The following is a 230,686-nucleotide window of genomic DNA, read 5'->3' as shown; positions in this document are numbered from 1 at the left end:
GCGAATGCCGTCATCAGGATGGGGCGCAAGCGAAGATGGCTGGCTTCGATGGCCGCTTCCACCGCCGACTTGCCCTCGTCTTCGGCCTGCCTGGCGAACTCGACGATCAGAATGGCGTTCTTGGCCGCAAGGCCGATCAGGACGATCAGACCGATCTGTGTCAGGACGTTGTTGTCCATTCCCCTCAACGAGACCCCGATCAGCGCGGCGAGCACAGCAAGGGGGACGATGAGAATGATCGCCAAGGGCAGAACCCAGCTTTCATATTGTGCAGCCAGCGCCAGGAAGACGAAGATGACGGACAGGGCGAAGATGTAGATCGCCGTGTTGCCGGTATGAGTTTCCTGATAGGCGAGTTCCGTCCATTCGAAGGTCGTTCCTTGCGGCAGGATCTTCGCCGCCAAGGCTTCCATCTTCTTGATGGCGTCGCCTGTCGACGTGCCTGGCGTCGGATTGCCTTGGAGCGGTACCGAGACATACATGTTGTAGCGTTGGACAAGCGCCGGCCCGCTGGAATCCTGGATGTCCATCAGGGTTCCAAGCGGAACCAGTGCGCCAGTCGCCGATCGGACCTTCAGGGCGAGGATGTCGTCCCGGTCCATGCGGTATTGCCGGTCTGCCTGGGCGCGAACCTGGTAGACGCGGCCGAATGCATTGAAATCGTTCACATAGGCGACGCCGAGATTAATCGAAAGCGCGTTGAAGATGTTGGGGATCGGCACGTTCAGGAAGCGTGCCTTGTCACGGTCGATCTCCAGGAAGTATTGCGGGCTTGCATCGGAGAATGTGGTGAAGACGCCGGTCAGCCCCTCGGTCGTGGCGGCCGCACCCATCATCTGGCGGGCCAGACCGAGCACACGCGTCATATCCGCGTTTTCAAGATCGGATATCTGCATTTTGAAGCCGCCGGAGTTGCCGACGCCGCGCACGGAGGGCGGCGGAATGGCGATAATGAAAGCTTCCTGGATACTTTGCAGCTTGCCGTAAAGCTCGCCGATGATCTTGTTGGCGTTCTCTCCGCCTTGTTCCCGTTCGGCAAAGGATTTGAACGGAACGAAGACGACGCCGGAATTCGAGGCATTGGTGAATGTCGCCCCGCTGAAGCCGGCGAATTGTACGGCATTGCCGACACCGGGCACGGTGCGGGCGATATCGCCCACCTGCTTGACGACGGCGTCGGTACGGGCAAGCGAGGCGCCGTCCGGAAGCTGGATGACGATGATCGCGTAACCCTGGTCCATGGTCGGGATGAAACCCGCGGGCACTCTGGTGCCGATGTACCAGGTTGCTCCAAGCAGGCAGACGAAGGCGACCATCGCGGCTGTTAATCCGACCCAGTTGCTGACGAGATGCCGGATGATCCACGAATAGCCGGAACTCAGCCGATCGAATCCGCGATTGAAGCCGTTTGCAAGGCCGCTTCCCAGGCGCGAGGCGACATTCTTGCGCCTGGTTTCGTGGTCATGGGTTTTCAGCAATATACCAGCAAGTGCAGGTGAAAGCGTCAGCGAATTCAATGCCGAGATCGCTGTCGTGACGGAGATCGTCACCGCAAACTGCCTGTAGAACTGGCCCGATATCCCCGGGATGAAGGCCGTCGGCACGAACACCGCGATCAGCACCAGCGAGATGGCGACGACCGCGGTCCCCACTTCGTCCATCGTGACATGGGAGGCCTGCTTCGGCGACATGCCGCGCGCCAGATTGCGCTCGACGTTTTCCACCACGACGATCGCGTCGTCGACGACGATACCGATCGCCAGTACCAGGCCGAACAAAGTGAGCATGTTGAGCGAGAAGCCGAAGGCCAGCAGGACGGCGAAGGTGCCGATCAGCGATACCGGGATGGCGACGATCGGGATGATCGCGGTTCGCCAGGACTGCAGGAAGACGAGAACGACGATCGCCACAAGGATGGCCGCCTCGGCGATGGTTCTATAGACTTCCGAGATCGAATCCGAGATGAATTCGGTGGTGTCGTAGACGATGCGATATTCCAGCCCCTCCGGGAAATTCTGCGAGAGGTCCTTCATGATCGACTGGACCTGATGGGCGGTGTCCAGGGCGTTGGTTCCCGGCCGGGCGAAGATGCCGAGAGCAACGGCCGGGTCATTGTTGAGATAGCTGTTTGTGACGTAATCCTGTGCGCCGAGTTCGATACGGGCGACATCCTGCAACTGCACCAGCCGGCCCGATGTCGTCGATTTCACGATGACGTATCGGAACTCGCGCACGTCGGAGAAGCGTCCGTCCGTTCGCACCGTATATTCGAAGGCGTTCTTGCCGGTCACCGGCGGCGCGCCGATCTTGCCGCCCGACACTTGAACGTTCTGGTCTCTCAAGGCGGAAACGACGTCATCGGATGTCATGCCGTAGGCGGAGAGCTTTTCCGGATCCAACCAGATTCGCATCGAATACTGGCGTTCGCCGAAGAGCTGCACGTCGCCGACACCGTCGAGACGCACGAGAACGTCGCGGATCCGGTTGCGGGCAAAATTCGAGACGTAAAGCTGGTCGTAGCGGTGCGACGGCGACAGCAGGTGCACCACCATCATCAGATCAGGCGAACTCTTGTCAGTGGTCACACCGAGCCGCTGGACTTCCTCGGGAAGGCGGGGGAGCGCGATCGAAACGCGGTTCTGGACCAGCACCTGGACCTTGTCGAGATCGGTGCCGAGCTTGAAGGTGATCGTCAGCGACATGGCGCCGTCGGCGCTAGAATAAGACGACATGTAAAGCATGTCTTCGACGCCGTTGATCTGCTGTTCGAGCGGGGTCGAAACGGTGTCCGCGATGGTCTGCGGATCGGCGCCGGGATAGGAGGTGCGCACGACGATGGTCGGCGGCGCGATCTCCGGATACTGAGAGACCGGCAATTGCGTATAGGCAATGCCGCCGACGACGAGGAAGAGGATCGAGATGACCGCCGCAAAGATCGGCCGGTCGACGAAGAAATGAGCAAATCTCATTGTCCGTTCTCCGCGCCGGCGGTCTCAGGCGGAGCGTCCTGCCGTTCCTGCGGCAGTTCGGTCATCTGAGGCGTGATCTTCGAGCCGGGCCGGGCGCGTATCACGCCGTTGACGATGATCGTCTCGGTGCCGTCGAGACCTTCGCGTATGACGCGATAGCCGTAGAGCCGCGGTCCGGGCCTCACGGGTTTGGTCGTAACCTTGCCGTCTGCGTCGACGACATAAACGACGCGTTCATTCTGGTCCGAGCCGATCGCCTCATCGGGCACGAGAATGGCCCTATATGTGTTGGAGGCTGCAACCTGTATGCGACCGAAGAGGCCGGGTTGAAGGACGAAATCAGGATTGGGGAAGCGGGCACGGATGCGGATGGTGCCGCTCTCATTGTCGATCCGGTTCTCGGCGAAATCGAGCTTTCCCTTGAAGGGTTTGGCGGTGGCATCCGAGATGGTGACGGATACATCGACGCCGCCGCCGCCCTGCTGCAGAACCTGGCCCTGTTTGCGCGCCGTGTCGGCGAAATTCAGCAGGCGGCGTTCATCGACGTCAAAATAAAAATCGATCGGGTCGAGCGAAACGATCGTCGTGAGCACCGTCTGGTCGGTCTGCACGAGGTTGCCGGCCGAGATCAGGCGGCGGTCGATGCGGCCGCTGAGCGGGGCCTTGATCTCGGTATATTCCATGTCGAGGGAAGCGCGATCGGCTGCGGCCTGCGCGCCGCGGACATTGGCCTCGGCCGAATCGAATTCGCGGCGGCGATCGTCCAGCGTCTGCGCCGACTGGCTGCCGCTCGATGCGAGCGACTGGGCACGCTTATACTGCGCATCAGCAAAGACCAGGGCGGATTGTGACGCTTCGAGCGTCGCCTTTGCCTGGTTGAGCGCGGTGATGAACGGCCGCTGGTCGATGACGAAGAGAAGGTCGCCCTTCTTCACCAGGGCCCCGTCCTCGAAATGGATTTCCTGCAGATAGCCGCCGACACGCGAGCGGACGGAGACTTCATCGACCGGTTCGAAACGGCCGATGAACTCGTCATTGTCGACCACATCGCGCACCACCGGTTTTGCGACGGTGACAGGAGGAGGAGCAGCCGGTGCACCCTGCGCCATCGCGGCCAGAGGCATGAACGTGGCGATGCAGCCAAGCACCAACATCTGTCGAAGCACGTAAGTCATACCGGTCCTCCAATCTCGACGGCCGATCGACTGCCGACGAACCTAAGATGAAGTGATGCTATTCAGGTCTTTGATTTGAACGAAGGCCTTGGCCCCCGTGATCTCTCCCGGCGTTCAATCCTTGGTAAGGAAGGCCGGCACGCAATGCACATCGGAAAAATCGTGACGCTATGGAAGTGGATATAAACGGCAGCGGCAAAAAATAGCAAATGCCAATTGGCTGCAGTTCCGGAATCCATCAAACTTCATGGACGGCGTCAACTCTCGACGATCTCGTCGCGGCCGGGCGGCAGGACGGCGAGTTCGGCCCAATCGAGCTCCTGTTCCAGCATGTGGAAAACATCGTCGTCGATCTCGTCGGCACGACGCATCGCTGCCAGCCTGCGGCGTTTCGCGGCGATGACGCCGCGGCGCTGCTTGTCGAGCCTGCTGACTTCGCGCGGGTGTTTCCCGTCGGCGGCGATCTCGCGCTCGGAGGTATAGACGTCGCGCAGGATGCGGGTGGATTTCTCCTCGCCGCCGGCGAGTTCGGCAAGGGCTGCATCGATCAACGTGACACGAGCTCTGGCGAGGTCGCGGTCCAGGGAGGTGTCGGGGTCGAATTTCAGGAAACGGATCAGCGGCCCGAGCGTCAGGCCCTGGACAATGAGCGTGCCGAGAACGACAGCGAGCGCGCAGAGCAGGATGATGTCGCGATCGGGGAAGTCGATTGGCAGAGCGAGCGCGGTCGCCAGCGTGACGAGGCCGCGCATGCCGCACCAGCCGGCAAGCAAGCTGGTCGCGAAGGTGGGAACGGCTTGCTTGGTATAGCCGCGCTCGGCAAGGAAGGTGATGACGCGGTTATAGAGGAGCACCCAGGCCAGGCGGGTGACGATGACGGTGATGAAGACCGCGGCCGCCAAAGTGATTGCGAAATTCAGCCGGCCGGGATCGAGGCCGAGGACGATCTGCCGGGCCTGCAGGCCCATCAGCAGGAAGGCGAGCACGTTGAGCAGGAAGACCGCGGCTTCCCAGACCGAATAGGAATGAATGCGGTGGCGGGCGGTCTGCCGCTCGGGCATGTAGCGGGCGATGACCATGGCATAGACGACGATCGCCAGAATGGCCGAGAGGTGCAGGTGCTCGGCGATGATCCACGTGCCGAAGGTGGCGACGAATTCGAGCAGGGTGCCGCCGAGCGTGCCGGCGAGCCTGAGGCCGACGACCATGTAGAGGCGGCCCATGAGATAACCGAGGATGAGGCCGCCGGGCACGGCGAGCGCCAGTTCCGCCAGGGCGCCGGCGAAGAAGGCGGGGCTTGCGGCGGCTGTCACGGCGGCACTGAAGATTAGGAGTGCCACGGCATCGTTCAGGAGGCTTTCGCCCTTCAGGATCACGTAGGTCTGACGCGGCAGGGTGAAGCGGTCGAGCATGGCGGTTGCTGCCGCCGCATCCGGCGGCGCGACGATGGCGCCGAGCGCCACGGCTGCGGCAATCGGCAGGCCTGCCATCGTCACGCCGACGATGGCAACTGCTGCGGCCGTCAGGATCACGGCGATGGCGGCGAGCGAGAACAGCGGCAGCCAGTTGCGTCGCAATGTCCTCGGCGGCAGATCATAGGCGGCGTCGAAGAGCACAGGCGCGATCAGCAGCGCCAGTGCAAGTTCGGGATCGATCGCGACCTCGGGCGCCCAGGGCACGGCGGCGACGATGACGCCGGCGATCGCCAGCATTGTCGGATAAGGGATGCGGAACTTCCTGGAAAATTGCAGAAAGACGATCGCCACCAGCAGCAGCGTCAGCATGCTTTCGAAGAACGCCATCGATCTCCCCAATGCGGCACCTCCGGCGGAGGCGACGACTACAGGCAGAGTTAGGGCGGAGGCTGGCCACGGCTACTGTCCGGAGTCTCGAAATGGTTGCAGGAGGGAGCCGCGGGATGGCTCTAGCGGCCTGCGGCATTTTCGCGGCGGCGGGCGAATCTGCCGCTCATGCCCTTGTGCATTGCACAAGCTCAATATATCTACCGACATTATAAGTAAGCTTATAAATAATGATCGCAGGTTTTCATGAGCGCCACTCCGACCCTTGGTTTCCTTCTCCACGACGTCGCACGGCTGCTGCGCAAGCGGTTCGAGCAGCGTGCGAAGTGCCTGGGGCTGACCCGGTCGCAATGGCAGACGCTGGCCTATCTCTCGAATAATGAAGGCATCCATCAAGGCGGTCTTGCGGAAATCCTCGAAATCGAGCCGATCACGCTGGTGCGCATTCTCGACAAACTCGCCGAACGCGGGCTGATTGAGCGGCGTCAGCACCCGACCGACCGGCGCATCTGGCTGCTCTATATGCGCGAGGAGGCGCACCCGCTGCTCGCCGAAATGCGCGAACTCGGGGATGTAACCCGCGGCGAGGCGCTGGAAGGCATCTCCGTCGAGCAGCGCGAACAGCTTTACCAAATCCTCTCCGTAATGAAGACGAACCTGGTGCAGGCTTGCCGAACACCGGTCGAAGAGAATGAGACGAACGATGGCTGATCAACCCTCCCTCCGCGTCGTTGCCGACGCTAGTGCCAAGACATCTGTCGAAGAAAACCAAGCCAAACAGCAGGAAACGGTAGCCGAAGCGCCTTCATCCAATTCAGCGCCGGCTGCCGCCGTGGCTGCGCCTGGCGGCAACAAGGTCCGCCGCCGGCGCAGTCTCACGCGGCCGATCCTGTTTGCCCTGCTGCCGGTGGCGCTCGTCGTCGGCGGTTATTATTACGTGAATGGCGGCCAGGTGATGTCGACCGACAACGCCTATATCCAGGCCGATATGGTCGGGCTCACCACCGATGTCTCGGGGATCGTCGAACGGATCGATGTGCATGAGAACGAGGCGGTCAAGGCGGGGCAGGTGCTCTTCAGCCTGCGCTCGGATTCTTTCAAGATTGCGCTCGATGGCGCCAAGGCGCAGCTCGGAGCGCAGCGCAACCAGATCATGAACCTCAAGGCGAGCTACCAGCAGTCGCTCGCCGAGATCACGCAGGCGCAAGCCGACATTCCCTATTACCAGGATCAGTTCGACCGGCAGCAGAACCTCGTCAACAATGGCAGCGCGACGCAGTCGGCCTATGACGAGGCCAAGCACAATCTGGACGCGGCTCGGCAGAAGGTTGCCGTTGCCAAGGCGGAAGCCGCAACGACGCTCGCCCAGCTCGGCGGCGCTGCCGACCAGCCGGTCGAGGAAAACCCGCTCTACCTGCAGGCCAAATCGCAGGTCGACAATGCCCAGCGCGAACTCGACCACAGCATCGTCAAGGCACCGTTCGACGGCATCGTCACCAATGTCAATGCGCTGCAGGTCGGCTCCTATCTGCAGGCGTCGCAGCAGGCCTTCTCGCTTGTCGCCACCGATCATCTGTGGATCGCCGCCAGCCCGAAGGAAACCGAGCTGACCTACGTCAAACCCGGCCAGACGGCCGAGATCTACGTCGACACCTATCCGGGCGTGACATGGAAGGGCAAGGTCGAGAGCATCAGCCCCGCCTCCGGCTCCAGCTTCTCGCTGCTGCCGGCGCAGAATACCACGGGCAACTGGGTGAAGGTCGTCCAGCGCATTCCGATGCGCGTCAGCATCGAAGATACCGAAGGCAAGCCGCCGCTCCGTGTCGGCATGAGCACGGTGGTCGATGTCGAAACTGGCCATGCCCGCGGCCTCCCCGATTCCCTCAATAAGCTTCTGGGCCGGCCTCAGGGCAAGGACCATGAGTAACGCTTCCGCATCTGCAGCGACGCCCGTTGCCAATCGAGGCGCAATCACGGCCTGCGTCATTCTCGCCGTCATTATGCAGGCGCTGGACACGACGATCGCCAACGTGGCGCTGCCCTATATCCAGGGCAGCGTGTCGGCTTCGGCCGATCAGATCAACTGGGTCCTGACCTCCTATATCGTCGCGGCGGCGATCATGACGCCGCCATCCGGCTTCCTCGCCGCCAAGTTCGGCCGCAAGCGCGTGCTGCTCGTTGCCATCGCCGGTTTCGTCGTTGCCTCCGTGCTCTGCGGCCTGGCGCAATCGTTGAACCAGATCGTCGCCTTCCGCCTGCTGCAGGGCCTGTTCGGCGCATCGCTGGTGCCACTGTCCCAAGGCATCCTTCTCGATATTTATACCGTGGAGGAGCGTGGTTCGGCCATGGCGCTTTTCGGCGTCTCGGTCATGGTCGGGCCGGTCCTCGGCCCGGTCATCGGCGGTTGGCTGACCGACAATATCAGCTGGCGCTGGGTGTTCTACATCAACGTGCCGATTGGCGCGCTGGCTTTCGCCGGTATCGTCATCTTCGTTTCGGAAACGAAGAGGGATGCGCTCGCCAAGCTCGACTGGTTCGGCTTCGGGATGATGAGTCTGTTTATCGCCGCGCTGCAGCTCTTCCTCGACCGCGGTGAGCAGCTCGACTGGTTCTCCTCGGGCGAGATCATGCTTGAAGCGATTATCTCAGCCGCCGCATTCTATCTCCTTCTCGTGCACACGCTGACGGCGGAGAAATCCTTCGTCAATCCGAAGCTGTTCCTCGACCAGAACTTCACGATCAGCATGATCTTCATCTTCGTGGTTGGCGTCACCTATCTCGCCTCGCTGGCGCTGATGACCCCCTATCTGCAGACGCTGATGGGTTATCCCGTCATCACCGCCGGCATCGTCATGGGGCCGCGTGGGCTCGGCACCATGCTCTGCATGTTTATTGTCGGGCGGCTGATCGGCAAGGTCGACACGCGCTTGCTGCTGGTGCTCGGCCTCGGCCTGACCGCCTGGGCGATGTACGACATGACCGGCTGGACGCCCGATGTTTCGCAATGGACGATCGTCTCGGTCGGCTTCATCCAGGGCGCCGGTCTCGGCTTTCTCTTCGTGCCGCTGACGACAATCGCTTTCGCCACGCTGCCCGCCCATATGCGCGGCGACGGCACCGGCCTCTACAATCTGTCACGCAACATCGGTTCGGCGGTCGGCATCTCGATCGTCTCGGCACTGATCGTCGAGAACACCCAGAGCAATCATGAATCGATCGCGGCTTATGTGACGCCGTTCAACCATGCCTTCAACGCGGTGGCGGCACAGGGGCTCAGTCCGCTGACCGCCGCCGGACGGGCCTCGCTCAACGAGGTCATCACGCTGCAATCGACGATCATCGCCTATATGGATGATTTCAAGCTGCTGATGCTGATGTCGCTTGCGGTCATCCCGCTGGTGCTCCTGCTGCGCAAGCCGAAAGCGGCGCCCGCCGTGGACCACAGTGCGGCCATGGAGTGAAGTCTGGGCGTTGACGAAATTCCCGGCAAAAGCGCTCGCGCTTTGCCTGGAATTGCTTCAGCGAAACGGCTTGCTGAGATAACGCGATCCCTGAATGCCGAAGCGCCAGGGAGCTTCGGCATTTTTCGTGATGCCGATGCGTTTTCCCGAGACGACAGGCACCGGCGCCGACGGCGCGATCGCATAGGGCGGGCAATCGAGCAGCCTGTCGTTGATCCCGATATCGATGCCGAGCGCCTGGCAGAGTTTGCCCGGACCGCTGCAGAGCGAGGTTAGTGTATCGCTGCCGCGCCGCTCCATCATGAGAGAGATTCCCGTTTCCGGCTCCAAGGCGCGGATGAGGGCAGCTGAGCCCGGATGGCAGACGAAATTCAGGCACCAGTACATGCCGTAGATGCGGTAGATGTAGACGTTGCCGGGCTTGCCGTACATGGCGCCGTTGCGCTTGGTCGGGCCGCGGAAGCTGTGCGAGGCCTCGTCGTCGGGGAAATAGGCTTCGGTCTCGGTGATGCGGCCACCGACACCATCGACGCTCAGGTGGCAGCCGAGCAGTTCGCGAGAGACGGTGATCGCATCGCGGTCGAAAAACGCCCTGAGGCTTTCGCCGGTGAGCGTGCCGGCGCCGATCGCACCCGTTGTCGTTCCACCATCGGTCATGACCGAGGCAGATAACATCCGATGCATCCGCCGTCATCCCAAAACCGCTTGACGCTTTTGGCGACGGGCGTCAGCGGCCGGCATTCGGATCGCGCATCGGGATCGAGGGTGATGTGACCGAGACCGGGTCGCTTGCTGGGAAGGAATCTTCCAGGCCCTCCTCCAGCTCTTCTTCGAGCAAGGCGGGATCCTTGCTGCGCGCGCCGTTGCTATGGGTCGGTTCGATTGCCGCCGCAAGCAGGGCCTTGGCCCGCAAGACGGCGTTTTCCGCCGTCAGCTCAGGCGTGCTCCGCAGCGTCACGGCAATGCTGTCTTCGCCTTCGCCGCCGAATTCGACGACGAAGCCGTCTTCCGTCTGGTAGACGGTGATATCGCTGAGTGCCACGGCTGTTCCCCCTAAGCGCATATTAGGAAAGCGCGTTGTAATGAAGCGCGTTTTCGGAATCTTGTCGAGCGAAGACCTTCACCAGCCAATCGATGAAGACGCGCACGCGCGGCGACAGCTGGCGGTTGCGGGGGTAGAGCAGGGAAACCGGTGTCGGGGTCAGCGGGAAATCCTTAAGCACATGGATCAGTGTCCCTTCGGCAAGGTCCTTTTCGGCGTGATAGCGCGGGATCTGGATGATGCCGAGGCCCATCCTCGCCGCTGAAATATAGCTTTCGGCGGCGTTGACGGCAACGGTGGCGGGAATGGTGATGTCATGCACGGTGCCGTCGACGATGAATTCGAGCGGCAGCAGGCTGCCGGTGCTGCTGGAGCGGAAGCCGACCATGCGATGGCCGGTAAGCCGATCCGGATGCTGCGGCAGGCCATGGGTGGCGATATAGGCGGGAGAGGCGAGTGTGATCTCATCGAGCATGGCGACACGCCGGGCCACCATGTCGCTATCCCCCAATGTGCCGACGCGCAGCACGCAATCGATGCCTTCGCGCACCAGATCGACCAGCCGGTCGCCTTCGCTCATGTAGAATTCGATCTCGGGATAAGTCTCCAGGAAGGATGGCAGGCTCGGCAGAACGAAATGGCGGGCAAGCGTGCCGTGCACATCGACGCGCAGCAGGCCCTTCGGTCTGGCGCCGGCAAAAGCGCCTTCGGCATCCTCGATATCTCCAAGGATCGACAGGCAGCGCTGGTAATAGGCTTCGCCGTCCAGCGTCGGGCTGACATGGCGTGTCGTGCGCTGGAGCAGGCGCACGCCGAGGCGGGCTTCGAGTTGCTTGATCGCATCGGTGACGGTCGAGCGCGGCAGGCCGGTATCCTCGGCAGCAAGGGTGAAGCTGCGGCGTTCCACGACACGGCAAAACACCCGCATGGCATCGAATCTGTCCATCTCTTTGTTCGCCATCCCCGGATAGTGATGCCGAAGAATGCCTGATTATCCGCTTTTGGAAAAGGCGCATCTTCTTCTCATCGAAAACGCGCTGCTGCGCAGACTGAAAGGAGAAAGACAATGACTTCCAACGAAAATGGCAAGGTCGCCCTCGTCACCGGCGCTTCCCGCGGCATCGGCGCGGCAGTCGCTCAACGCCTCGCCAGGGACGGTTTCACCGTCGTCATCAATTATTCCGGCAATGCGGCTCCGGCCGAGGAACTGGCGCGGGAGATCGAGCAGGCCGGCGGCAAGGCGCTGACGGCCAAGGCCGATGTCAGCGAGGCGCAAGCCGTCCGCCGCATGTTCGATGCGGCGGAAACCGCCTTCGGCGGCGTCGATGTGCTTGTCAACAATGCCGGCATCATGATGCTGTCCCCACTCGTCGAGGCTGACGATGCCAACTTCGACCGTCAGATCGACGTCAATCTCAAGGGCACTTTCAATACGCTGAGGGAGGCCGCCAAGCGCCTGCGCGACGGCGGCCGGGTCATCAACTTCTCGACCTCGGTCGTTGGGCTGAAGCTCGAAACCTACGGCGTTTACGCCGCCACCAAGGCTGCGGTGGAAACACTGACGGCGATCATGGCCAAGGAGATGCGCGGCCGCAACATCACCGTCAACGCCGTCGCGCCCGGCCCTGTGGCCACCGATCTTTTCCTCAACGGCAAGTCGGACGAACTCATCGCCCGCATGGCAAAGATGAACCCGCTGGAACGCCTCGGCACACCTGACGACATCGCATCTGCGGTTGCCTTTCTCGCCGGCCCGGACGGCGGCTGGGTCAACGGCCAGACGCTGCGCGCCAATGGCGGGATGATCTGACGAAGACCGGCGGCGGTTTCAGGCCGCCGTCATCGCAATTATGTGAACGCGATTGCGGAGTTTTCCCTTACAATCCTGCGGGGAGTGCGTATATCTGTCTTATCGCGAGAGAGTGGAATTCCCTGCCGCTCTCTCCCGGACCTCCAGAGCCTGCCGCGCCCATCTGCGGTGTGACAGGCTTGATGTTCAAAGTTGTAAATTGCGGCCCGTCGAAGGTTTCCCCTGCCTTCCGGGCCGTATTTGTCTTGGCGCTCAGCCGTCGTTCAGTCTTGCCTCTGCCAGAAGCTTCACCAGCCAGTCGACGAAGACACGGACCTTGTTGCTGAGGTGGCGGTTCGGGGGGTAGACGACGTAGAGCGGCAGCGGATCGCGGCGCCACTCCGGCAGCACGCGGACGAGTTCACCCCTTGCCATCGGCTCACGCGCCATGAAGATCGGCACCTGCGCGATGCCGAGACCCGTCAGCGCCGCGGTCAGATAGGTGCGGCTGTCGTTAACCGAGGCGATGTAACGCGGACTGCTCTCGATCACCTCGTCGTGCCGGCGAAATTCGAAGGGCAGCGTGCGGTTGTTCTGGGCGCGAAAATAGTTGACGGAGTAATGATCGGTCTCCAGATCCTCCGGCCGCTCGGGCATGCCGAATTTCTGGATGTAGCTCGGCGAAGCGCAGGTGATCATCTCGACTTCGGAGACGCGTCGGGCAATCAGCGACTGGTCGGCCGGCGTGCCCCCCCGCAGCGCGCAGTCGACATTTTCCGCGAGATAATCGACCGTGCGGTCGCCGACACCGAGGTCGATGCGGATATCGGGATAACGCAGATAGAAATCGCAGAGTGCGGGAACCACGATCCAATCGGCGAAAGCGCCGGCCATCTCGACGCGCAGCCGCCCGCTCGGCAGGCTCTGCGAATTGGAGAGGCTGCCGTCGAGTTCCTCCAGCTCCGAAATGATCTGGGCGGCGCGTTCGTAATAAAGCGCGCCGTCCGTGGTCACCATCACCCGGCGCGTGGTCCGATTCAAGAGCTTGGTGCGCAGATGCGCCTCCAGCCCCTGGATGAGATTGGTCACCGTCGCCTTGGGCGTGGCGAGCATGTCGGCGGCGCGAGTGAAATTGCCCGTCTCCACGACGCGAATGAAGACGCGCATTGCCGAGAGCTGATCCATCGGTTTGAAATCCGCAGTTTGCGTTGCAGCATTGTTCGAGATCTGGAACAGTGTTATCGCGATATAGCTTCTTATTCCTTGGTTGGAATAACAATATCTTTTTTATGCAAAATGCAAGCGGCAGACGTTGTCTGCCTGTGCTGACGCAGAAGAGACCGGAAGCATGACGGTGGAATGGAAAGATATGATGCTGGATAAGGTGGCCATCGGCCCCGTTTCCGCACGCATCTACCAGGGCGCCGACTACGGCAAGGGTCCGCCCATCGTGCTTTACCTGCATGGCGGCGCCTTTCTCGACAGCGACAAGAACGTCGACCGGCCGGTGGCAATCAGCCTCGCCAAAGCAGGGGCCATCGTTGTCGCTGCCGATTACAGCAGCCTTTCCGGCAATCTGTTTCCGCAGGCGTTGGAAGTCGCCTTCTCGGTTTTCAGCTATCTCGCCAACAAACGCGCCGGTCTCGGTGACCGCAAGTCGCTGCTCTTCGTCGCCGGCGAAGAAGCAGGCGGCAATGTTGCCGCCGGCGTGGCTCTGAAGGCGCGCGACCAGATGCCGGATGCGCTCGACGGCCAGGTGCTGATTTCGCCGCTGCTCGATCCGTTCATGGGCACGTCCTCGATCCGCAAGGCGGATGCCATCGGCATGCGCCGGCGCTGGACGGAGGGCTGGAGCCACTATCTGAGCGGCGGCGGTTGCCACCCTTATGCGGCGCCTTGCCTCTGTTCGCGTATCTCAGGCGTCGCGCCGGCGCTGATATTCACAGCGGAGGACGATCCGCTGCACGACGAAACAATTGGTTACGGTGCCCGCCTGAAACAGGCCGGTGTCGGTGTGCGTCAGCATGTTCTTCCCGCCGGGACGGGCTGGCCCTCGATTTATGGTGGGAAATCCGACGGAGCGCTCGACTGGCAGGAAAACGTCAGCCGCCATTTCGGAAGCTTCCTTCGGGACGTAAGCGTCCAACCGCAATTGCATTGAAGAAGACCTGATATTTCGGCGGCCTTGGGGGCCGCAAGGAGAGCACTGATGACGTCTAGAAGTAAGCGCTGGGCCCTGGTGGGCGCCGGCTTAGGCCTTGTTGCGTCCGTTTCCGGCGCCGCATTGTTTTTCGAATTGCCGATGAGCACGACCGCCACGGCCGCTTCGGCCCCCGCACAGGCTCCCGCTGTGCCGGTGACGGTTGCCGTCGTCGCGGCGCGCGACGTGACGGCCTGGGAAAATTTCTCCGGCCGTCTCGAAGCGGTCGACCGGGTGCAGGTGCGTTCGCGCGTCGCCGGCGCCATCCTGGCGGTGGCTTTCCGCGAAGGGGCGCTGGTGAAGCAGGGCGATCTGCTCTTCACCATCGATCCGGCTCCCTACCAGGCGAGCGTGGCGCAGGCGCAAGGCCAGGTCGCTTCGGCCGAGGCCAAGGTCAGCCTGGCGCAGACCGAACTCGATCGCGGCCGCCGGCTTTCCGACAACCGCACCATCTCCCAGAGCGATCTCGATCAGCGGCAGAGCACGCTGGCCGAGGCCCAGGCGGGGCTGCGTTCGGCGCAGGCCGCACTGCAGTCGGCCCAGCTCGATCTCGATTACACTGAGGTGCGGGCTCCAGTGTCCGGCCGTATCGGCAAGATCGAGGTGACCGCCGGCAACCTCGTGGCGGCCGGGTCGGCCTCGCCGGCGCTGACGACGCTCGTTTCCGTCGATCCGATCTATGCGAGCTTCAATGCCAGCGAAGAGATGGTGACGCGGGCGCTCGCCCAGCTTCCGCAGACGGACAGCGCCCTGCCTCCCGTCGAAGAGATCCCGGTCGAGGTCGGCACGCTGACCGACAGCGGCACGCCGATCAAGGGCAAGCTGCAATTGATCGACAACGAGGTCGATGCATCAAGCGGCACGATTGGCGTTCGCGCCGTCTTCGACAATCCGGGCGGGCGTCTCATCCCCGGCCAGTTCGTGCGGGTGCGCATGGGCCAGCCGAAGGCCGAGAACAAGATCGTCATCAGCGACCGCGCCGTTGGCACCGACCAGGACAAGAAATTCGTCTTCATCGTCGACGATGAGAACAAGGTGGCCTACCGGCAGGTCCAGCTCGGCACACTGGCCGACGGCCAGCGGGTGGTCGAAAGCGGCCTGAACGTCGGCGAGAAGATCGTCGTCAACGGTCTGCAGCGCATCCGTCCGGGTGCCGTCGTCGCACCTCAGATGGAAGAGAAGGTCGCGACCGCGCAGTAAAGACTTCGCCTTCCCCGCTCGGGGAGGGCCGATATCCGAAATGACATGACCCGCCGGCGGCTGCCAAACCGCCGGAGAGGGACGTTGCATCCATGTTCACCCCGGAGAGGGCTTTGATATGAACATCTCCAGATTCTTTGTCGACCGCCCGGTCTTTGCCGGCGTTCTTTCGGTCCTCATCCTGGTTGCCGGCCTGATCGGCCTGCGCGCGCTGCCGATCTCCGAATATCCGGAGGTCGTGCCGCCGTCGATCGTCGTGCGCGCTACCTATCCCGGCGCCAACCCAAGCGTCATCGCCGAAACGGTGGCGACGCCGCTCGAAGAGCAGATCAATGGCGTCGAAGGCATGCTCTATATGGCTAGCCAGGCGACATCGGACGGCGTGCTCAACGTCACCGTTACCTTCAAGCTCGGCACCGACCCCGACAAGGCGCAGCAGCTCGTGCAGAACCGCGTTTCGCAGGCCGAACCGCGCCTGCCGGCGGAAGTCCGTTCGCTCGGCATCACGACGGTCAAGAGCTCACCCAACTTCATCATGGTCGTCAACCTCGTCTCCGACGGGAACAGTCACGACATCACCTATCTTCGCAATTACGCGACCCTGAACGTCAAGGATCGACTCGCCCGCATCGCAGGCGTCGGTCAGGTGCAGGTGTTCGGCGCCGGCGACTATTCCATGCGTGTCTGGATCGACCCGCAAAAGGCCGCCGAGCACAATCTTGCCGCCAGCGACATCAGCAGCGCGATCAGTTCCCAGAACATCCAGGCCGCCGCCGGTATCATCGGCGCATCGCCGAGCCAGCCCGGTGTGGACCTGCAGCTCAACGTCAATGCCCAGGGCCGCCTGCGCACGCCCGAGGAGTTCGGCAACATCATCGTCAAGACGGGCGCCAATGGCGAGATCACCCGCCTTCGCGATGTCGCCCGCATCGAGCTCGGTGCTGCCGACTATACGTTGCGCTCGCTGCTCGACGGCAAGCCGGCCGTCGCCGTCGCCGTTCTTCAGGCGCCGGGTTCGAACGCGATCGAGATCGCGGACAATGTGAACGCGACTATGGATCAGCTGCAGCTCGCCATGCCTGAGGGCGTCAAATACGAGATCGTCTACGATACGACGAAATTCGTGCGGGCCTCGATCGAGAAGGTCATCGACACGCTGCTCGAAGCCATCGCGCTCGTCGTCCTCGTCGTCATCCTGTTCCTGCAGACGTGGCGTGCCTCGATCATCCCGCTGATCGCTGTTCCTGTCTCGATCATCGGCACTTTCGCGGTCATGTATGTCTTCGGCTTCTCGATCAACGCGCTCAGTCTGTTCGGCCTGGTGCTGGCGATCGGTATCGTCGTGGACGACGCGATCGTGGTGGTCGAAAACGTCGAGCGCAATATCGAACAAGGCCTGTCGCCGCGGGCTGCCACCTACAAGGCGATGAGGGAAGTCTCCGGTCCGATCGTCGCGATCGCGCTGGTTCTCGTCGCGGTGTTCGTGCCGCTCGCCTTCATCTCCGGCCTGTCGGGCCAGTTCTATCGCCAGTTCGCGCTGACGATCGCAATCTCGACCGTCATCTCGGCCTTCAACTCGCTCACCCTGTCTCCGGCGCTGGCGGCCCTTCTCTTGAAGGGCCATGATCAGCCGAAGGACTGGCTGACGCGGTTCATGGACGCCATCTTCGGCTGGTTCTTCCGCGGCTTCAACCGTGTCTTCGGCGCGGGCTCGAATGCCTACGGCAAGGGCGTGGGTGGGCTGTTGTCGCGCAAGAGCATCGTCATGGTGATCTATCTGGCGCTGGTCGGTGCGACCTACAGCCTGTTCAGCACGGTTCCCGGCGGCTTCGTGCCGTCGCAGGACAAGCAGTATCTGATCGGCTTCGCCCAGTTGCCGGATGCAGCTAGCCTCGACCGCACGGAAGACGTCATCAAGCGCATGACCGACATTGCGCTGGCGCAGCCGGGCGTTGCCAATGCGATCGCCTTCCCGGGCCTGTCGATCAACGGCTTCACCAACTCCTCCAATGCCGGCATCGTCTTCGTGACGCTGAAGGATTTCGAGGAGCGCAAGACGCCGGATCTTTCGGGCGGCGCGATCGCCATGGCGCTGAACCAGAAGTTTGGCGTCATCCAGGACGCCTTCATCGCCATGTTCCCGCCGCCGCCGGTCAATGGTCTCGGCACGACGGGCGGCTTCAAGCTGCAGATCGAGGATCGTGCCGGCCTCGGCAACCAGGCGCTCGACGAGGCGACCAAGGCCGTGCTTGCAAAAGCCTACCAGGCGCCTGAGCTCGCCGGGCTGTTCTCCAGCTTCCAGATCAACGTGCCGCAGCTCTATGCCGATCTCGACCGTGCCAAGGCCGAGCAGCTCGGGGTTTCCGTCACCGACGTCTTTCAGACGCTGCAGATCTATCTCGGTTCGCTCTATGTGAACGACTTCAACGCCTTCGGCCGCACCTACAGCGTCCGTGTGCAGGCCGATGCGAAATTCCGCGCCCAGCCGGAAGATATCGGCCAGTTGAAGGTCCGGTCGGCATCGGGTGAGATGATCCCGCTTTCGGCCCTCTTGAAGGTGGAGCCGAGCACCGGTCCGGAGCGTGCGAACCGCTACAACGGCTTCCTCGCTGCCGATATCAACGGCGGTCCGGCACCGGGCTTCTCGTCCGGCCAGGCGCAGGCGGCAATCGAGAAGATCCTGCACGAGACCTTGCCGGCGGGCATCGACTTCGAATGGACGGATCTGACCTATCAGCAGATCCTTGCCGGCAATTCGAGCATCGTCGTCTTCCCCTTGGCGCTGTTGCTGGTCTTCCTGGTGCTGGCCGCCCAGTATGAAAGCCTGACCTTGCCGCTCGCGATTATCATGATAGTGCCGATGGGTGTGCTGGCCGCGCTGACGGGCGTCTGGCTCACCGGTGGAGACAACAATATCTTCACCCAGATCGGTCTGGTGGTACTGGTCGGCCTATCCGCGAAGAACGCGATCCTGATCGTGGAATTCGCTCGCGAACTGGAGTTTGAGGGCAGGACGCCGCGGGAGGCCGCGATCGAGGCCAGCCGGCTGCGTCTTCGTCCGATCCTGATGACCTCGCTCGCCTTCATCATGGGCGTCGTGCCGCTCGTCGTCTCCACCGGCGCTGGCGCCGAGATGCGCGCGGCCATGGGGGTCGCGGTCTTCTCGGGCATGATCGGGGTGACTTTCTTCGGCATCTTCATGACGCCTGTCTTCTACGTGCTCTTGCGGCGGTTGACGGGCAACCGTCCGCTCGTCCAGCACAAGCCGGACGAACACAAGGAAGAAGAGGCGGAGGTCATCCGGCTGGCGGCGGAATAAACGGAATTCAACCTTCCTTTGTCGAGTAAATCGGGCGGGAACTTCGGTTCTCGCCCGTATCGTTTTCAGAGCATGATGCCGAAAAGTGCGCGCGGTTTTCGGACGACATCATGCTCTATCCAAGGACACACCACAAAAGTGCTTTGCGCCAGTCAAAACGGTTTGCAACCGGGGGCGAGGGGACTATCAAAGACGGACAACAGTTGGGAGGACTGAATGACAGGGAGTAGAGGTCATGACGGCAGGCGGATCGCCTTTCTCGGCACCGGCCTGATGGGCGCGCCGATGGCCCGCCGGCTGCTGGGCGCGGGCTTTGCCGTCACCGTCTGGAATCGCGATCGGAGCAAGGCCGAAGCACTGGCGGGAGACGGCGCGGTCCTAGCGGAAACGCCCATCGATGCCGCTGCGGGCGCCGACGTCGTCATCACCATGCTGACCAATGCCGAAGCGGTGAGGGACGTGCTGTTCGACCGTGGCGCGGCCAGTGCGATGGCGCCGGGCGCCACTGTCATCGACATGAGTTCGATTGCCCCGCATTTTGCCCGCGATCATGCAGCAGGGCTTGCCGAACGCGGTATCGCTCATGTCGATGCGCCGGTTTCCGGCGGCGTGGTCGGGGCGGAAGCCGGTACGCTGGCGATCATGGCGGGCGGCGACAAGGAGGTGATCGACGGGCTTGCTGATGTCTTTGCGCCGATGGGGCGCGTGACCCGCGTCGGTCCAAGCGGTGCGGGCCAGCTTGCCAAGCTTGCCAACCAGCAGATCGTCGCGGTGACGATCGGTGCCGTTGCCGAAGCGATGATGCTGATTGCGGCCGGCGGCGGCTCGCCGGCGGCCTTCCGCGACGCCATTCGCGGCGGCTTTGCCGAGAGCCGTATCCTGGAACTTCACGGTAAGCGCATGGTCGAGCGGCAGTTTACGCCGGGCGGTTCGTCCAGCAACCAGCTGAAGGATCTGAACGCCGCCATGGAGACGGCCGGCAGCCTGTCGCTGACGCTGCCGCTGACTGCGGTGGTGCATGCCGAATTCAGCGAATTCGTCGCCAACGGCAATGGCGAAAAGGATCACAGCGGCCTGCTTCTCCATCTCGAAGAGAAGAATGGCCGGCCGGGAGGAAAGCAGTGAACGACAGCCATTCGCCGCGCCTGCGTTCGCAGGACTGGTTCGACAATCCCGATCATATCGACATGGCCGCGCTCTATCTCGAGCGTTTCATGAATTACGGCATCACGCCGGAGGAACTGCGTTCCGGCAAGCCGATCATCGGAATTGCCCAGAGCGGCAGCGATCTCACGCCTTGCAACAGGGTGCATGTCGATTTGGCCAAACGCGTGCGCGACGGCATCCGCGATGCCGGCGGCATTCCGATCGAGTTTCCGACGCACCCGATCTTCGAGAACTGCAAACGCCCGACGGCCGCACTTGACCGCAATCTCGCCTATCTCGGCCTCGTTGAAATTCTCTATGGCTATCCGCTTGACGGTGTGGTGCTGACCACCGGCTGCGACAAGACTACGCCTTCGGCGATCATGGCTGCTTCGACGGTCGATATTCCGGCGATCGTGCTCTCCGGCGGCCCGATGCTCGACGGCTGGCACGAGGGGGAATTGGCGGGCTCCGGCACGGTGATCTGGCGGATGCGGCGGAAATATGCGGCTGGCGAGATCGACCGGGAGGAGTTTCTTCAGGCGGCGCTCGACTCGGCTCCTTCCGTCGGCCACTGCAATACAATGGGCACCGCTTCGACGATGAATGCGCTGGCCGAGGCGCTCGGCCTGTCGCTGACCGGCTGCGGCGCCATTCCCGCCGCTTACCGCGAGCGCGGCCAGATGGCCTACCGCACCGGCCGGCGCGCCGTCGAGATCGTGCTCGAGGATCTGAAGCCGTCGGATATCCTGACGCGTGAGGCCTTCCTCAATGCCATCCGCACCAATTCGGCGATCGGCGGCTCGACCAACGCCCAGCCGCATCTGGCGGCGATGGCCAAGCACGCCGGCGTCGAACTCCATCCCGACGACTGGCAGGTGCACGGCTTCGATATTCCGCTGCTGGCCAATGTCCAGCCGGCGGGCGCCTATCTCGGCGAGCGCTTCCATCGCGCCGGCGGTACGCCGGCGATCATGTGGGAACTGCTGCAGGCCGGAAAGCTCGACGGCGACTGTCGCACGGTGACGGGCCGGACGATGGCCGAGAACCTGGAGGGCAAGGAAGCGCGCGACCGGGAGGTCATCAAGCCGTTCGCCGAACCGCTGAAGGAGCGGGCGGGCTTTCTCGTTCTCAAGGGCAATCTCTTTGATTTCGCCATCATGAAAATGAGCGTGGTTTCGGAGGATTTCCGACGGCGCTATCTTCAGGAGCCCGGGCGTGAAGGCGTCTTCGAGGGCAGGGCGGTGGTCTTCGAAGGCTCCGAGGACTATCACAAGCGCATCAACGAACCCGACCTCGGCATCGACGAAAATACCATCCTCGTCATCCGCGGCGCCGGACCGATCGGCTGGCCGGGTTCGGCTGAGGTCGTCAACATGCAGCCGCCGGATCACCTGCTGAAACGCGGCATTCGCAGCTTGCCGACAATCGGCGACGGACGTCAGTCGGGCACGGCGGACAGCCCGTCGATCCTCAACGCGTCGCCGGAAAGTGCCGTCGGCGGCGGTCTTGCCTGGATTCGCACCGGCGATATTATCCGCATCGACTTCAACCATGGGCGCTGCGATATGCTGGTCGACGAGCCCGAGATCGAACGGCGCAAGGGCGAGGGTATTCCGCCGGTGCCGGCGGATGCGACGCCGTGGCAGCAGATCTACCGCCGCTCGGTCACGCAATTGTCGGACGGCGCGGTGTTGGAGGGGGCGACGGAATTCCGCCAGATCGCCAAAAACCCGCCACGACATAACCACTGATCTTGACGTGCCGGAGACTGCAAGTCCTTTGATCCAAAAGAGGAAGCCGTAACGAACAGTTCACCTAGTCACGAGTTCGATCATCAGAACAAGGCTTCTTTAATGCCGGCTTGAGACCATATTGCCGTTATGCAAAGCTTCTAAGGCTGAGACCGCGTTGCCAGAGAATAAAGCCACACGATCCGAACGAGAATTTCAGGATCTTCTGCGTCGGCTCGAACTCGCTCTCGATGCATCCCAGATCGGTGTCTGGGAGCACAGTATCGAGCAAGACGGGATCTTGTGGGATGCGCAGATGCATCGTCTTTACCAGACTGGGGAGACTTGCCGTCTGGTGCCGGCATTGCTTTGGTCGAACGCGATCCATCCCGACGATCGCGAGCGGGCCGCACGCGACTTCGATGAGGCGATTGCAACACGGGGCGCCTATAATTCGCAATTTCGAATCGTACTGCCGAGCGGCGAAATCCGCCATCTGCGCTCACGTGCGCATTTCTACGTGGATGCGGAGGGGCTGCCCTCCTTCATCGGCGCCGAATGGGATGTGACCGCCGACGTCCTGCTCAACGCGGAGCTGGCGCGGCAGAGAGTGGTGGCCGAGGCGAGGGCGCTGGCGCTCGAGGAAAGCAATGCGCGCATCGAGCATGTCGCCGATCACGATTATCTCACTGGCTTGCCCAACCGACGTCTTCTCGACAAGCGGCTCACCGAGCTGCCTTCAGACAAAAGCATCACGACGCTTGGCGTGCTGCATCTCGACCTCGACCAGTTCAAGCAGATCAACGACAGCCACGGTCATGCGGCAGGTGATGCCGTGCTCAGGGCCGCAGCCCTTCGCATCACCGCCGCCATTCCTGCCAATGGCATGGTCGCCCGCGTCGGCGGCGACGAATTCGTCATCGTGCTGGTCAATTTCAGCGATCTCACTGAGCTGAAGCTGATTACCGAGGATCTCCAGCGCCGGCTGCGCAAGAAGATCCGCTTCGGTCAGGAGATGCTGCAATCCGGTGCCTCGATCGGCGTTTCCTGGAGCGGCGATCGGCGGGCGCGCAACCTGCTGGCTGAATCCGATATGGCGCTCTACCAGGCCAAGAAGCTCGGGCGCAACCGCGTCGAATTCTTCACGCGGCAGCTGCAGGAGGATCTGCGCGCCAAGCGTCGCCTCGCCGAAGAGCTGAAGCTCGGGCTGGAGCGCGGCGAGATCGTTCCCTATTATCAGGTGCAGCTCGACGCCCGGACGCGGAAAGTCATCGGCTTCGAGGCGCTGGCGCGCTGGAAACATCCCGAGAAGGGTGTACTCGCCCCGGGGATATTCCTGAAGATCGCCGACGAGCACGGGCTTGCGGCGGAGATCGACGCGGCGATCCTCAAAAGCGTTCTGGAAGACCGGCTGTTCTGGTCGTTGCGCGGCCTTGCGGTCCCGCGCATCGCCGTCAATATCTCGGCATCGCGCCTCGCCGATCCGACGTTGCTCGGCAAGCTGAGGAAACTCGACATCCCGCCCGGCGAGATCGTCTTCGAACTGGTCGAGACGATTTTCCTCGACGACAGCGACGAAAAATTGCTCGATCATATCGGCGAGATCAAACAGATGGGCATCGACATCGAGATCGATGATTTCGGATCCGGTCACGCCTCGCTCATCGGTCTGGTCAAGCTGCGGCCGAAGCGGCTGAAGATCGACCGGCAGCTCATCGCCGAGGTCGTCAGCTCCGCCGAGCAGCGGCGCGTGGTGGGTTCGATCGTGGAAATCGCCAAGGCGCTCGACGTCGAGGTGATCGCCGAGGGCATCGAGACCGAGGCGCATGCCGTCGTACTGGCTGAGCTTGGCTGCGATGGCCTGCAGGGTTACGCGTTCGGTTATCCCGCACCGGCGGCCGAGACCGCTCTTCTTTTCTCACCGATGGCGAGCGGGATCGAAAAGCAGAAGTCCGCAATGAGCTGAACGGCCCGGTGATCCGTCAGCGGGCGCCCGCCGTCGCGCCCGGTTGCAACAGCGTTTTTCCGGCTTGCGGAAGTGATGTCGGCCGAAATGCTTTACCAGCCTTTCGGGCCGGGAAGGCGATACTTTTCCGGCGCGGCGGTTCATTCGCAGCGGCCGGAAGATAATTGGCGCGCAAGTAATTTTCTTGAGCTTGCATCGGCATTGTTTCATGGTAATGCGGAAACGAAGTTTTCTGCATTACATCGAAAAATGATTAGCTTGGACCTGACAATTGCTTTGCCGTTGCCGGCATGGATTTGCGGGACATTCAATCTGGGAAGGTCGCATGAATTCGGAATTTGCCGTTCGTTCGATGCGGCCCGGCGAACTGGAGCTCGTGCTCGAATGGGCGCGTCAGGAGGGCTGGAACCCGGGTCTCGACGATTCGCTTGCATTCCTCGAGGCCGATTCGTCCGGATTCTTCGTCGGCGCCATCGGTGAAGTCCCGGTCGGCTCGATCTCGGTCGTCAAATATGGCGATAGTTTCGCCTTCCTCGGCCTCTACATCGTCCATCCAGATTTCCGCGGCAAGGGTTACGGCAAGGCGATCTGGGAGGTGGGTATCGCCAGCGCGCTAGACCGCACGATCGGTCTCGACGGCGTCGCCGCTCAACAGGGCAATTACCGCAAGGCGGGCTTCGAACCCGCCTATTCCACCATTCGCTACGGCGGCGTCGCTACCTCCTTGCCTGTCTCGACGCTTGCCGCGCAGGCGGTGCTGGATTCACGCCTCGAAGGCTTGCAGCGGTATGATTCGGCGATCTTTCCGCAGCCCCGGGATGCCTTTCTCGCTGCCTGGTGCACCGGCCGCAAGGGCCGTCGTTCGGCGGTGGTGCGCAAGAGCCACAAGATCCGCGGTTACGGTACGATCCGCCGCTGCTACGAGGGCTACAAGATCGGCCCGCTTTTTGCCAACGATGCCGACAGCGCCGCAGCGCTGCTTGCCGAATTGATCCCCGAGGCGAAGGGGGCTGCGATCTTCATCGATATTCCCGCCGACAATCATGAGGCGGTCGCGCTTGCCGAAGGCCTCGGCCTTCAACCGGTGTTCGAGACGACGCGCATGTATCGCGGGCCGGCGCCGGCCATCCCGCTGAAGCACGTCTTCGGCGTGACGACGCTGGAGCTCGGTTAGTCTAATCCATCGGCGAGGCCGGCACGGTCGAAGCGGACGCTTTCGGCCGGCCCTTTTCGGCGATCGCGATGCCGCCGAGCGTCAGCGCCAGCGCGACTGCGTGAAAGGACTGAAGCGTCTCGCCGATCAGGGCGACGGAAAGCAGCGTGCCGAACACTGGCACCAGATTGATGAAGAGGCCCGCCCGATTGGCGCCGATTGCCTCGACGCCCTTGATATAGAAAATCTGCGCCAGCAGCGATGGGAATATTGCCGTGTAGAGGGTGATGCCCCAGCCGGCCTGATCCGGCCATTGCGCCGCCCCTCGGCCAAGTTCCCAAAGGAGCAGCGGCACCGACGTCAGCATGGCGGCGAAGGCCGGGAAGGCCATCAGCGTGCGCCAGTCGACCGGCGGCTTCCAGCGCAGGAAGATCGTGTAGAGCGAATAGGCAGCAATGGCGATCAGCATCAGCCCGTCTCCGCGATTGAGCTGCAGCTGCCACAGCGTGGTGAGGTCGCCATGGGCTGCCGTCAGCGCCACGCCGACCAGCGTCATGCCGAAGCCGAGGCATTGCGCCAGCGAGATGCCGGTGCGGAAAAGCACGAAATTCAGCAGGAAGATCAGCATCGGAATGCCGGCCTGCTCGATGGCGACATTGATGGCCGTCGTATATTGCACGGCCGAATAAAGCATGGCGTTGAAGAGGGTATAGCCGATGGCGCCGTAGCAAAGGAGCAGCGGCAGGTTCTTCCTCGCCACCGGCCAGTCCTTCTTCAGCTGGGGCACGGAGATCACGGCGATCAACGCGACGGCGAGGAACCAGCGCAGGAAGGTCAGCATCATCGGGCTGATATGCCCGATCGCGAGCTTTCCCGCGACGGAGTTGCCGCCCCAGCAGAGGGTGGCGATGACGAGGCAGATATAGGCCGTGGCTTGCAAGAGCGTTCTTCCCGTCTTTCCGCGATCGTCGTCCGGTGTTTTGTGACGGGCAATAGCCTGCCGCCTGCTGATTTGTCACGTAAAAAGCCCAATCTACTGTGACAACAGGGTCGCTTTCCCAAAAACAAAGCTTTATAGATGCGCGGGTTTGAGCAGGTGCGCGGTTCTGCGCCGGTAACAGGAAGAGTTGGATGACGAACGTAGTCGTGGTCGGTTCGCAATGGGGTGACGAAGGCAAGGGCAAGATTGTCGACTGGCTTTCGGAGCGTGCGGATATCGTTGTGCGCTATCAGGGCGGACACAATGCCGGCCATACGCTCGTCATCGACGGCACGAGCTACAAGCTCTCGCTCTTGCCCTCCGGCGTTGTGCGCCCGGGCAAGATGGCCGTCATCGGCAACGGTGTCGTCGTCGACCCGCATGCGCTGATCGCCGAGATCGGCCGGCTGGAGGCGCAGGGCGTGACGGTTACGCCTGACAATCTGCGCATCGCCGACAATGCGACGCTCATTCTTTCCCTGCACCGCGAGCTCGACGCGATGCGCGAGGATGCTGCGTCGAACAGCGGCACCAAGATCGGCACGACACGCCGCGGTATCGGTCCGGCCTATGAAGACAAGGTCGGCCGCCGTGCCATCCGCGTCATGGATCTTGCCGATCTCGACAGCCTTTCCGGCAAGGTCGACCGTATTCTGACCCATCACAATGCGCTTCGCCGCGGCCTCGGCGTTGCCGAAGTCAGCCACGAGGCGATCATGGAAGAGCTGACCTCGATCGCCGATCGGGTGCTGCCGTTCCGTGATACCGTCTGGCTCTTCCTCGACAAGGAGCGCCGCAAGGGGTCCCGCATCCTCTTCGAAGGTGCACAGGGCAGCCTGCTCGATATCGACCATGGCACCTATCCTTTCGTCACGTCGTCGAACACCGTGGCCGGTCAGGCCGCGGCCGGTTCCGGCATGGGGCCCGGCTCGCTCGGCTACATCCTCGGCATCACCAAGGCCTATACGACGCGCGTCGGCGAAGGCCCGTTCCCGACCGAGCTGAAGGACGCGATCGGTGAGTTCCTGGGCGAAAAAGGCCATGAGTTCGGCGTGGTGACCGGACGCAAGCGGCGCTGCGGTTGGTTCGACGCCGCACTCGTGCGCCAATCGATTGCCACCAATGGCATCACGGGCATCGCGCTCACCAAGCTCGACGTGCTCGACGGTCTCGAGGAATTGAAGATCTGCGTTGGCTATATGCTCGACGGCGAACAGATTGATCATCTTCCGGCAAGCCAGGGAGCGCAAGCTAGGGTCGAACCGATCTACATCACGCTGGAAGGCTGGAAGGAATCGACCGTCGGCGCCCGCAGTTGGGCGGATCTGCCGGCACAGGCGATCAAATATGTTCGCCAGGTCGAAGAGCTGATCGGGGCGCCTGTCGCGCTCCTGTCCACCAGCCCGGAGCGGGATGATACGATACTTGTGACCGATCCGTTTGAGGATTAAGCTCACGGGTCACTGTGGAGGATGGTTCGGTAGGGTACCGGACTTCTTGAGAAAGTACTGATGGCGGATTTTATTGCAGTCATTCGGCGGGCCGTTGACGGCTTGGCTGAGAATACCCCCGAGATGCGGGTGAAAGTCTACGAACGTGCCCGCGGCGCAGTGCAGCGGCAGCTCGAGAATATGAAGCCGCGTCCGCCGGAAGCCATGCTGCAACGCCAGCTCGAAAAGCTCGAGGCCGCCATCCGCGAAGTGGAAGGCGAACACTCCGAGGCACTGCCGCTCGATGAGCCGGTTGCCGCCGCGCTGGAATCCGCAGAAGAACAAGCGGTTCACGACGAAAGCGAACCGGCGCCTGCGCCGGAGACTGATGTCGAGGAGCCGGTTGACGCAGCTTATGCCGAGCCGCAGACGGCCGAGGCCGCCGACGAGCCCGATCACCTGGAAGCTGCCCCACCTGGGGACGCTGAGGAAGAGGTCGCTGCCGAAGAACCCCTTTCCGCGGAGACCCTTGTTCCCGCGGAAACTCCTGTTTCCGCCGAGACATACTGGCATCCCTCGCATGAGGAGGAAGCGCCGGCCGAGGAATGGCATGCCAGCGAGGCGCGCGGCGTCGCCGCCGAGGATGTGCCGGCCGAACATCATGGCTGGCAGCCGTCCGCCGGGGATCGCGACGCGCAAGCCGACGAATACCATGCTGAAGAGCAGCATCCCGTGGAAGCCGAGGAGGTTGCGGCTGAAGATGAGGTTGCGGCTGAACCGGTGCCCGTGGTAGATGATGAGCCGGAGGCCGAGGAGGCTTACCAACCCGTCGAGCCGCTTCAGCCGGTTACGCGCGGCATAGATCATGCATCGAACCGGCTGGTGGAGCCGGTCGCCAATTTCGATCGTCCGCAGGAATTTGTCGAGCACAGCCGCGAGGAGCCGCTGCAGGCTGACGCCGCGGCGCATTTCGATCCCGTCTGGGCCGAGCCCGCCGCCGAAACGCCGGCTCCGGCGCCAAAGGAAGCGGAGACCGAATGGGCGGAAGAGGAACTCCGGCAGTATTCGCAGACGGCGCCGATCACTCCGGATACCTCGGCGCGCGCCTTTGAGGAGGTGATATCGAGCCTCGAAAAGGCGGCACCTGCGGCCGTCATGCCGGCGGCCAAGGAAAGTTTCTCCTGGGAGACCGCAGCCTTCGACGATCTGCCGCCGATCGAGGCCGGCAGCAATAAGAAGACGCCAGTCGCCTCGCATTTCGACGATGTCGATATCTTCGCGGAAGTGCACAGCGGCAAGCCGGCGGCCGCAAGCGGCACGCCGAGCGAGGACTGGCGCGAAGCGAAGGCGCTGCGCGGCTACGACCGCCGCGGCTCGGTCGCCGCTGACGACGATGACGCCAATCCGGGAATGGATATCGATCAGATCGTCGCTTCCAAGCTGCAGGGCAAGAGTTTCCGGATGGAGCCGAAGCGCCGTCGCTTCGGCATCGGCACGGTGATCACCCTCATCTTCGCGCTCATCTTGATCGGTGGCGGCGCCTATGCCGGCTGGATGAACAGAGAGGCGCTGGTGGCGATGGTCGACGGGCTCGTCAGTTCGGCACCGTCGCAGGCGACTAGGAACGAGACGGCGACACCGCCGGCCGGCTCCGCGACGCCTGCCCAGCCGGGTGCGGTGGCTCCAGCCAAGCCGACGACACCAGGAGCGCAGAATACTCCCGCGGCGCCGGCGCAGCCGAACCCGAACCCGAACCCGCAGGTGGCGTCGGTGAACAATGACGGCGCCGTGGCCAATTCGAAATTCACCCAGCGGCTGCTGACGGATGGCACCGAGGTCGACAGCGGACCGGCGACGGTGCCGGGAACGCTGACCGCGGAAGGAAAATCGGTCGCCGAACAGAATGTCGCGGCCGCCGATACGCCGCCGCCTGCCAGCGCGCAGGGCGATGCGGCACCGGCCGAAACGCTGACACCGAACGGCCCGGCGGCATCGCCGCAGCAGACCGCTCCCGTCGGTTCGTCGCAAAAGATGTTCCTCTATGAGGAGCGCATCGGCCAAAGCTCGCCGACGGCGATCGAGGGATCGGTCGTCTGGAGCGTGCAGCACGAGACCGGCCAAGACGGACGGCAGGAGGCGACGGTGCAGGGCAACGTCACCGTGCCGGAGCGCAATCTCTCGGCTCTCGTCACCTTCAAACGCAATTCCGATCCGTCGCTGCCGGCAAGCCATCTCGTCGAGATCGTGTTCTCGGTGCCGCCGAATTTCGAAGGCGGCAGCATCGACAGCGTCCAGCGCATCTCGATGAAGCGCACCGAGCAGGACCGCGGTGACGCGCTGATCGCGGTTCCGGCCAAGATCACCGACGATTTCCACATGATCGCGCTCAACGACTATCCCGATGCGCGCAAGGCCAATCTCGACCTGATGTCGACCCGCAGCTGGATCGATATCCCGGTCACCTACCGCAACGGCCGCCGCGCGCTGCTGACCATGGAAAAGGGCGACACGGGAACCGAAGCCTTCAATACCGCGATCAAGGAATGGACTGCGCTCGGGGACGTGTCGACGAGCCAGTGATGGTTTTCCGCAATACCCAGCTTCCCTGACCCTAGGCGGGGCGTTGAGGCTGTGAAAAGTGGATGATACAGAAAAGGCGGGCCGCAAAGCCCGCCTTCTTCAATTCTGCCACCGCGGCAGGTTTATGCCGTGGCTTCGACGACGCGGACGGCCTTGGCGCGTTCCTGGGCTTCCTTGCGGACAGCGTCCTGCACCTTTTCGAAGGCGCGGACCTCGATCTGGCGGACGCGTTCGCGACTGATGTCGAATTCAGTCGAAAGGTCTTCCAGGGTCACTGGATCCTCGGCGAGGCGGCGAGCCTCGAAGATGCGGCGTTCGCGCTCGTTCAGGACGCTCATCGCTTTCGCCAGCATACGCCGGCGGGTGTCGAGTTCGTCCTGTTCAATCAGCACGTCTTCCTGGCTGTCATGGTCGTCCACCAGCCAGTCCTGCCACTGGCCGCTGTCACCTTCGGCCGCTTTGATCGGCGCGTTCAGCGAGGCGTCGCCGGAGAGGCGGCGGTTCATCGAAATGACCTCCTCCTCCGAGACTTTCAGCTTGGTGGCGATTTCCGAGACGTGCTCCGGCTTCAGGTCGCCGTCGTCGATCGCTTGGATGCGGCCTTTCAGCCGGCGCAGGTTGAAGAACAGGCGCTTCTGGTTGGCGGTCGTGCCCATCTTCACCAGCGACCATGAACGCAAGATATATTCCTGGATCGAGGCCTTGATCCACCACATGGCGTAGGTGGCAAGGCGGAAGCCGCGCTCGGCATCGAACTTCTTGACGGCTTGCATCAGGCCGACATTGCCTTCGGAGACGACTTCGCCGATCGGCAGGCCGTAGCCGCGATAACCCATCGCGATCTTTGCGACGAGACGAAGATGGCTGGTGACCAGCTTGTGAGCGGCGTCGCGATCTCCATGCTCGGCATAACGCTTGGCGAGCATATATTCCTGCTGCGGCTCGAGCATCGGAAACTTGCGGATTTCGTCGAGGTAACGATTGAGACCGGCTTCGCCGGCGGTAATGGACGGCAAGGTATTTCGGGCCATAGTGCACCCTCCTAAAGTGAATTCCGGTTCCCGATGGAAACGCGTTCTCGCGTTAAAAAAGGCAAACCGGGACGTGCGGCTCTACTGCGAGCCCGCACTAAATCCATATACAGATAAGTGTGGCGAAACGGCGGTTCAAGGGTGCCGCTCACGCAGGTGTGAGCTGGAGAGCAGTCTTTATCGCCGCAGTGCCTCGACCAGTTCCACCATGTCATCCGGCAGCGGTACTTCGAAATGCATGACTTCGCCGGTGCGGGGATGCTCGAACTGCAGCATGAAGGCATGCAGCGCCTGGCGGCCAAAACCGTTGACGACCTTGCGGATGTCTTCGGGCAGCAGATTGGCCTTGGTCTTGAAGCCGGCGCCGTAAACCGTATCGCCGAGCAGCGGATGGCCGATATGGGCCATATGAACACGGATCTGGTGGGTGCGGCCGGTTTCGAGGTGGCACTCGACCAGCGAGGCCAGCGCCGTCGCATCCGGTTTCTCCTGAAAGCGTTCGATCACCTCGTAATGGGTGATTGCCTCGTCGGCGTCATGACTGTCGGGGCGCTTGACGGCGCGGCGCGTGCGATCGCCGGTGGCGCGGCCGAGCGGCGCGTCGACCGTGCCTGTCAGAGTGCGAGGCCGGCCCCAGACGATGGCCTGGTAGGCCCGCTCGAGCGGCATGGTGCGGCCGTGGTCGGCAAATTGCAGCGACAGGTGGCGATGGGCAATGTCGTTCTTGGCGACGACCATGACCCCTGTCGTGTCTTTGTCGAGCCGGTGGACGATGCCGGGGCGGCGCACGCCGCCGATGCCGGAGAGCGTATCGCCGCAATGGTAGATCAGCGCGTTGACCAGCGTCCCCGTCCAGTTGCCGGGGCCGGGATGGACGACGAGACCTGAGGGCTTGGAGATGACGATGACGTCTTCGTCCTCATGGAGGATATCGAGCGGGATGTCCTCGCCCTGCGGCGTCGGGTCATCCGGTTCGGGCAGCGTGATCTCGAAACTATCGCCGGTGCGCACCTTGCGTTGCGGGTCGGTAACGGGTTGGCCGCGCAGAAAAACCTGGCCGTCCTTGATCAGCGCCTTGATGCGGCTGCGCGAAAATTCCTCGCCGAGCTGCGCCGTCAGCCAGGCATCAAGCCGGCCTTCGGCAGTTTCATCGGCGGTCAGGACTTTTCTATTGCCGGCTGCTTGTTTAAAGGGGTCGCTCAAGACGCTTCTTCTCCGACATATTTTTTTAGAACGGGACGCACAGATGACAGCAATCGAGCCAGACGACCAGGAAGAGAAGCCCCTTGATCCGGCGATGGAAAGTGTCCGGCGCAAGATGGTCCGCCTGCAGATCGTCTCCGGCGCCATCATGTTCGTGAGCCTTATGGCGGTCTTCGGCGCGGTTGTCTACAAGGCGATGCACAGCGAACCGAAGGAGACAGCGGCCACCGTTGCCGCCTCCGGCGTGCCCTCGGATGCGCCGCTTGCGGCGACCGTTTCCCTGCCGCTCGGCTTCAAGGTGCAGTCCACCTCGTTTTCGGCAGGGCAGATCCTGTTCTACGGCGAAACGGTCGAGGGCAAGAGCAAGGCGCTGGTCTTCGACCTCAGAACCGGTCGCACCGTTGCCGACGTCACCGTCGCGGGCAAGTAGGCCGGCATGGCCGCCGTTCCGATCACCATCGACAGCGCCGACGATCCGCGCGTCGCTGAATTCCGTGATATAAGAGAGCGTGACCTGACGGGCCGGGAGAACCGTTTCATCGCCGAGGGCACCGTCGTGCTGCGCATGCTCGCCGAAGCGCATGCGGGAGGCCGCGGCTTTTTTGCCGAGAAGATCCTGCTGCTGCGCAACCGCGTCGACGGCGTACTGCCGATCCTGGAGCGGTTGCCGGCCGATGTGCCGGTCTATGTCGCCGAGGCCGATGTCCTCAACGGCGTCGTCGGATTCCATCTGCATCGCGGCGTTCTCGCGCTCGGCCGGCGGGAGGATCGCGGCGAGGCGGTGCTTCTCGAAGCGCTGCCGGAACAGGCGCTGGTGCTCGTCGGCTGCGGCATTTCCAATCACGACAATGCCGGTTCGATGTTCCGCAATGCGGCGGCCTTCCGGGCGGATGCGGTGCTGCTCGACGAAACCTGCTGTGATCCGCTCTACCGCAAGGCGCTGCGTGTCTCGGTCGGTTCGGTGCTGAGCATTCCGCACCGGCGCGGCGGCAAGGCGTTGGATGTGCTGCTGGCGCTTGCCGAACGGGGTTTTGCCATCTGGACGCTTTCGCCGCATGGCAAGACCGATATCCGCGCCATTCCGGCTTCAGCGCGCATGGCGCTGGTCGTCGGCACGGAGGGGGAGGGGTTGCCGGAGGCGCTGCTTGCGCGCTTCCGGAGCGTGCGCATTCCACAGTCGGAGGAGCTCGACAGCCTCAATGCCGCGACGGCAACGGGGATCGCGCTGTTTTCCATGGCTTCCGCGATGGGGCGGATCTAACCGCGACAATCGGAACTGATTTTCCCGGGTTTATGAGCGCGCGCCGCGCATCTTTCAGATGCGCGGGGGATTGGCGATGATGGCGGCTGCCCTGTCGGCAAGGCTGACGCGCTCGTTGGGGTTCTTCTCCGCGCCTTCCGGGAGAAGCGTTCGGATCGGCGAGGAGGGACCCTCGTTGAGTGCGGTCAGCGCCACCATGCTGGCGGCGATCGAGGCGATTTCCTCGCGGATCGCGCCATCGCGGCCGGCAACGGCCTTCGCCTTTTGCAGGCGCTCGGCAAGGGCGGCGCTGCGCTTGCGGACATCCTCGCCGATCTCAGCCGTGACAACGGCGGTGTCGAGCGTGGATGTTGTCGTGTCTTCGGCCGTCAATTCTGCCGGCAGCTCCGCGGCCATCCCGGCATGGCCGGCGTCGCGCAGCACCCGGTTGACCCTGCGGATCTCGGCATTGGCGGCCTTCAACTGTTCCTTCAACTTGGCGACCTCCTGAAGGCGGCGGGCGACCAGGGCCTCCTTTTCGGCGGCGGAAGCGCTCTCGCGCGCTGCCTTGTCCTCGAGGCGGATCACCATATGCTGCTGCTGTGTCAGTTTCTGTTCGGCATCCCTTGCGCGGTTCTGCAAAAGGGTGACGTCTTGGCGCAGCGTATCTCGTTCATCGCGCAGCGCGTTGGCGCGGAATTTCAGGCTCTCCGCCTCGGTTTCGCGTGCCGCCAGGTCGATCCTCAGCCCATCGGTCTGTTCGCCGAGCTTGCTCAGCCGCGCCCTCATGGTCGCCAGTTCGCTCTCCTTGTTGGCAGCGGACTGTTCGGCAATATGCAGATTGGTCTTCAACTGGCTGATATAATTCTCGTCCTTGCGCAGATGCGAGCGCTGCTCGGCGGCTTCGACATGCATCTCGCCGATCTGGGCCCGCAATTCGCCGATTTCGGCGGCAAGCCTGCCGGCATCGATGGCAAGCGCGTCATGGCGGAGCTGGAGCGACAGGGATTTTTCGCGCTCACGCAGAAGGTCCTGGGCGGTCCGGGCATTTTCAGCGGCATAGAGCGCGCGCACCATATCCTTCTGGGCGCGAACCTCCTGCGGGCTCAGCGGCATGGTCGCCTTCAGGCGGTTCTCGGTATACCAGACAATGCGACGGTGCACGGCCGGCGAGACCAGAAAGACGAGGAAGGCCGCGGTCAGGAAGCCCAATCCGAACAAGAGAGCATATTCGATCACGGCGCGGCCATCGGTAAGAAGGTTGATACGGGTTAGCCGCGATGATTAAGCACGCAGGACACGCATGGCAAGGCCACCGATGCGGGCGGTGGCCGATTCCAGCGGTTTGCGGCCTCAGAAGGGGTTCCAGGTCGGTGCCTGGGTAATCTTGAGATAACCGACATTGACACCCAGGCGAGCGCCGACGCCGGTGCGGATGGGCACGACCAGTACGTCATTGTTCTTGAGCAGCGTCATGCCGAAGCCGGCGATCACATAAGCCGAGCCGCTGACGCCGCCGAAGCGGGCATAGATGCCGTTGACGGAGGGCAGGTCGTAGACCAGCATCATCACGCGCGAGCCCTGGCCGCCGTAGTCGAGGCCGAGCGAGGGGCCTTGCCAGTAAAGATTATGTTCGCCGGCGTTTTTGGTGTTCAGCTGGCCTTCGCCGTAGGTAAGACCGGCGATGAAGGCGCCGCCGCCTTCCTGTCCGAGGATGTAGCCATTCGGGAGGCCGTATTTCTGGAAGGCACTCTCGACGACTTTGGCAAGTCCGCCGCTGGCGGAGCCGAAGAAGGAATGGCCGGCATCGACGATTTCCTGCATCGTGTACTGGCCGTTATCCTGGGCGGAGGCGGGTCCGGCAACCATCAGCGAGGAAAAAACGAGGGCCGAAAGCAACCTGCAGAAGCCGATCAATCGGTGCGGAAATCGAGGGCGCATGGTGTCATCCGTTCGTCGTTTGGCTGGAGCGGGCAACCGCTCGCGGCGATTGGTGCATTTTGCGCCGATGATCTTAACAATCGGTTTACCAAATATGGTGTCATTATGGCACCGAATACGACCGCAAACTTCGCGCAATTTTGATGAAGCATATTCCCGGGCGCGATGAAATTGCCGCCCCTCAGGAGACGATGATGTCCAAGAACCCCAATCTCACCTTGTCCGGCCCGGATCTGGCGGCGCTTCTTTGCAGCCGCGTTTGCCACGATGTCATCTCACCGGTCGGTGCGATCAACAATGGGCTGGAACTCCTCGATGAGGGCGGTGCCGATGCCGATGCGATGGATCTGATCCGCACCAGCGCGCTCAACGCTTCCGTCCGCCTGAAATTCGCACGCCTCGCCTTCGGTGCTTCGGGTTCCGTCGGCGCTTCGATCGACACCGGCGAGGCCGAGCGTGCCGCCAAGGATTTCGCCGTCGCCGAGAAGAAGACCGAAGTGATCTGGAACGGGCCACGCGCCATCGTCGCCAAGAACCGCGTCAAGCTGCTGCTCAACCTCTTCCTCGTCGCCTATTCCGCGATTCCGCGCGGTGGCGTGCTCGAGGTGACGCTGGAAAATCCCGAGTTCGATGCCAGGTTCAAGCTCACGGCCAAAGGCAAACTGATGCGCTTGCCGCCGAAATTCGTCGAGATATCGACCGGCGCGATCGAGGAGGCGATCGACGCCCATTCGATCCAGCCCTATTATACCGTTCTTCTGGCGCAGGAGTGCGGAATGACGCTCGATCACAGCGCCAGCGCCGAAGAACTGGTGTTCACCGCGATGGCCGCGGCCGCCTGATTCCTGCGCGTAAAACGAGTATCGGTGTTCGCGCGGTAACGATTCCTTAGCCTGATCGACCTATGCTTGGCTGTTGTTTAGAGGCCCTTGCAAGGACAGATGCAGGGGTAAAGGAGTCGCCATGCAGAGATTCATGATCACCGATAATTCGGACATCGTCCGCAAGGTCGGCAAGCGCATTCTCTCCGAACTCGACTTTCTCGTCAGCGAGGCCTCCAACGCCGGCGAGGCGCTGCAACGCTGCCAGGCGGAGCTGCCGGAATATCTGATCGTCGATTCCGGCATGGAAGGCGCGCTCGACCTGATCGCCGCCATCCGCGCCATGGACGGCGGCAAAGAGGTCAAGATCTACTACTGTGTTGTCGAGGCGGATCTGAAGAAGCTGATGGCGGGCAAACGCGCCGGTGCCACCGACTTCCTGTTGAAGCCGTTCGATCGCAAGATCCTGACCGCCGTCTTCGGAAACCGCGCGATCGCTGCCTGACGGCAATCTCTTCCATGCGCCATGATGCCGAAAGTGCAAGCGCTTTCGGCCGCCGACAGCCTGTTTCGTTGATCGAGATCTCGAGAATTTTGTACTGGTCCAGTCTGAGATCGTCCGCATCGGGCTTGCTTCTCATTGCCAGGCCGAAACGAAAAATCCCGCCGGAAGGGCGGGATCTTCGTTGTCCGATAAGGGGATCGGAAAAATCAGGCGGTTTCGGCGTATTCGGCACCATCCGGCTCACGCAGAACGTAGCCACGGCCCCAGACGGTCTCGATGTAGTTGGCGCCGCCGGCGGCGTTGGCGAGCTTCTTGCGGAGCTTGCAGATGAAGACGTCGATGATCTTCAGTTCCGGCTCGTCCATGCCGCCGTAAAGGTGGTTGAGGAACATTTCCTTGGTGAGCGTGGTGCCCTTGCGGAGCGAAAGCAGCTCCAGCATCTGGTATTCTTTGCCTGTCAGGTGGACACGCTGGCCGCCGACTTCGACAGTCTTGGCGTCGAGGTTGACGATCAGCTCGCCGGTCATGATGACCGACTGGGCGTGGCCCTTGGAGCGGCGGACGATGGCGTGGATACGGGCGACGAGCTCATCCTTGTGGAAGGGCTTGGTCATGTAGTCGTCGGCGCCGAAACCGAGGCCGCGAACCTTGTCTTCGATGCCGGCCATGCCCGAGAGAATGAGGATCGGTGTCTTGACCTTGGACAGCCGGAGCGTGCGAAGCACTTCATATCCGGACATGTCGGGCAGGTTCAGATCGAGAAGGATGATATCATAATCATACAGCTTGCCCAGATCGACGCCTTCTTCACCGAGATCGGTGGTATAAACATTAAAACTCTCTGATTTCAGCATCAACTCGATGCTCTGCGCTGTAGCGCTATCATCCTCGATGAGAAGTACCCGCATAATTATCCCCTTTACCGCCGCCGAAAGGTGGTCTGGCCCCCACTCACGATACCGAACACGCTACGTGATTTGGAAGCTGCCACGAAATGGTTAACAAATTCTAATTCACTCTGGCAAGGAGTATCGAATTTATTAAATAATTTTTCCATTTCTCTGTTTTCCAATAGGAATCTCAAAAAGGCTCTCCTAAACTTTAACATTAGGAAAAGGCGCTAAGTGATTCATCCGACTCGCCAATGAAAAGGTTCGAACTTCATGCCGCGGCATTTACCGACCCTTAAATCATCGGGCCTATCATTAACGATGCCCGTAAACGAAAGGTTACCAGCGGTAGGTATTTGTTAATATCGCCGGAAATTTTTTAGCAAACCGTGTCAAAGCGGCGCGCAGGGCGGTTTCAAGTTGAGCCGGGGTCTCGCATCACGGGAGTAATGCGTATGAAGTCGCGAGAGAGTCTCGTTCGCCTGAAGGAATTTCAGGTGAACGAAAAACGACGTCAATTGCAGCAGTTGCAGATGATGATGTCCGAATTTGAACGGATGACGAAGGATCTGGAGAGCCAGATCGTCGTCGAGGAAAAGAAGTCCGGTATATCAGACCCGAATCACTTTGCTTATCCGACCTTCGCCAAGGCCGCGCGTCAGCGGGCCGACAACCTGCAGGTTTCGATCAAGGAACTGAAGATGCAGGAAGAGACGCTGGAATTGGCGCTCGAGGAAATGCAGGCGGAATATGCAAGGGCGACGGCGCTGGAAGAGCGTGACACCAGCGCCCGCGCCAGGGCGTAAGAGAAAACGGCGGGCGCCGGCTTCGGCGCCCCGGGGATCGCCTCAGAGAAGCCATGTATGACGGGCGCGCTGTCCTTCATACATGGCTTTTGGTGTTTGCATGTCGTTATCCCCGGCAGCGCAGTTGCGGGCGGCATGCGCTGGGCCGCGACAATCAGTTTACGACATCCTGCCATTCCGGATGGCGCTGCGCCTGCGCCTTGAAGAAGGGGCAGAGCGGGATGATCTTCCAGCCGCCGCCGCGTGCCGCCTCCACGGCGTGGAACGCCAATGCCTGGCCGACGCCCTTGCCGCGCAGCGCATCGGGAACGGCGGTGTGATCGATGATCACGAGCTTTGGCGATGTGCGTGAATAGGTCATCTCTGCCTCGTGTCCCTCGACCTCGGCCGTATAACGGCCGCCGGAGGCGCCGTCCTCGTTTCGAATGTCCATTGTCTTTCCTCGCGATCGGATATTGTCGCCGCAGACCGTGACATGACGGGGCAGTCATGCCAAGCCACAGCGGTGGTGCACGAAGGAGACGGTGTGTTCATGCGAAATGTCGGATCCATATGAGGTGCAGGGCGATGAGCAGGGTTTTGTTGATCCGCCCGATCTTGCTCGTGGCAGCGCCGTTCTTTCTGGCGCTCGGCCTCGTCTTGCCGCTGGTTCGTTTCGAGACGCTGTATTTTTTCGACAAGACGCCGTCGCTTATCGAAATCATCGTCTCGCTTTGGAAGGGCGGGGATGAACTGCTGGCGGCGATCGTCGCGCTGGTTTCGGTCGTGCTCCCGTTTCTGAAGATGATCGGCATCACCGTGGAGGCGATGGGGATCACCGCAGAAGCGACGGCTGCCGGCGGCGGGGCCGGCAGCCTGTTTTATCGTCGCGTCGTGCCGCATCTGTCCAAGTGGTCAATGATGGACGTGCTGCTGGTCGCGATCGTCATTGCGGCGGCAAAGACGACGGGGCTGGCGGATGCCTTCACGCAGCCCGGCCTCTGGTGCTACGCGGCCTCGTCAATGATTTCGGGCCTTCTTCATTCCCTGATGGGAGATGCGTCCGGCCCGAAATAAATTTCATCGATATTGGTGTGCGATCAGTGGCGATATTGCTGGATGCGCGTGGTGCGCAGGCCGGCAAGGCCATGGCTGTTGATCGACGACTGCCAGGAGAGGAATTCTTCGACCGTCAGCGTGTAACGCTCGCAGGCCTCTTCCAAGCTCAACAGGCCACCGCGAACCGCCGCGACAACCTCTGCCTTCCGGCGAATCACCCAGCGCCGCGTATTGGGCGGCGGCAGATCCGCGATCGTCAGGGGGCTGCCATCGGGGCCGATGACATATTTCACTCGAGGACGTATCATTTCGGTCATTGGACTCTCTACACAACGCAAGACCACGGACGTCACTCTAGCCTGCCACATTTAAAATTTGCCTAAACCCATCGTAAGACTTTGATAACAAATTTAGACGCCGTCCGGCCCGGATTGGGGGTAGTTGACGGCCGCCACGTGAATTTGTCGGAGTGAATAAGACCCGGTTTGCCGGGACAATTTTCTAAGCGCCGCAAAGTGAGAATGAGCGCAAAACGTCGTCTCTGTTCTTCCCACTGTATCGACCCAATCCAGTTCGTGCCTTTGACGCTTCGTGTCCTCGGGATGCGGGCAAAAGCCGTCTTTCCTGATGCTTCGACGCAAGCTTCTCGTTGCCGGCGGCGGGGCGGGGCCGAAGCCCAGGATGTGAGGCTAAGGATAAAAAGACGGGAGCGGGCAGCCGATGACTGCGCTGAGAATGCTGCATTTTCGCCGTCATAGACCGAGGACGCCGGGATTCGGCCGACGCCATGGCCCGGTTGGGCGAGATGGCGATGCTTGCGGGCTTCGATATCTTTCTACTCTCGGTTTTCCCGCGGTGCGCGACCGCGCGGCTTTCATCGAAACCTGTCGATCAGCAACCGGCCGCAGGATCTCGTCGAGTACGCCACCGCTGATCTCTTCTGTTGCGGCAGGCCGGTCACCGCGATGAAGCGGACGATCGTACCGATCTTCCGTGAGGAGGAGCCATTTGCGGTCAGCGCCGCCAATCAGGAAAGCCGCCGGGCTGAAGAATAGCTTCGCCTGCGTTGCACGACGCTGCCCTGAAACAATACATCTTCGCCTTCTCGGGCAACTGTCCCATGCAAGAAAAGGCGATGGCGCTGCTCCGAGGCTGAACCGACACGAAATCGGATGTCTGCGCTGATCTGAGGCCGGCAAGAGCAGCGACGAGACGCGATCATTCTCGATCTCTCGTCGCAAATGGTGGGTTATCTGAAGAGCGGGATGCGCAAGCTTGATTCGCTCGGCCGCATGCAGGCGGGTTATCCCGGAACCGCTGACACCTCCGGTGCATTCAAGCCCGTCACTGCGCGCTTCAGGCTCCGTTTAACGCATGTAGGCCAAAACCGATGCACGGTTTTGGCCTACATAAGTTAAGGCAGCCGGTCTTCTCGGAAAACTTAGAAGCCTTTTCCGCGGGTCAGCTCCGACACGACGGTGCCGGCAATGATGCGGATATCCATCAAGATCGAAAAATTGCCGACGTAATAGAGATCGCTGGCGATGCGGGCGCGCGCCTTGGCCGGACGATCGGTCGGGCCGCGCAGGCCGCGCATCTGGGCAAGACCCGTCATGCCGGGGCGCATGGCGTGGCGCTGATGATATTCCGGCACAAGCTCTTCGTAGAGCATGCCGCCAGCGCGCATGCCGATCGCATGGCAGCGCGGACCGACGACGGACATGTCGCCCATCAGCACGTTCAGCAGCTGCGGCAGCTCATCGACGTTCGTGCGGCGAAGTATGGCACCGATACGGGTGATACGCGGGTCGTTCTTCACCGTCTGGGCAACACCCGAGACATCGCAGAGATCGGTGCGCATGGAGCGGAACTTGTAGACCTTGATGGCCTTGCAGTTCTTGCCCCAGCGGGTCTGCTTGAAGAGCACCGGTCCCGGGCTGTCGAGCTTGATCAGCAGCGCGACGAAAAGAAGGAAGGGGGCAAGGACGAGGAGGGCGCTCAACGACGAAACGATGTCGAACGCCCGCTTCAGGGCGATGTCCATCAGCGGCGCCTGCGGCGCATCGCTATGGATGACAGGGGTCTGAATCTTCAGGCTCGGCTGCTGGCGGCGGCTCGGCCGGAAGGAGTCAGTCGAAATGCTGTTGTTTAGTTCCGTGATGCTCAAGGATCGTACTCTGTTGTCTTCGAGGGGCGCGGCGGCAATAGGCGATCAATGGTTAACCCTGTCACCAGGGGTGCACTCAGGTCTTGGTAACCCTACTAAAACGGAAAAATGCGACAATTGTGTAATGGTGTCCAGAGAAATATCGCATCGCAATAAATCTTTCGCATGTGCGTTAAGTTGAGGCAAGCTCATGATATTTTGTTAATAATTGGAATTTCGTCAAAGTTTTTAGGCCTTTGGCGAGGGCTTCCAGGGGTGGTCCGACGTGCGGTTTCGGCACGCGACGGTTACTCGTTAACCGATATTTTTAACCGGATACCAGGCAAAATTTTTTCGTGAAGATGCCCGGTCGGCATCGAAGTGTGTCAAAATATGACAAAATCAAGGCGGGGTCGGCAGCATCCGGCACGGAAGATTCGGCGAATCGGATTCGCGCCGGGAATCGCTTGCCCCATCCTGGCGTTGCAAATCACACTCTGCAGCTGTCCGCGTTCAAAGCTGTGCAGACAGCGGCCTTAAAGACGGGGGCGAACGGGAGCCACGTGCCGAGGCCGGCGACAGGCACGAGTATCGCGTGGTGCGAGGGATTTGCCCGGTGTCGGTCGTTGGTGCCTATTGCGGGAGACTACGCAGGTTCGAGGATGCGCTTCCTGCCGCCCCATGAGATGAAGTTCGGGTTGGCGAAGTCGAAATCGGCCGCGGTTCCGGTCTTGCCGTAGGTCAGCGGCGCTCCGTCGAGCGTCACCGTCGAACCGCCGGCGGCGCGCAGCACCGCATCTCCGGCCGCGGTGTCCCATTCCATCGTGCGGGTAAAACGCGGATAGACGTCGGCCTTGCCTTCGGCCAGCAGGCAGAACTTCAGCGAGGAGCCGATATTGGTGCATTTGAAGATCGCGTGATCGGCAAGGAAGCTCCCGGTCTCCGGGCTGTTGTGGCGAAGGCTTGCAAGCGCCAGCCTGTCGGCCGGCTGTTCGCGCACGGCGATTGCTGTGCGTGCGCCAACCGCGAAATCGTCGGTGACGACAAGCCTTTCGGCCCGTCCGCGTTCTCCGGAGAAGGCAAGCCCGAGCGCCGGCGCGTAGACGATGCCGGCTACCGGGGCGCCGCTTTCGATATAGGCGATGTTGACGGTGAATTCCTGCCGTCCGTCGACGAATTCGCGCGTGCCGTCGAGAGGATCGACGAGGAAGAAGCCTCGGCCGGCGATATCGGGCACTTTTCCGGCGGCGACCGATTCTTCCGCCACGACGGGTATTTCGGGATAATCTCTGGCGAGATGAGCGAGGATGATGCGTTCGGCCTCCTCGTCGGCGACCGTGACCGGACTTGCATCCGCTTTCATGGCGACTGGGAAGCCTTCGCGCAAGACCGTGATAATGGCCCTGCCGGCTTCGAGCGCCGCCCTTTCAAATGTCCTCAGCATTGTCCTTTTGCCGTTTCGCCACGCGGGCCGAGCACCCCACTGTCGCTCGTCCGCAACCATCCCTGTCACCACAGATACTTGATATGGTGTTTCCCGTCGCGCTCCGCATCCCCGATAACGCCGTTCAAGATGCTACCATAAGCTTTCAGCCTTGTCAGACGAAGATGGGGCATTTGCTGGTGAAATGGAATTCGTAAAAGCAGCCGGCTTGAGGTTTGAATTTGCGCCATCTTCCACTTCTATGGAATAGCTTGCGCAGCAAGCAGCGCAGGGAATCGCCGTAACATCTGCGGATGGTTAACTCAGTGGCAGTCTCTGACTGAAAATACGCCCTTCCTTGCTGATTTTCTGTGGATTTTGGTTCAAAATGCGCCACTTTGGCCTGTTCGGGCAAGAATTTGACGGAGTAAATCCTTTTTGTCTTCACATTTTCAACGAAACCGGTATGCATTCGGCCTATGAGGTTCTCTGAAACGGGGAACCAAAGAACCAAAAAGAGATGCAGCCTGTTCGGCTCGCATCCAGGGGAAAACGACATATGGAGTATTTCGTCCAGCAGCTCTTCAATGGGCTGACGCTTGGATCCATCTATGGCCTAGTGGCTATTGGCTATACGATGGTTTACGGCATTATCGGCATGATCAATTTCGCCCATGGCGACATCTTCATGCTCGGTGGTTTCGCCGCTCTTATCGTCTTTCTCGTCCTCACATCCATCTTCGCAGGTCTTCCGGTGGCGGTTCTGCTGCTGGCGATGCTTGTTGTCGCGATGCTGATGACGAGTTTATGGAATTGGACGATCGAGCGCGTCGCATATCGTCCGCTGCGCGGTTCTTTCCGCCTGGCGCCGCTAATCACCGCGATCGGCATGTCGATCACGCTCTCCAACTTCATCCAGGTGACGCAAGGTCCGCGCAACAAGCCGATCCCGCCGATGGTGAGTTCGGTTTACCAATTCGGCAACATCTCGGTGTCGCTGAAGCAGATCATCATCATCGTCATCACGGCGGTGCTGCTCACGATCTTCTGGTATATCGTCAATCGTACCGCACTCGGCCGTGCCCAGCGCGCCACGGAGCAGGACCGTAAAATGGCGGCACTGCTCGGCGTCAATGTCGACCAGACGATCTCGATCACCTTCGTCATGGGCGCGGCGCTGGCTGCCGTCGCCGGCACGATGTATCTGATGTATTATGGCGTTGCTTCGTTCGCCGATGGCTTCACGCCGGGTGTGAAGGCATTTACCGCGGCTGTTCTCGGCGGCATCGGCTCGTTGCCGGGCGCCGTTCTCGGCGGGTTGATGATCGGCCTCATCGAATCGCTGTGGTCGGCCTATTTCACCATCGCGTACAAGGATGTCGCGACCTTCGCCATCCTCGCTTTCGTGCTGATCTTCAAGCCGACAGGTATCCTTGGACGGCCGGAAGTCGAGAAGGTATAACGTCATGGCAAACATTACGAATTCTGCAGGCAAGCCCGATGCCGGACTTGTCCGCAAAGGCCTTACCGAAGCCCTTTTCGCCGCCGTCCTGTCGTTCGGCATGTTCGTTCTCTATGTCGGCCTCAAGACCGACCAGAACATCAACAATGAGTTGATCATCGTCCAGCGCTGGGGCCTGCTTGCGATCTTCGTCGCAATCGCCGCCATCGGGCGATTCGCCACGGTGGTTTTCCTGAGGCCGCATCTTGACAGCCGCAAGCTGGCAAAGGCGAGACAGGGCGAACTCGACATTTCGACCGAGAAGAGCTTCTTCCATCGGCATTTCCTGAAGATCGCACTGCTTGCGCTGGCGCTCTATCCTGTGGTGATCGTGGCGCTTGTCGGTGCTCAGGGCTCGCTGAAGTGGGTCGACAACTTCGGTATCCAGATCCTGATCTACGTGATGCTCGCCTGGGGGCTCAACATCGTCGTCGGCCTCGCCGGCCTGCTCGATCTCGGCTATGTCGCCTTCTATGCCGTCGGCGCCTATTCCTACGCGCTGCTGTCCAGCTATTTCGGCTTGTCCTTCTGGGTGCTGCTGCCGCTTTCGGGTATCTTCGCGGCACTCTGGGGCGTCATTCTCGGCTTCCCGGTGCTGCGCCTCCGCGGCGATTACCTCGCCATCGTGACGCTTGCCTTCGGTGAAATCATTCGCCTCGTCCTCATCAACTGGACTGACGTGACGAAGGGCACCTTCGGTATCTCGAGCATTCCGAAGGCAACGCTCTTCGGTATCCCCTTCGATGCAACGGCGGGCGGCTTTGCCAAGCTCTTCCACCTGCCGATGTCTTCTGCCTACTACAAGATCTTCCTCTTCTATCTCATTCTGCTGCTCTGCATGCTGACGGCCTATGTCACCATCCGGCTGCGTCGCATGCCGATCGGGCGTGCCTGGGAAGCGTTGCGTGAAGACGAGATTGCCTGCCGTTCACTCGGCATCAACACGGTGACGACCAAACTCACGGCATTTGCAACGGGTGCGATGTTCGGGGGCTTTGCAGGCTCGTTCTTCGCAGCGCGCCAGGGCTTCGTCTCGCCGGAATCCTTCGTCTTCCTGGAATCGGCCGTTGTTCTCGCCATCGTCGTTCTCGGCGGCATGGGCTCGCTGACCGGCATCGCGATCGCCGCGATCGTCATGGTCGGAGGCACCGAAGCGCTGCGCGAAATGGACTTCCTGAAAGCGATCTTCGGGCCTGACTTCACGCCGGAACTCTACCGCATGCTGCTCTTCGGTCTCGCCATGGTCGTCGTCATGCTGTTCAAACCGCGTGGTTTCGTCGGCTCACGTGAACCGACTGCCTTCCTCAAAGAGCGCAGGGCGATATCCGGAAGCTTCATCAAGGAGGGCCATGGTTGATGAGCCCGGTAGTAACGAACACGATGTCTGACGACACTCTTCTCAAGGTCGAACACCTGTCGATGAAGTTTGGCGGCCTGATGGCCATCAACGACTTCTCCTTCGAAGCCAAGCGCGGCGATATCACTGCGCTGATCGGGCCGAACGGCGCCGGCAAGACCACTGTCTTCAACTGCATCACCGGCTTCTACAAGCCGACGATGGGCATGATCACGCTCAACCAGAAGAGCGGCAAGCAATATCTGCTGGAGCGTCTGCCGGACTTTCGCATCACCAAGGAAGCGAAGGTGGCGCGCACCTTCCAGAACATCCGGCTGTTTTCCGGTCTGACTGTTCTCGAAAACCTGCTCGTTGCCCAGCACAACAAGCTGATGAAGGCGTCGGGTTATACCATCCTCGGCCTTATCGGCGTCGGTCCCTATAAGCGGGAGGCAGCCGGAGCGATCGAGCTTGCCCGCTTCTGGCTTGAGAAGGCCGACCTGATTGACCGCGCCGACGATCCCGCCGGCGATCTGCCCTACGGCGCCCAGCGGCGCCTCGAAATCGCCCGCGCCATGTGCACCGGTCCGGAACTGCTTTGCCTGGACGAACCGGCTGCGGGCCTGAACCCACGGGAATCGGCAACGCTTAACGCGCTGCTGCAGAATATCCGTGCCGAAACCGGAACGTCCATTCTGCTCATCGAGCATGACATGTCGGTGGTCATGGAAATTTCAGACCACGTCGTCGTTCTCGAATACGGCCAGAAGATTTCGGATGGCACGCCGGATCACGTGAAGAACGATCCGAGGGTCATCGCGGCCTATCTCGGTGTCGAGGATGAAGAAGTGGAAGAGGTGATCGCGACCGTCGAGCAGCTCGAAGGAGGCGCAAACTGATGGGCGATGAAGTAATGACGGGTCAACCGCTCCTTCAGGTGAATGGCGTCGAAACCTATTATGGCAATATCCGTGCGCTGGCCGGCATCGATGTCCAGGTCAACAAAGGCGAGATCGTCAGCCTGATCGGTGCCAACGGCGCCGGCAAGTCGACACTGATGATGACGATCTGCGGCAGTCCGCAGGCCCGCACGGGGTCGGTCCTCTTCGAGGGCCGCGACATCACCCGCATGCCGACGCATGAAATCGCTCGCCTGCGCATCGCGCAGTCACCTGAAGGCCGCCGCATCTTCCCGCGCATGACGGTTCTGGAAAACCTTCAGATGGGCGCCGGCCTCGACAATCTCAAATACTTCGCCGAAGACGTCGAGAAGATCTTCACGCTTTTCCCGCGTCTGAAGGAACGTCACGCCCAGCGTGGCGGAACACTGTCGGGCGGCGAGCAGCAGATGCTGTCGATCGGCCGCGCGCTGATGGCGCGCCCGAAACTGCTTCTTCTCGACGAACCCTCGCTCGGTCTTGCGCCGCTGATCGTCAAGGGCATCTTCGAGGCGATCAAGAAGCTCAACGAGGCGGAGGGGCTGACTGTTTTCCTGGTCGAGCAGAACGCGTTTGCCGCCCTCAGGCTTTCGCACCGCGCCTACGTGATGGTGAACGGCAAGGTGACGATGAGTGGCTCCGGCAAGGAACTTCTCGCCAATTCCGAGGTCCGCGCTGCCTATCTCGAAGGCGGAAGACATTAGGTCGAAAGGAGAGTTTGATATGCAGGGACTTTTCTTCGAAGGCGATGCCGGCCCCCTTGTGGCGATCCGCGTCATTGTCGTGCTCTTGGGCTTCTGGACGGCGTGGCGTGCCGGCAAAGCGGTCGCCGAGGGCTGGAACAACTATCCGCTGGCCGTCGTCTACACCTTCCTGCTGGCCTGGGCGATGCAGTTCCTGCACCATGCCCTGTTCAATGGGCCGATGCTCGACGCTTTCTACTACATCATCGATTTCGTGACGCTGCTGGTCTTTTCGACGGCCGGCTTCCGCTACCGCCGCACCAATCAGATGGTCAACAACTATTACTGGCTGTACGAAAAAACTTCCGCGTTCTCGTGGAAGGACAAACATTGACAGTCCGTTGAAACTAGGCATGAATTGCCTTCCGAGTGGAACAGCTTCCCTGGCGCAGTCAATGGTGGGTTAATGCGCCGGGTCTCGACCGAAACCCGCCCAAAAATTGGGAGTAACAATATGAAGAAGTCTCTTCTGTCGGCAGTGGCTCTGACGGCGATGGTCGCCTTCAGCGGCAACGCTTGGGCCGACGTCCTCATCGCTGTCGCTGGTCCGCTGACTGGCCCGAACGCCGCATTCGGCGCTCAGCTTCAGAAGGGTGCCGAGCAGGCGGCCGCCGATATCAACGCCGCCGGCGGCATCAACGGCGAGCAGATCAAGCTCGAGCTCGGCGACGACGTCTCCGACCCGAAGCAGGGCATTTCGGTCGCCAACAAGTTCGTTGCTGACGGTGTCAAGTTCGTCGTCGGCCACTTCAACTCGGGTGTTTCGATCCCGGCTTCGGAAGTCTATGCCGAAAACGGCATCCTCGAAATCACCCCCGCCGCAACGAACCCGAAGTTTACGGAACGGGGCCTCTGGAACACGTTCCGCACCTGCGGCCGTGACGACCAGCAGGGCGCCATCGCCGGCAAGTATCTTGCCGACCACTTCAAGGACGCCAAGATCGCCGTCGTTCACGACAAGACCCCCTATGGTCAGGGCCTCGCTGATGAAACCAAGAAGGCGATGAATGCCGCCGGCCTCACCGAAGTCATCTATGAAGGCATCAATGTCGGCGACAAGGACTTCTCCGCCCTCATCGCCAAGATGAAGGAAGCCGGCGTCTCGATCATCTATTGGGGTGGCCTGCACACTGAAGCCGGTCTCATCATCCGTCAGGCAGCCGACCAGGGCCTGAAGGCAACGCTGGTTTCGGGCGACGGTATCGTTTCGAACGAACTGGCCTCGATCGCTGGTGACGCTGTCGCCGGTACGCTGAACACCTTCGGTCCCGATCCGACGCTGAACCCGGCCAACAAGGAACTCGTCGAAAAGTTCAAGGCCGCTGGTTTCAACCCGGAAGCCTACACGCTCTATTCCTACGCTGCGATGCAGGCGATCGCCGGTGCCGCCAAGGCTGCCGGTTCGACGGATGCAGAAGCCGTTGCCACGGCCATGAAGGAAAAGGGTCCGTTCCCGACCGTTCTCGGCGACATCTCGTTCGACGAAAAGGGCGACCCGAAGATCCCCGGCTACATCATGTATGAGTGGAAGAAGGGTCCGGACGGCAAGTACAGCTACTTCCCGCAGTAAGCTTTCCCCATTCTGGGACATGACTATCGAAGCCCGGTTCCGACCGGGCTTCTTTTTTGGACGGTTGCATTCTATTCCGCCTGGGTTGCTGCCAAGTCTCGGCAGCGCCCGGGAAGAGACGCGGACTGCCAAGCCATGCGGACCTCCCGACGAATCATCGCGGGAGTGTCAGGCATGTCTCCGAACATCTGTCAGCTATGTATCAGGGGGCCGTACAACAGGTGGGGAGTTGGCCGGCAGGCCAGAGGGGAGTTTAATATTTTCTCACATCTCGTGCAGCACATGCGTCGCCTTCACGGCGGCTGACGCCCGGTTTTCGACGCCGAGCTTCACGTAGATCTGTTCGAGGTGCTTGTTCACCGTGCGCGCCGACAGTCCCAATATTTCGCCGATGTCACGGTTGGCTTTGCCCTTGGCGATCCAGAGCAGCACTTCGGATTCACGCTGGGTCAGCGAAAAGCGCTGGCGCAGCATCTCGTCGTCGCTGCGCTGATTGGCGGCGGTGAGGCGGAAGAGATATTCGTCGGGGCCGATCGCGCCGAGGAAGGCGAGCTGCAGTGCCGCCTGGCCGGCATGGGCGATCGAGATGACGCCGTCGCGCATCGCGGCGACGCGGTCGCGCATCCAGCCGGCGATATGGCGGACGACGATGTCCATGCCGTCGTCGCTGCCCATGGCGGCATTGACCAGCCGTGTTGCCTGCGGCGTCGACCAGTGGATGGCGCCGTCGCCTTTGACTGCCAGCAGATGACGGCCGGCTGCGTCGAGTGCCACGCGGGCGCTTTGGGCCGAGCGAGCGTTGCGCAGATGGACGCGGATGCGGGCGCGCAATTCGTCGATGTTGATCGGCTTGCTGAGATAATCGACACCGCCGGATTCCAGCGCGTGCACGACATGCTCGGTCTCGGTCAGGCCGGTCATGAAGATGACAGGCACCTGCGCTACAGCGGCATTCGCTTTCAGTCTGCGGCAGGTTTCGAAGCCATCCATCGCGGGCATGACGGCGTCGAGCAGGATGAGATCGGGTGTGATGCGCTCGACGATACCAAGTGCTGCCGTGCCTGACGTAGCGATCAGCACCGAGAAGCCGGATTGTTCTAGCGCGTCGGTCAGGAAGCCGAGCGCTTCGGGCGAGTCGTCGACGAGCAGAACGATGTCGCGGGGGAGGGCCGGCTCAGCCAATGGATTCCACCTTTTTGTCGAAGTCGTGCAGGAAGGTCATGAAGCCGGCGAGATCGAAGGCGGCGACATAGGCGTGGAGTTTCTCGGTGAATGGCTGATTTGCCTCCACCTTGGCAAGGTCCGAAAGCTTGGCTTCGATACCTCTGATATAGCCGATCTCGCCGAGCCGCAGCAATTCCTGCACATGCGCGGCACCGGGGCTCAGCATCGGCGCTTCCGTCTTGACGGAAATGGCAGGCGCGGCGTCGGCATAGATCCATTTCAGGCCAAGATGCAAAGCGAGCTTGTCCCGCAGCTGACGGATGTCGACCGGCTTGCCGATGGCATCATTGTGGCTGTCGTCACTGTCGCCGAGAACCGCCGCATCGCCGATATTGGCCGAAAGCATCAGCACCGGCGCCGTCTGACCGGCCTCGCGCAGACGTGAGACGAGCTGCCAGCCGTTCATGCCGGGCATTAGGATATCGACCAGGAAGAGGTCCGGTATAATTCCCTCGATCAGCGTCAGGCATTCGGCACCGCCAGCCGCCGTCAGCACGATGAAATCGAGCGGCGCCAGGATTTCGCGCATCATCTCGCGATGGTCTTCGTTATCGTCGACGACAACGATCGTGCGGCGCGGGCCTTCGTAACCGACGATGCGTTTTTCCTGCGGTGCGGCGGCCACGGCGCGCATGACGGCGGACAGCATCAGCCGGACGCGGAAGGTCGAACCCTCATCCTTGATGCTCGATACCGCAATCTCGCCGCCGAGCGTATTGGTCAGCAGCCGGGTGATGGTGAGGCCGAGGCCGAGGCCCGGCATCGGCCGCACGCTTTCGGCCTCGCCGCGCTGGAAGGGTTCATAGATGCGGGGCAAGTCCTTTTCAGTAATGCCGCGGCCCGTATCGGTGACGGTGAACGTCGCAACCTGGCTGCGATAGCCGACATCGAAAGTGACGCTGCCTTCATCGGTGAATTTGATGGCATTGGAGAGCAGGTTGACGAGGATCTGGCGCAAGCGCTTTTCGTCGGTACGGACGAATTGCGGTAAGGCCGGCGAGCGCTCATGGGTAAAGGCGAGCCCCTTTGCCTGCGCCTGCGGGCGGAACATGTCGACGATCTGATCGAGGAAATCCTGGATGTTGATCTCGTTGGAATAGACCTGCAGGCGTCCGGCTTCGATCTTGGAAATATCCAGCAGGCCGTCGATCAGTCCGGAGAGGTGTTCGGCGCTGCGACGGATGACCTTGATCGAGGATTGGCGCGGCACCGGGATCGTCTCGTCGCGCTCGAGGATCTGGGCATAACCGAGCACGGCATTCAACGGCGTGCGTAGCTCGTGGCTGAGGCCGACGACATAGCGGCTCTTGGCGCGGTTGGCGGCCTCGGCCGTCTCCTTGGCGTTCTGCAAGGCGGCGTCGGTCTTCTTGTGGGCGGCGATTTCCTTGAGCAGCAGCGTGTTCTGGCGCGAGGATTCCTCCTCGGCGACGACGCGGCTGTCATGAGCGAGCACATAGAACCAGCAGACGACGCCTGAGATCACCGAGAAGACGAAGAAGACGATCAGGATGGTCCGGTTGACGACCTCGGCTGTCTCCGGCGAGGCGGAAGCGACTTGATGGGCGATCATCGCGAGAATCGCGCCGATCGCGGTCAGCGCCAAAGCGACGGCGATGCCGTAGCGGCCGAGGCGCGTCGTCAGCTTGGCCAGAATGCTCTCCGGCAGCAGCGTCTTGGCGACGGTGCCGACCTGGGCGTTGAAACGGGCGGCCGGCTTGCACATGTCGTGACAACGGCTGTCGAGCGAGCAGCAGAGCGAGCAGATCGGTGCCGCATAGGCCGGGCACCAAGCCATGTCCTCCGGCTCGAAGGGGTGCTCGCAGACGGAGCAGGTGATGCTCGTCACGTTCTTCCAGCTCTGGCGCGGCTTGCGGGCGAGATAGAACTTGCCTTTCGTCGCCCAGGCGAGCGCCGGCGTGGCGACCAGCGCGATTGCGAGGGTGATGAAGGGGGCAAGCGAGGCGGCGGTCTCGCCGAAGGCGCCGAAATGGGCGATCAGCGACACCGTCGCCGACAATGTCATGGCGCCGAGGCCGACCGGGTTGATATCGTAGAGATGGGCGCGCTTGAACTCTATGCCTGGGGGAGCAAGGCCAAGTGGCTTGTTGATGAAGAGATCGGCGGAGATCGTGCAAAGCCAGGCCATGGCGATGATCGAGAAGATGCCGAGCGTTTCCTCGAGCAGCCTGTAGATCCCAAGCTCCATCAGGAGCAGGGCGATTGCGACGTTGAAGACCAGCCAGATGACGCGGCCGGGATGGCTGTGGGTCAGCCGCGAGAAAAAGTTCGACCAGGCGAGCGAGCCCGCATAGGCGTTCATCACGTTGATCTTCAGCTGCGAGACGACGACGAAGGCGGCCATCAACAGCAGCGCGGCATTGTGCCAGGGGACCATGTAACCGAAGGCGGTCAGGTACATCTGCGCCGGGTCGGCGGCGCGATCGAGCGGCACGCCTGACGTGAAGGTCAGCACGACGAGAAACGAACCGGCAAGCAGCTTCGGCGCGCCGATGATGACCCAGCCGGGACCGGCGAGGAAGATGGCGAGGCGATGGCGCCATTTGCGCTGCGGGTCGGGCGGCAGGAAGCGCAGGAAGTCCGCCTGTTCGCCGATCTGCGACATCAGCGCCAGGATGACGGCGGAGGCGGCGCCGAATTCGACGAGATTGAAATCCGCGACCGTGCCGGGCGGGCCGGAGGCGTGGCGGATGCCGGCAAAGGCGCGCCAGAGATCGAACTTTCCCCAGTCCATGAAGGCGATGAAGATGAAGGGCAGGATGTTCAGCACGATCCAGAAGGGCTGGGTCATCAGCTGGAACTTGCTGATCAGCCGCACGCCGTGCGTCACCAGCGGGATGACCATTACGGCGCTGATGATGTAACCGATCCAGAGTGGGATGCCGAGCGTCAGTTCCAGCGCGCCGGACATGATCGAAGCCTCGATCGCAAACAGCATGAAGGTAAAGCTAGCATAGATCAGCGAGGTGATGGTCGAGCCGATGTAGCCAAAGCCCGCGCCGCGGGTCAGAAGATCGATGTCGACGCCGTGGCGGATGGCATAACGGCTGATCGGCAGGCCGATCGCCAGCATGGCGATCGAAGCGACGATAATGGCATAGAAGGCATTGGTGGTGCCGTAGGACAGCGTGATCGCGCCGCCGATCGCCTCCAGCGCCAGGAAGGAGATCGCGCCGATTGCCGTCTGCGAGATGCGCTGCGATGAGAAATGGCGGGCGCTCTTTGCGGTAAAGCGCAGCGCATAATCTTCCAGCGTCTGGTTGGCGACCCAGCGATTGTATTCGCGTCTTACCGGAATGATGCGTTGGCGTGCTGCCATGTCTTCCTTCCGGCATTCCGGTTGGGCCCATCGTCTCTCAGGCACTCTTGGCGGGACGGGCGAGAAAGGCAAGAGGCGGGGCGCCGGCAGATTCACAGAACAGCAATATTTTTGAAACCGGTCTGTCACATAAGGGCTCTAACTCTCCCGCCGTTCGTTCAATCATTTCGGGTATCATCATGTCTGCTTTAAGCCTTTTCCGCCTGAGCACTGCCCTCGTCTGCCTCATTTCGATCGTGCCGTCGCTTGCCGCCGCCGAGCAGGCGACGGCGGCGAAAGCGCCTTATGCGGAGGCGGGAAACACGAACAAGCGTGGCGATGCTTGCTTCTCGACGGTGGATACCAATGCCGCCGTCCATCTTCTCTCTGGCTTCCTAGAAGTCTGGACGCCGCGCACGCCCTTCGTCGATGCCGGCGTTGAGGCACCGGCCAAGGACAATTGCCCTGCGGTGGCCAAGACGGATTGGGACGGCATTCCCTTCAGTAAGACCGATGGCCAGGTCCTCAACAAGCTCGTCCATGATGCGAATATCGCCTACGTCGTCAAAGCGACGAAGGCCCGGACGGCCGATCAGGCGGTCGCCGCCTATCTCGACGATCGGCGTGGCAAGAATGCCAGTATCGTCGACGGCCTTGGCCCGCTGACGGATGCCTGGAAGGCGGGCTCCAAGCAGACCACCACGATTACCGAAGTGGCCGCCGATGCGACGACCGTCAAATCCGACGACAAGGGCAACAATCGCGGCGCCGGCAGCAAGCCGGACACGGAAAACAAGACCGATGCCAACCCGGACATGGGCCTTGCCATCGATTTCATCAATGCCGCGAGTGGGGACGGCTCGACGGAGCCGGCCAAGCGCTATTTCAAATATGCCCGTCCCTATCGGTGGAGCCAGGATGTCTCGGTCGTCCCGACGCTCGAGCCCGCCAAGAACGGCAAGCCGGTTGAGGACGGCGGCTTCCCAAGCGGGCATACGGCAGAAGCCTGGCGCGATGCGCTCGCCATGGCCTATCTCGTGCCGCAGCGTTTTCAGGAAATGATCACGCGCGCCAGCGAAATGGGCGAAGACCGCATCCTTGCCGGCATGCATTCTCCACTCGACGTGATGGGCGGCCGCATGCTCGGCACCGCCACGGTCGTCTACAATCTGAACAAGGCCGACAATTCAGCGCTGAAGAGCGATGCTTACGCCCAAGCGCAGGCCTGGCTCATTGCCAAATCAGGCGTTACTGATGCCGGCGCGCTTGAAGTCGTCGCCCATGCAGCGCCGCTTGCCGCGGATCGTTTCGCCGATCATGACGCCAACCGCGCTTTCGTGCTGCAGCGCCTGAGCTATGGCCTGCCCACCATCCATGCGACCGATCAGCCGGCCCACGTGCCGCAGGGCGCAGAAGCGCTTCTCGAAACGCGTCTGCCCTATCTTGACGGCGAGCAGCGCCGCGACGTGCTGAGGACGACGGAGATCGCCTCGGGCTATCCGCTGCTCGACGATGCAGAAGGTTACGGCCGCCTCAACCTGTTTGCCGCGGCCGATGGTTACGGCGCCTTCGAACAGGATGTGACGGTGACGATGGACGCGGCAAAGGGCGGCTTCAATGCGATCGATAGCTGGCGGAACGATATTGGTGGCAAGGGCAAGCTGGTGAAGCGCGGCAGCGGCATTCTCGGCCTTTCCGGCACCAATAGCTATGCCGGCGGCACGGTGCTGGAAGAAGGCGTGCTGGTGGCAGGCTCGCCCTCGGCCTTTGGCACCGGCGGACTGACGGTAAACGGCGGCTCTCTCGTCCTGGCGGCCGATAAGCCCCTGACCGTCGGCGGTGATTACCAGCAGTTCGCCAATGCGGCGACGAAGCCGACGCTCGGTGCTGGCGGCGCAGGCATGTTGGTCATCGCTGGCAAGGCGGCGCTCTCCGGCGACCTCGCCGTGACGCTTGCCTCGGGCTACGCCCCGGCGCCCGGAACGAAGATCGAGATACTGAAGGCGGAAGCCGTTACCGGCATCTTCGACAGGTTCACCATCTCCGGCCACAGGGCAACCCTTTCCTATGGCCCTACATCGGTTACCCTGACGATCGGCGGATAATATCGAACCACAGGGCATCCCTTTCCGTGGGATGCCCTTCCTTGTTCTCGTTTGCCCGTTTGCCCCTTGCGCCTACGTCATTTGGCGTATGTGTTTTTGCGTTGCAGCACCCGATAGTCCCCACGGCAACAGTTAATTTCCGTTTCCGGCCTGTTGCGGAACAAGAAGAGGGGAGTTCAATCAGATGAATCTCAAATCCACTATTACGGGCGCAGCGCTCGGCGCGGTCATGGCCGCATCGGCCGCCTTCCACGGTGCGGTTGCTGCCGACGACACGATCAAGGTCGGCGTGCTGCATTCGCTTTCGGGCACGATGGCGATTTCCGAAACGACACTCAAAGACGCCATGCTGATGCTCATTGACGAGCAGAACAAGAAGGGCGGCCTTCTAGGCAAGAAGCTCGAAGCCGTCGTCGTCGATCCGGCTTCCGACTGGCCGCTGTTTGCCGAAAAGGCACGCGAGCTGATCCAGAAGGACAAGGTTGCCGCCGTCTTCGGTTGCTGGACGTCCTCGTCGCGCAAGTCCGTTCTGCCGGTTTTCGAAGAGCTGAATTCGCTGCTCTTCTATCCGGTCCAGTATGAAGGCGAAGAGTCTTCGCGCAACATCTTCTACACCGGTGCTGCTCCGAACCAGCAGGCCATTCCTGCTGTCGACTACCTGATGGAAAAAGAAGGCGTCAAGCGCTTCGTTCTCGAAGGTACGGACTACGTTTATCCGCGCACGACCAACAAGATTCTCGAGGCATACCTGATTTCGAAGGGTATTCCGAAAGAAGACATCATGACCAACTACACGCCGTTCGGCTTCTCCGACTGGCAGACCGAAGTTTCCAAGATCAAGGAATTCGGTTCGGCCGGCAAGAAGACCGCCGTCGTCTCGACGATCAACGGCGATGCCAACGTTCCCTTCTATAAGGAACTAGGTAACAAGGGCATCAAGGCAACCGACATTCCCGTCGTCGCTTTCTCGGTCGGCGAAGAAGAGCTTGCCGGTCTCGACACCAAGCCGCTCGTCGGCCATCTCGCCGCCTGGAACTACTTCGAATCGGTCGAAAGCCCGGCCAATAAGAAGTTCATCAAGGACTGGCACGCTTTCACCAAGAACGACAAGCGCGTGACCAACGACCCGATGGAAGCCGCCTATATCGGCTTCAACGCATGGGTTAAGGCCGTCCAGGCTGCCGGCACGACCGACACCGACAAGGTTCTCGACGCCATCATCGGCGTCAGCGTTCCGAACCTCTCCGGCGGCTATGCCACCGTCATGCCGAACCACCACATCACCAAGCCGGTGCTGATCGGTGAAATCCAGGCCAACGGCCAGTTCGAAATCGTCCAGCAGACACCCGCCGTCGTCGGTGACGAATGGTCCGACTACCTGCCTGACTCCAAGGACTTGATCTCCGATTGGCGCAAGCCGATGTCCTGCGGCAACTTCAACGTTGCGACGGGTAAGTGCGGTGGCAAGGGTTCCTGAGTACGACCCCGATCCGATGATTGCCTGAAGGCTTCCGTCCGGGTTTGATCCCGGGCGGACGCTCTGTCCCAGCGATCGCGCCGCGAGGCCAACACTATCAAGGGCGAGAAAGCCGATGAATCGCGCCGTAAAGATTTTCCTCATCACGGTTTTCCTGACATTCCCGGGTCTGACGTTTTCGGGCCTGACAATCTCGAGCGAAGTCCAGGCCCAGGACGATATCCACGTGCTCATCGACGCGCTCGGCGTCGGCGACTTTCCGGAACGCGAAGCGGCCATCAAAGCACTGGTCGCTTCCAAGGACCAGCATGTCAGCCAGATCCTGCAGCAGTTGAGCGACGGCCTTCTCTACGTCAATTCCGATGGCGGCCCGGTGCTCCTCCAGGGCGGTACGGATGACGAACCCACCTATTCCGATCCAATCACCGGCGAAGCCGCTGCCGATGTCGATCCGGATCTGATGACCAAGGTCAAGATCAACAACGCGCTTCGCGGCGTCATCAGCGCCGCCACCAGCCAGCTGACGCTGATGAGCCCGGACCGTTCCGCGCGGCTTGCCGCGGCGCAGGGTCTGCTGAAAGATGCTGATCCCGCCAATCTCGACCTGCTGAACTCGGCGCTTGCGGCCGAGAAGGACGCTGAGATCAAGAATACGATGGAAGCGGCGCGCGCAGTGCTGCTGCTCAAGACGGATGCGAGCGTCGAAGACAAGAAGGCTGCGATCGATACGATTGCGGCGCGCGGCAATCGCGATGCGCTGACCATCCTCACGACCACACTCGAAACCGCGCCTGAAGACCTGAAGCCAGCGATCCTGGCGGATATCAGCTCCATCAATCGCAGCCTGGCGCTGTGGGATATCGTCCAGAACATCTGGTACGGATTGTCTCTCGGCTCGGTACTGCTGCTTGCCGCGATCGGCCTTGCCATCACCTTCGGGGTCATGGGCGTCATCAACATGGCGCATGGCGAAATGGTGATGATCGGCGCCTATACGACCTATGTCGTGCAGGAATACATAACCTCCGCCTTTCCAGAGCTTGCCGATTATTCGCTGGCCTTTGCCGTGCCCGCGGCCTTCGTCTTTACCGGCTTCGTCGGCCTGGTGATCGAGCGCGCGGTCATCCGCTATCTCTACGGCCGGCCGCTCGAAACGCTGCTCGCCACCTGGGGCGTGTCGCTGATCCTGCAGCAGGCAGTGCGCAGCATCTTCGGCCCGACCAACCGCGAGGTCCGCAATCCGAGCTGGATGTCCGGCGTCTTCGATCTCGGCGGGCTCGCCATCACCTGGAACCGGCTGTGGATCATCGTCTTCTCGATGGTCGTGTTCCTGACGCTGCTGATGCTGCTCAAGCGCTCCGCCTTCGGCCTGCAGATGCGTGCCGTTACGCAGAACCGCCGAATGGCGTCGTCGATGGGCATCCGCACCGGCTGGGTCGATGCCTTCACCTTCGCGCTCGGCTCCGGCATTGCCGGCATCGCCGGCGTGGCGCTCTCGCAGATCGACAACGTCTCGCCGAACCTCGGTCAGAACTACATCATCGACAGCTTCATGGTCGTCGTCTTCGGCGGCGTCGGCAATCTCTGGGGCACGCTGGTGGGCGCGCTTTCGCTCGGTGTCGTCAACAAATTCCTCGAGCCCTTCGCCGGCGCCGTGCTCGGCAAGATCCTGGTGCTCGTCCTCATCATTCTCTTCATCCAGAAGCGTCCGCGCGGGCTCTTCGCACTCAAAGGAAGGGCGGTAGAAGCATGATAACGGCCTTCCTTCTCCGGTCGCTCGATCGCAGGATCTCCATCGCCGTCGCCCTGTTGCTGGCGATCGCCATTCTCGTGCCGGTGCTGAATCTCGCAACCGGCCCGGCCCATCCCCTGCACATTCCGACTTATATCATGGCGCTGTTCGGCAAGTATCTGACTTACGCGCTGCTGGCGCTGGCGCTCGATCTCGTTTGGGGCTTCTGCGGCATCCTCTCGCTCGGCCACGGCGCTTTCTTCGCGCTCGGCGGTTATGCGATGGGCATGTATCTGATGCGCCAGATCGGCTCGCGCGGCGTCTATGGCGATCCGATCCTTCCTGACTTCATGGTGTTCCTGAACTGGAAGGAGCTGCCATGGTTCTGGTACGGCTTCGAACATTTCTGGTTCGCGGCGCTGATGGTGCTCTTCGTGCCGGGCCTGCTCGCCTTCGTCTTCGGCTGGTTCGCCTTCCGCTCGCGCGTCAACGGCGTCTACCTCTCGATCATCACCCAGGCGATGACCTACGCGCTGCTGCTTGCCTTCTTCCGCAACGACATGGGGTTCGGCGGCAATAACGGCATGACCGATTTCAAGGATATCCTCGGCTTCAACATCCAGGCGGACGGCACGCGCGCAAGCCTCTTTGCCGCGACCGCAGTCTTCCTGGCGCTGTCGCTGCTGATCGCCTCGGCGATCGTGCGCTCGAAGTTCGGCAAGGTGCTGGTCGGCGTGCGTGATGCCGAAAGCCGCACGCGTTTCCTCGGCTACCGCGTCGAGCATTTCAAACTCTTCACCTTCGTCGTCTCGGCGATGATGGCGGGCATTGCCGGCGCGCTCTACGTGCCGCAGGTCGGCATCATCAACCCTGGCGAATTCGCACCTGCCAACTCGATCGAAGTCGTTATCTGGACGGCGGTCGGTGGGCGGGCGACGCTGATCGGGCCGATCATCGGCGCCATCCTCGTCAATGGCGGCAAGACGATCTTTACGGGCCTCTTCCCGGAGATCTGGCTGTTTGCGCTGGGCGGCCTCTTTGTCGCCGTCACGCTGTTCCTGCCGATGGGCGTCGTCGGCACGATCGCGCAATATCTCGGCAAACGGAAAGCCGTCTCCAATGCTGCGCCGCCGGCGGCGCAGGAAGACGACATCGAGCCGAAAATCCAGGCAGCGGAGTGAGCGCTATGATTCCCGACGTCAAACCCAACAGCGTGCTTTATCTCAACGGCGTTTCGGTTTCCTTCGACGGCTTCAAGGCGCTGAACTCGCTCTCGATCGTCATCGAACCCGGCGAACTCCGCGCCATCATCGGCCCGAACGGCGCCGGGAAGACGACGATGATGGACATCATCACCGGCAAGACCAGGCCCGACGAGGGCGAGGTCTTCTTCAACGGCACGATCGACCTCACCAAGAGGGACGAGGCCGATATCGCCCAGCTCGGCATCGGCCGCAAGTTCCAGAAGCCGACGGTCTTCGAAAGCCATACGGTCTGGGACAATCTGGAACTGGCGCTGAACCGCCGTCGCGGTGTGTTCTCGACGCTGTTCTATCGGCTTTCGGGTGAGGACAAGGCGCGCATCGAGGAAATCCTCGAAACGGTGCGGCTGACACACCGCCGTGACGAATTCGCCGCCAACCTCTCGCACGGGCAGAAGCAATGGCTTGAGATCGGCATGCTCTTGGCGCAGGAGCCGAAGCTGCTGCTGGTCGACGAACCGGTGGCCGGCATGACGGATGCGGAAACGGCGGAAACCGCGATCCTGCTTAGAGACATCGCCAAGACCCGCTCGGTGGTCGTCGTCGAGCACCACATGGGCTTCATCCGCGACCTCGGCGTCAAGGTGACGTGCCTTGCCGAAGGCTCGGTGCTGGCGGAAGGGTCGATCGATTTCGTCAGCTCGGATCCGAAGGTGATCGAGAATTATCTGGGGCGGTGATCAATGCAACTTACCCGCTTGAACCTGACAAAAGAAAACGCTCTAAAACGGGCGGGGTTTATTGTGGGGTTTGATCATGGCTCTTCTCGGTATTCTGGTCGCGGCGATCAGCGGCGCGGTTATCTGGTATTGGCGTCTTAAAATGGTACGTGAGGCAGGAAACGAGATCATCGATTCCGTCGAGCGGATGCGGGGCGCCTATAAGCGCAAAAAGTTTCGCAAGCAGGCGGAGGTCGCGCCGCTGGCCTCGATCGCCGATCCGGCGATTGCGGCGGTGGCCTTTTTCTTTTGCCTTGCCAAGGAAAAGCCGATGTATCTCGACGCTGCGAAGGATGTCGTTCGCAGCCGCATGAAAGGCATCATCCGGCCGGGCGACATGGAAGAGGTGCTGGTTTTCGGCGAATGGGCGTCCAAAAACGTCACCAGTCCCGAAGATCCGATCCGCCGGTTCCGGGATCTCTGGTTGAAGGCGCTCGACATGCAGGAGCGTCAGCAACTGATCGGCATTGCCGAGGAGGTGGCCGAGGCCGGTGGCGAGAGAACGAAGGAACAGGAGCACGCCCTGCAAATGCTGAGGCGCACGTTGATGAATTGATGGGGAATGGGTGAAACGGATGCTGACAGTCGAAAATGCAAACCTGCATTATGGCGCCGCTCAGGCGCTGCGCGGCATCTCCGTCAAAGCGGAGATGGGCAAGATCACCTGCGTGCTGGGTCGCAATGGCGTCGGCAAGAGTTCGCTCCTGCGCGCTATCACCGGCCAGCATCCGCTGTCGGCCGGCACTGTCACCTTCAACGATGCCAAGCTCAACGGCCTGCCGCCTTTTGCCCGCGCCAAGCAGGGCATCGGCTATGTGCCGCAGGGGCGCGAAATCTTCCCGCTGCTGACAGTCAAGGAAAATCTCGAAACCGGTTTTGCTCCGCTTGGCCGCCGCGACCGCAACATCCCTGACGACATCTTCAGTCTCTTCCCGGTGCTGAAGTCGATGTTGTCACGTCGCGGCGGCGATCTTTCCGGCGGGCAGCAGCAGCAGCTGGCAATCGGGCGCGCCATGGTGACGCGGCCGAAGATCCTTGTGCTCGACGAGCCGACCGAGGGCATCCAGCCCTCGATCATCAAGGATATCGGCCGGGCGATCCGCTATCTCCGTGATTCCACAGGCATGGCGATCCTGCTCGTCGAGCAGTATCTCGATTTCTGCCGCGAGCTTGCCGACTACGTCTACATCATGGACCGCGGCGAGATCGTGCATGAAGGGCTTGCCGAAACGCTGGATACGCCGGAAGCTCGTCGTCACCTGACCGTCTGATCGGCAGATGCCGCATTTTGCAGCAGAGGGTTCGGCGCCTGGCAAAACCTTCCGCCGCCGCCAAAGGTCTCATCCGCACGGCATGGGAATTGCTTGCTTTCCGTCATCCGCGCGATTGAATGAAAACCGGTAGCGTGACCGAAAGGGATGATATGACGATTGCGGCGACGAGCACGAGACCGCAAAGAGCGGAAGGACGCGGGCATCTGGCGGCAAAGCTGTTTGATGGCCGCACGCGTATCCGCGAACTCTATCAGGAGGGGGCGGCGAAGATCCGCCTGCCCGATACTTTCGATGCTTCGATGGAAGCCGTCATCATCAACACAGCCGGCGGTTTGACGGGCGGTGACCGCATGTCCTGGAGCGTCGTTGCCGGCGCCGGTACGCGCATCGACGTCACCACCCAGGCCTGCGAGAAGATCTACAAGGCTTCGGCCGGAACGGCGGAGGTTTCGACCAGCATCGAGGTCGGCGCGGGTGCCCGCGTTGACTGGCTGCCGCAGGAGACGATCCTTTTCGACCGCGCCTCGTTATCCCGTCGGCTGGATGTCGATCTCGACGAGGATGCCGAATTTCTCGCCGTTGAAGCCGTGCTGCTCGGGCGCAAGGCGATGGGCGAGATGATGGAGACGGGGCTTTTCCGCGACCGCTGGCGCATCCGCCGGTCCGGCCGCCTGATTCATGCCGAGGAACTCAGGCTATCCGACGGCGTGGCGGCCCTTGCCGCGCGTCAGGCCGTACTCGGGGGGCAGGTGGCCTTTGTAACGCTGCTTTATGCCGGGCCGCTGGCTGAGGCCTATCTCGGCAAAGTGCGGCCGCTCGTCGAGGGACCGATGGGCGGGGCGAGCGCCTGGAACGACAAGCTCATCGTCCGCCTTGCGGCGCCTGACGGCTTCTCGCTCAGAAAAATTCTGATCCCGGTCATTTCCGCCTTGCGCAATGGTGCGCCTGTGCCGAAAGTCTGGAATCTATGAACCCAGGCATGCAGCAGATGGACAAGCGATGAACCTCACTCCGAGAGAAAAAGACAAGCTGTTGATTTCAATGGCGGCGATCGTGGCGCGCCGGCGGTTGGAGCGCGGCGTCAAGCTGAACTATCCCGAAGCGATCGCGCTGATCAGCGATTTCGTTGTCGAAGGCGCTCGCGACGGCCGCCCGGTTGCCGAACTGATGGAGGCCGGCGCCCATGTGATCGACCGCAGTCAGGTGATGGAGGGCGTTGCCGAGATGATCCACGACGTGCAGGTGGAGGCGACGTTCCCCGATGGAACCAAGCTCGTCACCGTGCACGAACCGATCCGGTGAGGAGATCAAATGCTGGAGCTCAGGCCCAATTGCGAATGCTGCGACAAGGATTTGCCGTCTGATAGCGCTGAGGCGCGGATCTGCACCTATGAATGCACCTTCTGCGCCGATTGCGTGGACAATGTGCTGAAGGGCGCATGCCCGAATTGCGGCGGCAATCTCGTCGCCAGGCCTATTCGGCCGGTGGCGATGCTCGCCAAAAATCCGGCGTCGACGAAACGCGTGCTGAAGGCTGAGGGCTGCGCGCCCAAGGCGGCTTAAGGAGAACGAGATGATTCCGGGTGAGATCATTGCCGCAAGCGGCGACATCGAACTGAATGCCGGCGCGCCGACGGTGACGCTGGAGGTTTCCAACACCGGCGACCGGCCGGTGCAGGTCGGCAGCCACTACCATTTCGCCGAGACCAATGCCGGGCTTTCCTTCGACCGAGCGGCGGCGCATGGCAAGCGGCTTGATATCCCGTCGGGAACCGCCGTGCGCTTCGAGCCCGGGCAGACGCGCTCGGTGACGCTTATCCCGCTTTCCGGCAAGCGCGAAGTCTATGGCTTCCGCCAGCTGGTGATGGGCAAGCTCTAAGCAAGCGGGAGGGATGCATGCGTTTGAATATCTGCCTCGTCGGGGTGGCGATGCTGCTGATTTCAGGCGCGGCTTCTGCCCAGGATATCGATTGCAAGAACCCCCAGACGCAATCGGACATGACTTCCTGCGAGGCGGCGCGTCACGATGCGGCCGACAAGGCGCTGAACGCGCAATACAAGAAAACGCGCGCCGCGATGGTGGCGATAGACAAGGATCTGGACGGCGACATGAAGGGTGCTGAAAAAGCGCTGGTCAAGGCGCAGCGCGCCTGGATCGATTATCGCGATGCCGAATGCGATGCCGCTGGATTCCAGGCGCGCGGCGGCACGATGGAGCCGATGCTGGTTGCCGGGTGTCTCGCCGATATCACGGACAAACGCACGAAAGAGCTGAAAGAGCTCGAAGATTCGATGAGTAACTGAGGTGGCCAGGAAGATCATGATCGTTGGCAATGGTGAGATCGGGGAAGGAGCGGCTGGCGTCATCGATGCTGCCGATTTCGTCATCCGTTTCAACGATTGCCGCTCCTATGGCGCCGGCGGTCGCCGTACCGACGCCGTTGCCGTCTGCAACACCGGTAGGCCGGCCAAGGCGATGCTCGGCTCGGAGCAATGGCGCACTCATCCCGCTGTCGTCTCGGCCGCCGAAATCTGGAGCGTGCGCGATCCGGAAAAATTCGCGGCACTTCGCGCACCGCTTGCCGTCTCGCATCCGGAACTCGACGATTTCTGCGACGACTACACGAATGCGTTCGGCACCTTCTGCTCGGACACCGGCAAGACGTATGTCGTCATCGACAAGTCGGTTCACGAAGCCGTCGATGCGGCGCTTTCGGCCTTTGCTCCTTCGCCCTATGTCGTGCCGAGCAGCGGCATGATCGTGATCGGCGAGGTGATGGAGAAATCTGCCGATGCCGAGGTGACGCTCGCCGGCTTCGGCCATGTCGGCTGGGAATGGCATCCCTTCGCCGCCGAAAGACAGCTTGTCGATACCTATATTGCCGCGGGCCGCCTGAAGCGGCTTGGCGGAAAAACGTTTGCCTCTTCCTCCCAAGGAGCCTGATAGATGCCCTACAAGATCTCGCGCGCCGCTTATGCCGGTATGTTTGGACCGACCACCGGCGACAAGGTGCGCCTTGCCGATACGGAGCTTTTCATCGAGATCGAGAAGGATTTCACCACCTATGGCGAGGAGGTGAAGTTCGGCGGGGGCAAGGTGATCCGCGACGGCATGGGCCAGAGCCAGGTGACGCGCGCGGACGGTGCGGTCGATACCGTCATCACCAATGCCGTGATCGTCGATCATTCGGGCATCTACAAGGCCGATATCGGGCTCAAGAACGGCCGCATCGTCGCAATCGGCAAGGCCGGTAATCCCGACATGCAACCCGGCGTCAATATCATCGTCGGCCCGGGCACGGAGGCGATCGCCGCCGAAGGCAAGATCGTTACCGCTGGCGGCATGGACAGCCATATCCATTTCATCGCGCCGCAGCAGATCGAAGAGGCGCTGATGAGCGGCATGACCTGCATGCTCGGCGGCGGTACAGGCCCGGCGCATGGCACGCTCGCCACCACTTGCACGCCCGGTCCGTGGCATCTCCAGCGGATGATCGAGGCGGCCGACGCCTTCCCGATGAACCTTGCTTTTGCCGGCAAAGGTAATGCCTCGCTGCCGGGCGCACTTGTCGAAATGGTGCTTGCCGGCGCCACTTCGCTGAAGCTGCATGAGGATTGGGGCACGACACCAGGCGCCATCGACTGCTGCCTGTCGGTTGCCGACGAATACGACGTGCAGGTGATGATCCACACCGATACGCTGAACGAAAGCGGCTTCGTCGAGGATACGATCGGCGCCATCAAGGGCCGCACCATCCATGCCTTCCACACGGAAGGGGCGGGCGGCGGGCACGCGCCCGACATCATCAAGATCTGCGGTCAGCCGAACGTCATTCCGTCGTCGACCAATCCAACACGGCCCTATACGGTCAATACGATCGCCGAGCATCTCGACATGCTGATGGTCTGCCACCATCTGTCGCCGTCGATCCCCGAAGACATCGCTTTTGCCGAAAGCCGTATCCGCAAGGAGACGATCGCTGCCGAAGACATCCTGCACGATATCGGCGCCTTCTCGATCATTTCCTCCGACAGCCAGGCCATGGGCCGTGTCGGCGAGGTGGCGATCCGCACCTGGCAGACGGCCGACAAGATGAAGCGCCAGCGCGGACGGCTGAAGGAGGAAAAGGGCGACAACGACAATTTCCGCGTCCGCCGCTATATCGCCAAATACACGATCAATCCGGCGATCGCCCATGGCCTCAGCCGTGAGATCGGCTCGGTCGAAGTCGGCAAGCGCGCCGACCTCGTGCTGTGGAATCCGGCCTTCTTCGGGGTGAAGCCCGATATGGTGCTGCTCGGGGGCTCGATCGCGGCCGCGCCGATGGGCGATCCGAACGCCTCGATCCCGACGCCGCAGCCAGTTCACTACCGGCCGATGTTTGCCTCCTACGGCAAGAGCCTCACCAATTCCTCCGTCACCTTCGTCAGCCAGGCGTCGCTCGATGCCGGCCTGAAGGGCCGGCTCGGCGTCGCCAAGGAACTGGTGGCGGTGAAGAATACGCGCGGTGGCATCTCCAAGGCATCGATGATCCACAACGATCTGACACCCGAGATCGAGGTTGATCCGGAGACCTACGAGGTCAGGGCGAACGGCGAATTGCTGACCTGCGAGCCGGCGACGGTGCTGCCGATGGCGCAGCGCTATTTCCTGTTTTAGGCGCACGCCCGATGTGTGACCGGTGGTTCCGATGAGGACAGGCATCAACTGGTTGCTGCGGATCATATTCCTGTTCGTATTTTTGGCGGCCTGTGGGACCTTCATTCCGCGGCCGCTGATTGCCCCGGTCAAGGCATCATCCGCGGCGGCAAGCCACCGGATTCTCCTGCTGTCGGGACCGATCCACACCGATATTGCCATTCAGCTCGGCGAGGAGACGCGCGCCGCCTTTTCCTTCCTCGACAATCCCGATTTTCCGCTTGGCCATCCGAATGCGGAATGGCTCATCATTGGCTGGGGTGGCCGTGCCTTCTATCTGGAAACTCCGACCTGGACGGAGCTGAAGCCGCTGCCGGTGCTGCGGGCGCTGACGATCGATCGTTCGGTGCTGCATGTGGACCTTGCCGGTCACATCAGCGAGCCGCAGCCCGCCGTTGCGGCATTCGATATCGGCGACGATCAACTGGCGCGGCTGCGCAATTTTATCTCGGACAGCTTCGTTCGCGGCGCGGGTACGGTGAAGCCGATTCCGGATGCGGGTTACGGCGAGATCGACCGGTTCTTCGAGGCAAAGGGATATTTCAACGCTCTCTTCGGCTGCAACACCTGGACGGCGGCTGCGCTCCGCTCGGCCGGGCTTCGGACCGGCTTATGGAACCCGCTTCCACAATCATTGCGATTGTCTCTCGGTGTCTACAATTGAAGCAGCCGCTGGCCGGTCCGCTCGCCAACGAAATTGTGAACGACACTCTCCATTCGGTTGTAAAAATCCGCGTGAAAACCTGTGTTTTCCCGAGGTAAGCCATTCTGGAACAACTTAGCCGTGGAGCCCAGAAAAGACCTGTCATGTCAATGATATAGGCTGGTCCATGCCCTGTGCGATTCAGGGATCGGACGCTTGCATCTCCTGCTAGAAAAAATCTGTCCACCGAATCGTCCAAAATCGGTCGGATTTTAACGAGTCGATTAAGACACCCGCAGCAATTGGACTCTTATCAATGCCTTGCAACGCCGGACAGGAAGGTTGATTCTGATGAGAAACTGGATGTCGCTGCAGGCCGATTTCGGCAATTTTCAACATCGCAGGAACGTCTATCTCTTCGCTCTGAAGATGAGCTTTCTTGCCGTCATTCTCTCCGGCGTCATCATATCGCTGACGATACCGCCGCTCGGTTTTCTCGGGCTGCTGCCGGTGACGCTCTCGCATGCGATCGGCTTCGGCGCCATTTTTTCCTGGCTCGTTGGCGGGACGGTTTCCGGCATGCTGTCGCTGGCTGCCGGTTTTGCCCTGCATGAGCTGACGCTGTCGCGGGCGGAGTTCGAAAAGCTCAGCCGCACGGACACACTTTCCGGCCTCCTGAACCGGCGTGCCTTCACAGAGGCGCTCGAGAATACCGAGGGCAACAACGCCTCGCTCGTCATATTCGATGTCGACCGTTTCAAGGCGATCAACGATCGCTTCGGCCATGCCTGCGGCGATGCCGTCATTACCGCCGTCTCGGCCATGCTCAGATCCGCCTTCGATGAGATGTCCGTCGTCGCACGGCTGGGTGGGGAGGAATTCGGCGTCATCGTCTCCGGTGAGCCGCTGGAGGCGCGGATGGAGCGCATCGAAGGTGTCCGGGCCCGGATTGCAAGCGGCGCCATCGCGGCCGAGGGGCACGATATCCGCATCACCGTTTCCGGCGGTGTTGCCGATCTCGGCGTCGGGCGCAACAATCAGGCGGTCTATGCTTCGGCAGACCGAGCGCTCTATCTCGCCAAGGCGCTTGGGCGCAATCGCGTCGTACACGAGCGGGAAGGTCTGCATCACGCCTGGCACGGGCTCGTCGACAATAGCCTCGATGCCAAGGGTCGGGCAGCTGAGAGCGACAACGTGATGCAGGCTTACGGAATATAAAAGCCCCGTTCCGTGCAAAAGGCCATTGGTGCTTGCATCGGGAGAGGCTATTTTGCATGGTCGCCTCAGCAAAACGGACATATCATGCAGCGCGTTACATCTTATCTTCCCGCCGGAACCCCGTCCTCCCATCCGACCGCCCAGGTCAAGCTGCCGCACGATCTGCGCCATCTGCGCCGCAAACTGCTGCATCTGGAAAATGGCGAGATGGTCATGCTCGACCTCAAGGACCCGGTGCTTTTCGCCAATGGCGACCTGCTGGTGCGCGACGATGGCGAGTTGATCGAGATCCTCGCGGCCGATGAGAAGCTCTTCGAGGTTCGCGGCCGCGACCGCACACATCTGATCGAGCTTGCCTGGCATCTCGGCAACCGTCATCTTGCGGCCCAGATCGAGGAAGACCGCATCGTCATCCTGCGCGACCACGTCATCCGCGCCATGCTGCAGGGGCTCGGCGCCACCGTCCTCGACATCGACGAGCCCTTCCAGCCGGCGCGCGGAGCCTATCATTCCCATGGCGGGCATTCGCACGATCACGAACATGCGGCTCATGACCACGGGCATGACCACAAACATGATCATGGCCACGACCATGAGCATGGACCGGGATGTAATCATGACCACGACCACGGGCGGGATCATGATCATGATCATGACCACGGACATCACGGCCATAAGCACGACTGAGAGCCGATGACCAGGGATGACGAGTTGCAGGCATTGCTGCGCCTGACGGCATGGCTCTCGCCGGCCTTTCCGATCGGCAGCTTTGCCTATTCGGGCGGGCTGGAGCGGGCGGTGGCCGACGGACTCGTCACCGATGCGGCCTCGCTTGCGGCCTGGGTCGGCACGCTGATCGACCATGGGTCGGTTTGGAACGACGCGGTGCTTCTGGCCGAGAGCCACAGGGGCCAAGCAGAACCCGCACGCCTTGCCGAAGTCGCCGCACTCGCCGAGGCGCTTGCTGGATCGCGTGAGCGCCATCAGGAAACGATGCTGCTCGGAGACGCCTTCCTCGCGGCGGCGCGGGCCTGGCCGAACGAGGTTTTCGAAAGGCTGCCCGGCAAGGTCGCTTATCCCATTGCGGTCGGGGCGGTTGCGGGCGCACACGGCATAGGGCCTGAGACGGTGCTTGCGGTTTTTCTGCACGCCTATGCCTCGCAGGCGATGTCATCAGGCATCCGTCTCGGTGTCGCCGGGCAGAGGGATGGCGTTGCAGTGCTTGCCGGTCTCGAAGAGCGTATCGCAAAGGTTGCTCGGCGGGCGGCGGCCTCGACGCTCGATGATCTGGGCTCGGCGACGGTGCAGGCCGATATTGCCAGCTTGCGCCACGAAACGCAGGCGACGCGACTGTTCCGTTCGTGATCGCCCGGATTGCGTAAAAATAAAAACTTAGAGCGGTAAGCTGAACCGCTCTAAGTCATTTGACGGTGGCGCGCGCCGGCGACGTCGCTATCATCGGGCTTCGATTGGAGTAAAACAGATGAAATCAAGAAACGGACCTCTGCGCGTCGGCATCGGTGGGCCGGTCGGCTCGGGCAAGACGGCGCTGACCGAAAAGCTCTGCAAGGCGATGCGCGACGACTATTCCGTCGCCGTGGTCACCAACGACATCTACACGACCGAAGATGCCGAAGCATTGGTGCGCATGCAGGCACTGCCTTCGGACCGCATCGTCGGCGTCGAGACGGGCGGTTGCCCGCACACCGCCATTCGCGAGGATGCGACCATCAACCTTCAGGCGATCGCCGGTCTCAACCAGCGGATCCCCGATCTCGACGTCGTCTTCATCGAATCCGGCGGCGACAATCTGGCGGCGACTTTTTCGCCCGATCTTGCCGATATCACCATCTATGTCATCTCCGTCTGCCAGGGCGAGGAAATCCCGCGCAAGGGCGGGCCCGGCATCACCCGGTCGGATCTGCTGGTCATCAACAAGAAGGATCTGGCACCCTATGTCGGCGCCGATCTCGAGGTGATGGACCGGGATGCGGCGCGCATGCGCGCCACGCGTCCCTTCGTCTTCTCCGACATGAAACGCGGCGACGGTATCAACGCGATCGTCAGCTTCCTCAGGGAGCAGGGTGGACTCTGAGCAGCCAGACCTGCCGCAGCAGGTCGGCACTGACGGCGAGGAGAAATCCGCCCCGTCTGCCGCACCCATGAAGACAAAGCGGAACGGGCCGGGAGATCGCTCCCGCCCCGTTTTGATTTCCTGAGCCTTTGCTCACTCGGCCGCGAAGGGCGGCAGGCGGAGCACGTTGGTGTCGTTTGTCTTCTTGCGTTTGTCTTCAGGCTTTTCGATCGCGGTCAGGCGCTCGTCCAGCGAGTCGATATCGCTACGGTTTTCGCGGGTAACGCGGGTGAGATCCTCACGCGACAGCGGCAGGTCTTCCTGATCCTTCCTGCCGACCAGGCGGCCGAAAGCCCAGCCGAGCAGGCGGGAGAGATCGTCCATGATCAGGAAGAAGGAAGGCACGACGACGAGCGAGAGCACCGTCGAGACGATGATGCCGCCGATCACCGCGATCGCCATCGGCGCGCGAAACGAGCCGCCTTCGCCCACACCGAGCGCGGAAGGCAGCATGCCTGCCGACATGGCGATCGAGGTCATGATGATCGGCCGGGCGCGCTTGCGACCAGCTTCGACCATGGCCTCGACGCGGGCCATGCCCTGGTGGCGCATCTCGATCGCGAAATCCACGAGCAGGATGGCGTTCTTGGTGACGACACCCATCAGCATCAGGATGCCGATCATGACAGGCATGGACAGCGGATTGCTGGTGATGATCAGCGCCGCCGCGACACCGCCAATGGCAAGCGGCAGCGAGAACAGGATGGTGAAGGGCTGGATCACGTCCTTGAAGAGCAGGATCAGCACCGTCAGCACCAGCAGGAGGCCCATCAACATGGCGTTGACGAAACTCTGCTGCATCTCGGACTGCACCTTGGTGTCGCCACTTTCGGCAAGATGCACCGTGGCCGGGATATTGGCGGCCTTGACGATCTCGCGGAACCGGGCCGAGGCCGTATCGAGCGCCACGCCCTGCGGCAGGTCGGAGCCGATTGAGACGACGCGGTAACGGTTGTTGCGCTTGATCGAGCTTACGCCCTCCGAATAGTCGATATTGGCGACGCTCGCGAGCGGAACGGTGCCGCCGCTGGCGGTCTGGATTTTCAGTGCCCGGAGAGCCGCAAGGTCGCGGCGCATGTCGAGTGCCGCCTGGACGCGGATCGGGATCTGGCGATCGTCGAGCGAGATCTTGGCAAGGGCGGCATCGACATCGCCGATGGTGGCGACGCGGATCGTTTCGGAGATCTGCTGCGGCGTGATGCCGAGGCGGGCGGCCTCGTTCTTGCGCGGGTAGACCTGCAGTTCCGGACGGGGCAGGGCGCCGTCGGCGCTGACATTGGCGAGCAGCGGATCGGCGCGGAGCTTGGATTCCAGAATACCGACGGCGTCGTTCAGGTCCTTCTCGTTTTTGGAGAGGAAGTTGAAGGAGAGGTCGCGTTCGCCGCGGTCGTTGAGCTTGAGGATGTGGACGTCGGGAATGTCGCGCAGCTTGGCGAAGACTTCCTTTTCGATATCCCATTGCGGACGTTCGCGGCCGTGGACCTCCACCTTCGGCAGCATCGGCCCGATGACCGGGATATGGCCGAGCCCGTCATTGACCATCTTCTTGATCAACGACTGGTCGAGCTTGCGAAGTGCCAGCGTGATGGTTGCGCGGCGCAGTTCGAGATCGCCCTTCGGCGATGCGCCGCCGAGGACGAAGACGCTTTCGACGCCGTTGATATCCTTGACCCGGTCATAGATCGCATCCGTCGTCTTCTCGGTGTCGTCAAGCCGTGCATTGGGTGGCAGCTCGACGGAGAGAACGATGCGTGAAGCGTCTTCGGGCGGCAGGAAGCTGCCCGGAACCTTCATGAGCAACAAGACGGAGCCCACCAGGAAACCGAAGGCGACGATCAGCGTCGCATAGCGCGTGTACCAACGCCCAGTCGTCCCGCGTATGAGACGCGTGTATCCACGCATCAGCAGACTGTCATTGTCGTGATGGTCTTCCATGCCGTCTTCGGCGCGCATGAGATAGGCGGCCATCATCGGGGTGATCAGGCGCGCGACCATCAGCGAGAAAAAGACGGAGAAGGCGACGGTCAGGCCGAACTGGATGAAGTACTGGCCCGGAATGCCCGGCATGAAGGAAACCGGCACGAAAACGGCGATGATCGTGAAGGTGGTTGCGATGACGGCAAGGCCGATTTCATCAGCTGCTTCGATCGCCGCTCGATAGGGCGTCTTGCCCATCTTGATGTGGCGGGCGATGTTTTCGATTTCGACGATCGCATCGTCGACCAGGATACCTGTCGCGAGTGTCAAAGCCAGGAAGCTGACGAGGTTCAGGGAGAAACCCATCATATCCATGATCCAGAAGGTCGGGATCGCTGACAGCGGAAGGGCGATGGCCGAAATCAGCGTCGCGCGCCAGTTCCTCAGGAACAGGAAGACGACGATGACGGCGAGCAGCGCGCCTTCGAGCAGCGTATGGATGGCGGCTTCGTAATTGCCGTAGGTGAAATAAACCGAATCGTCGATCAGCTCGATCTTCACGTTCGGATTTTCGGTTCGCACCTTGTCGAGGCTTTGCGCTACGGTTTCGGCGACGCTGACTTCGCTGGCGCCCTTCGAGCGGAAGACGCCGAAGGTGACAACCGGCGTGGCGTTGAAGCGCGAGAAGGATTTCGGCTCTTCATAGGTGTCCTTGATGACACCGAGATCGGAGAGTTTGACGAAGCGGCCGTTCGGCAGCGCGATCGTCGTGTCGGCGAGCTCGGCGACATTGCGCGCATCGCCGAGAACACGGATCGCCTGTTCGCTGCCGGCCACTTGGCCGCGGCCGGAGCCGAGGTCGATGTTGGTGCCACGCAGCTGCTGGTTCACGCTAGCGGCGGTGATGCCGTAGGCATCGAGCTTGCCGGGGGTCAGTTCGATGCGCACTTCGCGCTCGGCGCCGCCGTAACGGTCGACGCGGCCGATGCCGGCCTGGCCCTGCAGCGCGCGCTTGATCGTATCGTCGACGAACCAGGAGAGTTCTTCCAGCGACATGTCGGGCGAGGAAACGGCGAAGGTCTGGATTGCCTGGCCCTCGACATCGACCTTGGTGACAATAGGCGCTTCTGCGGTCGCCGGCAGATCGCTGCGAATGCGATCGATCGCGTCCTTGACGTCCTGCACGGCCTGTTCCGTCGGCACTTCCATCCGGAACATCACGTTGGTCTGCGAGCTGCCGTCGGTCACCGTCGACTGGATTTCGTCGATGCCGGTGATCGAGGCGATCGCGTCTTCGATCTCCTTCGTCACCTGCATTTCGAGCTCGGCCGGCGAAGCGCCGCTCTGCGTCACGCTGATCGAAACGAGCGGCACGTCGATGTTCGGGAAGCGCGTGATCGGCAGCTTGTTGAATGACTGCATGCCGATGAATATCAGCAGGCAGAAGGCCAGGAGCGGCGCGATCGGATTTCGAATGGACCAGGCTGAAAAATTCATCGGATGGTCTCTTTAGTTGGAAGCCGGGGGCTGTTCACGCACCGGCGTGATGTGGTCGCCATCGCGGACATAGGCGCCCGCCTTGGCCACGACCTCGTCGCCGCTCTTCAATCCATTGACGATCTCGACATAGGCGCCGTCCTGGATGCCGGTCTCGATCTTGGCGAATTTCACCACGCCGCCCTCAACCTTGCGCGCGGAGGAGCCTTCGTTGCCGGTCAGCACCGCGGTCAGCGGAAGCGATACGCCCTCGGTCTCCCGGACGATAATCTCGGCGCTGCCATACATGCCGGAACGCGCCTTGCTGTCATCGTCGATGGAGATATGGACGAGACCGAGGCGGGTCACCGGATCGACGGTCGGAGACACCAGGCGCACGGCGCCGGAAAGCTTCTCGCGGCTGCCGGAAAGGGAAATCGTCGCCTTCTGGCCGGCCATCACTCTGACGATATCGCTTTCGGCGACTTCGGCGACAAGCTCGATATCGCCGTCGCGGATGAGGGTGAACAGCGGGTCGCCGTTGCCGGCGGCAATGGCGCCGACCTTGGCATTCTTTGCCGAGATCGTGCCGGCGACCGGCGTCTTCACATCGGTCCGGGCGAGCTTCAGATCGGCATCAGCGATCTGGCTGTCGAAGACTTTGAGATCGGCTTCGGCCACCTCGATCGCCTGTTCGGCAGAGACGACGCGGGCGTTCGCGGCGGCGGCGGTCGCATCGGCCTGCTCGACCTGGGCGGTGGAAACCGTGCCTTTCTTGACCATTTCCTGGGAGCGGGCCTGTTGCTGCCTGGCCTGTTCGGCATTGGCCTGGGCTTCGATGAGCTGGGCGCGCAGCTGGGCGAGGCTTGCTTCGCCCTTGGCCCTCGTCGCCATCATCTGGCTTTTCTCCAGCACCAGCGCGTCGTCATTGAGCGTCGCCAACGTGCTTTCCGCCTGGACCTTGTCGCCGATATCGGCTTTCAGCGTGCGGATAGAGAGGCCTTCGACCTGCGGCTGAATATAGACTTCCTCGACGGGCTTGACCGTTCCCGTGCCGATGACACGATCGACGAGCGTCCGGTTCGTCGCCTTGGTGACGACGATCGCCGGCAGGTTCTGCTGCGGTTTTTCGACCGGCTTTTCCTGCGAAAATGCAGTTGATGCAGCAAGGGCCGCTGCAAAAAGGGTAGCGGCGCCTAGAATTCCAATCGGCTTGCGTGCCATGCGTCTTCGTCCAATCTTATAATAAGGTTGGCCGAACTCGCGCGTCTGCCACTCAGCGCGCAATCAGGCCACTGCCCTTCCTGCATTCTCAGAGGTATCCGCCGATCCTTTGCCGTCTTCGTCCCTCGTCGGCAAATTCGGCTTGTAGGTGGTATCGATTTGCTCGATCTACAAGTCCGGCAGAAAACAATTCCCCATGAGGCGATAATAATGACCATTCCGACGCCAATCAATCACCGCAAGGTTATGTCAACATTACGAAGATTGATCGCGCTTCCACCCCATGACGTTTGACGCCCGATAAATGCGACAGTTGCACGGTGTTTTTTCCCGCCTTGCGCGAAAAAAACAAAACGCGCGGAAAATCTTCCGCGCGTTTGCCTCCCGCAATATTGCCGGAACTACTTGGAGGCGGCGTCGGTAATGTCGTGCGTCCAGGCGCCCGAGGGCTCCTTGCTGATGATCTTCTGGTCGAGCAACGCCTTTGCCGTACGGGCATAGAGCGCCTCATCGAGCTTGCCGGAGCCGTCGCCGACCAGCTTGGCGACTTCGCCCATCATGCGCTTCTGATGGTTCTCGTCCTGGCCGCCATTGTCCATGACGATCTCGGCGGCTTCGTCGGGATTTTCAGTGGCATATTTCCAACCCTTCATCGAGGCGCGGACGAACTTGACCATTTTCTCCTTGAAGGCCGGGTCTTTCAGCTTGTCCTCCATCGCATAGAGGCCGTCTTCCAGAAGGTCGTTGCCCATCTCGGTATAGTTGAAGACCGTCAGTTCCTCCGGCTTGAAGCCGGCATCGATCGCCTGCCAGTATTCGTTATAGGTCATGACGGAGATGCAGTCGGCCTGCTTCTGGACGAGCGGCTGCACGTCGAAGCTCTGCTTCAGCACGGTGACGCCGTTCGCGCCGCCTTCTGTGGACAGGCCGAGCTTGTTCATCCAGGCGAAGAAGGGATATTCGTTGCCGAAGAACCAGACGCCGAGCGTGTGGCCCTTGAAGTCGGCTTCGCTCTTGACCGGACCGTCCTTGCGGCAGATCATTTCCAGGCCGGACTTCTGGTAGGGCTGGGCGATGTTGACGAGCGGAACGCCCTTTTCGCGGGCAACCAGCGCGCCGCCCATCCAGTCGACGATGACATCGGCGCCGCCGCCGGCGATCACCTGCTCGGGGGCGATATCGGGACCACCCGGCTTGATATCGACGTCGAGGCCTTCTTCCTTGTAGAAGCCCTTGTCCTTGGCGACGTAGTAACCGCCGAACTGGCCCTGCGTGACCCATTTCAGCTGCAGCACCACCTTGTCGGCGGCCATCGCATGGGCTGCTGCAAGCGACATCGCACTTGCCATCATTGCAACCATCAACTTTCTCATTTTCTTATCCTTACCCTCTGAAGTTATGCCCGGGCTCATTTTCGAACCCCGTGCGCGCCTAGCCACCACGGATAGACGGATGCCAGAACGTCACCGCCCGTTCGGTCAGGGCGATGATGCCATAAAAGATCGAGCCGGCCAGCGCCGCGACGGCGATTTCCGCCCAGACCATGTCGACATTCATGCGGCCGATCTCGGTGGAGATGCGGAAGCCCATGCCGACGATCGGCGTTCCGAAGAATTCGGCAACGATGGCACCAATCAGCGCCAGCGTCGAGTTGATCTTCAGTGCATTGAAAATGAAGGGCATGGCTGCCGGCAGCTTGAGCTTGAGCAGCGTCTGCCAGTCGCTCGAGGCATAGGTGCGCATCAGGTCGCGCTCCATGCTGCCGGGGGCGGCAAGGCCGGCGACGGTATTCACCAGCATCGGGAAGAAGGTCATGATGATGACGACGGCGGCCTTCGACGGCCAGTCGAAGCCGAACCACATGACCATAACAGGGGCGACGCCGATGATCGGCAGGGCCGACACCATGTTGCCAATCGGCAGCAGGCCGCGGCGCAGGAAGGTGATGCGGTCGGCCAGCACCGCCACAGCGAAGCCGCTGAGGCAGCCGACGATATAACCGATCAGCACCGCCTTGAAGATCGTCTGCCTGACGTCAGCACCGAGGATCGGCAGGGAGGCCATGATGCGCATGCCGATGGCGCTCGGCGGCGGCAGGATGATGAACGGGATGCCGCCGCCGCGCGTGGCCGCTTCCCAGAGGATGAGGATCCAGGCGCCGAAGATTGCCGGAATCAACAGCTGAAGTGTCGATTTGCCGAAAGTGGTGACGGGCTGCAGTTTCGACAGTTCGGTGACGCATCGCCAGGCCAGCAACCAGGAGGAAAAGAGCAGCAGGAAAAAGGCCCGCGTCGCCGTTGCCTCATTGCCGGACAGAGTGGAAAGCAGCATCCAGGCAGCACCATGCGCGCCGATGAACAGCACCGTGGCGCGGTAGGACGGCGGCTGCGGCGCAAAAGACAGCAGGGCGGCCGCGATGACGATGATGAAGACCAGGCTCGTCGTGCCGTCGGCGAGGGGCCGCGCTGCGCCCTCGGCCAGAAGCGGCAGGGTGATCAGCGCCGCGAAGCAGAGCAGAAGGGCGGTCACGCCCTGCCAGGAGAGGGTCAGATGTCTCATGCCGGCCTCCCGCCCATGGCGCGGTCGACGATCTTTGCGGCAATGCCGACGATCGCAACCAGGATGCCCGCCAGCAGCGATCCGGCGACGAGAGCTGCCCAGATATCGATGGTCTGGCTGTAGTAGGAGCCGGCAAGCAGCTTCGAGCCGATTCCGGCGACAGCCCCGGTCGGCAGCTCGCCGACGATGGCGCCGACAAGGCTGGCGGCGATCGCGACCTTCATCGAGGTGAAGAGGAAAGGGATCGAGGCGGGAACACGCAGCTTCCAGAAAGTCTGCGTCGGGCTGGCATAATAGGTGCGCATCAGGTCGAGATGCATGATCTCAGGCGAACGCAGCCCCTTCACCATGCCGACGGCGACCGGAAAGAAGGAGAGGTAGGTGGAGATCAGCGCCTTGGAGACGAGGCGGGAGGCGTCGGAATCGAGGTTCAGCAAATGGGCAATCGCATTGTCGCCGGTCAGCACATTGTAGGAGATGATGACGATCATCGGCGCAATCGCAAGGATCGGGATGGTCTGGCTCGCCACCAGCCAGGGCATCAGCGAGCGGTCCATGGCGCGGTTATGCACGATCAGCACCGCGAGAAGGATGCCGAGCAGCATGCCGAAGCCGAAGCCCAGCAGGGTGGAGGAGAGCGTCACCCAGCTGTGATAGACAAGGCTGCGATTGCTCGAAAGACTGCGCAGGACGGTGTTCTCGTAGACGTTCTGCGCCACCTGATGCGGCGCCGGCAGGATCGGCTTCGGCTGCGCGAGCGTCTTGCCGATGAATTCGAGGGTCGTCGGAGTGGCGCCGGCACGGCCGTCCATGTCGCGCTGGAACGGCGCATTCATCAGCACGGCCGCGACATACCAGAGGACGACGAGCGCGACCAGAATGGTGGTGACGGGGATGATCTTGTTCTTGAGGGTGTCGGGTTTCACAGCGACTGCCCCCAGATATTGGAGTTGAGCGTGCCGGTGGCCCCAGGGTGCAACGGCCTAAACCTCATGGCTATGCCCCGTCCTCAGCCCCTCGCGGACGCGATGGGCGATTTCCAGGAATTCGGGGGTATCGCGGATGTCGAGCGGGCGGTCGGCCGGCAGGGTCGAGTCGATCACGTCGGTCACCCGGCCCGGGCGCGGTGACATCACCACGATCTTGGTCGAGAGATAGACCGCCTCGGGGATGGAATGGGTGACGAAGCAGATCGTCTTGTTGGTGCGGGTCCAGAGTTTCAGCAGCTCTTCGTTCAGATGGTCGCGGACGATTTCATCCAGCGCGCCGAAGGGCTCGTCCATCAGCAGCAGGTCGGCGTCAAAGGCGAGCGCGCGGGCGATCGAAGCGCGCTGCTGCATGCCGCCCGAAAGCTGCCAGGGGAATTTCTTTTCGAAGCCGGAAAGGCTGACGAGGTCGAGCGCCTCGGCGATGCGCCTCGCCCGGTCGGCGCCGCCATAACCCATGATCTCCAGCGGCAGGGCGATGTTGCTTTCGATGGTGCGCCAGGGATAGAGCGCCGGCGCCTGGAACACATAGCCGTAGGCGCGGGCCTTGCGGGCCTCTTCCGGCGTCATGCCGTTGATCGAGATCTCGCCCGAGGTGCTCTTTTCGAGATCGGCGATGACACGCAGGAAGGTCGTCTTGCCGCAGCCCGACGGGCCGATAAAAGAGACGAAATCGCCCTTGCGGACATCGAGATTGACATCGCTCAGTGCACGCACCGGGCCGTCATTCGCCTGGTAGGTGAGACAGAGATCCTTGGCGGATACGACGGAGGGTGCTTGCATCAATGCGACCGTTCTTGTTTTCGCCGCGGGGAGGCGGTTTGCATGTTACCATCGCCGCAGGCCCTGCCGGCGGCATATTTCATGGAGGAAGAGAATGGACGCGACATCAAAGCCCACCTGCCACATCGTTCGCCCCAACCATGCCTATGACGGCAAGCAGGGGCTCAGCTATTTCCAGGGGATCGCGGCCGAGACGGTCGGCGCCAAGGGCATCTGCATGCACCTGCTGACGATCCCGCCCGGCGTGCGCGCCAAGGCGCATCTGCACGAGGCGCACGAGACGGCGATCTACATGCTCTCGGGTGAGGCGCATACCTGGTACGGGGACCGGCTGGAACAACACGTCGTCGTCCATGCCGGTGAACTTTTCTATATCCCGGCCGGCGTGCCGCACCTGCCTGCGAACCTCAGCAGCACGCCGTGCACGGCGATCATCGCGCGCACCGATCCGAACGAGCAGGAAAGCGTCCTGCTTCTGCCGGAGTTGGACGCTTTGGTGCCGGCGTGAGGTCATCGGCATCAAGGCAGCGGTCCCCGGTTGATGGCCGTGTCGTTACGCTCCATCGTCATACGCCGGTTGCCGGAATGCCGCTGCGCTCCACCTTGCGCGGAGAGGTGATCTCCTTCCAGGTGGACAGTGCCTTGCTGACGGCCGTCACCGGTTCGCGCCGGACGAACTCGCCATGGCCCTCGCGGGTCTTGATGGTGCTTTCCTCGATCGCGACGACGCCGCGCGTCAGCGTGTAGCGCGGCAGGCCGGTGACTTCCTTGCCTTCGAAGACGTTGTAGTCGATCGCCGACTGCTGGGCCTTGGACGAGATGGTCTTGGAGCGTTTCGGGTCCCAGACGACGATATCGGCATCGGCGCCGACAAGGATCGCGCCCTTTTTCGGATAGATGTTGAGGATCTTGGCGATGTTGGTCGAGGTGACGGCGACGAATTCGTTCATCGTCAGCCGGCCGGTGTTGACGCCGTGCGTCCAGAGCATCGGCATGCGGTCTTCGAGGCCGCCGGTGCCGTTCGGGATCTTGGTGAAATCGCCGACGCCGAAGCGCTTCTGCGCCGTGGTGAAGGCGCAATGATCGGTGGCGACCACCTGCAGCGAGCCGGAGGCAAGGCCTGCCCAAAGCGAGTCCTGATGCTGCTTGCTGCGGAAGGGCGGCGACATCACCCGGCGGGCGGCGTGATCCCAATCGGGGTTGGAATATTCGCTCTCGTCGAGCGTCAGGTGCTGGATCAGCGGTTCGCCATAGACGCGCATGCCCTTGGCGCGGGCGCGGCGGATCGCCTCGTGCGCCTGTTCGCAGGAGGTATGGACGATATAGACCGGGCAGCCGGCCATATCGGCGATCATGATGGCGCGGTTGGTGGCTTCGCCCTCGACCTCGGCGGGCCGAGAATAGGCATGCGCCTCGGGGCCATTATTGCCTTCGGCGAGCAGCTTTGCCGACATCGAGGCGACGACGTCGCCGTTTTCGGCGTGCACCAGCGGCAGGGCGCCGAGTTCGGCGCAGCGCTGGAAGGATGCAAACATCTCGTCGTCATCGACCATCAGCGCGCCCTTGTAGGCCATGAAGTGCTTGAAGGTGTTGATGCCCTTGTCGCGGACGATGGTTTCCATCTCCTTGAACACCTGCTCGCTCCACCAGGTGACCGCCATGTGGAAGGAATAATCGCAATTGGCCCGGGTCGATTTGTTGTCCCACATGGTCAGCGCCTCGAGCAGCGACTGGCCGGGGGCGGGCAGGGCGAAATCGACCACCATCGTCGTGCCGCCGGAAAGGGCCGCGCGCGTGCCGCTTTCGAAATCGTCAGAGGAATAGGTGCCCATGAACGGCATTTCGAGATGGGTATGCGGATCGATGCCGCCCGGCATGACATAGCAGCCGGTCGCATCCAGCGTCTCTTCGCCCGTGAGGTTCGGGCCGATCTCGACGATCTTGCCGCCGTCGATCTTCACGTCAGCCTTGTAGGTGAGGTCGGCCGTGACTATGGTGCCGTTCTTGATTACTGTGGTCATGGCTGCTGTTCCTTTTCCCCGCGATCTTGTTGCTCTTATGGCTCCACTGCCATCGTGGGCGTGCCGTTTCTAAGGAGTTCCGCACCCTTGGCGATAAGGCTGTAGACGTCCATCTCGCTCAACTCATCGGGCGCGTCATGCTCTTCCTCATAATACCAGTCGGGCCGCTCGACGGCATCGGTGCCGCCGACTGACAAGGACCAAAAACCATCGCTTTCGCCAAAGTAGAAATCCTTGCCATCGATCAGTCCGGTCGACTGTACGGGTTGGCTGCCCTTGGGACGTTCGATCAGTATGCCGGGCATGGAAGGGCCGAGCTCGATTCGAACGACGCCAGGCCCAGGTCCATGGAGATAATAGGTTTGGTTGGGCGCATCTGGGTCATGGTCATCTGAATTGGCCAGTTGAACACCAGAAGGTTTGTATCGCCATAAGCCCGATATTTGTGGAAGCCTGATCCGCTCGCCTGCTGTATTGATGCCAATGTAGAAGATCTGCACACTAGGGACGTCGCCCCACGGTCCTTCGCTCACTGGGCTCACATTGGCGGTGGCCCATGCGAGGTCGTCGGCAGTTCGTTGAATTCCGAACTTAAAGGCATCGGCATAGTCGAGATAAGCCGTTGGCAAGTCTGACGCCATCACACCACGATCTCCGCCGTCTCGACCACCGCATGGAACAGCACATCGGCACCCGCCGTCGCCCATTCCTTGGAAATCTCTTCCGCCTCGTTGTGCGAGAGACCGCCGACGCAGGGGCACATGACCATCGTTGCAGGTGCGACCTTGGCGGCCCAGCAGGCGTCGTGGCCGGCGCCGGAGATGATGTTCATGTGGCTGTAGCCGAGCCGCTCGGCAGCGTCGCGCACCGAGGTGACCAGTTTCGGGTCGAAGGTGACCGGCTCGAAATGGCCGATCGCCTCGATGGAACAGCCGACACCGAGCGCATCGGTAATCTTCGGCGCTTCCGCCTCGATCCTCGCCCGCATGCGGTCGAGCTTGGCTTTGTCGGGCGACCGGATGTCGACGGTGAAGACCACCTTGCCGGGCAGGACGTTGCGCGAATTCGGCGAGAAGAATACCTGGCCGACGCCGCCGACGGCGCCCGGCTGTTCGCCCATCGCCACGTCCTGGACCATTTCCAGGATGCGGGCCATGGCGAGACCGGCATTGACACGCAGGTTCATCGGCGTCGAACCGGTATGGGCTTCCTTACCGGTCAGGGTGAATTCCAGCCACCAGAGGCCCTGGCAATGGGTGACGACGCCGATCTGCTTTTCCTCGGCTTCGAGAATCGGCCCCTGCTCGATGTGATATTCGAAATAGGCGTGCATCTTGCGGGCGCCGACCTCTTCGTCGCCGACCCAGCCGATGCGCTTCAGTTCGTCGCCGAACAGATTGCCCTCGGGGTCTCTGCGGTTATAGGCAAAGTCCAGGCTGTGCACCCCGGCGAAGACGCCTGAGGCCAGCATGGCGGGGGCAAAACGCGCGCCTTCCTCGTTCGTCCAGTTGGTCACGACGATCGGATGTTTGGTCTTGATGCCGAGATCGTTCATGGTGCGCACGACTTCGAGAGCTGCAAGCACACCCAGCACGCCGTCATATTTGCCGCCGGTCGGCTGGGTGTCGAGATGCGAGCCGACATAGACGGGCAGAGCATTGGGATCGGTACCGGGGCGGGTGGCGAACATCGTGCCCATGCGGTCGATGCCCATGGAGAGGCCCGCTTCGTCGCACCATGTCTTGAAAAGGCTGCGTCCTTGCGCATCCGAATCCGTCAGCGTCTGGCGATTGTTGCCACCGGCCACGCCGGGGCCGATCTTCGCCATGTCCATGAGACTGTCCCAGAGACGGTCGCCATTGACGCGCATGTTCTCGCCTGGTGCTGCCACCATTTCCTATGCCCTCACCTGTTTGCGGCAGTCATGCGAAGGGGCATGCCTGCCTGTTCCCGTGGTCCTTCCTGCGCCCCCTTATTGGTTTTGTCGAGCGCCGGAAAATCGCCAGTTGCCTTTGTTTTTCATCTGGCGGATAATTTGACCGATTGGTAAACATTACAACTTCCACCGCCGGGCTCAAGACGAAAATCACGAAAATTGCCGATAAAAATAAGGGCAGTTGCTCAAGAAGGCGGCAGGGGGTGCCTCCCGCCAAAACTTGAGCGAAGAAGTTGAATTTCAAGGGGAAATAACAGCCTGTGACCATACCGAGAGCAGCGAAAACCCTGAGGCGGACGCGAATCCAGGAGGAGAAGGAAGAGCAGATCCTGGAGGCGGCGCTCGACGTGTTTTCGGCAAGCGGCTTCCGCGGCTCGACCATCGACCAGATCGCCGAAGTGGCCGGCATGTCGAAACCCAACCTGCTCTATTATTTCCGCACCAAGGAAGCCATGCACCGGGCGCTGATCGACCGGGTGCTCTACACCTGGCTGGAGCCGTTGCGCGCCTTCGACGCCGAGGGCAATCCCGAGGAGGAAATCCGCAGCTACATCAGGCGCAAGCTGGAGATGGCGCGCGATTTTCCGCGCGAGAGCCGGCTCTTCGCCAATGAGGTGCTGCAGGGCGCGCCGCATATCGAAGACGAGCTGAAGGGTCCGCTGAAGCAACTGGTCGACGAGAAGGCGGAGGTCATCCGCGCCTGGACGAAAGCAGGCAAGATCGCCAAATGCGATCCCTACCACCTGATCTTCTCAATCTGGTCGACGACGCAGCATTATGCGGATTTCGATGTCCAGGTGCGCGCGGTGCTAGGGCAGGAGCATTCCGGCGAAGGGCGCTTCGAGGATGCCGCGCGGTTTCTCGAACAGCTCTTCATCGGCGGGCTGCGGCCGGATCCGCGAGGAAGCTGACTGTTTATCCTCCCTTGGAAAACTGCATCCGGGCGAGCAGATCCGTTATGCCTTCGGTCGTATAGGGCTTCTGCAATACGGGTGCGCCGGAGTGGTTGTTTGCCTGAGCGATGCCTTCGCCATAACCCGTGGCAAAAGCGAAGGGAACGCCGTCGGCTGCCAATCGGTCGGCAATCCCGAAACTCGTTTCATCGCCGAGATTGACATCGAGCAGCGCGAAGTCGAAGGACTGGCCGGCCAGGATTTCCATGGCCTCGGCGACATTAGGCGCCGTTGCCACTTCAGCCCCGAGGCGGCGCAGGATGTCCTCCCCATCCATGGCGATGATCAGGTTGTTTTCCACCAGCAGGATTTTGAAACCCGAGAGCGGCTGGCGGTCCGCGTGAAGGGGCTCGCGTTCGGTGACCGTCGACGGCGTCGGATTTGGCAATCCGCTTGCCGGGTCGGCGCTGTTCACATAGCGAGCCGGAATGGAAAAATCCGCCTCGAGGCCGGTCGCGATGTAGCGGACGTCTGCCTTACCGCCGAGGTCGTAGGGGATCGAGCGCCGGATGATGGTCGAGCCGAATCCGTGGCGCGTCGGCTCGGCGACTACAGGGCCGTTTCGTTCGCGCCAGCCGATGCGCAGGCTGCCTTCCTCATCGCGGTGCCAGCCGAGCTCAACGGTGCCGCTGCCGGCGCCGGAGAGGCTGCCGTATTTGGCGCTGTTGGTCATCAACTCATGGAAAACGAGGGCTGCGGTGGAAAAGGCCTCTGGTTCTAGCAGTACGTCTTCGCCGTTCATCCGGATGCGTTGGGCATTTTTCCCGAGATAGGCGGCAGTCTCGGCCGAGAGCAATTGCCGAAACGATGCGGGCGCCCAGTGATCCCGAGTGATCTGGTCATGGGCGCGTGCAAGCGACTGGACCCGGCCCTCGATCTGGCGGATGTAGTCGCCGAGGCTCACCGACGTCGTCTGCGATTGCCGGATGATGCCGGTGATAAGGCTCAGTATGTTGCGGACGCGATGGTTGAGCTCGGCGATCAGCAGCTCCTGCCGCTCGTTTGCCACCTGGCGCGCCATGCTGACCTCGTCGGCCAGGCGCAGCACCACTTCGATCAGCGTGACGCGGATCGTTTCGGCGACCCGGCGCTCGGCCTCCGTGAAGGGGAGCGAGCGACCGCGCTCCAGTTCCGACCAGGCTTCGAAACTCTTGCGCGGCGTCAGCCGCGGCCCGTTGGGACCGTATTCCACCGGCTTTTGCGGATCGCCGGCCCAGCGGACGGTGCGCGCCAGCTCCTGACGGAAAAGCACGACGTAATCGCGCGGCGAACGCGAGATCGGGATGGCGAGCATGCCGGCCACCACATCGTCGACCTCAAGATCCGGATAGGTTTCCGTGAGCCTGTCGACGGCATAGATGCGGCCGGCGGCGTTGCGGTTGAGATGGCGGACGAGGACTGCGAAAGCTCTCTCATCCGGCCCGATGCCGGCAAGGGCCAGCCGGCCGTTGATCCAGACGCCGATACCGTCGGCAGGAATGGCGTCGGCGAGCGCCTCGATCAGCCAGGCCGGATCGTCGAGCAGGCTGGCATTGTCCGCCACGGAGGTGAGGAGCCGGTCGGCGATGCGACGCGCCTGGGTCTCGTAGTCGAGCGCCAGGCGCCGTTCGCGGCTTTCAAGCCGGGACGCAAACATCTGACCGAAGAGCTCGGCGGTGGAGCGGCTTTGGGCCGAAGGCAGCCGCGGGCCGTAGTGATGGCAGGCAAACAGCCCCCAGAGCTTGCCGTCGACGACGATCGATATGGAGAGCGACGCGCCGACGCCCATGTTTTTCAGATATTCGATATGGATCGGCGAAACCGAACGCAGGATCGACATGGAGAGATCGAGCGGCTGACCGTGCTCGTCGAGTGCGGGGAGGATCGGGACCGGGACGGCGTTGATATCGGCAATGATGCGGAACAGGTTGCGCAGATAAAGCGCTCGCGCCTGCACCGGAATATCGGACGCCGGATAGTGCAGCCCGAGGAATGAGCCGATACCGGCGCGGGCGGCTTCCGCCACGACTTCGCCGGAACCGCTTTCGTCGAAACGATAGACCATGACCCGATCGAAGCCGGTGAGGGCGCGTGCCTGCCTTGCGCCCTCTCGGAAGAAAGCCTCCATAGTTTCCGTGTGGTCGAGGCGGGACATCATGCTGCGCATGGAGAGAGACGGGGCGTTGTGTCTGTCTTCCGGCCCACGTTCGCCTTCGATGATGACCTGCCCTTCGTTCAGATGCACGGCAACGTCGAACCTGTCCTGACCTGATGTCAGGGCAATGCCGAAAATGCGCTCGACGACGTCGGAACCGCGTAACGTGGTCAGCTTGTTGCGGATTGCGTGGAGCGCTTCGGGCGTGATCAGCGAGGTAACGGGACGGCCGAGCGCGTCGGCCTGGGTAATGCCGAGGAACTCCACCAAATTTGCCGAGGCGCGCGTGACGATCCAGTCCGAGGATATCGCCAGCAGAAAGCCGAAAGGCTGGACCGCGCCGAGCTGGTGGATGGGCTCGCGGTCGCAATTGCTGAGATCGACGGGTTCAGGCGTGCCGCTCATGAGACGGCTTCCAGCGTGAGCTGCCCGGCTTTGAGGAACAGTTCGAAGACATCGCGAGCTGCGGCGATGGCAGCGGCGGGATCGCCCACGTTGCTCCCGTCAAGACGATCCATGAAGAGCCGCATGGCTCCTTTCGGGCCTTGCGGGCTCAGATAGCTGCTGGGCAAGTGATCGGGTACGGCCCTGGCGAGCAGCGCACCGCCGAGCTTGGAGCCTTCAAGGACATAGGCAGCACCCCAGACCGCTGCGTCGCAGCGCAAGGCAGGTTGCGGAACAGGCACGGGCAATCGATCGTCAAGTTCCCTTATGTCGGCAGCGAGCAGGTGTGCGCGCCTTCGTTCCAGCCAGTCGGGCAGCAAGCGGGCGATCCCGGCTTCCTCAAGCGCCTGTTCGACTGATGGTACGACCCGCGCATGGGCGCGTAGGAAAGCCTTATAATCCTGGATGCGTGAGAGGTTGAAACTGCCGAAGAGGGTGTCGACCGCGGCGTGGCAATCTGCAGTGTGTGTGCGGAGGGCGCTGCGAAGTGACATGCTGACCGTGTTCCGAGTGATATGCGGCGTCCACAAGGGACGACGAACTAGCGGATATACGGCGGCATCGGGTTATTTCCAGAGAAACGCCTGGGATTAACATGGGTTTCTCGTTATTCGTAGACGCAATCCGCATTGGACGAGCGGCGCTGAACGGTTCAGCCCATCATTGCCGGCAGTCTCGCGGCGAGCGTATCAATCGCGAGCCGCACCTTCGGCAGCATGACCGGAGAGCGCAGCCAAACGGCATGGGCATCGAAAACATTGGCCGGTTCCTGCTTCAACACCTGGATGAGCCGGCCTGCCAGCACCTCCTCGCGGACCAGCCAGCAGGGGAGCCAGGCAAGACCGCGCCCGGCGACGGCCGCATCGGAAATCGAAGCGAGGTCGTCGAGCCGCAGTCGCGCCTTTGGCACCAGCCGCCGCCCGGGATCGGCCGCAGTCGGAAATATCCAACCCTTGTCGTCATCGCCTCGCCTGTAGACGATGCCTTCATGCCGCGGAATATCGAAGACCGTCTGCGGCGCGCCATGTTTTTCCAGATAGGCAGGCGATGCGCAGACGGTCATGCGCTGGCGGGCGATCGCCCGGGCCATCAGATCCGGATTGTCCTTCAGCGGCCCGTTGCGGATGACAAGATCGAACCCGTCCTCAAGCAGGTCGACGATACGGTCGTTGAAGGAAAGGTCGAGTTCGAGATTCGGATGCTCATCGAGCAGGCGTGCGAGGGTCGGCGCGATGCAGTGGCGGCCGAAAAGCACGGGCATCGATATGCGCAATCGACCGCGCACGTCACGCCGGCCGGATTCCAACATGGCTTCCCCGATGCGGATTTCCTCAACCGCCCGCAGGCAGCGCTCGTAGAAGAAGCGGCCTTCCTCGGTAAGGCTCTGCATACGGGTCGTACGGTTGAAAAGCCGCACGCCGAGACGCTGTTCCAGCCGTGCGATGGTCTTGCCGACCGCCGAACGGGTGAGATGGAGCCGCTCGGCAGCAGCCGAAAAGCCACCGGCCTCGACGGCTTCGACAAAGATCGAGATACCCTTCAGCTGCTCCATTTGTTTCCTCTTTGGAACCATTCTGGAGAATTAATATCGTAACTGGTGCGAAATATTCAACGATATCCTTGTCCTCCCTGCAATGCACAAGGAGCAAGACAATGCAGACAACACGGCAATGGCAGATCGACGCGGTTGGACCGGAGCGCCAACTGACGATCGGCGAGCGGAGGCTCGAACCGGTTTCGGGAAACAGTGTTCTGGTCCGGACGGAAGCCGTCTCGCTCAATTTCCGCGACCGGCTGGTGATGGAGAGCGGCATGGGGTTGCCGCTGCAATTTCCCTTCGTACCAGCTTCCGACATGGCAGGGGTCGTCGAGGCGGTCGGACCCGATGTCAGCCGTTTCAAGCCGGGCGATCGGGTCATCTCGACCTTTTCGCCCGACTGGATCGACGGACGCGGGTTGGGCGATGCGCGCACCCCACCTTACAAGACACGCGGCGGCTTCTATCCCGGCGTCCTCTCCCAATATACCGTGCTGTCGGAGGACTGGTACTCACGCGCGCCTTCCACGCTCGATGCGGCGCAGGCGAGCACCTTGCCCTGCGCCGGACTGACTGCCTGGTTCGCACTGATCGAACGCGGCGGTCTGAAGGCCGGCGATAAGGTTCTGGTGCAAGGCACCGGCGGTGTGGCGCTCTTCGGTCTGCAGATCGCCAAGGCACATGGTGCGGAGGTCTCCATCACATCAGGCAGCGCCGAGAAGCTCGGACGCGCCGTTGCGCTGGGCGCCGATCACGCGATCAACCGCCATGAGGGCGACTGGGTTGAGCAACTCTATCAGTTGACCGGCGGCTATGGCGCCGATCACGTGCTTGAGATCGTCGGCGGCTCGCATCTCGGCCAGGCGCTGAAGGCGGTGGCGATCAATGGCCGCATTTCCGTTATCGGCGTGTTCGAGGGGTTCGAGGTTTCCGGCCCGGCCGGCCCGCTGTTGCTCAAGGCGCCTGTTGTGCAGGGCATATCCGTCGGCCATCGCCGTGCGCTGGAAGACCTCGTGCGGGCAATCGACCAGACCGGGCTGAAGCCTGTGATCGACAAGCGTTATGCCTTCGACGAATTCCCTGAGGCGCTCGATCATCTCTATCGGGGGCCTTTCGGCAAGGTGGTCGTCGAGTTCTAACGGTCGCGAATTTCCCTTCTCCCTGCTGCATAGATTATGCAGCAATTCAAAGTACTGTAGGCGGAGAAGGGAGGCTGATCAGGCCGCAGTGGGAACGCCCTCATCGAAGGGGAAGCCTTCATCGGCCCAGCCGGTCATGCCGCCGATCATCAGTTTCACCGACAGGCCGAGGCGGGAGAGGCGAAGTGCGGCCTTATCAGCGCCGTTGCAATGCGGGCCGGCGCAATAGACGACGAAAAGCGTGTCGGCGGGCCAGGCCGACATCCGATGCGCGGTCATCTTGCCATGCGGCAGGTTGATTGCACCGGGAACGTGGGACTGTGCAAAGAGCGTTGGCGAGCGCACGTCGAGCAGAACGAAATCTACCTTGCCCAACGCAAAGGCTGCGTGAACATCGGAGCAATCAGTCTCGAAGGCAAGCTTGGCTGCATAGTGAGCAGCGGCGATATCAGCGGCGGCGGCGGGGATTTCGGCGACGGGGCTTGGCATCGGTCTTTCCTTTCAGTGTTGGAATTGCCGTCTGGTATCGCCGATGCTAAAACTTCGCGAAATTGGCCATCATGACCGACAGCGTAAAGATCATGCCAAACTCACGTCCGCAGCAGACGAAAGGACCGCTGGTCGCAGCGCTTGCCTATGACGGGCTCTGCACCTTCGAATTCGGCATTGCCTATGAGGTCTTCGGCCTGCCGCGTCCGGAGATGGGTGAGGGCTGGTATCGCTTCTCGGTCTGCGCCATCGAACCAGGACCGCTTCGCGCTGCGGGAGGGCTGACGGTCGAGGTCGACAAGGGACTGGAGGTGCTTGGTGAGGCGGACCTGATCGTCGTGCCCGGCTGGCGGGCAATCGATGCGCCGGTGCCGGTACCGCTTGCCGCAGCGCTGAGGGCAGCGCATCAGCGCGGCGCGCGCATCATGTCGCTCTGCTCCGGCGTTGCCGTTCTTGCCGGATCGGGGCTGCTTGCCAACCGCAGGGCGACGACACATTGGCGCTATGTCGCCTCGATCGCCGCGCTCTACCCCGACATTACGCTCGATTCGGACGTTCTCTACATGGACGAGGGCAGCCTGCTGACGGCGGCAGGCAGTGCTGCCGGCATCGACCTCTGCCTGCATGTGGTGCGCGGCGATTTCGGTTCGGAAGCGGCAAACAGCGTCGCCCGCCGCCTCGTTGTGCCACCCCACCGCGAAGGCGGGCAGGCGCAGTTCATTCACGCGCCGGTTCCCGAGGAACGTGAGGGCATCCGCCTGGGGCCGTTGATTGAATGGATGCGCCAAAGCCTTTCCGAGCAGCAGCCGATCAGCCTGCTTGCCAAAAGAGCCGGCATGAGCATGCGCACCTTCCAGCGGCGCTTCGAAGCGACGACGGGTCTCAGCGTCGGCGAATGGCTGCTGATGGAGCGGCTGCGCCATGCCCGCGATCTGCTGGAGAGGGAACTTGCGGTTTCGCTCGACGATATCGCCGTCGCCAGCGGCTTCGGCACGCTCGCGACGATGCGGCATCATTTCCGCAGGCGGTTGGGGACGAGCCCGAGCGGTTATAGGAAGTCATTCGGCAACTAACGCGCTTCATGCTTGCATTGAGTTCTCGTTTCGCCTAAAGGGCGCTCTCGATTGTTTCTGGAAAGGGAGCGCCACGATGACGAATATCTCCGCACGCCCCGAGAGGGTTTCGGCTTAAGTCAGCCAAGAAGCTGATGCATGCCGGTTGAACATCGCCGTATCAAGCGATGAAAGACCACTCATATCCAGAGTTCATTATCATGGGCAATTCTATCGGGAGCGGAAGCTCCTCGATGACGTCGGCGGCTCATCCGGCGGTCATCAATCGTTTCTTTTCCGGTTCGGCCTGGATCGAAGGCGCCGCCTTAAACCAGCTCGACGAAATGTCCCGCCTGCCGGGCGTTTTGGAAATCGCCGCCTTTCCGGATCTGCACCCCGGCAAATACGGTGCGACCGGCGTGGCATTGTTGTCGTCCCGGCTGCACCCGCTGCTGATCGGAAACGATATTGGTTGCGGCATGTCGCTCTTCGCTCTCGACCTGCCATTGCGGAAGCTGAAGATCGACAAGGCGGCGGAACGACTGCGCCGGCTTGAAATGCAGGCGATCGGAGATGCTTCCGAAATGCTTGTAGAAGCCGGTCTGGCTGCCGATCTGGTACCCGGTGCCCTGGGCACGATCGGCGGCGGCAATCATTTTTGCGAGCTGCAGGCCGTGGAAGATCTTGCCGAGGGCGGACGCGCTGCAGGTCTCGATGATCAGCGGCTCTATCTGCTGGTTCATTCCGGTTCGCGGGCCCTCGGCGCTGCCGTCTTTTCAGAGGCGGTGGTGGCTCATCCGAGGCTGGTCGCCGGTCTCGAGCCTGGCTCGGAGGCGGGCGGTGCCTGGCTTGCGAGTCATGACCGCTGTGTTGCCTGGGCATCGCTGAACCGGCGGCTGATCGCAGTCCGGGCCGCAGCCGCACTTCGCGCCGATCTCAGCCTCGTCGCCGACATACCGCACAATCTCGTTCGCCGCTGCGATCGCGGATTTGTGCATTACAAGGGCGCTGCGGCCGTTGCACCGGGCGAACTCGCACCGATTGCGGGATCGCGGGCGAGCCTCAGCCATGTGGTTGTTGCGACCGATGGCGTCAGCCGTTCGCTCGGCGGCATCTCCCATGGAGCCGGTCGCAAATATGACCGGGCCACGATGCATGGGCGTGTCGGCCGCAACCGCTCGGAACGCGAACAGCTGTTGCGCAATGCCTGGGGCGGGGTCGCCATCTGCGATGACCGTGCTCTGGTCGTCGAGGAGGCGTCGTCGGCCTACAAGGATTCCGGGCAGGTCATCGGCGATCTCGAGCGCGAGGGCCTGACCGTCGGGCTTGCCCGCCTGCGGCCGCTCGTCACCTTCAAGAAGGCGGTCGATGAAGCGGAGGTCGAACAGCGCCGGCGCAAGCCCGATCATCGCAGGGAAGGAGGGCGCGGTCATGAGCGCTATTGATCTTCTCGTGACATCGGGCAATGGCCCGGTGGAGTGCCGTATCGCGCTCTCCGCCCTTCTCGGCATCCTCGAGCGCGAAGCGCTCGGGTTGGGCTGCGCTTTCGAAGCCAGTCTTGGCCCGATGCCGGATCAACACGGCGCGAAGTCGGCGATTGTCAGCCTGGACGGTTCCGGGGCGGCGCAGATCGCCAGCGACTATTGCGGCACGATCCGCTTCACCTTCAAGAGCCCGGCGCGTCCCGGTCACAAACGGCAGAATTGGTACGTTGCGGTTCAACGCATCGATGCCAAGACTGAGGGCGGCGAGGTGACGATCGATCCGGCTGATCTGCGTTTCGAAACGCTGAGAGCCGGCGGACCGGGCGGGCAGCATCAGAATACGACCGATAGCGCGGTTCGTGTTCTGCATCGGCCGACCGGTCTCGTGGTGACGGCGCGCGACGAACGCTCCCAGCATCGCAACAAAGCTCTGGCGCTGCGTCGTCTTGAAGCGATGTTGCGCCATCTCGAAGTGGGGAGGCAGGAGGCGGCCAAAGCCGGACGCTTCATCGCCAACCGCACCATCGAGCGAGGCAACGAGGTCAAGACTTTCAAGCTGTGATCCGGCACTGCCGGTCTGACCACGTTAGGAGACGGCGCCCTTCCGCAAAGGGCGCCGGCTCTTTCACTCACGGTCTCTAAAAATAATAGTCCCGTTCGATACCGTCATAACGGCCGGATTGCAGGCAGCAATTCTTGAAACCGCCTCCTGGAGCCGCAAAGGCAGGGATCGTTGCGTCCGAGTTTTTCGATCAGTTCGACGTTCCCATGAACGATTTGCGAACCGGTCTTGACCCGGGCTTCGGACGGGAAGGATTTACGCCGTTTCGACGTGACCTCAAAAGCTGAGGTCGGTGAGGTGTTTGCGAGCCATGGCTGCCTCCTCTTCGTGGACACGCTGCGATCGTGCAGCATGGTCGCCATAAATCCATCATAGGCTCAGCGCAACGCCGCGGATCGATCCGCGGCGTTGCAAAGCCGTCACTCCGCCGCCTGGCGGGCCATCGGGTTGTTCGGGTGCGTCGTCCAGTTGGCGTAGTTCGGGTCGACCACGCGGCCGGTGCGCTTGTCGAGGGTGCCGGCGGGAAGCTGCTCCATGGTGATGCAGTTCTCGACCGGGCAGACGCTGACGCAGAGATTGCAGCCGACGCATTCCTCGTCCATCACCTCGAAGTGGCGCAAGCCATTGACGACGTTGGTGATCGCCTGATGCGAGGTGTCTTCGCAAGCGATGTAACAGCGACCGCATTTGATGCAGGCGTCCTGATCGATCTTCGCCTTGGCGATGTAGTTGAGGTTGAGATACTGCCAGTCGGTGACGTTGGGCACGGCGCGGCCGGTGACGTCGTCGAGGCTTTTGTGGCCCTTTTCATCCATCCAGTCGGAAAGGCCCGTGATCATTTCCTGGACGATCTTGAAGCCGTAGGTCATCGCCGCTGTACAGACCTGCACGTTGCCGGCGCCGAGAACGAGGAACTCGGCGGCGTCCCGCCAGGTGGTGATGCCGCCGATGCCGGAGATCGGCAGGCCGTAGGTTTCGGGATCGCGGGCGATCTCGGCGACCATGTTGAGCGCGATCGGTTTCACCGCCGGGCCGCAATAACCGCCATGGCTGCCCTTGCCGCCGACCGTCGGGTTGGGGGCGAAGTTGTCGAGATCAACGGAGACGATCGAGTTGATCGTGTTGATCAGCGAGACGGCATCGGTGCCGCCGGCCTTGGCGGCGCGCGCAGGACGGCGGACGTCGGTGATGTTGGGCGTCAGCTTGGTGATGACGGGCATGCGGGTGTACTGCTTGCACCAGCGCACGACCATTTCGATATATTCCGGCACCTGGCCGACGGCGGAACCCATGCCGCGCTCCGACATGCCGTGCGGACAGCCGAAATTGAGCTCGATGCCGTCGGCGCCGGTCTCTTCGACGAGAGGCAGGATCGATTTCCAGGCCTGTTCCTCACAAGGCACCATGATCGAGGCGATCAACGCCCGGTCCGGCCAGTTCATCTTCACCTGCTTCATTTCGCGCAGGTTGGTGTAGAGGTCGCGGTCGGTGATGAGTTCGATGTTGTTCAGACCGAGCAGGCGGCGGTCGGCGCCCCAGATCGCGCCGTAGCGCGGGCCATTGACGTTGACGACGGGCGGGCCTTCCTCGCCGAGTGTCTTCCAGACCACGCCGCCCCAGCCGGCCTTGAAGGCGCGCTCGACGTTGTAGGCCTTGTCGGTCGGCGGCGCAGACGCCAGCCAGAACGGGTTCGGGGATTTGATGCCGACGAAATTATTGCGGAGATCAGCCATTGTTCATTCTCCCCTTCAAGCAACCGCGACAGCCGGAGCGGCTGCTGCGGACAGGGTGCGATGGATGGATTCAGCCGCATCGCGACCGTGGGCGACGGCGGAAACCGTGAGATCGTCACCGCCGAAGACGCAGTCGCCACCGGCCCAGACGCCGTCGAGCGACGTGCGGCCTTCGACATCGACGGCGATACGGCCGGATTCCATGCGCAGCGAACCGAGGCCCGCGGCGTCAAAGCTCTGGCCGATCGCCTTGAAGATCTGGTCGGCGGCGATCACGCCGGTTTCGCCGGTGCCGATAAGGCGGCCTTCGAGCAGCTTCGTATATTCCACCTCGATGGCGGCAACCTTACCGTCCTGCGACAGGATCGATTTCGGCGCCAGCCAGTGGCGGATGATGACGCCCTTGGAGCTTGCCAGATCCTGCTCGAATTCGGAGGCGTTCATCTGCTCCTTGCCGCGGCGGTAACAGATCGTCACCTCCTCGGCGCCGAGCAGCTTCGCCTGCACGGCAGCGTCGATCGCCGTCATGCCGCCGCCGAGGACGACGACCCGGCGGCCGATGGCGATGTCGCTCTTGTCTTCGGCCTGGCGGAGCGCTGCGATAAAATCGACGGCATCGTCGACGCCGGCAAGGTTCTCGCCGTCGATGCGCAGCGCGTTGACGCCGGCAAGGCCGATGCCGAGAAAGACGGCGTCATACTGCGCCTGCAGATCGGAGAGCGAAAAATCGCGGCCGAGAAGAGCGCCGTGCCGGACTTCGATGCCGCCGATCGACATGATATAGTCGACTTCCTTCTGGGCGAAATCGTCGACCGTCTTATAGGTGGCGATGCCGTATTCGTTGAGGCCGCCGGATTTTTCCCTGGCATCGTAGACGACGACGGAATGGCCCTTCACGGCCAGGCGATGGGCTGCGGCAAGACCCGCCGGCCCTGCGCCGACGACGGCGATCGTCTTTCCGGTCGGTTCGGCCCTGGCGTAGAACTGCCGGCCGGTCTGCATGGCGGCATCGGTCGCATAACGCTGCAGGCGGCCGATCTCGACGGGCCGCTCTTCGGCCGTGTTGCGCACGCAGGCCTGTTCGCAGAGTTCTTCGGTGGGACAGACGCGGGCGCACATGCCGCCGAGGATGTTCTGATCGAAGATCGTCTTTGCCGAACCGAGCGGATTGCCGGTCGAGATCTGCCGGATGAACAGCGGAATGTCGATCGAGGTGGGACAGGCCGTCATGCACGGCGCGTCATAACAGAAATAACAGCGGTCGGCGGCGACCAGCGCTTCGTGATTGTCGAGGCGCGGATGAAGATCGGAAAAATTAGCCTCATACTCGGCAGGCGACAGCCGGCCGGCATGAATCCCGGTTTCCAGTCGTTCCATTGAAGTTCCCTCATTATTGGTAAACGGCCTGTGAGGAAAAGGTAACTCAGGTTTAAAAATTTATCAAACGGTAAAATTTTGACGACTATGCCTTCCGCGACTTCGGATAACCTATTGTTTTAATGAAGTAATTTTTGCGGTACCGGGTCAGCGAAATGGCTGGGCGTGGGGTGGGACAAGAGGATCCGAAAAAAGATTCAAAAAAGTTGATTTTTTTTCGTTCGCCGGGGAACCAATATTTGATGTCGTCGTTATTGCGATATCCGGATGGTGATCGCATCGACCCAACATGCGCGCCCCCAACCCACTATCCGGACGTACTCACGGTCCCCTCCCGGTGAGTGAAGACAGCCGGTGCGCCGCCCTCGCACCGGCTGTTTTTCCGTTATGGGTTGTTGAACTTTCACACGCGCTTGAAGATTTCGAATTCGGTTTCCGGAATGGTCAGACGATATTCGATGCGGCCGGGAACGAGGCTCAACTCCGCCTTGCCGTTGACCGACGAGGGCACGACACGCTCCAGCACGGTGCGGCCGAAGCTGTTGTCGCTGAATTCGTGGATTTCCGATTGATCTTGCAGCACCTCTGCCCAGGCGACCTCAATCGCCCTCCTCTCGCCGATCATGGCTTCCCGGCAATTCAGCGTGATCGAGGCGCCGCCGCCCGATATCGCGCCGTAGGAGGCGGAGTTAACGATCAGTTCGTGAAGGGCGAGGCCGAGATGGACGGCGGCATTCGGGGTCAGATGGGCATTGATGCCATAGATCGGCATGGAGCCCGATGTTTCCGGCCAGTAGGGAGCGAACTGTTTTTCGGCGAGCTCGAAGAGATAGGCGCCGCGCCAACTCGAATCGGTGATCAGATCTTGCGAGTTGGAAAGCGATTGCAGCCGCCCGCGAAACTTGCCGAGGAAACTGTCGAGAGAGAGCGTGTTGCGCGCCGTCTGCGTGGCGATGCCCTGGATGATGGCGAGGAGGTTTTTCGAGCGGTGCGAAAGTTCGCGCAACAGCGATTTCAGCACCTTTTCGCGATGCCGGCTTTCGGTGACTTCAGCCATGACGGACAGAAGACCATATTTGCCGTGCTCACCGGTTCGCTGGATTTTCAGTTCATAGGTGCGCATTTCGCCGTCGATGGGGATCTCGACCTCGGCATTGTTGGGGATGCCGGTTTCCAGCACCTTGTGTTTCAGCGCCGTCAGATATCGTCCATGCGCGTCGCCGAAAAGAGCGGCGTCGCTGCCGCCGGGTGCGAAGAGTGCCGCGAAATACGGCGGCAGATTTTCGGCGTAGAAGATCGAAAGCCGGGCGTCCTGGCAGAGGATTGAAATACCGGCGCTGCCGAGCGCGCGTTCCATCATTGCCGCTTTGCCTTCGAAGGTAAAAGGCACGCCGGACAATGGCTCAGTCCTGTTCACTCGGCCGCCTTTCCCTGTGACATCTTGAACCTCGCTGAAGGGAGCGCCCCTCGAGGCTCCGCCTGTCAACTCTAGAACAAAGCGCTGCAAAAACCGTTAAAACCACCGGAGCGTCCCGGTAGCACCGGAACGCCTGTTTTGGCGATTTGGTTCCGCGGGCCGAAGAATTGCGTCTTAGGCGGCCACTCTGGTCGATTCGTTAAAGAAGAGAGCCTGGCTTATCAGTGCCTTGACCATGTCCGGATTGAAGGGCTTGGTGACAAGGAAAGTCGGTTCGGGGCGCTCGCCGGTCAGAAGCCTTTCCGGGAAAGCGGTGATGAAGATCACCGGCACGCTCGATGTCTTGAGGATGTCGTTGACCGCGTCGATACCGGAGCTGCCGTCGGCAAGCTGGATGTCGGCCAGGACCATGCTCGGCTTGGTCTTGTTGTAGAGCGCGACGGCCTCGGCATGCGTGCGGGCAATGCCGGTGACGCGATGGCCGAGGCTTTCGACCATTTGCTCGATATCCATGGCGATCAGCGGTTCGTCCTCGATGATCATGATATCGGTCGCGACCTGACGGGAAATCTCCTGCGAGGCCATGTCGAGCAGACGCATGACGTCCTGTTCGTCGAGTTCCAGGATTTCGCCGATCTCGGCGACGCGGAAATTCTCTACGGAGGCAAGCAGGAAGGCCTGACGGGCGCCCGGTGAAACCTTCGACAGGTTCAGCGTGGCGCGCTGTTCCCAGGCATAGGGCGATGTCGGTTCTGGAATCTGGACTGCGGTGGAACCAAACAATTGCGTGAACAGTTTGTAGAGTGCCACCCGGTCATTCGCCGTATCCGGGAAAATCGTGAGATCGGCGATGATGGCTTCGAGTACGGCGGCGACATAGGCGTCGCCCGAAGTCTGAGTGCCGGTAAGGGCGCGGGAATAGCGGCGCAGATAAGGAAGGTGCGGCGCGATTCGAGTGGAAAGTGTCATTAAGGGCTCCCGTATGCAGGCCGGCATTGGCTCCAATGACCGGTTAACGTCGCCTTGATAAAAAAGTTCCGGAACGGCAGGAACTTTTTTTGTCGCGCCGCATTATTCCAGCCGACAAGGAAGGGCGTAGCGTTTTGACCCATGAAGCAAAAAATCCCAGCGACATCGACAATCGAAGGCTCGATGTCGATGGTTGAAATCACGATTGATCCCATGCACGCCCCAACAGACAACCGGCGAGAAGACGAATTGATGACGACACGCAAGAAAGAAGCAGCCGATCAGCGCAAGCTGGAGCTGCGGGCAAGCGACATCCTGGACCCGAACAATCAGATCGGTGTCCGGCTGCGGTCGCTTTATGCGGCCGCACAGGATGAAGCGATCCCCGATCGTTTTCTCGACCTTCTCGAAAAGCTCGACCATGCCGAAATGATGGCTTCCGCCAAAATGGCCGAATAGGATCATCCGCATGGAAGATAAAGCGCAACCCAGCTTCAAGCGGGAACTGCTGGCGGCACTCCCCAGTCTTCGCGCCTTCGCGATCTCGCTCATCGGACGGCATGATCGTGCCGACGATCTCGTCCAGGACACCATCATGAAGGCCTGGGCCAAACAGGATCATTTCGAGATGGGCACCAATATGAAGGCCTGGCTCTTCACGATCCTGCGCAACGAACTCTATAGCCAGATGCGCAAGAGCGGCCGCGAGGTGCAGGACAGCGACGGGCTGTTCACAGAATCGATGGCGATGCACCCCTCGCAATATGGCGCACTCGATCTGCAGGATTTCAAGAAGGCGCTCGACCAGCTGCCGCCGGACCAGCGCGAGGCGATCATCCTCGTCGGCGCCTCGGGTTTTTCCTATGAGGAGGCCGCCGAAATCTGCGGCTGCGCCGTCGGCACCATCAAAAGCCGCGTCAACCGCGCCCGCCAGCGGCTGCAGGAATTGCTGCAGATTTCAGGCGAGGCGGACTTTGGGCCTGACGCCACCTCGGCGCCGCTGACGTCGAAGGCTTTTGCGTTCTGAGAAGGGTTTGTTTGGGAGGAAGGCCGGTTGCCCTCACGGGCGCCGCTTTTTTGGTTTGTAGGATCGGGAGAAGGAGGCAAATCCACGCAACGGATTGGCTAGTCAAAGCAATACCTCCCTCATTCCTGTGACAGGCACAGGAATGAGGGAGGCTGGGGTGGGCGTACCTGCCTAATCTCACGTTGGCACGTGAGGCGGAGTAAGTCCCTCATCAATCCTCACGCTTCGAGCCCACCAGATTGGCCGCGACGATGGCGGCCAGGACGCCGGCGGTCAGGAGGGGCTGGGCGCGGATAAGGCCGAGGCCGACAGTTGCGAAGGATTCAAGCGCCGCGCGGCGTTCGCGGGCGCGACGCTTCTCCCTGACATTCATAACCGCCATCACCACCAGCGCGATGATGGCGATCAGCAGCGCGCCCGCGGCCAGGAAAAGAACTGCGCCGAACGCGCCGTAGATGCCGGCGAGCCAGATGGCACCGGCGGTGACAACAAGCGCATAGGCGGTGAGGAGAAAAAGTGCGGCAAGCGCGATGAAGATGCTATTGCGCTTGGCGCGCGCAACAGTCCGATGCACGCTTGCGCCCGTCAGCACACTGAGGATCGAAAACAGCATCGCGCGTCCTCAGCGCCGAGCGAGGAAAGCGATGGCCAGGCCGAAAGCGGCAGCGGCGCCGATCGTTGCCAGCGGATGTTTGCGCACGGTCGCGCGCATTTCCGTCGTACCGCGCTCATAGCCGCGCTGCAATTCGCGCAGCAGATCCTCGCTGCGGCCGAGCAATTCCTCATAACCGGCGCCGGCCTGGCTGCGGATTTTTTCACCCTGGTGGCGCGAACTCTTGCCGACGAGGCGTGTCAGTTCCGCGAGTTCGTCGCGCAACGCTTCGATCTGCTCCTCGATGCCGGATTCCAAATTGTGGAAGGTGCCGTTGCGGCGGCTGCGGCCGGACTGGAAGATAGAATAGCTCATGGCTGTCTCCATTGGCTGGGGCGCGCGCAAGCCCGCCTAATTCGCACTGGGGTCACCACCGTCCGTTGCATGAATCATATCGCCCGGCATTGACCCAGATCACTGCCGAAAACGTGTCGCACGGTCAAAAGTTCCGTGCAGGCGGGCTCAGGGGCGGGAAACGGCGCTGTGGGCAAGCAGGAAGGGGGTGCCGTCGGCCGGCACCTGGTTGATCCGGAGTGCGCAGCCGAACACCGAGAGCATGGTTTCGTCGGTCAGCACGTCACCGATGCTGCCGGCGGCGGCGAGGCAGCCGGATTTCATCAGCACGATGTGGTCGGCAAAGAGAGCCGTTAGATTGAGGTCGTGCATGACGGCGATGACGCCGCCGCCGCGCCGGCAGAAATCGCGAGCAAGCGTCATGATCGTCAGCTGATGGCTGATGTCGAGGCTCGAGACTGGCTCGTCGAGCAGCAGCCAGCAGGGCTTGCCGTCGACGACGGGCTCGGCGATCTGGCAAAGCACGCGGGCAAGCTGCACGCGCTGCTGCTCGCCGCCGGAGAGTTCCTGATAGAACCGGCCTTCGAAGCCGGTCAGGTCGACCGAGGCAAGTGCTGCGGCCGCCGTCTGCTCTGATTTGTCGGGATTGCGGTTGAGGCCTGATGTCAGGCCCATGCGGACGATCTCGCGCACGGTGAAGGGAAAGGAGATCGTGCTTGCCTGCGGCAGCACGCCCCGAATGGCGGCAAGCTGCCAGGGTTTCAGCTCCTTCACTTCGTCGCCGCCGATGCGCACCGAGCCGCCATAGGCAAGCTCGCCTGATATCGCCTTCAGCGTCGTCGTCTTGCCGGAGCCGTTCGGCCCGGCAATCGCCGTCAGCTCGCCCGCCTTTGCCGTGAAGGCGACGTCGCTGATGATGGCCTTGCCGGAAAGGCGCACGGAGACGCCGGACACTTCGATCATATGAACGTCACTCCCAACATCGTTCACAGGGCAAGGCGCGAACGCTGCCGCAGCAGGATCCACAAGAAGAACGGCCCGCCGACCGCTGCGGTGATGATGCCGATCGGCAGCTCGGCCGGGGCGACCAGAGTGCGGGCTAGCACATCGGCGAAGATCAGCAGCGAGCCGCCGAGCAGTGCTGCGGCCGGCAACAGGAAACGATGGTCGGGGCCGATCGCCATGCGCAGGATATGCGGGACGACGATCCCGACGAAACCGATGCCGCCGCTGACGGCGACGGAAGCGCCGGTCGCCGCAGCAACGCCGACGATCGCGACATTTTTCAGCCGCTGCACAGGCACGCCCACATGAAAGGCGGCGGCCTCGCCGAGGGTGATGGCATTGAGGCCGCGGGCCATAAAGGGCAGGGCGGTGAAGGACAACAGGATGATCGGGCCGGCGGCGGCGATCTTCGTCCATGTGGCGCCGGCAAGTGAGCCCATGCTCCAGAAGGTCAGGTCGCGCAGCTGCTGGTCGTTGGCCATGTAGATCAGCAGGCCTGTCATGGCGAGGGCGAGCGCGCCGAGCGCGATGCCGGCAAGCAGCATCGTCGCCACCGAGGTCTGGCCGTGGCGGGTGGCGATCCTGTAGAGCAGCAGCGTCGTGACGAGGCCGCCGCCGAAGGCCGCCGCCGGCAGGGCGTAAATGCCGAGCAGTGCTGTGAGCGGGGCTGCAAGGCTGCCGCCGAGCACGATGATGGTGACTGCGCCGAGGCTTGCGCCGGAGGCGACGCCGACGAGGCCGGGATCGGCCAGCGGATTGCGGAACAGGCCCTGCATCACCGTGCCGGAGACCGCCAGCGAGGCGCCGATCAGGAAGCCGAGGATCGCCCTCGGCAGGCGGATATCGAAAATGATGATCCGGTCACGCGTGCTGAGCGCCCTCTCGGAGCCGGCCATGTTGCTGATGACGTCGAGGATCGAGGCATCCGAAGCGCCTGTCGTCACGGAAAACAGCATCGAGAAGACCGAGCCGACGACGAGCAGGGCGATAACCAGCAAGGCGAGCCGCGTCCTGTCGCCCGCCTGCCGGCTTGCCCGAACGTCCGCCATCGGGAAGTGTCGCCCTCGTTCCATGGCTTGCGGCAGGGTCATGATCAGCCCCCGTAGATCGCCGTGTTGAGATCCCGCGCGGCGGCTGCCGTGCGCGGACCGAAGCCGAGCAGGTAGACGCCATCCATCCGAATGATCGCTTTCTTCTCGCCTGCCGGCGTCAGCGCGATCGCCGGCTGCGCCAGCAGGTCCTCGTTCCTGGTGCCGGCGCCATCGCCGCGGTTCATCATCAGGATGATGTCGGGCTTGGCCTCGATGATCGCCTCGTCGGTCAGCGGCTTGTAGCCTGGGAATGCGCCGACGGCGTTGATGGCGCCGGCGAGCTTGACGATGCCATCGGCGGCCGTGCCGGTGCCCGATGCCATGATCCGGCCGTTCTGGGCGCTGAGGATGAAGAGAACGCGCTTGCGTTCCGCTTCCGGACGCTTTTCGGCATCGGCGATCGCCGCGTCGAGATCGGCCGCGATCTTTTCTTCCAGCGCCTTCGCCTTGTCTGGCACGCCAAGCAGCGTGCCGACCCGGTCGATCTTGGCGATGATGCCGTCGCGGGTGAAGGCGTTCGGCACCATCTCGAAGGGCACGCTGGCATTTTTCAGCACGGTCAGCGCCTCCTGCGGCCCGGAACCCTCGACAGCGATGATTGCGGTCGGGTTCATCGCAAGGATGCCCTCCGGCGAGAGCGCCCGCATGTAGCCGATATCGGGCAGCTTCAATGCCGCCTCGGGATAAAGGCTCGTCGTGTCGCGGGCGATCAGCCGGCTTTCCTCGCCGAGCGCGTAGACGATCTCGGTGACGTCGCCGCCGACCGAAACCAGCCGCGACGTGTCGAGCTTTTTTTCCTCGGCATGGGCGGCGCGGACGAAGGTGAAGCCTTTGACCGTCGGCGCCGATGGGATCAGCGGCAGTGCCATGACAACAGCCGTCAGGGCCAGTTGCCAGGGGCGGATCCGGGGCAGATTGTTACGCATCGTCATAGCTTATGATCCTTATGCGGCCACGCTGGCTGCCCGCGGCAGGTTTTCCATGATCTCACGCCACGCGGCGCGTTCGTCGGAACCTTCCTGCCGCTTGCCGAAGAACTGGATGATCATCTCACCGTCGGCATCGTAAGCCTCCAGCGACGTGACGTGGCCGTCCTTGGTCGGCTTGCGCACGGCCCAGGTCTCGGCGATGTGATCCTGGCGCAGATGCAGGTGGAAGGTCGGATCCATGATATTGATCCACGGGCCCATGGCCTGGACGTTGAAGATCGGGCCGGAATGGATCTGGACGATGCCGTTATTGGCGACGAAACACATGATCGGCAGGCCCGACTTCACCGAGGTATGCATCATCTCAGCCGTCGCTGTATTGTCGAGCTTCCAGGCATAGTCGTCGCCGACGCTGCGCACGGCCGCCTGACGGCCGATCTTCAGACGCTTCAGCATGCCGAAGAACTCATGCGTATCGGTGAGCTTGCTCCAATTGTCGCGCAGCTCGTCCCGGCTGACGTCGGCGGTTTCGTCGACGGCATTTAAGGTGTTAGCCTCGACGAAGTCCTGCGACTGGTCTTCCAGCTTCAACTCGGCGACGATTGCGTGATAGGCCTCGACATTCGAATTCGGGCGCAGGTGCACCTTGTGTACGGCACTGCCCGCCTTGTCGAAATATTGCAGGCTGAGGCGCACTTGGTCGCCATCCTTCTTGGAGACGGCGAAACCATGTTCCCAGCGGCTCGGGAAGATGCGCAGGTCGATATTCTCACCGAGAACGATGGCGGCCTGCACGCCGCTCTTGATGTTTTCGAAGATGCCGATCTTTTCGTGCACGGCACTTTCGTTGCGCGACAGCGCCATCACTTCGCCGAGACCGGCCACGCGTTCGAGAAGCTTCAGCGCGCTGCCATCGATTCGGGTCACACTGATGCCGGTTTCGGCGGCGACAAGGGCTGCCTCGGAAATCTTCAGCCGGGCGGCGATATCGCGCTCGCGCATCTTCGGATTCTCGGCGCGAAACGCACGGATTTCGGCTGGCGCCGGTCTTGTCTGTTCGGTCATGTCCTACCCTACTTATTGAGAATGAGCTTGCCCTGTCGAGTGATCTTCAGGCGATAGACCGAGCCGTCGTGTCTAATCATGATCTCGTTCGTGCCGTGGAAGAGATCCGCGCTTTCGACGATCCGGTGCTGTGCCGCAGGCTCGCTCTGCAGTGGCACGTGCTTAAAGTTATCTGGCTTTTCAACCATCATTTCGGTTTGGCAATTCTGTGGGGCCGGGGCAGGGGTCCCCGGTTGTGATGACATTTATCTTGACTTTCTTACTCATAGTTTCTTAAAGACGCAATAGGAGACTAATAAAGTCAAGTTTTTGAGATTGCTGATTTGAGACCGCCGGCGGCGGTTCACGGCAATGGCGGAGAAGATGATGACGGGTAGGTTTGCGGCTATTGCGGCCGGCATGGTGATGGCGGTTTCAAGCGTATGCCAGGCGCAGGATGCGTCAACCGCCAAGCTGGATGTCGAACTCAACGCTTTGGCGCCGTCGCAAAAGGGCTGCATGATGACCTTCGTTGCCGAGAACAGTCTTCAGGCGCCGATCAACAAGATCTCCTTCGAGCTCGCCTTCTTCAACGACAAGAATGCCGTCGACCGCATCACCGTGCTCGATTTCCGTGATCTGCCGCAGGGCAAGAAGCGTGTGCGCCAGTTCGATATGCCGAATGTGAAGTGCGAGACGGTCACGCGCATCCTCATCAACGACACGCCGGTCTGCGACGGCCCGGCGGCGGGCGAATGCATGAAGGGTCTTGTCACCCGTTCACAGATATCAGTTCCCTTCGAGGGCTAAGGATACGCCGGGAATGATTCCCGGCGGACATGTTTCAGGCTGTCCGAGGCATACAAATGGCAATTTCAGCGAAGTCCAGATCGAGACAGGTGCTCATCGGGGAGCCGGACGCTGACGGCAGTCTGAACGACAATAACATGCATCCGGGCCACGAGCTTTCCGACCTGCGCAATGTGCAGCGACAGCCGGCTGGCGAGGCCGTGGTCCACTATGCGCGTTTTGCGCAGATACCCTCCTTTCCCGACCATCCGGAAGCCGAGCCCATAGCCTCTGTTCCTGCACCGCCGATGGATGCGGTGGTGGAAAAGCAGGAAGACGAGAAGAAGCCGGTGCGGCGACGGGTGGCGCTTGCCTGCGTTAGTTCGCTGATTTTCCACGCGACGCTGGCCGCTGTATTGATCATTGTTTTCCCAACGGCACCGGATGAGACACTGATGGAGGCAGGCGAAGCGATTAGCGTCGTGATGCTCGGCAGTTCTGACGCCGATCAGAGCGCCGCCGGAGAGACTGAGGTGACCATACAGCAAGAAATTGTTCCGGAAGCTGTCGAACCCGACACGGTCAAGCCGGTGGAAACAGCGGAAATGCAGCCGGAGGCCGTCCAACCGGAAACTGTCCAGCCGACTGATGCAGAGCCGGTCGAGGCCGTTCAGCCCACGCAGGAGGTGACGCGCCAGTCAGCGGAGACGGTGACGACTGCTGAACCAGAGGTGCTCGTGTCGCAAACCTCTGCGGAAACTTCAGTTGCGCAGCCAATGTCGACAGTGGTGCCGGAGCAGTCTCCGGAGATACCGGTAACATCCGCTGAACCACCCGCCGCAACCGCGTTGCAATCCGAGCCGGAAGAGATCAAGCCTGTCGAAACGGCCGCGATGTCTCCCGAGCCGGAACCGCCGGCAGAGATCGCCACGCCACAACCAAAACCGAAGCTGGAAAAGCCCGCGGAAAAGAAGCCGGTCGAAAGAAAGCAGCCCCCAAAGAAGGCACAGGGTTCAGCAGCGGAGGCTAAACAGGAGTCACGCAGGGGCGCCGCGGACGGGCAGGCAGACGCCAACTCCGACAATAATTCACGCACGGCGGGCGGACGCAGTGGATCGGGCGGTGCAGCCGAAGCCAATTACAAGGGCAAGATCGTCTCGCGACTGTTCCGTTGCGTTGACCGGATTGAATCGCGATATCGTCGCGATTTTGCATCCTTGAATGTTCGCATCACGATCAATCGCAACGGAGATATCACCGCGTCGGGCATTGTCCAAGGTTCGGGCTTAGCCGAGGTGGATGGTGCCGTTTTGTCTCGGATCGCTTCCTGTAATCTTCCCGCAATGCCGGATGACTGGGCCGGATCCTCGCGCTCGTACAGTTTCCCGGTGCAAGTGACAGCTCGGTAAAATATGATGAAAATAATCAACTTTATACTTTACTCTAAAAATCAAGTTTAATAAGGTCCGCTCGCACACGCAGGAATCGTGTGACGATCAACGAGCGAACGGGTGGTATATGGCTCGCAAGGGCAAGAAGGGTTCGAACCGGGAGGTCCGTGACAGCGCGGTCGAGGGCGCTGTTCAGGCATCCTCCGGGCGATCCAAACTGGATGGCCGCAGTTTCCTCTATGTCGGCGGCCGTGACTGCCAGGTGGCGCATCTTCGGCAGATCTGCAGCAGTTTCGGCGCCGAGCTCATTCATCACGACGGCGGCTTGCGCGAAGCGGTTTCCCGTATCGATACCGTGCTTCCCTCGGTCGACTGCGTGTTCTGCCCGATCGACTGTATCAGCCACGATGCCTGCCTGCGGGTGAAGACCGGCTGCAAGAAGTTCGGCAAGGCCTTCATCCCGCTGCGCAACGGCAGCAAGTCCAGCCTGGAGCGTGCGCTGCAGACGATGAACGAACGAGACAATGCCCGATGAACGACCAGCGCCCCGACGGCTTCACCATGATCGGCCTGCATAAGCTCGCTGCGCAAACAGGCGAGGGCCTCGTGCCCGAGCTCTACGAACTTTTCCAGCAGCATGCCGAACGCCAGCAGATCTACCAGAATGTGACGCTGTTCCCGACCTGGGAAGCGCGCATGCCCGGGGAAGCCGCAACAAGACCGCTTGGCCCGGCGGCGGCAAACGGCGATAATATTCTCGCCTTTCCCGTGCGTGCGGCACGGGCGGGCAAGAGGAAGGCGTAAGGAGATTTCATGTATATCGCAATGAACCGCTTCAAGGTTGCAACCGGGAGTGAAGATGATTTCGAGACGGTCTGGCGCAATCGCGATTCCAGTCTCGCCGAGGTGCCAGGTTTCGTCGAATTCCGCCTGCTGCGCGGCAAGGTCAACGAAGAGGAGGGCTATACGCTCTATTCCTCGCACACGGTCTGGAAAAGCGAAGCTGATTTTCAGAACTGGACGAAGTCCGAGAGTTTTCGCGCGGCGCACCGCAATGCCGGTGACCGCAAGGCGATGTATAAGGGACCGCCGGTTTTCGAAGGTTTTAATGTGGTCGCCGGCATTTGATTGCGGTCGACGCGGCGCGACTTAGCTCTGGCTGAAATCTTGATTTTGTATTCGTCCTGGCCCCATGCACACCCTCATTCCTGTGACAGGTACAGGTATGAGGGAGGAGAGGGCTTGAGCGATCAGCAAAACTCTCTTACGCCCTGATCCGGAACACAGCGCCTGCCGCCACAACCAGCCAACCCAGCATCATCGCCCAGCCGCCGGTCGGGGCGGCATAGGGGAAGAGGCCGGAGCCGGCAAAGCGCAAGGTGACGAGATCGCCGGCAAAAAGCAGCGTTCCCAAGATCATCAGGAAACCGGCCAGCCAGGCGGTTTTGAGCCTGGCGGTGCCGAGAGCCAATGCCAGCAGGGCAGGGGCGTGGGCAAGGCACATGGCGGATGCGGATGCGGCAAGATTGGCCTCGCCGCCGCCATGGGCGGCAAGGGCGGCGAGCCCCACACCGGCCAAGCCGAACAGGCCGGCAAAGAGATAGAGCACCGGCTCCAGGCGCGCGTTCAAGCTCATGGTCAATCCTTATCGTCCTTGTCGTCAGGGGCCTTGTTCTGCATGTGATAGGCGAGCCGCTCGACCGGCGGCCAGATCAGATCGCGCAGCGCCTGCCTTGATATCGTCTCGTCCAGGGCGCGGCGGAAGCAGAGCAACCATTCGTCGCGCTCGACAGGGCCGATTTCGGCGACGAAATGGCGGCTGCGCAGACGCGGATGACCGCGCTTGTCGGTATAAAGCGGCGGGCCGCCGAGGTAACCGGTCATATATTCGTAGAATTTCTCTTCGCTGCTCACAAGGCTCGGCGGGTGCACGGCGCGCACGTTTCTCGCCTCGGGCAGGCTGTCCATCAATTCGTAGAAGCGGTGCGTCAGCGCCCGCACGATGGGATCGCCGCCGATCGCCTCGTAGAGTGTGGTGACTTTCTCCGTCACGAAACCATCCCCGAATACCATTATCCTCACCCCTTCATGCACTTCTGGGAAAACGATCGCAACTGTCATCAAGCTGCCGCGGCATTTCGGGCATAATCCCAGCAGCACAGGGGTTCCAATCGATTCTTCTTGACAAAACCGTCCGGACGGTATCTTTTATCTGCATGTCGAACGCTCACCATCGCAAGAAACAACCGGCTCTCGTGCGCCAGCAGTTGCTGGAGGTTGCCGCGCGCCTTGCCGCCAGCGAAGGCATGGCCGCCGTGACGCTCGATGCGGTTTCCGCCGCCTCCAGCGTCAGCAAGGGCGGGCTGCTGCATCACTTCCCGACGAAGAATGCGCTGCTCGATGCCCTGTTCGAGAGCCTGCTCGAAAAGTTCGACGCCGATATTGGGGAACTGATGCGCGGCGATCCGCAGCCGCAGGGCCGCTTTACCCGCGCCTATCTCCGGGCGGTATCCGGCCTCAAGGATCGTCCCGACGATTCCAAGGGCTGGACGCAGGTGACGATAGCGCTTCTTGCCGAACCCCGGCTGCGTCTTCGCTGGCGCCAGTGGGTGCAGGCGCGGGCGGAGGAATATATCGGCACCGACTCTTCGCTCGACGCCCAGGTCGTGCGCTTCGCTGCTGACGGCCTGTGGCTCGCAGATACGTTGGAAAGCCATGATATCGACGGCGTTCGGAGGCGGGATCTCATCGATCGCCTTGTCGAACTGACCGGGAAATAGTCCAAAAGGGGATTCGCCATGAGCCAGGCCGCCGTCTACGGGCTGCTGTTTGCCGCCATCGTGCTCGAGGTCATCGGCACGACCGCGCTGCAGTTGTCGCAGCAGTTCACCCGCATCGGGCCGACGGTTCTCGTCGTCGCCTGTTATGCGGCCGCGTTCTATTGCCTGTCGCTGACGCTGAAAAGCATCCCGGTGGGTATCGCCTATGCGATTTGGAGCGCTTTGGGAATCGTGCTGATTTCCTCGGTCGGCCTGGTCTTCTTCAAGCAGCGCCTTGACCTGCCGGCCGTCGTCGGGCTCGGACTGATCATCACGGGGGTCATGGTCGTCAATCTGTTTTCGAAATCCGTTTCGCATTGATATTGCTGTGATATTGCCAGGGGGATTTTTGCTCCTCCGCCGTCAAATTTTCCCCTTTGTCAAAATACTGACAAAGGGCTATGTGTTGTTTGGACGCGGAGGAGACTGAGGCGCGGCCAGCGCCGTTTTCCAAAGCGCTTTGAATTCTTCTGCTTTCCCGCCTATCGATACTTCCAGGTTCCACAGGAGCACATCATGGCCATTCGCACCGTCGTCTGGGGAGAGAATATTCACGAGAATACCAATGAGATCGTCCGGGGAATCTACCCCGAGGGCATGCATGCGACGATCGCCAACGCGCTGAATACAGATCCCGCTATCTCGGCGACGACGGCGACGCTGCAGGAGCCGGAACACGGCCTCAGCGAAGCCCGCCTTGCCGAAACCGACGTCTTGACCTGGTGGGGCCACAAGGACCACGGCGCGGTCTCCGACGTCGTCGTCGAGCGGGTCGCCAAACGCGTCTGGGAGGGCATGGGCCTGCTCGTGCTGCATTCCGGCCATTTCTCCAAGATCTTCAAGCGGCTGATGGGGACGCCCTGCGCGCTGAAATGGCGCGAGGCGGGCGAGCGTGAGCGTCTGTGGACGATCAACCAGCGCCATCCGATCGCCGCCGGTATCGGCGAGCATTTCGAGCTTGAGAACGAAGAAATGTATGGTGAGCAGTTCTCGGTGCCGGAGCCGCTCGAAACGGTGTTCATCTCCTGGTTCCAGGGTGGCGAAGTGTTCCGCTCAGGCCTGACCTGGCGACGCGGCGCCGGCAACATCTTTTATTTCCGCCCCGGCCACGAAACCTATCCGACTTATCACGACGCCAATGTCCAGAAGGTGCTGATCAACGGGGTGAAGTGGGCCTATAACCCTGAAGCGGCGTTGACCGGCATTACCGACGCACCAAATGTGCCGGTAGAAAAAGCACTGGAGCCGATCGTCGAACGCGGCCCGAAACTGCACCAGGCCGGCGAAGCCGGTTATCGCTGAGGAGCATCCATGCGACTACTCGTTCTTGGCACGGGGGTGATGGCGAAAAACCAGCTTGCCCGCTTCCCTCTCATCGACGGCGTGACAGTGGTCGGTGCCGTCGACACCGATCCTGAGCGGCTTTCGGCCTTCGCCGACAAGTTCAACATCGAAAAGCGCTTTCTTTCGCTGGAGGAGGCGATCGCCTGGGGTGAATTCGATGCGGCGACGAACGTCACGCCCGACCGGATCCATCACCCAACGACGATGGCGCTGATTGCCGCCGGCAAGCATGTGTTCTGCGAAAAGCCGCTGGCGGAGAACTATGCGAAGGCGCTTGAGATGACGGAGGCGGCCGAAAAGGCCGGCGTCATCAACATGGTGAACCTGACCTATCGCAATGTCGCGCCGCTGCAGCACGCCCGTGAGATGGTGCTATCAGGCGAACTCGGCACGATCAGGCACGTGGAAGCCTCCTATCTCCAGAGCTGGCTCGTGTCGCGTGCCTGGGGCGATTGGCGGACGGAATCGACCTGGCTGTGGCGGCTTTCCACCGGCCACGGCTCGAACGGCGTGCTCGGCGACGTCGGCATCCATATCCTCGATTTTGCCGCCTATGGCGCGGCGACCGACATCGACCACGTCTTTGCGCGGCTGAAGACCTTCAACAAGGCGCCGGGCGGCCAGATCGGCGAATATCTGCTGGATGCCAATGACAGCTTCACCATGTCTGTCGATTTCGCCAATGGCGCGCTCGGCGTCATCCACGCCAGCCGCTGGGCGACAGGGCATCTGAACGAGCTGAAGCTGCGCATTTATGGCGAGAGGGGCAGCCTCGAGGTCATCCATCGTCCCAGCGGTTCCGAGCTGCATGGCTGCCTCGGCGAGGGTGTCGAAACTGCCACCTGGACGCAGATCGAAGTTGAACCGGTGGCGACCAACTACCAGCGTTTTGCCGAGGCCGTGGCAAGCGGCATTCAGCCGGACCCGAACTTCCGCCACGCCGCCAACCTGCAGAAGGTGCTCGACCTCGCCATGGTGACCGAGCGCGAACGACGCGAGCTGAAGGTCTGATGGAGGGATCGAACCGCTCACGATAGGAAGGTCGTGAGCGGTTTCCTCGCCGCATATCTTTATAAGGCATTCTATATTCTCATTTTCCTGCCTCTGGTAGATCTGGGGCATAACAGGGCAAGCAGCATGAAAAGCCTTCTGACAAGCTGGCCGCTTTGGGCACTTCTTTCCGCCGGCTTTGCTGCACTCACGGCGATTTTCGCCAAAGTCGGCGTCGAGAACGTGAATTCCGACTTCGCGACCTTCATTCGCACCATCGTCATCCTGCTGGCGGCGGGAATGATGGTCTCTATCTCAGGCAACTGGCAGGAACCGTCCTCAGTGTCGAGCAGGAGCTGGCTCTTCCTGGTGCTCTCAGGCCTTGCCACCGGCGCATCCTGGATTTGCTATTTCCGAGCGCTGAAGCTGGGCGATGCCGCCCGCGTCGCGCCGATCGACAAGCTATCCGTCGTCTTCGTGTCCATCTTTGCGGTGCTGTTCCTCGGCGAACGCCTCACGTTTCCGAACTGGCTTGGCGTCATTCTGATTGCGGGAGGCGCCGTGCTCGTCGCCTACAGGGCTTAACCGGCGACAAGCATAAGGCGTTTTCGCAACGGCACGAAAAAGGCCCCGCCGAAGCGGGGCCAGAGGTGGCCGGGCCGCAGCAGACGGCCTCGGCAGGTTGATTATTCAATCACCTGCACCACGCGGTGGGTGCGGGGCTCGACGATCACGCGTTGATTGTTGATGACCGTATAGGCATATTTCGGATTGTCCGGCACCGGGGTGACGACGACATCAGCCGGAAGCGGCTTGCCGACGACGATCGGTTCCTGGACGACCACCGAGGCGGTGGGGGCCGGCTGCTGCTGGACATAGGTCACGACCTCGCGCGGCGGCGGATCGACGACCGCACCGGCGACACCGCCGGCTATACCGCCAACGGCAGCACCCACAGGACCACCGACGATCGCGCCGGTGATGGCGCCACCGGCTGCACCCGTTACGGCTCCGTCAGCGAGAGCGCTGGTGGCAAGCGACGACAGCGCAAGGGCGCTGGAGACAAGTAGGATCTTGTACATTTTGCTTCTCCTTAACTGGGGTTGCGTTTGGGTAACGACCACGCCAGTCCGGGGTTCCGGCAGGAGAGAGTCACGCTTTGGAAGCCCGGTTCACATTCTGTGAGGCGGCCGAAGCGTGGGTCGGAAGGCCTTATTCCAGCCGTCGGCGGAAGAGCCAGGCGGCAGCGGTGAGCGTGACGGTGGCGATCAGCGCCAGGGGGATCGTCTGGTTTACCACCTCGCTCAAGGGGATATCTTTCAAGAAAACGCCTTTGACGATCACCAGAAAATAGCGCAGCGGGTTGATCAGGGTTATCGGCTGCAGCCATCCCGGCATGTTTTCGATCGGTGTCGCAAAGCCCGAGAGCAGCATGGCCGGGACCATGAACAGGAAGGCGCCGAGGATCGCCTGCTGCTGCGTCATCGACAGCGCCGAGATGAAGAGGCCGAGGCCGGCGACCGAGCCCAGATAGAAGATCGCACTGCCGTAAAGCAGGAAGAGCGAGCCGCGCAGCGGCACCTCGAAGAGGAAGACGGCGGCGAGGATATAGACGGTGATGTGGAAGAGGCCGATCATCATCGGCGGGATCAGCTTGCCGATCAGGATCTCATGCATGCGCAGCGGCGAGACCATCAGCTGGTCGAAAGTGCCGAGCTCGCGCTCGCGGGCGATCGACAGAGCCGTGACGATCAGGCCGATCAGCAGCGCGATGCTGGCGATGAGGTTCGGCACCATGAACCATTGGTAGGTGAGGTTCGGGTTGAACCAGTTGCGCGGCACGGAGGAGACCATCCCGGCGCCGGCGCGCTTGCCTGCCGGCGTCTCGGCGGCAAGGGCGCCGCCGATCTGCGAGAGATAGCCCGCGACGATCTGCGAGGCATTGGAACGGCGGCCGTCGAGCACGACCTGCAGGTCGGCCGGCGTTACCGCTTCAATGTTGCGCGAGAAGTCCGGGCCGATCTCTATCGCCGCAATGGCTGTCTGGGTGTCGATCGCCACCTGGACGTCCGCCTGACTGCCGGCGATCTCGATGTTGCGGAAGGTCGGCGAGCCATCGATGCGCTGGATCAGTTCCTGACCCCAATGGCCGCTGTCGCGGTTGAGGATCATGACATCGACATTGCGCACTTCGAGCGTTGCGGCATAGGAGAAGACGAGAAGCTGGACGATCGGCGGGCCGATGAGGATGGCGCGGCCCTTGGGATCGCGCAGCACGGCGAGCAATTCCTTGACGATCAGGGCGTAGAGCCTCGTCCACATCTCAGCCGATCCTTTTTCTGGTGCTGCGGGCGGCAAGCACGAACATGATGGCGCCGATCGTCAGCATGACGGAGATGGCCCGGCCGAACATCGGCCAGATGTCGCCGGCGAGGAACACGGTCTGCAAGCTGGGGATCAGGTAACGCGCCGGCACGATGAAGGTGATCCACTGGATGACAACAGGCATGGAATTGATCTCAAAAAGGAAGCCCGACAGCAGGAAGGCCGGGAGGAAGGCCGAGATCAGTGCCAGCTGCGAGGCAAGGAACTGGTTCTTCGTTGCCGTGGAGATCAGGAGGCCCTGGCCGAGCGCCGGGATCAGGAAGGCGGCCGACAGCGCATAGAGGGCGGCGACGGAGCCGCGGAACGGCACGCCGAAGAGGAAGACCGCAAGCAGCACGCAGAGCGTCATTGAGGTGAGGCCGAGCAGGAAATAGGGCAGGATCTTGCCTGCGAGCAGTTCGACCGCCGTCACCGGCGTCGCCATCATCGCCTCCATGGTGCCGCGCTCCCATTCGCGGGCGACGACGAGCGAGGTCAGAAGCGTGCCGACCAGGGTCATGACGATGGCAATCGAGCCCGGCACGAGGAAATTGCGGCTGGTCAGTTCGGGATTGAACCAGAAGCGTTGCTCGACCGAGATGGCAGGACTACGCAAGGCGACGTCCGCCTGCCTCTGCCGCTCCCAGTTGGCGACGGCGCCCTGAGCATAATTCTGCACGAAATTCGCGGTGTTCGGATCGGAGCCGTCGACGATCACCTGGATATCGGGGCGGTTGCCGGCGGTGTAGCGCGTGGTGAAGTCGGCCGGAATGACGACGATGCCACGCACCTTGCCGATTACGAGGTCTTCCTCGAACAGACGCCGGTCGCGTCCCATGGCGACATCGAAATAGCGCGAGGCCTGGAAACTGGCCGCGAGGTCCTGCGTCAGCGGCGTCATCTCCTCGGTCACAAGGCCGATGCGGGTGCGGGTCGTATCGAGTGAAACGCCGTAGCCGAAAAGAAAGAGCAGGATCAGCGGCAGCACGAAGGCAATGAGGATGCTGCTCGGATCGCGGATCGCCTGAAAGCTTTCCTTGCGCACCAGGGCTGAAAGACGCCGCAATCGGTTGGAGGAGGCGCTCATGCGGCGTTCTCCGCTTCCGATTGCTGGACGAGCGCGATGAAGGCGTCCTCCATCGTTGGGTCCGGCTGCTCCTGGGTCGCGACCCGGGCCTTCAATTCATCGGGCGAGCCGAGCGCAATCGAGCGGCCGCGGTAGATCAGCGAGATGCGGTCGCAATATTCCGCCTCATCCATGAAATGAGTGGTGACGAGTACGGTGACGCCTTTTTCCACAAGCGTATTGATATGCGTCCAGAATTCGCGCCGAGTGATGGGATCGACGCCGGAGGTCGGTTCGTCGAGGAAGAGGGCGCGCGGCTCGTGCATGACGGCGCAGGCGAGCGCCAACCGCTGCTTCAGGCCGAGTGGCAGATCCTTGGCCGGCTGGCCGATATGGCGGCCGAAATCGAAGATGCCGGCCATGAGATCGATGCGCTCGCGCCGATGTTTTCCGCGAAGCCCATAGACACCAGAGAAGAATTCGAGGTTCTGCATGACGGTGAGGTCGCCGTAGAGCGAGAATTTCTGTGCCATGTAGCCGAGCTGATTGCGGGCTTCGGCGGCATCTCGGCGCAGGTCGAAACCGGCGACGCGGCCTTCGCCGCCGGTCGGCTTCAGAAGGCCGCAGAGCATCTTGAAGGTGGTGGACTTGCCGGCGCCGTTCGGGCCGAGCAGGCCGAAGATCTCGCCGCGGCGGATTTCGAAGCTGATATTATCCGCGGCGGTGAAATCGCCGAAACGCTTGGTCAGTCCCTTGGCCTCGATCACCGGCGGGTCGCCCGCGGCCTTCAGAGGCGCCTGCGCCTCGGCAAGCCTGGAGCGGCCGCCGGGGCCGCCGCCCAGCATGTCGATGAAGGCATCCTCGAAACGCGGCGGGGCAGGGGTGAGCGTCGCGCCATCGCCGACCGAGCCGATATCCGGTTTCTTGTCCTTGGCAACGACGAGGCGGATCGCTTCGCCCTGGATCACGCCGTCGATGACGCCATCGGCTTGCAGAAGCCCAGCGAGCACCTGCCGGCGGCGCCCTGTCATGCCCATCACCCGGAAGACCCTGTCGTTGACGCGGCCGGTCATATCAGCCGGTTTTCCCGAAAAGAGCAGCTTTCCTTGGTTGAGCAGCAGCACATGATCGCAGGCTTCCGCTTCGTCCAGATAGGCGGTCGACCAAAGCACGCCGATACCCTCTTTTGTCAGGTTCTCAACCATCTTCCAGAGGTCGCGGCGCGAGATCGGGTCGACGCCGACGCCCGGCTCGTCGAGCAGCAGCAGGCGCGGCTTTTTCAGAAGCGCGCAGGCAAGGCCGAGCTTCTGTTTCATGCCGCCGGAAAGGTTGCCGGCCAGCCGGCCGGTGAAGCGTTTGAGATCGGTGAAGGCAAGCAGTTCGTCGAAGGCGCTGGCGCGTTCGCTCTTCGGCAGGCCGCGCAGATCGGCATAGAGATCGAGGTTTTCCTGCACCGAGAGGTCCTCATAGAGGCCGAAGCGCTGCGGCATGTAGCCGATCGCTGCCTGGATGCCGGCGGCATTCTTCCTGGTGTCTAAGCCGAGAACCTCCACCGCGCCGGTATCGGGCAGCATCAGGCCGGTCATCAGGCGGATTAGCGTCGTCTTGCCGGCGCCGTCAGGGCCGACGAGACCGGTGATCGCGCCGCCGCCGATTGTGCCCGAGACGGCGTCGAGTGCGGCGGGCGCATCGCCGAAACGCTTGGTGACGCCGTCGATCCGGACGAGCGGCCTGTCGTCCCAACCTGCCTGGGGGGCAGTTTCGGCGGTGCTCATCGTCCGCCTGCCGTCGGCGCGGACAGGTGCACGGTGACCGGCATGCCTTGGCGCAGGTCCGGGCCGGGTCTGTCGATGACGATCCGGAGGCGATAGACGAGATCGGTCCTGAGTTCCGGCGTCTCCACCGATTTCGGGGTGAATTCGGCAACCGGCGAGATAAAGCCGATCGTGCCTTGATAGGGCTTGTCGGGCGCCGTATCGGAAGCGACGGAAACCTTCATGCCGGGATGGATGCGGCCGAGGTCGGGCTCGGCGACATAGCTGCGCACCCAAACGGGCTCGGTCAGGGACAGCACGAAGACGGTATCGGCCGGCGAGACGATCGCGCCGGTTTCCCGCACACGCGAGAGGATGACGCCGTCATTCGGCGCGCGCAGTTCCGTGTCGGCGAGCGAGGTGCGGGCCGAGGCGAGCGTCGCTTCGCCTGCCTTCACCTGCGCATCGGCGGCGGCGATATCTTCGACGCGCGAACCCTCCTCAAGCAGCTTCAACGCCTCGTTGGCGGATTGGGAACGCGCGGTGGCCATCGCCTTTGCGGCGGTCGCCTGATCGAGGCTCGCTTCGGAAATCGTGCCTTGCGGGCGAAGCTGGCGGGCGCGGTCATAGGCGAGGTTGGCATTCTGCAGATCCGCGAGGCTTTCGTCATAGGCGGCGCGCGCCTGGGCGATCTCGGTCGGCCGTGGTCCGGCCTTCAGCTTGTCGAATGTCGCCCGAAGTGCTGCGACATTAGCCTCGCCGGAGCGGACGGCGAATTCATAGGGTGCGGCGTCGAGCTTCGCCAGGACCGTTCCGCTCTTGACCACATCGCCCTCGTCGACGCGCAGTTCGGAAAGGCGACCGCTGACACGAAAACCGAGCGAGACCTGGCGGATATCGACATTGCCGTAAAGGACGAATTCGCGGCGGGCCTCGGGCAGCCAGCCGAGCCTTTCGGGCAGGCCGTACCACCAGCCGGCGGCACCCGCCGCGAGGAGGAGCAGGATGACGATTGGAAACGTGCGTTTCATACTGAACCTCCTCTCGGCGGACCGAGGAGATCGACCAATTCGGCGGCGAGGCCGCGCAGGGTTTCCACCTGTTCCGGGCCTATGGCATCCCATTCCATCTGGGCGAGCACGGCCGCGTGGGTGACGCGAAAGACCAGGATGCTGCCGAGAAGGTTGAAGGTGCGCAGGCGCACATGCTCCGAGCTAGGGTCCTCACAGAGGATGGCGCCGATCAGCCGCCGGCCCATCTCGATCATCGGCCGCATGATGCCCTGATAGACCCGTGTGAAGGCCTCGGTCGGCTCCATTTGCTCGCGGATCAGGAAGCGCGCCCAGGATTCGGATTCCTTGCCGACGAAAAGCGTCACCATGGTCTGCAGAATTTCGGTGAGGAAGCGACGGGCTTCGGCTTCGGCGAGCCGTTCGCCGGCGGCGTCGAGCGCCAACAGATGCATGCCGATGCGCGCCCTCATGTCACCGACATGCGTGTCGATGCGTGCCATCAGATATTCGGCGGTGGCGAGGTAGAGGCCCTCCTTGCTGCCGAAATAATAGGGGATGGCCTGCAGGTTGACGCCGGCGGCTTCGGTCAGCTGGCGCGTCGAGGCGCCGTCGAAGCCGTAGCGCCCGAAGACGTCGAGAGCAGCGGTCAGCATCTTCTGGCGCGCGATCTCGGCGCGGGCGGAAACTGGCGGAAGTTGGGCGTCATGTTCCTGGTTCATGACAATTTCATAACATTGGACAGAAAATAAGTCAATCGATTGATATATTTCGTGCTGCGAACCGACCTGCGCTGGCGAAGGAGGGCGATCAGCCGAGAGTGATGTGCCGTTCAGCCCTCAACGTCGATCGTATCGGAGAATTCAGCTGCCCACGGGAAATGCCGGCGATAAAGGCAAAGAGGCCCGTGACGACGGACCTCTCAGGGTTCTCAGGGCGGGAAAAAGAAAACCAAGCCTCGGGGTTGGCTGCTAACAGGTAGCGATGCACTATCACTAATTTTCGCGACACTAATGTGTCTGGTGTCAATGTTGCAGGGCAAAAAAGGCTTGGCGTTTTTTTCTATTTCCACGGTCATTTTTTGACACAAAACTGCCTTGCTCTTTCCGTATCGCCGATGCGATGCGTATCCAAATTTATATCATCGCGCTGCTGCTCAGCGCCATCATGTGGTCGATCTCGTTCGATGCGGCGCGGGAATCCTATCATGCTGCGCAAAGTGCGGGATTGATGCCGAACCTGCACATCAATAAGAAACTGGATCGCATTCTGTAGACTGCGATCCAGCGCCCGGTTATCGGCACGTTTCGCCGACATTGCCTCCGCGGCCCGCCGGGCCGGCCGACCTTTTTCCCTGTGGATCCCGAGGCTTTTCCGAGAAAATCAAATTTCGTAAAATTTGACCGATCGGCTTAAAAGCCCTGAAAATACTGACGTGTAGAGTGGTCTCATGAAAGCGGCCGAGGCGTGGACAGACGCATCGATCGTTTGGAGCCGGGCGAAGCAAAAGCCCGGCGATCCGCAAAACGGGGACTTCGACATGCACCAGACGCTCGCCGCCATCGCCTTGACTCTGACCATCACCGTCGCTGCCGGGCCAGCATTCGCCATCGGCCCCGCCAGCCTTGGCCGCGACCTGATGTACACCTCTGCCATCGGTCATTCGCCCGAGGTTCCGTTGACGACACGTGCCGGTTTCGTGCGCCCGGGCGTTCCGTTCGTTCTGCGCAGTCCGGCCGAGATCGAAGGCGAGGGGTACCGACTCAAGACCTATTCACAGAGCCTTAACGTTGTCGTCGATTACGTGTTTTCGACAGCGGTTGAGGCCGTACAAGCGGTTACGTTTCTCCGCTGATACCTAGCTAGATTCTAGGTCGATCCGGCCTAGAGTCATCCGGATCTAGGCGCCGAGTTCGCTGCGGACGTCGAGATACCAGTCGACGAAGGCCTTGACGCCGACATCCAAGGTCGTATCCGGCTTGTATCCCGTCAGTGCCACGAGCAGGTCGGGGGCTGCGAAGGTGCGCGGCACATCCCCCTTCTGCATCGCCAGCATCTTGCGGATGGCAGGACGGCCGAGCGCCTTCTCCACCGTTTCAACGAAATCCATCAGGCTGACCGGCTGGCCTCCGCCAATATTGACGACGCGAAAGGGCGCCTGGCGCGAAAGCGTTTCAACAGCCGCGTTGTCGAGACGGTTATCCTCGCCCGGGGCGATTGCCGACAGCCTGACGATCGCTTCGATCAGATCGTCGATATAGGTGAAATCACGGCTCATATTGCCTTCGCCGTAGATCTCGATCGGCTGGTCTTCGAGCATGTTCTTGGTGAATTTGAACAGTGCCATGTCGGGCCGGCCCCATGGACCATACACCGTGAAGAAACGAAAGGCCGTGGTCGGAATCTTGTGAAGATGGGCGTAGCTATGCGCCATCAGTTCCATCGATTTCTTCGTCGCGGCATAGATGGTCAGCGGTTCGTCGGCGCGATCGGTCTCATGAAAGGGGACGGTCGCATTGGCGCCGTAGATCGACGATGTCGAGGCCAGCATCAGGTGGCGGACTTCGACGCGCCGGGCGATTTCCATGATGTTCCACGAGCCTTCGACGTTCGAACGAAGATAGGCCTCGGGGTTTTCCAGGCTGTAGCGCACACCGGCCTGGGCGGCGAGGTGGATCAGGACGTCGGGTTTGGCCGCCAGAACAGCCGCTTCCAGCGCCGGCCGGTCCTCGAGCATTGATATGACGGGTCTGAAGGCCGGAAACTGGGAGAGTGCTGCATGGCGCATCTCCTTGAGCTTGACATTGTAATAGGGAGTGAGGCCGTCGAAACCTGTGACGTCATGCCCTTCCTGCAGCAGGCGCCTGGCCAGATGAAAACCGATAAAGCCGGCAGTGCCTGTAATGAAGTAGCGCATTCCCACCTTTTCTCGACTCCTTGCCGACGGCAAAGAGCCGACTCCGTCTCACGTGCCCCCCACTTACAAGATAAGAAGAGGCCGAGTCGATAGGTCTTTGAAAGAGAGGGCGGCGCGTCTGAAGGCCGGCCGCGGCCATCGGCTATTATGCTGCATTGCGGCATGGAGGCCTGCATGTTATGGCCGGCGGGTCGTCTGCAAGCAGGTCAGGATCGATGAGAGAGATAATTTACTGGATTCTCTGTGCGTTTCTGACCGTTGCCATGGCGATCGTATCTTTGCGCTATGTGACGAACTTCTGGCTGCTGTCCTTCCTCTATAGCTTTCAGGTTCATTTCGGCGTCCTTTTTGTGATCGCCAGCTTTATCATTCTGGCTGTCAGGAGACGGATCTACGGCTTCGTCCTTCTGTTTGCATCGCTTCTTCTCATCACTCACGGCGTCATCATGCAGCGCGAGTTTTCGGAGGACGACAGAGGCGCAGACAGGCCGCCGCTTTTTCGTCTGATGTCGTTCAATGTCGCGATCGACAACTGGAAAAACTCGACTGCAATCACCGACATGGTGATCGCTTCGAATGCCGATGTCGTCAATCTGCTCGAAGCCAAGCCGCTGACATTCCATTTGCAGCAGCTGTTCAAGGCCTACCCCTATCACATCGGCTGCGACAACGGGAAGGATAGCTGCGATACGCTGGTGCTGTCCAAACGCCCGTTCGTCAGTCGGCAGGTCGCAAGCATGGGCAGCCTCAGAAAAGACAGGCTTGTGATAGCGAGCGTCGAGTTCGACGGCGAAACCATCAATCTGGTCTCGGCGCACCTGACCAAACCCTACTTCGATGATTTCCAGATGGCGGAATTGGAAGATCTCGGCAAAGCGCTGGGTTCGATCGACGGCCCTCTGGTGCTGGCAGGTGATTTCAACTCCGCGGCGATCGCCCCGAGCATCCAGGGTTTCCTGCGCGAACAGAAACTGAAAACGATCGTGCCGGAACCGGCAACATGGCCAGTCGGCGCCGGCTTGCTCGGGATCGCCATCGATCACATATTTGCCCGCGCGCCGCTTCATCTGACGTCGCTGAAACGTCTCGATGACAATCTTGGCTCGAACCATTCAGGCCTGATCGCTGAATTCGTTCTCGACAAGGATGGCGAAACTTCACCGGCAAGGTAAACTTGCCGGGGCATGGTGAGCTTGCCTGGACAAGGTGACTTGCCCAGGCAGGCAACCTGCCCCGGCAAAGTCAAAATCTCGTTCTGCCGCCTTTTTTGTCAATCATCTGAAATTTCTCGCCGTCGGTTTTCACGTTGACGCAGTCGGTCGACTTGTTGGGAAACCGGACGCAGACTTGGCCATTGGTTATTTTATATCCATTGGCGTTGCCCTTACGATATTCGTAACCGTTGCTGCTTTCTTTCAGTTCCGACGTGCCCGGCAAATGCTCGCGAATTTCGGCTTCGCTTGCGGTTCGCATTTTTGCGGTTTCGGCAAACGCCATTCCCGGTCCCATGATTGCAAGAACTCCGGCGAGGGCGGGCAGCGTACGCATCAGGGGGATATCTCCGGTCATGTCTTTCGGTGCGTCCATTCTACGCGAATTCCGATAGCGACTTCAACAGCGATGGCGGTCGCGCCGGAAAAGCCGGCGCATTGTTTGGGCCTGACCCGCGATCCGGCCGCGACGTCACGTTCTTCCGAACTCGTCGACGATACGAATGATGTCGTCCTCGCCGAGATAGGAGCCTGTCTGAACCTCGATGAGTTCGAGAAGAATCTTGCCGGGGTTGGCGAGGCGGTGGACTTCGCCGAGCGGGATATAGACGCTTTCGTTCTCGCGCAGCATCCGAACGCTCTCACCGACCGTCACCTCGGCCGTTCCCTTGACGACGACCCAGTGCTCGGAGCGATGGTGGTGTTTTTGCAGCGATAGCTTCTTGCCCGGCGTGACGAAGATGCGCTTCACCTGGAAACGATCGCCGTTGAAGATGGAGGTATAGCCGCCCCAGGGGCGATAGGATGTCGGATGGGTTTCGGCGAATTTCGCCGTGGCGGACGTAGAGGCCAGCATCTTGACCAATTGTCCGACATTCTGGCTGTCTTTGAGCGGTCCGACATAGACGGCGTCTTCGCTGGCGATGACGGCGACATCGTCCATGCCCTGGACGGCAAGATGCACGCCATGGGTCATGACGAGCGAGTTGCGGGTATTGACGACGGTGGTGTTTGCGGCGGCGACATTGCCGTTGTCGTCGCGGGCGCCTGATTTCCAGACGGCATCCCAACTTCCCATATCAGACCATTTGAACGGCGAGGGAACGATGGCGGCTTTGGACGTCTTTTCCATGATTGCATAGTCGATGGAGATATCGGGGCTTTTGGCGAAATGGTCGGCGTCGAGGCGGGTGAAATCGAGGTCGCGGCTTGCTTTCGAAACGGCCTTGCTGGCCGCCTTCAGTACATCGGGCGCGTATTCCTGCAGTTCGGCAATGAGTTCCGTCACCGGGAACATGAAGATGCCTGAGTTCCAGTAGAAGCCGCCGTCGGCGAGCATCTGCTCGGCCTTCTCCTGTGCCGGCTTTTCGACAAAGCGCTTGACCTTGTGCGCACCGTTTTCGAGGGCATCGCCGATCTCGATATAGCCGTAACCCGTCGCCGGCTCCGTCGGGGTGATGCCGAAGGTTACGAGCTTGCCGTCGGCAGCGGCATCGCGGGCGATGCGGATGCAATCAAAATAGCTCTTATCGGCAAGGATCTCGTGATCCGAGGCGAGCATCTGGATGATCGTGTGCTTGCCGAAGAGATCGGCGGCAAGCGTTGCGGCCGCGGCTACCGCTGCGGCCGTGTTGCGGGCGACGGGTTCGAGCAGGACCGCTGCGAGCGGGATGGCGCGTTCGCGAGCCTGTTCGGCGACCAGGAAGCGGAATTCCTCATTGGTGACGACGATGGGGGCTTCATAGAGTTCGGGATCGGAAACGCGTTCGAGAGTTTCCTGAAACAACGTCTTGTCGCCGACGAACTGGATGAATTGTTTCGGTGCGGTGGCACGGGAAAGCGGCCAGAGCCGCGTGCCTTTGCCGCCGGCCATGATCACGGGAACGATTTTCTGCGTCATAGGCGGGTTCCTTGAAATAAACGGCTTGTTCGTCGCATGTTGCCGGGCGCCTGCCCAGTCTCTTATTCGATTGAGCCCTGTATTCAGCAGGTCCAGGGCTGCAGCTTCGCTGCCGGCCTCCGTGTAGCAGCGCATTTCCGGCGCATTGCCGGACGGGCGGAAATGAATGATCCCGCCATCCCTTAGCGTCACGCGAAGTCCGTCGATGTCGGATTTTGTCGCTACCTCGCCGATCGGCTGCAGGAAAGCCGAGAGATTTTCTTCCGAAGCGCGCAGATGCTCCATCAGCGCGGCACTCGTCTCCAGCGGAAAATTCTCGAGGCGATCGGCGGCGGCAAAGGGCAGGTGATAGGAGGCGGCAAGGGCAGAAAGCGGCTGCCTGCGAATGGCAGCGAGCGACAGGATCGCGAGCATCGGGACAAAACAATCGCGTGTCGGCAAGGCTCGCACGGCTCTGTCGTTGATATCGAAAGGGGTTGCAGTCAGCAGCCCGCCATTGGCCTCAAAGCCCATGACATGGTCTTCGCCGGCCGCTACCGCCTCTTCCATGCCGGCGATGACGAAAGGCGAGCCGACGCGGGTGCGCCTGACGGCGAAAGAGCCCGCGGCCTCGATGCCCGAATTGGAGGTCACTGGTGTTACCACCGTGCCGGCGCCGAGAAAATTGGCTGCGACAAGGCCGAGAAGGTCACCGCGCAGCGGCGTGCCGGTTTCGTCTGCGACCAGCGGGCGGTCGCCGTCGCCATCGGTCGAGACGATCGCATCGAACTTGTGATCGGACGTCCAGCGCTTCATCAGCGTGATCGTCTCGTCGGAAACGGCTTCGGTGTCGACGGGAATGAAACTCTCCGAACGTCCGAGAGCGGTGATCTCGGCGCCGTAATGGGCGAGAACGTCGACCAGCAGATCGCGGGCGACGGTACTGTGCTGGTAGACGCCGATCTTCAAGCCGGAGAGCGCACCTTGCGGCAGCAGGGCGGCATTGCGTTCGAAAAAGAGCTGCCGGCAGATCGCCTCATGATTTTCGGTCTTGACCGGTGCCTCTGCAACGGCCTCGCCCGTTCGTTCGATCTCGGCCGCCCATGCAGTGATTGCGGCCTCGTCCGATTTGTCGATTTCGCCATCCGGGCGATAGAACTTGATGCCGTTGCGGTCCGCCGGAATATGCGAGCCCGTGACCATCAGGCATGCGGCGTTGCTTTCGAGGCCATAAAGGGCAAGCGCCGGTGTCGGCACATTGCCGCAGTCGAATAGCCGGAAGCCGAGCGCGGCGAGTGCGCCGGCACAATTTCCCGAGATATCCGGGCTCGAATCGCGAAAATCGCGGCCGATCAGAATGGTATCGCCGAGCTGCGCCTTCCCGGTCTGCAGCAGATATTTGCCGAACGCCGTCGCATAAAGCGCAGAGGCGCGTCCCTTGAGATCCACTGAAAGTCCGCGAAGGCCGCTCGTGCCGAATTTCATTTGAAGAGATGTCTCCGGTTTACGATCAAGGTTCTACTCAGGCCGCCTGCCGGCGTAAATACCGAAGCCGTCATATAGTTAAACACGAACGACGATGCCTCGGACAGCCTCTCGTAGTCTTCTTTCGCCGATTCTAAAGGCGTAGACCCATTGCCGACAGGCATTGCAGCGTAGATCGATTTTGTTAGAACCGTGTGTCCGTTGTTTCGTCATATGCGAAGGGTTTGCTGGATGAGCGATACATCAGTCAGTCTCGAAGAGAGCTGGAAGACCGCCTTGGCGGGGGAGTTCTCAAGCCCCTATATGCAGCAACTTAAAGCCTTTCTTGTCGCGCAGAAGCAGGTCGGCAAGCGGATTTTCCCCCGGGGTAGTGAATATTTCCGCGCCCTAGACCTCACCCCGATCTCCAGCGTCAAGGTCGTCATTCTCGGCCAGGACCCCTATCACGGGCTGGGGCAAGCCCACGGGCTGTGCTTCAGCGTGCGGCCGGGCGTGCGCATACCGCCCTCGCTCGTCAATATCTATAAGGAGATGGAGACGGATCTCGGCATCGCGCCGGCGCTCCATGGTTTTCTCGAACATTGGGCAAGGCAAGGCGTGCTGCTGCTAAACAGCGTGCTGACCGTCGAAGAAGGGCAGGCGGCGGCCCATCAGGGCAAGGGGTGGGAGAAATTCACCGACGCCGTCATCCGCAAGGTCAACGACGAGTGCGAATCCGTCGTCTTCATGCTCTGGGGCTCCTACGCCCAGCGCAAGGCCGCCTTCGTCGATACGACACGGCATCTGGTGCTGAAGGCGCCGCACCCCTCGCCGCTTTCGGCCCATAACGGGTTTTTCGGCTGCGCGCATTTTTCGAAGGCGAATGCCTTCCTGCAGTCACGTGGACGCGCGCCGATCGACTGGCAATTGCCGGCTAATCCCGATGATGCTTAAAGCGCGTCGCAATCGTTCAGATTCGCTCCACGTGCTTTAGCTCTTTGTTTTTACGCATGTCGTTATCGCAAAACCGCTGCACAGTTTTGTGCGACATGCTTTAGATGTGAACGCAAGTCTGTGTTCGTTCACTAAAAGAAGACAATGCGTTTTGGTCTGCGGGTCTGTTCTGTGGGCGCTTCAGCGCGCATCTTAGCCTCATCGAAAGCCCGCAACGGCGGGCATGAAAGGGGTCTCACATGCTCGATCAAATCAAGGGTCTGCACCACGTCACGTCGATGGCGGAGGACGCCCGCACCAACAACCAGTTTTTCACCAATGCGCTCGGCCTGCGCCGCGTCAAGAAGACGGTGAACTTCGACGCGCCTGATGTCTATCACCTCTATTATGGTGACGAGACCGGTGCACCCGGCACAGTCATGACCTATTTCCCGTTCCCGAAGATGGCGCAGGGCCGTCCCGGCACCGGCGAAGTCGGCACGACGGTGTTTTCCGTTCCACAAGGCTCGATCGGCTTCTGGAGCGATCGGTTTGCCACGCTTGGTGTCGGCGGCCTGAAGGCCGAGGAAAGTTTCGGCGAAAAGCGGCTGAATTTCTCTGGGCCCGATGGCGACGGCTTTGCGCTCGTCGAGGTCAAGGATGATGCCCGCCAGGCCTGGACACATGGAGGAATCAGCGAGGACCATGCCATTCGCGGCTTTCACTCCGTGGCCATGCGGCTGCGGGACGAGGGCGCCACCGCCGAACTCCTGAAGTTCATGGGCTATGAGGTCGGAGAGGAAAGGGACGGCGTCAAGCGGCTGATCAGGCCTGACGGCAACGGCGCGCATCTCATCGATCTCGAGACCATGCCGAACATTGCCCGGGCGCTTCCCGGCGCCGGCTCTGTCCACCACGTCGCCTTCGCCGTCGAGAATCGCGAGAAGCAGCTCGAAGTGCGCAAGGCGTTGATGGACACCGGCTTCCAGGTCACGCCGGTGATCGACCGCGATTATTTCTGGGCGATCTATTTCCGCACGCCTGGCGGCGTGTTGTTCGAGGTCGCGACCAATGAGCCAGGCTTCGACCGGGACGAGGATACGGCCCATCTCGGCGAAGCGCTGAAGTTGCCGCAGCAGCACGCCCATCTTCGAGCGCTGCTCGAGCAGCACCTGCAGCCGCTCGAAGCGTAAGGAGAGGCGATATGACCGAAACTGGATATGTGCACCGGCTGCATGCCGGTGCGCCTGATAAGCCGATCCTGCTGGTGCTGCACGGCACCGGTGGCGACGAGAACCAGTTCTTCGATCTCGGCCGGCGCCTGCTGCCCGAAGCAACGGTTCTCTCGCCGCGCGGCGACGTTTCCGAATATGGCGCGGCGCGGTTCTTCCGGCGCACAGGAGAGGGGGTCTACGACATGGCCGACCTTTCACGGGCGACGGAGAAGATGGCCGCCTATGTCAAGGCATTCGCTGACAAGCACCAGGCTTCCGAGATTTTCGGCCTGGGTTTTTCGAACGGTGCAAACATTCTTGCCAATGTGCTGATCGAGAAGGGCATCTTCGATGCCGCGGTTTTGATGCACCCGCTCATTCCGTTTCAGCCTGAAGCCCAGGCAACGCTTGCGGGGAGAAAGGTGCTGGTGACGGCCGGCCAGCGGGATCCGATCGCTCCCGTCGCCATGACCGAGGCGCTATCGGCGCATCTGAAGAACCGCGGGGCGGAGGTGCGGATGGTTTGGCATCCCGGTGGCCATGAGATTGCCCCGCTCGAGATCAATGCGGTCCGCGATTTCTTCGGCGGTGATTGACGCGCACCGGTCGGTTTGAGACGGGTTGGCGGGACCGGCAAATGCCGGTTCCGTATCTTTTTGAACCAATGGCCCTATCGTCGTTGATGGCCAGGAGATCAGGGGCGAGGAGGATATTTGCCCCGGATGGCCTTCATGTAAAAATTCCCCGGGGATTCGGCCATCGTCAAACCGACGACCACTCCTTTGGGAACGCCTTCATATTCTCGCCTCTGACCGTTTGTCAGGTAGACCCGTAGATGCCGGCTGTCTTCGTCGTAGGTGATCGCCTCGATAAGTTTCGAATCAACCGCAGTTTCCACTTTGCACCCCGCAGTTTGGGATCTGAGATTTCTGGTGAAGAATGTCATTCACGCTCGCAATACGCCATCATCATGCGCCGCCGCAGTAGCGTCAAGCATGATAAGCTTAAACGTTCATTTTTTTCTACAGGCTCTCGTTATAGTTGATTTATACAGCTTTTTCGGCGGTGTCGCCTGTGGAAATCCGATTGCCGGAAATTCTTCAGCTCCGAGAACTGGTGACCGATACAGCTGCTGATGGAGCGAATATTACGGTTTAACGCCGAATTAACCCTCATATACCAAAATACAGCGCAATATTAATCGTGATACCCCTTTCAAAATGACTGAATACAAATTGCCGTTTCTCGCAATAGTAGATTCGCTGTCGCGGGAACGCGAGCCGACGTATCTCCGAAAGCCGATCTGCATGCCAAGATTCCCCGAAGATGACGATGTGAGAACTGGCTGATCCGACGCGAAGGTTCGGTGTCCTGTAGGAGAGAGCGTTCCGGCAGCCATTGATGACATCGGAAACAGCCTCGGTTCACAGCCGATGCAGCAGATAACGAAGGATTATATCGTTGCGAATCTGGCAACCGGTTCCGGTTACAATTTCGATAAGGCCGTGATCAGGCCAACTTCTTTTTGAACACTGGGCCTCATGCCCGTGCGGGATGGGTAGAAAATGGAGCTTCTCCGACAAGCTTACGTGCTGTCGGATCTCATAAATGGGTTATATGTTTAACTATCTCGGGCCGTGGCGGCAACAGATACCGATATTGGCCGGCAACCGCAAAGGACGCGCTCGGCTGACGTTTGCCGAAGGCGAATTCGCTGCGGTCTACGCGATGAGCGATATCCACGGATGTTATAACGAGCTCATCGAGGCACATCGCCGCATCGAGGAGGATGCCGCGCGCATTCCGGGGCCGAAACTGATCGTCATGCTCGGCGACTATGTCGACCGCGGGCCTGATTCAAGCGCTGTGCTGGAGTTCCTCAGCAGGACCCCGCCGCCGGGATTTCAGCGTTTCGCTCTGTGCGGCAATCACGACGCGGAGCTGGTGAACCTCTATCGCAAACCGGCGCGCATTCTTGAATGGCTCGGCTTTGCCGGGACGGAGACGCTGCACTCGTACGGTATCGATATCGAACATCTGCTGCAGTCGGCGGCAGGAAGCGAAATGATTGCGCGCGTCATTCGCAATATGATCCCCGAGCGGCATATCCAGTTCCTGGAATCGCTGCCGATCATGCTGCGGATGGGAAGGGTGGTCTTTGTCCATGCCGGCATCAAACCGGGCATCGACCTCAAGAGGCAGAAGGACAGCGACCTGATGTGGATCCGCCAACCCTTCCTGGATGAGGGGCCGCAGCTTCCCGTCCTGGTGATCCATGGACATACCCCGGGGCGAATCCCGACCTTCGGCCCGCAACGCATCGGTATCGACACCGCGGTTTCGGCGACGGGCCGGTTAACCGTGCTGACGATCAAGGGAACGCGGGTCGGGATCCTTAATTAGGCGTGCCGCCCGGAACCGTATACGCTTTTCGGCGCCATGCTCAAAAGCAAACGCCGCGGGCTTTATGCTCCGCGGCGTCAGGATGATTACCGATTTACCAGGACCTGTCAGGTGTTTGTCGATTCCTGATAGAGATTGGTGCCGATGCCGGTGTAGGTAAAGCCGTGTTTGCGGACCTCGTCGCTGCGGTAGATATTGCGCAGGTCGACCAGGACCGGGGCGTGCATCGCTTGCTTCAGGCGATTGAAGTCGAGCGCGCGGAACTGGTTCCATTCGGTGACGATGACAAGCGCATCCGCACCGGCGGCCGCTTCATAGGGGCCGCTCGCATATTCGATGTTCTCGATCACCTTGCGGGCGTTCTCCATGCCTTCGGGATCGTAGCCGACCACCCGGGCGCCGGCGTCCTGCAGGGTCTGGATGACGGCAATCGCCGGGCTGTCGCGCATGTCGTCGGTGTTCGGCTTGAAGGTCAGGCCGAGAATCGCGATCTTCTTGCCGCGAATGTCTCCGCCGACGGCCGCGATCACCTTACGTCCCATCGCCCGCTTGCGGTTGTCGTTGATCGAGATCGTCGTCTCGATCAGACGGACCGGCGCGTCGTAATCCTGCGCCGTCTTGGCAAGGGCAAGCGTATCCTTGGGGAAGCACGAGCCGCCATAACCCGGCCCGGCATGCAGGAACTTGGCGCCGATACGGCCATCGAGACCGATACCGCGCGAAACATCCTGGACGTTTGCGTCGACCCGCTCGCAGAGATCGGCGATCTCGTTGATGAAGGTGATCTTCATCGCGAGGAAGGCATTGGCCGCATATTTGATCAGTTCCGACGTGCGGCGGGTGGTGAAGACCAAGGGGGCCTGGTTGAGGTAAAGCGGACGATAGACCTCGGTCATGGTTTCGCGCGCCCGGTCGTCATTCAGGCCGACGACGATACGGTCGGGACGCTTGAAATCCTCGATCGCCGCGCCTTCGCGCAGGAACTCCGGATTGGAAACGACGGCGACATCCGCCACAGGATTGGTTTCGCGCATGATGCGCTCGACTTCGTCGCCGGTGCCGACCGGCACTGTCGACTTGGTGACGATCACGGTGAAGCCTTCCACATAGGTGGCAATCTCGCGCGCGGCCGCATAGACATAGGAGAGGTCTGCGTGGCCGTCGCCGCGCCGCGATGGCGTGCCGACTGCGATGAACACGACGTCGGCGCTACGGACGCTTTCGCCGACATCCGTCGAAAACGACAGCCGGCCAGTGCTGGTATTTTCGGCGACCAATTGCTCCAGACCCGGCTCGTAGATCGGAATGCGGCCTTCGCGAAGGGCTTCGATCTTACTCAGATCCTTGTCGACGCAGATGACGTCGTGGCCGAAATCCGCGAAGCAAACGCCTGAAACGAGGCCGACATAGCCTGATCCAATCATCGTGATGCGCATATTTCCCTCAAATCATTGGAGTAGAACGTCATGCTGCGTCGCAGCATGACGTTGGTCATACTGAATCTGGGTGAAAAGACAATATCGAAGATCGCTTGATACCCACATCGAACATCGAACCGGGGGCACGACAACGCGTTGCCGGCTACCCCCTCGACAGCAAGAAACATAGGTTTGTGTGGGCAATGTGACAAGTCGAGCCGTTCGTCAGAGCCGGCTCGACGTCAATTCCGGAAGACCGAGTTTGGTGTTCCCGCAGGCCAAGCCTCTACAGCCGGTACCAGACATAGGGGTCTGTCCCCGATTGAATCTTGTCCCAGCGCAGATCGGTATCCCGCCAGTTCTTGATGCTGCTTTTCCTGTTGTCGAGCACGAGGTCACCCTTGTCGGTCCTGACCACGAGGACCGCATGTCCTTCACCGGAGGGTGTATATGCCGTTGCGATTCGCAAAGCGCGCGACGACCAACCCATCGCGATCAGCCGACTGCGCTTGGTCAAGGCGAAATCTTCGCAGTCGCCGCTGCGAACATTCACCTTCCAGACATCGCCGTTCAGTTCGCTGCTGGAGTCGTTGCGGCCGATCATCGTCCGATTGACCGTGCTGTTCACGTTTTTCAGCTGCAGCATCTGCTCGTCGGTGAGCGCAACGACCGAGAGCCCATTGTTGTCACGGCATTCGGCCGGGTTCTGGGCGCAGAACAATACCTGGGCGAAGGGTGGGATGATCTTGCCTTTTTCGGAGATATAGCTGACCGCCGAACTATCGTTCAGGCCGCGGGCGAAACCCGCGGGACCGGCGGCAAATGCTGAGCAGGCATTGCCTGCTGTAAAGGTCAGCGCCAGAAGTGTAACGAACGTTTTCTTCATCTGTTAAATCCCCGTTCAGGGCAACCGATTGAGATCAGACTTGCCTTTTTTCTCGGTCAATGGCATGGCGATCTGATGATCTGCCAAGTATTGGGCGCAGAATATCTGTCCCGTTTCTGCTGCTTGGAGGGAGCATAGCCGGGCCTTGTCTCGATTGGCTTAAACCTTTCGCGACAATTTTAAACAATGTGGAATTCTGTTACACTTTAGCACGCAAGTGCTTGATGTTCAACTTATGTTAGTACGAGTAAATTAAACTCTTCGGTTGCAATGGCTTTGGTCGCCGCCTTCTCTGGTAAACGAATTCACATGTTCTCCAACCTCATCAATAAGCGGGTCTTGCGAGAGGTTTTGCTTTTTGCCTTCATCGGCCTCGTTATATTGACGCTCATACCGTTCGGAAGCGTTACACCCTTGGCCTTCGCCTTCGCGGCGATCGGAATGTTTGCTCTCGCCATTATTTCGGGACTGCTGTTCGGAGAGCCGAGACAGAGCAGGGGGGTATTCGGCATCGTCCTGTTTCTGCTGATCGTTCTGACAGGATGGATGTTTATTCAGACGATCCAACTGCCTTCGCGGTGGCTGGCAAATCCCGCTTGGGATGTCGCGCGTGACCTGGCGGGCGTCAATTACGCGGCGATCTCCGTCGAACCGGCCGACACGTTCGCCTCGATCCTCTGGGTGGCGCTGCCCTTCGTCACGTTCCTGACCGGGCTTCTCTTATGCGATACCGATCAGCGCGCGAGGACAGTGCTTAACGGTCTCGGGCTTTCTGCAGGCATCATCGCAGTTTTCGGCCTGCTGCAATTTTCGCTGTTTCCCCGCATCCTGATCGTCGTCGAGAAACACGCCTACCTCGACAGCCTGACCGCGGTCTTCGTCAACCGCAATACCGCCGCGACCTTCCTCGGGCTTGGGACGCTGCTGATGCTGACCCTGGTCAGAGACATCGCCCGTTCCTATTCAAACCATCCGCCCGGCGAGCCGGGCCGAAACACGCTTCTCCTGAGATCGTGGATCTACGCCCTGCTCTTGTGCGCATGCTTCACCGCGCTGATGTTGAGCCGCTCGCGCGCCGGGATATTTGCGACCTTTGTTGCCGCTCTCATCTATTTTCCGTGGCTTGTCATCCATTGGAACGGCTCGAGGCGTCATCTGAAACCGGTGCCAAGATGGCGTTCGATGCTGAAGCTGCTCTCGGCGATTGTGTTCGTCGTCGTGCTGCTGACGATGTTTGCCGGCCAGGCGATTTTGCGCGCACAAGAGCGGCGGCTCGAGGATGATGATCGGTTCTGCATCCTGCCGGGCATATGGCGTGCCATTTCGGATCATTGGTTGACTGGGACCGGTCTTGGAACCTTCCGGACCGTATTTTCTGCCTACCGCGATCCGGCCTGCGGAATTTTCGGGATCTTCGACCGGGCTCATAATTTCTATCTCGAAGGATTTCTGGGCCTCGGAATAGTATTCCCGATTGCGGCGATCCTTGTTTTCTCGGTGCTTGCCAGCGTGTTCCGGCGCGGGCTCGCGCAAAGACGGCGCCTGAGGCACTATGTTGTTCTTGGCTTGGCCGCGACGGTTTTGGTCGCCCTTCATGCGGCGGTGGATTTCTCGCTGCAGATACCGGGTTTTGCCGTGTTTTATTCAGCCTTCCTCAGTGCAGTTGTCGCGATCAGTCTTGGACGGAGCAGCGGGGAGGTGGACATGGCATATGAGCGGTCGCTAACCAATTAAATTCTAAATGGATGGATTTTATGAAGATTTTTGGAAAATAGCGATTGTGCAGGTGCGAGCTGTTGACTCTGAAACGCAAGAAATTTTATAGCGGGTACAGTCTTCGGATTGTTGCGGCGCCAGAAAAGTCGGCCTGGGTCGTTTTCCGCTTCCTAAAGGGCTTGGCGTTGCCAGCCTGCCACAGTTAGGGGAATGTTAATCGGCATTCAGTGTTATTGATCGGGGATTGTCTTGTATTTTGTCAGATTGCGGGGCAGTAGCTTCAGGGGCGTCAACACAGGTTATTCTATGGGTTGTTCTCGTATCGTTAGTACACGCGTCGCCATTGTTGTAGCGCTAACCACTATATTGGCAAGCTGCACGTCATTGCCAAGATCCGGCCCCGATCACAAGGATGTTGATCGCGATGCGGCGGTGAAAGTGACAACGAAAGAGCGTCGTGTCGGCATCGACTACGCCCTGATTGATCTCAGCAAGAACGTTCTCCCGTATTTTACGTCTCCCCAGCCCACCTCTTTCAAGGGCTTTGGCGGCGGTCGAGGCGGGGCGCCCGAAATTCCGCTTGGGTATGGTGACGTCGTTGAGGTCGCCATCTTCGAAGCTCAGTCCGGCGGTCTCTTCATTCCCTCCGACGCCGGCAGCCGACCCGGCAATTATATCTCTTTGCCGAGCCAGACTATTGATCGGAACGGGACGATCACAATTCCTTATGCGGGTCGCGTTCCGGCTGCCGGTCGGCTCAAGGAGACCGTGGAGCAGGATGTGGAGGATCGCCTGGCGAGCCGCGCGATCGAGCCGCAGGTGGTTATTACGACAACGACAAGCCGCTCCAGTCAGGTTGCCGTGCTCGGGGATGTCAACAATCCCCAGCGCATTGAGATCAGCCCGGCGGGTGAACGTGTTCTCGATGTCATTTCCGCCGCGGGCGGTTTGACGACCAACAATATCGAAACAAATGTGACGCTGCAGCGCCGCGGCAAGACGGCAACCGTCGCCTACAACACGCTCTTGAAGAACCCGGCGGAAAATATCTATGTTGCGCCGGATGATACGATCTCGATCGATCACGAGCGCCGCACCTATCTTGCGCTCGGCGCCGCGGGCGTCAGCGGTCGCTTCGATTTCGAAGAGTCTGACTTGACCCTTGGCGAGGCAATCGCAAAGGCAGGCGGCCTGCGCGACGACCGCGCCGATCCGGCTCAGGTTCTGCTCTATCGCCAGGTTCCCAAGAAAACGCTTCAAGCGATGCACGTGGACACGACGAGATTTGCAGGGGATGCGGTTCCGGTGATCGTACGTGCCAACCTGCGTGATCCCGCAACCTTGTTTGCCGCCCAGCAGTTCAAGATGGAAGACAAGGATATTATCTATATTTCCAATTCGGACTCTGTTGAACTGGTCAAGTTCCTTGACATCGTCAACTCGGTATCGTCCACTGTTTCGGGTGTAACGGATGACGCGAACGATACGCGCAACGCGATACAGGATCTCGGAAATTGATTGAAATAGGCGAGGGGCATCGATCGCGAATGATCAATGCCGGCGGCCTACATAGTGGATTTGATGAAGGAAGCTGTGGTTATGGCAAGGTCAGCTGTTTATCGTAAGCTTGCATATAGCGGAATTGTCCTCGCAATGTTTGCGGGCATGAGTTCAAGCGCCTTTGCGGCAGCTTGCTTGGGTCCGGCAAGCCTGACGACCGTCGATGTGAGTGGCTTTACGGCCAATCCCGCCGCGCTCCTCGACATGTCCGATCCATTGGTATTGTCATCGCGCGTTCGCGCGCTGGTCGGCAGCAGCAACGACGCGCTGTTGCCGGTGATCGAGCAGGCCAAGAAGGCCAATGCCACACAGATGGCGGCGATCGGCTCAGGTCTTGCACGGGCCGCAAACAGCTGCCAGGTGACGGACCCGCAGTTCAAGCTGGCGATCGAAAAGGCTGTCGCCGATGCGGCCAGCGCCGATCCCAATCTGGCGCCGCTGCTTGCCGCCTTTGCGAAGGTCCTCGCCGAAGGCGGAACCGCGGCGCTCGGCCCGGGCGCAAGTGCTGCGGCCGCTGCAGCCGGTATCGGCAACGATGGGTCGGTTGGGCAGACGGGCCCCGGCTCTGATGACGGCACGCCGTTTGACGGCGCCGCGACGACCGCTGGTACGTTGAAGGTTTCGAATGCGGGCGACGGGGACAGCTTGTCTACAAGCTCGACGACGAGGATCGTCAGCACGGGAGCGGGGGGACAATCGTCTACCGACCCGACGCAATCGACGAGTCAGAGTGTCCCGGTCATACAATAGCTGGAATTGCCCTTAGATCTTAGCGCTTGACGCCTTTGTTGGAGATCGAAATTGCTATCGCCAGATAAACTTACGCCACGTATCGACCCCTCCCGCGATACGGGAAACGAAGCTGACTTCATCGATTTCGACAAGCTCATCGCGATTGCCCGCCGACAGTGGCGGATGGTCGCGGTGTGCGCTTTCGTCTTCGCCATTCTCGGCATTGTGTATGTCCTGACTTCGGTGCCGGTCTATACCGCCGATACGAGCGTGCTGATCGATCGCAGCGATAGTCAGGTGATCAACCAACTGGCCGCTTTCGGCCAGATGGACGATGACGAGGGCACTGTCCTCAGTCAGGTCGAGCTGTTGAAGTCCGACACGATCGCCTATGCTGTTGTCGACAAGCTGAAACTCGTCGACGATCCGGTGTTTAATGCACAACAGAATTCGCTGTTTTCAGTCGCGACGCTGAAATCTCTGGTGAATTTCAAATCATGGTTTGCCGATGACGCGGCCGTCGCACCCGATCCGGAAATGAGACGGCGAAACGCTGCCGAAACCGTCGCAGGCAATATCGATGTCGAACGCGTCGGCAAATCCTATGTTCTCGACGTCAGTTATACCTCGCAGTCGCCCGACATGGCGCGCCAAATCGCGGCCGCGATTGCGGACGTCTATATGGTCGACAAGCTCAATTCCAAATACGAGGCGACCCGCCGAGCCGGCCAATGGCTTCAGGAGCGTATCGAGGAACTGCGCCAGCAGGCGCTGGACACCGACCTTGCGGTTCAGAAATTCCGCAGTGAGCATGGGCTGGTTGAAGCCGGCTCCGGTACGCTGATCAGTGACCAGCAGCTGTCCGAGATAAACACTCAATTGATCAACGCACAGGCCGAGACGGCGAAGGCCGAGGCAAAATATGCGCGCGTCAAGTCGATTATCGACGCCAAGCAGACCGATGCGATCGTCACAGATGTGTTGGACAGCTCCATTTCGAATGACCTGCGCAAGAAATATCTGGAGGCTTCCAAGCTCGAAACCGAAATCGAGGCACGGCTCGGCCCCGATCACGTCCAGGCGGTTCGGCTTCGTGCGGAAATGGAAGAATATAAGAGACTCATGTTCGATGAGTTGAACCGCATTGCCGAGAGCTACCAGAGCGAGCTGCAGGTGGCGAAATCGCGGGAAAATTCCTTGCGCGACAGCGTGACGCAGGCGACGGGCGTTGCCGCCAGCGCCGGCGAAACGCAGGTGCAGCTTCGTGAGCTTGAGCGCACGCGCGATACCTACAAGAATCTCTATCAGAGCTTCCTGACGCGTTACCAGGAAGCTATTCAGCAGCAGAGCTTTCCGATCACTGCCGCACGTATCATCACGACCGCGGAGACCCCGACGAAGCCGAGTGCTCCGAAGAGGGCCCTCGTCGTCGCTTTTGCGATGTTCCTCGGATGCGCAGTCGGAAGCGGTATAGGAGCCTTCCGCGAATTCCGGGATCGGTTCTTCCGCACCGGCGATGATGTCCGGGAGGTGCTTGATGTCGAGTCTCTCGGCGTCATGCCGCTGGTTGAAAATAACGTCGACGATCCAACGCTCGTTGATCCAAGCAATCCGCGAAGCATCGCCAGGGGCGGGAAGACGACGACCTATGTCGAGGAGCATCCGCTCTCGGCATTTGCCGAAACATTGCGAAGCGCCAAGATTGCCATCGACCTCAGTGCAGCCGATCAGCGCTGCAAGGTTATCGGCGTCGTGTCGAGCCTGCCAGGCGAGGGCAAGTCGACGACGTCCATCAATTTTGCCAAGCTTCTGGCAATGCAGGGAGCGCGTTGCCTGCTTATCGATGGCGACATGCGCAATCCCGGTGCCACCCGGGCGATCGGCCGCCATGCCGAGGCCGGCTTGCTCGAGGCGATCGTCGACGGCCGTCCGCTCAAGGATCTGATCCTTCTCGATCCCAGGACAAAGCTCGCATTCTTGCCGACGGTGGCGCGGTATCGTGTTCCGCATTCGTCGGAACTCCTGGCGTCACGCGGCATGGATCAGCTTCTTGAAACGGCGCGTCAAAGCTTCGATTATATTATCGTTGACCTGCCACCCCTAGCGCCGGTCGTCGATGCGCGCGCTATCAATTCGAAGCTCGATGCAGTGGTTTTCGTTATCGAGTGGGGAAAGACATCGCGCAAGGTCGTGCAGTCGACCTTGCTATCCGAGCCGGAACTCTATGCAAAATGCGTCGGTGCTGTCTTGACCAAGGTCGACCCGTCGCAGATGAAACTCTACCGGACATTCGGCTCGAGCGAGTATTATTATAAGCGATACTCGCGATACTATACTGAAAGCTGATGCTCCGCAGTCGGTTCGTTTCGGGCTCCAGGATCGTTTTTGTTGTCGTTACCGTCGTCTTTGCGGTTCTGGCCGGTCGGGAGCTGTACGCGTCGATCAGAACGGCCAGTATGTCGATCGTCGCAGAAAGGCTTGAGCGTGGCGGTACTGTCGCTGATGATGTCGTGGCTAAATATGCTTCGCGCAGTGTCGAGGTCGTTGACGGGCATTATTGCCGGTCCGACATTGTGGCTACCGGGGTGACCCTCGTTCTGGCCCAACTGGATCGGCAGAACGTCAATGTCAATTACGATGCATGGGCCGTTGCGGCGTCGGGTGCGCGTCAATATCTGCGGTATGCACTGTCGTGCATGCCGACGAACAGCAATTTTTGGCTTCGTCTTGCGGCCGTGCAGTCGACAATTGCCGAGGAGCCGGTCGCGATTGCGGGAATGATGAAGCGTTCGGTCGTGCTCGCGCCCCACGACGAAGCGATGGTTCTGACGCGGTTTTATTTCTGGAACGATTTCACTGATGCAACGCTTGCCGCAGCCACGCGCGCGCTCGATAGTGATCTCACGACCATGCTGAAACTCGGCGATCGTTGCAGGGTCAATGCCACGATCAAAGAGATCAGCCCACAACTTCGCCCAATCTTTGATCGAACCTGGGCGAGTGTCGGAGACGGTGCGACAGCACGGTTTCAACAGCGTTGCAGCAGGTGATAGTACCTGTAGCGTTTCAAGGCAGTTCAGAAGGTCAAGCGGGCTTTCACCAAGCGCCTTGAAATTTCTTTGAAAGTCTCCGAGATGAACGCCGTATCGTTCCTGGAAGTTATTGATAGCGGCAGCCCGGCTTCCCTTGGAGGGTGCACCTTCAATAAAGAGCGACGCCCGCTGCTTGAGGTGCCGGGCGTCGCACTATTGATGATCAGACGCTCGGGCTGGAGTCAAAATCCGTGCCTGTGATATTGAGCGTCAGAACGCCGACATCCGTGTGACCTTGGCCGTCCGAAATCTTGTAGTACTGGATGGTTTCCGTGACGTGATCGCCTGGGGCGATATCTGCTGCCAGATCATAGGTGAATGAGCCGTCCGACTTGACATGGAACGTGCCATAGGTGCCGGCGACGTCGGTCGTTGCGCTCGGATTGCCGTTTACGTTCGTGGTGCCGAACTGACGGAGGAAGAGATGACCGTTGTCGCCGGGAATGTCGTTATCCAGAGCGTTGCCGCCGATGGGGTTGCCTTCGGTGAAGCTGTAATGGTCGTCGACAGCGATCGGCTTGACCTGGGTTACGCCCTGAATATTCAGGGTGAACAGGCCGACGTCGGTATGACCGCTACCGTCGGAGATCTTGTAGGAGACTTTCTCCTGAAGCAACTCGCCATTGGTGAAGCCGACCTTGGCGGCGTCGCTCAGAACATAGGTGTAGCTGCCGTCCGGCTTGACGAAGAAGGTGCCGTAGTCGCCCTGGATTTCGGTGATCTGGCTGTTGCCTTGCTTGGCGCCAACGCTCTGTTGGTCGAAGGCGCGCAGGAATAGGTGGCCGTTGTCGGATGAATCGTTAGAAAGCAGATTTCCCGAGATGGCGTCGGTTTCCAGAAATGTTGCAGTATCGTCGGTTGCATGAATTGCCATTGATTTCTCTCCTTGAATTATTCTTCGCCGGCCGTCCCTGACCTTTGGCGAGCGGCCCGATTAAGGATTTCCTAATGCGGAGAGTCAAGAACATAATCAACAGAAGTTGAGCATTTCGTGGCGCAACTTCCAATAATGGCACACGTTAAGTGTGCATAAGATAATGAAAGGCCTAGGGAATATTACGTTAATAATAAGTGAGAACATATGATAAGAATCTTTTTGCGTTATTTCTCCCAGCTATAAGAATCTTTATTAGGAAGAAACTTATCAGAATGCGAGACGATTCTTCATATGGATGTCATATTTCGGCTAATCAGATTGAGCTATAGTTGAGTGGAATTTTTTTGTTGTTTGTAACATTATTGCAACTGCATTGTGCCTCGTGTTTTGCGCTGTCACTTTCCCGTCATGTCCCTTGAGCACGGGAGTTTATGTATCGGCGAGAACTCCATTCTGCTGGCGCGTCATCAATTGAAAAATAAACTTGGTTAACACAGATGCCTGAGTAATCGATGTGAATTATACGGTACAAGTTCGCTGCCATGCGAAATGTGTATCGCGTGAAAAATGCCTATTCTTCAAGAATCAAGAATTATTGCTGAATGTCCGGCATTTTAGTGTTTCATTTTAGCCGACGGAGAGAGGTCCCCGCTTAAGATTTCCAATAGCACCGGGAGATCAGAGCATGACCGTCTATTACGTGAATTCAGCGACAGGGTCCGACCACAATAACGGAACCGGCGAGAATTCCGCTTTTGCGACTTTGTCCGCAGTCGAATCCTTGAAGCTGAATCCCGGCGACAGCCTGCTCCTTGCTGCCGGAAGCGTGTTCAACGAACAGTTCGACCTGAAATATTCAGGCAGCATTACCGCTCCGATTACGATCGGCAGCTATGGTATCGGCGATGCACCGGTCATTCACAGCAGCAATGACGGTATTCACGGTTCCAAGGCTTCGAATATCGTCATCGAGAACATCAAGATCGCCGACACCGGGGCCAACGCGATATATGCGGGGAATGTGTCGAACTGGACGGTGCGCAACGTCGAGGTGACAAATACGGGCCTTTCCGGAAAGGCCGGTTCAGTCAGCTTCCAAAGCAGCCAGAACATCACGATTGAGAACAGCACGCTGACCGGTGTGCATGCCGACGGCATTTGGATGGACAAGGTCAACGGCGTCACCCTGATCAACAATAGCGTGACCAACAGCCAGGGCGCAGCAGCGGACGCCATCCAACTCAACAACAGCAGCAATATCCTGGTCAAGGACAATCATCTGGAGCAGACGGAAACCAACAGCGCCAAGGGTGTCCTCGTGCTGGTCCAGGCCGTAAATGCTATGGTCGAGGGCAACACGCTGGTCGGCGGCGGCTTTGGGTTAAGTGCTCAGGCGGGCACGAATATCTCCATCCACGACAACGATATCTCCGGATTTGGTGGCTACAAATGGTCCTACGGCATCGGACTTGGTGATCAGGGCGATGCGAAGGACTACGACATCAGCGGAAACTATATTCACGACGGTGTGTGGGGCGTATCGATCAGCGCGGCGGGTTATCCAGACTATGTTCGCTCAAATATCGATATCCATGACAATGTCTTTGATGATCTATCCTCTTCCGCGCTGAAGGTCGACAGAGCTGCATCGGGCTCTTTCCACGACAATATAGTAGACAGCCTAGTGTCGACGTTGACGATGCCTGCCGTTATTGCCGTCGCGAACACGTTCTCCGTCAGCGACAATGAGACGCTCGAACAAGCCCGGGCCGAGCTCGACAGTGCTGCCGGCACGAATGGCAATACCTCATCGAGCAGTGAACAGACGCCAGCCACTCCAAGTGCCGAGCCGCATGTGGACGTGCCGGCGCAGCCGCAGACGAGCACGCCGACGCCGGTAATCGAAACGCCAACGGCACCTGCTGCCGTCGCTGCTAAAATTGTCGCAGTGCATGACAGTCTGAAGATCTCGGCCGACACCGGCAGCGCCTATCACGGCAATCTCCTTGAAAATGATAGTGCGGCCAATGGGATCGTGCTGCTTCGTCGCTTCGGTGATAGTGCGGTGGATAAACACGGTCTGACGCTGACCGGAAAATACGGTGTCATCCATGTGGAGAGCGACGGCGACTACACCTACACGGTTGATGCGGCGAAAATCGCCGGCCTTAGCGGAAAGGTCACTGAGTCCTTCCAGTACAAGATCTCCGATGGCGCTTCGCACATCGATACGGACAGCTTGAGCGTCGGCATCAATGTGGATGCATTCCATAACAGCCACACATGGCACTGAAACAGACAATTGCCGCGATAGCGTCAGCCGGTCGCTGCTGATCGGTCTGCCTGTTTGCCTCAAGGTCTAAGCTGGGCGATCTGCTGCCGTCGGCGGCCGAAATCAAAAGAGTCGGGGACGGCTGATGACAAAATGTTTCCGTCTTTCGCAAACAAGCAGACTGTATATTCAATGTATAGTTAATGTCCCAGTAAATATCGTTTCTATGCGCGGGAGGCAGCCCGTGCTTTGAGCCGTTATTGGGCGGTTTTGGATTTTCACTTGCTTAAACCGGTATATTTATCGTAGCGTTAAGTTAGAGCTCCTGAATTCGCGCGCTAGAAATTGGAACTTTCGGCCATATTTCAGTGGGATTCGTATAATAAGTCGTCAGCTTGCAAGCGGAGATCCGGCGCCGGCGCCGACAATCCAAATGCGACTATGTCATTGATCGGGCTTGATGGCCCGTAACTGCAGTGTGCGGCGTATTTACCTGCGTGCGATGTGCTAGGAGAGGATTATTTGGTGTTTCAGAGTTCAGCAGCTGATGTCAGTGAGCCATCTAAAGCCTTGCGAAAATGCAAGGGAGGTCTTGTCTTCATTGGCATAGCCAGCGCGCTCATCAATATCCTTTATCTCACAAGTTCGTTTTTTATGCTTGAGGTGTATGACCGCGTCATTCCCGCCAAAAGCATACCGACGCTGGCTGCTTTGGCAATACTTGCGTTAGCCCTTTACGCCTTTCAGGGCGCGTTCGAAGTTCTCAGGAGCAGAATGCTCGTGCGCGTTGCCGGTGCGCTCGACGAGATGGTGAATGGACGGGTGTTCCGGGCGCTCATCAAGGCGCCGTTGAAGGTCAAGATCGGTGGGGACGGGCTGCAGCCGCTGCGCGACTTCGACCAGATCAGAACCTTCCTGTCCGGCATGGGTCCGACGGCGATGTTCGATCTGCCCTGGCTTCCCTTCTATATCGTGATCTGCTTCCTGTTTCACCCAGCGATCGGATATATCGCGATCGGTGGATCGCTGGTTCTCGCCGTCCTGACGTTCATGACCAACCAGGGAACGCGAACGCTCTCAAAACGGCAATCCGAAGCCGGCAATATGCGAAATGCCTTTGCGCAGACCTCGATCCGCAACTCCGAGGTCATCCACGCCATGGGCATGGCGGGCACCATGGCGGAAATCTGGGAACGCAAGAACGGGGAATACCGGACCATCAACCGGCAAGCATCGGATGTCGGGAACGGATATGCGACGCTGTCGAAGATTTTCCGTATTGCCCTGCAATCCGGAACGCTTGCGACCGGTGCGATCCTGGTCATTCAAGGGCAGGCCTCCTCAGGCATTATCATCGCCGGTTCGATTCTGACGTCTCGCGCCCTGGCGCCTGTGGAAGCCGCGATCGGAAATTGGCGCGGTTTCGTTTCCGCCCAGCAAAGCTGGGCGCGGCTTGCGAATCTGTTGAAAGCCATTCCGGAAATCCCGGCGCCGCTCGCGCTTGCGGCGCCCTCCAAGCAGGTGACGGTCGAGGGGCTGGCAAGCGGACCGCCGGCGGGCCAACGCCTGGTCATTTCCGATGTCAGCTTCGGCTTAAGAGCAGGAAGCGCACTCGGGGTCATCGGTTACAGTGCCTCAGGCAAGTCGTCGCTGGCGCGGGCGATGATGGGTATCTGGCCGACCGTCAGGGGATCCATTCGCCTCGATGGCGCAGCACTCGACCAGTGGGATGGCGACGCGCTTGGCCGGCACATCGGTTATCTGCCGCAGGACGTGGAGCTTTTCTCTGGGACCGTTGCGCAGAATATCTGCCGTTTCGCGAAGGAGATGTCGCCTGAGGCGGTGGTTGCCGCGGCGAAGGCGGCGCGTGTTCACGATCTCATTCTTCGTCTGCCGAACGGCTACGAAACCGAAATCGGCGAAGGCGGTGCAGCGCTTTCCGCCGGCCAGAGACAGCGTATCGCGCTTGCAAGAGCGCTTTACGGCGAACCATTCCTCGTGGTGCTCGACGAACCGAACTCCAATCTCGATGAAGAAGGCGAGCGGGCGCTGAGTGCCGCGATCATGAGCGTGCGCGCACGCGGCGGCATCGTCGTCGTCATCGCCCATCGATCCGGCGTTCTGGCAGTGTGCGACTTCGTGCTGATGATGCAGGACGGCCGGATGATCGCGTTCGGTCCCAAGGAGGAAGTTCTGGCACGGGTCAGCCGACCGGAAGCGGCGCGTACGCCGATTGCAGAGCGCGTGGCTCAGCTCAAAGTCGTCGTCGACGGCGTGAATGCGGCCGAATAGGCCGGGGGGAGAAGATTGTGAGCAAGATCATCAGCGAATCGAAACGTTCCCTCAATCGTCATGTCGCTATTGTCGGCGTGTTGTCGATAGCTCTCGTGTGCGGCATTGGCGGTTGGGCCGCAACGACGGAGCTTTCGAGCGCTGTCATCGGCGAAGGCGTGGTCGTCGTCAACGGCGATGTCAAGAAGATCCAGCACCTGACCGGCGGCATCGTGTCGGAACTTCTTGTCTCCGAAAATGACCACGTGTCGGCCGGGCAGGTCCTGATACGCCTCGATGGAACGTCGACGAGAGCAAACCTTTCGATCGTCGAAAGCACGCTCGCCCAGCTCTATGCGCGCCGCGCCCGTCTCAAGGCGGAACGGATCGGCGCCGATACGTTTGAGGTCCAGGAAAACATCAGCGATCTGACATCATCCAACACGGCCGCGCGGGATCTTCTCGATGGCGAGCGGAAACTGTTCGACAGTCGCAGGTCGGCGCTGATCGGAATGAAGAGCCAGTTGGCGTCACGCAAGGATCAGTTGGCCGAGCAGGTCAAGGGATTGGTCGTTCAGATCAATGCCACCAACGATTCGCTCGGCCTGATCGAACAGGAGCTTGAAGGTGTCGACACTCTCTACAAGAAGGGGCTCGTCACACTTCAGCGCCTGAATTCGCTCAAACGCGCGCGCGCCGATCTCCAGGGTAACAGTGGCCAGGAAATCGCCGCAAAAGCGGAAGCCGAAGGTAAGGCGATCGAGATTGATCGTCAGTCAATCCAGCTGGATGAGGATCGTCGTTCGGAGATCGCAAAGGACCTGACCGACGTCGAGGCGAAGATCGCCGAAAATGAAGAGCGCCGTGGGGCCGCGGTCGATCAACTCCGCCGTCTCGATATTACCGCGCCGCTGAGCGGGCGAGTTCACGAACTTGCCGTTCACACGGTCAATGGCGTCATTGATCCTGGCCAGACGCTGATGCTCGTCGTTCCCGAAAATGACGACCTTACGGTTGAGGCGAAAGTCGCTACTCGCGATATCGATCAGGTTCACGTCGGCCAATTCGTCGATGTGCGATTCAGCGCCTTTGATCAGCGCACGACGCCTGATGTGCGCGGTGAGATCACCTCCATTGCGCCTGATATCGTCAAGGATGAACGCACCGGCATCAGCTACTATCCCCTTCGCGTCAAGCCGGAGGCTGCGAGCATCGCCAAGCTGAAGTCAATAAAGCTCTATCCCGGCATGCCGGCCGAAGTCTTTATCAAGATCGGCGACAGGACCGTTATCTCCTATCTCACCAAGCCGCTGACCGATCAGATGCAGCACGTATTTCGTGAGGAGTGATTGGCGGCCGTGTCGCTGAGACCTCCGAGGCTTCAAGGAAGCCGTTGTCATCGGTCGGGCTCTCCTGCATAATTTCTCAAATCGAAACCGATTGAGAAATTATGCAGTCATTTAAAGCGTTACAGCATCTATTGGGCGTCTGAGAAAAAGCGCGGTTCTGTAGTGAGTTATTCGTCACGATCGAACAGCGATGTGCGGCCATTTCGCGAAATGGTCCGAAGCCTGCTGCAAGGTTTCATGATAGGTTTGCGGCTCCGGCGAGCGGTGCCAAGGGTGAGACGACCGGCCTATGGGCTGGTTTTGTATTTTACCTGTTTCGCGATGTTTTCAGTGACCAGGAACAGTTATGCCGAGGGCCTTCCGCCGTTGAAAATAGTGGCTTTCGGTACATCCTTGACGGCCCGCGGGGGATGGCAGCCGTCTCTGGAGACGGGGCTTGCAGCCTGCCTGCAAAGACCGGTGAAAGTTGAAAGCGTTGCAAAGAGCGGCGAGACGTCGCTATGGGCTCTTACCCAGGTTGATCGCGTCGTTGCCGGGCAGCCGGATATCGTTCTGATCGAGCTTTACGCCAACGATGCAGCATTGCAGCGGTTCGTGTCGCTTGCGCAAAGCCGGAAGAATATCGGCGACATCCTCGACCAGCTTCGGCAGCGCCTGCCGCGAGCGCGGATCATCGTCATGGCGATGAATCCGTTTTCGGGACTGCGTGGACTGATCCGTCCCTTTGTCGGCAGCTACGTCTCGGCCCATCAGGCGGAGGCGCAGGAACGGGGTCTGGAGTTTGTCGACCACCAGCCCAACTGGCAGCGCCTGACGCCGGGGGCTCTGGCCGCGGCAATCCCTGATGGTGCCCATCCCCTGCCTGACATTGCTTCCAAAATCATCGTGCCGGAACTTGTCAAACATATTGCCGGCGACAATTGCAAAGAATGAAAGATCTCTGCCTTGCCGATCGCGTGCGCAGGGGGCTTGGGTTCAGACTGTCGCGAGATAGCCTTTGAGGTATTTGACCAGCGAAGTCCGTCCAACCTCAGACGGGTCCTCGTGCGAGGGACTGTCCAGATCTTCGAGAAGATAGTTTCTGAGATCCTCGTCGGTATGCGCGACATAGATGCCGGGCCGGCCGGCGAGCTGGCCTACCGTGGCGAGCTGATGGTCGTTTCGATGCTCGCCAAGAGACGCCTGCCGGGGAACGAGAATGATCGGTTTTCCAAACCGTTTCGCCGTCAGCACCGTGCCAATTCCCGCATGAGAGACGATAACGCTTGCATCGAAAAAGACCTTATCGAAGTCCGCGGGCTCGATATTTTTGATCCATTTCATATTCTGGGGCGTGTAGGTGCCCTTGCCGATCTGCGCCAGAACCGGCTTGGACAATTCCTTTGCGAAGGTGTCGACAGCCTTGACGAGGCGATCAAACGGCAGCTGCGTTCCGACGGTGACAAGGATCAAAGCACAGCTCCTGCGTAGTGGGGACCATCCGGCCGCGACAAATGTTGCCATTGCGTAAGCCAGAGCGTCGCGATACGGCCAGCCAATTTTCCCGACAGGGACAGCTTCTCGACGTTGGCGACGCTATCGATCCAGATCGTCCGCTTGCCCGTCAATTTGCCGGCAAGCAGGCAAAAAAGTCCGGGCGCGGCACCGGTGGAGATGATGACGTCAGGCCTGTGTCTGATGACGATGGAGAAGGCGCTGCAAAAGCACCGGATCGACATGGTAATCGAGTCGCGGCTGCAATCGGGAAGCACCAGACCGTCGCGAATGTCATATTTGGCAAGCAGGCCCGGGATGGTCGTTGCAAAGACGATATCGCAGCCCTCGAATGCGCCGCGCATGGCCATCAGCTGCTCCCAATGGCCACCTCCCGAGGAGGCGGCGAGAACCTTCAATTTTTTTTCAGTCATAGACAGGCATCTCCTATATTTGACCGATGAGAAGAGTGAAAAACAATTCTGTTCGAAAAGCGGCTGCGTCACGATAGTTCCGTCGAACTGTATCATTTTTGGCCGGGTTGGTATAAGCCTTGAAGTTCATGACGGGCCAATCACTTATGATGTTTTGGTTTGGGGCATAAGAAGCCTCGAAACTCATCTCAACATGCTCCTGCAAACAATATCAGAGAGCCGCATTCGGCTTATATTCCTGGTATGCATGTCCGAGAATCCCGTTGACCATGCCGGCGCCGCGCAGAACATGGGTGAGGGCACGCATGCCCCAATAGGGTGAAATCAGGATCGCCGGCAGCATGACCAGTCCAAGCACGACTCTCGTGGCGCCATAGGCGGCGCGATAAATCCGGCGCCTGAGGTTGCCATGCAGAACCTCGCTGACTGCGAAGGTATTGCCGAGTCGGTACTGTCTTTGCAACACCCATTTCCAGGTCATCCGGTTCGCAGGAACGATGTCATGGACAAGTGCCTTGTCAGCCCAGAAAATCTGCATGCCGCGGCGGATGGCCTGATTGAAGAAGAGATAGTCCGTACCGCCGGTGAAGCGCATCTTCTCCTCAAAACGAAGGTTCCATGAGCGGATCAGCGGATAGTCGAACATGACATTGTTCGAAGCCGCATAACCGATACGCTGGCCGTCCATGTTCTTCTTGCGCTCGAATACCCTGGCCTTGATGAAATACTCCGGCGGGTTTTCGGGATAGACCGGCTGGACCGGGCCGTAGACGCAATCGGCGCGGTTTTTCTCGCGGGTCTCCAGCATAGCGTCCAGCCAGCCGTCGACCGGCCATTCGTCATCGTCGAGAAAGCAGAAAAGGTCGGTGCCGGGAGGTGCTGAATCCAGCGCGCGGTTGCGCGCAAAGGGTATGCCCTGGTTCTGTTCGACGACGTAGATCAGATCATAAGCGCCAGTTTGGCCAAAGCCCTCCACCGTTGCCTTTGCGCTGCCGGCCGCATCGTTGTCCACGACCACCATGGTGAGATGAAAGGGGCGGGCCGGGTGCCGGATCTGACGCGTCATGACGTCGAGCAGCTTGGCGATCCCGTCCAGACGCCGATAGGTCAGCACGCCGACGGCGATCTTCAACGGCGCGGCGCCCGCGGCCATGCCGGCGGACGACTGCGAGAAGGTTTCTTGCTGGTTCACGACTGTCCTCTCCGCAGCATATTTCCCAAACGCTTGCGCGCCGCCATCAAGGCCACTTCGGTTGCGGCAGCATCGCCGAACGGACCGCCGGCGACCGCGCTGCGAGCTTCCCCCCGGAGCCTCAGCAGCGATGTCGTTTCGGCAATGCCGCCGGCCACCAGGCTCTTGCCGAGTGCCTGCAGCCCATCATAGCGACGCGCCAGCTCCAGTCCCGTCGCAATCATGATCCGCGGGCGCAATGTCTTTGCCCTGCTCGTTCCCGTATAGCGGTTCGACGCATGAATGCGCTGAAACGTCAGCGGTGTTTCGACGATGGCGCCGCGGCCGAGATAGGCAGCGGCAAACTTGATATAGTTGTCGCTGAGGACGACGTCTGCGGCGACGGTCATGGGCAGGATCTGCGACAGCAGGCTGCGGCGGAAGCTCAGGCCCGATGTCGGAACGGGAAGCGAGGGGAAGCCGCCTCTGCGAAGCGTTTCCCGCTTGTCGAACAATGTCAGTTGCAATTCCGCAGAAGGTTGGTCGCCTTCATTGGTCGTCACCCGATCGAAACACCAGTCGATCTCGTTGCGATCGTAGATCTCGGCTATCCGCGCAAGTTTACCGGGCAGAAACGCGTCATCGGCATCGAGGAGAAACAGGATATCACCGCTCGCGGCCGCAAAACCGGCGTTGAAACTCGAGGCTTGGCCGCCATTTTCCTTCAACACGCACAGGATCTCCTCGCCATAGGAGGCGAGAATCTCCCTGGAATCATCCGTCGAGCCATCGTCGACCACGATCACTTCGAAGTCGGGGTAGGCCTGCGACAGAACGCTGTCGATGCATGGGCGCAGAAAGCGCCCGTAATTGAAGTTGTTGATGAGCACCGAGAGTTTCAAATTACCGCCTCCTGGGCCAATCGATCACCGCGCCAGCGTCTGGGGCGCGTATCGGCGAATTCCGGCGCGATACCCACGCATGTAGTAATATTTCCAGATCGCCCAAAAACGCTTCTTCGATTGCGGCAAGAGATAGAGCATGGCTGCCCGCAATCCCCATTGCGCGCTTTCGATCCAGGTCGGAAGCGGAACTCCGCTTAACCTTACCCCTCCCGGCACTTCGTCGGGAAAGAGTGCCGGCATGCCATAACCAAGCCGTTCGCCGCGCTTCTGTACCCAATGCTCGGTGACACTCGATGCCGGAATCCAGTGATGAACCACGGCCTCGGCGCATCGATAGGATTTGGCGCCATTTGCCGCCAGGCGAATGATGATCTCGGCATCTTCGCCCATGGCAAATATCGGTCCCGGAAGAGGACCGATATCTTCCCGGTAGCGCACGCTCGTTCCCAGCAGCTCCCGCCGAATGATCGTGTTCGGGCCCCAGACTTTTGTCGGGTCACACGGTCCGCTTTGCGTTTCATCGACGATCGCAAATGTCGATCCCATCGGAATCCACTCGATAAAGCGGTCCTTCGGTTCCTTTTCCCAATCGGGGACGATTCTGCCGCCGAAGACGCCATAGCCCGGATGGGCGGTGGCGCAGTCGACGATGGCTTTCAGCCAGTTCGGTTCGGCGCGAATATCGTCGTCGGTGAGGACGACGAGATCTCCCTTTACCCGATCCAAGCCCAAATTCAGCGCGCCGGATTTTCCCGGTTTGTGCTGCTGCAGGATGGTGATCGGAAGCGTCTCGCTATATGAATTCAAAAGGTCGAACGTGCCGTCATTGCTGTTGTTGTCGATAGCAACCAATTCCCACCGATCATGGGGAAGCTCCTGGCGCACCAAGGAATCCAACATCTGGCGCAGCCGGCGGCTGGCGCCATTGTAGGATGCAAAGAGCACGCTGACGAATAGATCCGACATCAGTGAACAACCCTCTTGGTGAAGTCGAAAGAGAAAAGCGTCATATTTTGACTGCCTGTGCGATGTTCGAGCGAATGGGTTTTACGCCGGGTTCGACCGCGTCTTGCCGAAGAATTCGCGCCTATGCGTTTCGCCGAGTACCCTCAGCTTACGAAGATTGCGTAGCCAGCGCCGCGGTTTGGTGAGCACGCCGCGGTTCAGGAAATACTGTCGCAGCAGGCTCGGTGCCTGACTATGCGATCCGCCATGCGCAACCCGGTATACTGCTCCGCGAAAGGGGAGTTTCGCAAGCGGCGCCCCGCGTTGCGCCAGAATCTTGGCGATACGGACATGGCTGCCCAGCATCGACTTGATCCAGTCGAGCGAAGCATCCTCAAATCGGTTCGGCACATCGTAGAGATCGGCACGGATGATCAAGGATGTGCCGCAGAGATGGCTGAAGTCATCATGGCCGAGGAGGAAATTGCCGCCATCGTCCCAGATGTAACCGTGGTCGATCGTCCAGCCGTTGGCGTCCCGATTCTCGGACGCGTGCTGCACGATCCGAGAGCTGACGAAGTCATCGTCGTCGACAATCATGAAAAAGCGGCTGTCGGCGGCGTTCAGCATGCCGCTCAGAACCCGCCGGCCCTTGTCCGCGCGGAAGGCGTCAAGGAAGTCTTCCTTGCTGCCCTTTCCGAGTTCATGCAGGTCGTTCGGCGGAAAAGTCACGCGGACGGCAGAAAACTTTTCCGGTAGTTCAGGCAGATCGGCCCCTTCATTCGCAACGATGATTCCCCGCCAGTCTCCATTAGTCTGGTTGGAAATGGAGGCCACGGTCTGGGTGAGATTTGCCTTCAGCCTGCTCCAATCGCGGGCATTGTCCTGATGTCGGACCGGGATGATGAAGGTAACGAGTGGCATCCAATAACCCCCTTAAGCCCGCAAGCCCACAGCTTCTTTGTTATCGATACGCCCCTTGATCGCCTGGTGACGCGCCCACTCGATCCCGTCTTCGAGCGAGGTTGCCTTGTATGAAAGATCCGTTCCGCCGGAGAAAGCATTCATGAAACGGCGGATCTTTCCATAGCTATTATCCAGTACGGCATGCGGACGGCCGAGCAGCAGCGAGCAGATATGGACGTGCAGGCGATCGGTGACGATGGCGCGAGCCCGCGAAATCTGGCTGATGCCGCGTTCGAAGCGGTTGTGCGCTGCGGCGTCGAGCCTGCGCAAGGCAACTTCGCTCGGCTTCAATGCAAGATAGGCCGAAGCTACCCCCAGCTTCTTGGCGATATTCACCTTCCTTTTCGACTCCGTGATCCAGTCCTCCACCGGAATGTCGGAAGGGATCTTGCGATCGGTGCCGCCAACCCGTTCCGCGTCCTCCCGCAACATGGCGAGGACGGGAATTTGCGTCGCCCTTTCCGCAAGCGGGCCGATGGCGAAAGCCATATCGGGGCATAGTCGCACGGTGCAGTCGAAATGTTTCTCGGAAAATTCCTTCGATTCTTCGTCACGCACGAGCAGAACGAAATTCTTGTGACGCCCGATTGCCCGTTTGGACTGCTCGATGCGCTCAGGCGAACTATAATGTATCGACTGCGGGAACTGGATGATCTGGCGATCCGGGAAACGCTCCATGATCATTTCGCGGAAATCCTGGTGAGCAACCCAGATATCGCCGAAATTGCCGCCGCCGTGAATGAAGATCGGGCCCGTGGGAACCCGCCGTTTCAGCTCGTCGGCGGAGAAGTCGTAGAGCCTTGAAACATAGTCCGGACGCTTGCCGAAGCGATCCTTGAGATAGGCCATCTCACCCAGCCAGATCGCCGAGTCGCCGCAATTGCGGATGTCCGGAAAGTCGAGAATGGCGAGCGGTTCCTCGCGCGAGACATAGTCCTTCAGGCAATCATGGATCATGCCATTGAGTTTCGCGATCAGCTCAGATCTGGATTGGCTGGTCATTCTGCCTCTCTTGTTGATGTTCGTTTAAATTCAGGCCGACTTGGGTACGGCAATACGTTTGGCTTTTGACAGAAACTTGACAAAGATACGCTGAACTTCGGTTTCCGGGCCATCTGGCTTCTTCATCGCAAGCCAAAGGACAAAACTGGAACCGACATAGAGAATGCCGCCGGTGACGACGAGGATGGCCAGGTGAAGGGCCAGCGCCGTCTTGTCGGTCGGAGTGTTCAGGATATGCGACAATCCCCAGACGCCGGCGGCCATCAAGGCGACGCTGGCAAGCGCGCGGAAGTTGGCCGCGAGCTGTTGGAAGAATGGCAGATTGATCAAACGCTTGACGAGAAGCATGTTGACCGCGGTGGAAATCAGGCCCGTCACCACACGTGCATAGACGACACCAGGCAGTCCGGCCATCATCAGGCCGGCGATGATGATGGGAACGCGGACCACCAGCATCTGCGTGTCGCGGATGAACAGCAGCTTGGTATGGCCCTTTGCCATGCCCAGCGGCTGGACGAGCGAACCGAGGGTCTGCAACGCAAACACCGATGCGAGCGCCTGGACGATGAAGATCGCCGGAACCCACTTCTCTCCCAGGGCAAGCCGCATCATCGGATCGGCGACAACAGCCATGCCGATTCCCGCCGGAAGCGCCACCGCCGCCAGCAGCGCCTGCGCGCGTTGATAGGCTGCGACAAGCCGGACCGGATCGTTGCGGACCTTGGAAAAGCCCGGGTAAATCGTCTGGTTCAACGGCGCCGTCGCCTCGCGCGTCGGCAGCGTCGACAGGGTGTTGCCGACAGTATAGTGACCAAGTTGCGTGGCGCCCAGCATCTTGCCGATCAGCAGATATTCGATCCGCCAGTTCAGCGTGTTGACGATCTGTCCGGCCGTCAGCCACACCGAGAAGGAAAACAATTCCCGGGCATGGCGGAAGGTTATGCGCGGCCAGAACGGCAGGACGGTGTAGGACACGATGATATTGGTCACCTGATAGGCAAGCGTGCCGATAACGAGCGCCCAATAACTCTGATAGATCGCGGCAATTGCCACTGTCACAATGAAACCAACCAGCTTTTGCGAGACGTTCAGCACGAACTCCTGCCAGAAGATCAGATCGCGCTGGAGCATGATGCGGCGTGGATTGGCGAGACCGCTCAGGAGCAGGCTGAAACTCAGGGCAAGCATCACGCTGGTCAGCCGAGGTTCGTTATAAAATTCGGCGATCGGATAAGACGCGGCGGCAAACAGCAGCGCCAAGATGGCGCTTCTTGTCACGCTCAATGTCCAAACCGCGCTGAAATGGCTTTCGCTGGGAGACTCGTGGCGGATGAGCGCCTGATTGAGCGAAAGTTCGGTGACCGAACTCAAGATAACCTGGATCGTCGTTGCAATGGCGACGAGACCAAAATCCGCCGGTACGAGATACCAGGCGAGGACGAAGGTGCTGAGTGCCGAAAGCCCGTTGACGATGGCGCGGGACAGACTCAGCCACATGCTGCCCTGAATCAGTCGGTCGGTCACGCTGCTCATGGGCGAACCGCTCCTGATGTCGAGGACCTTGACCATTTGAGCAGGCCGCATGCCGATCCAAAATGCTTCTGCTCCTCGCGGGCGCAGAGGATATTGATGGAGTTAGAAAGCATCATGCCTTGTTGCCTCGTCACGAAACCGATTGCGACCTCAAAGGGCGCTTGCCGTTTTCTTGGAAAAATCTTGCTTCAGCCGATTCAGCTCGGCCAGCATTTTCTCGTGCGCTCTTGCGATAGACACATCCGTGCTGAGTTGGCCCGGCTTTTCTGCCACCCGCTGCAATGTCTTGACCGTCGATCCGAAGACATAGTTGCCGGTCAGTTGGCGGATACGGCGGTGACGGAAGGTTATGTTTTTCAGCAGGTAGGTGTTTTTCCGCACCAGCGACGCTCCTGCTTCAACGAGGTTCGACGGGCCGATCGGATCAAAATCGATTTCCAGATCAAGTGCACTCGCCCAGTCGTACCACTTGGCTCTGTTCCCTGGCGCGATCGGCCGGATCGCCCGCCATGGAACGCGCAGCGCGTCCGATATAATGCAGCCATGCATCGCCTCGGAGACGACTTTATGTGATGCGCTGATTTCGGTCAGAACCTTTTCCACCGACCAGCGCGGATCGATATAGTGGATGCCGGCGAGATCGCAGACCTTATCCCAGCTGCCGTACATGGCGCTTTCATAGTGCGGCATGAAGGAGACCGGATAACGCTTCTCGATGTTCTTGGCATCCCAGCAGCTGCGCGTCAGGATGCCGGAATCGCCGATGGCGTAGCTCGGATCTATGCCGAGGACTTCGGCGGTCTTCTTTCCGCGCACGAAATAGAATGTCCAGTTGCTGTCGACCTTCGGCGGGTTGGTGTATCCGCCATAACCGGAACCGAAGACGATCTTCTGCATGTTCGGGTCGAAATTGTCGTAGAGGATCGAACCGATGCCGAGAAAGAGCTGACCTTCGTCATCGTCGAAGAAGCCGGGCAGCAAGCGCTCCCAAAGCCAATGGTTCAGCTCGTCGCCAAAATTTTCGTGTTTCCCTCGGTAGGCAAACATCTTCATCGTGCTTCTCCAGTCGGCAAGTGCGTCACGTTCTGCGAGATCGTCTCGTCCTCGCGTGCCATGCGTCCGTAACGTGAAATGATCTTGATGTCGCTGCGGATTACCTTTGCCGGATTGCCCGCTACGAGGGAGCGTGGCGGAACGCTCTTGGTCACCACCGAGCCGGAGCCGATGACGCATTCGTCGCCGATTTCGACACCCGGCAGAATGATGCTGCGGGCGCCGATGAAGCAGCGTTTGCCGATTCTCGTGTGAAGATAGAGCCCGCGCGTCAGGTCGTGGGTCAGGATCGCGGCTTCAAAGGCGACATAGGTTTCCGCGCCGATATGCAATCCCTTCGGATTGGTCTTGTCGAACCGCACGCTCAGCGAAAAGCTGGCCGTCGGATCGATGTCCATTCCCCAGAACTTCGTATAGTAGAGCCATTTGGCCGTCACAATTCCATTGCGCAGCGGCCGAAATACGTTCAGTCCCCACTTCGGCTTTTTTCCTGTCTGCACCATCAAGTCCGACCCCGGCTGGAAAATTCGTCTAGCACGGAACTGTAATAGTCCTCGAGCATCCCCGTCTGACGACGTAAGTCGAAGTGCTCGGCCACCAGAAGCGGTGCCCGCGCGCTGAAGGCTGTCCACAGGGCCTGGTCGTTGAGCAGTCTTCCGACCGCTTCCGCCATTCCTGCGACATCCCGCTCCTCCACGAGATAACCAGTTTTCCCCTCTTCGATCGCTTCGCCCACGCCTCCCGAGCGAAATGCGACGACCGGAGTTCCGACGGCTTCCGCCTCGAGATTGGCGAGGCCGAAAGCTTCAGCGTGACCATTATCGAGCGTCACGCTTCCGTGGAGATAAAGCTCAGCACTGGCGAGCAGATCCCTTATCTCCGTCTGCGACAGATTTTCATGGATCGTGACGCTTGGCAAGGAACGACGTGCCAGTGCTTCGATTTCCTCCTTCAACGGACCCTGTCCGACCATCACGAATTCGACCGGAGTGCCGGCAGCCGCCACGCGGGACAGCGCATCGATCATGAAACGATGGCCCTTGTAGTCGACGAAGCGGGCAATTGAAACCACCAATCCTTTTTTTCGGGGACGGGGTTCCATTTTGAAGAGATCGAGATCGATGCCGATATGATGGCGAAAGACCCGGTCGGCGCGAAAGCCGAGCGCCAGCAGCCGGTCGCGGATGAAATCGGAAACGGCGATATTCCAGCTGTTCCAGCCGGCCATCTCGCTCCGGCCTTTGGCGAAGAAGCGCACCTGATTGAAGCCGCCCGGCTTTTTCGGGTCGCCGCCATAGGTCGCGTCGAAACCGTGGAAGGTGGTGACGAGCGGTTTGCCCGCGGCGCGTGCCAAGGGCCCGATGACATAACCGTTCTTGCCGAAATGGGCGTGAACGAGATCGGCTTTGCCGATCACCGGAAAGAGGAAGGGAAGGCCGATCTGCGGGATTTTGAGAAGCAGTTCTCCGGCGCGTGCGATGGGGGACCGACGGATGTCATGAACCGGAACGGTGGATTTTTTGGTATGGGCGGAAGAAATTCGCGAGCCGGCAAGAATTTCAGCTTCGAACGAACGAAATGCCACCGCCTGGTTGAGAACAAACGCCTGGCTGGCAGGCAAAAATTTTTCCACGTAAATAACGGCTTTTCTCATGAATCTGTCGATGTCTCCGTTGTCTTGCGCATCACATCGCCTCTATTGCCCGTCGGATGCCATCAACCGCACTTCTCGGCGCATTGCTTTCGTCGTAAAGATTAACGCGCTTCGTGCACGCCGCATCCGGACCGGTGCCCTTCTCATCGGGCTCGCCGTATTTTTCCGACATGCCCCATACTGTCACGCCTTTCAAGTCGCCACGCTCGGCGGCCACGGTGATCACGTCGCCGAAAATATCGGCGTATGACGCTGGCGAAAAGCCTTTGTCGCGGTTCAGGAAGTGGCAGGACGCATCGAGTTCGGTGATGAAAACGCCGACACCCATGTCCTTCAGCGCCGCGCAGAAACGCCCCATTCCTTCCGGGTCGATCCGGTCGAAGCCGGGACGGAAATGCGCCTGCAGCCCCACCGCGTTGATCGGCGTTTTCCGGGCGACGAGATCCTCGACGATTTTCAAGATGCGCACCCGCTTCTGTTCGAACACGTCGGATTTTTTCTCCAGATGCGTTTCATTGAGCACCAGCGTCGCACCGGGATTGGCCTGATGTGCCATGTCGAAACTCATACGGATATAATCGACGCCAAGAAGGCGGCGGAAAACACAATCCCGCAGATCCGGCGCATCATATTCCAATGGCTCGTTCACCACATCCCAAGCGTCGATCGAGTTCTTATAGCGAGTGACAACCTGTTTTATATGACGGTTCATCGCCACCTGAAGGGTCTTCGCGTCGGTGATATCAGACACCCACTCCGGAACGCGATACCAGATCAGCGTATGGCCATAAACCCTCATGTTGTTTTTTCGCGCAAACGCAACCATCCGGTCGGCGCTTCCGAAGCTGAAAACGCCCGGCCGCTTTTCCGTCGCATTCCACTTCAGCTCGTTTCGCGGCGTTATCGAATTGACGTTGTCGATGTAGATCTCGGAAGCGATCGGATCGTTGATGTTCTGCAGGTCGATTGCCGATCCGAATCGGAACGCCTTGCTGTCGGCAAGGGCGCGCAGCCCTTTGGCCGGAGGCACCTGTGCAAGAGCCCGGCCCGCGCGGACATACAACAAAGCGAGCGGAACCGAGGCGAGGAAACGTCTTCTCTTCATTCTATCTCTCACTGTTGGCTTTTTTCATGTCCGCGCTGGAAATTGAAGGGCCGAGCGTGTCGGCAATGATCCATCGCGGGATTCGCGTTCAATTCAGTAGAGTAATGCAACCTCAAATATACTTTCGCCGTAGGGGGTATTGTCAGTCTCTGCTAGACTTGCCGGCCTGCTCCAAGATATAAATCATTCCGGAGGGCGCTCGTGATGGAAGAGTGGTTTAGCTATCTGATGAGCTGTTTTCATATGGCATTGCAAAATGCCGTTTTTTTTATGGCGACTGTTCGAAACGATCGATCTTTTCTCGATGATTGGCAGTTCGCAGCTCTTGTCCTCGGCCTCCTCGGCATCATTGTCCTCCTGGTCGCTGCGCTCGTCAGAATGTCGTGGCGGTTGCAGCGATCGGAGATCGTCATTCGCTCGCTGAACGACGACCTTGCGCAAGTCACGCAGGATCTCAATGTCGAGCGTGTCTGGCGCCTGGCGGGCGGGGACAGCACCGAACGGCCGAGTGCGGACAGTCTGAAAGAGCTTTACAAGATTTTGGCCAGACGTCACGAGGATGCAAGTTACATGGTGTGACCAGTCGGCGCGTGGTGCGCGGCCGGAAACCTAAAGCGCGTCGCGATATTTCAGATTCGCTCCTTGCGCTTTAGCTCTTTGTTTTTACGCATGTCTCGGCAAAAGCGTTTCACGCTTTGCCTGGCAAAACCGCTGCACACTTTTGCGCGACATGCTTTAATACCGATGTTGCGGGCTTTCTGCTGGCGTCCCGGCATCGGTGGGCGTCGATACTGATTCCGGTTGTCGGCTGCTGGGGTCCGGCGATGGTAGCCATATTCTGCCGGAGAAATAATTTCTCGTTCTTTTCTGTGGTCCCGAGGTCGCATCCAGCGACAGCGTGAAATTATAGCGTCCGGGGTTGAGCACCTCACGGCTGAAAGTGATGCTGGCTCCGAAGCCGTCTTCCTTGATGTCCCTGAGATTTTTGATCGCATTCAGCGTCTCATGAAAATCGAGCCATTGCGGTTGCCGCAACATGGTTTCGAAAATTCGCAGAATGCCGGGATCGAGCTGGCCATTCTGATCCGTCTCAGGATTGATGATTTTCACTCGCATATTGTTGATCGTGCCGGCGGCGTCGCCGCGAACGATGACGAAGACTGAGCTCGGAAGCTGATCCTTCTCCCGCTTGCCGCTATGCTCGAAAAAGCATTCGAACGTATCGGCATTAAAGCTCGCCGCCGCCCAATCACTGGTTTCCATGCCGGCGGTGCGCAGCGCCGCGCACATTGCCGGCCCGGATATCCGCCATGTCCGCAGAAAAGTCGACGCGGTCTGTACCATCGGTGGCTCGATGATATGCCCAGGGAGTGTAAAGATGGCCGGGGGCGTTGGGCGAGGGAGGGCTTTGGGCGGCGGCGGCTTGATTTCAGGGGGAAAGAGATCGAAGCCAAAATAATGGCCGACCGTCTTCAAGTGTTTCATATCGTTGGAAAGAAGCACCGTCCCCATGACCAGCGAGAGGGAGATCGTCAGCAGCAGCCAGAAGACCACGGGGATCTTCGGTTTTCCCACCGGCTGTTTGGCATTTGCGGACGATGAATTCTCGGGCAAGCTTGTCTTCTCCGGTGCGAGAAGGGTTTCGATCGGGCTGTCTAAACCCAGCAGTATACATTTATCCGTTAAATATCTTTGGCTTCGTGTCGGCAATTGGGCGCCTTTGTGCTTCGCAACCAGAAGGGGAGACCGATTTCGGCGGAGGCGCAGCGACACCCTCTCCATCGGGAATCGCTCAGGCAGCACCGGACTATCGCAGCGGCAGACTGCGAACGATGTAACTATTGCTGCCATGAGCCAGTCGCTGTTATTTTTGTATCTTTGTGATGTGCGGAGATGTTGTCTTTGATGTCTGTTGTAATCTGGAGAAATTATCGCTGACTGTTCTGTTTATTTCGTGATAGCGCATCAGTTTTATTTGGATGATACCTTATTTCTCAAATTTATCGCTCTAAAGTTTAATATATTATTTTAAAGCTACAGATTATATTTTGATTCTCCTTGCAATTTGGCGGATTCCATCAAATTTTCGACGTATTTTTTGATAGGGTTTGCCGCATAATCGCCCGGGGGGAGCGAGATGTCCGTCGAGCTAGACGCAACCACCTATGTTCACGCCAAACCGACAACCGCGCACACCTACATCTTGCCCGCGGTGCTCGATGTGCTGGAGAGCCATTTCGATGGTTCGGCGGAACGCGACGTCTTTGATTTGGGATGTGGCACCGGCGGAGCAGCCGCGGCCCTTGCGGAGAGGGGATACTATGTCGTCGGCGTTGATCCTTCCAGCGATGGTATCGCCAAGGCCAATATCAATTATCCCGAACTGCCGCTGAAAGTCGGCTCGGCCTATGACGACCTTTCCAGCGAATATGGCACGTTCAATGCGGTCATCAGTCTTGAGGTGGTCGAGCATGTCTACGATCCCAGGACATTCACCGCGACGATGTACGATCTCGTCAAGCCGGGCGGCGTTGCCGTGATGTCGACGCCCTATCACGGTTATCTGAAGAACCTTGCCCTGGCTGCGTTGGGGAAGATGGATGATCACTTCATGCCGTTGAAGGATCATGGGCATATCAAGTTCTGGTCGAAGAGCACCCTGAGCACGCTGTTGCTCGAAACCGGCTTCGACAATGTGCGTTTTGAATATGTCGGACGGATCCCCGTTTTGGCCAAATCGATGATCGCCGTCGCTCGAAAGTCTCTTTAAAGATGGCGTCGGAGCAGCATTGGTTTCGAAGCCTTCCGTCGGGCGAGAGAATGCGGTTGTGCAACCCACTCCAAGGGCATCGGCTGTAATAATCCACAGGTTGTTTTTCCCCTGTGCAGTGCTGAAAAAAATCCTTACGAAATATTTACTTTTAGTTGCATTCTTGCTTAAACTCTCCATTATACGGCTGGGCATGCTGATAAAGTGGGAGACTTATTCACATGAAGGCTAAATCCCCGAATTCGATCGACGTCTATGTCGGCAACCGTGTGAGAGTTCGGCGAAAGACGCTCGGGATGACCCAGCACGGTCTGGCCGAACTTCTGGGCATTACCTTCCAGCAGATCCAGAAATACGAAAAAGGAACGAACCGAATAGGCGCCAGCCGTCTGCAGCGCATATCCGAGATTCTGCGCGTGCCCATCGGCTTTTTCTTCGAGAACGGCGGTGTCGGACCGATCGAAGGCGAGACCAGCGAATTGAACAGGTTTTTGTCCTCGAAGGAAGGGCTGGCGCTCAACAAGGCATTCATCGCCATCGAGGATCCGAATATCAGGCAAAAACTGGTGGCCTTGGCCAAAAGTCTGGCGGTCGCGGGATTGTCGGAGATCGACGGTGAGTTGCAGGATCCGGTTGTAAACGGCTGAGGACAGGTCTTGCTTCATCTGCTGACATTCGGCGATCTATGGTTGATCGAGGCCATGGTGGGGCGATGAAAGATAAGGCGCTGACCCACGCATCGCGCGGCCGTTGCGCAATGATCGGCGATCGAAGACGGGCGCTCTTTCATCGGCAATACGCCGAAAGCGCTGGGCCGGTGGTTGTCGTCGAGACGTGGCTCGCCATCGTCCCCTATTGGGGCTATTGGAAAAAGACTTTAACGGCAGGGCCTATCGAAGGCCGGTTTTGGACAGTAGGGGCATTGCTTGGCGAGAACTGTCATTGTTCCAGGGATATCCGGCGAGGCAGGCGCCGTCGCCGTTTCGGCGCAGGGGCAGCCTCCGGCCAGGTCGACGGCTGAGGCGGCATTCTGACCCACTGCGCTCCCTATTCCGACAGGATCATGTCGCCGGGGGAAACTCTTTCCCGCGTCGAACCTTTTTTGACCAGGTTCGGCATTACCAGGGTGGCGCGACATACCGGATTGGACGACATCGGAATCCCTGTCTGGTGCGCCTATGCCCCAAATTCGCGGTCGATCGTGATTGCGCAGGGAAAGGGCCTGACCGATCTGGACGCCAAGATCTCCACTGTCATGGAAGCCCTCGAACGGGCGGTTGCCGGCGAGCCCTTCGTCAAGCGCATTCATGGTTCCTCTTCTCACCTGCAGGCGATGGGCTGCGAGGTCGACAGGTTGAGCTGCCTGACTGCCGTCCATAAAACCGATCTCGGGCCGGATGACGAGACGGAATGGGTTGCCGGCGTCAATATCCTCAGCGGCGACGAGATCCACATTCCCTTCGAAGCGGTGGTGCTCGACCGGACGCGTGACGCGCAATACTGGATGTCGTCGGATGGCCTGGCTTCGGGCAATAATGTCGAGGAAGCAATCTTTCATGGCGTCCTGGAGCGTATCGAGCGTGACGCGCATGTGCTGTGGCAGGTGGGCGGGGAAGCCGATCTTTATGCCGGCTGCGTCGATCCCCGCGGCTTTGAGGACAGCGCTCTCACCGGGCTGATCGACAAGATCGAAAGATCGGGATTGGCACTCAAGCTGTTCGATATCACCAGCGACATCGGCATCCCCTGTTTCACCGCCATGCTGGGCCCCGGGGAGACCATCCTGCGCGCCAGGGCTCTTCACGGTGAGACGGACATTCGCCACGTCGAGGTGACCGGCGGCAGCGGAGCGCATCCGTTTCCCGTGCGTGCGGCCATTCGGGCGGTGACGGAAGCCGTGCAATCCCGCCTGACCTATATCAGCGGCGCCAGGGACGATATTTCTCCTACAACTTTCTCAAGATCCCTCCCGCCGCTGATGCGGCGGGCCTTCGATACGGTTGCCGCACCGCCTGCTGCCGATCCTTGCCGTGGCGGCGTGGCTGGATGCCGGCAGGATCTGGCGGACCTGCTGCAACATGTGCTTGACGCTCTGCGCAACAGAGGGATCGCTTCGGTCATCGCGATACGTCTCAGCGAGGACACGCTCCCCTTCAGCGTCGTCAAGGTCATTATCCCTGAGCTCGAAAATCCGGAGGGGGAGCGCGCCCGGCGTTTTGGAGCAAGAGCGCTGGCCAAGGGGATGGGGTTTTGAAGGTCATTTTCGCGGGTCCCAGCCTTCCCGATGCGGCGTCGCTTGCCGGCGAGGCCATACGCGTCCTGCCGCCTGCCATGCAAGGCGATGTCCTGGCTCAACTGGAACAAGGCGCCAATGTCATCGGCTTGATTGACGGTGGTTTCGAATATGCCGCACCGGTCCGGCATAAGGAAATTCTCCATGCTCTATCGCTTGGCGTGGCCGTTTTCGGGGCAGCCAGCATGGGCGCCTTGCGGGCGGCGGAATGTCATCCGTTCGGGATGATCGGGATCGGCCGCATTTTCGAGGACTATCGCACCGGTCGACTGGTCGACGATGCCGCCGTCGCGCTCATGCACGCGCCGACGGCACTCGGCAGCAAGCCGCTGACGATACCGCTCGTCAATGTCAGCGCCACCCTCGATGCGATGGAGGATCGCGGCCTGCTGGCAGAGGGGTTGCGCCAAGAACTCGAAGATGCGGCATACGCGATGTTTTTCAAGAAGCGGACGTGGCGGGGAATCGTCGAGCAATGCGCTGCCATAGAAGAGCCGGCTCGTCCGCAACTGCTGGCGACACTTGTCTCGAATTTCGTCGATCAAAAACGTATCGATGCGCTGGAATTGCTGAAAGCCGTGCAGGAAGCCCGCGACATCCGCTCTAGTGCCGATCTGCCTTGGAAACTGCATGAAACCGCATTCCGGACGCGACCTACGCTTTGATACGACGACGGCGATGTCACCGGGAGTTGTGTCACGCTTTTTTCACGGGCTCGATCTCGTCTGCGCGCGTATGATTTCCTTCATTGATGGGGAGAAATGCGCATGGGCGTGCCATTGGTTGCCAAGATAAATGCAGACCGCGGGGCGGAAGACGGTCTGGACGAACTCATCGCGCTGGCGCGGATGATCGCCTATGCGCGACATGTCGCTCAAGATGTCAAACTGGAGTTCGCGACGAATTGCCTCGATCTGGCGCTCGAGGCCGTCAAGCAAGAGGTGGGGGAGGGTTTGACCAGGGAACTGGGCGAATTGAGTTCTCCGGTGCCGCAAGTGAGTGTGAGAAGTCATTAGTACGGCGCGTCCGATCGAACGCGACGAGAACGCTCCGGCGGCCTCAAACCCGCGCATAGCCCCGAAAATCAGCTTCGATTTTCGGGGCTATTGCGTGCACTTATGCGGACCGGGCAGTCAATCAGGCTGAGGCTGTTTGTTTTCATCGCCCGAGGTAACGGGCGGGAAGCCCCGTGTGCATACCCATGCTTCGGCGCTTCATTCTCGGCCTGGATTGATAGGTTAGGCAAGCCAGGCTCGTTGCCGGCTGCAGGGTGCCTGTCGGAAGCAGTTCAACATTCCACCCATGGACGGTTTCGAAGCGAGTGGCAAATGGTCTCGCTGACGTCGTCGCCCGGCAGGGAAGCGTCGGTGGTTTCGCGGTTCGCATAGCTTCCGGATGATCGGCCGATCGACGGCCGATCGGCGATCTCAGTGGGTCAAATTGCGCTTCTGCGCCAGCAGTAAAATGTAATCGTCGGCAATGTCTGCGATGGCCATTGCGACTTCTGCCGGATCGCATCCGTCGACCTTCGTATTTGCAATGAACTGATAGACCGCCTTCTCGATCTGTTTCCGGCAGATCATCACGCGCTCATCATAACCAAATTCCGGAATCTGCGATGCTAAATCACTCATCAGGTCGGCTCCTTCACTACTTACAGTGACCATGACACAAATTATAAGTTGAGCAAGCAAATGCTTTATGAAGGGTTAATTCGCTGAGGGAGTGCGACCATTTCGACACAGGTGAGAGCTTGGAACATGCCTCCAGGCGTGTTGAAATGGGACTGTGCCCGCTTCCCGCGCATATCGGCTGTTTCGTATCGGGAGGCTCGTGAAAGAAGGCGACGCATGCCTGCGCCTTGGGCCTTTCAGTCGGCGGGTGCAAGACCGGATGCCGACTTGAAACGGCAGGCCGGATACAGCTGGCTGAATTGCTTGGCCGAGGTCACAGAGAGCAGGGAATCCGCAGATTTATCAATACATTGCGGCTGGAACATTTCCTCCGCCGGCAGCGTGCTGTTGAATTGCACGCAGGCTTCTTGGTGCATGAACATTCGGGGATCTCTGGGTCATTGGTTGAGACGATCTCACCAAGGCGGGGGTGGCTGAGTAGCCAAGGCGGAAATGGTTCCGAGTGGATTTTCTGCTCCCGCCCGGAAGGTAAATCCGATGTTTGTCGGAATAACAGATCAGAATAACCCGCGGTCGACACGCGAGTATATTGATTAAAAATTTATCAAAAGGTAAATTTATGAAATTCAGACATCGGTTGTATTTTAAAGATCAATTGTAAGACGACTGATCTTTTCTAGTCATTAATCGATAGATGGATTTGTCTTGCGTGTAGCGGCGATGCTTACGAGTGTTATCGGATAATAATATCGAGTTCATGAAAATTGCTTGTTTGTCGCAATTTCATTGTGGATCCGCATGCATTCAGGGAAGAGTTGAATTGGTGGCCGGTATATCGAGCAGGAAGAACCGCCTGCTATCCTCACTTGCCGATGATATCGGTTTTTTCCTCAAGCCGATCCCGACCGCGCAATATCGCCATCCGCAACAGGATTTGCTTGTGCTGATGCAGCGATAACGGTGATCGCATTTGCGGCAACCTGCCATAAGCAAGGTTGAGGACCCGCCGGGGTGGCTGGCGGGTCCTCCTGTAGGAATGCATGCGCAGTGCCCAGGTATGAATACAGTAAAAACTATGATTGTCACAGATCATTATTGGGTGGTTATTTCTTGTTGTGACTCAATCGGCTTTTTCTACTGCTTGATATTCTATTCAAATAGCGCGTTTCGTCATGAAAAATATCGAGGTCGTTACAGCATTCATTAAGATTGCCGGGTGCAATACGCTGAGCCCCGGTATCACGCGTCCTGCGATGAGACTGCCGGCGAGCATCCGCCACGCCGATCGATCTCCGACAAGCGTCGCAACAAAGCTTTCGATCTAAAGCGGGACCAACCGCCGACCAATGGGAGAAGCGGGTCCATCTCTTCGAACTTTTCGAGATTCTTGTGTTTTTCTTTCCGCAGCGGCCAGGCTTTGGACAAGGCCCTGCATGCGGCTCGCTTGGCTTTCGTAAGGATCAATTTGGCCAGGATGCCGCACGCGAGCGGCGGGCTATGACGATAGATCTGCTTTAGCGAGGCCCTGGCGCTGGGCCAATCTTTCAAAGTGGCAAATTTGGAAAATGCGTAAAGATGTGCCGATGCGCGGGCGCAACTGACGACGAAAGCCGGAAGTTCCGGATTGCGCGCAATACATTGCTCATACACCGCGAGAAGCGATCGCGCCATTCGTGATCTGTCCGAAGACATGGCTGCCGAATGAAGACGATAGCCCACGAGGCCGAGCGGTACCGCCTCGATCTTGAAGTGCTCGGCAGTGCGGAGTTCGAAATCAAAATCCTCGCATCCGCCGATGCCCTGACGGGCATAGCTGGAATCGTAGCCGCCGATCTTGTCGATAACAGCCCGTCGAACCATGAAGCCGCTGCCATTGCCGACAAAGCGGAAGACGAGATGGCGGGCGAGAATAGAATCCCGGGCGTTCAGCGATGAGCCGGATTTCGTGCAATATCCCTCGGGATCGATGAAGCGGTGAAGGGAATAGACTGCGCCCCAGGTCTCGGGCAGGAGATGGAGCGCCGAAAGCATTCTTTCGACATAAGTCGGATGCCACAAGTCGTCGGCATCGATGAAGGCGATATAGGGGGCCTTTGTCGCCGCGATGCCGATATTGCGGGCCGCGGCGACGCCACGGTTTCCCGTCGACAGCACCCGGATCCTTGAGTCGCCGGCGGCAAAGCGGCGACAGATGGACGCGGTATCGTCAGTTGACCCGTCGTCGACGACGACGATCTCCAGCGCCTTGTGGGTCTGGTTGATGACGGACTGGAGCGTCTGGGCAACGTAGTCCCTGGAATTATAGGCCGGGATCACCACCGCCACGGAAATCCCCAATGTCGTTGTCATCTCCATTGTCGTCACCCGAGCCTGGACGTGGATGTGGATGGCGGTGGGAGTGGGCGAAGATCGATCTGGTTCTTCATCAGTCGGGCGACAGCCGGCCGATGGCTGACGACGATCAGGGTTCTGCCGGGATCTTCCTTCATGGCTGACAATACCCGCATCTCGGTATGTTCATCGAGCGCGCTCGTGGCTTCGTCCAGCAGCAGGATTTGCGGCCGGCCGGCGAGTGCGCGCGCCAGGCCTATACGCTGCCTCTGACCGCCGGAAAGCCGGACCGCCTCGTCGCCCAGCCATTCATCGAAGCCTTCCGGCAGATTTTCGATGAATTCGGTGGCGCAGGCCACGTCGGCGGCCCAGCGGATATCTTCCTCCGGAATGTCGCGACGGAACCGGATATTGTCGAGAACCGTGCCCTCCATCAGCTCGACATCCTGGCCCGACACGGAGAGCAGTTGCAGCCAGCTGGTGCGATCGATATTGGCAAGGTCCCTGCCGTCGACCGTTACCTTGCCCTGGGTCGGCCGGCTGAGATCGAGAATCATGTTAAGTATCGTCGTCTTGCCGGAGCCGCTCGGCCCCGTCAGGGCCGTCGTTTCGCCGGCCCGTATCGAGAAGCTCAGATTGCGAACTGCCGGTGTGTTCGCATGCTCGTAGATGAACGAAACATCGTGGAAGGCGATCGCCTCAACCAGGCGAGTGACCGGCTGCCCTTGCGATGCCTGTTTGACGTCATCCTTTTCTGAAAGCAGCGACAGCACGTTCTGCAGCGACGCTTCCATTTCGTAAAGGCGCAGGATCTGGGAGTCGAAGCCCTTGATATGCGGTTGGAGCCTGTAAAGCAGGATGGTGGCCGAGAGTGCCGCCTTGAAATCCACCGGCAGGAATTGCGAGGACAGAATGATCGTCAGGATGACCCCGAAGGTCAGGATTTCGCTCAGAAGCGAGGTTGTCGCCCCCATCCAGTCCGATCGGCGCCAAGTGTGACCGACGTCGTTGGAAAGCGTTTCGAAGAGCTGCTGGTGACGTTTTTCCAGGCCGAAGCTTTTGACGGCCTTCAACGTCTGCAGCGTCGTCCAGCTCAGCTGCGTCAAGGCTTCCACTGCCGCCAGTGCGGAGGCGCCGAGACGCCGATATGGGCCGGCAAAGGATCCCAAAGCGAAATTATGGATGAAGCCGAAGCCCAATGCGAGCAGGGCAATCGGCCAGGCCATCACCAGCATGCCGGCGCCGAAGATCACGATCGTGCCGAAATTGACCCCAAGCCGTACGAGGCTCGCATGCGCCGACGATGCCGCATAGGATTCGGTGACGATCACGTTGATCAGGTCGCTGCGCTCATAATTCTGAAAGCGCTGAAAAGGGATCGTCAAAACCTTGGCGTAGAGACGCTCCCGCATGGAGTCGTTGATTTGGTGGCTGACCGTGCTTGATATGAGCGAATTGACAAATCCCAGAAAAATTCTGAAGAGGATGGAGCCGATCAGGATGCCGATCAGCACGGGCTTGGAAAGACTAAGGTCGATGCCGCCGAAAAATGCTGGAAGCCATGCAACAGCGGAGCCGGAAACGGGGCCCTGCTGCCCGAGAAGAAAGACCAGGCTCACCAGAAAAGTGATGCCGACCATCTCCGAGAAGCCAGTGAGAATGCCCAGGATGATCATCACCGTCATCTTGAGCCGCAGCGCCGGCACGAGTTGCCGAAGCTCGCGGAACCGTGCCGCGACGATGAGGTTATAGGCGCCTGCCGGTTTTGAGGAGGCGGGTTTTCGATACCTATTCATGGCCGGCCACCTGCGACGATGTCGGGCTCAGCTCTGGCCCGGCAGACCCGAAACGATCGCTGAATGCTGTTCCGGTTTGCGGAATGGCCGCGCCTGCGACGCGGGTCCTCGGCCGCGGCAAGGGTTTTCCGAGGAGGCGTTTTGCGATCAGGATGCCGTGGCGTTTGGCCTTGCGCCAGCTCTGCTGCACGCTGTGGATGATGAGCTGCGCGGGATATTGTCTCGCCATCATCGGCGCCAGCTTTTTGACCTGGACATAGTCGCCGTCGGTGAGCGCCTTGTTGAAATACCAGTGCGTCGTGTGGAATTGGGCCGTCCGGATGTCGCGCGTCAGCTGCGGATAGCGGGCGATGATCGGGGCCATCACCAGGGCGTGGGATTTCAGCATGCGATAGCCATTGCTGGACATGTTTCCCCTGGTGAAGCGATAGCCTGTGAGGAAATCGGGAACAAGCGCGAAGGGCAGCGTCTCGGCCAGGGCAAGGTAGAGTTTCAGATCTTCGCAGCCTTCGGCGCCGCTGTCGCGAAGGCCGGCGTCATAGCCACCGCAGCGAAGTATCTCGGCTCGCGGCATCAGCGGCGTGCTGCCATTGCCGATGAAGTTTTCCCGCAACAGAGGTTCGAAGATGTTGCCTTCGTGCATGACCGGGCGCGAATGGCCGAAAATAATGCCGTTCTCGTCGATCGCCGCGTACCAGTTGTAGGCGACTCCATATCCATCGGGAAATTTCCGCAAGGCCTGAAGCTGCAGCTCGATTTTCTCGGGATGCCATATGTCGTCGGCATCGACCGGGGCGATATAGAAGCCGCTGGCTTCGCGGATGCCGTGGTTGCGGGCGCGAGCAACGCCGCCGTTCTCCTGGCTGAGGACACGGACGCGGTGATCGGTCCGGCCGTAGCCGCGCGCGAGATCGAAGGTCCCGTCCCGGGATCCGTCGTCGACCACCAATATCTCAAGCTTGTCGTAAGTCTGGTTGGAAATGCTTGCCAGCGTTTCCAAAAGCGTTTTCTCGGCATTGTAAGCCGGTATGACGACGGAGATCAGAGGGCGCGCTGAGGGTGTTGTCATCCGATGAAGGCTCCCGGCAGACCGATCAATTCGGGGAAGGCTTCGAGCGGACGATCGCCGCGGACCTCGAGGCGCGGCAGGGCAAAAAGATTATCGGAAAAGGTCGCCGTGGCCGGTCGCGTGGTGAAGCCGATGCCATAGCCCGCCAGCTCCAGAATGCCTGGGACCCGAAAATCCGTCGCGCCGTAGGGCAGGGCGATCGAATCCACCGCGGCAGTCAGCCGGGTCTGCAGCGCATTGCGCGAGCGCATGGCCTCGGCCAGCAGGGCATCGTTGTCGATGGCGCTGGCCGGTGTATGGGATGCGAGGTGGGAGCCGAAGCTGATACCCTTTTTGTGCAGTTCCAGGATATCCGCCCACGACATCAGGCCCGCAGGCTCGCCATGGGCCGAATCCCAGTCGGACCGGCCACCGACCTTGTCGGTGACGACGAAGACCTCGGCGCTGAAATCATTCTCAGCCAGGATCGGGAAGGCGTCGGTGCGGAAATCCAGATAGGCGTCGTCGAAGGTCAGCATGACCGGCCGGCCCTGGATCGGCTTGCCGCTGTGGAAAAGATCGAGCAGGGTCGGCGTGGTCACGGCGTAATAGCCGTGGCGGCGAAGGAACTGCATCTGCTTGCGGAAAATCTCCGGCGGCGTGCGAAAGCGCCGCAGCGCGGCGGGGCCGTCCTCTGCGATCCGATGATACATGAGAATGGGAATCTGGGCCGTGACCTCGGTCGTGCATGCCGCTTCGCGCGCTATGCCGGCCGGTCCGTAGATGATGTGTCTTGCGACATCGACATCGATCGGCGTTCCATACGGCTCGACCCTGAGGACGGGATCGGCCACGGCGGCCTTTCGGAACCGGTGGATCGCGTAAAGCGCGGTGTCTACAGTCTCCTCTAGGGCGAGCCCGGCCTGTGACGCCAGCACCTGCTTGATCGTGCCGACACCGAATGGATGGCCCCAATCGAAACCGGTGCGGGCGGGTTCGTCCCGGCGGAGATGGGGATGGGCGGTGATCAGGCAGCCGCCCGGCTTCACCGCAGCCGCGATCTTCCGGCAGACCTCCGCCAGCATCTCCTCATCCTTCATGTAATAGAGGACTTCTGAGCAGATAACGAGATCCTGCTCGGGCGGGAGATCTTGTCTGGCGAAATCGAGAACGCGGAACTCGACATTGTCATGGCCGCGGCACCGCTCGACCGCCCGGTCAATGGCGCGCTGGGAAATATCCGTGGCCGTCAGGCGGCCGACCTTCGGCGCCAGCTTCTCGGTAAAGATCCCCTCGGCGCAGGCAAGTTCCAGGGCCGTCTCGGTTCCCTCCGGAATCAGGCTCAATGTCTGCGCATATTTGACCTGCTCATAGACCGAAAGGTAATTCCAGGGATCCGGGCGTTCGAAGATATGTTCCCAATATTCTTCTGCGGAATGAACGGCGGCAGCCGGCTTGTCTGTGTGCGGCTCTGCGCCGGCGGCATGTCGGACGGGCGGCGACAGGCGGCGTTCGAGATCCAGCAGGAGGTCGGATAGCCGGGCGTCGTTATCCCGTTTGTCGCTGGGCGCAGCGGTGAGAATGGCGTCGCGGCCGATACGCACCAGAAGCCGTTCGAGCCGTCCGCGCCGGCCGCTGCGAATGATCAAATCGCCGAAGGCTCGGTAGCCGCGCAGCGCCTCCCTTGTCCACGAACCGGCATAGGCGAGCGAGCGCGGCGTCTGCAGGTGCTCTTCCGCCTGCATCTCCTGCATGATCAGCCGGACCTGCGCCCGGATCGACAGATCGCCCCAGAACGGCCCGACAAAAGAGCCGACATGCTCCTTGCCTGAGAAGGCGTGCATGACGAGCGTATCGGCCTGTGCGGCTTTGGGGATTCTGGCAAGCCTGCCAAGCTCGACGCTGATCACCTGGAGATTGCCCAGCGTGAAGGATCGCAAAGGGTTTTCGGCGGTCAGCCGCCAGCCGAGGGTTTCGATGATCTTGCGGCCGGTGCCGGGGAAGGAATGCCGCTCGATCAGGCGGATGAGCGAAAGGAAAGTCGGCTGCCATTTGGCGAGTGCATCGATGAGGTCCTCGTCCCGATCGGCGAGCAGGCCGGTCCGCAGCCCATGCATGACGACGTCGACAAGAAAGCGCTCGTGTCCGGCGGCGTCGGGGATCTCGGGCAGCAATGCCGCAAGGGTTGCAACGTCGGCGGCTGGATCGAGCCTGGCGCAGGCGGCCCAGACGAGCATGCGCAGCTGGCTGAAAGCCGGCGTCACCCAGCCGGCCTCCGGGCCTTCGGCCGACATGCCTTGCTGAATCCTGAGAGCTTGCGCCTTCGTGGTCACGCGGACGGCGTCACGCACCAGTTTCCTCGGGTCGCCGGACAGCGAACCCGCTTTCATGCGATAGAAGGCAAGGCATGGGTCGACGCGGCGGAATTCGGCGCCGGCAAAGGCCATGCGCAGCCAGAGTTCCCACTCCTCGCCGGTCTGCAGGGTCTCGTCCATGCCTCCGATCCGCTCGAAAAGGCTCTTGGGAAAGACGGCCGTATGGATGGCGATCGCGCAAAAAGAGGAGAATTCGCGCCGGGCGTGATCGCCTGTCAGGATCGGGGCCTGTGCCACCGGCATCATCCGCCCGTCCGGAGCCACCCGGCGGTAGGAGCAATGAGCGATCACAGGCAGCGCTGCATCCGCCGCCGGCAGCATGTTTTCGATATAGCGCGGGTCCACCCAATCGTCGGCATCCAGCATGCAGAGCAGCGGCGCGGCCGCCAGGCGTGCGGCATGGTTTCGCGCCGCGGCCGCACCCGCATTCGGCTGCCGGACGGGGAGAATGCGGCTGTCGGTTTCCGCCATGCCCTGCAGAATTTCCCAGCTGCGATCGCTCGAACCGTCATCGACCACCACAGCCTGCCAGTTCGATCGCGTCTGCTGCTGCAGACTGGCGAGACATTCGGCAAGCGTATCCTCGGCGTTATAGGCAGGGATGAGGAAGGATATATCCGGCGTCGCAGCTGTCACCATGCCGGCATCTTCCATCGCCTGAGAACATAGAGCGCGCCGTTGACGCTGCCGAGCATCTCCTGCTTCAAGAAGAAATCGTTCGAGGTCGCACCCTTGCGCAATCGCCGGCGCAGCCGGCCGGCATAATATTTCGGAAAGGAAACCAGGATGCGCCTGAGATTGCCGCCATTGCCGGTATTCTGATACTGGACGAGGAGCGCTGCGATATGGCCGCTCATATATTGATGGATCTGTTTGGAAAGCCCCTTCATATCCTTGCGATGAAAATGCCAGGAGACCGCCGTCGGCTCGTAGCGGCAGACATGGCCATGATGGAGCAGCCGGTTCCAATATTCGGAATCGCCCGAGCAGCCGGCCGCGCCCATATCCAGGCGGACATCGAACAGGCCGATCTCGTCGAAGACCTTGCGGCGGAAAGCCTGGCTCGCACCGGCGCCGATCGTCCAGACCGGCGCGCCGTAACGTTCGTGCAGTCGATAGAAATCCCGGTCGAAATCCTGCCTGAGATAACCCCTGCCGAAACTCCAATGTTTTTCGAAGATGAACTGGGCCGGAGTTGCCAGTTCCCCGGGAAGGACCAGCCCGGTGACGCAGGCGATCTCAGGCTGATCGAACCCCTTCATCAGGTTCTCCAGCCACTGCCGGTGGAGGACCACGTCATCGTCGGTGAACGCGACGAATTCGGTTTTCGCCGCGCGAACCGCCGCATTGCGGGCATGATCCAGCCCGACCCGGTCCTCGCGGACATAGGTGACGCCGGCTTCCTCTACCACGCGCCGCGTCGCATCGCCGGATGAGGCATTGTCGACGACGATGATCTCGACCGGGCGGAGCGATTGTTCGGGGATCGAGGCTAGGCACCGGCGCAGTTCCTCCGGCCGGTCCTTGGTGCAGATCAGAATGCTGACGTCGCGATTGCTGAGCGGCGTTTGCGCGACCTGGCGCGCATGCTCGAGCGTATCGGCCTGGACGACACGCGCGGCGATGACAGCCGCGGTCTCGGGCTTTTCGACATAGGCTTGCCCGACGGGAAGACCATCCGCGAGAAAAACCACGAGCCCGTCGGAAACGGCGTGCGAAACGGCATCGGCGTGATCGGATGCGAGATCGAGATAGTGGATGGGGACGGGAAAACGGATGCTCTTCAGATCGGACGGAATGGGTTCCTGCATCATCACTCTCTCAATCGCACCGTAAAACAAACGCGCCGGCATCGAAACGGGAGGCCCGCAAAGCCGTGATGGTCTATTCCGCCGCGCCCGCCGTCATTTTTTGCCTGAACCAGTCGAGTGTCATGGCCACGCCCTGTTCGTAGGAGATCTTGCACGACCACTCGGGCATGACGTAGTTCGCATTGGTCAGGTCCGGCCGCCGGTTCGTCGGGTCCTGCGGCGGTGACGGCTTGAAGACGATCGGCACGCCGCCGGCGAGCTTGGAAATATATTGCGCGACCTCGAGAACCGAAATCTCACGATCATTGCCGATGTTCAGAGGTCCCTTGTAGTCGGTTTCGTTGATCCAGAAATATCGGGCGAAGCCATCGACGATATCGTCGACATAGCCCCAGCTGCGGGACTGAAGGCCATCGCCGAACACGGTGATAGGCCGGCCGGAAAGCGCCTGGGTGAGGAAGTTGGAGACCGCGCGGCCGTCGTCGGCGCGTGTTCGGGGCCCATAAATATTGAAGGGGCGGATCACCTTGACGTCGAGCCCGCGGGTGCGCTGCATCTCGAACAGCAGCGACTCCGTGCACCGCTTGCTCTCGTCATAGGACGAGCGCGGCCCGGTACAGTCGACCTGGCCCTTATAGGATTCCGGTTGCGGCGATACCAAGGGGTCGCCGTAGACTTCCGAGGAGGAGGTGAAGCCGAAACGCCCGCCCTTCTTCAACAGCTCCAGCAGCCGGAATGCTCCGAGAAGATTGGCCGAAATCGTCCTCTGCGGCTCCTTCATATACCAGGGCGGCGATGCCGGGGACGCAAGATGGTAGATTTCGTCGAATTTTTCAGAGCTCCGCAACGTCTCGACGTCCGATTTCACGAAGTGAAAACGGGAGTCCCTGATGTGGGAGATATTTTCGAAAAGTCCGGTCCAAAGATTGTCAACAACGACCAGCTTTTCGATGTCAGTTCTAAGCAAAAGCCTGTCACATAAATGCGATCCGATGAACCCAGCTCCGCCAGATACCAATACGCTTCTCATTACATTCGCCTCGTGACTTGGGGAAGAGGTGGCTGCTGTATTAGCATCACCTGTTACATGTGGCAATTACCTAGAAAAACTCCAGGAAATACTCTAACATTACTGTTAATTATTAATTCCTTTACTTATGGTGGTATCCTCTGTTCGGCGTCGAGAGACATTGCGGGTGCAGAACATGGGCTGCCTCTCCGATGTCTGCGGCCCGTTCGCTGCTATGAATTGTGCCCAATTACGCCCACAGCATGTCCGTCAAACTCAAACGAGTTTGTATCATGCGGTCGCTGGCTGGCGCATCGGGCCAAAGTCCGACCCGATATCGGGAAAAGCACGACCCGATATCGGGAAAAGCACGACCGTCGTTTCAAGCTGAATGGCATCCTTTGTGCGTCTTGAAAGCCGGCTTCTGCCGGGTCCCACAGAAGCCTATTGCACTCCGTCGGCCGAGAATGCGGTCAAGATTTGACAGGCCGAGGCGACGCTATTCTCGTTAGGATAGTTTTTATTGGCCGGTATGACGATGCCGAGAGGCTCTTGGGCAATGAAGGCGATATAGAGCCGAGCCAGTCGTCGAGCCGGATCAGCCATATTCGGAAGAGTTCATTCGGGGTCGAGCCACTGGTCTCGCCCCGTCCTTCGGACCTCCGTAAACGGGGCGAGGGGACGTGCCCTGCGAGGGTGAGGTGAGAAAGCGGACGTCGCGGCATGGTCCCTCCGCCCCGCAAGCGGGGAGAAGGTGGCGGCAGACGGATGTCGGGCGCGCGGCGATCTCTTGGGGCGGAATTCGTCAGTAGAATCAATGTTCAGCGCTCTTGATCGGCGTCGCAGGCACAACCCATTGCGCCTTGACGATGGAGCTCAGCCCTCCGGGGGCGACGCAAACCGGCTCGCATCGAACAGGTCAGCGGCGGCGACCGGAATGATATCTTCACCTGACGCGGTATTGATCTCCCGATGAACCGTGCGGGGAGAAAGGCGAGGCGCGCTCAATCCCATCGCCTCGCCGGGAGCATGCAGCGCCCATTTCATCAGCGCTGCGTCGGACGTCGTTCCGAGGAAATTTGCTTCTTCCCAGGAAGCGGTCATCGGCAGGGAGGCGATCATATCGGCGCCCTGTTTGGAGGCCCCTTGTGCAACAACGAGGGGTTCGAAACGGGCGTGGGCCGGCAATGCAGACGCCGGTCTGTCCGGAACGACGGCAATCGGGCCGATCGATGCAGTCTCCAGTTTGTCGTCCACGCCGGCGTCGTGCTCGAGGGCGGGCGGCCGCATCGCCGGGATCGGAATCGGCAAAGATGAAACATCCCCAGCCGACCGTTTGTCATCCGGCTCGACCGCGCCGGTCTGCAGCGCCAGCGCGTTCAATGCCCGGCTTCGGGGCGCGGGCAGAAGCGCCGTCACGAGCTTGCCGTCTGTGGCGTTGCCGCTCGGCGTGGTCGATGCCCCCACCTCGTCGCCTTCTCCCGCGCTGCTGGCGATCTGGATCGAGCTGGGGCCGCCGCGCTTCTTGTAGTTCGCCACCGCCTGACTGTATCCCGGCAGCGGCCGGCCATCGGCCGGGAGATGCATCGTCTGCCCATTCGGGAAGATTCGCGCGAGTTCCTGCCGCGACATGCGGGGCCAGGCGCGGACATTGCCGACGTCGAGATGCACGAAGGGCGATCCCGAGCTCGGGTAATATCCGACACCGCCGACCTGCATCTGCATGGCAAGCGCCCGCAGCGTCGCAAGCTTGACGCCGGGAACGTAGAAATCCATCGCCTTGCCCAGCATGTGTTGGCTCTTCTTGGCGACGCCGGTGCTGCGCGAACGGTTGCGCAGCATGTTGTTGGTGGTGGGGGAACGATAGGCGGAGACGATGTGGATGTAGTCCTTGCCGCCGCTCTTCTTGTACACCTCCCAGACCAGGTCGAGCAGCCGCGGATCCATCCGGGTCGGCTCGTTCCTTCGCCAGTCGCGCAGAAACCGATTGATCTGGGCAAGGCCCTTCGGATCGAACTTGCCGTCGCGCTTGTAGGTAATCGTGGCCCTTTCGCCGGTATGGGTAAAGAACAGTTTCAGGGCGCGATCTTCCGCCGAGGCAAATGATGCCGAACCGACAAGTGCCGGCAGCGCAAACAGAGCCGGCAGAATGGTCTGCGCTGCGAACCGTTCCGCACGCGACAGGAGCGTGGCAATTCCGCCCAATAATCCTTGCACTGGATACTTCAACACGACCAATCCGCCCACACCAAACACTCGACGACGGGCGGGAACTCCGCATCCATCACGCTCAGTAAAGCCAGCTTATGGTCAACAAACTCCTAATAAGCGGATGCGGAGGCTTGGCGAGTTGAGTATCCGAAGTGCAATCGCGCCCGCGGGACACCGCTGAACGCAGGGTAAGGCCCTGCGATTTGCCTCGGGCTCTACAATCTTTCAAAGCTGTCGGCGTGGTGGCTGAGGCTCGGCACCGCGCTCGAGCGCATCAGGCCGGGCCATCCGCAGGAGAATGGCCGGAAAAATTTGTTGGTGAGTTACGACAGGCGACTAGCGACAGTCGCCCGTTGGATGTACCCCTTAAGGATAATTGACAGCGATCCAGATTGCAGCTTTTCTAAATCAACCGAGAATTGCAGACAAGGCAATCATCGCTTGAGCAAATTTGCGAAGTACAGACACGGTCGAAAGCGGAAAGCATTCGAGCTTCAGGCCGGGCAATGCGGTATTTGCGAGGCTGCCATGGTTCTTCCTGGATTTCACAACAGGGATCGCAAACGCAACAGGCTCGCCACAGTCGCAAACTTGGCCACATGGGATCACATCAAGCCCGCAAGCCAGGGCGGAAATGGTCGCCTCGAAAACCTTCATCTTGTTTGTTTCGCCTGCAATCAGGAGCGTAAGACCAAGAAGGCGAAGCCGACGTGGCTGTCTATCAAAGCTAGATTGATGCGAGCTTTGGCGACATAGCGGGCGCGTGCGCATGGGGAACACCAAGTTCACCGTCGTTCCCGGCCTCCGGCCGCCTAATTTGATGGAGAAGCGAAAGACGTAGGGCCAGCGTTCGGCTGAGAACTTGCAGTTCGTTCGGATGGCCTGGCATGCGGCGGTACCAGGAAATCGAGGAGACCGTCGCCCCGCAGGTCAGCGGTTCTCTTTTCCAGAATGTCGCCAATCAGGGTCGTCAGAAATTCTGCTGTCATATGGTTCCAGTCTGTGATGAACGGAACACCCCTGCTGCTGGTGAGGCATTTCTCCTTGTCGTAATCGCAGTGAAGCTTGACGATATCGACATAGGTGAAAGCAAGATCGGATGGGAAAAGTGGCAGTTGCGCTAAACGCTGGTTGGCCGGCGGATAGCTCGCTTCCCGCAGGCATATGGAGGCATCGGATTTTCTCTGAAACATCAGCCCCAGGCATGAGTGTGATTCGTCGAGCTGGAAATAATTTCCGAAAACGAAAATGCGCGCGTCATCCGAGTGGCTTTTCATCCAGGAAAGAAGTTCAAACCTGAAGGGGTTGACGGTGTACTCAAAGGGCCGAAGGCTCGTGAGGAAGATCGCTTTCGTTCGGCTGAGCAATGATTTGTCGTTGATATATTTTTCAAAGGGAATGCAGTATTTATCGTAAATGCTGGCGCGAGAGGGGGCCTTAACAATATCGTTGTTGATCTCGACCATGCAGTTCAAGTAGCTGAGTGCCACGATTTGATATCGGTCGGTATCGATGTAATTTTTCAGCGCGATCGACCAGTTTCTGGCGTGCGAGTCCCCGATGATGAAGATAATGGGTTTCCCGGCTTGAATGTTGTCGTTCAGGCTTAGAAAAGTGCTTTCGAGCCGTGCTTCGTTCGCCTGCGCCAGAGGTGGATAGACTTCATCCAGCCTGTGAGGAAAACCGGCCATAGTGATTGCTGACAGGACAGCAGCCGCGATGGTGACAACGGATGAGCTCAGGGTGATCCAGAGGGCGCGGCTTCTCCTGGTGTGGCGAAAGGGCTTTTCGATGACGACAAAGCTGACGACCGCGACCAGGACCGTCATTGCGATGGCGAGAAGCTTGTCACCATTGTTGAAATCCAGGCTTGTCAACCGCCAGAAGGCGAAGACCGGATAGTGCCACAAATATAAAGAGTAGGACACCAATCCGGTGAGTGCGGCAGGCCGAGACGCCAACAGGCGCCCGGCTGCGTTCTGCTGACCGGCGAATGCGAGCACCAGACAGGTCCCGATGACTGGGATCAAAGTCAACCGGCCAGGATGAACCGTATCCTTTCCAAACAGGATAAGCGAACCAAGAACAAGGATAAGCCCGGCCGCCGCGAGCAACGGCTGAGGGCGAGGTCGTCCACGCTTGACCTCGTAATAGGCGAGAAGTGTTCCGGCCAGCAGTTCCCAGGCCCGGGTGAGCGGCGAGTAGAAGGCCTGTTGCGGATCATGCCGCACCGTCACGATACACAATACAAAGCTGAGGCATGCCGCGAGCAACACGCAGGGCAAAAACCTTGATTTCAGGTATCGGCGCACGAGGAGCAATAAGACCGGAAAGCCGATATAAAACTGCTCTTCGACGCTCAACGACCAGGTGTGAAGAAAAGGCTTGAGAAGGGTATTGGGCTCGCCGTACTGAGCCGCGGTAAAATAAAAATAGATATTCGATCCAAATAGGAGCGACGACCCTATGGAGTTCGCGTAGTCTGTGAGTTCCAGTGGTAACAAAAAATAATAGGCGAGGGGAATTGTCGCGAAAATCACTGCGAACAACGCCGGCAGAATTCTCCGCGCGCGCCGGGCATAGAATTTAAGAAAATCGATACGCCCCGTTGCTTCGATTTCCGTCAGCAAAATTTGGGAAATCAGGAAGCCGCTGATCACAAAAAATACATCGACGCCAATGTATCCACCAGGAAGCAACGTGTGGCCGGCAACCGTGAAAGCGGCGTGGTAAAGAATAACCGCGATCACCGATATGGCCCGTAAGCCATCAATCTCTGGTCTGTAAACCTTCAATGCTAGCGCCTGCCTTCGATATCGAGAGCGTACTCTGGTCGCGCGCAAGAGTGGCGCTTTTGGGCTGCCTAACACAGAGATCCTGTGTCCGTCGATCCAAATGATCAGGGCAGCGAAGAGGAATAACCGGTGCTCCCGCTCCCACGTTGTCCTCGCCGCGCCAATCTGTGATCGTCTTCCCACGCGCAAAGGGACTTTCTTCATGTCGCCGCACGCGGGATTACTGGCGGGCGCGATCCCTCACCCAACCGGATGATTGCAATCACTGGCCCGGGCTATAGTTGAAGCAGCGACCGGGCTCGATCTTCACGACGACCTCTTTTCAAAGGATCGTGCCCGAGCAAGCAGATGTGGCTGGTGTCAAGGAACCTTCGTGGCTGGACCAGCCTCGATGAGTCATCGGATGATGATTAAAGGTCACGACCATGCGCAAAACGCTGGCAGTCGGCGGGGCCGCCTTGATCACCGTGTACTTTCTCGGCGGCATGAGTGCGAGACATGAGATCTTTCCTTGGCCACAACTTTCCGCGCTGAGGAAAATGGTTGGCGGAGAGAAGGCAGCGGCTCCAAGCCGATATACTTTCGACGACAAGGGGCGGCTCATCGGCGATGAATCGAAAACGCCCGTGACCTGCCCGACTCAAACTGATCGAACGGCTGTCTTGCTAATTCTTGGCCAATCGAACGCGGCCAACGACGGTGGACAACGACACAGGTCGCATTATGGCGCTCGCGTCGTCAACGCCTTTGACAAACGGTGCTTCGTCGCAGCGTCGCCACTTCTTGGATCGACCGATACCAAGGGAGAATACTGGACGCTCCTTGCGAACAATTTGATTGCCTCGGGACAGTATGACAGCGTCGTCCTCGCGCCTCTCGCTTATTCCGGATCTGAGGTCGCACGGTGGGCGCCCGGTGGCGACATCAATCCTGTGCTGGTCGATACAATGAAACAGCTTCAGGATTCCAACTATCGAATAACGAGCGTCCTCTGGGTGCAAGGAGAGGCGGACCTCGTTCTGGGCACCACTGTGCAGGCCTACCAGGACCATTTCATGTCGATGGTTGACACGCTGCGTCAGCACGGCGTCGAGGCACCCGTTTACATTTCGATCGCATCGAAATGCCTGGAACCGAGCAACGGCGGCTTCAAGGAGCATATTCCAGACAATCCAATTGTACGGGCGCAGCTGGCCCTGTCAAAAAGCGGCCATGGTATCCGAGAGGGAGTAAATTCTGACGCGTTGCTCGATGGGGATGACCGCTACGACGATTGCCATATCGGCGGCACTGGCGCGGAGAAACTGTCGCGGGCCTGGCTGAACCTTCTGCGCGGCGATCGCGGCCCGGAAGCCTCGCGATAGACTTGCCTGAACCGGTTTTCGCAGCTTCGCAGCTTCGCACGCTTCGGCCCCGTTCGCTATTCGGCACCCTATCGCTTGTCATTGGTGTCACCTCGCTCTCCGACGGGGGGACGGTGGCGAAGATGACGTCGTCCGGCGCGCCAATCTATCCGCCAGCAGACGCGGATGACTGAAAAGAAAGCGAGGACCCGGCCTGCTGACCTCGGCCGCGATTGCCGTCGGATCAACCTCTAATGACGTCAACCCTCCGATGAATGACGTCAATATCGAGTGATGCTTGGGTTACCCCTATTGCATAACTGGACCGGCCTTGATTAGTCCAATAGGCTCCATGCTATCGGGTGATGAGCAAAGGGTAACGAGATGCGTAAGACGCTAACAGTCGGCGGGGCCGCTTTAATCGCGATATACTTCGTCGGCGGCATGAGCGCGAGACATGAGATCTTTCCGTGGCCACAACTTTCCGCGCTGAGGAAAACGGTTGTTGGAGAGAAGCCGGCGGCCCCAAGCCGATATAGTTTCGACGACAAGGAACGCCTCATCGGGGATGAATCAAAAACCTCTGTGACCTGCCCCACTCAAACCGATCGAACGGCTGTCTTGCTAATTCTTGGCCAATCGAACGCGGCCAACGACGGTGGACAACGACACAGGTCGCATTATGGCGCTCGCGTCGTCAACGCCTTTGACAAACGGTGCTTCGTCGCAGCGTCGCCACTTCTTGGATCGACCGATACCAAGGGAGAATACTGGACGCTCCTTGCGAACAATTTGATTGCCTCGGGACAGTATGACAGCGTCGTCCTCGCGCCTCTCGCTTATTCCGGATCTGAGGTCGCACGGTGGGCGCCCGGTGGCGACATCAATCCTGTGCTGGTCGATACAATGAAACAGCTTCAGGATTCCAACTATCGAATAACGAGCGTCCTCTGGGTGCAAGGAGAGGCGGACCTCGTTCTGGGCACCACTGTGCAGGCCTACCAGGACCATTTCATGTCGATGGTTGACACGCTGCGTCAGCACGGCGTCGAGGCACCCGTTTACATTTCGATCGCATCGAAATGCCTGGAACCGAGCAACGGCGGCTTCAAGGAGCATATTCCAGACAATCCAATTGTACGGGCGCAGCTGGCCCTGTCAAAAAGCGGCCATGGTATCCGAGAGGGAGTAAATTCTGACGCGTTGCTCGATGGGGATGACCGCTACGACGATTGCCATATCGGCGGCACTGGCGCGGAGAAAGTGTCGCGGGCCTGGCTGAACCTTCTGCGCGGGGGTAGCCGCCTGGAAGCCTCGCGATAGTCTTCGCTGAACCGGTTTCGCACCTTCGCACGCTTCGGCCCCATCCGCTATTCGGCACCTTATCGCTTGTCATTGGTGTCACCTCGCTCTCCGACGGGGGTGGACGGTGGCGAAGATGACGTCGTCCGGCGCGCCAATCTATCCGCCAGCAGACGCGGATGACTGAAAAGAAAGCGAGAACCCGGCCTGCTGACCTCGGCAGCGATTGCCGTCGGATCAACCGCTGATGACGTCAACCCTCCGGAGGCGACACAAACCGGCCGGCATCGAATGGTCCTGCGGCGGCGACCGGAATGACAGCCTCACCCGAAGTCGCAACATTCGCCTGACGATCAACCGTGCGGGGCGAGACGCGAGGCGCGCTCAACCCGATCGCCTCGCCCGGAGAATGCAGCGCCCATTTCATCAGCGCCGCCTCGGAGGTCGATCCCAAGAAGCCCGCTTCTTCCCAGGATGCAGTCATCGGCAGCGAGGCGATCATATCTGCGCCCCGCTCGGAGCTTTCCTGTGCAGCTGCGAGGGGATGGAAACGGGCGTGGGCCGGCAATGCCGGCGGCCGTCGTTCCGGAAGCGCCTCGATCGGGCCGATCGACGCAGTCACCAGTGAGTCGTCCGCGCCCGCATCATGCGTCATGGCGACCGGGCGCATGGCCGGTATCGGAACCGGGAAAGCTGGAACATCCCCAGCGAGGTCTTTTTCATTCCGCTCGACCGCGCCGGTCTGGCGCGCCAGCGCATTCAAGGCGCGGCTTTTCGGCGTCGGCAGCATCGCCGTCACCAGCTTGCTATCTCCAGTGTCGCCGTCAGGCCTGCTCGACCCCGCCACATCTTCGTCTTCTCCAGCGGTGCTGGCGATCTCTATCGAGCTGGCGCCGCCGCGTTTCTTGTAGCTCGCAACCGCCTGATTGTATCCCGGCAGCGGCCGGCCATCGGCCGGGAGATGCATCGTCTGCCCATTCGGGAATATGCGCGCGAGTTCCTGCCGCGACATGCGCGGCCAGGCCCGGACATTGCCGAGGTCGAGATGCACGAAGGGCGATCCCGAAGTCGGATAATAGCCAACACCGCCGACCTGCAACTGCATGGCAAGCGCCCGCAGCGTCGCAAGCTTGACGCCGGGAACGTAGAAATCCATCGCCTTGCCCAGCATGTGCTGGCTCTTCTTGGCGACACCCGTGCTGCGCGAGCGGTTGCGCAGCATGTTGTTGGTGGCCGGAGAGCGATAGGCGGAGACGATGTGGATATAGTCCTTGCCGCCGCTGCGCTTATACACCTCCCAGACCAGGTCGAGCGGCCGCGGATCCATCCGGGTCGGCTCGTTCCTTCGCCAATCGCGCAGAAACCGATTGATCTGGGCAAGGCCCTTCGGATCGAACTTTCCGTCCCGCTTGTAGGTAATCGTGGCCCTCTCGCCCGTATGGGTAAAGAACAGCTTCAGGGCGCGATCTTCCGCCGAGGCAAATGATGCGGAGCCGACAAGTGCCGGCAGGGCAAACAGAGCCGGCAGAATGGTCTGCGCTGCGAAGCGTTCCGCACGCGAGAGGAGCCTGGCAATTCCGCTCAAGGCTGCGCCCGATAATCCTTGCACTGGATACTTCAACACGAACAATCCCGCCCACACCAAACATTCGACGACGTGCGGGGACTTCCGCATCCATCAGGCTGCGTAGAGCCAGATTATGGTCAAACGAGCGGATGTGTAAGCTTGGCGAATTGAGGATGCGGCCCATCCGAGGCGCAATCGCAACCGGCGTCCGCGAGTAGCTACTAACCGCCAGCCTCGCTGATCGGTATAGGCGCGACGTTTGCACAGAAATGCGCACCCCGGTCGGAACTGGAAAAGTTCGCTGAACAAATTCTAAGCATGCCTTCAGAAGTGCGAGGGATCCTCATAGCCTTCCAACTCAGGGCATCCCCTGATGTTGCCGAAACCGATCGTTCGCCGGTCGCCTGATTCATCCAGACCTCTGAGCACGATGATATTCTCATCCTGCTGTATAATCTCGCTGCGATAGATGCCGGCCCGAAGCGCCCGGTTTCTCGCCTGGCTTATATTGCATTGCCCGGGCGGTGGAGTGACGTGCCAGTATCTCGTGCCTTGCCCATCCGACTGCCATCCGCCGGAAGCGGCAAATCCCGACGGGCTGGATAGCAGTATGCCAGACGCCAATATCACGCTGCCTAGAACCAGTTTCATGTCATCTCCGTAAGCCGGCGTTTCAGAGCCCGTCACCATTCTGCCTGTCGCTGTTGCAGCCGATCCTTGATATGTTCCGTGGCGGTTTCCAATGGTGTCGCAACGATAAATGGCTCACGCTAACACTGTGCTAATGCCAACTCTGGCTGCAATTCGTGACATTGAAAACAAAGAGTTTTTCTCGATGACCTCTCAAGGACAGGGGCGAGTATAGAGTCGATACGGGACGGATTGCTGCTGCACCTCCGATGATGCGTGAAGAAGCTGAGCAGGATCTTCAGATTCCACGCGAAGCGGTGGCGACAGTCTCGACCAGGTTCCAGAGCGGCTCGACGCTATGGAGCAAGCACGAAGTTCACCAGCCGTCCAGGGACAACGATTTCCTTCAGCACTGCCTTCCCCGTCAACCTCGACCGAACGTCAGGCTCCTGCGCAGCCAGCCTGACGAGTTCATCAGCGGCGAGCGTCGAGGGAGCCTGAATCCTGCCTCGCAGCTTGCCGTTGACCTGGACGATAAATTCGCGAATATCATCGTCGGCGAGAGTGGGGTCGTATGTCGGCCAGGGTTCATGCGACAGACTTTCCGGATGTCCCAGCATTCTCCAGAGTTCCTCGGCAATGTGCGGCGCGAACGGTGCCAGCAGCAGAACGAAGGATTCGACTGCCGACCGTGGTTTGATGTCCAGTCCCGTCAATGCGTTTGACAGCTCCATCAGCTTTGAGATCGCCGTGTTGAAACGCAGGGCCTCGATATCGTTGCCGACAGCCTTGATCGTCTTGTGAAGAGCGCGGGCGATCTCCGGGGACGGCTTCGCATCGATAATTTTGCTCGACACCATGCCATCCTCTCCACTGGCGATCCGCCATACGCGATGGAGGAAGCGGCTGACCCCGGCCACGCCGGACATTTGCCACGGCTTGGCAACGTCCAATGGCCCCATGAAGAGTTCATACAGACGCATGGCGTCGGCGCCGTATCGTTCGACCACCTCGTCAGGATTGACGACATTGAACTTTGACTTCGACATCTTCTCGACTTGGCGCTCGACCTCGATTTCTCCGACATACCAGCGGCCGTCGCGCTCGGCCGCGTCCTCGGGTCGATAGTATCTGCCAGTCGCATCCTTGTAGCTGAAGGCCAAGGATCATTCCCTGGTTGAACAGCTTGCGGAACGGCTCTTTGGACGTCACGACGCCGATGTCGAACAGCACTTTGTGCCAGAAGCGCGCGTAGAGCAGATGCAGCACCGCATGCTCGGCTCCTCCCACATAGAGATCGACGGGCAGCCAGTATTTCTCCTTCTCAGGATCGATCGGCGCGGTCGCGTTCTGAGGATCGGCAAAGCGCAGGTAATACCAGCACGATCCCGCCCATTGCGGCATCGTGTTGGTTTCCCGCAGAGCGTCCATGCCGGACTTCGGATCGACCGTCCGGACCCAATCGCCCGCCCGCGCCAGCGGCGGCTCCCCGTCCGGCGTCGGCCTGTATTCGTTGAGTTCGGGAGGCAGCAGTGGCAGGGCGTCCTCCGGCAGGGGCACGATACTGCCGTCGGCGGCATGCAGGATAGGAAAGGGTTCTCCCCAGTATCTCTGCCGCGAGAACAGCCAGTCGCGCAGCTTGTACTCGATGCGCTCCACCCCGACGCCTTGCTCGGTCATCCATGCGATCGCTGCCGTTCTCGCCGTTTTCGTCTCCATTCCATCCATGAAGCCGGAGTTGACCATCAAGCCTTCGCCAGTCTGCGCAGCGGACGGCACATCGCCGGAGGGGGAGCCAGACGCCGACACGACTTCGACGATCGGCAGCCCGAACTCCTGTGCGAAATCGCGGTCGCGGTCGTCATGGGCTGGAACGGCCATGATTGCTCCGGTGCCGTAGGCCATCAGCACGTAGTCGGCCACCCACACCGGAATCCGCAAACCATTCGCCGGGTTGATCGCATAGGCTCCGGTGAACACTCCGCTTTTCCATTGCGCTTGCGACTTCTCTATCGCGCTCATTGCCGCCGCGCGGGTGCGGTAGGCGTCGACCTCTCCGCGTTGGCCGACGGAAGCGATGGCATCGATAGCAGGGTGCTCAGGGGAGAGGACGATGAACGTAACGCCGAAGATCGTTTCCGGACGCGTGGTGTAAACTGTCAGGGAACTCTCTCCATCCTCGACGTCGAAAGTCACCTCAGCGCCTTCTGATCTGCCGATCCAGTTGCGCTGCATCGCCTTGATGCCGTCCGGCCAGTCCAGCTCGTCCAGATCGGCGAGCAGGCGGTCGGCATAGGCGGTGATTTTCAGCATCCACTGACGCATCGTGCGACGCTCCACCGGGTCTCCGGTTTCCACGTAGCGGCCGTCCTTCACTTCCTCGTTGGCCAGGACCGTACCTTGTGCCGGGCACCAGTTGACGGCAACGTCTGCCTGGTAGGCCAGGCCAGCCTTATACATTTGCAGGAAGAGCCATTGCGTCCATCGTACGAACTCGGGATCGGTGGTCGAAATCTCCCGACTCCAATCGTAGGAAAAGCCCAGACGCCGGACCTGCTTCCTGAAATTCGAGATGTTGCGCCGCGTGGTGATCGCTGGATGGACGCCCGTCCGCACTGCGTATCGCTCGGCGGGCAGCCCGTAGGCATCCCACCCCATCGGATGCAGGACATTGAAGCCCATCATGCGCTTGTACCGGGCCACGACGTCGGTTGCGGTATAGCCTTCCGGATGACCAACATGCAGGCCGTCGCCGGACGGATAGGGAAACATGTCCAGGACATAATACTTCGGACGACTTTGGTCGTCCTCCGTTCTGAACGTCTGGTTTTCCTCCCAGTATCGCTGCCATCGCGGCTCGATCGTCTTGGGATCATACGGCATTGCGAACTCCCTTCTGTCCCGAAATTCCGACCGAAGAGGAATGGCAACAAAAAACCCGCCTCTTCGGCGGGTTGCTGCATCTTTAAAACGCAAGCGCGTGCTAACCCACCATCGGAAGGATGGCGAGTAGGAGCTTTGAATTGGTGCGCGCGGTGTTCATGTCTTTTTTGATGCCACGGAACCGCTTTCCTGTCCAGACGCTGGTGGCGCGGTTAGCTTGAGCGAGGTGATGGAGTTCTCGGAGCAGGTCGTCGTACCCCGTCTTCTCTTTCCTCGCCTTCCGAATCTTCGTGCGAGTGGCAACGGCCATCTCTTCGCATAATGAAGACGGCCTTCTGCTTGATGGTCGCCGATGATGTGGCCCTTGAGTAGCCTGGCACCGATGCCATCGGTGACAAGGATGCCGAGTTGCGACCCTCGAAACGCTTCGGTCCACGTTCGACGATGCTGAGTGCTAGCTACGGTTCAAGATCCTGACGCGTCGGCATCGCGTGGCCGGATTCTGCATCGACTGGAAACCAAACTTCTGTGCCACAGTCGTCGGCAAAGTTTCCTCGATGTGTTCATCAGGCGCCAAACAATGCGCAGTAAGGGTCGCCAACGTGCTTCGACGGGGGGCCTTCCGGGCGAGTTCCCACGGCGTCTCCAACCGTATGTTACTGTAACATACTACACACCATCTCCATTCGTTCACTAGACCACAGCAACGCGCATGTTTTTGAAACGCATGCGAGTTCAACCGTTTTCTTTGTCGAGGTGGTCGAATGACAGACGCAGCAGTCAATCCAGCCGCAATCGAACATTTACCTGTGTTCATTTCTCAACCCGGACAGACGGACTATCTGTTCGTCGCGGTGATCATCTTCCTGGTCGTGGCGGTGCTTGCGGTCGGCAATCTCTATTTTCAACTTCATGCCGTTCCTGAACGCATGGCCCATCGTACGAGCAAGGTGCAGATGGAGGTGGTGGCAGTTCTCGCGCTCATCTCTCTGTTCACCCATAATCATCTGTTCTGGATCGCGGGCCTGCTGCTGGCGTTCGTGCAAATCCCGGACTTTTCCTCGCCGCTCTATTCGATCGCTCAGTCACTTGGCAAGCTCTCCGGCCGCGACGCCGCGACGACGGGCGATCCTGCGCTTATGACGGAACCCTTCGAGGCGGCCGATACGGCCAAGCCTGCGATGGCGCCGACCAAAACTACCGTGCATGGGGAAGGTATCTGAGATGTTCGAACTATTGCTTTGCTCTCTGCTGACGATTTTCCCCGACTATCTGTTCCGCCGCTACGCACAGGGAAAGAGGATCGGACATGACATCACCCTATACACCGTTTGGTACGAACTGCGATGGGGCATAACGGCTTGCCTGGTGCTGACCGTCTCGCTGATTACGATGATTTTCTACTTTCATCCTTCAACCAAGAACGTCACGGCGATCTTCAGAACCGTGAGCATCCTTCCGGAATCGACCGGCCGGGTTGAAGAGGTCTTCGTCGGCCTCAACCAGAAGGTCGAAGCTGGAACCCCGCTCTTCCGCCTCGACTCGTCAGAGCAGGAGGCCGCACTCGAAACGGCTCGTCGACGCATCGCCGAAGCCGACGCGGCAATGACCGTCGCCCAGACCGAGCTGGCGGGCGTCGACGGACAGATCAGGGAGGCGCAGGGCGCGTATCAGACCGCCGTCGACGAATACGAGATGAAGTCGCAGCTTCTGACGAACAACGCCGTCGCCAAGCGCGAAGTCGACCGACTCGCCACGACGATCGACAGCCGCAAGGGCGCGGTCGACGCCGTCCTCGCTAAGAAGCAGACATTGCAGACGCAGATCGCCGTCCTGCTCCCCGCCCAGAAGGCAAGCGCCGAAGCCGCTCAGGCGCAGGCGCAGGTCGAACTGGACAAGACGACGGTGCGGGCAGGCGTGACGGGCACGGTCCAGCAGTTCACACTGCGGCCTGGCGACGTCGTCAACGCGATGCTGCGCCCCGCCGGAATTCTGGTGCCGGAAAACGCAGGCCGCACGACGCTCGTCGCCGGCTTCGGGCAGATCGAGGCCCAGGTCATGAAGCGCGGCATGATCGCCGAGGCGACGTGCATCGGAAAGCCCTTTACCATCATCCCGATGGTGGTCACCGAAGTGCAGGACGTCATCGCCGCCGGACAGTTGCGGGCGTCCGACCAATTGGTCGACGTCCAACAGATGGGGCAGCCGGGAACACTGACGGTATTCCTGGAGCCACTTTTCCAGGGCGGCCTCGACGCCGTTCCTCCGGGGAGCAGTTGCATAGCGAACGCCTATACGAACAATCACGATGCGCTGGCCGATCCGAACATCAGCTCGGGCAAGTGGCTCCTTCTGCACATTGTCGACGCCGTCGGGCTCGTGCATGCGATGATCCTGCGGATGCAGGCGACGCTTCTCCCGGTTCAGACGCTGGTTCTATCCGGACATTGAAAAAACGCCGGCCTGCGGCGCTATGCGTCGCGAGCCGGCATCTTCGGAAACACATAAGTGCTATCCGTTATCGCCGCTTGCGGCGCAACGAGGGACGCCTCCGATCTCGTGGAGGCTTCTCACCGACTTGATCCTCCCTTTCGATGACTCATCCAAATCTCTCAAGCTCGAGCGAACAGCAATAGGGCCGAACAAACCGCAGCGATGGACACCCCGCTCGGGATCGCTCTCCCCGCGGTGGAAATGCACCGAGTTCTGGCAGGGGGCCGAAGATGATCGTCAAGAAGAAAGCGCCGAATAGGAAGCTCAGCCGGGCCACGAACGATATCAGATGTGCGGCGACCATGTTGTTGAACGGAACCCGGACGGCCACCCATCGAACCCTCGACCGGTAGCAGACCTGCAGGAACAGCGTGCAGCATAGGACCGAGACATACGTCGACTGGTGATCCTCTGCGGCTCTCCCAGGGCCTCCTGACCTCGTGGAACACCGGGAAGACCATTCAGGGAAGGTAGACGACCCCCAGGGTCTGATCGCAAAGCAGGAACTCCCAGGCGGCGGCTTTCGAGTGCTCGGTCGCACCTCTCCATTGCACGACGCTGTCAGCGTCGTCAGAAACGGATGGCGACGCCGATGATCGGACTCTGCTGGACGACGTCGAAGACGAATCCATACTTTTCGTAGTTCACTCCGAGGGGGCGATATCCCGCGACGCCAATATGGTGTCCGTGAACTTATAACCCACGGCAAGCGCAACGTCTCAGTCGAGGTCGGCCCCAGCCGCACCGACGAGGCTCCATCCAGTCAGGTTAGACCTCAGGCGTGAAGAAGTTGCTTCCCCGGGCTAGCGGGGCTGCAGGTCTGATGCGGCCCCGCCCAGCGTGGCGCTGGCGACCACATCTTGCGGAACCGGCATTCCAGCTTTGCGGAACCCGTTGATCAGCCGGGCGGCGTCGGCAGGTTGCAGATTGCGAATTGCGAGTTCCGAAGCGACGTTGGGCAGGAAGTCCGTGCGCATCTTGACGAATGCCTCTCCTTCGCGCCGAGCCATCTCAGTCTTTCCCGCTTCGGCATAAATGACCGCTGCTACTGCATGGAAAAGGGGAAACTTCTGCAGGTCGGCCTGATCAATTTCACGCACGGCGGTGGCGTTGTCATGAAGCATGTAGGCGGCTAGCGCGCGCGTACCGTGGAAGTAGCCGCCGCCTCCGGGGTTGAGGGCTATGGCTCGGTCGAGCAAGGCCGCGCCCCGCGCCCAATCGCCCCCCATGGAAAGCCGCGTCCCGAACTCGCCCATGAGCTCGGTGTCGTTCGGGTTGGTGGCGAGGGCCTGCTCGCCGATCCGCATGGCATCATCGAATTCGCGGTTGAAGAACAACGCCATCATCAGGGCTTGAAGGCCGCGCGTATTGCCGGCATCGAGCTGCGTCGACCGCCGAGCGGCTCTCAACGCGCGCTGCATCGGCGGGTCGGTACCGTTCTGGACGTTGAACTTGAACCGGTCCTCATCGAGGTAGACGATCGAGAGCATCGCCCAGGCGGTGGCGTAGGTAGGGTAGCGGGCGACTGCGGTCTCCAGGCATTCGCGTACCTTCAAATGCCCGTCGACGCTCAATTCCGACCGGTAGGCGTAGAAGTGCAACGTGCATGCATAGGTCCCACGGTCGTCCGGCGGCGGGTTCGCGACGTCGACCTGCGCTATCACGCCATATGGCTGCGCGATCGTCGTCGCGACCCTTCGTGCGACGTCGGTCTGGATGGCGAAAAGGTCGTCGGACGCGATATCGTTCTCGTAGTCCTGGGACCAGACGATCGCGTCGTCCGACGTGTCAAGAAGGCGAACGGTGACGCGAAGCCGGGTGCCCGAAGCGCGCACGCCGCCGGCCAAAAGATATCGTGCTCCGAGCTTTTCGCGCACCCGCGAGGCGTCGACGTCGGAGGGCAGCGTCTTCGACGTCTCGCGCCCGAAGACTTTGACTTCCTTGAACCGGGGAAGTGCGGTCAGCAGCTCTTCGGTGAGCCCGATGGCATAGAGCTGCGCGTTTGAATCGTTGCCCAGATTGGCGAACGGAGCGACGACGAGGGTTGGACGATCAGGCACTGCGTCGGCAACGGTTGCGGGCGGCGAAGGGGAGGCTAGACCCAAGACGACAAGAAGCGCGGCCAGGGCGGCAACGGTTCCGCCGCCTGCGAAGGCCGCACGACGCCCGCGCCACCATGGATCGGGAGACCGGGGAACTTCCGCTTGCAGTGGCTGGTTGTCGGGTTTCTGCGGGGGCGGGTCGTTCCATGAAAAGGATGGAACGTAGCCACCCTTCGGAACGTCGATCCTGACCGGATCGTTCTTGCCGCCGAGAAGGTAGTAGTGCTCGAGGGAGCGGCGGAGCCGGCCGGCTTCGATGCGGACGACCGGATCGTCCTGCGAGAACGTGTCGCGTCGACCGAATACCTCCACGGCGATCGCGTAGCCCTTGATGCGGCCGCCACGGCCTTCGAGCGTCTCCTCCACGACGTAACGTAGAAAGGATGCGACACGTCCGACCGCTGGAAATTCGGGGTCGGCAAGTATGCGTTGAAGCTGTGCCCGAACCTCTTCGACGCACGGCAGGTCGTCCCTCGTCGATGCTGTCACGGTCCTCTCCCCGTATGCGCCGCCCGCCCGCGATCCCGGATGTCCGGGACTGGCGTTGGGGCTTGTGCGGGAAAAACGGTACACCCGGAAAGCGTCCTCGTCCACGAATATGCGGCGCACTGAATATAACAGAGGCTGGAGGAGGTCGCGTTGGCCCGTCCAGCTCCGTTGGGGGGCTCTCAATGCGGGCAGACGTCCCAGAACCCTGTCGTCTTGGCAGGCGAGGTGTAATACCAGCACTGGCCCGGTTGAGGTGGCGTGCCCGCCAGAGAGACTGCCGCGGCGCCTGCAACGAAGCCGATGGCCGCGCCTGCTGCGATCGCTGCTCCCGGCCGCCAGTAGCGACGTGGGCTGACCACGACCACCCCACCTCGGGCAGGTCTGTATGCTGGGGGTACGGCCGGGCGATGGACGGGACGATACCCTGGTCCTGTCCGACCGGCGGCGGCACATCCGCGGGGGCCGCACGCCGCCGCCGCGCACCCTCTCGGACCGCATGCCGCTACGCCACGTCGGGCCTCGGCAGTCGAAGGCACGAGGAGAGGCGCGAAGATAAGCATCAACAAGGCCAGGGCCGCGAGCAGGTGACTTGGGATGGTGAGTGCTTTCATTCCCGTTCCTCCGATATCTCTTAGTTGCTTGGCAAAAACTTCACTGGGTGCCGGCCGCGATCGCAGCATTGTGTGCGGCGAGCGCCTGCTGGGCGGCAGCGGCGACGCCTTCGTCCTTCCCGCCCGAAACCTGCACGGTTGGCACGGCGATCTTGATTCCATTCTCGTTGAAGGCCTGATGGATCATTCGCAGCGCACGGCGCTTCAGCGTGAACTGCTGACCGGGGAGCGTCATCACCTTCATCCGGAGGAGAAGTCCGGAATCGCCCAGGCTGTCGATGCCCTGCATCTTCAACGGCTCGATCGTCGTCGGTTTGAACTCGGGATCTTCAAACAACTCCAACCCGATCTTCTTGATGATCTTTCGCGCCTTCTCGATGTCGGCATCGTAGGCGACGGTGATCGTCATCTTCTCGATCGCCCAGTCTCGGCTCATGTTCTGGACCGCTCCGAGCTCGCTGAAGGGCACGATGTAGACTGCGCCACGCTGGTGCCGAAGCTTCACCGATCTCAAGCTGAAGGACTCGACCGTCCCTTTGTAACTGCCGCTCTGGATATACTCGCCAACCCTGAAGGCGTCGTCGAGCAGATAGAACATTCCGCTGATGATGTCCTTGACCACCGTCTGCGCGCCGAAGCCGATCGCTACGCCGACGACGCCCGCGCCTGCGATCAGCGGCCCGATCTCCACGCCAAGCGCCGACAGCGCCATCATAATTGCGACGGCGGCGAAGAGAATCATCACGAAGTTACGCAGGATCGGCAGCAAGGTTCTCAAGCGGGTGCGCCGTCGCTCCCGTTCACTGCCAAATTCCAGCGCCGCTTCGGTGTCGCTAAGCCTTCGGTCGATCAGGACTTTCACGACATTCCAGGCAAGGTCCACGACCAGCAGAATGACTCCTGCGCTGAGCGCTCCGCGCACAAGGCGGACGACGGGTGAATCCTGCATGGTCATTTCCGTCAGCTGAATCTCAAGGACTTCAGCGAGCAGGAGGATTGCTCCGACAATGAGAGCTGCCCGGATGCCGCGCTCGACGACGACGGAGACCACCGTGCCTCGCTTGTGACCGTCTTCAACGTGTTCGGACGAACGCAGGAGATTGTTCACCGAGGCCTTGGTGAGGGCGACCGCTCCGGGAAGGGCCGCACAGACTACCGCTATCCAGAACAGCTTCACGGCCCCAATCACCCATAGCAGCCAGATGCCGACGAAGTAGGCGGTCCATAACCAGTGTCGGGCGCGCAGGCCGATGTGGCGCGGTTGTTCGACCGGGTCGTCCGCGACCGGGCGTCGCCAGACGGCTTCTATGCCGATGGCGAGCAAGATGAGCCCGAGTGCATAGGCTACGAGCTGCTGGGACGGCACGGAAAACCCAAGCGTGCCAAGCAGACGAATGGTCACCCAGCCGAACGCATACCAGCCGGCAGCGTAGCTCAGGCGCTTCGCCCAGAAGCGGGCGGCCTGGTCTGAAACGGGAACCACGCGGAACTGGTTCTGGACCAGCCGGTGCGGTGCAAGCAACACATCGAACACAGCACTTGCCAGCCGAAAGACGACGACGGCAAATAGGTAGCCGACAACGACCTCCCTGATGATGGGTGGCCATTGAAAAAGAAGGAAGAAGCCGATGCTGCCGAACCCGAAGGAAAGGACGTAGCCCGCCGCCCATATCGAACGCGCGACCACGGCGACGATCCTCTCGCGAACCGTTGAGAAAGATGCTCGGGCCATCCATGTGCGCCATCCTGCGGTGATCCACCAGAACAGCCATTGCGTTGCCAGTCCGGCTGCGACGAAGGCGATCACCAGGAAGATGGGTCGCGTTCCGCCATTCGCCTCGACGTCCCGCTCAAGTAGGGCGGCGCCGCGCACGGCCTCCGAGGGAAAGGCCTGCGTCCCGGCGAGAAGACCGGCGGCATGGTTTCGAAGGCGCATCGTAGTCTCGGCGAAGGAGACTTTGTCGCTCGCTTGCGCGACCGGAGGGGGCGCGGCGGAGACAGGGGAGGTCACCTGTCCTCGAATCCAGGTCTGGACCTCTGGCTTGCTGAGAAGGTCAGTAAATTGTCGGACGCTTTCCGGGGGCGTCGCCGCCTGCTGGCCAGGCTGAGAAACCGAAGGCGAGGCAACCTGCGCCGCCACCGGCAGCGCGCCCCACGCCATTGCCCCCAGGAGAGCAACGGCCTGAATGATGGTCTTCGGCGGAGACTGCTTCGAAAGAACGTCCATCGTAATTCCCGGATTTGAAAACATTGGCGGCTGGAGGGCTATCGTACGCACGTCGTCCGTGAAGCATCGTCACTCGTGCAGGTCGGCCGCTTCGCCTTCTGGCCGGAGGCTCCAGTAAGACCTTCGACTTCAGTGGCGTAGTTGTCCCTGGTGTTGGCGTCGACGATGGCGACGGGTGCCGCAAGGATCAATCCGGCGGCGCTGCCGGCTGCGGCGGCTGTATTAGTTGTCGCGGCGAGGATCGTGTCCCCGAGACCGACCTTGCTGTCGGTCAAGGTCTGGCCGTCGGAGATCCGCGCACCGATTAGGCGAACGACTTCAGGCGATTCCGCGAATTTGCCGTGGTTCAGACTGTCGCCCGCCTTCACCTTGGTGAGATCGATCACCGTGATCTGGCTGTCGGCAAGTTCCTTCTTGAACGGGGCCTGTTCCGGATCAATCGCGCCGAGGCGCGCGACGTCGCCCCAGACCCTGCGGGAGACGGCAAGCGCGCGGTCGTCCCGTGAGACGAACAGCGTGAACTTCGGATGCTGCTTCCCCATGTCGACGATCTGCTGGCGGAAGACGTCGACATCGACGTCGGGCGCGGCAAGCATCACGTTCTCGAACTTGGCGGGAAGGCGCCCATTTCGGATCGCCATTTGGCGCAATGCTTCTAGCGCCAGCCAATTTCCCATTGAGTGCGCCAGGATCGAGACCTCCTTTACCTCCGGGTCCTTGGCGAGATATTGGAAGAGCGTCTCTAATGCGTTGCGTGTGTAGTTGGTGCTTTCGCGGTCGTAGCCGTAAGCGAGAAGGCTGCCGCGCGACGGCCACGTGACGAGCACCGGCGCGCTATGAACGCCGGAATCCTGGACGATCTGGGCAAATCGATAGACGGAGTCCTCGAAACGGTTGTTGAAGCCATGGATAAATACCAGGACACTTCCGTCGCGGCTCTTTCTGACTGAGGCGCTGAGCCATTTCCTGGCATCGTCCCGTGTAATTTCATCGGCCTTCAAGGTCGCGAAGTCGGTTGCGGGATTGGATGGAAGCCGCTTCGGCCAAGCGACCTCCCCGACCTTTCGGGCGCTCGCGGGCGGAATGGATACCGTGATGTCGGCAAAAGCCGGGGCAAGTGCACGTTCGCCGCTGAACATCTCGCCCTTCACGGTGGACCGGCTGCGGGTGGTGGTTACCAGCATATCCACCTTCGTCGATTGCGGCGAACTGTCGGCTACCGGAATGAGCACGTTCTTCGGGTGGCCGCCGCATCCTGCCACTGCCACCAACACCGCTATGGCGAAAAACGAAGGCACGCGTAGTGAAATGCCCCCGTGTAGACGGTCGCCGACAAAGTTCAATCTGATCACGCTTCTTCCCCGCTGCAGTTCGCCCCTGGCACGGAGCCGCATCTGCAGAAACGGTCCTAGCCGAGCAGAAAGCTATGCGAGCGCGCGCGGACTTACCCGTAACATCTGGTATGTTACGTAGTCTTGGAGCCGCGGCCGGTCCGTATCCGTATGTTACGGTAACATACTGCCCGGAGGATCAATCTTCAGCGAACATGCACTGGAAGCAGGTCGATCGAGACGTGCCGCGAAGGGGAGTGGGCGATGGACGAAGGCGTTGCGGCTGTCACGCTGCACTTTCCGGTACGGGCGAAGGTGATCGAGGAACTCGCGTCACGGGACCACGTCTTCTGCGAGATCTGCGACGACTTTGCAGAAGCGCAGAGAGAACTCGTAAAGTGGCGCGCGTCGGACCACCCGCACCGCGACGAACACTGCTCCGAATACGAGGAGCTCATTGCCGGGCTGGGGAAAGAGATCGAAGACGCGCTGGACAGCGCTACGGTGCTGCCACTTCATCCGCCTTCGGGGAGCCGCCAGAGAGGAATGCCCTGAAGGGTCGCTTGCAACAAGCGGGGGGACGGTTAATTAGCCGGCCGCGTCTGCAGCAGTCTGTTTCGGACTTCGACGACGCCACCATTACCTTTGCTGCCCTCGGGCATCTGTCGTTCGAATTCTGCCTGTCCTGTTTCGCACCTGAGCATCCAAAGAGGATTGCGAACTCTGCGATACAAAACGTACTGATGGCGACGAGGATTCCAGGACGCTCGCAGTGCGCCTTAATCTCGAGATGCAATTGAAGGAACCCGAGGCGCTTCAGGCCGTACCGAAATCGATCTGAATGCAAAGCGGGCAGCGGCGCGCATCGGCCCGCACAGCAACTTACCGCATCTGCCGTGGGTCTAGTAATCGGGCACTGCCTGTCGCTTGTATTGGGAAAAACTGCGGAATTAGGTAGCAACTGCCACCAGACTTCCTGCCCTTGCTGACTGCACTGTCCTTGATGAACGCGCGTTTGATGCCCTTCTCCTTGGCGTAGTCATGGAGGCGGCTGTACATTGTGCAGAATGCCTTGGCGCGGTCGCCGCTCGCCAGCTTCAGAGAGTCATCGAGCACGATCGTGATTGGACCATCCGCGGGGACCTCGGCATCCACCAGGATGACGCCTGCGCCGGAAACCTGCACGCCCAACCACCGTTCGCTCATTTCGATCCACCCAGTAATGACGTATCGATCCGCCTCGGATTCCCCGAGCAGCATGTCGAACTGCTCGATAGTCTTCTTGGCAAACGATTCGGTCTAGTTGTGCAGATGAGGCGAGAGATTGATTTAGACGTGCATTTGCGTTCTTGAAGCGTTTGTGGCTGTAGCCGGGACCCACTGAAATTACCGGCCGTTTCTTCCGCCGCTTAGGACCGAAGGCGGGGTGTACCGGATCCATTGCCTTGATCGCGTCTTAGCGTCGGCTGTGGAAGGCTGCGAGGACGAGTGCCAAAGAGCCCGTGATGCAAAGCATCCGTATCAAGTCTTTTCCGCCCGCGTTGCCGCGACGATAGAATACCGGGGGCCCACCGCAATCCACAGGGTCGTGAACGAACCAAAGATTTTCGAGCATCGGATGCCGCGACCGCTTTCAACGATCGCCATCAATAGGCCAGGGGCAAGCTCACCGTTTAAATCTTCAGGCTCACACCTATCGCGGAAAAACTACCAGACCAAAGCGCTCAGGCGCGAACCTACGCGGATTCACCAGCCAAGGCGGGGCGGGCAGCGATTTGTCAAATGGAAATGGCGCACCCGACAGGATTCGAACCTGTGACCTTTGGAATCGGAATCCAACACTCTATCCAGCTGAGCTACGGGTGCATGCCGAGGGCGGTTTGAATCGCCTGTCCGATGGGTGGTTCTTAGCCTAGCTTGCGGCCGGCTTCAATCGCGAAATTCTCAGAAATACCGATGCTTGCGGTTTGGCTCGTGTTTTTATCCGTCAGTCTCCGAGAACGCATAAAAAACTCCGCCGGCCTTGCGGGCGGCGGAGTGGGTTGTCGTGGGCTTGTCGCCTTGCGGTCAGATCTGCATGGCGCCGGGGCCGGGGATGGCTTTGGGTGGCACCTTGCCGAGGATGATCATGCCGAGCACCTCATCCTTGGTCACGTCCTCGGTGCGGGCGTGGCCGACGACCTGGCCGTTCTTCATCACCGAGACGCGGTCGGCGAGGTCGAAGACGTCGTGGATGTCGTGGCTGATGAGGAAGATGCCGATGCCCTCCTTCTTCAGCTGCTTGATCAGCTCGCCCACCTGCGCCGTCTCCTGGGGGCCGAGCGCCGCCGTCGGCTCGTCCATGATCAGGATGCGGGCGTTGAAGAGGATCGCCCGGGCAATCGCCACCGATTGCCGCTGGCCGCCCGAAAGCGCCTTCACCGGCTCCTTGAAGCGCTTGAAGTTGGGGTTGAGCCGCCCCATCACCTGCCGCGCCGAGGCTTCCATCGCCACGTCGTCGAGCGTGCCCCAGCGAGTCTTCAGCTCGCGGCCGAGATAGAGGTTGGCGGCGGCGTCGACATTGTCGGCGACGGCGAGCGTCTGGTAGATCGTCTCGATGCCGTATTTCTTGGCATCGCGCGGATTGCGGATGTCGGCCGGCTCGCCGTTGATCAGGATCTCGCCGCCATCACGCTTGTAGGCGCCGGAGAGGATCTTGATCAGCGTCGATTTGCCGGCGCCGTTATGGCCGAGCAGGGCCACCACTTCGCCGGGGTAGAGATCCACCGAGGCATTGTCCACGGCGTGAATGCCGCCGAAGGAGATCGAGATGTTTTTCAGTTCCACGAGGGGAGTGCGTTGATCAGCCATATCTGGGGCTCCTCTCACTTGGCACGGGCGCGGTAGACGGTGTCGAGCCAGACCGCCACGACAAGGACGGTGCCGACGACGACGCTCTGCAGCGGGGTGTCGACATGCGCCAGCACCATGCCCGACTGCAGCGACTGCATGACGAGCGCGCCGAGCATGGCGCCGGCGATGGTGCCGGTGCCGCCTGCCAGCGACGTCCCGCCGATCACGGCGGCGGCGATGGTGTAGAGCTCGTCGAGCGTGCCCTGCGAGTTCGTCGCGGCGTTGAGGCGGGCGGTGGAAATCGCCGCTGCGATAGCGGCCAAAACCCCCATCAGCGCGAAGATGCGCACGGTGACCCAGCGGGTCTTGATGCCGGCGAGTTCGGCCGCTTCGGGGTTGCCGCCGATCGCGAAGACATAGCGGCCGAAGCGCAGGCGTGTGGCGATGAAGGTCATGATGATGCCGACGACGATGGCGATCAGCACCGGCACGGCGATGCCGTAGGGAATATCCAGGCCGGTTTCCGGCCAGGGGATATTGTTGGTCTCGGCATATTTCTTGGCGATATTGATCGGCCAGTAATAGCTGTTGGCGATCGATACGGCGCCGAGGATCAGCACGCAGCTCAGCGTCGCCAGGAAATATTCCGCCCAGACCGGCCGCTGCGGAAAGCCGAAGCGGCGGCGCTGCCGGCGCGAGCCGATGATGCTGGCGATGACGAAGAGGCAGGCGCCGATGCCGACGACCCAGCTCCAGGTGGCGCCGATCGAGCCTTCAGCGCCGCCGCCCATGATGCGGAAGGTCTGGTCCATCGGCGCAACCGTCTGGCCGCTGGTGACGAGCCAGGTGGCACCGCGCCAGACGAGCAGGCCGCCAAGCGTGACGATGAAGGAGGGAACGTTGAGGAAGGCGATGATCATGCCCTGGAAAGCGCCGATCAGGCCGCCGGCGATCAGGCCGATGAGCAGCGTGATCACCCAGGTGAAAGGGCTGTCGAAGCCGATATATTCAGGCAGGATCTTCGCCTGCGTCACGCCCATGATCATGCCGCAGAGGCCGAGCACGGAACCGACCGAAAGGTCGATGTTGCGGGTGACGATGATCAGCACCATGCCCGTCGTCATGATCGCGATGTCGGTCGTCTGAACCGAGAGGTTCCAGAGATTGCGCGGGGTCAGGAACAGGCCGCCGGTGATGATGTGGAAACCGATCCAGATGATGACGAGCGCGCCGATCATGCCGAGCAGGCGCGTGTCGATCTCGGTGGCGCGGAAGAAGCGGGCCACCGGACTGGCTTCCGCCGTTCGCGGTCCGCTTGACGTCGTTGATTTTACCATTTCGGCCATGGGTTTGCCGTTCCCCCATTGTGTTTGGACGGATGCGCCGACGTGCTCAAGGCTGCCGGCGGCGGCGTCTGTTCTTCAACTGACCATCGCGATGCTTCCCGGAAACCGCACGCGTGGCGTCGCGACACCCTTCCGGCAGGGAATGAAAATCCGCGATGGCGCGGCGAGGCGGAGGAACTTCGTCGTTAGAGTTCGCGTCCGCATCCGGCGCCGCAGCGGTCTTTCCGCTGCGGCGCCGGCAGTTCAGTTCAGGCGCTGCTTACTTGCAGGCGGCAACCGTGCCGGCCTTGACGCCCTGGCAGGCTTCAGCCTTGGAAATCCAGCCGGCGTCGATGACGACGTTCAGATTGTCCTTGGTGATCGCAAGCGGCTTCAGGAAGACAGACTGCATTTCCACGCCCTTCGGGCCGCCCTTGAAGGCCTGAGCGCCGTCGATCTTGCTCATGTCCTTGCCGCCGGCGAGGTCGAGAGCGATTTCTGCGGCGCGCTTGCCGAGTTCGCGGCTGTCCTTCCAGACGGAAACCGTCTGCGTGCCGAGAGCGATGCGGTTCAGCGCCGCCTTGTCGCCGTCCTGGCCGGAAACCGGAACGGAGCCGGCGAGGCCCTGGGCGTCGAGCGCGGCGATCGCGCCGCCGGCCGTGCCGTCGTTGGAGGCGACGACGGCGTCAACCTTGTTGTTGTTGGCGGTCAGGAACTGCTCCATGTTGCGCTGGGCGTTCTCCGGCAGCCAGCCGTCGGTATAGGCTTCGCCGACATTCTTGATCTTGCCGGCGTCGATCGCGGCCTTCAGCACTTCCTGCTGGCCCGAGAACAGGAAGTCGGCGTTCGGGTCGGAAGACGAGCCCTTGATGAAGACGTAATTGCCTTCCGGCTTGGCTTTGAAGACGCCTTCAGCCTGAAGACGGCCGACTTCCTTGTTGTCGAAGGTGATGTAGAAGGCGGCCGGGTTTTCGATCAGGCGGTCGTAGCCGACGACCGGGATGCCTTCGGCAGCGGCCTTTTCGATCGCCGGGCCGATGGCGTCGGAATCCTGGGCGAGAATGATCAGTGCGTTGGCGCCCTGCGAGATCAGCGATTCGACGTCGGTGAGCTGCTTGGCGGCTGAGGACTGCGCGTCAGCGGAAATATACTTGGCGCCCTTGGCTTCGAGAGCCTTCTTGATGGCGGCTTCGTCGGTCTTCCAGCGTTCTTCCTGGAAGTTCGACCAGGAAACGCCGACGACGAGATCGGCAGCCATGGCAGCGGTATGAATGGAAACGAGGATGGCAGCGCCGGCCATCAATTTCAAAATAGACTTCATAATGTCCTCCCGAGTGAGTTGCGACCGGCCCAGCCCATGCTTCCTCCGGCCACCGCGTAAAGCTGTCGAGGAAAGTTCGGATTATTTTCTCGACAGTCGAGAAATTTGATGTCAGAGATTTTTTCAGCTGTCAACACTGGACTGCCGGCTTAATTTCCTTGCGCAGCAGCGGCCGGAGATGCAGTGGAAAGCAAGGGTGAACAAGCAGGAGGAGAGGGCGGCATTCATGCTGACCAAGTCGAGCACGGAGCTGGTCCGGCAGAGAAACAGCGTGCTCGTGCTGTCCGTGCTGCGCCGCCACGGTCAGTTGGCGCATACCGAGATATCGGATTTCACCGGCCTTTCCTCGGCCACCATTTCGGCGATCACCACGGAGCTGGAAAGAGCCCAGATCATCGAAAAATCCGAGCAGCAGGCGGCCAGCGGCCGCGGCCGGCCGCGTGTGCTTCTGCGCCAGCGGCGCGATTGCGGCTATCTCATCGTCGTCATCATCTCTTCGGATGCGGTGCAATATTCGCTGGTGGATTATGCCGGCAAGCTGATCGACCGCTTCAGCGAGGAGCGTTCGCATGACCCCTCGGGCGCGGCCCGCTTCGTAGAAGGCGTGCGCGCCGGCCTTTCACGCATTCTCGATCGTTCGAAGATCAGCCAAGAAAAAGTGCTGCTGATCTCGATCAGCAGCAAGGGGCTGGTCAATTCGACCGAGCCGGTGCTTCTGTGGTCGCCGATCTTCGGCAGCGACCAGATCGATTTCGAATCAGCGCTCCGGCCGCAATGGCAGGCCAAGGTGATCCTCGATAACGAGACGCTGCTCGTCGCCGCCGCCCTCGGTGCGCGCGAAGAGATCGCCAAGGGCGCCGATTTCCGCTCGCTCGCCGCCCTGTCGCTCGGCCACAGCATCGGCCTCGGCATCGTCCGACGCGGCAATCAGACCGGCCAGGAGATCTCGGCCCCGAATTTCGGCCACATGCTGCACATGGCCAATGGAGGCCTCTGCCGCTGCGGCACCCGCGGCTGCATCGAGGCCTATGCCGGCTTCTACGCCATCCTGCGCAGCGCCTTCGAAGTGCCGCTCGATACCATTCCGGCCAAATTCGTGCCGGTCGCCGAACTCGACAAGATCGCCGCCCGCGCCCGCCAGGGCCACCGCACCTCAGCCTTCGCCTTCCGCCAGGCGGGGCTGGCGCTCGGCAACGGCCTGTCGCGCATGCTGAGCCTCACCGAACGCATGCCGATCGCCATCACCGGCCCCGGCACCCGCTACTACGACCTCCTCCGCCAGGGCATCGAAGAGGGCCTCGGCCAGTCGCATGTCGTCCGCATGGAAGGCATGCCGGAGATCCGCGTGGTCGCCGACGAACCGATCCTCGTCTTCGAAGGCCACCTCAACCGGGCGCTCTCGGTGATTGACCAGGATATCGTGATTACGGGCGTGCAGGGCGGGGAATGAGGACGCATCGCTGAATGCGAAATGGCGGGGCGAGGGGAGGTGTCCTGCGAGAGGCCGGTGAGGCACGCAGAGGGTGGGGAGAAGAGGGAATCGAGAGGTCGCGGCAGAAAAAGACCCCTCCCCAACCCCTCCCCACAAGGGGGAGGGGCTAAGCTGTGGCACCGGCTCGCATACCAACAAGACGGCTGCATATGCTGCGCTCAAGAATGAATGCGGCGAGGGCCGCGCGTTAAGCCCCTCCCCCTTTGTGGGGAGGGGAATTGCGTCGGCCCCACTGCGGGCCTCACGGAAAACGCCACCAAACGCAAAACGGCCGGGCGAGTGCCCGGCCATCTCATGCACGACTTCCGGTCGGGAGAGGACCGTCAGCCGATCTTGATCAGCTTGCCTTCCTTGACCGACTGCACCGCGGCGTCGGCGAGCGCCAGCGCTGCCAGGCCATCGGCGCCGGAAGGCGCAATCTTCGTGCCCTTTTCGATCGAGGCGATGAAGGCGGCGATTTCGTTGGCGTAGGCTTCGGTGTAGCGGGTCATGAAGAAATCATGCAGCGGCGGGCGGGTGTAGCCGTCGCCGTTTGCCACTTCGATCGAGACCGGGCGCTGGTTTTCGGCTGCGGCCATGCCCTTGGCGCCATGCACTTCGATGCGCTGGTCGTAGCCGTAGGTGGCGCGGCGGGAGTTGGAAATGACTGCCTGCTTGCCGGATTTGGTCTGCAGGATCACCGAGACGCTGTCATAGTCGCCGGCTTCGCCGATCGCCTTGTCGACCAAGACGGCCGCGGTCGCCAGCACCGAGACCGGCTCTTCGCCGAGCAGGAAGCGGGCCATGTCGAAATCGTGGATCGTCATGTCGCGGAAGATGCCGCCCGAGCGCTTGATGTAGTCCACCGGCGGGGCGCCGGGGTCGCGCGAGGTGATCGTCACCATCTCGACATCGCCGATCTTGCCGTCGTCGATCACCTTGCGCACCGCCATGAAATGCGGGTCGAAGCGGCGGTTGAAGCCGACCATCAGCTTGGCGCCGGTCTCTTCCACCACCTTGATGCAGGCCTTGACGCGGGCAACATCGAGATCGATCGGCTTTTCGCAGAAGATCGCCTTGCCGGCGCGGGCGAAGCGCTCGATCAGGTCGGCATGGGTGTCCGTCGGCGTGCAGATGACGACGGCGTCGATATCCTTGGCGGCCTCGATCGCCTCGATGGTGCGGACTTCGCAGCCATAGGCCGAAGCGATGGCTTCTGCCGCCTGCGGAAAGGCGTCCGCGACGGCAACCAGCGTCGCATTGGCGTCGCCGCTGACGGCCTTGGCGTGAACCTTGCCGATGCGGCCGGCGCCGAGAAGACCAAATCTTACAGTCATTTCAACCTCCCTTGAATTCGGAACAAATAAACCGAATTGCCAAAAAACTGGAATTTTCATTCCATCTTCCATGCGCGGCGTCAAGCCCGCGGCTCTTTCACATTTGCAAGATTCGAACTAAAGACAAGCGCGGCACAGGCCGAGGGCAGTGCGACAAAAGCGAAGAGCAGTGCGACATATGCGACCGCGGGGCAAAGATGCAACTGATTGATCCCAACCACCCGGCATACCGGCGCCTCTGGGTGCGGACTGCCATCGTTGCCGTCTGCTTCGGCTGGGCCGGGGTCGAACTTATCACCGGCGATCCGTTCTGGGCAGTGCTGGCGGCGGGCGCCGGCGCCTATTCCTTCTATATGTTGTTCTGGACCTTCAAGCCGCAGCCGCCGGCCGCCGAGGCAGCAGCCGAGCCTGACGCCGAGGAAGAGCCGGAGGGGATCCCTGCGGAGAAGCCGTCGAAGGACGGGCAGGCGGAATAATCAGCGGGCGATTCGCCGCAGCGCTTCATCGATCAGCAGATTGGCGAGCATCATCCGCTTGGTCGCATTGTCGCGGAAGGGCGGGGCGACGCCGTCGGGATGATTGGCGCGGGCGAAGGCGCGCCGCTTCTCGCCGAGCGTCAGCGGCGTATCGGCCGCCGAGATCGCCAGTTCGGCGGCAACCTCCTGCGGAGCCGTGCGGGTGAGATGGTCCGGCATGACGGGCTCGGGTGGAGGCAGAGGCGCCGGCTTCTCCACGAGCCCGGCGGCGGCCTCCTGTTCCAGATTGTCGAAATAGGCCTGGCCGACGCGTTGTGAGGCGGCCGAGACACCCCCCAAGACATCGAAGGCAAGCCCGGTGCCGAGGCCGGAGACGCGATGGGCGGCCGGCGCCTCGGTGTCTTCTTCCGTCTCGTCCTCCGCCTTCAGCCGCTCAAGGACTGATTGAAATACCGATTGTCCGAACAGCATCCGCGCATCCTCTCGAAGCGTCTATTGAAGAAGAGCAAGATGGCGCCGGGCTTGCGGCGGTCAGCCCGCTTGCTTCAGGCTTTCCTCGAGGATGATGTCGTAGAGCAGCCGGGCGCTCGGCGGCAGCGCCCGTTCCTTCGCCGTGATCAGGCTGTAGGGCTTGACGTTGATGTCGAAATCGATCGGCAGCATGCGCACGTCGGAGGCTTTGGCGTCCTGGCTGGACAGGAATTGGGCGACGTCGGTCGCGACGGGGGCGATTGCATCGGTTTCGCAGACGATGGCGCAGGTCAGCAGCAGCGAGGAGGTGTTGACGATATTCTCCGGCAGCGCCACGCCGCGCGACAGGAAGATGTCCTCGATCGTGCGGCGCAGCAGCGTGCCCGGCGGTTGGAACACCCAGTCGTAATCCCTGATGTCGGAAAGGCTGCTGGTCTTTTTCTTTTTCAGCAGCGGATGGCGGTTGCGCACGATCAGGCAGGCCCGCTCGATGCCGATCTCCTTCACCTCGAACAGGCGCGGGTTGAGATCGTCGGGAATGCGGCTGATGATGAAGTCGTGGCGGGCGGCGAGCAGCTCGCGGGCGAGCACATTGCTGGTCTCCACCTGGATGTTGATCTCGATGCCCGGATAGGCTTTGCGCACCCTGTTGATCGCCGGCACCACGAGGCTCATGGCCGGCGCCGTCACCGCGCCGATGAAGACCGGGCCGCCCTTGCCGCTTTTCAATTCGCCGATCTCGCGGCTCGCCTCGCGCAGCTCCAGCAGGATCTTCCGGGCGCGTTTCGCAAGGGCGGCGCCGAAGGTCGTCAACACCACGCCGCGGGCGACGCGCTCATAGAGCGGCGTCTTGGTGATCGATTCCATTTCGGACAGCATGCGGGATGCGGCGGGCTGCGAGATGTTCAGGACTTCCGCAGCTGCGGAAATCTGTCCACTATCTTCGATTGCGACGATCATCCGCAGGTGATTCAGCTTAAGTCCTGCACGTAAAAGGCTGTCATCACCGAAATTATCGCTGTGAATATCGACGTGATCCATCGAAATGGGCTCGGAAACAATCGTCATGGTTGCAGCCTCCCCACTGCGCTCCATCAAAAGTAATACTTTTTAACGATATACCAAAATTGTTATGCACGTTAGCACTTATTCTATTTGACAGTTATAGGAATCCATACCAGTTTGCCGCCGTGTGCTGGTTGGCACTCAACACGTGTGAGATCGTGGAGGAGACCTACTTCGTTTCTCACCATCTGAAGTAACTATCCAATACGGAACCTGCCACAGTTTCGGGGCGGGCGATTTTTCGTCCGCTGCTCTATTAACAAGGGAGAGAGAAATGAAATCCATTATCTCATTGATGGCCGCGGCTGCCTTCGGCGTCGCTTCGTTCGTTGCACCGGCTCTGGCCGCGGATAAGGGCACCGTCGGCATTGCCATGCCGACCAAGGCTTCGGCCCGCTGGATCGACGACGGCAACAACATCGTCAAGCAGCTCCAGGCTGCCGGTTACGGCACTGACCTGCAGTATGGCGACGACGACATTCCGAACCAGCTTTCGCAGATCGAAAACATGGTCACGAAGGGCGTCAAGGTTCTCGTCATCGCTTCGATCGACGGCACCACGCTTTCCGACGTTCTCCAGAAGGCACACGACGCCGGCATCAAGGTCATCGCTTATGACCGTCTGATCCGCGATTCGGGCAACGTCGACTACTACGCAACCTTCGACAACTTCCAGGTCGGCGTTCTGCAGGCCGGCTCCATCGTTGACGGCCTCGGCCTCAAGGATGGCAAGGGCCCGTTCAACATCGAACTGTTCGGCGGTTCGCCGGACGACAACAACGCCTTCTTCTTCTATGATGGCGCAATGTCCGTCCTGCAGCCCTACATCGACAGCGGCAAGCTCGTCGTGAAGTCCGGCCAGACCGGCATGGACAAGGTCGGCACGCTGCGTTGGGATCCGGCAACGGCCCAGGCCCGCATGGACAACCTGCTCTCGGCCAACTACACCGACGCCAAGGTCGATGCCGTCCTGTCTCCCTATGACGGTCTGTCGATCGGTATCATCTCCTCGCTGAAGGGCGTTGGTTATGGTACGGCTGCCCAGCCGCTGCCGATCGTCACCGGTCAGGATGCTGAAATCCCGTCGGTCAAGTCGATCATTGCTGGCGAACAGCATTCGACGATCTTCAAGGACACCCGCGAACTCGCCAAGGTCACTGTTGCCATGGTCGATGCCGTCATGTCCGGCAAGGAGCCTGAGGTCAACGACACCAAGACCTACGACAACGGCGTCAAGGTCGTTCCGTCCTATCTGCTGAAGCCGGTTGCCGTCGACAAGACCAACTACAAGCAGATCCTCGTCGACAGCGGTTACTACACCGAAGACAAGCTGAAGTAAGTTGAACAGGAGGCCGGAGCCCGCGCTTGCGGGCTCCGGTCTTCGATTTTATGATGACCCGGCCATTTAACGGCTGGGGGCGCTGGAACTTTGACTATGGACAATACCATCCTCGAGATGCGGAGCATCACCAAGACGTTCCCAGGCGTCAAGGCGCTGGAGAACGTGAACCTCAAGGTTCGCCAAGGTGAGATCCACGCATTGGTGGGCGAAAACGGGGCCGGCAAATCGACCCTGATGAAAGTGCTATCTGGCGTCTATCCCACCGGAAGCTATGACGGCGACATCATTTATGAAGGCGAGACGCGCAACTTCAAGGCCCTGAGGGACTCCGAAGAAATCGGCATCGTCATCATCCACCAGGAACTGGCGCTCGTGCCGTTGCTGGCGATCGGGGAAAACATCTTCCTCGGCAACGAGAATGCCAAGAGCGGCGTCATCAGCTGGGACGAGACGTTCAACCGCACCAAGCAGCTGCTCAAGAAGGTTGGCCTGCAGGAATCTCCGAACACGCTGGTCACCGACATCGGCGTCGGCAAGCAACAGCTGGTCGAGATCGCCAAGGCGCTGTCGAAGAGCGTCAAGCTGCTGATCCTCGACGAGCCGACGGCCTCGCTCAACGAAAGCGATTCCGACGCTCTGCTCAACCTGCTGATCGAGTTCCGCAAGCAGGGGATCACCTCGATCATCATCTCCCACAAGCTGAACGAGATCCGCAAGGTCGCCGACCAGATCACGGTCCTGCGCGACGGCATGACCGTCAAGACGCTCGACTGTCATGCGGACGAGATCAGCGAAGACATCATCATCCGCAACATGGTCGGCCGCGATCTTGAAGACCGCTATCCGCCGCGTTCGGTGCCGATCGGCGAAACCATTCTCGAAGTGAAGAACTGGAACGCCTATCACCAGCAGCACCGCGACCGTCAGGTCCTGCACAATATCAACATCACCGTCCGCAAGGGCGAGGTCGTCGGCATCGCCGGCCTGATGGGAGCAGGACGCACCGAATTCGCCATGAGCCTGTTCGGCAAGGCCTATGGCCACAAGGTCTCGGGCGAGGCGCTGATGCACGGCAAGGCGGTCGACGTCAGCACCGTGCGCAGGGCGATCGACGCGGGTCTCGCCTACGTCACCGAAGACCGCAAGCAGCTCGGCCTCGTGCTCAACGACACGATCCTGCACAACACGACGCTCGTCAATTTGAAGGCGGTGTCGAACGCGTCTGTCATCGACAGCGTCAAGGAATCGCGGGTTGCGACCGACTATCGGTCGAAGTTGCGCATCCGCTCTTCCAGCATCTTCCAGGAGACGGTCAATCTTTCCGGCGGCAACCAGCAGAAGGTGGTGCTGTCGAAATGGCTGTTCTCCAATCCCGATATTTTGATCCTCGACGAGCCGACGCGCGGCATCGACGTTGGCGCAAAATACGAAATCTATACTATCATCAACCAGCTTGCCGCCGATGGAAAGGGCGTTCTGATGATCTCGTCGGAAATGCCCGAACTGCTTGGCACTTGTGACCGCATCTACGTGATGAACGAAGGACGCATCGTCGCCGAACTGCCGAAGGGAGAAGCAAGCCAGGAAACCATCATGCGCGCTATCATGCGCTCAGGGGAGAAGAAGCAATGACACCGATCAATCAACCCATCGCTGAGCAAGGGCGTGTCGTCTCCATCGGAGACTACGTTCGCGGCAACATCCGCGAATACGGCATGTTCATCGCGCTCATCGCGATCATGGTGTTCTTCCAGTTCTCGACCGGTGGCGTTCTCTTCAGGCCGCTCAACCTGACCAACATCATTCTGCAGAACTCGTTCATCGTCATCATGGCGCTCGGCATGCTGCTGGTGATCGTCGCCGGCCATATTGATCTTTCGGTCGGATCCGTCGTCGGTTTCATCGGCGCCATCGCCGGCGTGATGACGGTGCAATGGCACACCAATTATGTCCTGGCCGGTATCGTCTGCCTTGCCATGGGCGCGCTGGTCGGCGGCATCCAGGGTTATTTCGTCGCCTATCACAAGATTCCGTCCTTCATCGTGACGCTGGCCGGCATGCTGGTCTTCCGCGGCCTGACGCTGTTCGTGATGACGGCATCGGGAACTGGCACCAGCATCGGTCCTTTCCCGCCGGAGTTCCAGCTGATCAGCATCGGCTTCCTGCCGAACGCTTTCGATATGGGTGGCATCAACTCGACCTCGATCATTCTGACCGTTGTCGGCGCCGTTACGCTCTTCTACCTGGCGTGGCGCAAGCGCCTGTCGAACGAGAAGCATGGCAATGACGTCGAGCCGCTGGGCTTTTTCCTCGCCCAGAACATCATTGTCACCCTCGCCATTCTGGCGCTCGGCTACCAGCTGTCGATCTATCGCGGCTTCCCGAATGTGCTGATGGTCATGCTGGTTCTGGTGGCTGCCTATGCCTTCATTACCCGCCGCACGACGATCGGCCGCCGCATCTACGCCATGGGCGGCAATGAGAAGGCGACCAAGCTTTCCGGTATCAACACCGAGCGGCTGACCTTCCTGACCTTCGCCAACATGGGCCTGCTTGCGGGTCTCGCCGGCCTGATCGTTGCCCTGCGCCTCAACTCGGCGACGGCCAAGGGCGGTTTCGGTCTCGAGCTCGACGTGATCGCGGCCTGCTTCATCGGCGGCGCGTCGGCCCAGGGCGGCGTCGGCAAGGTGACCGGCGCGGTCATCGGCGCCTTGATCATGGGCATCATGAACAACGGCATGTCGATCCACGGTCTCGGCACCGACTCGCAGCAGATGGTCAAGGGTGCGGTGCTTCTCGCTGCCGTGTTCTTCGACGTCTACAATAAGAACAAGGGCTGAGCGCCCAAGCGCAGCCCGAGCATTCGCAGTCATATGAATGATGGATTCCGGCTCCTGATGGAGCCGGACAGGCGGAGCTTTTTCCTGTCTTCGCCGAAACGAGAAGGATCGAAGACGTGCTTATTTCCCAGATCAAAGGTGCCAACGGAGAGATCGTCGTCGCCGTGCGCGAGCCGGGTGGTGCGGCCAGGTCGGTCAACAATGCCGGCAGCGTCTATGCGCTGGCGATGGAAGCCGCCGATGGCGGCAAGTCGCTTGCCGCGGTCATCGAGGCCCATGGCTACGGCGATACCGTCGATCTTGAAAAGGCTTATGCGGAAGGCCGCTTCCTGCCGCCGATCACCCATCCCGATGCCGCCCATCTGCACCTGACCGGCACCGGCCTGACACATTTGGGCTCGGCGGCAACGCGCGATTCCATGCACAAGAAGACCAGCGAGGCGGCCGAGGAAACGCTGACCGACTCGATGAAGATGTTCAAGATGGGCCTTGAGAACGGCAAGCCGAAATCAGGCGAAAAGGGCGTGCAGCCGGAATGGTTCTACAAGGGCAACGGCTATGGCACGGCTGCTCCCGGCGCCCCGCTGATCTCGCCTTCCTTCGCCCTCGATGGCGGCGAAGAGCCTGAAATGGCCGGCATTTACGTGATCGCCAAGGACGGCGCGCCGTTCCGCATCGGCTTTGCCCTGTCGAACGAGTTTTCGGACCACGTCACCGAACGGATCAACTATCTCTATCTGGCCCACTCGAAACTGCGCCCGGCCGCCTATGGTCCGGAAATCCGCATCGGCGCCGCACCGGACGATATTCGCGGCACCTCGCGCATCAAGCGCGGCGACAAGGTGATCTTCGAAAAACCGTTCCTGTCGGGCGAAGCGAACATGTCACACACCTTCGCCAACCTGGAATATCACCATTTCAAATACGGCATCTTCCGTGTCCCGGGCGATGTGCATGTCCATATGTTCGGCACGGCAACGCTTTCATTTGCCGACGGCATCAAGGCGGAAGAGGGCGATGTCTTCGAGATCGAAGTCGCCGAATTCGGCCTGGCGCTGCGCAATCCGCTGAAGGTGGCCGCCGAAGAAGAGATCGCTGTCAGGCAGCTCTGATTTTTGAGATCCGGCCGCCTGCGCGGCCGGATCGTGATGTAAACGGTAAAGGAGGCTTGTTGAGCCCATGACCATTTATCAAAACCTGATCGCCGGCGAATGGGTCGGCTCGAACGCGACGAAGAACATCAACCCGTCGGATACGAACGAGGTCGTCGGCCTCTATGCCGATGGCAGCGCCGAGGACACGAAAAACGCCATCGCCGCCGCCAAGGCGGCTTTCCCGGCCTGGTCACGTTCCGGCATCTGGGAACGCCACGTCATTCTGAAGAAGGCCGGCGACGAGATCATGGCGCGCAAGGACGAACTCGGGGCGCTGCTCGCCCGCGAGGAAGGCAAGACGCTGCCTGAGGCCACCGGCGAAGTCATCCGCGCTTCGCAGATCTTCGAATTCTTCGCAGGCGAAGCCCTGCGGCTCGCCGGCGAGGTCATCCCGTCGGTTCGCCCGAATATCGGCGTCGAGATCACCCGCGAAGGCCTCGGCGTCATCGGCATCATCACGCCGTGGAATTTCCCGATCGCCATTCCCGCCTGGAAGATGGCCCCGGCGCTCTGCTACGGTAACACCATCGTCTTCAAGCCGGCCGAACTGGTGCCTGCCTGTTCCTGGGCGATCGTCGATATCCTCAACCGGGCAGGCCTGCCGAAGGGCGTCTTGAACCTCGTCATGGGCAAGGGCTCGGTCGTCGGCCAGGCCATGCTCGAAAGCCCCGACGTTCACGGCATTACCTTCACCGGTTCCACCGGCACCGGCAGGCGCGTCGCCGCCGCCTCCATCGAGCATAACCGCAAGTTCCAGCTTGAGATGGGCGGCAAGAACCCGATGGTCGTGCTCGACGATGCCGACCTCAACGTCGCTGTCGAGGCTGCCGCCAATTCCGGTTTCTTCTCCACCGGCCAGCGCTGCACCGCCTCCTCACGGCTGATCGTCACCGAGGGCATCCACGACAAATTCGTCGCGGCACTGACCGACAAGCTGAAGACGCTCGTCGTCGACAATGCGCTGAAGGCTGGCACCCATATCGGACCCGTCGTCGACGAGCGGCAGCTGAAGACCGATACCGACTATATCGAGATCGGCAAGAAGGAAGGCGCCAAACTCGCCTTCGGCGGCGAGCTGGTCTCGCGCGACACGCCCGGTTTCTACCTGCAGCCGACGCTGTTTACCGAAGCGACCAACCAGATGCGCATCTCGCGCGAGGAGATCTTCGGACCTGTGGTCTCGGTGATCCGGGCGAAGGATTACGACGAGGCGCTTGCCATCGCCAACGACACGCCGTTCGGCCTCTCGGCCGGCATCGCCACGACCAGCCTGAAACACGCGACGCATTTCAAGCGCAATTCGGAAGCCGGCATGGTCATGGTCAACCTGCCGACGGCAGGCGTCGATTTCCACGTTCCGTTCGGCGGCCGCAAGGGTTCGTCCTACGGCCCGCGCGAGCAGGGCAAGTACGCCGCCGAGTTCTACACAACCGTCAAGACCGCCTACACGCTGGCTTAAACAAAGCGCGGTTACCCGGGCCGTACGAGGCGGTCCGGGGATATCCTGAAGGACAGAGACTATGAAAAAGAAAGCGGAATGGCCGCGCAGGCTGAGATCGCAGGAATGGTACGGCGGCACAAGCCGCGACGTGATCTATCACCGCGGCTGGCTTAAAAACCAGGGATACCCGCACGACCTGTTCGACGGCCGGCCGGTGATCGGCATCCTCAACACCTGGTCGGATATGACCCCGTGCAACGGCCATCTGAGAGAGCTCGCCGAGAAGGTGAAGGCGGGTGTCTGGGAGGCCGGCGGCTTCCCGCTCGAGGTGCCGGTATTCTCGGCATCGGAAAACACCTTCCGCCCGACCGCGATGATGTACCGCAATCTCGCCGCTCTGGCGGTGGAAGAGGCGATCCGCGGCCAGCCGATGGATGGCTGCGTGCTTCTCGTCGGCTGCGACAAGACCACGCCGTCGCTGCTGATGGGTGCTGCCTCCTGCGACCTGCCCTCGATCGTCGTCACCGGCGGGCCGATGCTGAACGGCTATTTCCGCGGCGAACGTGTCGGTTCCGGCACGCATCTGTGGAAGTTCTCCGAAATGGTGAAGGCCGGCGAGATGACGCAGGCCGAGTTCCTCGAGGCGGAAGCTTCGATGAGCCGTTCGTCGGGCACCTGCAACACCATGGGCACTGCCTCCACCATGGCTTCCATGGCCGAGGCGCTCGGCATGGCACTGTCCGGCAATGCCGCGATCCCCGGTGTCGATTCCCGCCGCAAGGTGATGGCGCAGCTCACCGGCCGGCGGATCGTGCAGATGGTCAAGGATGACCTGAAGCCCTCCGAAATCATGACGAAGCAGGCTTTCGAGAACGCCATCCGCACCAATGCGGCGATCGGCGGATCGACCAACGCCGTCATCCACCTGCTCGCCATCGCCGGCCGCGTCGGCATCGATCTTTCGCTTGACGATTGGGACCGCTGCGGCCGCGACGTTCCGACAATCGTCAATCTGATGCCGTCGGGCAAATACCTGATGGAAGAGTTCTTCTACGCCGGCGGCCTGCCTGTCGTGCTGAAGCGCCTCGGCGAAGCCGGCCTCCTGCACAAGGACGCGCTGACGGTCTCCGGCGAAACCGTCTGGGACGAGGTCAAGGACGTCGTCAACTGGAACGAGGACGTCATCCTGCCGGCTGAAAAGGCGCTGACGTCTTCGGGCGGCATCGTCGTGCTGCGCGGCAACCTCGCGCCGAAGGGCGCGGTGCTGAAGCCTTCGGCCGCCTCGCCGCATCTGCTGGTGCACCGGGGCAGGGCTGTGGTGTTCGAGGATATCGACGACTACAAGGCGAAGATCAACGACGACAACCTCGACATCGACGAAACCTGCATCATGGTCATGAAGAACTGTGGGCCGAAGGGCTATCCGGGCATGGCCGAAGTCGGCAACATGGGCCTGCCGCCCAAGGTGCTGAAGAAGGGCATCCTCGATATGGTGCGTATATCAGACGCCCGCATGTCGGGAACGGCCTACGGCACCGTCGTGTTGCACACCTCTCCGGAAGCAGCCGTCGGCGGGCCGCTGGCGGTGGTGAAAAACGGCGACATGATCGAGCTTGACGTGCCGAACCGCCGCCTGCATCTCGACATTTCCGACGAGGAATTGGCGCGTCGTCTCGCCGAATGGCAGCCGAACCACGATCTGCCCAAATCAGGCTATGCCTTCCTGCATCAGCAGCATGTCGAAGGAGCCGACACCGGCGCCGACCTCGACTTCCTCAAGGGATGCCGCGGAAACGCTGTCGGTAAGGACAGCCACTAAAGCGGGTATCCGAAAGTGGAAATCAGTGAAAAGGCGGGTGAAACCCCGCCTTTTTCTTTCCGCTTGCTCAGCAAGAAAATGGCATTATATTCTGTACAAGTGTACAGGAGATATGGTTATGTCGAGGGTGGTCGGTGCAGCCGAGTTCAAGGCGAAATGTCTGAACCTTATCGATCAGATGGGGAAGGACGACGAATCTATCGTCATCACCAAGCGTGGCAGGCCAGTTGCCGTGCTTTCACCGGCACCTGACACTCGCGGACGCAGGAGTATCATCGGCGCGATGAAGGGCAGCGTATTGCGCTATGACGATCCGCTGTCTCCGGCAGTCGCACCAGTGGATTGGGACGCCGTTCGTTGATCGTCATCGATACGCACATCCTCGTTTGGGCATTGCAGGACGATGCGCGTCTCAGCTCACAAGCCCGGCGCATCATCGATCAGATGACGGGGAAAAGCCGGATCCTGATTTCGGCGATTACGCCTTGGGAAATCGCGATGCTCGTGCAGAAGGGACGCTTGGCGCTCGGCGATGACGTCGGGCGATGGATCGATAGCGCGCTGTCTCTGCGGGGACTCCAGCTCGCACCGATCGAACCTTCCATAGCGATAGACAGCGTTCGACTGCCTGGTGAGTTTCATGCCGATCCGGCCGACCGCATCATCGCTGCCACCGCCCGTTTTCATCGCGTACCGTTGCTGACGGCCGATCAGGCGATCTTGAGCTACGGGGCCCTCGGTCATCTCCAGGTTCTTGCCGCCGGCTAAGGCACGTCGCATCAAACTTGATGCATGCAAATGAAAAATTGACGAACGGCAAATTTACCTGCGCCATCTGCCGGAAGCTGGTGGATTTCGGGACCGGCGGTTCAGCTCTGGCTCTGGCTTTGCATCTGCCCGCCGTCCTCGACCTTCACGGTGACCGACAGCGTTTCGCCCGGCGTGCCTATGCGCATGCCTGAAATCGGCGCGGCGTCGCGATAGCAGAGACCGGAAGCGATCCTGATGTAACGCGCATCCGGGCAGATCTCGTTGGCCGGATCGAATCCGACCCAGCCGAGGCCGGGAATATGGGCCTCTGCCCAGGCATGGGTCGCCGCCTGTTCGACCTTCTCTTCCATCATCAGATAGCCCGAGACATAACGCGCCGGCACCTGCAGGGCGCGGGCGGCGGCAATGAAGATATGCGCGTGGTCCTGGCAGACGCCGCTCTTCTTCTCCAGCGCCTGTTCGGCCGTCGTCTCGGTGTTGCTGGTGCCGGGCTTATAGGCGACCGTCTCGTGGATTGCCGCCATCAGTGCATGCATGCGGGCAAGCTCGTTATCGCCACCGACGCCCTTGATCAGTTCCTTCACCAGTTTGCCGCCCTTGGTCAGCGGCGTGTCGCGCAGGAAGAGCCAAAGCGGGCAGAAGCCGGTATGCGGGCCGGTGACGCCGTTGTTGTCTTCCGTTTCGACCTCGCCTTCGGCGAGAATGCGCGTCACATCCTGCTCGCCTTCCAGCGAGACCAGATTGACGTGATTGCCGTACTGGTCGTCATATTCCACCTCGGGTATCGCACCCTCGACCTTCAGCGCCCAGGTGAGGACTTTCTGATGGTGGCTCGTCGGCGGCGTCAACCTCAGCCTTTGCAGCGAGAACTGCGTCGGTCCGTCGTAGCGGTATTCGGTGAGATGGCTGATCTTCAGTCGCATGTTCTGATCCGCTTATACATAGAACCGATAGCCGTCGGAAATTTCCGCACCGAGCTTGTTGTTGCGCGCGACGAAATCCTCCAGGAACTCGTGCAGGCCCTGATCCATGATATCCCGGATCGCTCTCGTCTGCAGGGTGGTGCGGATCGCATCGGCAGTATCGTGGGCAGGCAGGCGCTCGCCATAATCCTGGGAGAGATAGCCGAGATTGCTGACGATCTTTTCGTAACAATAGGCAAGCGAGCGCGGCATCTGGACGTTCAGCGTCAGGAAGTCGGCAATGTTCATCGCCCGGTATTCGCCATCATAGGCCCAGCTATAGGCGCGGTGCGCGGAAACCGAGCGCAGGATCGATTCCCACTGCACATTGTCGAGAGAGGAGCCGACTGATGAAACCGAGGGCAGCAGCACGTAATATTTCACGTCGAGGATGCGGCTGGTATTGTCCGCCCGCTCGATGAAGGTGCCGATGCGGGCGAAATTATAGAGTTCGTTGCGCAGCGTCGAGCCATGAAAGGCGCCGCGGATGAGACCGGCGCGGCGCTTGATCACATCGATCACTTCAGGCAAGTCGGCGGCCTTCACGCGCTTTTCGAGCAGCGATTTCAGGTCGATCCAGCATTCGTTGGTCGCTTCCCAGGTCTCGCGTGTCAGGGCGGTGCGCACCATGCGGGCGTTGTTGCGGCCGGACTCGATGCAGGACATGACGCTCGACGGATTGGCGCGATCGCGCAAGAGATAGTCGATCGCATCGGCGTTCGTCAGCTTCGTATGGCCTTCGTCATAGGCCTCGCGCACGCCGGCGCTTTGCAGCACGCCATCCCAGTTGTCGTCGCCGGCGCTGCTGCGGGTGAGCGACATGCGCAGCCCGGCATCGACCAGACGGGCAATATTTTCGGCGCGCTCGATGTAGCGGAACATCCAGTAGAGGCCGTTTGCGGTTCTTCCGAGCATCAGTCCTCCAATACCCAGGTGTCTTTGGTGCCGCCGCCCTGGCTGGAGTTGACCACCAGCGAGCCCTGCTTCAACGCCACGCGGGTGAGCCCGCCGGGAATGATCTGAACCTTGTCCGACACGAGCACATAGGGGCGAAGGTCGACATGGCGCGGTGCAATCCCTTTGTTGACGAGGATCGGCACGGTGGAGAGCGACAGCGTCGGCTGGGCGATATAGTTGTTGGGCTTGGCCTTCAGCTTCTCGGCGAAATCGGCGCGCTCCTTCTTCGATGCCGTCGGCCCGACCAGCATGCCGTAGCCGCCGGAGCCGTGCACCTCCTTGACAACAAGCTCTTCCAGATGCTCGAGCACATATTTCAGGCTTGATGCTTCCGAACAGCGCCAGGTCGGCACGTTTTCAAGCAGCGCCTTGCTGCCGGTGTAGAATTCGACGATCTCCGGCATATAGGAATAGATCGCCTTGTCGTCGCAAATGCCGGTGCCCGGCGCGTTGGCGATGGTGATATTGCCGGAGCGGTAAACATCCATGATGCCGGGAATGCCGAGCGCGGAATCGGCCCGGAAGGTCAGCGGATCGAGGAAATCGTCGTCGACGCGGCGATAGAGCACGTCGATCGCCTCGTAACCGCGGGTCGTCCGCATCTTCACCTTGCCGTCGATGACGCGCAGATCCGAGCCCTCGACCAGCTCGACGCCCATCATGTCGGCGAGGAAGGAATGCTCGTAATAGGCCGAATTGTAAATGCCCGGCGTCAGCACCGCGACGCGCGGCTTGCCGGTGCAGCCGGGAGGGGCAAGGGAGGCGAGGCTCTGGCGAAGCAAGTAGGGATAATCCTCGACGCGCTGCACCTTGTTTTCGTGGAAGAGCTCCGGGAACATCTGCATCATGGTTTCCCGGTTTTCCAGCATGTAGCTGACGCCGGAAGGCGTGCGGGCGTTATCCTCGAGCACGTAGAACTGGTCCTCGCCGGTGCGCACGATGTCGGTGCCGACGATATGGGTGTAGACGCCGCCGGGCGGGCGGAAGCCGATCATCTCGGGGATGAAGGTGACGTTGTTCTCGATCAGCTGGCGCGGAATGCGGCCGGCACGGATGATCTCCTGCTTGTGGTATATATCATCCAGAAAGGCGTTGAGCGCGATCACCCGCTGCTCGATGCCTTGGGCGAGCTTGCGCCATTCGCGAGCGGAGATGATGCGCGGAATGATATCGAAAGGAATGAGCTTTTCGGAGCTGTCGGCATGGCCGTAAACTGCGAAGGTGATGCCGGTCTTCCGGAAGATATTTTCCGCATCGCGGGACTTGGCAATCAGATGCGCCCGGTCTTGGCTGTTGTACCACTCGAAATATTTTTCATAAGGCGGACGAGGACTTTCGTCCCCGGTAATCATTTCATCAAATGCCAAAGGTGCGGCTCCCCTTTTTTGTTCATTTGAATACAACGCAAATTGCAATGCAAGAACCATGCGCAGTTCGGGGAAAAGATTTTGCGTTGCGGGAAACGGGCGAAAATCTGGGCATTTGAAGTGAAGTGGCGTGGTGGGGAGGATGGCTGCCTCGAGTGGTTGCGCAAAATGTGGGCAGATGATTGTTTTTCGATCGGCAAGGTGGATTCGAGGTGCAGATGCAACCGCACCTCTCTCATCCTGTGGCGAGGAGAGGGCATGCCGTGAGGCACCCCCCTCTGTCCTGCCGGACATCTCCCCCACAAGGAGGGAGATCGGCTGGGCGCGACGGCTTCCCCAAACAACTACCGCATGGCTATTTCGATACAGCAGAGAGGGACGGATGACCCAACCTCTTGCCAATCTCCACCCTTGTGGGGGAGATGCCCGGCAGGGCAGAGGGGGGTGCCTCACGGCGCGCCGTTCTGTATTCGCCACAGGAGCCGCGCTGGTCACGCTATCCACCCAACCATCAGCGAAATTTCAAATAAGCATCAACGCTTCGCCTTTGACTGCGGCCGCCGGCTGCCGCTATCAGCACGGCGAATCTTTTCTTGCGAGCCCCCATGTCCCTCGATCGCCTTGCCCCCGCTCTTTTCGTCCTGCTCTGGTCCACGGGCTGGGTGGTGGCGAAATATGCGGCGCTGCATTCCGAGCCCTTCACCTTTCTGTCGATACGCTATGGGCTGTCGGCCTTGGCATTCCTGGCGCTTTGCCTGGTGGCGCGGGCACAATGGCCGAAGAGCCGGGCGACGGCGCTGCGGGCCGTCTATTCCGGCTTCTTCCTGCATGGTTTCTATCTCGCCGGTCTCTGGTGGGCGATCGCCAATGGCGTGCCGGCCGGCATATCAGGCATCATCGCGGCGCTGCAGCCGCTGCTGACGGCGATGGCGGCTCCCTTTCTCGTCGGCGAGCGGTTGCAGAAGACGCAGCAGCTCGGCCTGGTTCTCGGTTTCATCGGCATCGCCATCGCTATTTCGCCGAAGCTCTTCGGTCCGGCGACGGCCGATCTCGCCCATGCCGCCGTGCCGCTGGCGGTTAACCTCATTGCCATGGGCTCCGTCACCTACGGCACGCTCTATCAGAAGAAACACCTGCAATCCGGCGACCTCCGGACCATCGCGACGCTGCAATATGTCGGCGCGCTGATTCTCACCCTGCCGCTGTCGCTGATCTTCGAGCACCAGCATTTCGACGGCACCGCCCGGGCCTATGGCGCGCTCATCTGGTCGGTCTTCGGCCTGTCGACGGGCGGTGTCGGGCTGCTGCTTTATCTGATCCGCCGGGGGCAGGTCTCCCGCGCCGCCTCGCTCATCTACCTGATGCCGCCGGCGGTCGCTCTCGAGGCTTTCATCGCTTTCGGGGAGCCGCTGACCTTGCCGTTGACTGTCGGCACCGCGGTTGTCGTGACGGGGGTCTATCTGACGAACCGCAGGGCGGCTCAGCAAGCGCAGGTCAGCGCATAGGCCGACGGTTGTGACATGGTTAAAAGAAAAGGGCGAAGCTAGCAGCCAGCTTCAACCGGAATGGGAAATCGAATCGCTGACAGGCACTGAACCCGCCCGCAACAAGACGTTGCGAACGGTTTATCTTGTCGAAGATATTCTCGCGAGGCATTTTTAAGTTGCTGCAGAATGCCCATTTGACTACGCCGCTAAGTTCAGTCGCAAAACTTTCGCTTTAATTGGGATTTTCGTGACAAGGCATTTCGTCCGCCTTCGGCCTCGAAGCGGACATTTGGTCCCGGCCAAATGCTCCAGTATGAATGGTCGAGGTAAGGGCTCCTCTGCGGAAAGCCAGACGCGAAAACTTAAGCCGTTCGTATCAAGGCGGCGGCTACTTTCCTAGATTTCGCCGGAAGAACGCGACCACTTCGGCGTTAAATTCCCTGTGGAAGGCGGCGCGGTCGAAGCCGGGCGCATCGATGCATGCTTCCGAAGAAAGGTCCGTTTTAGGGCACATCGTCAAAAACGACAGATGGACGGCGTTGGGCACGATTCGGAAGTCAGGCTTCTCCGGCAATACACGCGCAAGTGTCGCGACATTTTCCGGTGATGCCCCGCCGCCCCCTCCGAGTTCCGATCCCCATAGCTGAAGCGGAATGGTGACGGCCTTCACGCTGTCTGTCGTCTGAAAGACGATGCTGAGAGGGTCGGCGACCACCATTGCCCTGATGCGGGGATCATGCGTTAGCGTCTGGGGCAACGGAGGTTGCTGCGGAGGTCGGGCTCGATTGGCCTGCGGGCATCCGACTGCTTTCGGGTCGGCGCAACGTCGCGGCAACTTGCTGAAATCCGGATTGGCCCCGGCAAGAACAAGACCCGTATAGCCGCCTTGCGAGAAGCCATAGAAACCGATCCTTTGTGGGTCGATTTTAGCAGAATCCGGGAAGTCTGTGAGCATGAAATCAATGGTTCGTTTGATATCGACGGGTCGCGCGGCCAGCACACCCAAACCATTCGCTCGGCTCATATCGGCGTAGTTTGCGTACGGATGATTGATAGCGACCACGACAAAGCCGGAATCGGCCAAGGCCTCGGCCGTGTCATGATGGCCAAGATACCAGCCGCCATAGCCGTGCGAGATGATTACGAGCGGCAGCTTTTCTCCGGCAATCGGGCAATCTGGAACCGCTGGAATTGTGAGCGCTCTGATCTGCACATCTTCAGGCACTTCGGTACAAGGTGACCACATTGCCGCATCGATTGCCGGATCATCCTGTCCAACAGGAATGTGAAGGAACTTCAGGCCTGCGGCCTGGGCAGGTGACATAGCGAGGCAAAAGGCGGCCGCGAGGGCCAGGCGTAGGTGTGTCATGTGATTGCTCCGACCTGAGAGAATTATCCGGCGGCCCGGCCTTTCGCGGCGCGGTGGGTTGAAAATGAGAAATTCAGCACAATCCGTTCGCTATCTTGTAATAACAGGTAGCGTGTTATAAACAGTCTGTAAATGCGGGAAACGACATGGTCGACTCGATCCAAGTTCAACTGAGAAAAGGCGCACTCGACCTGTGCGTCTTAGCCGTGCTGTCACGGGGCGAGAGCTATGGCTATGAAATCGCCAGCACCTTGGTCGCGGCTGTCGGTATGGGTGAAGGCACGATCTATCCCCTGATGCGCCGCATGCAGAATGATGGCCTTGTAGCCACTCGCCTTGTCGAATCCAGCAGCGGGCCGCCCCGCAAATACTATCGGCTCACGCCGCTCGGTCAGACCGTTTTCGAGGCGCATCGCAACGACTGGCGCTCTTTTGCGGCCGCCGTCGACAAACTTCTTGAGGATTTATCATGAACAAGGATGCCTTTCTCAACACGCTGCAGCGTGGGCTTGGCGGTCTTCCAGCCGAAGAGATCGAAGAAATCATCTCCGACTATTCGGCCCATTTCGCCGAATCCGAGAGCCGGGGACGCAGCGAAGCGGAGGTGGTCTCGGCACTCGGCGACCCTGCCAGGATCGCGCGGGAACTGCGGGCGGATATCGGACTGAAGCGTTTCGAAACACACTGGAGCCTCTCGAACCTGATCGCTGCGGCCATGGCACTGGTCGGACTGGTTCTCATCGATCTCCTTGTTCTGCTGCCGCTGCTGATGTTTGCAATTCTGCTGACGGTCGGGGTTGCAGCCGGACTGGTAGCGATTGGCGCGGCCGGGTTGAAGGTCATCGTCACGGCTTTGCTCTTTTACTCAAATGACGTGTTGATTTCTCTGCTGGCGCGTTTGTGCATCGGCGCTGGACTGGTGAGCGGCTTCATTGGAGGCGGCGCTTTGCTTCTGATGGGGCTGGGAACCGGTATCCGCGTACTTGGCAACTGTGCGCGATTGCATTTCCGTCTGGTCCAGTCAGACCGGCCCGGCGACTGAGAGTGCAACCAAAGATACCGAAGGGACGAGACATGAGCCGTACACTGGCATTCATCGCGACGGGGGGACTGATCGGTGCCGCCGCCTTTCTGACGCTTGGAACCGTTCTTTCCGGGTCTGGCTGGGCCAGTGCAGCATATTTATGGAACGGAGGATCGACCTGCGAGCCTGCGAGCGGTACGCAGCAGCAGGTTACGCTACCTGTTGTTGCGGACGGCAAGCTGGCAATCGACTTGCCCGGCACCATCCACTACCAGCCAGGGGAAAAGGCGGAGGCTGTCGTCAGCGGCGATTCCGCGTTGGTCAATCATTTGCGAATAGCATCCGGCCGACTGGGCTTGGACTGCAATCCCGGCTGGTTTGCTTCCCGGCTCGACATCAAGCTCTCGGGACCAGCGATCACCAGATGGGATTTGCTGGGCAATGTCGACCTGACTCTGTCTCAGATCAACCAGCCAGAGCTTGAGGTTAACATCAAGGGTAGCGGGAATTCCTCTGCGACGGGAATTGCAGACGCAGTCAATCTCACCATTTCCGGCTCTGGCGATGCCCGGTTCGAAGGCCTGATTGCAAAGTCGGCGACGGTGACAATTCGAGGGAGCGGCAATGCAAAGATGACCGCACAGGTAGATGCGGATGTTTCGATTTCCGGTAACGGCAATGTCGAATTGTCGGGGCATCCGGCGATGCGGCGTGCAGAGATCAGGGGTAGTGGCCGCATCGTACAGGTACCGTGAACCACAAGGATGTCGATCCGGCTCGGCGGTCAACGTCTGCAAACGGCGCATTCCGGCCGAGTTGCCCCAAAATTTGTAAATTTCACGAGAAACCACTGGCTCTGAAAACGAAGGGAAACTTCTCTCGCAGAAATTTGTCGCAAAAGTCGGAGTTCTGCGACCGACTTTTGCGACAGTGGTATTCCACATTTAGGTTAGGGACTGGGAGCTAGCTCCCAGTCCTTTCCTTTTCGTCGATCGATGCTCAGGCGCGCTCGCGGCGCTGGCCGCCGCCATTGCGGGCGCCGGAGCCGCCGCGGCGATTGCCGCCGTTGCCGTCGCGGCGGGGTTCGCCGCCCTGGGCCTGCTGCGGGCCGCGATCTTCGCCGTGCTTGCGGGCCGGGCGGCCGTGGGCATGGCGGTTATTGCCGCGGTGATGACCGCTCGGCTCGCCATTGGCATGGTGGGCATTGGGGCCGTTATGGGCAGGACGCTGCGGCTTTGCCGCGGGGCGGAAATCGGAGGTCGAGACCAGATCGTTGTCGGGAGCAAGGTTAGGGGTCGCTTCGCCGCGGCGCTGGCCGCGGAAATCCTCGTTGCGGGCGGTGCGCTCGGGACGCGGACGACGATCGCCGCCGGCGCGGACTTCGCTACCTTCGCCTTCACGGCGCGGGCGGCGTTCCTGGCGGCTGCCGCGATGCTCGGAACGGTTCTGGTCGCCACGGCCTTCGCCGCGACCATTGCTTTCGCGACCCTGGCCGCCGCCGCGATTGCGGTTGTTGCCATTGCCGTTGCCGCGGCGAGGGCCGCTGCTGCTGATATGGGCCGGCGGTTCGCCGCCTGCGACCGTGATGTCGATGCCCATCAGGCGCTCGATATCACGCAGCAGCTTGGCTTCGTCGGGAGCGCAGAAGGCGATGGCGATGCCGTCGCGGCCGGCGCGCGCCGTGCGGCCGATGCGGTGGACATAGGCATCGGGCACTTCAGGCAGGTCGTAGTTGTAGACGTGGCTGACAGCCGGGATGTCGATGCCGCGGGCGGCGACGTCGGTGGCGATCAGCGTCTTGATGCTGCCGTCGCGGAAAGCCTTCAGCGCCCGTTCGCGCTGGCCCTGGCTCTTGTTGCCGTGGATCGAGGCGACGGAATAGCCGACGTTCTCGAGATGCTTCATCAGCTTCTCCGCACCGTGCTTGGTGCGCAGGAAGACGATGGCGCGGCCATCCGGGTTTTCGGTCAGCGACTTGCGGAGCAGTTCCGTCTTGTCATTCTTGCCGCCGACGAAATGCACGTACTGCTCGACCTTGTCGGCAGCCTTGCCAGGCGGCGTGACTTCGACGGTGATGGGATCGACCAGATATTCGCCGGCAAGATCGGCGATCGCCTTCGGCATGGTGGCCGAAAACAGCATGGTCTGGCGCTTCTTCGGCACCAGCTTGGCGATCTTGCGCAGATCGTGGACGAAGCCGAGGTCGAGCATCTGGTCGGCTTCGTCGAGCACGAGATAGCGCACCGTGGTCAGCGTGATCGCGCGACGGTTGACGAGGTCGAGCAGGCGGCCGGGTGTGGCGACCAGCACATCGGTGCCTTTTTCAAGCTGAAGCTGCTGCTTGTTGATCGAGACGCCGCCGACGACGACATTGATGCGCAGCGGCGACTTGCGGATGAACTTCTTCAGGTTTTCAGCGATCTGGTTCACCAGTTCGCGGGTTGGAGCCAGGATCAGCGTCCGCGTCGTGCGATTGTCGGGGCGCCGTTCGTCGGCAAGCAGCTTTTCGATCAGCGGCAGGCCGAAGGCGGCAGTCTTGCCGGTGCCGGTCTGGGCAAGGCCGATCAGGTCGCGGCCTTCGAGGAGGAGAGGAATGGCCTGTTCCTGGATCGGCGTCGGCGTTTCGATGCCGAGCTGGAACAAGGTGGCAACGATCGGCTTGGAGACACCAAGCGATTCAAAATTAGTCAAGGTATAACCTTTCGGGGCGCCACAATGACTATCGCCGGAACGCACCATGCGATCCGGTTTCATTCTGGCGTCAAGAACCCCGCGTGAAGTGGGAACTTGTGAGTTGGAAAAAGCTTTCCAGCGCTTCTGGCCGCTCATTGGGAGTGCGGCGCTCTATCGAAATGCGCTTTTGTCCCTTCTTCCTGCGTCCGTATTTTCTAGCAGGGGCACGCTCACGCGGCGGCCGGAAGGGTGAAAGCTGAGCCGCATTTGGGCTAGTTCTCTGTGAAAGTCAAGTGCAGTGCACAAGAAAGCCTCAGCCCGGGTCACGTCAGGGCATGACGAGGACGAAGCTTTCCGAGGCGCTTTCCGCCCCGTTGACGAGGATGGCGATGCGGTGTTCGCCAGGGTAATAGCGCCGTGTCGTGATCGGCCGCATGGTGTGGCGGCGCGTCATCGCGTGACTTTGCCCGGGCGCGAGCATGAGCGTCTTGCACTTGAAGACCTTGGGCGAGAGCAAGCCGTCGCTCTTCATATGGTGGATGGCGTAGTCGATCATCAACGATTGAGGGGCTTTGCCGGCATTCGTCACCCGGATTTCGAAATCCAGTCCTTCGCCGAAAAGCACTTCGCCGTTCAGGAGCCGTAGTTCGCATGCGAGCGAAGCAGTCGCGCCGAAGCCGAAGTTGGCGAGCGCCTGCGCATGGCCGTTCTTTAGAAGCGTGCGCGAGGCGTGCTTCAGCAGCCAGCGGCGTTCGCGGGAGGCTCCCTCGATGTGGCCGGCGATGAAGGCGGCGACCAGATCCGGATGATCCTTGGCGATGTCGTTCAGGCTGTTGGCGACGGAGCGGCGCACATAATCTTCCGGATCATCGATCAGTGCGGTCAGCACAGGCAGGATCGGCGCCGGGTCCTTGACGAGTTGCGGCAGGCGCATCGCCCAGGGAAGGCGCGGCCGCGTTCCCTCGCTTGCCAGCCGGCGCACATGCTGGTCGGGATCATCAACCCAGCCGGAAATGATGGCAAGCGCGCGTTGCTGATCGCGATGGATGAAGGGGCGGATGCCGAATTCGGCGGTGAAATGCGGTGTCAGCGCTTTCAGGAGGTCGAGGCCAAGATCGAAATAATCGGGACCGCGTGCTGCGATGAACTGGTTGACCGGTAACAGCATCCAGCCCGTCAGTCCGGGCTTGCCATCGGTGGGCAGGCTCGCCTTGAGGATGGCGGCGGCCTTCGGAAAATCATCGGGAAGCGTGGCAAACAGAGCGTCGCGGATCAGCGCCGAGCGCTCCATAAGCTCCCGCGCCCCAAGCCCGTCGGTCGCCAGCCATACGAAACGCTCGCGATCGAAGGAAGGCGCATTGGCGGCGATGCGATCGGCCATGTTGCCGACCAGCGCTTCGTGCAGCAGGGTCTTGAGCGGTTCCGGCATGCTGATCCTCCCTCTGTGCGAGGAAACGCATTGGACCGGCGCCGCCGGGAGGTCAAGCGGCGCCGGATGCGGTTCTCTATTCCGGGCAGACTTTGACGCGATAGGGCTCGCCCCAACGGTCGTAGCGCCATTCGAGGTGGCAGTAGGCCGGCCGGTAGTAGGTCCGGTAGACCGGGTATGGGCGGTATGCAGGGTAGGCGGGATAGACAGGGTAGGCGGGGCGGGCTGCCTCGGAGAGCAGGGCTCCGCCGACGACGCCGGCGGCCAGGCCGCCCCAGAAGGCATCACGCGGACGGGCATCGGCGGTCGTGGCGGTGGCGAGCGAGGCGCCGGCAAGGGTCAGCGCGATCAGGCCCGTCGCCATGGTCTTATGAAGAACGGACATATGCTATTTCCTTATCTAGACTGGCTTCCAAAAAGCCGTGTCCAGACTCGGCCCGGATCGCGGCGGCGCAATGGCCGTGCAAGCGTCGCCCGCATTAAATTTTCGTCATGGTTTCAACGGTTGCTGACATCAAGGCTGCCGCATTGCCACAGATAGCGGTGTCCTTTCAGTCTCGTGCAAGCTCGGGTCGGCAATGTGAGGTATCTTCAGCTGGTGAGCCGGCTCGTAAAATTCCGCTGTCGAAATTTATGGTTAAAACCTTGTTAAAAGCCTTGGCCTTATAGTCTTTGTAGTTGATATTTCATTCATTGCGGGAGCGACAATTTCTTGAAATCGGTCGGGGACATTCTGGAATTGGCTTGCCGCCGGATCGCTGATCTGGACACCCCGGCCTATGTCAAGAACAGCGAGTTGCGCTATGTCGCCGTCAACGAGGCCTATGCCGACTTCCTGGGCCGCGAGATTTCCGATTTCATCGGTCGGCGCAGCCGCGAGCTCTTCGACCGTCCCGAGGAAGAGGAGCGCGAGGATAGGGAACGCCGCGCGCTGGTGTTCGGCACCGAGGAAAACGCCATCTGCTTCGATGCCACAGGCCTCGGCCATGAGCGCATCCAGATCGAAAGCTTCTCGCCGTCGCCGGATCGGGCCTATGTGCTCGGCATCTTCGAAGTGCGCGAGCAACCGCGCCGCGCGGTCGACGCCAGGGGGATTGCCGGCGATCCCGGGATTGCGGCGGATTTCGCCCGTGTGCGCGCGGCGCTGGAGAAGCTCGATCATCCGATCGGTATTTTTGGCGATGACGGTCGCCCGCTGGTCGTCAATGCCGCCTATCGCGATGGTAGAAGGCCGGCGCCCGCCGGCGATTCGGCCTGGGGTGAGAGCGTCAACGAACTCGACGCTCTCCGTACCGTCCTGGAGGATCTGCCGGTTGCAGTCTTCGTGCGCGACGACGAGCACCGCTTGGTCTATGCCAACAAATATTATGAGACCTTCAGCGGCCATTCCCGCTCCGAGTATCTGGGAATGACCGAACATGAAATGTTCGGGCCGGAAGGTGCCGATGCGATCTACCAGGAAAACCTGCTGGCGCTGAGGGACGGCATTTCGGTGGAGCTCGAGAGCGAAATGCCGAGCAAGAGCGGCCACATCTATCCCGTCATCTCGCGCGTCAACCGCGTCATGACGGCGGATGGGCGAACCTATGTCGTCGGCTCCTTTTCCGACATCTCGCCGCTCAAGGAG

General features: G+C 60.6%; 207 protein-coding genes, 1 tRNA gene and 4 pseudogenes (2 of these 212 only partly in view). 104 read left to right on the top strand and 108 right to left on the bottom strand.

What is annotated here, in order from left to right; all coding sequences use genetic code 11:
* From QMO82_RS18455 to QMO82_RS18445, 3 genes are all read right to left on the bottom strand, one after another.
* Positions 1–2,969 carry the 5' portion of an efflux RND transporter permease subunit gene (locus tag QMO82_RS18455; protein ID WP_183607765.1) on the bottom strand. The gene continues 217 nt to the left of window position 1, outside the view, so 2,969 of the gene's 3,186 nt are visible here — the first part of the coding sequence; its start codon is at positions 2,967–2,969; its stop codon lies beyond the left edge, outside the window.
* Positions 2,966–4,144, bottom strand: coding sequence for an efflux RND transporter periplasmic adaptor subunit (locus QMO82_RS18450; RefSeq protein ID WP_183607766.1), 1,179 nt, complete (start codon positions 4,142–4,144; stop codon positions 2,966–2,968). The genes QMO82_RS18455 and QMO82_RS18450 overlap by 4 nt, the downstream gene beginning before the upstream one ends.
* A 257-nt stretch (positions 4,145–4,401) precedes the next feature.
* On the bottom strand, positions 4,402–5,946 hold the full coding sequence (locus QMO82_RS18445) for a sodium:proton antiporter (protein WP_183607767.1): 1,545 nt from the start codon (positions 5,944–5,946) through the stop codon (positions 4,402–4,404).
* A 246-nt stretch (positions 5,947–6,192) separates the two neighbouring features.
* Here QMO82_RS18445 and QMO82_RS18440 point away from each other — a divergent pair, with 246 nt between their 5' ends.
* From QMO82_RS18440 to QMO82_RS18430, 3 genes are read left to right on the top strand one after another with little or no spacing between them, the layout of a single operon-like run.
* Positions 6,193–6,657: a MarR family winged helix-turn-helix transcriptional regulator gene (locus QMO82_RS18440; protein WP_183607768.1), complete on the top strand. Its 465-nt coding sequence runs from the start codon at positions 6,193–6,195 to the stop codon at positions 6,655–6,657.
* The gene (locus tag QMO82_RS18435) at positions 6,650–7,873 is read left to right on the top strand and encodes an HlyD family secretion protein (RefSeq protein ID WP_183607769.1); all 1,224 of its coding nucleotides are present in this window, start codon (positions 6,650–6,652) and stop codon (positions 7,871–7,873) included. The genes QMO82_RS18440 and QMO82_RS18435 overlap by 8 nt, the downstream gene beginning before the upstream one ends.
* Positions 7,866–9,407 carry a DHA2 family efflux MFS transporter permease subunit gene (locus tag QMO82_RS18430; RefSeq protein WP_183607770.1) on the top strand — a complete coding sequence of 514 codons (1,542 nt, stop codon included), beginning with the start codon at positions 7,866–7,868 and terminating at the stop codon, positions 9,405–9,407. The genes QMO82_RS18435 and QMO82_RS18430 overlap by 8 nt, the downstream gene beginning before the upstream one ends.
* A gap of 57 nt (positions 9,408–9,464) precedes the next feature.
* On the opposite strand, the gene QMO82_RS18425 is transcribed toward QMO82_RS18430, so the two are convergent.
* From QMO82_RS18425 to QMO82_RS18415, 3 genes are read right to left on the bottom strand one after another with little or no spacing between them, the layout of a single operon-like run.
* Positions 9,465–10,082, bottom strand: coding sequence for a DNA-3-methyladenine glycosylase (locus tag QMO82_RS18425; protein ID WP_183607771.1), 618 nt, complete (start codon positions 10,080–10,082; stop codon positions 9,465–9,467).
* Positions 10,083–10,134: 52 nt separating this feature from the next.
* Entirely contained in the window at positions 10,135–10,449 is a 315-nt protein-coding gene (locus tag QMO82_RS18420) for a hypothetical protein (protein ID WP_183607772.1), read from the bottom strand.
* Positions 10,450–10,471: 22 nt separating this feature from the next.
* Positions 10,472–11,395: a LysR family transcriptional regulator gene (locus tag QMO82_RS18415; protein WP_183607773.1), complete on the bottom strand. Its 924-nt coding sequence runs from the start codon at positions 11,393–11,395 to the stop codon at positions 10,472–10,474.
* Between the two features lie 120 nt (positions 11,396–11,515).
* On the opposite strand from QMO82_RS18415, the gene QMO82_RS18410 reads away from it, so the two are divergent.
* Complete coding sequence (locus QMO82_RS18410; RefSeq protein ID WP_183607774.1) at positions 11,516–12,259, top strand: SDR family oxidoreductase; 744 nt, start codon at positions 11,516–11,518, stop codon at positions 12,257–12,259.
* Between the two features lie 252 nt (positions 12,260–12,511).
* Here QMO82_RS18410 and QMO82_RS18405 read toward each other — a convergent pair whose 3' ends face one another.
* Positions 12,512–13,423, bottom strand: a complete 912-nt coding sequence (locus QMO82_RS18405) for a LysR family transcriptional regulator (RefSeq protein ID WP_183607775.1) — start codon at positions 13,421–13,423, stop codon at positions 12,512–12,514.
* 163 nt (positions 13,424–13,586) lie between these two features.
* Here QMO82_RS18405 and QMO82_RS18400 point away from each other — a divergent pair, with 163 nt between their 5' ends.
* From QMO82_RS18400 to QMO82_RS18370, 7 genes are all read left to right on the top strand, one after another.
* The gene (locus QMO82_RS18400; protein WP_183607776.1) at positions 13,587–14,399 is read left to right on the top strand and encodes an alpha/beta hydrolase; all 813 of its coding nucleotides are present in this window, start codon (positions 13,587–13,589) and stop codon (positions 14,397–14,399) included.
* A 48-nt stretch (positions 14,400–14,447) separates the two neighbouring features.
* Positions 14,448–15,638 (top strand): efflux RND transporter periplasmic adaptor subunit, encoded by a 1,191-nt coding sequence (locus QMO82_RS18395; RefSeq protein ID WP_183607777.1) that lies wholly within the window; start codon positions 14,448–14,450, stop codon positions 15,636–15,638.
* 118 nt (positions 15,639–15,756) lie between these two features.
* On the top strand, positions 15,757–18,957 hold the full coding sequence (locus QMO82_RS18390; protein ID WP_183607778.1) for an efflux RND transporter permease subunit: 3,201 nt from the start codon (positions 15,757–15,759) through the stop codon (positions 18,955–18,957).
* Between the two features lie 216 nt (positions 18,958–19,173).
* Entirely contained in the window at positions 19,174–20,082 is a 909-nt protein-coding gene (locus tag QMO82_RS18385; protein WP_183607779.1) for an NAD(P)-dependent oxidoreductase, read from the top strand.
* Positions 20,079–21,857: an IlvD/Edd family dehydratase gene (locus QMO82_RS18380; protein WP_183607780.1), complete on the top strand. Its 1,779-nt coding sequence runs from the start codon at positions 20,079–20,081 to the stop codon at positions 21,855–21,857. The genes QMO82_RS18385 and QMO82_RS18380 overlap by 4 nt, the downstream gene beginning before the upstream one ends.
* 157 nt (positions 21,858–22,014) lie before the next feature.
* Positions 22,015–23,802, top strand: coding sequence for a bifunctional diguanylate cyclase/phosphodiesterase (locus QMO82_RS18375; protein WP_183607781.1), 1,788 nt, complete (start codon positions 22,015–22,017; stop codon positions 23,800–23,802).
* A gap of 325 nt (positions 23,803–24,127) precedes the next feature.
* A complete protein-coding gene (locus QMO82_RS18370) occupies positions 24,128–24,976 on the top strand; it encodes a GNAT family N-acetyltransferase (RefSeq protein WP_183607782.1) in 849 nt (282 codons plus the stop codon).
* Between the two features lies 1 nt (position 24,977).
* Here the strand turns inward: QMO82_RS18370 and QMO82_RS18365 are convergent, their stop codons facing one another.
* Positions 24,978–25,895 (bottom strand): DMT family transporter, encoded by a 918-nt coding sequence (locus tag QMO82_RS18365; protein WP_183607783.1) that lies wholly within the window; start codon positions 25,893–25,895, stop codon positions 24,978–24,980.
* Between the two features lie 191 nt (positions 25,896–26,086).
* Here QMO82_RS18365 and QMO82_RS18360 point away from each other — a divergent pair, with 191 nt between their 5' ends.
* A complete protein-coding gene (locus QMO82_RS18360; protein ID WP_097613755.1) occupies positions 26,087–27,385 on the top strand; it encodes an adenylosuccinate synthase in 1,299 nt (432 codons plus the stop codon).
* Between the two features lie 60 nt (positions 27,386–27,445).
* A complete protein-coding gene (locus tag QMO82_RS18355; protein ID WP_183607784.1) occupies positions 27,446–29,944 on the top strand; it encodes a hypothetical protein in 2,499 nt (832 codons plus the stop codon).
* 122 nt (positions 29,945–30,066) lie between these two features.
* Here QMO82_RS18355 and rpoH read toward each other — a convergent pair whose 3' ends face one another.
* Together rpoH and QMO82_RS18345 are read right to left on the bottom strand one after the other, a co-directional pair.
* Positions 30,067–30,975, bottom strand: a complete 909-nt coding sequence (gene rpoH, locus QMO82_RS18350) for an RNA polymerase sigma factor RpoH (RefSeq protein WP_003566040.1) — start codon at positions 30,973–30,975, stop codon at positions 30,067–30,069.
* 177 nt (positions 30,976–31,152) lie between these two features.
* Positions 31,153–32,178, bottom strand: a complete 1,026-nt coding sequence (locus QMO82_RS18345; RefSeq protein WP_183607785.1) for an RluA family pseudouridine synthase — start codon at positions 32,176–32,178, stop codon at positions 31,153–31,155.
* Positions 32,179–32,221: 43 nt separating this feature from the next.
* Between QMO82_RS18345 and QMO82_RS18340 the strand changes: the two genes are divergently transcribed.
* Positions 32,222–32,608, top strand: a complete 387-nt coding sequence (locus QMO82_RS18340; RefSeq protein ID WP_183607786.1) for a hypothetical protein — start codon at positions 32,222–32,224, stop codon at positions 32,606–32,608.
* A 6-nt stretch (positions 32,609–32,614) separates the two neighbouring features.
* Positions 32,615–33,439, top strand: a complete 825-nt coding sequence (locus QMO82_RS18335) for an RNA methyltransferase (RefSeq protein ID WP_183607787.1) — start codon at positions 32,615–32,617, stop codon at positions 33,437–33,439.
* 54 nt (positions 33,440–33,493) lie between these two features.
* Here QMO82_RS18335 and QMO82_RS18330 read toward each other — a convergent pair whose 3' ends face one another.
* Both QMO82_RS18330 and QMO82_RS18325 read right to left on the bottom strand, forming a co-directional pair.
* Positions 33,494–34,657: a hypothetical protein gene (locus QMO82_RS18330; protein ID WP_183607788.1), complete on the bottom strand. Its 1,164-nt coding sequence runs from the start codon at positions 34,655–34,657 to the stop codon at positions 33,494–33,496.
* Between the two features lie 114 nt (positions 34,658–34,771).
* Entirely contained in the window at positions 34,772–35,359 is a 588-nt protein-coding gene (locus QMO82_RS18325) for a DUF1134 domain-containing protein (protein ID WP_097620376.1), read from the bottom strand.
* 194 nt (positions 35,360–35,553) lie between these two features.
* Here QMO82_RS18325 and chpT point away from each other — a divergent pair, with 194 nt between their 5' ends.
* Both chpT and QMO82_RS18315 read left to right on the top strand, forming a co-directional pair.
* On the top strand, positions 35,554–36,201 hold the full coding sequence (gene chpT, locus QMO82_RS18320) for a histidine phosphotransferase ChpT (protein ID WP_183607789.1): 648 nt from the start codon (positions 35,554–35,556) through the stop codon (positions 36,199–36,201).
* Between the two features lie 121 nt (positions 36,202–36,322).
* Positions 36,323–36,685: a response regulator gene (locus tag QMO82_RS18315; RefSeq protein ID WP_010069020.1), complete on the top strand. Its 363-nt coding sequence runs from the start codon at positions 36,323–36,325 to the stop codon at positions 36,683–36,685.
* Between the two features lie 206 nt (positions 36,686–36,891).
* On the opposite strand, the gene ctrA is transcribed toward QMO82_RS18315, so the two are convergent.
* On the bottom strand, positions 36,892–37,593 hold the full coding sequence (ctrA, locus tag QMO82_RS18310; RefSeq protein WP_003542362.1) for a response regulator transcription factor CtrA: 702 nt from the start codon (positions 37,591–37,593) through the stop codon (positions 36,892–36,894).
* Positions 37,594–38,030: 437 nt separating this feature from the next.
* Between ctrA and QMO82_RS18305 the strand changes: the two genes are divergently transcribed.
* Positions 38,031–38,381 (top strand): flagellar export protein FliJ, encoded by a 351-nt coding sequence (locus QMO82_RS18305; protein WP_097620375.1) that lies wholly within the window; start codon positions 38,031–38,033, stop codon positions 38,379–38,381.
* Positions 38,382–38,535: 154 nt separating this feature from the next.
* On the opposite strand, the gene QMO82_RS18300 is transcribed toward QMO82_RS18305, so the two are convergent.
* On the bottom strand, positions 38,536–38,814 hold the full coding sequence (locus QMO82_RS18300; protein ID WP_183607790.1) for a GNAT family N-acetyltransferase: 279 nt from the start codon (positions 38,812–38,814) through the stop codon (positions 38,536–38,538).
* A 134-nt stretch (positions 38,815–38,948) separates the two neighbouring features.
* Between QMO82_RS18300 and QMO82_RS18295 the strand changes: the two genes are divergently transcribed.
* Positions 38,949–39,437 (top strand): paraquat-inducible protein A, encoded by a 489-nt coding sequence (locus tag QMO82_RS18295; protein ID WP_246718295.1) that lies wholly within the window; start codon positions 38,949–38,951, stop codon positions 39,435–39,437.
* Positions 39,438–39,460: 23 nt separating this feature from the next.
* Here QMO82_RS18295 and QMO82_RS18290 read toward each other — a convergent pair whose 3' ends face one another.
* The 3 genes from QMO82_RS18290 to cysQ form a co-directional block, all read right to left on the bottom strand.
* Complete coding sequence (locus QMO82_RS18290; RefSeq protein ID WP_007533628.1) at positions 39,461–39,736, bottom strand: DUF1153 domain-containing protein; 276 nt, start codon at positions 39,734–39,736, stop codon at positions 39,461–39,463.
* A gap of 1,124 nt (positions 39,737–40,860) precedes the next feature.
* Positions 40,861–41,586 carry a sugar transferase gene (locus QMO82_RS18285; protein WP_183607792.1) on the bottom strand — a complete coding sequence of 242 codons (726 nt, stop codon included), beginning with the start codon at positions 41,584–41,586 and terminating at the stop codon, positions 40,861–40,863.
* A gap of 625 nt (positions 41,587–42,211) precedes the next feature.
* On the bottom strand, positions 42,212–43,009 hold the full coding sequence (gene cysQ, locus QMO82_RS18280; RefSeq protein WP_183607793.1) for a 3'(2'),5'-bisphosphate nucleotidase CysQ: 798 nt from the start codon (positions 43,007–43,009) through the stop codon (positions 42,212–42,214).
* 538 nt (positions 43,010–43,547) lie between these two features.
* On the opposite strand from cysQ, the gene QMO82_RS18275 reads away from it, so the two are divergent.
* The 6 genes from QMO82_RS18275 (at position 43,548) to QMO82_RS18250 (ending at position 49,076) form a co-directional block, all read left to right on the top strand.
* Positions 43,548–44,450 (top strand): branched-chain amino acid ABC transporter permease, encoded by a 903-nt coding sequence (locus QMO82_RS18275; RefSeq protein WP_183607794.1) that lies wholly within the window; start codon positions 43,548–43,550, stop codon positions 44,448–44,450.
* Positions 44,451–44,454: 4 nt separating this feature from the next.
* The gene (gene livM / locus QMO82_RS18270) at positions 44,455–45,846 is read left to right on the top strand and encodes a high-affinity branched-chain amino acid ABC transporter permease LivM (protein ID WP_183607795.1); all 1,392 of its coding nucleotides are present in this window, start codon (positions 44,455–44,457) and stop codon (positions 45,844–45,846) included.
* Positions 45,846–46,724, top strand: coding sequence for an ABC transporter ATP-binding protein (locus tag QMO82_RS18265; protein ID WP_183607796.1), 879 nt, complete (start codon positions 45,846–45,848; stop codon positions 46,722–46,724). Before livM ends, QMO82_RS18265 begins: the two co-directional genes overlap by 1 nt.
* Entirely contained in the window at positions 46,724–47,467 is a 744-nt protein-coding gene (locus tag QMO82_RS18260; protein ID WP_183607797.1) for an ABC transporter ATP-binding protein, read from the top strand. The genes QMO82_RS18265 and QMO82_RS18260 overlap by 1 nt, the downstream gene beginning before the upstream one ends.
* Before the next feature lie 19 nt (positions 47,468–47,486).
* The gene (locus QMO82_RS18255) at positions 47,487–47,840 is read left to right on the top strand and encodes a DUF6867 family protein (RefSeq protein WP_097621323.1); all 354 of its coding nucleotides are present in this window, start codon (positions 47,487–47,489) and stop codon (positions 47,838–47,840) included.
* Between the two features lie 120 nt (positions 47,841–47,960).
* Positions 47,961–49,076, top strand: coding sequence for a branched-chain amino acid ABC transporter substrate-binding protein (locus QMO82_RS18250; RefSeq protein ID WP_183607798.1), 1,116 nt, complete (start codon positions 47,961–47,963; stop codon positions 49,074–49,076).
* A 264-nt stretch (positions 49,077–49,340) separates the two neighbouring features.
* Here QMO82_RS18250 and QMO82_RS18245 read toward each other — a convergent pair whose 3' ends face one another.
* Together QMO82_RS18245 and QMO82_RS18240 are read right to left on the bottom strand one after the other, a co-directional pair.
* On the bottom strand, positions 49,341–50,258 hold the full coding sequence (locus QMO82_RS18245) for a response regulator transcription factor (RefSeq protein ID WP_183607799.1): 918 nt from the start codon (positions 50,256–50,258) through the stop codon (positions 49,341–49,343).
* Entirely contained in the window at positions 50,251–53,637 is a 3,387-nt protein-coding gene (locus QMO82_RS18240) for an ATP-binding protein (RefSeq protein WP_183607800.1), read from the bottom strand. The genes QMO82_RS18245 and QMO82_RS18240 overlap by 8 nt, the downstream gene beginning before the upstream one ends.
* A 179-nt stretch (positions 53,638–53,816) precedes the next feature.
* On the opposite strand from QMO82_RS18240, the gene QMO82_RS18235 reads away from it, so the two are divergent.
* The 19 genes from QMO82_RS18235 to ureG all read left to right on the top strand — a co-directional run bounded on the left by QMO82_RS18235 (position 53,817) and on the right by ureG (position 70,840).
* Positions 53,817–55,721: a phosphatase PAP2 family protein gene (locus tag QMO82_RS18235; protein ID WP_183607801.1), complete on the top strand. Its 1,905-nt coding sequence runs from the start codon at positions 53,817–53,819 to the stop codon at positions 55,719–55,721.
* A gap of 184 nt (positions 55,722–55,905) precedes the next feature.
* Complete coding sequence (urtA, locus tag QMO82_RS18230) at positions 55,906–57,198, top strand: urea ABC transporter substrate-binding protein (protein ID WP_183607802.1); 1,293 nt, start codon at positions 55,906–55,908, stop codon at positions 57,196–57,198.
* A 115-nt stretch (positions 57,199–57,313) separates the two neighbouring features.
* A complete protein-coding gene (urtB, locus tag QMO82_RS18225; RefSeq protein ID WP_183607803.1) occupies positions 57,314–58,951 on the top strand; it encodes an urea ABC transporter permease subunit UrtB in 1,638 nt (545 codons plus the stop codon).
* Positions 58,948–60,111, top strand: coding sequence for an urea ABC transporter permease subunit UrtC (urtC, locus tag QMO82_RS18220; RefSeq protein ID WP_183607804.1), 1,164 nt, complete (start codon positions 58,948–58,950; stop codon positions 60,109–60,111). The genes urtB and urtC overlap by 4 nt, the downstream gene beginning before the upstream one ends.
* A 5-nt stretch (positions 60,112–60,116) precedes the next feature.
* Positions 60,117–60,872 carry an urea ABC transporter ATP-binding protein UrtD gene (gene urtD, locus QMO82_RS18215; protein ID WP_183608333.1) on the top strand — a complete coding sequence of 252 codons (756 nt, stop codon included), beginning with the start codon at positions 60,117–60,119 and terminating at the stop codon, positions 60,870–60,872.
* A gap of 76 nt (positions 60,873–60,948) precedes the next feature.
* Entirely contained in the window at positions 60,949–61,467 is a 519-nt protein-coding gene (locus tag QMO82_RS18210) for a hypothetical protein (RefSeq protein WP_183607805.1), read from the top strand.
* 19 nt (positions 61,468–61,486) lie between these two features.
* On the top strand, positions 61,487–62,182 hold the full coding sequence (gene urtE, locus QMO82_RS18205) for an urea ABC transporter ATP-binding subunit UrtE (RefSeq protein WP_183607806.1): 696 nt from the start codon (positions 61,487–61,489) through the stop codon (positions 62,180–62,182).
* 152 nt (positions 62,183–62,334) lie between these two features.
* Positions 62,335–63,156 (top strand): urease accessory protein UreD, encoded by an 822-nt coding sequence (locus tag QMO82_RS18200; protein ID WP_183608334.1) that lies wholly within the window; start codon positions 62,335–62,337, stop codon positions 63,154–63,156.
* A gap of 28 nt (positions 63,157–63,184) precedes the next feature.
* Positions 63,185–63,487, top strand: coding sequence for an urease subunit gamma (locus QMO82_RS18195; protein WP_126829282.1), 303 nt, complete (start codon positions 63,185–63,187; stop codon positions 63,485–63,487).
* Between the two features lie 9 nt (positions 63,488–63,496).
* Positions 63,497–63,748 (top strand): DUF1272 domain-containing protein, encoded by a 252-nt coding sequence (locus QMO82_RS18190; RefSeq protein WP_183607807.1) that lies wholly within the window; start codon positions 63,497–63,499, stop codon positions 63,746–63,748.
* 10 nt (positions 63,749–63,758) lie between these two features.
* On the top strand, positions 63,759–64,064 hold the full coding sequence (locus QMO82_RS18185) for an urease subunit beta (RefSeq protein ID WP_010014268.1): 306 nt from the start codon (positions 63,759–63,761) through the stop codon (positions 64,062–64,064).
* Between the two features lie 17 nt (positions 64,065–64,081).
* A complete protein-coding gene (locus QMO82_RS18180; RefSeq protein ID WP_183607808.1) occupies positions 64,082–64,489 on the top strand; it encodes a lysozyme inhibitor LprI family protein in 408 nt (135 codons plus the stop codon).
* Between the two features lie 16 nt (positions 64,490–64,505).
* Positions 64,506–65,129, top strand: a complete 624-nt coding sequence (locus QMO82_RS18175; RefSeq protein ID WP_183608335.1) for a Urease operon accessory protein — start codon at positions 64,506–64,508, stop codon at positions 65,127–65,129.
* A 3-nt stretch (positions 65,130–65,132) separates the two neighbouring features.
* On the top strand, positions 65,133–66,845 hold the full coding sequence (ureC, locus tag QMO82_RS18170; RefSeq protein WP_183607809.1) for an urease subunit alpha: 1,713 nt from the start codon (positions 65,133–65,135) through the stop codon (positions 66,843–66,845).
* A 31-nt stretch (positions 66,846–66,876) separates the two neighbouring features.
* Positions 66,877–67,548, top strand: coding sequence for a TIGR02117 family protein (locus QMO82_RS18165; protein ID WP_183607810.1), 672 nt, complete (start codon positions 66,877–66,879; stop codon positions 67,546–67,548).
* Positions 67,549–67,878: 330 nt separating this feature from the next.
* Complete coding sequence (locus tag QMO82_RS18160; protein WP_183607811.1) at positions 67,879–68,745, top strand: GGDEF domain-containing protein; 867 nt, start codon at positions 67,879–67,881, stop codon at positions 68,743–68,745.
* Positions 68,746–68,829: 84 nt separating this feature from the next.
* Positions 68,830–69,432 (top strand): urease accessory protein UreE, encoded by a 603-nt coding sequence (gene ureE / locus QMO82_RS18155; protein WP_183607812.1) that lies wholly within the window; start codon positions 68,830–68,832, stop codon positions 69,430–69,432.
* A 6-nt stretch (positions 69,433–69,438) separates the two neighbouring features.
* Entirely contained in the window at positions 69,439–70,110 is a 672-nt protein-coding gene (locus tag QMO82_RS18150; RefSeq protein WP_183607813.1) for an urease accessory protein UreF, read from the top strand.
* Positions 70,111–70,228: 118 nt separating this feature from the next.
* The gene (ureG, locus tag QMO82_RS18145; protein WP_097621305.1) at positions 70,229–70,840 is read left to right on the top strand and encodes an urease accessory protein UreG; all 612 of its coding nucleotides are present in this window, start codon (positions 70,229–70,231) and stop codon (positions 70,838–70,840) included.
* A 132-nt stretch (positions 70,841–70,972) separates the two neighbouring features.
* On the opposite strand, the gene QMO82_RS18140 is transcribed toward ureG, so the two are convergent.
* From QMO82_RS18140 to QMO82_RS18115, 6 genes are all read right to left on the bottom strand, one after another.
* The gene (locus QMO82_RS18140; protein WP_183607814.1) at positions 70,973–74,293 is read right to left on the bottom strand and encodes an efflux RND transporter permease subunit; all 3,321 of its coding nucleotides are present in this window, start codon (positions 74,291–74,293) and stop codon (positions 70,973–70,975) included.
* 12 nt (positions 74,294–74,305) lie between these two features.
* The gene (locus QMO82_RS18135; protein ID WP_183607815.1) at positions 74,306–75,496 is read right to left on the bottom strand and encodes an efflux RND transporter periplasmic adaptor subunit; all 1,191 of its coding nucleotides are present in this window, start codon (positions 75,494–75,496) and stop codon (positions 74,306–74,308) included.
* 401 nt (positions 75,497–75,897) lie between these two features.
* Positions 75,898–76,869, bottom strand: a complete 972-nt coding sequence (locus QMO82_RS18130; protein ID WP_183607816.1) for an ABC transporter substrate-binding protein — start codon at positions 76,867–76,869, stop codon at positions 75,898–75,900.
* 58 nt (positions 76,870–76,927) lie between these two features.
* The gene (locus tag QMO82_RS18125) at positions 76,928–78,055 is read right to left on the bottom strand and encodes an ABC transporter permease (protein ID WP_183607817.1); all 1,128 of its coding nucleotides are present in this window, start codon (positions 78,053–78,055) and stop codon (positions 76,928–76,930) included.
* Positions 78,052–78,981 (bottom strand): ABC transporter permease, encoded by a 930-nt coding sequence (locus QMO82_RS18120; RefSeq protein WP_183607818.1) that lies wholly within the window; start codon positions 78,979–78,981, stop codon positions 78,052–78,054. Before QMO82_RS18120 ends, QMO82_RS18125 begins: the two co-directional genes overlap by 4 nt.
* A gap of 57 nt (positions 78,982–79,038) precedes the next feature.
* Positions 79,039–79,824: an ABC transporter ATP-binding protein gene (locus QMO82_RS18115; protein WP_183607819.1), complete on the bottom strand. Its 786-nt coding sequence runs from the start codon at positions 79,822–79,824 to the stop codon at positions 79,039–79,041.
* Between the two features lie 94 nt (positions 79,825–79,918).
* Between QMO82_RS18115 and QMO82_RS18110 the strand changes: the two genes are divergently transcribed.
* Positions 79,919–80,332 (top strand): cupin domain-containing protein, encoded by a 414-nt coding sequence (locus QMO82_RS18110; protein ID WP_183607820.1) that lies wholly within the window; start codon positions 79,919–79,921, stop codon positions 80,330–80,332.
* A 58-nt stretch (positions 80,333–80,390) separates the two neighbouring features.
* Here the strand turns inward: QMO82_RS18110 and hydA are convergent, their stop codons facing one another.
* From hydA to QMO82_RS18095, 3 genes are read right to left on the bottom strand one after another with little or no spacing between them, the layout of a single operon-like run.
* Positions 80,391–81,845 (bottom strand): dihydropyrimidinase, encoded by a 1,455-nt coding sequence (gene hydA, locus QMO82_RS18105; RefSeq protein ID WP_183607821.1) that lies wholly within the window; start codon positions 81,843–81,845, stop codon positions 80,391–80,393.
* A 35-nt stretch (positions 81,846–81,880) separates the two neighbouring features.
* Positions 81,881–82,489 carry a hypothetical protein gene (locus QMO82_RS18100; RefSeq protein ID WP_183610896.1) on the bottom strand — a complete coding sequence of 203 codons (609 nt, stop codon included), beginning with the start codon at positions 82,487–82,489 and terminating at the stop codon, positions 81,881–81,883.
* Positions 82,486–83,739, bottom strand: a complete 1,254-nt coding sequence (locus tag QMO82_RS18095; RefSeq protein WP_183607823.1) for a Zn-dependent hydrolase — start codon at positions 83,737–83,739, stop codon at positions 82,486–82,488. The genes QMO82_RS18100 and QMO82_RS18095 overlap by 4 nt, the downstream gene beginning before the upstream one ends.
* Before the next feature lie 302 nt (positions 83,740–84,041).
* On the opposite strand from QMO82_RS18095, the gene QMO82_RS18090 reads away from it, so the two are divergent.
* Positions 84,042–84,692 carry a TetR family transcriptional regulator C-terminal domain-containing protein gene (locus tag QMO82_RS18090; RefSeq protein ID WP_183607824.1) on the top strand — a complete coding sequence of 217 codons (651 nt, stop codon included), beginning with the start codon at positions 84,042–84,044 and terminating at the stop codon, positions 84,690–84,692.
* Between the two features lie 4 nt (positions 84,693–84,696).
* On the opposite strand, the gene QMO82_RS18085 is transcribed toward QMO82_RS18090, so the two are convergent.
* The 3 genes from QMO82_RS18085 to QMO82_RS18075 form a co-directional block, all read right to left on the bottom strand.
* The gene (locus tag QMO82_RS18085; protein ID WP_183607825.1) at positions 84,697–87,273 is read right to left on the bottom strand and encodes an HWE histidine kinase domain-containing protein; all 2,577 of its coding nucleotides are present in this window, start codon (positions 87,271–87,273) and stop codon (positions 84,697–84,699) included.
* The gene (locus QMO82_RS18080; RefSeq protein WP_183607826.1) at positions 87,270–87,806 is read right to left on the bottom strand and encodes a biliverdin-producing heme oxygenase; all 537 of its coding nucleotides are present in this window, start codon (positions 87,804–87,806) and stop codon (positions 87,270–87,272) included. The genes QMO82_RS18085 and QMO82_RS18080 overlap by 4 nt, the downstream gene beginning before the upstream one ends.
* A 158-nt stretch (positions 87,807–87,964) precedes the next feature.
* Positions 87,965–88,864 carry a LysR family transcriptional regulator gene (locus QMO82_RS18075; protein WP_183607827.1) on the bottom strand — a complete coding sequence of 300 codons (900 nt, stop codon included), beginning with the start codon at positions 88,862–88,864 and terminating at the stop codon, positions 87,965–87,967.
* Positions 88,865–88,965: 101 nt separating this feature from the next.
* On the opposite strand from QMO82_RS18075, the gene QMO82_RS18070 reads away from it, so the two are divergent.
* Positions 88,966–89,988: an NAD(P)-dependent alcohol dehydrogenase gene (locus QMO82_RS18070; RefSeq protein ID WP_183607828.1), complete on the top strand. Its 1,023-nt coding sequence runs from the start codon at positions 88,966–88,968 to the stop codon at positions 89,986–89,988.
* A 78-nt stretch (positions 89,989–90,066) separates the two neighbouring features.
* Here the strand turns inward: QMO82_RS18070 and QMO82_RS18065 are convergent, their stop codons facing one another.
* Positions 90,067–90,477: a rhodanese-like domain-containing protein gene (locus QMO82_RS18065; protein ID WP_183607829.1), complete on the bottom strand. Its 411-nt coding sequence runs from the start codon at positions 90,475–90,477 to the stop codon at positions 90,067–90,069.
* 71 nt (positions 90,478–90,548) lie between these two features.
* On the opposite strand from QMO82_RS18065, the gene ftrA reads away from it, so the two are divergent.
* The 3 genes from ftrA to prfH all read left to right on the top strand — a co-directional run bounded on the left by ftrA (position 90,549) and on the right by prfH (position 93,575).
* A complete protein-coding gene (gene ftrA / locus QMO82_RS18060) occupies positions 90,549–91,550 on the top strand; it encodes a transcriptional regulator FtrA (RefSeq protein ID WP_183607830.1) in 1,002 nt (333 codons plus the stop codon).
* 233 nt (positions 91,551–91,783) lie between these two features.
* Positions 91,784–92,974, top strand: a complete 1,191-nt coding sequence (locus QMO82_RS18055; RefSeq protein WP_246718296.1) for an RNA ligase RtcB family protein — start codon at positions 91,784–91,786, stop codon at positions 92,972–92,974.
* Complete coding sequence (gene prfH, locus QMO82_RS18050; protein ID WP_183607832.1) at positions 92,961–93,575, top strand: peptide chain release factor H; 615 nt, start codon at positions 92,961–92,963, stop codon at positions 93,573–93,575. Before QMO82_RS18055 ends, prfH begins: the two co-directional genes overlap by 14 nt.
* Positions 93,576–93,994: 419 nt before the next feature.
* Here the strand turns inward: prfH and preA are convergent, their stop codons facing one another.
* The 4 genes from preA to QMO82_RS18030 form a co-directional block, all read right to left on the bottom strand.
* Positions 93,995–95,308: an NAD-dependent dihydropyrimidine dehydrogenase subunit PreA gene (preA, locus tag QMO82_RS18045; RefSeq protein ID WP_183607833.1), complete on the bottom strand. Its 1,314-nt coding sequence runs from the start codon at positions 95,306–95,308 to the stop codon at positions 93,995–93,997.
* A gap of 15 nt (positions 95,309–95,323) precedes the next feature.
* Positions 95,324–96,685, bottom strand: coding sequence for an NAD(P)-dependent oxidoreductase (locus tag QMO82_RS18040; RefSeq protein WP_183607834.1), 1,362 nt, complete (start codon positions 96,683–96,685; stop codon positions 95,324–95,326).
* Between the two features lie 403 nt (positions 96,686–97,088).
* Complete coding sequence (locus tag QMO82_RS18035) at positions 97,089–98,084, bottom strand: sensor histidine kinase (protein ID WP_183608337.1); 996 nt, start codon at positions 98,082–98,084, stop codon at positions 97,089–97,091.
* A 192-nt stretch (positions 98,085–98,276) separates the two neighbouring features.
* Complete coding sequence (locus tag QMO82_RS18030) at positions 98,277–99,071, bottom strand: response regulator (RefSeq protein ID WP_003581798.1); 795 nt, start codon at positions 99,069–99,071, stop codon at positions 98,277–98,279.
* A 252-nt stretch (positions 99,072–99,323) separates the two neighbouring features.
* Here QMO82_RS18030 and QMO82_RS18025 point away from each other — a divergent pair, with 252 nt between their 5' ends.
* Both QMO82_RS18025 and QMO82_RS18020 read left to right on the top strand, forming a co-directional pair.
* Positions 99,324–99,530: a NepR family anti-sigma factor gene (locus tag QMO82_RS18025; RefSeq protein ID WP_024319398.1), complete on the top strand. Its 207-nt coding sequence runs from the start codon at positions 99,324–99,326 to the stop codon at positions 99,528–99,530.
* Positions 99,531–99,540: 10 nt separating this feature from the next.
* Complete coding sequence (locus tag QMO82_RS18020) at positions 99,541–100,098, top strand: RNA polymerase sigma factor (RefSeq protein WP_007630757.1); 558 nt, start codon at positions 99,541–99,543, stop codon at positions 100,096–100,098.
* Positions 100,099–100,309: 211 nt separating this feature from the next.
* Here the strand turns inward: QMO82_RS18020 and QMO82_RS18015 are convergent, their stop codons facing one another.
* From QMO82_RS18015 to hemP, 7 genes are all read right to left on the bottom strand, one after another.
* Positions 100,310–100,711, bottom strand: coding sequence for a hypothetical protein (locus tag QMO82_RS18015; protein ID WP_183607835.1), 402 nt, complete (start codon positions 100,709–100,711; stop codon positions 100,310–100,312).
* 9 nt (positions 100,712–100,720) lie between these two features.
* Complete coding sequence (locus QMO82_RS18010) at positions 100,721–101,065, bottom strand: DUF883 family protein (protein ID WP_097621243.1); 345 nt, start codon at positions 101,063–101,065, stop codon at positions 100,721–100,723.
* Between the two features lie 147 nt (positions 101,066–101,212).
* On the bottom strand, positions 101,213–102,007 hold the full coding sequence (locus QMO82_RS18005; RefSeq protein WP_183607836.1) for a heme ABC transporter ATP-binding protein: 795 nt from the start codon (positions 102,005–102,007) through the stop codon (positions 101,213–101,215).
* Between the two features lie 23 nt (positions 102,008–102,030).
* On the bottom strand, positions 102,031–103,140 hold the full coding sequence (locus tag QMO82_RS18000; protein WP_183607837.1) for an iron ABC transporter permease: 1,110 nt from the start codon (positions 103,138–103,140) through the stop codon (positions 102,031–102,033).
* Between the two features lie 2 nt (positions 103,141–103,142).
* Complete coding sequence (locus QMO82_RS17995; protein WP_183607838.1) at positions 103,143–104,072, bottom strand: hemin ABC transporter substrate-binding protein; 930 nt, start codon at positions 104,070–104,072, stop codon at positions 103,143–103,145.
* Positions 104,073–104,084: 12 nt separating this feature from the next.
* Positions 104,085–105,134 carry a hemin-degrading factor gene (locus tag QMO82_RS17990; RefSeq protein WP_183607839.1) on the bottom strand — a complete coding sequence of 350 codons (1,050 nt, stop codon included), beginning with the start codon at positions 105,132–105,134 and terminating at the stop codon, positions 104,085–104,087.
* Positions 105,135–105,142: 8 nt separating this feature from the next.
* Entirely contained in the window at positions 105,143–105,325 is a 183-nt protein-coding gene (hemP, locus tag QMO82_RS17985; RefSeq protein WP_183607840.1) for a hemin uptake protein HemP, read from the bottom strand.
* Between the two features lie 175 nt (positions 105,326–105,500).
* Between hemP and QMO82_RS17980 the strand changes: the two genes are divergently transcribed.
* From QMO82_RS17980 to QMO82_RS17960, 5 genes are all read left to right on the top strand, one after another.
* Complete coding sequence (locus QMO82_RS17980; RefSeq protein WP_183607841.1) at positions 105,501–105,923, top strand: hypothetical protein; 423 nt, start codon at positions 105,501–105,503, stop codon at positions 105,921–105,923.
* Positions 105,924–105,979: 56 nt separating this feature from the next.
* The gene (locus tag QMO82_RS17975) at positions 105,980–107,311 is read left to right on the top strand and encodes a TonB C-terminal domain-containing protein (RefSeq protein WP_183607842.1); all 1,332 of its coding nucleotides are present in this window, start codon (positions 105,980–105,982) and stop codon (positions 107,309–107,311) included.
* A gap of 109 nt (positions 107,312–107,420) precedes the next feature.
* Entirely contained in the window at positions 107,421–107,828 is a 408-nt protein-coding gene (locus tag QMO82_RS17970; protein ID WP_183607843.1) for a DUF2325 domain-containing protein, read from the top strand.
* Positions 107,825–108,097: a hypothetical protein gene (locus QMO82_RS17965; protein WP_183607844.1), complete on the top strand. Its 273-nt coding sequence runs from the start codon at positions 107,825–107,827 to the stop codon at positions 108,095–108,097. The genes QMO82_RS17970 and QMO82_RS17965 overlap by 4 nt, the downstream gene beginning before the upstream one ends.
* A 9-nt stretch (positions 108,098–108,106) precedes the next feature.
* Positions 108,107–108,421 carry an antibiotic biosynthesis monooxygenase gene (locus QMO82_RS17960; RefSeq protein ID WP_183607845.1) on the top strand — a complete coding sequence of 105 codons (315 nt, stop codon included), beginning with the start codon at positions 108,107–108,109 and terminating at the stop codon, positions 108,419–108,421.
* 136 nt (positions 108,422–108,557) lie between these two features.
* On the opposite strand, the gene QMO82_RS17955 is transcribed toward QMO82_RS17960, so the two are convergent.
* Positions 108,558–108,929 (bottom strand): DUF423 domain-containing protein, encoded by a 372-nt coding sequence (locus tag QMO82_RS17955; protein ID WP_183607846.1) that lies wholly within the window; start codon positions 108,927–108,929, stop codon positions 108,558–108,560.
* A 2-nt stretch (positions 108,930–108,931) separates the two neighbouring features.
* Positions 108,932–109,345 (bottom strand): group II truncated hemoglobin, encoded by a 414-nt coding sequence (locus QMO82_RS17950; RefSeq protein WP_183607847.1) that lies wholly within the window; start codon positions 109,343–109,345, stop codon positions 108,932–108,934.
* A 164-nt stretch (positions 109,346–109,509) separates the two neighbouring features.
* Here QMO82_RS17950 and QMO82_RS17945 point away from each other — a divergent pair, with 164 nt between their 5' ends.
* The 5 genes from QMO82_RS17945 to QMO82_RS17925 all read left to right on the top strand — a co-directional run bounded on the left by QMO82_RS17945 (position 109,510) and on the right by QMO82_RS17925 (position 113,031).
* Positions 109,510–110,073 (top strand): TetR/AcrR family transcriptional regulator, encoded by a 564-nt coding sequence (locus QMO82_RS17945; RefSeq protein ID WP_183607848.1) that lies wholly within the window; start codon positions 109,510–109,512, stop codon positions 110,071–110,073.
* A gap of 18 nt (positions 110,074–110,091) precedes the next feature.
* On the top strand, positions 110,092–110,433 hold the full coding sequence (locus QMO82_RS17940; protein WP_183607849.1) for an SMR family transporter: 342 nt from the start codon (positions 110,092–110,094) through the stop codon (positions 110,431–110,433).
* Between the two features lie 195 nt (positions 110,434–110,628).
* Positions 110,629–111,414, top strand: a complete 786-nt coding sequence (locus tag QMO82_RS17935) for a ThuA domain-containing protein (RefSeq protein WP_183607850.1) — start codon at positions 110,629–110,631, stop codon at positions 111,412–111,414.
* A gap of 9 nt (positions 111,415–111,423) precedes the next feature.
* The gene (locus QMO82_RS17930) at positions 111,424–112,467 is read left to right on the top strand and encodes a Gfo/Idh/MocA family protein (RefSeq protein WP_183607851.1); all 1,044 of its coding nucleotides are present in this window, start codon (positions 111,424–111,426) and stop codon (positions 112,465–112,467) included.
* 126 nt (positions 112,468–112,593) lie between these two features.
* Positions 112,594–113,031, top strand: a complete 438-nt coding sequence (locus QMO82_RS17925; RefSeq protein WP_183607852.1) for an EamA family transporter — start codon at positions 112,594–112,596, stop codon at positions 113,029–113,031.
* Between the two features lie 101 nt (positions 113,032–113,132).
* Here the strand turns inward: QMO82_RS17925 and QMO82_RS17920 are convergent, their stop codons facing one another.
* The 7 genes from QMO82_RS17920 to QMO82_RS17890 form a co-directional block, all read right to left on the bottom strand.
* On the bottom strand, positions 113,133–113,528 hold the full coding sequence (locus tag QMO82_RS17920; RefSeq protein WP_183607853.1) for a DUF1236 domain-containing protein: 396 nt from the start codon (positions 113,526–113,528) through the stop codon (positions 113,133–113,135).
* A 130-nt stretch (positions 113,529–113,658) separates the two neighbouring features.
* Complete coding sequence (locus QMO82_RS17915) at positions 113,659–114,768, bottom strand: ABC transporter permease (protein WP_183607854.1); 1,110 nt, start codon at positions 114,766–114,768, stop codon at positions 113,659–113,661.
* Position 114,769: 1 nt separating this feature from the next.
* Entirely contained in the window at positions 114,770–115,897 is a 1,128-nt protein-coding gene (locus QMO82_RS17910; RefSeq protein ID WP_183607855.1) for an ABC transporter permease, read from the bottom strand.
* Complete coding sequence (locus tag QMO82_RS17905; RefSeq protein WP_183607856.1) at positions 115,894–117,651, bottom strand: ATP-binding cassette domain-containing protein; 1,758 nt, start codon at positions 117,649–117,651, stop codon at positions 115,894–115,896. The genes QMO82_RS17910 and QMO82_RS17905 overlap by 4 nt, the downstream gene beginning before the upstream one ends.
* Positions 117,648–118,661, bottom strand: a complete 1,014-nt coding sequence (gene hlyD, locus QMO82_RS17900; protein ID WP_183607857.1) for a secretion protein HlyD — start codon at positions 118,659–118,661, stop codon at positions 117,648–117,650. The genes QMO82_RS17905 and hlyD overlap by 4 nt, the downstream gene beginning before the upstream one ends.
* Complete coding sequence (locus QMO82_RS17895) at positions 118,658–119,362, bottom strand: CerR family C-terminal domain-containing protein (RefSeq protein ID WP_183607858.1); 705 nt, start codon at positions 119,360–119,362, stop codon at positions 118,658–118,660. The genes hlyD and QMO82_RS17895 overlap by 4 nt, the downstream gene beginning before the upstream one ends.
* 352 nt (positions 119,363–119,714) lie before the next feature.
* Positions 119,715–119,957, bottom strand: a complete 243-nt coding sequence (locus QMO82_RS17890; protein WP_183607859.1) for a hypothetical protein — start codon at positions 119,955–119,957, stop codon at positions 119,715–119,717.
* Between the two features lie 133 nt (positions 119,958–120,090).
* On the opposite strand from QMO82_RS17890, the gene QMO82_RS17885 reads away from it, so the two are divergent.
* Positions 120,091–120,495: a hypothetical protein gene (locus tag QMO82_RS17885; RefSeq protein ID WP_246718298.1), complete on the top strand. Its 405-nt coding sequence runs from the start codon at positions 120,091–120,093 to the stop codon at positions 120,493–120,495.
* A gap of 45 nt (positions 120,496–120,540) precedes the next feature.
* Here the strand turns inward: QMO82_RS17885 and QMO82_RS17880 are convergent, their stop codons facing one another.
* Complete coding sequence (locus QMO82_RS17880; protein WP_183607860.1) at positions 120,541–121,557, bottom strand: NAD-dependent epimerase/dehydratase family protein; 1,017 nt, start codon at positions 121,555–121,557, stop codon at positions 120,541–120,543.
* A 215-nt stretch (positions 121,558–121,772) separates the two neighbouring features.
* Here QMO82_RS17880 and QMO82_RS17875 point away from each other — a divergent pair, with 215 nt between their 5' ends.
* On the top strand, positions 121,773–122,729 hold the full coding sequence (locus QMO82_RS17875) for an endonuclease/exonuclease/phosphatase family protein (protein WP_183607861.1): 957 nt from the start codon (positions 121,773–121,775) through the stop codon (positions 122,727–122,729).
* A 70-nt stretch (positions 122,730–122,799) separates the two neighbouring features.
* Here the strand turns inward: QMO82_RS17875 and QMO82_RS17870 are convergent, their stop codons facing one another.
* The 3 genes and pseudogenes from QMO82_RS17870 to QMO82_RS17860 form a co-directional block, all read right to left on the bottom strand.
* Positions 122,800–123,105, bottom strand: a complete 306-nt coding sequence (locus QMO82_RS17870) for a hypothetical protein (RefSeq protein WP_183608339.1) — start codon at positions 123,103–123,105, stop codon at positions 122,800–122,802.
* Between the two features lie 135 nt (positions 123,106–123,240).
* Positions 123,241–124,668, bottom strand: coding sequence for a mannose-1-phosphate guanylyltransferase/mannose-6-phosphate isomerase (locus QMO82_RS17865; RefSeq protein WP_183608340.1), 1,428 nt, complete (start codon positions 124,666–124,668; stop codon positions 123,241–123,243).
* Positions 124,669–124,710: 42 nt separating this feature from the next.
* Positions 124,711–126,132 (bottom strand): annotated as a pseudogene (locus QMO82_RS17860) (phosphomannomutase); the annotation flags it as partial.
* A gap of 231 nt (positions 126,133–126,363) precedes the next feature.
* On the opposite strand from QMO82_RS17860, the gene ung reads away from it, so the two are divergent.
* From ung to QMO82_RS17845, 3 genes are all read left to right on the top strand, one after another.
* A complete protein-coding gene (ung, locus tag QMO82_RS17855; RefSeq protein ID WP_183607862.1) occupies positions 126,364–127,065 on the top strand; it encodes a uracil-DNA glycosylase in 702 nt (233 codons plus the stop codon).
* 239 nt (positions 127,066–127,304) lie between these two features.
* Entirely contained in the window at positions 127,305–128,237 is a 933-nt protein-coding gene (locus QMO82_RS17850; RefSeq protein ID WP_183607863.1) for a VOC family protein, read from the top strand.
* An 11-nt stretch (positions 128,238–128,248) separates the two neighbouring features.
* A complete protein-coding gene (locus tag QMO82_RS17845) occupies positions 128,249–128,854 on the top strand; it encodes an alpha/beta hydrolase (RefSeq protein ID WP_183607864.1) in 606 nt (201 codons plus the stop codon).
* Positions 128,855–128,952: 98 nt separating this feature from the next.
* On the opposite strand, the gene QMO82_RS17840 is transcribed toward QMO82_RS17845, so the two are convergent.
* Positions 128,953–129,204 carry a KTSC domain-containing protein gene (locus tag QMO82_RS17840; protein WP_097620712.1) on the bottom strand — a complete coding sequence of 84 codons (252 nt, stop codon included), beginning with the start codon at positions 129,202–129,204 and terminating at the stop codon, positions 128,953–128,955.
* 662 nt (positions 129,205–129,866) lie between these two features.
* Here QMO82_RS17840 and QMO82_RS17835 point away from each other — a divergent pair.
* On the top strand, positions 129,867–130,661 hold the full coding sequence (locus tag QMO82_RS17835; protein ID WP_183607865.1) for a metallophosphoesterase: 795 nt from the start codon (positions 129,867–129,869) through the stop codon (positions 130,659–130,661).
* 107 nt (positions 130,662–130,768) lie between these two features.
* On the opposite strand, the gene QMO82_RS17830 is transcribed toward QMO82_RS17835, so the two are convergent.
* Together QMO82_RS17830 and QMO82_RS17825 are read right to left on the bottom strand one after the other, a co-directional pair.
* Positions 130,769–132,097 (bottom strand): UDP-glucose/GDP-mannose dehydrogenase family protein, encoded by a 1,329-nt coding sequence (locus QMO82_RS17830; protein WP_183607866.1) that lies wholly within the window; start codon positions 132,095–132,097, stop codon positions 130,769–130,771.
* Between the two features lie 268 nt (positions 132,098–132,365).
* Entirely contained in the window at positions 132,366–132,965 is a 600-nt protein-coding gene (locus QMO82_RS17825; RefSeq protein WP_183607867.1) for a transglutaminase-like cysteine peptidase, read from the bottom strand.
* Positions 132,966–133,274: 309 nt separating this feature from the next.
* Here QMO82_RS17825 and QMO82_RS17820 point away from each other — a divergent pair, with 309 nt between their 5' ends.
* From QMO82_RS17820 to QMO82_RS17800, 5 genes are all read left to right on the top strand, one after another.
* Positions 133,275–134,699 (top strand): O-antigen ligase, encoded by a 1,425-nt coding sequence (locus tag QMO82_RS17820; protein ID WP_183608341.1) that lies wholly within the window; start codon positions 133,275–133,277, stop codon positions 134,697–134,699.
* Between the two features lie 288 nt (positions 134,700–134,987).
* Positions 134,988–136,199 carry an SLBB domain-containing protein gene (locus QMO82_RS17815; RefSeq protein WP_183608342.1) on the top strand — a complete coding sequence of 404 codons (1,212 nt, stop codon included), beginning with the start codon at positions 134,988–134,990 and terminating at the stop codon, positions 136,197–136,199.
* 81 nt (positions 136,200–136,280) lie between these two features.
* Entirely contained in the window at positions 136,281–136,991 is a 711-nt protein-coding gene (locus QMO82_RS17810) for a sugar transporter (protein ID WP_183607868.1), read from the top strand.
* Positions 136,992–137,042: 51 nt separating this feature from the next.
* Positions 137,043–139,319, top strand: a complete 2,277-nt coding sequence (locus QMO82_RS17805) for a polysaccharide biosynthesis tyrosine autokinase (protein WP_183607869.1) — start codon at positions 137,043–137,045, stop codon at positions 139,317–139,319.
* Positions 139,319–140,023 (top strand): hypothetical protein, encoded by a 705-nt coding sequence (locus QMO82_RS17800; RefSeq protein ID WP_183607870.1) that lies wholly within the window; start codon positions 139,319–139,321, stop codon positions 140,021–140,023. The genes QMO82_RS17805 and QMO82_RS17800 overlap by 1 nt, the downstream gene beginning before the upstream one ends.
* Positions 140,024–140,228: 205 nt before the next feature.
* Here QMO82_RS17800 and QMO82_RS17795 read toward each other — a convergent pair whose 3' ends face one another.
* Positions 140,229–140,939 (bottom strand): Ig-like domain-containing protein, encoded by a 711-nt coding sequence (locus QMO82_RS17795; protein WP_183607871.1) that lies wholly within the window; start codon positions 140,937–140,939, stop codon positions 140,229–140,231.
* A 688-nt stretch (positions 140,940–141,627) separates the two neighbouring features.
* Between QMO82_RS17795 and QMO82_RS17790 the strand changes: the two genes are divergently transcribed.
* The 4 genes from QMO82_RS17790 to QMO82_RS17775 all read left to right on the top strand — a co-directional run bounded on the left by QMO82_RS17790 (position 141,628) and on the right by QMO82_RS17775 (position 147,767).
* Complete coding sequence (locus tag QMO82_RS17790; RefSeq protein ID WP_183607872.1) at positions 141,628–143,235, top strand: right-handed parallel beta-helix repeat-containing protein; 1,608 nt, start codon at positions 141,628–141,630, stop codon at positions 143,233–143,235.
* Positions 143,236–143,739: 504 nt separating this feature from the next.
* On the top strand, positions 143,740–145,506 hold the full coding sequence (locus QMO82_RS17785) for a type I secretion system permease/ATPase (RefSeq protein ID WP_183607873.1): 1,767 nt from the start codon (positions 143,740–143,742) through the stop codon (positions 145,504–145,506).
* A 17-nt stretch (positions 145,507–145,523) separates the two neighbouring features.
* Positions 145,524–146,834 carry an HlyD family type I secretion periplasmic adaptor subunit gene (locus QMO82_RS17780; protein ID WP_183607874.1) on the top strand — a complete coding sequence of 437 codons (1,311 nt, stop codon included), beginning with the start codon at positions 145,524–145,526 and terminating at the stop codon, positions 146,832–146,834.
* 237 nt (positions 146,835–147,071) lie between these two features.
* Complete coding sequence (locus QMO82_RS17775; RefSeq protein ID WP_183608343.1) at positions 147,072–147,767, top strand: SGNH/GDSL hydrolase family protein; 696 nt, start codon at positions 147,072–147,074, stop codon at positions 147,765–147,767.
* A gap of 42 nt (positions 147,768–147,809) precedes the next feature.
* Here the strand turns inward: QMO82_RS17775 and QMO82_RS17770 are convergent, their stop codons facing one another.
* The 12 genes from QMO82_RS17770 to QMO82_RS17715 form a co-directional block, all read right to left on the bottom strand.
* The gene (locus QMO82_RS17770) at positions 147,810–148,286 is read right to left on the bottom strand and encodes a glycosyltransferase (RefSeq protein WP_183607875.1); all 477 of its coding nucleotides are present in this window, start codon (positions 148,284–148,286) and stop codon (positions 147,810–147,812) included.
* Positions 148,283–148,741 (bottom strand): glucuronosyltransferase, encoded by a 459-nt coding sequence (locus tag QMO82_RS17765; protein ID WP_183607876.1) that lies wholly within the window; start codon positions 148,739–148,741, stop codon positions 148,283–148,285. The genes QMO82_RS17770 and QMO82_RS17765 overlap by 4 nt, the downstream gene beginning before the upstream one ends.
* 211 nt (positions 148,742–148,952) lie before the next feature.
* Positions 148,953–149,933: a glycosyltransferase family 2 protein gene (locus tag QMO82_RS17760; RefSeq protein WP_183607877.1), complete on the bottom strand. Its 981-nt coding sequence runs from the start codon at positions 149,931–149,933 to the stop codon at positions 148,953–148,955.
* Positions 149,930–150,814, bottom strand: coding sequence for a glycosyltransferase family 2 protein (locus QMO82_RS17755; protein ID WP_183607878.1), 885 nt, complete (start codon positions 150,812–150,814; stop codon positions 149,930–149,932). Before QMO82_RS17755 ends, QMO82_RS17760 begins: the two co-directional genes overlap by 4 nt.
* A 24-nt stretch (positions 150,815–150,838) precedes the next feature.
* The gene (locus QMO82_RS17750) at positions 150,839–151,783 is read right to left on the bottom strand and encodes a glycosyltransferase family 2 protein (protein WP_183607879.1); all 945 of its coding nucleotides are present in this window, start codon (positions 151,781–151,783) and stop codon (positions 150,839–150,841) included.
* 81 nt (positions 151,784–151,864) lie between these two features.
* Positions 151,865–152,686 (bottom strand): galactosyl transferase, encoded by an 822-nt coding sequence (locus QMO82_RS17745; protein WP_183607880.1) that lies wholly within the window; start codon positions 152,684–152,686, stop codon positions 151,865–151,867.
* A 12-nt stretch (positions 152,687–152,698) separates the two neighbouring features.
* A complete protein-coding gene (locus tag QMO82_RS17740) occupies positions 152,699–153,730 on the bottom strand; it encodes a polysaccharide pyruvyl transferase family protein (protein WP_183607881.1) in 1,032 nt (343 codons plus the stop codon).
* A 30-nt stretch (positions 153,731–153,760) separates the two neighbouring features.
* Complete coding sequence (locus QMO82_RS17735) at positions 153,761–155,263, bottom strand: lipopolysaccharide biosynthesis protein (RefSeq protein WP_183607882.1); 1,503 nt, start codon at positions 155,261–155,263, stop codon at positions 153,761–153,763.
* A gap of 150 nt (positions 155,264–155,413) precedes the next feature.
* Positions 155,414–156,316, bottom strand: a complete 903-nt coding sequence (gene pssM, locus QMO82_RS17730; protein ID WP_183607883.1) for an exopolysaccharide glucosyl ketal-pyruvate-transferase — start codon at positions 156,314–156,316, stop codon at positions 155,414–155,416.
* A complete protein-coding gene (locus tag QMO82_RS17725; protein WP_183607884.1) occupies positions 156,313–156,819 on the bottom strand; it encodes a DapH/DapD/GlmU-related protein in 507 nt (168 codons plus the stop codon). Before QMO82_RS17725 ends, pssM begins: the two co-directional genes overlap by 4 nt.
* Entirely contained in the window at positions 156,819–157,970 is a 1,152-nt protein-coding gene (locus QMO82_RS17720; RefSeq protein WP_183607885.1) for a glycosyltransferase, read from the bottom strand. Before QMO82_RS17720 ends, QMO82_RS17725 begins: the two co-directional genes overlap by 1 nt.
* Before the next feature lie 31 nt (positions 157,971–158,001).
* Entirely contained in the window at positions 158,002–159,075 is a 1,074-nt protein-coding gene (locus QMO82_RS17715; RefSeq protein ID WP_183607886.1) for an endo-1,4-beta-xylanase, read from the bottom strand.
* A gap of 204 nt (positions 159,076–159,279) precedes the next feature.
* Between QMO82_RS17715 and QMO82_RS17710 the strand changes: the two genes are divergently transcribed.
* The gene (locus QMO82_RS17710; protein WP_183607887.1) at positions 159,280–159,654 is read left to right on the top strand and encodes a hypothetical protein; all 375 of its coding nucleotides are present in this window, start codon (positions 159,280–159,282) and stop codon (positions 159,652–159,654) included.
* A 156-nt stretch (positions 159,655–159,810) separates the two neighbouring features.
* Here the strand turns inward: QMO82_RS17710 and QMO82_RS17705 are convergent, their stop codons facing one another.
* The gene (locus QMO82_RS17705; protein ID WP_183607888.1) at positions 159,811–160,689 is read right to left on the bottom strand and encodes a DUF6030 family protein; all 879 of its coding nucleotides are present in this window, start codon (positions 160,687–160,689) and stop codon (positions 159,811–159,813) included.
* Positions 160,690–161,212: 523 nt separating this feature from the next.
* Here QMO82_RS17705 and QMO82_RS17700 point away from each other — a divergent pair.
* From QMO82_RS17700 to QMO82_RS17680, 5 genes are all read left to right on the top strand, one after another.
* Positions 161,213–161,845, top strand: a complete 633-nt coding sequence (locus QMO82_RS17700) for a class I SAM-dependent methyltransferase (protein WP_183607889.1) — start codon at positions 161,213–161,215, stop codon at positions 161,843–161,845.
* A gap of 221 nt (positions 161,846–162,066) precedes the next feature.
* Positions 162,067–162,492 carry a helix-turn-helix domain-containing protein gene (locus tag QMO82_RS17695; protein ID WP_183607890.1) on the top strand — a complete coding sequence of 142 codons (426 nt, stop codon included), beginning with the start codon at positions 162,067–162,069 and terminating at the stop codon, positions 162,490–162,492.
* A gap of 416 nt (positions 162,493–162,908) precedes the next feature.
* Positions 162,909–164,099, top strand: coding sequence for a YcaO-like family protein (locus QMO82_RS17690; protein WP_183607891.1), 1,191 nt, complete (start codon positions 162,909–162,911; stop codon positions 164,097–164,099).
* On the top strand, positions 164,096–164,803 hold the full coding sequence (locus QMO82_RS17685; RefSeq protein ID WP_183607892.1) for a TfuA-like protein: 708 nt from the start codon (positions 164,096–164,098) through the stop codon (positions 164,801–164,803). The genes QMO82_RS17690 and QMO82_RS17685 overlap by 4 nt, the downstream gene beginning before the upstream one ends.
* A gap of 102 nt (positions 164,804–164,905) precedes the next feature.
* Complete coding sequence (locus tag QMO82_RS17680; protein WP_097620743.1) at positions 164,906–165,154, top strand: hypothetical protein; 249 nt, start codon at positions 164,906–164,908, stop codon at positions 165,152–165,154.
* A 411-nt stretch (positions 165,155–165,565) separates the two neighbouring features.
* Here QMO82_RS17680 and QMO82_RS17675 read toward each other — a convergent pair whose 3' ends face one another.
* The 11 genes and pseudogenes from QMO82_RS17675 to QMO82_RS17625 form a co-directional block, all read right to left on the bottom strand.
* Complete coding sequence (locus QMO82_RS17675; RefSeq protein ID WP_088672922.1) at positions 165,566–165,772, bottom strand: hypothetical protein; 207 nt, start codon at positions 165,770–165,772, stop codon at positions 165,566–165,568.
* Positions 165,773–166,008: 236 nt separating this feature from the next.
* Positions 166,009–166,194, bottom strand: a complete 186-nt coding sequence (locus QMO82_RS17670; protein ID WP_183607893.1) for a hypothetical protein — start codon at positions 166,192–166,194, stop codon at positions 166,009–166,011.
* 817 nt (positions 166,195–167,011) lie between these two features.
* Entirely contained in the window at positions 167,012–168,136 is a 1,125-nt protein-coding gene (locus tag QMO82_RS17665; protein WP_183607894.1) for a glycosyltransferase family A protein, read from the bottom strand.
* Positions 168,133–169,899: an ABC transporter ATP-binding protein gene (locus QMO82_RS17660; RefSeq protein ID WP_183607895.1), complete on the bottom strand. Its 1,767-nt coding sequence runs from the start codon at positions 169,897–169,899 to the stop codon at positions 168,133–168,135. Before QMO82_RS17660 ends, QMO82_RS17665 begins: the two co-directional genes overlap by 4 nt.
* Positions 169,892–170,968, bottom strand: coding sequence for a glycosyltransferase family 2 protein (locus tag QMO82_RS17655; RefSeq protein ID WP_183607896.1), 1,077 nt, complete (start codon positions 170,966–170,968; stop codon positions 169,892–169,894). The genes QMO82_RS17660 and QMO82_RS17655 overlap by 8 nt, the downstream gene beginning before the upstream one ends.
* Positions 170,965–173,961 (bottom strand): trifunctional glycosyltransferase/class I SAM-dependent methyltransferase/polysaccharide deacetylase, encoded by a 2,997-nt coding sequence (locus QMO82_RS17650; RefSeq protein ID WP_183607897.1) that lies wholly within the window; start codon positions 173,959–173,961, stop codon positions 170,965–170,967. The genes QMO82_RS17655 and QMO82_RS17650 overlap by 4 nt, the downstream gene beginning before the upstream one ends.
* Positions 173,955–175,133 (bottom strand): glycosyltransferase family 2 protein, encoded by a 1,179-nt coding sequence (locus tag QMO82_RS17645; protein WP_183608344.1) that lies wholly within the window; start codon positions 175,131–175,133, stop codon positions 173,955–173,957. The genes QMO82_RS17650 and QMO82_RS17645 overlap by 7 nt, the downstream gene beginning before the upstream one ends.
* Positions 175,134–175,206: 73 nt before the next feature.
* On the bottom strand, positions 175,207–176,163 hold the full coding sequence (locus QMO82_RS17640) for an NAD-dependent epimerase/dehydratase family protein (RefSeq protein ID WP_183607898.1): 957 nt from the start codon (positions 176,161–176,163) through the stop codon (positions 175,207–175,209).
* A 423-nt stretch (positions 176,164–176,586) separates the two neighbouring features.
* Positions 176,587–176,715: pseudogene (locus QMO82_RS17635) on the bottom strand (class C beta-lactamase); the annotation flags it as partial.
* A 303-nt stretch (positions 176,716–177,018) separates the two neighbouring features.
* On the bottom strand, positions 177,019–178,380 hold the full coding sequence (locus tag QMO82_RS17630; protein WP_183608345.1) for a DUF882 domain-containing protein: 1,362 nt from the start codon (positions 178,378–178,380) through the stop codon (positions 177,019–177,021).
* 381 nt (positions 178,381–178,761) lie between these two features.
* The gene (locus tag QMO82_RS17625; RefSeq protein ID WP_246718299.1) at positions 178,762–179,010 is read right to left on the bottom strand and encodes a hypothetical protein; all 249 of its coding nucleotides are present in this window, start codon (positions 179,008–179,010) and stop codon (positions 178,762–178,764) included.
* Here QMO82_RS17625 and QMO82_RS33840 point away from each other — a divergent pair.
* Positions 178,945–179,109 carry an HNH endonuclease gene (locus QMO82_RS33840; RefSeq protein WP_369685965.1) on the top strand — a complete coding sequence of 55 codons (165 nt, stop codon included), beginning with the start codon at positions 178,945–178,947 and terminating at the stop codon, positions 179,107–179,109. The two genes, QMO82_RS17625 and QMO82_RS33840, sit on opposite strands and share 66 nt — an antisense overlap.
* A 56-nt stretch (positions 179,110–179,165) precedes the next feature.
* Here the strand turns inward: QMO82_RS33840 and QMO82_RS17620 are convergent, their stop codons facing one another.
* Positions 179,166–181,148 (bottom strand): acyltransferase family protein, encoded by a 1,983-nt coding sequence (locus QMO82_RS17620; protein ID WP_183607900.1) that lies wholly within the window; start codon positions 181,146–181,148, stop codon positions 179,166–179,168.
* Positions 181,149–181,573: 425 nt separating this feature from the next.
* Between QMO82_RS17620 and QMO82_RS17615 the strand changes: the two genes are divergently transcribed.
* Together QMO82_RS17615 and QMO82_RS17610 are read left to right on the top strand one after the other, a co-directional pair.
* Complete coding sequence (locus QMO82_RS17615; RefSeq protein ID WP_183607901.1) at positions 181,574–182,512, top strand: sialate O-acetylesterase; 939 nt, start codon at positions 181,574–181,576, stop codon at positions 182,510–182,512.
* Between the two features lie 363 nt (positions 182,513–182,875).
* On the top strand, positions 182,876–183,814 hold the full coding sequence (locus tag QMO82_RS17610) for a sialate O-acetylesterase (protein WP_183607902.1): 939 nt from the start codon (positions 182,876–182,878) through the stop codon (positions 183,812–183,814).
* A 232-nt stretch (positions 183,815–184,046) separates the two neighbouring features.
* Here QMO82_RS17610 and QMO82_RS17605 read toward each other — a convergent pair whose 3' ends face one another.
* The 3 genes and pseudogenes from QMO82_RS17605 to leuS form a co-directional block, all read right to left on the bottom strand.
* The gene (locus tag QMO82_RS17605) at positions 184,047–185,468 is read right to left on the bottom strand and encodes a DUF882 domain-containing protein (protein WP_183607903.1); all 1,422 of its coding nucleotides are present in this window, start codon (positions 185,466–185,468) and stop codon (positions 184,047–184,049) included.
* 216 nt (positions 185,469–185,684) lie between these two features.
* A complete protein-coding gene (locus QMO82_RS17600; RefSeq protein WP_126908466.1) occupies positions 185,685–186,011 on the bottom strand; it encodes a hypothetical protein in 327 nt (108 codons plus the stop codon).
* Between the two features lie 335 nt (positions 186,012–186,346).
* Positions 186,347–188,873: pseudogene (gene leuS / locus QMO82_RS17595) on the bottom strand (leucine--tRNA ligase).
* A gap of 764 nt (positions 188,874–189,637) precedes the next feature.
* On the opposite strand from leuS, the gene QMO82_RS17590 reads away from it, so the two are divergent.
* On the top strand, positions 189,638–190,096 hold the full coding sequence (locus tag QMO82_RS17590; protein WP_183607904.1) for a hypothetical protein: 459 nt from the start codon (positions 189,638–189,640) through the stop codon (positions 190,094–190,096).
* A 1-nt stretch (position 190,097) separates the two neighbouring features.
* Positions 190,098–191,324, top strand: coding sequence for an HlyD family secretion protein (locus QMO82_RS17585; protein ID WP_183607905.1), 1,227 nt, complete (start codon positions 190,098–190,100; stop codon positions 191,322–191,324).
* Positions 191,325–191,936: 612 nt separating this feature from the next.
* Here QMO82_RS17585 and QMO82_RS17580 read toward each other — a convergent pair.
* The 5 genes and pseudogenes from QMO82_RS17580 to QMO82_RS17560 form a co-directional block, all read right to left on the bottom strand.
* Positions 191,937–192,179: pseudogene (locus tag QMO82_RS17580) on the bottom strand (hypothetical protein); the annotation flags it as partial.
* On the bottom strand, positions 192,170–193,957 hold the full coding sequence (locus tag QMO82_RS17575; RefSeq protein WP_183607906.1) for an adenylate cyclase: 1,788 nt from the start codon (positions 193,955–193,957) through the stop codon (positions 192,170–192,172). The pseudogene QMO82_RS17580 and the gene QMO82_RS17575, both read right to left, overlap by 10 nt.
* Positions 193,958–194,136: 179 nt before the next feature.
* Positions 194,137–194,568, bottom strand: a complete 432-nt coding sequence (locus QMO82_RS17570; RefSeq protein ID WP_183607907.1) for a hypothetical protein — start codon at positions 194,566–194,568, stop codon at positions 194,137–194,139.
* A gap of 40 nt (positions 194,569–194,608) precedes the next feature.
* Positions 194,609–196,795 (bottom strand): mechanosensitive ion channel family protein, encoded by a 2,187-nt coding sequence (locus tag QMO82_RS17565; protein ID WP_183607908.1) that lies wholly within the window; start codon positions 196,793–196,795, stop codon positions 194,609–194,611.
* Positions 196,796–196,833: 38 nt separating this feature from the next.
* Positions 196,834–198,105, bottom strand: a complete 1,272-nt coding sequence (locus tag QMO82_RS17560) for an alpha/beta hydrolase (protein ID WP_272782235.1) — start codon at positions 198,103–198,105, stop codon at positions 196,834–196,836.
* Positions 198,106–198,390: 285 nt separating this feature from the next.
* On the opposite strand from QMO82_RS17560, the gene QMO82_RS17555 reads away from it, so the two are divergent.
* Positions 198,391–198,681, top strand: coding sequence for a hypothetical protein (locus tag QMO82_RS17555; RefSeq protein ID WP_183607909.1), 291 nt, complete (start codon positions 198,391–198,393; stop codon positions 198,679–198,681).
* A gap of 327 nt (positions 198,682–199,008) precedes the next feature.
* On the opposite strand, the gene QMO82_RS17550 is transcribed toward QMO82_RS17555, so the two are convergent.
* From QMO82_RS17550 to xylF, 5 genes are all read right to left on the bottom strand, one after another.
* Positions 199,009–199,386, bottom strand: a complete 378-nt coding sequence (locus QMO82_RS17550; RefSeq protein WP_183607910.1) for a hypothetical protein — start codon at positions 199,384–199,386, stop codon at positions 199,009–199,011.
* Positions 199,387–199,915: 529 nt separating this feature from the next.
* Positions 199,916–199,992, bottom strand: a tRNA-Arg gene (locus QMO82_RS17545).
* Positions 199,993–200,193: 201 nt separating this feature from the next.
* A complete protein-coding gene (locus tag QMO82_RS17540) occupies positions 200,194–200,976 on the bottom strand; it encodes an ATP-binding cassette domain-containing protein (protein ID WP_003581354.1) in 783 nt (260 codons plus the stop codon).
* A 14-nt stretch (positions 200,977–200,990) separates the two neighbouring features.
* Positions 200,991–202,304: a sugar ABC transporter permease gene (locus QMO82_RS17535; protein ID WP_183607911.1), complete on the bottom strand. Its 1,314-nt coding sequence runs from the start codon at positions 202,302–202,304 to the stop codon at positions 200,991–200,993.
* Between the two features lie 259 nt (positions 202,305–202,563).
* The gene (gene xylF / locus QMO82_RS17530; protein WP_183607912.1) at positions 202,564–203,604 is read right to left on the bottom strand and encodes a D-xylose ABC transporter substrate-binding protein; all 1,041 of its coding nucleotides are present in this window, start codon (positions 203,602–203,604) and stop codon (positions 202,564–202,566) included.
* Positions 203,605–203,830: 226 nt separating this feature from the next.
* Here xylF and QMO82_RS17525 point away from each other — a divergent pair, with 226 nt between their 5' ends.
* Positions 203,831–205,054 (top strand): ROK family transcriptional regulator, encoded by a 1,224-nt coding sequence (locus tag QMO82_RS17525; RefSeq protein WP_183608347.1) that lies wholly within the window; start codon positions 203,831–203,833, stop codon positions 205,052–205,054.
* 365 nt (positions 205,055–205,419) lie between these two features.
* Here the strand turns inward: QMO82_RS17525 and iolG are convergent, their stop codons facing one another.
* Positions 205,420–206,412, bottom strand: a complete 993-nt coding sequence (gene iolG / locus QMO82_RS17520; RefSeq protein WP_183607913.1) for an inositol 2-dehydrogenase — start codon at positions 206,410–206,412, stop codon at positions 205,420–205,422.
* A gap of 197 nt (positions 206,413–206,609) precedes the next feature.
* Between iolG and QMO82_RS17515 the strand changes: the two genes are divergently transcribed.
* Positions 206,610–206,888, top strand: a complete 279-nt coding sequence (locus QMO82_RS17515) for a hypothetical protein (RefSeq protein ID WP_183607914.1) — start codon at positions 206,610–206,612, stop codon at positions 206,886–206,888.
* Here the strand turns inward: QMO82_RS17515 and QMO82_RS17510 are convergent, their stop codons facing one another.
* Entirely contained in the window at positions 206,889–207,359 is a 471-nt protein-coding gene (locus tag QMO82_RS17510) for a hypothetical protein (RefSeq protein WP_183607915.1), read from the bottom strand. It lies immediately after the preceding gene.
* A gap of 60 nt (positions 207,360–207,419) precedes the next feature.
* Positions 207,420–208,427, bottom strand: coding sequence for a LysR family transcriptional regulator (locus QMO82_RS17505; RefSeq protein WP_183607916.1), 1,008 nt, complete (start codon positions 208,425–208,427; stop codon positions 207,420–207,422).
* Positions 208,428–208,698: 271 nt separating this feature from the next.
* On the opposite strand from QMO82_RS17505, the gene chvE reads away from it, so the two are divergent.
* From chvE to QMO82_RS17465, 8 genes are all read left to right on the top strand, one after another.
* The gene (chvE, locus tag QMO82_RS17500) at positions 208,699–209,763 is read left to right on the top strand and encodes a multiple monosaccharide ABC transporter substrate-binding protein (protein WP_047611463.1); all 1,065 of its coding nucleotides are present in this window, start codon (positions 208,699–208,701) and stop codon (positions 209,761–209,763) included.
* A gap of 96 nt (positions 209,764–209,859) precedes the next feature.
* Positions 209,860–211,398, top strand: a complete 1,539-nt coding sequence (gene mmsA / locus QMO82_RS17495; protein ID WP_183607917.1) for a multiple monosaccharide ABC transporter ATP-binding protein — start codon at positions 209,860–209,862, stop codon at positions 211,396–211,398.
* Complete coding sequence (mmsB, locus tag QMO82_RS17490) at positions 211,395–212,606, top strand: multiple monosaccharide ABC transporter permease (protein ID WP_183607918.1); 1,212 nt, start codon at positions 211,395–211,397, stop codon at positions 212,604–212,606. Before mmsA ends, mmsB begins: the two co-directional genes overlap by 4 nt.
* Positions 212,607–212,722: 116 nt before the next feature.
* The gene (araD1, locus tag QMO82_RS17485; protein ID WP_183607919.1) at positions 212,723–213,718 is read left to right on the top strand and encodes an AraD1 family protein; all 996 of its coding nucleotides are present in this window, start codon (positions 212,723–212,725) and stop codon (positions 213,716–213,718) included.
* 67 nt (positions 213,719–213,785) lie between these two features.
* Positions 213,786–215,219, top strand: coding sequence for an aldehyde dehydrogenase family protein (locus QMO82_RS17480; RefSeq protein WP_183607920.1), 1,434 nt, complete (start codon positions 213,786–213,788; stop codon positions 215,217–215,219).
* 61 nt (positions 215,220–215,280) lie between these two features.
* A complete protein-coding gene (gene araD / locus QMO82_RS17475) occupies positions 215,281–217,020 on the top strand; it encodes an L-arabinonate dehydratase (protein WP_097620778.1) in 1,740 nt (579 codons plus the stop codon).
* Between the two features lie 118 nt (positions 217,021–217,138).
* The gene (locus tag QMO82_RS17470) at positions 217,139–217,381 is read left to right on the top strand and encodes a type II toxin-antitoxin system Phd/YefM family antitoxin (protein WP_183607921.1); all 243 of its coding nucleotides are present in this window, start codon (positions 217,139–217,141) and stop codon (positions 217,379–217,381) included.
* Positions 217,378–217,788 (top strand): type II toxin-antitoxin system VapC family toxin, encoded by a 411-nt coding sequence (locus QMO82_RS17465; protein ID WP_183607922.1) that lies wholly within the window; start codon positions 217,378–217,380, stop codon positions 217,786–217,788. The genes QMO82_RS17470 and QMO82_RS17465 overlap by 4 nt, the downstream gene beginning before the upstream one ends.
* A 101-nt stretch (positions 217,789–217,889) precedes the next feature.
* Here QMO82_RS17465 and QMO82_RS17460 read toward each other — a convergent pair whose 3' ends face one another.
* Genes QMO82_RS17460 through QMO82_RS17450 form a run of 3 tightly spaced genes read right to left on the bottom strand, consistent with a single transcriptional unit; the run spans position 217,890 to position 221,077 of the window.
* Positions 217,890–218,714 carry a transglutaminase family protein gene (locus tag QMO82_RS17460; RefSeq protein ID WP_097620781.1) on the bottom strand — a complete coding sequence of 275 codons (825 nt, stop codon included), beginning with the start codon at positions 218,712–218,714 and terminating at the stop codon, positions 217,890–217,892.
* Between the two features lie 12 nt (positions 218,715–218,726).
* A complete protein-coding gene (locus tag QMO82_RS17455) occupies positions 218,727–219,668 on the bottom strand; it encodes an alpha-E domain-containing protein (protein WP_183607923.1) in 942 nt (313 codons plus the stop codon).
* A complete protein-coding gene (locus QMO82_RS17450) occupies positions 219,668–221,077 on the bottom strand; it encodes a circularly permuted type 2 ATP-grasp protein (protein WP_183607924.1) in 1,410 nt (469 codons plus the stop codon). Before QMO82_RS17450 ends, QMO82_RS17455 begins: the two co-directional genes overlap by 1 nt.
* A gap of 605 nt (positions 221,078–221,682) precedes the next feature.
* Here QMO82_RS17450 and QMO82_RS17445 point away from each other — a divergent pair.
* Positions 221,683–222,582, top strand: a complete 900-nt coding sequence (locus tag QMO82_RS17445) for a DMT family transporter (RefSeq protein ID WP_183607925.1) — start codon at positions 221,683–221,685, stop codon at positions 222,580–222,582.
* Between the two features lie 370 nt (positions 222,583–222,952).
* Here the strand turns inward: QMO82_RS17445 and QMO82_RS17440 are convergent, their stop codons facing one another.
* Positions 222,953–223,933, bottom strand: a complete 981-nt coding sequence (locus tag QMO82_RS17440; RefSeq protein WP_183607926.1) for an alpha/beta fold hydrolase — start codon at positions 223,931–223,933, stop codon at positions 222,953–222,955.
* Positions 223,934–224,079: 146 nt separating this feature from the next.
* Here QMO82_RS17440 and QMO82_RS17435 point away from each other — a divergent pair, with 146 nt between their 5' ends.
* The 3 genes from QMO82_RS17435 to QMO82_RS17425 are packed head-to-tail and all read left to right on the top strand — an operon-like array spanning position 224,080 to position 225,712.
* Positions 224,080–224,406, top strand: coding sequence for a PadR family transcriptional regulator (locus QMO82_RS17435; protein WP_183607927.1), 327 nt, complete (start codon positions 224,080–224,082; stop codon positions 224,404–224,406).
* Complete coding sequence (locus QMO82_RS17430) at positions 224,403–224,975, top strand: DUF1700 domain-containing protein (protein ID WP_183607928.1); 573 nt, start codon at positions 224,403–224,405, stop codon at positions 224,973–224,975. The genes QMO82_RS17435 and QMO82_RS17430 overlap by 4 nt, the downstream gene beginning before the upstream one ends.
* 32 nt (positions 224,976–225,007) lie before the next feature.
* Entirely contained in the window at positions 225,008–225,712 is a 705-nt protein-coding gene (locus QMO82_RS17425) for a DUF2807 domain-containing protein (protein ID WP_183607929.1), read from the top strand.
* A 244-nt stretch (positions 225,713–225,956) separates the two neighbouring features.
* Here QMO82_RS17425 and QMO82_RS17420 read toward each other — a convergent pair whose 3' ends face one another.
* The 3 genes from QMO82_RS17420 to QMO82_RS17410 all read right to left on the bottom strand — a co-directional run bounded on the left by QMO82_RS17420 (position 225,957) and on the right by QMO82_RS17410 (position 229,444).
* Positions 225,957–227,696 carry a DEAD/DEAH box helicase gene (locus tag QMO82_RS17420; protein ID WP_183608348.1) on the bottom strand — a complete coding sequence of 580 codons (1,740 nt, stop codon included), beginning with the start codon at positions 227,694–227,696 and terminating at the stop codon, positions 225,957–225,959.
* Between the two features lie 262 nt (positions 227,697–227,958).
* Positions 227,959–229,059, bottom strand: a complete 1,101-nt coding sequence (locus QMO82_RS17415; RefSeq protein ID WP_183607930.1) for a DNA alkylation repair protein — start codon at positions 229,057–229,059, stop codon at positions 227,959–227,961.
* A 76-nt stretch (positions 229,060–229,135) separates the two neighbouring features.
* Complete coding sequence (locus QMO82_RS17410) at positions 229,136–229,444, bottom strand: hypothetical protein (RefSeq protein WP_183607931.1); 309 nt, start codon at positions 229,442–229,444, stop codon at positions 229,136–229,138.
* A 327-nt stretch (positions 229,445–229,771) separates the two neighbouring features.
* On the opposite strand from QMO82_RS17410, the gene QMO82_RS17405 reads away from it, so the two are divergent.
* Positions 229,772–230,686: the 5' end (the start) of a response regulator gene (locus QMO82_RS17405; protein ID WP_183607932.1), read on the top strand. 2,469 nt of this gene lie beyond the right edge of the window; the window shows 915 of its 3,384 coding nt (coding positions 1–915); it begins with the start codon at positions 229,772–229,774; its stop codon lies beyond the right edge, outside the window.

This window comes from Rhizobium sp. BT04, assembly GCF_030053135.1.
Taxonomy (GTDB): domain Bacteria; phylum Pseudomonadota; class Alphaproteobacteria; order Rhizobiales; family Rhizobiaceae; genus Rhizobium; species Rhizobium binxianense.
This window is presented reverse-complemented; position numbering and strand designations above follow the sequence as displayed.

Excerpts from the sequence above, each read along its gene's own strand:
- QMO82_RS18000 (WP_183607837.1), bottom strand. The coding sequence starts at position 103,140 with ATGACCCTGCCGCAAGCCATGGAACGAGGGCGACACTTCCCGATGGCG.
- QMO82_RS18250 (WP_183607798.1), top strand. The coding sequence starts at position 47,961 with ATGAAGAAGTCTCTTCTGTCGGCAGTGGCTCTGACGGCGATGGTCGCC.
- QMO82_RS18125 (WP_183607817.1), bottom strand. The coding sequence starts at position 78,055 with ATGAGACATCTGACCCTCTCCTGGCAGGGCGTGACCGCCCTTCTGCTC.
- QMO82_RS18040 (WP_183607834.1), bottom strand. The coding sequence starts at position 96,685 with ATGGAACGACTGGAAACCGGGATTCATGCCGGCCGGCTGTCGCCTGCC.
- QMO82_RS18410 (WP_183607774.1), top strand. The coding sequence starts at position 11,516 with ATGACTTCCAACGAAAATGGCAAGGTCGCCCTCGTCACCGGCGCTTCC.
- QMO82_RS18085 (WP_183607825.1), bottom strand. The coding sequence starts at position 87,273 with ATGAGCGGCACGCCTGAACCCGTCGATCTCAGCAATTGCGACCGCGAG.
- QMO82_RS18315 (WP_010069020.1), top strand. The coding sequence starts at position 36,323 with ATGCAGAGATTCATGATCACCGATAATTCGGACATCGTCCGCAAGGTC.
- QMO82_RS17890 (WP_183607859.1), bottom strand. The coding sequence starts at position 119,957 with ATGTCGGCGAAACGTGCCGATAACCGGGCGCTGGATCGCAGTCTACAG.
- QMO82_RS18450 (WP_183607766.1), bottom strand. The coding sequence starts at position 4,144 with ATGACTTACGTGCTTCGACAGATGTTGGTGCTTGGCTGCATCGCCACG.
- QMO82_RS18440 (WP_183607768.1), top strand. The coding sequence starts at position 6,193 with ATGAGCGCCACTCCGACCCTTGGTTTCCTTCTCCACGACGTCGCACGG.
- mmsB (WP_183607918.1), top strand. The coding sequence starts at position 211,395 with ATGACACCGATCAATCAACCCATCGCTGAGCAAGGGCGTGTCGTCTCC.
- chvE (WP_047611463.1), top strand. The coding sequence starts at position 208,699 with ATGAAATCCATTATCTCATTGATGGCCGCGGCTGCCTTCGGCGTCGCT.
- QMO82_RS18240 (WP_183607800.1), bottom strand. The coding sequence starts at position 53,637 with ATGGCAGCACGCCAACGCATCATTCCGGTAAGACGCGAATACAATCGC.
- urtA (WP_183607802.1), top strand. The coding sequence starts at position 55,906 with ATGAATCTCAAATCCACTATTACGGGCGCAGCGCTCGGCGCGGTCATG.
- QMO82_RS18340 (WP_183607786.1), top strand. The coding sequence starts at position 32,222 with ATGACAGCAATCGAGCCAGACGACCAGGAAGAGAAGCCCCTTGATCCG.
- QMO82_RS17525 (WP_183608347.1), top strand. The coding sequence starts at position 203,831 with ATGCTGACCAAGTCGAGCACGGAGCTGGTCCGGCAGAGAAACAGCGTG.
- QMO82_RS17915 (WP_183607854.1), bottom strand. The coding sequence starts at position 114,768 with ATGTGGACGAGGCTCTACGCCCTGATCGTCAAGGAATTGCTCGCCGTG.
- hemP (WP_183607840.1), bottom strand. The coding sequence starts at position 105,325 with ATGATGGTTGAAAAGCCAGATAACTTTAAGCACGTGCCACTGCAGAGC.
- QMO82_RS17720 (WP_183607885.1), bottom strand. The coding sequence starts at position 157,970 with ATGAGAAAAGCCGTTATTTACGTGGAAAAATTTTTGCCTGCCAGCCAG.
- QMO82_RS17415 (WP_183607930.1), bottom strand. The coding sequence starts at position 229,059 with ATGCCGGAACCGCTCAAGACCCTGCTGCACGAAGCGCTGGTCGGCAAC.
- QMO82_RS17980 (WP_183607841.1), top strand. The coding sequence starts at position 105,501 with ATGACGGGTAGGTTTGCGGCTATTGCGGCCGGCATGGTGATGGCGGTT.
- chpT (WP_183607789.1), top strand. The coding sequence starts at position 35,554 with ATGTCCAAGAACCCCAATCTCACCTTGTCCGGCCCGGATCTGGCGGCG.
- QMO82_RS17930 (WP_183607851.1), top strand. The coding sequence starts at position 111,424 with ATGCGACTACTCGTTCTTGGCACGGGGGTGATGGCGAAAAACCAGCTT.
- QMO82_RS17970 (WP_183607843.1), top strand. The coding sequence starts at position 107,421 with ATGGCTCGCAAGGGCAAGAAGGGTTCGAACCGGGAGGTCCGTGACAGC.
- QMO82_RS17435 (WP_183607927.1), top strand. The coding sequence starts at position 224,080 with ATGGTCGACTCGATCCAAGTTCAACTGAGAAAAGGCGCACTCGACCTG.
- QMO82_RS18390 (WP_183607778.1), top strand. The coding sequence starts at position 15,757 with ATGAACATCTCCAGATTCTTTGTCGACCGCCCGGTCTTTGCCGGCGTT.
- urtC (WP_183607804.1), top strand. The coding sequence starts at position 58,948 with ATGATAACGGCCTTCCTTCTCCGGTCGCTCGATCGCAGGATCTCCATC.
- QMO82_RS17680 (WP_097620743.1), top strand. The coding sequence starts at position 164,906 with ATGGGCGTGCCATTGGTTGCCAAGATAAATGCAGACCGCGGGGCGGAA.
- QMO82_RS18200 (WP_183608334.1), top strand. The coding sequence starts at position 62,335 with ATGACGATTGCGGCGACGAGCACGAGACCGCAAAGAGCGGAAGGACGC.
- QMO82_RS17865 (WP_183608340.1), bottom strand. The coding sequence starts at position 124,668 with ATGACGCAGAAAATCGTTCCCGTGATCATGGCCGGCGGCAAAGGCACG.
- QMO82_RS17565 (WP_183607908.1), bottom strand. The coding sequence starts at position 196,795 with ATGGACGTTCTTTCGAAGCAGTCTCCGCCGAAGACCATCATTCAGGCC.
- QMO82_RS17825 (WP_183607867.1), bottom strand. The coding sequence starts at position 132,965 with ATGAAGAAAACGTTCGTTACACTTCTGGCGCTGACCTTTACAGCAGGC.
- QMO82_RS17735 (WP_183607882.1), bottom strand. The coding sequence starts at position 155,263 with ATGAGCAGCGTGACCGACCGACTGATTCAGGGCAGCATGTGGCTGAGT.
- QMO82_RS17700 (WP_183607889.1), top strand. The coding sequence starts at position 161,213 with ATGTCCGTCGAGCTAGACGCAACCACCTATGTTCACGCCAAACCGACA.
- prfH (WP_183607832.1), top strand. The coding sequence starts at position 92,961 with ATGAGCGCTATTGATCTTCTCGTGACATCGGGCAATGGCCCGGTGGAG.
- QMO82_RS17420 (WP_183608348.1), bottom strand. The coding sequence starts at position 227,696 with ATGGTGCGTTCCGGCGATAGTCATTGTGGCGCCCCGAAAGGTTATACC.
- QMO82_RS17990 (WP_183607839.1), bottom strand. The coding sequence starts at position 105,134 with ATGACCGAACAGACAAGACCGGCGCCAGCCGAAATCCGTGCGTTTCGC.
- QMO82_RS18190 (WP_183607807.1), top strand. The coding sequence starts at position 63,497 with ATGCTGGAGCTCAGGCCCAATTGCGAATGCTGCGACAAGGATTTGCCG.
- QMO82_RS18335 (WP_183607787.1), top strand. The coding sequence starts at position 32,615 with ATGGCCGCCGTTCCGATCACCATCGACAGCGCCGACGATCCGCGCGTC.
- QMO82_RS18075 (WP_183607827.1), bottom strand. The coding sequence starts at position 88,864 with ATGGAGCAGCTGAAGGGTATCTCGATCTTTGTCGAAGCCGTCGAGGCC.
- preA (WP_183607833.1), bottom strand. The coding sequence starts at position 95,308 with ATGGCTGATCTCCGCAATAATTTCGTCGGCATCAAATCCCCGAACCCG.
- QMO82_RS17535 (WP_183607911.1), bottom strand. The coding sequence starts at position 202,304 with ATGGCCGAAATGGTAAAATCAACGACGTCAAGCGGACCGCGAACGGCG.
- QMO82_RS17710 (WP_183607887.1), top strand. The coding sequence starts at position 159,280 with ATGGAAGAGTGGTTTAGCTATCTGATGAGCTGTTTTCATATGGCATTG.
- QMO82_RS18325 (WP_097620376.1), bottom strand. The coding sequence starts at position 35,359 with ATGCGCCCTCGATTTCCGCACCGATTGATCGGCTTCTGCAGGTTGCTT.
- cysQ (WP_183607793.1), bottom strand. The coding sequence starts at position 43,009 with ATGCTGAGGACATTTGAAAGGGCGGCGCTCGAAGCCGGCAGGGCCATT.
- QMO82_RS18025 (WP_024319398.1), top strand. The coding sequence starts at position 99,324 with ATGACGACACGCAAGAAAGAAGCAGCCGATCAGCGCAAGCTGGAGCTG.
- QMO82_RS18175 (WP_183608335.1), top strand. The coding sequence starts at position 64,506 with ATGATCGTTGGCAATGGTGAGATCGGGGAAGGAGCGGCTGGCGTCATC.
- QMO82_RS17845 (WP_183607864.1), top strand. The coding sequence starts at position 128,249 with ATGACCGAAACTGGATATGTGCACCGGCTGCATGCCGGTGCGCCTGAT.
- QMO82_RS17920 (WP_183607853.1), bottom strand. The coding sequence starts at position 113,528 with ATGTACAAGATCCTACTTGTCTCCAGCGCCCTTGCGCTGTCGTCGCTT.
- QMO82_RS17815 (WP_183608342.1), top strand. The coding sequence starts at position 134,988 with ATGGGTTGTTCTCGTATCGTTAGTACACGCGTCGCCATTGTTGTAGCG.
- QMO82_RS17870 (WP_183608339.1), bottom strand. The coding sequence starts at position 123,105 with ATGCGTACGCTGCCCGCCCTCGCCGGAGTTCTTGCAATCATGGGACCG.
- QMO82_RS17625 (WP_246718299.1), bottom strand. The coding sequence starts at position 179,010 with ATGAAGGTTTTCGAGGCGACCATTTCCGCCCTGGCTTGCGGGCTTGAT.
- QMO82_RS17960 (WP_183607845.1), top strand. The coding sequence starts at position 108,107 with ATGTATATCGCAATGAACCGCTTCAAGGTTGCAACCGGGAGTGAAGAT.
- hydA (WP_183607821.1), bottom strand. The coding sequence starts at position 81,845 with ATGACCACAGTAATCAAGAACGGCACCATAGTCACGGCCGACCTCACC.
- QMO82_RS18370 (WP_183607782.1), top strand. The coding sequence starts at position 24,128 with ATGAATTCGGAATTTGCCGTTCGTTCGATGCGGCCCGGCGAACTGGAG.
- ureE (WP_183607812.1), top strand. The coding sequence starts at position 68,830 with ATGCAGCGCGTTACATCTTATCTTCCCGCCGGAACCCCGTCCTCCCAT.
- QMO82_RS18260 (WP_183607797.1), top strand. The coding sequence starts at position 46,724 with ATGGGCGATGAAGTAATGACGGGTCAACCGCTCCTTCAGGTGAATGGC.
- QMO82_RS17995 (WP_183607838.1), bottom strand. The coding sequence starts at position 104,072 with ATGACGATGCGTAACAATCTGCCCCGGATCCGCCCCTGGCAACTGGCC.
- QMO82_RS18360 (WP_097613755.1), top strand. The coding sequence starts at position 26,087 with ATGACGAACGTAGTCGTGGTCGGTTCGCAATGGGGTGACGAAGGCAAG.
- QMO82_RS18095 (WP_183607823.1), bottom strand. The coding sequence starts at position 83,739 with ATGGTGGCAGCACCAGGCGAGAACATGCGCGTCAATGGCGACCGTCTC.
- QMO82_RS17745 (WP_183607880.1), bottom strand. The coding sequence starts at position 152,686 with ATGCCACTCGTTACCTTCATCATCCCGGTCCGACATCAGGACAATGCC.
- QMO82_RS18030 (WP_003581798.1), bottom strand. The coding sequence starts at position 99,071 with ATGACACTTTCCACTCGAATCGCGCCGCACCTTCCTTATCTGCGCCGC.
- QMO82_RS17610 (WP_183607902.1), top strand. The coding sequence starts at position 182,876 with ATGCGTAAGACGCTAACAGTCGGCGGGGCCGCTTTAATCGCGATATAC.
- QMO82_RS17510 (WP_183607915.1), bottom strand. The coding sequence starts at position 207,359 with ATGCTGTTCGGACAATCGGTATTTCAATCAGTCCTTGAGCGGCTGAAG.
- QMO82_RS17440 (WP_183607926.1), bottom strand. The coding sequence starts at position 223,933 with ATGACACACCTACGCCTGGCCCTCGCGGCCGCCTTTTGCCTCGCTATG.
- QMO82_RS17460 (WP_097620781.1), bottom strand. The coding sequence starts at position 218,714 with ATGCGACTGAAGATCAGCCATCTCACCGAATACCGCTACGACGGACCG.
- QMO82_RS17895 (WP_183607858.1), bottom strand. The coding sequence starts at position 119,362 with ATGAACCAGGAACATGACGCCCAACTTCCGCCAGTTTCCGCCCGCGCC.
- QMO82_RS18065 (WP_183607829.1), bottom strand. The coding sequence starts at position 90,477 with ATGCCAAGCCCCGTCGCCGAAATCCCCGCCGCCGCCGCTGATATCGCC.
- urtD (WP_183608333.1), top strand. The coding sequence starts at position 60,117 with ATGATTCCCGACGTCAAACCCAACAGCGTGCTTTATCTCAACGGCGTT.
- QMO82_RS18445 (WP_183607767.1), bottom strand. The coding sequence starts at position 5,946 with ATGGCGTTCTTCGAAAGCATGCTGACGCTGCTGCTGGTGGCGATCGTC.
- QMO82_RS17740 (WP_183607881.1), bottom strand. The coding sequence starts at position 153,730 with ATGACCAGCCAATCCAGATCTGAGCTGATCGCGAAACTCAATGGCATG.
- QMO82_RS18385 (WP_183607779.1), top strand. The coding sequence starts at position 19,174 with ATGACAGGGAGTAGAGGTCATGACGGCAGGCGGATCGCCTTTCTCGGC.
- pssM (WP_183607883.1), bottom strand. The coding sequence starts at position 156,316 with ATGAAGATGTTTGCCTACCGAGGGAAACACGAAAATTTTGGCGACGAG.
- ureG (WP_097621305.1), top strand. The coding sequence starts at position 70,229 with ATGAAATCAAGAAACGGACCTCTGCGCGTCGGCATCGGTGGGCCGGTC.
- QMO82_RS17455 (WP_183607923.1), bottom strand. The coding sequence starts at position 219,668 with ATGCTCGGAAGAACCGCAAACGGCCTCTACTGGATGTTCCGCTACATC.
- QMO82_RS17470 (WP_183607921.1), top strand. The coding sequence starts at position 217,139 with ATGTCGAGGGTGGTCGGTGCAGCCGAGTTCAAGGCGAAATGTCTGAAC.
- QMO82_RS18130 (WP_183607816.1), bottom strand. The coding sequence starts at position 76,869 with ATGAGAAAGTTGATGGTTGCAATGATGGCAAGTGCGATGTCGCTTGCA.
- QMO82_RS17445 (WP_183607925.1), top strand. The coding sequence starts at position 221,683 with ATGTCCCTCGATCGCCTTGCCCCCGCTCTTTTCGTCCTGCTCTGGTCC.
- QMO82_RS17925 (WP_183607852.1), top strand. The coding sequence starts at position 112,594 with ATGAAAAGCCTTCTGACAAGCTGGCCGCTTTGGGCACTTCTTTCCGCC.
- hlyD (WP_183607857.1), bottom strand. The coding sequence starts at position 118,661 with ATGAAACGCACGTTTCCAATCGTCATCCTGCTCCTCCTCGCGGCGGGT.
- rpoH (WP_003566040.1), bottom strand. The coding sequence starts at position 30,975 with ATGGCCCGAAATACCTTGCCGTCCATTACCGCCGGCGAAGCCGGTCTC.
- QMO82_RS18295 (WP_246718295.1), top strand. The coding sequence starts at position 38,949 with ATGAGCAGGGTTTTGTTGATCCGCCCGATCTTGCTCGTGGCAGCGCCG.
- xylF (WP_183607912.1), bottom strand. The coding sequence starts at position 203,604 with ATGAAGTCTATTTTGAAATTGATGGCCGGCGCTGCCATCCTCGTTTCC.
- QMO82_RS17945 (WP_183607848.1), top strand. The coding sequence starts at position 109,510 with ATGTCGAACGCTCACCATCGCAAGAAACAACCGGCTCTCGTGCGCCAG.
- QMO82_RS17555 (WP_183607909.1), top strand. The coding sequence starts at position 198,391 with ATGGACGAAGGCGTTGCGGCTGTCACGCTGCACTTTCCGGTACGGGCG.
- QMO82_RS17570 (WP_183607907.1), bottom strand. The coding sequence starts at position 194,568 with ATGAAAGCACTCACCATCCCAAGTCACCTGCTCGCGGCCCTGGCCTTG.
- QMO82_RS17590 (WP_183607904.1), top strand. The coding sequence starts at position 189,638 with ATGACAGACGCAGCAGTCAATCCAGCCGCAATCGAACATTTACCTGTG.
- QMO82_RS17850 (WP_183607863.1), top strand. The coding sequence starts at position 127,305 with ATGCTCGATCAAATCAAGGGTCTGCACCACGTCACGTCGATGGCGGAG.
- QMO82_RS18265 (WP_183607796.1), top strand. The coding sequence starts at position 45,846 with ATGAGCCCGGTAGTAACGAACACGATGTCTGACGACACTCTTCTCAAG.
- ureC (WP_183607809.1), top strand. The coding sequence starts at position 65,133 with ATGCCCTACAAGATCTCGCGCGCCGCTTATGCCGGTATGTTTGGACCG.
- QMO82_RS18400 (WP_183607776.1), top strand. The coding sequence starts at position 13,587 with ATGACGGTGGAATGGAAAGATATGATGCTGGATAAGGTGGCCATCGGC.
- QMO82_RS18150 (WP_183607813.1), top strand. The coding sequence starts at position 69,439 with ATGACCAGGGATGACGAGTTGCAGGCATTGCTGCGCCTGACGGCATGG.
- araD (WP_097620778.1), top strand. The coding sequence starts at position 215,281 with ATGAAAAAGAAAGCGGAATGGCCGCGCAGGCTGAGATCGCAGGAATGG.
- QMO82_RS17875 (WP_183607861.1), top strand. The coding sequence starts at position 121,773 with ATGAGAGAGATAATTTACTGGATTCTCTGTGCGTTTCTGACCGTTGCC.
- QMO82_RS17660 (WP_183607895.1), bottom strand. The coding sequence starts at position 169,899 with ATGAATAGGTATCGAAAACCCGCCTCCTCAAAACCGGCAGGCGCCTAT.
- QMO82_RS17675 (WP_088672922.1), bottom strand. The coding sequence starts at position 165,772 with ATGAGTGATTTAGCATCGCAGATTCCGGAATTTGGTTATGATGAGCGC.
- QMO82_RS18080 (WP_183607826.1), bottom strand. The coding sequence starts at position 87,806 with ATGTCACTTCGCAGCGCCCTCCGCACACACACTGCAGATTGCCACGCC.
- QMO82_RS18275 (WP_183607794.1), top strand. The coding sequence starts at position 43,548 with ATGGAGTATTTCGTCCAGCAGCTCTTCAATGGGCTGACGCTTGGATCC.
- QMO82_RS18195 (WP_126829282.1), top strand. The coding sequence starts at position 63,185 with ATGAACCTCACTCCGAGAGAAAAAGACAAGCTGTTGATTTCAATGGCG.
- QMO82_RS18435 (WP_183607769.1), top strand. The coding sequence starts at position 6,650 with ATGGCTGATCAACCCTCCCTCCGCGTCGTTGCCGACGCTAGTGCCAAG.
- QMO82_RS17695 (WP_183607890.1), top strand. The coding sequence starts at position 162,067 with ATGAAGGCTAAATCCCCGAATTCGATCGACGTCTATGTCGGCAACCGT.
- QMO82_RS17505 (WP_183607916.1), bottom strand. The coding sequence starts at position 208,427 with ATGACGATTGTTTCCGAGCCCATTTCGATGGATCACGTCGATATTCAC.
- QMO82_RS17480 (WP_183607920.1), top strand. The coding sequence starts at position 213,786 with ATGACCATTTATCAAAACCTGATCGCCGGCGAATGGGTCGGCTCGAAC.
- QMO82_RS18115 (WP_183607819.1), bottom strand. The coding sequence starts at position 79,824 with ATGCAAGCACCCTCCGTCGTATCCGCCAAGGATCTCTGTCTCACCTAC.
- QMO82_RS18235 (WP_183607801.1), top strand. The coding sequence starts at position 53,817 with ATGTCTGCTTTAAGCCTTTTCCGCCTGAGCACTGCCCTCGTCTGCCTC.
- QMO82_RS17790 (WP_183607872.1), top strand. The coding sequence starts at position 141,628 with ATGACCGTCTATTACGTGAATTCAGCGACAGGGTCCGACCACAATAAC.
- QMO82_RS17650 (WP_183607897.1), bottom strand. The coding sequence starts at position 173,961 with ATGGTGACAGCTGCGACGCCGGATATATCCTTCCTCATCCCTGCCTAT.
- QMO82_RS18110 (WP_183607820.1), top strand. The coding sequence starts at position 79,919 with ATGGACGCGACATCAAAGCCCACCTGCCACATCGTTCGCCCCAACCAT.
- QMO82_RS17425 (WP_183607929.1), top strand. The coding sequence starts at position 225,008 with ATGAGCCGTACACTGGCATTCATCGCGACGGGGGGACTGATCGGTGCC.
- QMO82_RS17935 (WP_183607850.1), top strand. The coding sequence starts at position 110,629 with ATGGCCATTCGCACCGTCGTCTGGGGAGAGAATATTCACGAGAATACC.
- ung (WP_183607862.1), top strand. The coding sequence starts at position 126,364 with ATGAGCGATACATCAGTCAGTCTCGAAGAGAGCTGGAAGACCGCCTTG.
- urtB (WP_183607803.1), top strand. The coding sequence starts at position 57,314 with ATGAATCGCGCCGTAAAGATTTTCCTCATCACGGTTTTCCTGACATTC.
- QMO82_RS17885 (WP_246718298.1), top strand. The coding sequence starts at position 120,091 with ATGAAAGCGGCCGAGGCGTGGACAGACGCATCGATCGTTTGGAGCCGG.
- livM (WP_183607795.1), top strand. The coding sequence starts at position 44,455 with ATGGCAAACATTACGAATTCTGCAGGCAAGCCCGATGCCGGACTTGTC.
- QMO82_RS17690 (WP_183607891.1), top strand. The coding sequence starts at position 162,909 with ATGTCGCCGGGGGAAACTCTTTCCCGCGTCGAACCTTTTTTGACCAGG.
- urtE (WP_183607806.1), top strand. The coding sequence starts at position 61,487 with ATGCTGACAGTCGAAAATGCAAACCTGCATTATGGCGCCGCTCAGGCG.
- QMO82_RS17410 (WP_183607931.1), bottom strand. The coding sequence starts at position 229,444 with ATGTCCGTTCTTCATAAGACCATGGCGACGGGCCTGATCGCGCTGACC.
- QMO82_RS18015 (WP_183607835.1), bottom strand. The coding sequence starts at position 100,711 with ATGCTGTTTTCGATCCTCAGTGTGCTGACGGGCGCAAGCGTGCATCGG.
- QMO82_RS18395 (WP_183607777.1), top strand. The coding sequence starts at position 14,448 with ATGACGTCTAGAAGTAAGCGCTGGGCCCTGGTGGGCGCCGGCTTAGGC.
- QMO82_RS17615 (WP_183607901.1), top strand. The coding sequence starts at position 181,574 with ATGCGCAAAACGCTGGCAGTCGGCGGGGCCGCCTTGATCACCGTGTAC.
- QMO82_RS17820 (WP_183608341.1), top strand. The coding sequence starts at position 133,275 with ATGTTCTCCAACCTCATCAATAAGCGGGTCTTGCGAGAGGTTTTGCTT.
- QMO82_RS18020 (WP_007630757.1), top strand. The coding sequence starts at position 99,541 with ATGGAAGATAAAGCGCAACCCAGCTTCAAGCGGGAACTGCTGGCGGCA.
- QMO82_RS18300 (WP_183607790.1), bottom strand. The coding sequence starts at position 38,814 with ATGGACATTCGAAACGAGGACGGCGCCTCCGGCGGCCGTTATACGGCC.
- QMO82_RS18355 (WP_183607784.1), top strand. The coding sequence starts at position 27,446 with ATGGCGGATTTTATTGCAGTCATTCGGCGGGCCGTTGACGGCTTGGCT.
- QMO82_RS17585 (WP_183607905.1), top strand. The coding sequence starts at position 190,098 with ATGTTCGAACTATTGCTTTGCTCTCTGCTGACGATTTTCCCCGACTAT.
- QMO82_RS17600 (WP_126908466.1), bottom strand. The coding sequence starts at position 186,011 with ATGAAACTGGTTCTAGGCAGCGTGATATTGGCGTCTGGCATACTGCTA.
- QMO82_RS18070 (WP_183607828.1), top strand. The coding sequence starts at position 88,966 with ATGCAGACAACACGGCAATGGCAGATCGACGCGGTTGGACCGGAGCGC.
- QMO82_RS18255 (WP_097621323.1), top strand. The coding sequence starts at position 47,487 with ATGCAGGGACTTTTCTTCGAAGGCGATGCCGGCCCCCTTGTGGCGATC.
- QMO82_RS17940 (WP_183607849.1), top strand. The coding sequence starts at position 110,092 with ATGAGCCAGGCCGCCGTCTACGGGCTGCTGTTTGCCGCCATCGTGCTC.
- QMO82_RS17715 (WP_183607886.1), bottom strand. The coding sequence starts at position 159,075 with ATGAAGAGAAGACGTTTCCTCGCCTCGGTTCCGCTCGCTTTGTTGTAT.
- mmsA (WP_183607917.1), top strand. The coding sequence starts at position 209,860 with ATGGACAATACCATCCTCGAGATGCGGAGCATCACCAAGACGTTCCCA.
- QMO82_RS17670 (WP_183607893.1), bottom strand. The coding sequence starts at position 166,194 with ATGTTCATGCACCAAGAAGCCTGCGTGCAATTCAACAGCACGCTGCCG.
- QMO82_RS18165 (WP_183607810.1), top strand. The coding sequence starts at position 66,877 with ATGAGGACAGGCATCAACTGGTTGCTGCGGATCATATTCCTGTTCGTA.
- QMO82_RS17905 (WP_183607856.1), bottom strand. The coding sequence starts at position 117,651 with ATGAGCACCGCCGAAACTGCCCCCCAGGCAGGTTGGGACGACAGGCCG.
- QMO82_RS18160 (WP_183607811.1), top strand. The coding sequence starts at position 67,879 with ATGAGAAACTGGATGTCGCTGCAGGCCGATTTCGGCAATTTTCAACAT.
- QMO82_RS17840 (WP_097620712.1), bottom strand. The coding sequence starts at position 129,204 with ATGACATTCTTCACCAGAAATCTCAGATCCCAAACTGCGGGGTGCAAA.
- QMO82_RS18180 (WP_183607808.1), top strand. The coding sequence starts at position 64,082 with ATGCGTTTGAATATCTGCCTCGTCGGGGTGGCGATGCTGCTGATTTCA.
- QMO82_RS18290 (WP_007533628.1), bottom strand. The coding sequence starts at position 39,736 with ATGACCGAAATGATACGTCCTCGAGTGAAATATGTCATCGGCCCCGAT.
- QMO82_RS17795 (WP_183607871.1), bottom strand. The coding sequence starts at position 140,939 with ATGGCAATTCATGCAACCGACGATACTGCAACATTTCTGGAAACCGAC.
- QMO82_RS18210 (WP_183607805.1), top strand. The coding sequence starts at position 60,949 with ATGGCTCTTCTCGGTATTCTGGTCGCGGCGATCAGCGGCGCGGTTATC.
- iolG (WP_183607913.1), bottom strand. The coding sequence starts at position 206,412 with ATGACTGTAAGATTTGGTCTTCTCGGCGCCGGCCGCATCGGCAAGGTT.
- QMO82_RS17430 (WP_183607928.1), top strand. The coding sequence starts at position 224,403 with ATGAACAAGGATGCCTTTCTCAACACGCTGCAGCGTGGGCTTGGCGGT.
- QMO82_RS17835 (WP_183607865.1), top strand. The coding sequence starts at position 129,867 with ATGGGTTATATGTTTAACTATCTCGGGCCGTGGCGGCAACAGATACCG.
- QMO82_RS18135 (WP_183607815.1), bottom strand. The coding sequence starts at position 75,496 with ATGGCACGCAAGCCGATTGGAATTCTAGGCGCCGCTACCCTTTTTGCA.
- QMO82_RS17645 (WP_183608344.1), bottom strand. The coding sequence starts at position 175,133 with ATGCAGGAACCCATTCCGTCCGATCTGAAGAGCATCCGTTTTCCCGTC.
- QMO82_RS17810 (WP_183607868.1), top strand. The coding sequence starts at position 136,281 with ATGGCAAGGTCAGCTGTTTATCGTAAGCTTGCATATAGCGGAATTGTC.
- QMO82_RS18005 (WP_183607836.1), bottom strand. The coding sequence starts at position 102,007 with ATGATCGAAGTGTCCGGCGTCTCCGTGCGCCTTTCCGGCAAGGCCATC.
- QMO82_RS17800 (WP_183607870.1), top strand. The coding sequence starts at position 139,319 with ATGCTCCGCAGTCGGTTCGTTTCGGGCTCCAGGATCGTTTTTGTTGTC.
- QMO82_RS17775 (WP_183608343.1), top strand. The coding sequence starts at position 147,072 with ATGATAGGTTTGCGGCTCCGGCGAGCGGTGCCAAGGGTGAGACGACCG.
- QMO82_RS18430 (WP_183607770.1), top strand. The coding sequence starts at position 7,866 with ATGAGTAACGCTTCCGCATCTGCAGCGACGCCCGTTGCCAATCGAGGC.
- QMO82_RS17965 (WP_183607844.1), top strand. The coding sequence starts at position 107,825 with ATGAACGACCAGCGCCCCGACGGCTTCACCATGATCGGCCTGCATAAG.
- QMO82_RS17955 (WP_183607846.1), bottom strand. The coding sequence starts at position 108,929 with ATGAGCTTGAACGCGCGCCTGGAGCCGGTGCTCTATCTCTTTGCCGGC.
- QMO82_RS17880 (WP_183607860.1), bottom strand. The coding sequence starts at position 121,557 with ATGCGCTACTTCATTACAGGCACTGCCGGCTTTATCGGTTTTCATCTG.
- QMO82_RS17550 (WP_183607910.1), bottom strand. The coding sequence starts at position 199,386 with ATGCTGCTCGGGGAATCCGAGGCGGATCGATACGTCATTACTGGGTGG.
- QMO82_RS17640 (WP_183607898.1), bottom strand. The coding sequence starts at position 176,163 with ATGAGAAGCGTATTGGTATCTGGCGGAGCTGGGTTCATCGGATCGCAT.
- QMO82_RS17540 (WP_003581354.1), bottom strand. The coding sequence starts at position 200,976 with ATGGCTGATCAACGCACTCCCCTCGTGGAACTGAAAAACATCTCGATC.
- QMO82_RS17975 (WP_183607842.1), top strand. The coding sequence starts at position 105,980 with ATGGCAATTTCAGCGAAGTCCAGATCGAGACAGGTGCTCATCGGGGAG.
- QMO82_RS17725 (WP_183607884.1), bottom strand. The coding sequence starts at position 156,819 with ATGGTGCAGACAGGAAAAAAGCCGAAGTGGGGACTGAACGTATTTCGG.
- QMO82_RS17515 (WP_183607914.1), top strand. The coding sequence starts at position 206,610 with ATGCAACTGATTGATCCCAACCACCCGGCATACCGGCGCCTCTGGGTG.
- QMO82_RS18185 (WP_010014268.1), top strand. The coding sequence starts at position 63,759 with ATGATTCCGGGTGAGATCATTGCCGCAAGCGGCGACATCGAACTGAAT.
- QMO82_RS17605 (WP_183607903.1), bottom strand. The coding sequence starts at position 185,468 with ATGCGGAAGTCCCCGCACGTCGTCGAATGTTTGGTGTGGGCGGGATTG.
- QMO82_RS18010 (WP_097621243.1), bottom strand. The coding sequence starts at position 101,065 with ATGAGCTATTCTATCTTCCAGTCCGGCCGCAGCCGCCGCAACGGCACC.
- QMO82_RS18055 (WP_246718296.1), top strand. The coding sequence starts at position 91,784 with ATGACGTCGGCGGCTCATCCGGCGGTCATCAATCGTTTCTTTTCCGGT.
- ctrA (WP_003542362.1), bottom strand. The coding sequence starts at position 37,593 with ATGCGGGTACTTCTCATCGAGGATGATAGCGCTACAGCGCAGAGCATC.
- QMO82_RS17750 (WP_183607879.1), bottom strand. The coding sequence starts at position 151,783 with ATGTCGGATCTATTCGTCAGCGTGCTCTTTGCATCCTACAATGGCGCC.
- QMO82_RS17655 (WP_183607896.1), bottom strand. The coding sequence starts at position 170,968 with ATGACAACACCCTCAGCGCGCCCTCTGATCTCCGTCGTCATACCGGCT.
- QMO82_RS17765 (WP_183607876.1), bottom strand. The coding sequence starts at position 148,741 with ATGACTGAAAAAAAATTGAAGGTTCTCGCCGCCTCCTCGGGAGGTGGC.
- QMO82_RS17830 (WP_183607866.1), bottom strand. The coding sequence starts at position 132,097 with ATGCGCATCACGATGATTGGATCAGGCTATGTCGGCCTCGTTTCAGGC.
- QMO82_RS18415 (WP_183607773.1), bottom strand. The coding sequence starts at position 11,395 with ATGGACAGATTCGATGCCATGCGGGTGTTTTGCCGTGTCGTGGAACGC.
- QMO82_RS18305 (WP_097620375.1), top strand. The coding sequence starts at position 38,031 with ATGAAGTCGCGAGAGAGTCTCGTTCGCCTGAAGGAATTTCAGGTGAAC.
- QMO82_RS18405 (WP_183607775.1), bottom strand. The coding sequence starts at position 13,423 with ATGGATCAGCTCTCGGCAATGCGCGTCTTCATTCGCGTCGTGGAGACG.
- QMO82_RS17910 (WP_183607855.1), bottom strand. The coding sequence starts at position 115,897 with ATGAGCGCCTCCTCCAACCGATTGCGGCGTCTTTCAGCCCTGGTGCGC.
- QMO82_RS18140 (WP_183607814.1), bottom strand. The coding sequence starts at position 74,293 with ATGAATTTTTCAGCCTGGTCCATTCGAAATCCGATCGCGCCGCTCCTG.
- QMO82_RS18425 (WP_183607771.1), bottom strand. The coding sequence starts at position 10,082 with ATGTTATCTGCCTCGGTCATGACCGATGGTGGAACGACAACGGGTGCG.
- ftrA (WP_183607830.1), top strand. The coding sequence starts at position 90,549 with ATGACCGACAGCGTAAAGATCATGCCAAACTCACGTCCGCAGCAGACG.